Annotated in this window: 215 protein-coding genes and 1 tRNA gene (2 of these 216 only partly in view); 80 read left to right on the forward strand and 136 right to left on the reverse strand. The window is 50.6% G+C overall.

From position 1 onward, the window contains the following. On the reverse strand, positions 1 to 1,144 hold the 5' portion of the coding sequence (gene acs / locus H8L32_RS00470) for an acetate--CoA ligase (protein ID WP_186945210.1). The gene continues 851 nt to the left of window position 1, outside the view; the window shows 1,144 of its 1,995 coding nt (coding positions 1-1,144); the start codon lies at positions 1,142 to 1,144; the stop codon falls past the left edge of the window. 367 nt (positions 1,145 to 1,511) lie between these two features. Between acs and H8L32_RS00475 the strand changes: the two genes are divergently transcribed. The 4 genes from H8L32_RS00475 (at position 1,512) to H8L32_RS00490 (ending at position 5,292) form a co-directional block, all read left to right on the forward strand. Further along, on the forward strand, positions 1,512 to 2,111 hold the full coding sequence (locus H8L32_RS00475; protein ID WP_186945211.1) for a YqhA family protein: 600 nt from the start codon (positions 1,512 to 1,514) through the stop codon (positions 2,109 to 2,111). A 74-nt stretch (positions 2,112 to 2,185) separates the two neighbouring features. Further along, positions 2,186 to 3,706: a fumarate hydratase gene (locus H8L32_RS00480; protein WP_186945212.1), complete on the forward strand. Its 1,521-nt coding sequence runs from the start codon at positions 2,186 to 2,188 to the stop codon at positions 3,704 to 3,706. A gap of 31 nt (positions 3,707 to 3,737) precedes the next feature. Continuing rightward, positions 3,738 to 4,571, forward strand: a complete 834-nt coding sequence (gene murI / locus H8L32_RS00485; RefSeq protein ID WP_186945213.1) for a glutamate racemase — start codon at positions 3,738 to 3,740, stop codon at positions 4,569 to 4,571. A 31-nt stretch (positions 4,572 to 4,602) separates the two neighbouring features. After that, positions 4,603 to 5,292 (forward strand): pentapeptide repeat-containing protein, encoded by a 690-nt coding sequence (locus H8L32_RS00490; protein ID WP_230412004.1) that lies wholly within the window; start codon positions 4,603 to 4,605, stop codon positions 5,290 to 5,292. Between the two features lie 41 nt (positions 5,293 to 5,333). On the opposite strand, the gene H8L32_RS00495 is transcribed toward H8L32_RS00490, so the two are convergent. The 5 genes from H8L32_RS00495 to H8L32_RS00515 all read right to left on the reverse strand — a co-directional run bounded on the left by H8L32_RS00495 (position 5,334) and on the right by H8L32_RS00515 (position 11,678). Next, positions 5,334 to 5,681: a hypothetical protein gene (locus H8L32_RS00495; RefSeq protein WP_186945214.1), complete on the reverse strand. Its 348-nt coding sequence runs from the start codon at positions 5,679 to 5,681 to the stop codon at positions 5,334 to 5,336. A 65-nt stretch (positions 5,682 to 5,746) separates the two neighbouring features. Continuing rightward, entirely contained in the window at positions 5,747 to 6,262 is a 516-nt protein-coding gene (locus H8L32_RS00500) for a hypothetical protein (RefSeq protein WP_186945215.1), read from the reverse strand. Between the two features lie 92 nt (positions 6,263 to 6,354). Continuing rightward, complete coding sequence (locus H8L32_RS00505; protein WP_186945216.1) at positions 6,355 to 6,876, reverse strand: hypothetical protein; 522 nt, start codon at positions 6,874 to 6,876, stop codon at positions 6,355 to 6,357. 83 nt (positions 6,877 to 6,959) lie between these two features. Beyond that, positions 6,960 to 8,153, reverse strand: coding sequence for an amino acid aminotransferase (locus H8L32_RS00510; protein WP_186945217.1), 1,194 nt, complete (start codon positions 8,151 to 8,153; stop codon positions 6,960 to 6,962). A gap of 243 nt (positions 8,154 to 8,396) precedes the next feature. After that, on the reverse strand, positions 8,397 to 11,678 hold the full coding sequence (locus tag H8L32_RS00515) for an amidohydrolase family protein (RefSeq protein WP_186945218.1): 3,282 nt from the start codon (positions 11,676 to 11,678) through the stop codon (positions 8,397 to 8,399). Positions 11,679 to 11,927: 249 nt separating this feature from the next. Between H8L32_RS00515 and H8L32_RS00520 the strand changes: the two genes are divergently transcribed. Then, the gene (locus H8L32_RS00520; protein WP_186945219.1) at positions 11,928 to 15,863 is read left to right on the forward strand and encodes an ATP-binding protein; all 3,936 of its coding nucleotides are present in this window, start codon (positions 11,928 to 11,930) and stop codon (positions 15,861 to 15,863) included. A gap of 55 nt (positions 15,864 to 15,918) precedes the next feature. On the opposite strand, the gene H8L32_RS00525 is transcribed toward H8L32_RS00520, so the two are convergent. After that, positions 15,919 to 17,070: a CaiB/BaiF CoA transferase family protein gene (locus tag H8L32_RS00525; RefSeq protein WP_186945220.1), complete on the reverse strand. Its 1,152-nt coding sequence runs from the start codon at positions 17,068 to 17,070 to the stop codon at positions 15,919 to 15,921. A 39-nt stretch (positions 17,071 to 17,109) separates the two neighbouring features. Beyond that, positions 17,110 to 18,252, reverse strand: a complete 1,143-nt coding sequence (locus H8L32_RS00530) for an acyl-CoA dehydrogenase family protein (RefSeq protein ID WP_230412005.1) — start codon at positions 18,250 to 18,252, stop codon at positions 17,110 to 17,112. A gap of 152 nt (positions 18,253 to 18,404) precedes the next feature. On the opposite strand from H8L32_RS00530, the gene H8L32_RS00535 reads away from it, so the two are divergent. Beyond that, positions 18,405 to 19,052 (forward strand): TetR/AcrR family transcriptional regulator, encoded by a 648-nt coding sequence (locus H8L32_RS00535; protein ID WP_186945221.1) that lies wholly within the window; start codon positions 18,405 to 18,407, stop codon positions 19,050 to 19,052. 30 nt (positions 19,053 to 19,082) lie between these two features. On the opposite strand, the gene H8L32_RS00540 is transcribed toward H8L32_RS00535, so the two are convergent. The 12 genes from H8L32_RS00540 to H8L32_RS00595 all read right to left on the reverse strand — a co-directional run bounded on the left by H8L32_RS00540 (position 19,083) and on the right by H8L32_RS00595 (position 28,588). Beyond that, positions 19,083 to 19,424: a hypothetical protein gene (locus H8L32_RS00540; RefSeq protein WP_186945222.1), complete on the reverse strand. Its 342-nt coding sequence runs from the start codon at positions 19,422 to 19,424 to the stop codon at positions 19,083 to 19,085. A gap of 269 nt (positions 19,425 to 19,693) precedes the next feature. Further along, entirely contained in the window at positions 19,694 to 20,989 is a 1,296-nt protein-coding gene (locus H8L32_RS00545; protein ID WP_186945223.1) for an NAD(P)/FAD-dependent oxidoreductase, read from the reverse strand. Further along, the gene (locus H8L32_RS00550; RefSeq protein ID WP_230412006.1) at positions 20,989 to 21,279 is read right to left on the reverse strand and encodes a 2Fe-2S iron-sulfur cluster-binding protein; all 291 of its coding nucleotides are present in this window, start codon (positions 21,277 to 21,279) and stop codon (positions 20,989 to 20,991) included. Before H8L32_RS00550 ends, H8L32_RS00545 begins: the two co-directional genes overlap by 1 nt. After that, a complete protein-coding gene (locus tag H8L32_RS00555; protein WP_186945224.1) occupies positions 21,272 to 22,405 on the reverse strand; it encodes an NAD(P)/FAD-dependent oxidoreductase in 1,134 nt (377 codons plus the stop codon). The genes H8L32_RS00550 and H8L32_RS00555 overlap by 8 nt, the downstream gene beginning before the upstream one ends. Before the next feature lie 45 nt (positions 22,406 to 22,450). After that, the gene (locus tag H8L32_RS00560) at positions 22,451 to 23,347 is read right to left on the reverse strand and encodes a dihydrodipicolinate synthase family protein (RefSeq protein WP_186945225.1); all 897 of its coding nucleotides are present in this window, start codon (positions 23,345 to 23,347) and stop codon (positions 22,451 to 22,453) included. Positions 23,348 to 23,748: 401 nt separating this feature from the next. Continuing rightward, positions 23,749 to 24,351 carry a HupE/UreJ family protein gene (locus H8L32_RS00565; protein WP_186945226.1) on the reverse strand — a complete coding sequence of 201 codons (603 nt, stop codon included), beginning with the start codon at positions 24,349 to 24,351 and terminating at the stop codon, positions 23,749 to 23,751. A gap of 27 nt (positions 24,352 to 24,378) precedes the next feature. Further along, the gene (ureG, locus tag H8L32_RS00570) at positions 24,379 to 25,023 is read right to left on the reverse strand and encodes an urease accessory protein UreG (protein ID WP_186945227.1); all 645 of its coding nucleotides are present in this window, start codon (positions 25,021 to 25,023) and stop codon (positions 24,379 to 24,381) included. 48 nt (positions 25,024 to 25,071) lie between these two features. Beyond that, positions 25,072 to 25,752: an urease accessory protein UreF gene (locus H8L32_RS00575; protein ID WP_186945228.1), complete on the reverse strand. Its 681-nt coding sequence runs from the start codon at positions 25,750 to 25,752 to the stop codon at positions 25,072 to 25,074. A 2-nt stretch (positions 25,753 to 25,754) separates the two neighbouring features. After that, positions 25,755 to 26,273, reverse strand: coding sequence for an urease accessory protein UreE (ureE, locus tag H8L32_RS00580; RefSeq protein WP_186945229.1), 519 nt, complete (start codon positions 26,271 to 26,273; stop codon positions 25,755 to 25,757). Positions 26,274 to 26,276: 3 nt separating this feature from the next. Next, positions 26,277 to 27,974 (reverse strand): urease subunit alpha, encoded by a 1,698-nt coding sequence (ureC, locus tag H8L32_RS00585; RefSeq protein ID WP_186945230.1) that lies wholly within the window; start codon positions 27,972 to 27,974, stop codon positions 26,277 to 26,279. Further along, positions 27,971 to 28,276, reverse strand: coding sequence for an urease subunit beta (locus H8L32_RS00590; protein ID WP_162058817.1), 306 nt, complete (start codon positions 28,274 to 28,276; stop codon positions 27,971 to 27,973). Before H8L32_RS00590 ends, ureC begins: the two co-directional genes overlap by 4 nt. A gap of 9 nt (positions 28,277 to 28,285) precedes the next feature. Beyond that, entirely contained in the window at positions 28,286 to 28,588 is a 303-nt protein-coding gene (locus H8L32_RS00595) for an urease subunit gamma (protein ID WP_110253278.1), read from the reverse strand. A gap of 450 nt (positions 28,589 to 29,038) precedes the next feature. Between H8L32_RS00595 and H8L32_RS00600 the strand changes: the two genes are divergently transcribed. The 3 genes from H8L32_RS00600 (at position 29,039) to H8L32_RS00610 (ending at position 31,491) form a co-directional block, all read left to right on the forward strand. Further along, positions 29,039 to 29,677, forward strand: a complete 639-nt coding sequence (locus H8L32_RS00600; RefSeq protein WP_186945231.1) for an RNA polymerase sigma factor — start codon at positions 29,039 to 29,041, stop codon at positions 29,675 to 29,677. Next, positions 29,674 to 30,195, forward strand: a complete 522-nt coding sequence (locus H8L32_RS00605; RefSeq protein WP_186945232.1) for a hypothetical protein — start codon at positions 29,674 to 29,676, stop codon at positions 30,193 to 30,195. The genes H8L32_RS00600 and H8L32_RS00605 overlap by 4 nt, the downstream gene beginning before the upstream one ends. Before the next feature lie 63 nt (positions 30,196 to 30,258). Beyond that, entirely contained in the window at positions 30,259 to 31,491 is a 1,233-nt protein-coding gene (locus H8L32_RS00610; RefSeq protein ID WP_186945233.1) for a hypothetical protein, read from the forward strand. Between the two features lie 311 nt (positions 31,492 to 31,802). On the opposite strand, the gene H8L32_RS00615 is transcribed toward H8L32_RS00610, so the two are convergent. From H8L32_RS00615 to gspG, 30 genes are all read right to left on the reverse strand, one after another. After that, positions 31,803 to 33,275: a hypothetical protein gene (locus H8L32_RS00615; protein WP_186945234.1), complete on the reverse strand. Its 1,473-nt coding sequence runs from the start codon at positions 33,273 to 33,275 to the stop codon at positions 31,803 to 31,805. Positions 33,276 to 33,392: 117 nt separating this feature from the next. Continuing rightward, a complete protein-coding gene (locus tag H8L32_RS00620; protein ID WP_230412007.1) occupies positions 33,393 to 33,815 on the reverse strand; it encodes a transposase in 423 nt (140 codons plus the stop codon). Between the two features lie 689 nt (positions 33,816 to 34,504). Then, positions 34,505 to 34,894 (reverse strand): hypothetical protein, encoded by a 390-nt coding sequence (locus H8L32_RS00625; protein WP_186945236.1) that lies wholly within the window; start codon positions 34,892 to 34,894, stop codon positions 34,505 to 34,507. Positions 34,895 to 34,996: 102 nt separating this feature from the next. Then, entirely contained in the window at positions 34,997 to 35,158 is a 162-nt protein-coding gene (locus H8L32_RS00630) for an Ig-like domain-containing protein (RefSeq protein ID WP_222619116.1), read from the reverse strand. 87 nt (positions 35,159 to 35,245) lie between these two features. After that, a complete protein-coding gene (locus tag H8L32_RS00635; RefSeq protein WP_186945237.1) occupies positions 35,246 to 35,776 on the reverse strand; it encodes a hypothetical protein in 531 nt (176 codons plus the stop codon). Positions 35,777 to 36,030: 254 nt separating this feature from the next. Further along, a complete protein-coding gene (locus tag H8L32_RS00640; RefSeq protein WP_186945238.1) occupies positions 36,031 to 36,315 on the reverse strand; it encodes a hypothetical protein in 285 nt (94 codons plus the stop codon). Positions 36,316 to 36,343: 28 nt separating this feature from the next. Then, positions 36,344 to 36,715 carry a hypothetical protein gene (locus tag H8L32_RS00645; RefSeq protein WP_186945239.1) on the reverse strand — a complete coding sequence of 124 codons (372 nt, stop codon included), beginning with the start codon at positions 36,713 to 36,715 and terminating at the stop codon, positions 36,344 to 36,346. A gap of 70 nt (positions 36,716 to 36,785) precedes the next feature. Next, a complete protein-coding gene (locus H8L32_RS00650; protein ID WP_186945240.1) occupies positions 36,786 to 37,106 on the reverse strand; it encodes a hypothetical protein in 321 nt (106 codons plus the stop codon). 86 nt (positions 37,107 to 37,192) lie between these two features. Then, a complete protein-coding gene (locus H8L32_RS00655; RefSeq protein ID WP_230412008.1) occupies positions 37,193 to 37,717 on the reverse strand; it encodes a hypothetical protein in 525 nt (174 codons plus the stop codon). Positions 37,718 to 37,915: 198 nt separating this feature from the next. Then, complete coding sequence (locus H8L32_RS28320) at positions 37,916 to 38,008, reverse strand: RHS repeat-associated core domain-containing protein (protein WP_408058781.1); 93 nt, start codon at positions 38,006 to 38,008, stop codon at positions 37,916 to 37,918. Next, complete coding sequence (locus H8L32_RS00665) at positions 37,990 to 38,514, reverse strand: Ig-like domain-containing protein (protein WP_186945241.1); 525 nt, start codon at positions 38,512 to 38,514, stop codon at positions 37,990 to 37,992. The genes H8L32_RS28320 and H8L32_RS00665 overlap by 19 nt, the downstream gene beginning before the upstream one ends. A gap of 63 nt (positions 38,515 to 38,577) precedes the next feature. Further along, positions 38,578 to 38,763: a hypothetical protein gene (locus H8L32_RS00670; protein ID WP_186945242.1), complete on the reverse strand. Its 186-nt coding sequence runs from the start codon at positions 38,761 to 38,763 to the stop codon at positions 38,578 to 38,580. A gap of 216 nt (positions 38,764 to 38,979) precedes the next feature. Continuing rightward, on the reverse strand, positions 38,980 to 39,375 hold the full coding sequence (locus tag H8L32_RS00675; protein ID WP_186945243.1) for a hypothetical protein: 396 nt from the start codon (positions 39,373 to 39,375) through the stop codon (positions 38,980 to 38,982). A 221-nt stretch (positions 39,376 to 39,596) separates the two neighbouring features. Beyond that, complete coding sequence (locus H8L32_RS00680; RefSeq protein WP_186945244.1) at positions 39,597 to 40,049, reverse strand: hypothetical protein; 453 nt, start codon at positions 40,047 to 40,049, stop codon at positions 39,597 to 39,599. Between the two features lie 32 nt (positions 40,050 to 40,081). Further along, positions 40,082 to 40,513 carry a hypothetical protein gene (locus H8L32_RS00685; RefSeq protein ID WP_186945245.1) on the reverse strand — a complete coding sequence of 144 codons (432 nt, stop codon included), beginning with the start codon at positions 40,511 to 40,513 and terminating at the stop codon, positions 40,082 to 40,084. Positions 40,514 to 40,590: 77 nt separating this feature from the next. Beyond that, positions 40,591 to 41,034 carry a hypothetical protein gene (locus H8L32_RS00690; protein ID WP_186945246.1) on the reverse strand — a complete coding sequence of 148 codons (444 nt, stop codon included), beginning with the start codon at positions 41,032 to 41,034 and terminating at the stop codon, positions 40,591 to 40,593. Between the two features lie 120 nt (positions 41,035 to 41,154). Then, positions 41,155 to 43,608: an RHS repeat-associated core domain-containing protein gene (locus H8L32_RS00695; RefSeq protein WP_186945247.1), complete on the reverse strand. Its 2,454-nt coding sequence runs from the start codon at positions 43,606 to 43,608 to the stop codon at positions 41,155 to 41,157. Positions 43,609 to 43,670: 62 nt separating this feature from the next. Beyond that, positions 43,671 to 45,158 carry an RHS repeat protein gene (locus H8L32_RS00700; RefSeq protein ID WP_186945248.1) on the reverse strand — a complete coding sequence of 496 codons (1,488 nt, stop codon included), beginning with the start codon at positions 45,156 to 45,158 and terminating at the stop codon, positions 43,671 to 43,673. After that, complete coding sequence (locus H8L32_RS00705; RefSeq protein ID WP_186945249.1) at positions 45,155 to 47,728, reverse strand: DUF6531 domain-containing protein; 2,574 nt, start codon at positions 47,726 to 47,728, stop codon at positions 45,155 to 45,157. Before H8L32_RS00705 ends, H8L32_RS00700 begins: the two co-directional genes overlap by 4 nt. A 278-nt stretch (positions 47,729 to 48,006) precedes the next feature. After that, positions 48,007 to 48,489, reverse strand: a complete 483-nt coding sequence (locus H8L32_RS00710) for a type II secretion system protein (RefSeq protein WP_186945250.1) — start codon at positions 48,487 to 48,489, stop codon at positions 48,007 to 48,009. A 20-nt stretch (positions 48,490 to 48,509) separates the two neighbouring features. After that, positions 48,510 to 48,902: a type II secretion system protein gene (locus tag H8L32_RS00715; RefSeq protein ID WP_186945251.1), complete on the reverse strand. Its 393-nt coding sequence runs from the start codon at positions 48,900 to 48,902 to the stop codon at positions 48,510 to 48,512. Between the two features lie 39 nt (positions 48,903 to 48,941). Further along, the gene (locus tag H8L32_RS00720) at positions 48,942 to 49,421 is read right to left on the reverse strand and encodes a type II secretion system protein (protein ID WP_186945252.1); all 480 of its coding nucleotides are present in this window, start codon (positions 49,419 to 49,421) and stop codon (positions 48,942 to 48,944) included. A gap of 12 nt (positions 49,422 to 49,433) precedes the next feature. After that, entirely contained in the window at positions 49,434 to 51,707 is a 2,274-nt protein-coding gene (locus H8L32_RS00725) for a secretin N-terminal domain-containing protein (protein ID WP_230412009.1), read from the reverse strand. 110 nt (positions 51,708 to 51,817) lie between these two features. After that, the gene (locus H8L32_RS00730; RefSeq protein WP_186945254.1) at positions 51,818 to 52,390 is read right to left on the reverse strand and encodes a hypothetical protein; all 573 of its coding nucleotides are present in this window, start codon (positions 52,388 to 52,390) and stop codon (positions 51,818 to 51,820) included. Continuing rightward, positions 52,387 to 53,001: a type 4a pilus biogenesis protein PilO gene (pilO, locus tag H8L32_RS00735; RefSeq protein WP_186945255.1), complete on the reverse strand. Its 615-nt coding sequence runs from the start codon at positions 52,999 to 53,001 to the stop codon at positions 52,387 to 52,389. Before pilO ends, H8L32_RS00730 begins: the two co-directional genes overlap by 4 nt. Further along, positions 52,998 to 53,552 carry a hypothetical protein gene (locus H8L32_RS00740; protein ID WP_186945256.1) on the reverse strand — a complete coding sequence of 185 codons (555 nt, stop codon included), beginning with the start codon at positions 53,550 to 53,552 and terminating at the stop codon, positions 52,998 to 53,000. The genes pilO and H8L32_RS00740 overlap by 4 nt, the downstream gene beginning before the upstream one ends. Next, positions 53,549 to 54,394 (reverse strand): hypothetical protein, encoded by an 846-nt coding sequence (locus H8L32_RS00745; protein WP_186945257.1) that lies wholly within the window; start codon positions 54,392 to 54,394, stop codon positions 53,549 to 53,551. Before H8L32_RS00745 ends, H8L32_RS00740 begins: the two co-directional genes overlap by 4 nt. After that, on the reverse strand, positions 54,387 to 56,081 hold the full coding sequence (locus H8L32_RS00750; RefSeq protein WP_408058782.1) for a GspE/PulE family protein: 1,695 nt from the start codon (positions 56,079 to 56,081) through the stop codon (positions 54,387 to 54,389). The genes H8L32_RS00745 and H8L32_RS00750 overlap by 8 nt, the downstream gene beginning before the upstream one ends. Next, entirely contained in the window at positions 56,078 to 57,280 is a 1,203-nt protein-coding gene (locus tag H8L32_RS00755; RefSeq protein ID WP_186945258.1) for a type II secretion system F family protein, read from the reverse strand. The genes H8L32_RS00750 and H8L32_RS00755 overlap by 4 nt, the downstream gene beginning before the upstream one ends. 36 nt (positions 57,281 to 57,316) lie before the next feature. Next, the gene (gene gspG / locus H8L32_RS00760) at positions 57,317 to 57,760 is read right to left on the reverse strand and encodes a type II secretion system major pseudopilin GspG (protein ID WP_329605144.1); all 444 of its coding nucleotides are present in this window, start codon (positions 57,758 to 57,760) and stop codon (positions 57,317 to 57,319) included. 557 nt (positions 57,761 to 58,317) lie between these two features. Here gspG and H8L32_RS00765 point away from each other — a divergent pair. Then, positions 58,318 to 59,892 (forward strand): sensor domain-containing diguanylate cyclase, encoded by a 1,575-nt coding sequence (locus H8L32_RS00765; protein ID WP_329605145.1) that lies wholly within the window; start codon positions 58,318 to 58,320, stop codon positions 59,890 to 59,892. Positions 59,893 to 59,978: 86 nt separating this feature from the next. On the opposite strand, the gene H8L32_RS00770 is transcribed toward H8L32_RS00765, so the two are convergent. Beyond that, positions 59,979 to 60,275 (reverse strand): hypothetical protein, encoded by a 297-nt coding sequence (locus H8L32_RS00770; RefSeq protein ID WP_222619117.1) that lies wholly within the window; start codon positions 60,273 to 60,275, stop codon positions 59,979 to 59,981. Positions 60,276 to 60,704: 429 nt separating this feature from the next. On the opposite strand from H8L32_RS00770, the gene H8L32_RS00775 reads away from it, so the two are divergent. Then, positions 60,705 to 64,763, forward strand: coding sequence for a Pls/PosA family non-ribosomal peptide synthetase (locus tag H8L32_RS00775; RefSeq protein ID WP_186945260.1), 4,059 nt, complete (start codon positions 60,705 to 60,707; stop codon positions 64,761 to 64,763). Positions 64,764 to 65,228: 465 nt separating this feature from the next. Here the strand turns inward: H8L32_RS00775 and H8L32_RS00780 are convergent, their stop codons facing one another. After that, positions 65,229 to 65,456: a hypothetical protein gene (locus H8L32_RS00780; protein WP_186945261.1), complete on the reverse strand. Its 228-nt coding sequence runs from the start codon at positions 65,454 to 65,456 to the stop codon at positions 65,229 to 65,231. Positions 65,457 to 65,625: 169 nt separating this feature from the next. Between H8L32_RS00780 and chrA the strand changes: the two genes are divergently transcribed. From chrA to H8L32_RS00800, 4 genes are all read left to right on the forward strand, one after another. Next, positions 65,626 to 66,999 (forward strand): chromate efflux transporter, encoded by a 1,374-nt coding sequence (chrA, locus tag H8L32_RS00785; RefSeq protein ID WP_408058783.1) that lies wholly within the window; start codon positions 65,626 to 65,628, stop codon positions 66,997 to 66,999. Positions 67,000 to 67,137: 138 nt separating this feature from the next. Further along, positions 67,138 to 67,872, forward strand: coding sequence for a translesion DNA synthesis-associated protein ImuA (imuA, locus tag H8L32_RS00790; protein ID WP_186945262.1), 735 nt, complete (start codon positions 67,138 to 67,140; stop codon positions 67,870 to 67,872). Then, positions 67,814 to 69,397: a Y-family DNA polymerase gene (locus tag H8L32_RS00795; RefSeq protein ID WP_230412010.1), complete on the forward strand. Its 1,584-nt coding sequence runs from the start codon at positions 67,814 to 67,816 to the stop codon at positions 69,395 to 69,397. Before imuA ends, H8L32_RS00795 begins: the two co-directional genes overlap by 59 nt. A 5-nt stretch (positions 69,398 to 69,402) precedes the next feature. Then, positions 69,403 to 72,597 (forward strand): error-prone DNA polymerase, encoded by a 3,195-nt coding sequence (locus H8L32_RS00800; RefSeq protein ID WP_186945263.1) that lies wholly within the window; start codon positions 69,403 to 69,405, stop codon positions 72,595 to 72,597. 18 nt (positions 72,598 to 72,615) lie between these two features. Here the strand turns inward: H8L32_RS00800 and H8L32_RS00805 are convergent, their stop codons facing one another. The 18 genes from H8L32_RS00805 to rpsB form a co-directional block, all read right to left on the reverse strand. Beyond that, entirely contained in the window at positions 72,616 to 73,917 is a 1,302-nt protein-coding gene (locus H8L32_RS00805; protein WP_186945264.1) for an ABC transporter ATP-binding protein, read from the reverse strand. Positions 73,918 to 73,939: 22 nt separating this feature from the next. Beyond that, positions 73,940 to 75,673 (reverse strand): ABC transporter permease, encoded by a 1,734-nt coding sequence (locus H8L32_RS00810; RefSeq protein ID WP_186945265.1) that lies wholly within the window; start codon positions 75,671 to 75,673, stop codon positions 73,940 to 73,942. 378 nt (positions 75,674 to 76,051) lie between these two features. Beyond that, positions 76,052 to 76,747, reverse strand: a complete 696-nt coding sequence (locus tag H8L32_RS00815) for an ankyrin repeat domain-containing protein (protein ID WP_186945266.1) — start codon at positions 76,745 to 76,747, stop codon at positions 76,052 to 76,054. A gap of 7 nt (positions 76,748 to 76,754) precedes the next feature. Further along, positions 76,755 to 77,534: a TatD family hydrolase gene (locus H8L32_RS00820; protein WP_186945267.1), complete on the reverse strand. Its 780-nt coding sequence runs from the start codon at positions 77,532 to 77,534 to the stop codon at positions 76,755 to 76,757. A 59-nt stretch (positions 77,535 to 77,593) separates the two neighbouring features. After that, positions 77,594 to 78,754: a lipid-A-disaccharide synthase gene (gene lpxB, locus H8L32_RS00825; RefSeq protein ID WP_329605146.1), complete on the reverse strand. Its 1,161-nt coding sequence runs from the start codon at positions 78,752 to 78,754 to the stop codon at positions 77,594 to 77,596. Between the two features lie 8 nt (positions 78,755 to 78,762). Then, the gene (gene lpxA, locus H8L32_RS00830; RefSeq protein WP_186945268.1) at positions 78,763 to 79,551 is read right to left on the reverse strand and encodes an acyl-ACP--UDP-N-acetylglucosamine O-acyltransferase; all 789 of its coding nucleotides are present in this window, start codon (positions 79,549 to 79,551) and stop codon (positions 78,763 to 78,765) included. A 15-nt stretch (positions 79,552 to 79,566) separates the two neighbouring features. After that, the gene (fabZ, locus tag H8L32_RS00835) at positions 79,567 to 80,019 is read right to left on the reverse strand and encodes a 3-hydroxyacyl-ACP dehydratase FabZ (protein WP_186945269.1); all 453 of its coding nucleotides are present in this window, start codon (positions 80,017 to 80,019) and stop codon (positions 79,567 to 79,569) included. Next, positions 80,012 to 81,073 carry a UDP-3-O-(3-hydroxymyristoyl)glucosamine N-acyltransferase gene (gene lpxD, locus H8L32_RS00840; RefSeq protein ID WP_186945270.1) on the reverse strand — a complete coding sequence of 354 codons (1,062 nt, stop codon included), beginning with the start codon at positions 81,071 to 81,073 and terminating at the stop codon, positions 80,012 to 80,014. Before lpxD ends, fabZ begins: the two co-directional genes overlap by 8 nt. A gap of 5 nt (positions 81,074 to 81,078) precedes the next feature. Further along, complete coding sequence (locus tag H8L32_RS00845) at positions 81,079 to 81,558, reverse strand: OmpH family outer membrane protein (protein ID WP_186945714.1); 480 nt, start codon at positions 81,556 to 81,558, stop codon at positions 81,079 to 81,081. 85 nt (positions 81,559 to 81,643) lie between these two features. Then, a complete protein-coding gene (gene bamA / locus H8L32_RS00850; protein ID WP_186945271.1) occupies positions 81,644 to 83,992 on the reverse strand; it encodes an outer membrane protein assembly factor BamA in 2,349 nt (782 codons plus the stop codon). Between the two features lie 69 nt (positions 83,993 to 84,061). Then, positions 84,062 to 85,432 carry an RIP metalloprotease RseP gene (gene rseP, locus H8L32_RS00855; protein WP_186945715.1) on the reverse strand — a complete coding sequence of 457 codons (1,371 nt, stop codon included), beginning with the start codon at positions 85,430 to 85,432 and terminating at the stop codon, positions 84,062 to 84,064. Further along, entirely contained in the window at positions 85,432 to 86,613 is a 1,182-nt protein-coding gene (gene ispC / locus H8L32_RS00860; RefSeq protein ID WP_186945272.1) for a 1-deoxy-D-xylulose-5-phosphate reductoisomerase, read from the reverse strand. The genes rseP and ispC overlap by 1 nt, the downstream gene beginning before the upstream one ends. 5 nt (positions 86,614 to 86,618) lie before the next feature. Beyond that, positions 86,619 to 87,437, reverse strand: a complete 819-nt coding sequence (locus tag H8L32_RS00865) for a phosphatidate cytidylyltransferase (protein ID WP_186945273.1) — start codon at positions 87,435 to 87,437, stop codon at positions 86,619 to 86,621. Then, complete coding sequence (locus H8L32_RS00870) at positions 87,437 to 88,216, reverse strand: isoprenyl transferase (protein ID WP_186945274.1); 780 nt, start codon at positions 88,214 to 88,216, stop codon at positions 87,437 to 87,439. Before H8L32_RS00870 ends, H8L32_RS00865 begins: the two co-directional genes overlap by 1 nt. Positions 88,217 to 88,251: 35 nt before the next feature. Then, the gene (gene frr / locus H8L32_RS00875; RefSeq protein WP_186945275.1) at positions 88,252 to 88,812 is read right to left on the reverse strand and encodes a ribosome recycling factor; all 561 of its coding nucleotides are present in this window, start codon (positions 88,810 to 88,812) and stop codon (positions 88,252 to 88,254) included. Between the two features lie 84 nt (positions 88,813 to 88,896). Beyond that, a complete protein-coding gene (gene pyrH, locus H8L32_RS00880; RefSeq protein WP_162041352.1) occupies positions 88,897 to 89,613 on the reverse strand; it encodes a UMP kinase in 717 nt (238 codons plus the stop codon). A 249-nt stretch (positions 89,614 to 89,862) separates the two neighbouring features. Continuing rightward, the gene (gene tsf, locus H8L32_RS00885; protein ID WP_186945276.1) at positions 89,863 to 90,744 is read right to left on the reverse strand and encodes a translation elongation factor Ts; all 882 of its coding nucleotides are present in this window, start codon (positions 90,742 to 90,744) and stop codon (positions 89,863 to 89,865) included. A gap of 136 nt (positions 90,745 to 90,880) precedes the next feature. Next, entirely contained in the window at positions 90,881 to 91,627 is a 747-nt protein-coding gene (rpsB, locus tag H8L32_RS00890) for a 30S ribosomal protein S2 (RefSeq protein ID WP_186945716.1), read from the reverse strand. Positions 91,628 to 91,949: 322 nt separating this feature from the next. Between rpsB and map the strand changes: the two genes are divergently transcribed. From map to H8L32_RS00905, 3 genes are all read left to right on the forward strand, one after another. Further along, on the forward strand, positions 91,950 to 92,768 hold the full coding sequence (gene map, locus H8L32_RS00895; protein WP_186945277.1) for a type I methionyl aminopeptidase: 819 nt from the start codon (positions 91,950 to 91,952) through the stop codon (positions 92,766 to 92,768). 13 nt (positions 92,769 to 92,781) lie between these two features. Further along, the gene (locus H8L32_RS00900; RefSeq protein ID WP_186945278.1) at positions 92,782 to 95,334 is read left to right on the forward strand and encodes a [protein-PII] uridylyltransferase; all 2,553 of its coding nucleotides are present in this window, start codon (positions 92,782 to 92,784) and stop codon (positions 95,332 to 95,334) included. Positions 95,335 to 95,463: 129 nt separating this feature from the next. Next, a complete protein-coding gene (locus tag H8L32_RS00905) occupies positions 95,464 to 96,210 on the forward strand; it encodes a pseudouridine synthase (protein ID WP_186945279.1) in 747 nt (248 codons plus the stop codon). Positions 96,211 to 96,405: 195 nt separating this feature from the next. Here the strand turns inward: H8L32_RS00905 and def are convergent, their stop codons facing one another. The 5 genes from def to smc form a co-directional block, all read right to left on the reverse strand. Further along, positions 96,406 to 96,939, reverse strand: a complete 534-nt coding sequence (gene def, locus H8L32_RS00910) for a peptide deformylase (protein ID WP_222619118.1) — start codon at positions 96,937 to 96,939, stop codon at positions 96,406 to 96,408. 100 nt (positions 96,940 to 97,039) lie between these two features. Then, positions 97,040 to 97,915, reverse strand: a complete 876-nt coding sequence (gene galU / locus H8L32_RS00915) for a UTP--glucose-1-phosphate uridylyltransferase GalU (protein WP_186945280.1) — start codon at positions 97,913 to 97,915, stop codon at positions 97,040 to 97,042. A 1-nt stretch (position 97,916) separates the two neighbouring features. After that, positions 97,917 to 99,971, reverse strand: a complete 2,055-nt coding sequence (gene ligA, locus H8L32_RS00920) for an NAD-dependent DNA ligase LigA (protein WP_186945281.1) — start codon at positions 99,969 to 99,971, stop codon at positions 97,917 to 97,919. Positions 99,972 to 99,981: 10 nt separating this feature from the next. Further along, a complete protein-coding gene (locus H8L32_RS00925) occupies positions 99,982 to 101,061 on the reverse strand; it encodes a cell division protein ZipA C-terminal FtsZ-binding domain-containing protein (protein ID WP_186945282.1) in 1,080 nt (359 codons plus the stop codon). After that, the gene (gene smc, locus H8L32_RS00930; protein ID WP_186945283.1) at positions 101,058 to 104,582 is read right to left on the reverse strand and encodes a chromosome segregation protein SMC; all 3,525 of its coding nucleotides are present in this window, start codon (positions 104,580 to 104,582) and stop codon (positions 101,058 to 101,060) included. The genes H8L32_RS00925 and smc overlap by 4 nt, the downstream gene beginning before the upstream one ends. A 419-nt stretch (positions 104,583 to 105,001) precedes the next feature. Here smc and dapC point away from each other — a divergent pair, with 419 nt between their 5' ends. From dapC to H8L32_RS00965, 7 genes are all read left to right on the forward strand, one after another. After that, positions 105,002 to 106,222, forward strand: coding sequence for a succinyldiaminopimelate transaminase (gene dapC, locus H8L32_RS00935; RefSeq protein WP_186945284.1), 1,221 nt, complete (start codon positions 105,002 to 105,004; stop codon positions 106,220 to 106,222). 121 nt (positions 106,223 to 106,343) lie between these two features. Beyond that, entirely contained in the window at positions 106,344 to 107,171 is an 828-nt protein-coding gene (gene dapD / locus H8L32_RS00940) for a 2,3,4,5-tetrahydropyridine-2,6-dicarboxylate N-succinyltransferase (RefSeq protein ID WP_186945285.1), read from the forward strand. 42 nt (positions 107,172 to 107,213) lie between these two features. Beyond that, positions 107,214 to 108,356, forward strand: coding sequence for a PilT/PilU family type 4a pilus ATPase (locus H8L32_RS00945; RefSeq protein ID WP_230412012.1), 1,143 nt, complete (start codon positions 107,214 to 107,216; stop codon positions 108,354 to 108,356). Positions 108,357 to 108,381: 25 nt separating this feature from the next. After that, entirely contained in the window at positions 108,382 to 108,753 is a 372-nt protein-coding gene (locus tag H8L32_RS00950) for an ArsC family reductase (protein WP_186945286.1), read from the forward strand. 2 nt (positions 108,754 to 108,755) lie between these two features. Continuing rightward, positions 108,756 to 109,883 carry a succinyl-diaminopimelate desuccinylase gene (gene dapE, locus H8L32_RS00955; protein WP_186945287.1) on the forward strand — a complete coding sequence of 376 codons (1,128 nt, stop codon included), beginning with the start codon at positions 108,756 to 108,758 and terminating at the stop codon, positions 109,881 to 109,883. Positions 109,884 to 109,922: 39 nt separating this feature from the next. Next, positions 109,923 to 110,825, forward strand: a complete 903-nt coding sequence (gene prmB / locus H8L32_RS00960) for a 50S ribosomal protein L3 N(5)-glutamine methyltransferase (RefSeq protein WP_186945288.1) — start codon at positions 109,923 to 109,925, stop codon at positions 110,823 to 110,825. Positions 110,826 to 110,934: 109 nt separating this feature from the next. Next, complete coding sequence (locus tag H8L32_RS00965) at positions 110,935 to 112,920, forward strand: ATP-binding cassette domain-containing protein (RefSeq protein ID WP_186945289.1); 1,986 nt, start codon at positions 110,935 to 110,937, stop codon at positions 112,918 to 112,920. A 52-nt stretch (positions 112,921 to 112,972) separates the two neighbouring features. On the opposite strand, the gene H8L32_RS00970 is transcribed toward H8L32_RS00965, so the two are convergent. The 5 genes from H8L32_RS00970 to H8L32_RS00990 all read right to left on the reverse strand — a co-directional run bounded on the left by H8L32_RS00970 (position 112,973) and on the right by H8L32_RS00990 (position 119,500). Further along, positions 112,973 to 113,779 carry a M90 family metallopeptidase gene (locus tag H8L32_RS00970; RefSeq protein ID WP_186945290.1) on the reverse strand — a complete coding sequence of 269 codons (807 nt, stop codon included), beginning with the start codon at positions 113,777 to 113,779 and terminating at the stop codon, positions 112,973 to 112,975. A gap of 190 nt (positions 113,780 to 113,969) precedes the next feature. Continuing rightward, entirely contained in the window at positions 113,970 to 115,292 is a 1,323-nt protein-coding gene (locus H8L32_RS00975) for an MBL fold metallo-hydrolase (RefSeq protein ID WP_230412013.1), read from the reverse strand. Between the two features lie 15 nt (positions 115,293 to 115,307). Continuing rightward, positions 115,308 to 117,758 carry a TonB-dependent receptor domain-containing protein gene (locus tag H8L32_RS00980; protein ID WP_230412014.1) on the reverse strand — a complete coding sequence of 817 codons (2,451 nt, stop codon included), beginning with the start codon at positions 117,756 to 117,758 and terminating at the stop codon, positions 115,308 to 115,310. 198 nt (positions 117,759 to 117,956) lie between these two features. Further along, positions 117,957 to 118,931 carry a FecR family protein gene (locus tag H8L32_RS00985; RefSeq protein ID WP_186945292.1) on the reverse strand — a complete coding sequence of 325 codons (975 nt, stop codon included), beginning with the start codon at positions 118,929 to 118,931 and terminating at the stop codon, positions 117,957 to 117,959. After that, positions 118,928 to 119,500: an RNA polymerase sigma factor gene (locus tag H8L32_RS00990; RefSeq protein ID WP_186945293.1), complete on the reverse strand. Its 573-nt coding sequence runs from the start codon at positions 119,498 to 119,500 to the stop codon at positions 118,928 to 118,930. The genes H8L32_RS00985 and H8L32_RS00990 overlap by 4 nt, the downstream gene beginning before the upstream one ends. 262 nt (positions 119,501 to 119,762) lie before the next feature. Between H8L32_RS00990 and H8L32_RS00995 the strand changes: the two genes are divergently transcribed. Both H8L32_RS00995 and H8L32_RS01000 read left to right on the forward strand, forming a co-directional pair. After that, entirely contained in the window at positions 119,763 to 119,990 is a 228-nt protein-coding gene (locus tag H8L32_RS00995) for a DUF6500 family protein (RefSeq protein ID WP_186945294.1), read from the forward strand. Between the two features lie 384 nt (positions 119,991 to 120,374). Then, positions 120,375 to 121,490: an NADH:flavin oxidoreductase/NADH oxidase gene (locus tag H8L32_RS01000; RefSeq protein ID WP_186945295.1), complete on the forward strand. Its 1,116-nt coding sequence runs from the start codon at positions 120,375 to 120,377 to the stop codon at positions 121,488 to 121,490. Between the two features lie 56 nt (positions 121,491 to 121,546). Here the strand turns inward: H8L32_RS01000 and H8L32_RS01005 are convergent, their stop codons facing one another. The 3 genes from H8L32_RS01005 to H8L32_RS01015 all read right to left on the reverse strand — a co-directional run bounded on the left by H8L32_RS01005 (position 121,547) and on the right by H8L32_RS01015 (position 125,567). Beyond that, the gene (locus tag H8L32_RS01005; RefSeq protein ID WP_186945296.1) at positions 121,547 to 122,026 is read right to left on the reverse strand and encodes an Aca2/YdiL-like domain-containing protein; all 480 of its coding nucleotides are present in this window, start codon (positions 122,024 to 122,026) and stop codon (positions 121,547 to 121,549) included. Between the two features lie 51 nt (positions 122,027 to 122,077). Continuing rightward, positions 122,078 to 124,756, reverse strand: a complete 2,679-nt coding sequence (locus H8L32_RS01010) for a polysaccharide deacetylase family protein (RefSeq protein WP_186945297.1) — start codon at positions 124,754 to 124,756, stop codon at positions 122,078 to 122,080. A 118-nt stretch (positions 124,757 to 124,874) separates the two neighbouring features. After that, on the reverse strand, positions 124,875 to 125,567 hold the full coding sequence (locus H8L32_RS01015) for a DNA alkylation repair protein (protein ID WP_186945298.1): 693 nt from the start codon (positions 125,565 to 125,567) through the stop codon (positions 124,875 to 124,877). 222 nt (positions 125,568 to 125,789) lie between these two features. Here H8L32_RS01015 and H8L32_RS01020 point away from each other — a divergent pair, with 222 nt between their 5' ends. Genes H8L32_RS01020 through H8L32_RS01030 form a run of 3 tightly spaced genes read left to right on the forward strand, consistent with a single transcriptional unit; the run spans position 125,790 to position 129,712 of the window. Continuing rightward, a complete protein-coding gene (locus H8L32_RS01020) occupies positions 125,790 to 127,856 on the forward strand; it encodes a ferritin-like domain-containing protein (RefSeq protein ID WP_186945299.1) in 2,067 nt (688 codons plus the stop codon). 12 nt (positions 127,857 to 127,868) lie between these two features. Then, the gene (gene bufB, locus H8L32_RS01025) at positions 127,869 to 128,825 is read left to right on the forward strand and encodes an MNIO family bufferin maturase (protein WP_230412015.1); all 957 of its coding nucleotides are present in this window, start codon (positions 127,869 to 127,871) and stop codon (positions 128,823 to 128,825) included. Then, entirely contained in the window at positions 128,822 to 129,712 is an 891-nt protein-coding gene (locus H8L32_RS01030; RefSeq protein WP_186945300.1) for an HvfC/BufC N-terminal domain-containing protein, read from the forward strand. The genes bufB and H8L32_RS01030 overlap by 4 nt, the downstream gene beginning before the upstream one ends. Before the next feature lie 30 nt (positions 129,713 to 129,742). Here H8L32_RS01030 and H8L32_RS01035 read toward each other — a convergent pair whose 3' ends face one another. The 4 genes from H8L32_RS01035 to ppsA form a co-directional block, all read right to left on the reverse strand. After that, positions 129,743 to 131,692, reverse strand: a complete 1,950-nt coding sequence (locus H8L32_RS01035) for an SPFH domain-containing protein (RefSeq protein WP_186945301.1) — start codon at positions 131,690 to 131,692, stop codon at positions 129,743 to 129,745. A gap of 135 nt (positions 131,693 to 131,827) precedes the next feature. Further along, entirely contained in the window at positions 131,828 to 132,778 is a 951-nt protein-coding gene (locus H8L32_RS01040; protein ID WP_186945302.1) for an SPFH domain-containing protein, read from the reverse strand. A 75-nt stretch (positions 132,779 to 132,853) separates the two neighbouring features. Beyond that, entirely contained in the window at positions 132,854 to 133,288 is a 435-nt protein-coding gene (locus H8L32_RS01045; RefSeq protein ID WP_186945303.1) for an NfeD family protein, read from the reverse strand. Between the two features lie 331 nt (positions 133,289 to 133,619). Continuing rightward, the gene (gene ppsA / locus H8L32_RS01050; protein ID WP_186945304.1) at positions 133,620 to 136,037 is read right to left on the reverse strand and encodes a phosphoenolpyruvate synthase; all 2,418 of its coding nucleotides are present in this window, start codon (positions 136,035 to 136,037) and stop codon (positions 133,620 to 133,622) included. Between the two features lie 311 nt (positions 136,038 to 136,348). Between ppsA and ppsR the strand changes: the two genes are divergently transcribed. After that, entirely contained in the window at positions 136,349 to 137,197 is an 849-nt protein-coding gene (ppsR, locus tag H8L32_RS01055; protein ID WP_186945305.1) for a posphoenolpyruvate synthetase regulatory kinase/phosphorylase PpsR, read from the forward strand. A gap of 61 nt (positions 137,198 to 137,258) precedes the next feature. On the opposite strand, the gene H8L32_RS01060 is transcribed toward ppsR, so the two are convergent. From H8L32_RS01060 to H8L32_RS01135, 16 genes are all read right to left on the reverse strand, one after another. After that, complete coding sequence (locus H8L32_RS01060; protein ID WP_186945306.1) at positions 137,259 to 138,053, reverse strand: TrmH family RNA methyltransferase; 795 nt, start codon at positions 138,051 to 138,053, stop codon at positions 137,259 to 137,261. Between the two features lie 11 nt (positions 138,054 to 138,064). Next, positions 138,065 to 138,670, reverse strand: a complete 606-nt coding sequence (rnhB, locus tag H8L32_RS01065) for a ribonuclease HII (RefSeq protein WP_186945307.1) — start codon at positions 138,668 to 138,670, stop codon at positions 138,065 to 138,067. Then, on the reverse strand, positions 138,663 to 138,917 hold the full coding sequence (locus H8L32_RS01070; RefSeq protein WP_186945308.1) for a glutaredoxin family protein: 255 nt from the start codon (positions 138,915 to 138,917) through the stop codon (positions 138,663 to 138,665). The genes rnhB and H8L32_RS01070 overlap by 8 nt, the downstream gene beginning before the upstream one ends. A gap of 167 nt (positions 138,918 to 139,084) precedes the next feature. Next, a complete protein-coding gene (locus H8L32_RS01075; protein ID WP_186945309.1) occupies positions 139,085 to 140,578 on the reverse strand; it encodes a DegQ family serine endoprotease in 1,494 nt (497 codons plus the stop codon). Between the two features lie 12 nt (positions 140,579 to 140,590). Beyond that, positions 140,591 to 141,610 carry a MucB/RseB C-terminal domain-containing protein gene (locus H8L32_RS01080; RefSeq protein WP_230412016.1) on the reverse strand — a complete coding sequence of 340 codons (1,020 nt, stop codon included), beginning with the start codon at positions 141,608 to 141,610 and terminating at the stop codon, positions 140,591 to 140,593. 2 nt (positions 141,611 to 141,612) lie between these two features. After that, positions 141,613 to 142,290, reverse strand: a complete 678-nt coding sequence (locus H8L32_RS01085; RefSeq protein WP_186945310.1) for a sigma-E factor negative regulatory protein — start codon at positions 142,288 to 142,290, stop codon at positions 141,613 to 141,615. A 65-nt stretch (positions 142,291 to 142,355) separates the two neighbouring features. Beyond that, entirely contained in the window at positions 142,356 to 142,958 is a 603-nt protein-coding gene (gene rpoE / locus H8L32_RS01090; protein WP_186945311.1) for an RNA polymerase sigma factor RpoE, read from the reverse strand. Between the two features lie 131 nt (positions 142,959 to 143,089). Further along, positions 143,090 to 143,545, reverse strand: a complete 456-nt coding sequence (locus tag H8L32_RS01095; RefSeq protein ID WP_186945312.1) for a protein YgfX — start codon at positions 143,543 to 143,545, stop codon at positions 143,090 to 143,092. Between the two features lie 75 nt (positions 143,546 to 143,620). After that, positions 143,621 to 144,862 carry a beta-ketoacyl-ACP synthase II gene (gene fabF, locus H8L32_RS01100; RefSeq protein ID WP_186945313.1) on the reverse strand — a complete coding sequence of 414 codons (1,242 nt, stop codon included), beginning with the start codon at positions 144,860 to 144,862 and terminating at the stop codon, positions 143,621 to 143,623. A 32-nt stretch (positions 144,863 to 144,894) separates the two neighbouring features. Then, complete coding sequence (gene acpP, locus H8L32_RS01105; protein WP_110253556.1) at positions 144,895 to 145,134, reverse strand: acyl carrier protein; 240 nt, start codon at positions 145,132 to 145,134, stop codon at positions 144,895 to 144,897. A gap of 151 nt (positions 145,135 to 145,285) precedes the next feature. Next, entirely contained in the window at positions 145,286 to 146,038 is a 753-nt protein-coding gene (fabG, locus tag H8L32_RS01110) for a 3-oxoacyl-ACP reductase FabG (protein WP_186945314.1), read from the reverse strand. Next, positions 146,035 to 146,976 (reverse strand): ACP S-malonyltransferase, encoded by a 942-nt coding sequence (gene fabD / locus H8L32_RS01115; RefSeq protein ID WP_186945315.1) that lies wholly within the window; start codon positions 146,974 to 146,976, stop codon positions 146,035 to 146,037. Before fabD ends, fabG begins: the two co-directional genes overlap by 4 nt. 71 nt (positions 146,977 to 147,047) lie before the next feature. After that, a complete protein-coding gene (locus H8L32_RS01120; RefSeq protein ID WP_186945316.1) occupies positions 147,048 to 148,034 on the reverse strand; it encodes a beta-ketoacyl-ACP synthase III in 987 nt (328 codons plus the stop codon). After that, positions 148,031 to 149,113, reverse strand: a complete 1,083-nt coding sequence (plsX, locus tag H8L32_RS01125) for a phosphate acyltransferase PlsX (RefSeq protein ID WP_186945317.1) — start codon at positions 149,111 to 149,113, stop codon at positions 148,031 to 148,033. Before plsX ends, H8L32_RS01120 begins: the two co-directional genes overlap by 4 nt. A 239-nt stretch (positions 149,114 to 149,352) precedes the next feature. Continuing rightward, positions 149,353 to 149,535: a 50S ribosomal protein L32 gene (gene rpmF, locus H8L32_RS01130; RefSeq protein ID WP_186945318.1), complete on the reverse strand. Its 183-nt coding sequence runs from the start codon at positions 149,533 to 149,535 to the stop codon at positions 149,353 to 149,355. 125 nt (positions 149,536 to 149,660) lie between these two features. Next, positions 149,661 to 150,185 (reverse strand): YceD family protein, encoded by a 525-nt coding sequence (locus H8L32_RS01135; protein ID WP_186945319.1) that lies wholly within the window; start codon positions 150,183 to 150,185, stop codon positions 149,661 to 149,663. 126 nt (positions 150,186 to 150,311) lie between these two features. On the opposite strand from H8L32_RS01135, the gene H8L32_RS01140 reads away from it, so the two are divergent. The 3 genes from H8L32_RS01140 (at position 150,312) to H8L32_RS01150 (ending at position 153,013) form a co-directional block, all read left to right on the forward strand. Next, positions 150,312 to 150,923: a Maf family nucleotide pyrophosphatase gene (locus H8L32_RS01140; protein ID WP_186945320.1), complete on the forward strand. Its 612-nt coding sequence runs from the start codon at positions 150,312 to 150,314 to the stop codon at positions 150,921 to 150,923. Between the two features lie 112 nt (positions 150,924 to 151,035). Then, positions 151,036 to 151,788: an SAM-dependent methyltransferase gene (locus H8L32_RS01145; RefSeq protein ID WP_186945321.1), complete on the forward strand. Its 753-nt coding sequence runs from the start codon at positions 151,036 to 151,038 to the stop codon at positions 151,786 to 151,788. Between the two features lie 64 nt (positions 151,789 to 151,852). Further along, positions 151,853 to 153,013 (forward strand): iron-containing alcohol dehydrogenase, encoded by a 1,161-nt coding sequence (locus H8L32_RS01150; protein ID WP_186945322.1) that lies wholly within the window; start codon positions 151,853 to 151,855, stop codon positions 153,011 to 153,013. Positions 153,014 to 153,059: 46 nt separating this feature from the next. Here H8L32_RS01150 and H8L32_RS01155 read toward each other — a convergent pair whose 3' ends face one another. The 9 genes from H8L32_RS01155 to ispD form a co-directional block, all read right to left on the reverse strand. Then, positions 153,060 to 154,283 carry a hypothetical protein gene (locus H8L32_RS01155; protein ID WP_186945323.1) on the reverse strand — a complete coding sequence of 408 codons (1,224 nt, stop codon included), beginning with the start codon at positions 154,281 to 154,283 and terminating at the stop codon, positions 153,060 to 153,062. Positions 154,284 to 154,373: 90 nt separating this feature from the next. Further along, the gene (locus H8L32_RS01160) at positions 154,374 to 155,138 is read right to left on the reverse strand and encodes a hypothetical protein (protein ID WP_186945324.1); all 765 of its coding nucleotides are present in this window, start codon (positions 155,136 to 155,138) and stop codon (positions 154,374 to 154,376) included. 9 nt (positions 155,139 to 155,147) lie between these two features. Then, entirely contained in the window at positions 155,148 to 155,747 is a 600-nt protein-coding gene (locus H8L32_RS01165) for a hypothetical protein (RefSeq protein ID WP_186945325.1), read from the reverse strand. Continuing rightward, positions 155,744 to 156,022, reverse strand: coding sequence for a DnaJ domain-containing protein (locus H8L32_RS01170; protein WP_186945326.1), 279 nt, complete (start codon positions 156,020 to 156,022; stop codon positions 155,744 to 155,746). Before H8L32_RS01170 ends, H8L32_RS01165 begins: the two co-directional genes overlap by 4 nt. A gap of 122 nt (positions 156,023 to 156,144) precedes the next feature. Further along, positions 156,145 to 156,624 (reverse strand): FKBP-type peptidyl-prolyl cis-trans isomerase, encoded by a 480-nt coding sequence (locus tag H8L32_RS01175; RefSeq protein ID WP_186945327.1) that lies wholly within the window; start codon positions 156,622 to 156,624, stop codon positions 156,145 to 156,147. A 143-nt stretch (positions 156,625 to 156,767) separates the two neighbouring features. Then, positions 156,768 to 156,914, reverse strand: coding sequence for a cytochrome bd-I oxidase subunit CydX (locus H8L32_RS01180; protein ID WP_222619120.1), 147 nt, complete (start codon positions 156,912 to 156,914; stop codon positions 156,768 to 156,770). A gap of 101 nt (positions 156,915 to 157,015) precedes the next feature. Beyond that, on the reverse strand, positions 157,016 to 157,288 hold the full coding sequence (locus H8L32_RS01185) for a DUF4404 family protein (protein WP_186945328.1): 273 nt from the start codon (positions 157,286 to 157,288) through the stop codon (positions 157,016 to 157,018). A gap of 38 nt (positions 157,289 to 157,326) precedes the next feature. After that, a complete protein-coding gene (gene ispF, locus H8L32_RS01190; RefSeq protein WP_230412017.1) occupies positions 157,327 to 157,830 on the reverse strand; it encodes a 2-C-methyl-D-erythritol 2,4-cyclodiphosphate synthase in 504 nt (167 codons plus the stop codon). After that, on the reverse strand, positions 157,820 to 158,581 hold the full coding sequence (ispD, locus tag H8L32_RS01195; protein ID WP_186945724.1) for a 2-C-methyl-D-erythritol 4-phosphate cytidylyltransferase: 762 nt from the start codon (positions 158,579 to 158,581) through the stop codon (positions 157,820 to 157,822). The genes ispF and ispD overlap by 11 nt, the downstream gene beginning before the upstream one ends. A gap of 118 nt (positions 158,582 to 158,699) precedes the next feature. On the opposite strand from ispD, the gene mfd reads away from it, so the two are divergent. Together mfd and serB are read left to right on the forward strand one after the other, a co-directional pair. After that, positions 158,700 to 162,131, forward strand: a complete 3,432-nt coding sequence (mfd, locus tag H8L32_RS01200) for a transcription-repair coupling factor (protein ID WP_186945329.1) — start codon at positions 158,700 to 158,702, stop codon at positions 162,129 to 162,131. A 50-nt stretch (positions 162,132 to 162,181) separates the two neighbouring features. Further along, positions 162,182 to 163,030 (forward strand): phosphoserine phosphatase SerB, encoded by an 849-nt coding sequence (gene serB, locus H8L32_RS01205; protein WP_186945330.1) that lies wholly within the window; start codon positions 162,182 to 162,184, stop codon positions 163,028 to 163,030. A 70-nt stretch (positions 163,031 to 163,100) separates the two neighbouring features. On the opposite strand, the gene H8L32_RS01210 is transcribed toward serB, so the two are convergent. Next, on the reverse strand, positions 163,101 to 163,604 hold the full coding sequence (locus H8L32_RS01210; RefSeq protein WP_186945331.1) for a hypothetical protein: 504 nt from the start codon (positions 163,602 to 163,604) through the stop codon (positions 163,101 to 163,103). Between the two features lie 198 nt (positions 163,605 to 163,802). Continuing rightward, positions 163,803 to 164,366, reverse strand: a complete 564-nt coding sequence (locus tag H8L32_RS01215; RefSeq protein WP_186945332.1) for a hypothetical protein — start codon at positions 164,364 to 164,366, stop codon at positions 163,803 to 163,805. A 224-nt stretch (positions 164,367 to 164,590) separates the two neighbouring features. On the opposite strand from H8L32_RS01215, the gene H8L32_RS01220 reads away from it, so the two are divergent. Together H8L32_RS01220 and H8L32_RS01225 are read left to right on the forward strand one after the other, a co-directional pair. Continuing rightward, a complete protein-coding gene (locus H8L32_RS01220; RefSeq protein WP_186945333.1) occupies positions 164,591 to 165,664 on the forward strand; it encodes a phosphotransferase in 1,074 nt (357 codons plus the stop codon). Positions 165,665 to 165,726: 62 nt separating this feature from the next. Further along, positions 165,727 to 166,986, forward strand: coding sequence for an acyl-CoA dehydrogenase family protein (locus tag H8L32_RS01225; protein WP_186945334.1), 1,260 nt, complete (start codon positions 165,727 to 165,729; stop codon positions 166,984 to 166,986). Positions 166,987 to 167,060: 74 nt separating this feature from the next. Here the strand turns inward: H8L32_RS01225 and H8L32_RS01230 are convergent, their stop codons facing one another. From H8L32_RS01230 to H8L32_RS01245, 4 genes are all read right to left on the reverse strand, one after another. After that, on the reverse strand, positions 167,061 to 167,783 hold the full coding sequence (locus H8L32_RS01230) for an SIMPL domain-containing protein (RefSeq protein WP_186945335.1): 723 nt from the start codon (positions 167,781 to 167,783) through the stop codon (positions 167,061 to 167,063). A gap of 75 nt (positions 167,784 to 167,858) precedes the next feature. After that, positions 167,859 to 169,214 (reverse strand): M56 family metallopeptidase, encoded by a 1,356-nt coding sequence (locus tag H8L32_RS01235; protein WP_186945336.1) that lies wholly within the window; start codon positions 169,212 to 169,214, stop codon positions 167,859 to 167,861. After that, the gene (locus H8L32_RS01240; RefSeq protein ID WP_186945337.1) at positions 169,211 to 169,591 is read right to left on the reverse strand and encodes a BlaI/MecI/CopY family transcriptional regulator; all 381 of its coding nucleotides are present in this window, start codon (positions 169,589 to 169,591) and stop codon (positions 169,211 to 169,213) included. The genes H8L32_RS01235 and H8L32_RS01240 overlap by 4 nt, the downstream gene beginning before the upstream one ends. 178 nt (positions 169,592 to 169,769) lie before the next feature. Next, positions 169,770 to 170,627, reverse strand: coding sequence for a DMT family transporter (locus H8L32_RS01245; protein ID WP_186945338.1), 858 nt, complete (start codon positions 170,625 to 170,627; stop codon positions 169,770 to 169,772). A gap of 221 nt (positions 170,628 to 170,848) precedes the next feature. Between H8L32_RS01245 and H8L32_RS01250 the strand changes: the two genes are divergently transcribed. The 4 genes from H8L32_RS01250 to H8L32_RS01265 all read left to right on the forward strand — a co-directional run bounded on the left by H8L32_RS01250 (position 170,849) and on the right by H8L32_RS01265 (position 175,391). After that, the gene (locus tag H8L32_RS01250; RefSeq protein ID WP_186945339.1) at positions 170,849 to 171,541 is read left to right on the forward strand and encodes a glutathione binding-like protein; all 693 of its coding nucleotides are present in this window, start codon (positions 170,849 to 170,851) and stop codon (positions 171,539 to 171,541) included. A 67-nt stretch (positions 171,542 to 171,608) separates the two neighbouring features. Continuing rightward, on the forward strand, positions 171,609 to 172,835 hold the full coding sequence (locus H8L32_RS01255; protein WP_186945340.1) for a DUF2863 family protein: 1,227 nt from the start codon (positions 171,609 to 171,611) through the stop codon (positions 172,833 to 172,835). 42 nt (positions 172,836 to 172,877) lie between these two features. Beyond that, positions 172,878 to 173,402 carry a GNAT family N-acetyltransferase gene (locus tag H8L32_RS01260; protein ID WP_186945341.1) on the forward strand — a complete coding sequence of 175 codons (525 nt, stop codon included), beginning with the start codon at positions 172,878 to 172,880 and terminating at the stop codon, positions 173,400 to 173,402. Between the two features lie 135 nt (positions 173,403 to 173,537). Further along, positions 173,538 to 175,391 carry a DUF3857 domain-containing transglutaminase family protein gene (locus tag H8L32_RS01265; RefSeq protein WP_186945342.1) on the forward strand — a complete coding sequence of 618 codons (1,854 nt, stop codon included), beginning with the start codon at positions 173,538 to 173,540 and terminating at the stop codon, positions 175,389 to 175,391. Positions 175,392 to 175,436: 45 nt separating this feature from the next. Here the strand turns inward: H8L32_RS01265 and H8L32_RS01270 are convergent, their stop codons facing one another. After that, on the reverse strand, positions 175,437 to 175,631 hold the full coding sequence (locus H8L32_RS01270; protein WP_186945343.1) for a hypothetical protein: 195 nt from the start codon (positions 175,629 to 175,631) through the stop codon (positions 175,437 to 175,439). Positions 175,632 to 175,669: 38 nt separating this feature from the next. Here H8L32_RS01270 and H8L32_RS01275 point away from each other — a divergent pair, with 38 nt between their 5' ends. From H8L32_RS01275 to H8L32_RS01295, 5 genes are all read left to right on the forward strand, one after another. After that, positions 175,670 to 176,860 (forward strand): acyl-CoA dehydrogenase family protein, encoded by a 1,191-nt coding sequence (locus H8L32_RS01275; protein ID WP_186945344.1) that lies wholly within the window; start codon positions 175,670 to 175,672, stop codon positions 176,858 to 176,860. Positions 176,861 to 176,870: 10 nt separating this feature from the next. Beyond that, positions 176,871 to 178,010, forward strand: a complete 1,140-nt coding sequence (locus H8L32_RS01280; protein ID WP_186945345.1) for an acyl-CoA dehydrogenase family protein — start codon at positions 176,871 to 176,873, stop codon at positions 178,008 to 178,010. 102 nt (positions 178,011 to 178,112) lie between these two features. Beyond that, positions 178,113 to 178,574 (forward strand): MaoC family dehydratase, encoded by a 462-nt coding sequence (locus tag H8L32_RS01285; protein ID WP_186945346.1) that lies wholly within the window; start codon positions 178,113 to 178,115, stop codon positions 178,572 to 178,574. Positions 178,575 to 178,691: 117 nt separating this feature from the next. After that, the gene (locus H8L32_RS01290) at positions 178,692 to 179,144 is read left to right on the forward strand and encodes a MaoC family dehydratase (protein WP_186945347.1); all 453 of its coding nucleotides are present in this window, start codon (positions 178,692 to 178,694) and stop codon (positions 179,142 to 179,144) included. A gap of 72 nt (positions 179,145 to 179,216) precedes the next feature. Then, the gene (locus tag H8L32_RS01295; protein WP_186945348.1) at positions 179,217 to 179,588 is read left to right on the forward strand and encodes a nuclear transport factor 2-like protein; all 372 of its coding nucleotides are present in this window, start codon (positions 179,217 to 179,219) and stop codon (positions 179,586 to 179,588) included. Positions 179,589 to 179,602: 14 nt separating this feature from the next. On the opposite strand, the gene H8L32_RS01300 is transcribed toward H8L32_RS01295, so the two are convergent. From H8L32_RS01300 to H8L32_RS01320, 5 genes are all read right to left on the reverse strand, one after another. Continuing rightward, on the reverse strand, positions 179,603 to 181,555 hold the full coding sequence (locus H8L32_RS01300) for an ABC transporter substrate-binding protein (protein ID WP_186945349.1): 1,953 nt from the start codon (positions 181,553 to 181,555) through the stop codon (positions 179,603 to 179,605). A 171-nt stretch (positions 181,556 to 181,726) separates the two neighbouring features. Further along, positions 181,727 to 182,809, reverse strand: coding sequence for a WD40/YVTN/BNR-like repeat-containing protein (locus tag H8L32_RS01305; RefSeq protein WP_408058787.1), 1,083 nt, complete (start codon positions 182,807 to 182,809; stop codon positions 181,727 to 181,729). A 2-nt stretch (positions 182,810 to 182,811) separates the two neighbouring features. Further along, positions 182,812 to 183,081, reverse strand: coding sequence for a MoaD/ThiS family protein (locus H8L32_RS01310; protein WP_186945351.1), 270 nt, complete (start codon positions 183,079 to 183,081; stop codon positions 182,812 to 182,814). Further along, positions 183,074 to 183,550, reverse strand: coding sequence for a CYTH domain-containing protein (locus tag H8L32_RS01315; RefSeq protein WP_186945352.1), 477 nt, complete (start codon positions 183,548 to 183,550; stop codon positions 183,074 to 183,076). The genes H8L32_RS01310 and H8L32_RS01315 overlap by 8 nt, the downstream gene beginning before the upstream one ends. Before the next feature lie 27 nt (positions 183,551 to 183,577). Continuing rightward, positions 183,578 to 184,702, reverse strand: a complete 1,125-nt coding sequence (locus H8L32_RS01320) for a M14 family metallopeptidase (protein ID WP_186945353.1) — start codon at positions 184,700 to 184,702, stop codon at positions 183,578 to 183,580. A gap of 212 nt (positions 184,703 to 184,914) precedes the next feature. Between H8L32_RS01320 and H8L32_RS01325 the strand changes: the two genes are divergently transcribed. Continuing rightward, positions 184,915 to 184,991: transfer RNA gene (locus H8L32_RS01325), tRNA-Pro, on the forward strand. 217 nt (positions 184,992 to 185,208) lie between these two features. On the opposite strand, the gene H8L32_RS01330 is transcribed toward H8L32_RS01325, so the two are convergent. After that, positions 185,209 to 185,910, reverse strand: coding sequence for a M90 metallopeptidase family protein (locus tag H8L32_RS01330; protein WP_186945354.1), 702 nt, complete (start codon positions 185,908 to 185,910; stop codon positions 185,209 to 185,211). Positions 185,911 to 186,075: 165 nt separating this feature from the next. Between H8L32_RS01330 and H8L32_RS01335 the strand changes: the two genes are divergently transcribed. From H8L32_RS01335 to H8L32_RS01350, 4 genes are all read left to right on the forward strand, one after another. Beyond that, positions 186,076 to 186,537, forward strand: a complete 462-nt coding sequence (locus H8L32_RS01335) for a cupin domain-containing protein (protein ID WP_186945355.1) — start codon at positions 186,076 to 186,078, stop codon at positions 186,535 to 186,537. A gap of 118 nt (positions 186,538 to 186,655) precedes the next feature. Continuing rightward, entirely contained in the window at positions 186,656 to 187,336 is a 681-nt protein-coding gene (locus H8L32_RS01340; protein WP_186945356.1) for a hypothetical protein, read from the forward strand. Between the two features lie 322 nt (positions 187,337 to 187,658). After that, entirely contained in the window at positions 187,659 to 188,618 is a 960-nt protein-coding gene (locus H8L32_RS01345; RefSeq protein WP_186945357.1) for a tyrosine-type recombinase/integrase, read from the forward strand. Positions 188,619 to 188,630: 12 nt separating this feature from the next. Beyond that, on the forward strand, positions 188,631 to 189,752 hold the full coding sequence (locus tag H8L32_RS01350; RefSeq protein ID WP_186945358.1) for a glycosyltransferase family 2 protein: 1,122 nt from the start codon (positions 188,631 to 188,633) through the stop codon (positions 189,750 to 189,752). Here H8L32_RS01350 and H8L32_RS01355 read toward each other — a convergent pair. Next, positions 189,738 to 193,034: a restriction endonuclease gene (locus tag H8L32_RS01355; protein WP_186945359.1), complete on the reverse strand. Its 3,297-nt coding sequence runs from the start codon at positions 193,032 to 193,034 to the stop codon at positions 189,738 to 189,740. The genes H8L32_RS01350 and H8L32_RS01355 overlap by 15 nt on opposite strands. A gap of 403 nt (positions 193,035 to 193,437) precedes the next feature. Here H8L32_RS01355 and H8L32_RS01360 point away from each other — a divergent pair, with 403 nt between their 5' ends. Continuing rightward, the gene (locus H8L32_RS01360) at positions 193,438 to 194,829 is read left to right on the forward strand and encodes a hypothetical protein (RefSeq protein WP_186945360.1); all 1,392 of its coding nucleotides are present in this window, start codon (positions 193,438 to 193,440) and stop codon (positions 194,827 to 194,829) included. Between the two features lie 101 nt (positions 194,830 to 194,930). Here H8L32_RS01360 and H8L32_RS01365 read toward each other — a convergent pair whose 3' ends face one another. From H8L32_RS01365 to H8L32_RS01375, 3 genes are read right to left on the reverse strand one after another with little or no spacing between them, the layout of a single operon-like run. After that, entirely contained in the window at positions 194,931 to 195,908 is a 978-nt protein-coding gene (locus tag H8L32_RS01365; protein ID WP_186945361.1) for a 2-hydroxyacid dehydrogenase, read from the reverse strand. Beyond that, positions 195,905 to 196,318: a VOC family protein gene (locus tag H8L32_RS01370; RefSeq protein ID WP_186945362.1), complete on the reverse strand. Its 414-nt coding sequence runs from the start codon at positions 196,316 to 196,318 to the stop codon at positions 195,905 to 195,907. Before H8L32_RS01370 ends, H8L32_RS01365 begins: the two co-directional genes overlap by 4 nt. Positions 196,319 to 196,373: 55 nt before the next feature. Beyond that, entirely contained in the window at positions 196,374 to 197,051 is a 678-nt protein-coding gene (locus H8L32_RS01375; protein ID WP_186945363.1) for a ribonuclease HI family protein, read from the reverse strand. Positions 197,052 to 197,266: 215 nt separating this feature from the next. Here H8L32_RS01375 and H8L32_RS01380 point away from each other — a divergent pair, with 215 nt between their 5' ends. The 5 genes from H8L32_RS01380 (at position 197,267) to H8L32_RS01400 (ending at position 200,667) form a co-directional block, all read left to right on the forward strand. Further along, positions 197,267 to 197,494 carry a DUF1272 domain-containing protein gene (locus H8L32_RS01380; protein ID WP_186945364.1) on the forward strand — a complete coding sequence of 76 codons (228 nt, stop codon included), beginning with the start codon at positions 197,267 to 197,269 and terminating at the stop codon, positions 197,492 to 197,494. A 57-nt stretch (positions 197,495 to 197,551) separates the two neighbouring features. Further along, positions 197,552 to 198,463, forward strand: coding sequence for an EamA family transporter (locus H8L32_RS01385; RefSeq protein ID WP_186945365.1), 912 nt, complete (start codon positions 197,552 to 197,554; stop codon positions 198,461 to 198,463). 14 nt (positions 198,464 to 198,477) lie between these two features. Next, positions 198,478 to 199,437, forward strand: coding sequence for a GlxA family transcriptional regulator (locus tag H8L32_RS01390; RefSeq protein WP_186945366.1), 960 nt, complete (start codon positions 198,478 to 198,480; stop codon positions 199,435 to 199,437). A 163-nt stretch (positions 199,438 to 199,600) separates the two neighbouring features. Further along, positions 199,601 to 200,137: a glutaredoxin family protein gene (locus H8L32_RS01395; protein ID WP_186945367.1), complete on the forward strand. Its 537-nt coding sequence runs from the start codon at positions 199,601 to 199,603 to the stop codon at positions 200,135 to 200,137. Positions 200,138 to 200,163: 26 nt separating this feature from the next. Next, positions 200,164 to 200,667 carry a DUF6265 family protein gene (locus H8L32_RS01400; RefSeq protein ID WP_186945368.1) on the forward strand — a complete coding sequence of 168 codons (504 nt, stop codon included), beginning with the start codon at positions 200,164 to 200,166 and terminating at the stop codon, positions 200,665 to 200,667. Between the two features lie 103 nt (positions 200,668 to 200,770). On the opposite strand, the gene thrC is transcribed toward H8L32_RS01400, so the two are convergent. The 5 genes from thrC to H8L32_RS01425 all read right to left on the reverse strand — a co-directional run bounded on the left by thrC (position 200,771) and on the right by H8L32_RS01425 (position 206,608). Continuing rightward, positions 200,771 to 202,231 carry a threonine synthase gene (thrC, locus tag H8L32_RS01405; protein WP_186945369.1) on the reverse strand — a complete coding sequence of 487 codons (1,461 nt, stop codon included), beginning with the start codon at positions 202,229 to 202,231 and terminating at the stop codon, positions 200,771 to 200,773. A gap of 109 nt (positions 202,232 to 202,340) precedes the next feature. Further along, positions 202,341 to 203,207: a formate dehydrogenase accessory sulfurtransferase FdhD gene (gene fdhD, locus H8L32_RS01410; RefSeq protein WP_186945370.1), complete on the reverse strand. Its 867-nt coding sequence runs from the start codon at positions 203,205 to 203,207 to the stop codon at positions 202,341 to 202,343. Positions 203,208 to 203,220: 13 nt separating this feature from the next. After that, on the reverse strand, positions 203,221 to 203,541 hold the full coding sequence (locus H8L32_RS01415; protein WP_222619122.1) for a helix-turn-helix domain-containing protein: 321 nt from the start codon (positions 203,539 to 203,541) through the stop codon (positions 203,221 to 203,223). After that, complete coding sequence (locus H8L32_RS01420) at positions 203,534 to 205,864, reverse strand: FdhF/YdeP family oxidoreductase (protein WP_186945371.1); 2,331 nt, start codon at positions 205,862 to 205,864, stop codon at positions 203,534 to 203,536. The genes H8L32_RS01415 and H8L32_RS01420 overlap by 8 nt, the downstream gene beginning before the upstream one ends. A 171-nt stretch (positions 205,865 to 206,035) precedes the next feature. Beyond that, positions 206,036 to 206,608 (reverse strand): helix-turn-helix domain-containing protein, encoded by a 573-nt coding sequence (locus tag H8L32_RS01425; protein WP_186945372.1) that lies wholly within the window; start codon positions 206,606 to 206,608, stop codon positions 206,036 to 206,038. 172 nt (positions 206,609 to 206,780) lie between these two features. Here H8L32_RS01425 and kbl point away from each other — a divergent pair, with 172 nt between their 5' ends. Genes kbl through H8L32_RS01440 form a run of 3 tightly spaced genes read left to right on the forward strand, consistent with a single transcriptional unit; the run spans position 206,781 to position 210,385 of the window. Continuing rightward, positions 206,781 to 207,986, forward strand: coding sequence for a glycine C-acetyltransferase (gene kbl, locus H8L32_RS01430; protein ID WP_186945373.1), 1,206 nt, complete (start codon positions 206,781 to 206,783; stop codon positions 207,984 to 207,986). 8 nt (positions 207,987 to 207,994) lie between these two features. Continuing rightward, positions 207,995 to 208,966, forward strand: a complete 972-nt coding sequence (locus tag H8L32_RS01435) for an NAD-dependent epimerase/dehydratase family protein (protein ID WP_186945374.1) — start codon at positions 207,995 to 207,997, stop codon at positions 208,964 to 208,966. 36 nt (positions 208,967 to 209,002) lie between these two features. Next, a complete protein-coding gene (locus tag H8L32_RS01440) occupies positions 209,003 to 210,385 on the forward strand; it encodes an L-serine ammonia-lyase (protein ID WP_186945375.1) in 1,383 nt (460 codons plus the stop codon). A gap of 116 nt (positions 210,386 to 210,501) precedes the next feature. Here the strand turns inward: H8L32_RS01440 and H8L32_RS01445 are convergent, their stop codons facing one another. Next, positions 210,502 to 212,610, reverse strand: coding sequence for a prolyl oligopeptidase family protein (locus H8L32_RS01445; protein WP_186945376.1), 2,109 nt, complete (start codon positions 212,608 to 212,610; stop codon positions 210,502 to 210,504). Positions 212,611 to 212,824: 214 nt separating this feature from the next. On the opposite strand from H8L32_RS01445, the gene H8L32_RS01450 reads away from it, so the two are divergent. Then, positions 212,825 to 213,139: a hypothetical protein gene (locus H8L32_RS01450; protein ID WP_186945377.1), complete on the forward strand. Its 315-nt coding sequence runs from the start codon at positions 212,825 to 212,827 to the stop codon at positions 213,137 to 213,139. Positions 213,140 to 213,217: 78 nt separating this feature from the next. Then, a complete protein-coding gene (locus H8L32_RS01455) occupies positions 213,218 to 213,565 on the forward strand; it encodes a hypothetical protein (protein WP_186945378.1) in 348 nt (115 codons plus the stop codon). A 108-nt stretch (positions 213,566 to 213,673) separates the two neighbouring features. Here the strand turns inward: H8L32_RS01455 and H8L32_RS01460 are convergent, their stop codons facing one another. Further along, on the reverse strand, positions 213,674 to 214,120 hold the full coding sequence (locus H8L32_RS01460; RefSeq protein ID WP_186945726.1) for an Lrp/AsnC family transcriptional regulator: 447 nt from the start codon (positions 214,118 to 214,120) through the stop codon (positions 213,674 to 213,676). Between the two features lie 170 nt (positions 214,121 to 214,290). Between H8L32_RS01460 and H8L32_RS01465 the strand changes: the two genes are divergently transcribed. From H8L32_RS01465 to H8L32_RS01545, 17 genes are all read left to right on the forward strand, one after another. After that, positions 214,291 to 215,382 (forward strand): saccharopine dehydrogenase family protein, encoded by a 1,092-nt coding sequence (locus H8L32_RS01465; RefSeq protein WP_186945379.1) that lies wholly within the window; start codon positions 214,291 to 214,293, stop codon positions 215,380 to 215,382. A gap of 137 nt (positions 215,383 to 215,519) precedes the next feature. Then, on the forward strand, positions 215,520 to 217,031 hold the full coding sequence (amaB, locus tag H8L32_RS01470; protein WP_186945380.1) for an L-piperidine-6-carboxylate dehydrogenase: 1,512 nt from the start codon (positions 215,520 to 215,522) through the stop codon (positions 217,029 to 217,031). A gap of 133 nt (positions 217,032 to 217,164) precedes the next feature. Continuing rightward, positions 217,165 to 217,461 (forward strand): helix-hairpin-helix domain-containing protein, encoded by a 297-nt coding sequence (locus H8L32_RS01475; RefSeq protein ID WP_186945381.1) that lies wholly within the window; start codon positions 217,165 to 217,167, stop codon positions 217,459 to 217,461. A gap of 103 nt (positions 217,462 to 217,564) precedes the next feature. Further along, positions 217,565 to 218,047 (forward strand): Fe-S cluster assembly transcriptional regulator IscR, encoded by a 483-nt coding sequence (gene iscR / locus H8L32_RS01480; protein ID WP_186945382.1) that lies wholly within the window; start codon positions 217,565 to 217,567, stop codon positions 218,045 to 218,047. A gap of 16 nt (positions 218,048 to 218,063) precedes the next feature. Next, positions 218,064 to 219,317, forward strand: coding sequence for an IscS subfamily cysteine desulfurase (locus H8L32_RS01485; RefSeq protein WP_186945383.1), 1,254 nt, complete (start codon positions 218,064 to 218,066; stop codon positions 219,315 to 219,317). Between the two features lie 71 nt (positions 219,318 to 219,388). After that, entirely contained in the window at positions 219,389 to 219,790 is a 402-nt protein-coding gene (iscU, locus tag H8L32_RS01490; protein WP_186945384.1) for a Fe-S cluster assembly scaffold IscU, read from the forward strand. A 51-nt stretch (positions 219,791 to 219,841) separates the two neighbouring features. Next, entirely contained in the window at positions 219,842 to 220,165 is a 324-nt protein-coding gene (gene iscA / locus H8L32_RS01495; RefSeq protein WP_186945385.1) for an iron-sulfur cluster assembly protein IscA, read from the forward strand. 11 nt (positions 220,166 to 220,176) lie between these two features. Beyond that, complete coding sequence (hscB, locus tag H8L32_RS01500) at positions 220,177 to 220,680, forward strand: Fe-S protein assembly co-chaperone HscB (RefSeq protein WP_186945386.1); 504 nt, start codon at positions 220,177 to 220,179, stop codon at positions 220,678 to 220,680. Positions 220,681 to 220,753: 73 nt separating this feature from the next. After that, a complete protein-coding gene (gene hscA / locus H8L32_RS01505) occupies positions 220,754 to 222,619 on the forward strand; it encodes a Fe-S protein assembly chaperone HscA (protein ID WP_186945387.1) in 1,866 nt (621 codons plus the stop codon). A gap of 48 nt (positions 222,620 to 222,667) precedes the next feature. Beyond that, positions 222,668 to 223,006, forward strand: coding sequence for an ISC system 2Fe-2S type ferredoxin (gene fdx / locus H8L32_RS01510; protein ID WP_186945388.1), 339 nt, complete (start codon positions 222,668 to 222,670; stop codon positions 223,004 to 223,006). 76 nt (positions 223,007 to 223,082) lie between these two features. Continuing rightward, positions 223,083 to 223,274 carry a Fe-S cluster assembly protein IscX gene (gene iscX / locus H8L32_RS01515; RefSeq protein ID WP_186945389.1) on the forward strand — a complete coding sequence of 64 codons (192 nt, stop codon included), beginning with the start codon at positions 223,083 to 223,085 and terminating at the stop codon, positions 223,272 to 223,274. A 426-nt stretch (positions 223,275 to 223,700) separates the two neighbouring features. Further along, positions 223,701 to 225,212: a sensor histidine kinase gene (locus H8L32_RS01520; protein ID WP_186945390.1), complete on the forward strand. Its 1,512-nt coding sequence runs from the start codon at positions 223,701 to 223,703 to the stop codon at positions 225,210 to 225,212. Positions 225,213 to 225,361: 149 nt separating this feature from the next. Further along, a complete protein-coding gene (locus H8L32_RS01525) occupies positions 225,362 to 226,156 on the forward strand; it encodes a thymidylate synthase (protein ID WP_186945391.1) in 795 nt (264 codons plus the stop codon). 42 nt (positions 226,157 to 226,198) lie between these two features. After that, complete coding sequence (locus H8L32_RS01530) at positions 226,199 to 226,681, forward strand: dihydrofolate reductase (RefSeq protein WP_186945392.1); 483 nt, start codon at positions 226,199 to 226,201, stop codon at positions 226,679 to 226,681. A 7-nt stretch (positions 226,682 to 226,688) separates the two neighbouring features. Beyond that, positions 226,689 to 227,258: a DUF4337 domain-containing protein gene (locus H8L32_RS01535; RefSeq protein WP_186945393.1), complete on the forward strand. Its 570-nt coding sequence runs from the start codon at positions 226,689 to 226,691 to the stop codon at positions 227,256 to 227,258. Positions 227,259 to 227,274: 16 nt separating this feature from the next. Further along, on the forward strand, positions 227,275 to 228,063 hold the full coding sequence (locus H8L32_RS01540) for a MipA/OmpV family protein (protein WP_186945394.1): 789 nt from the start codon (positions 227,275 to 227,277) through the stop codon (positions 228,061 to 228,063). Positions 228,064 to 228,452: 389 nt separating this feature from the next. Continuing rightward, positions 228,453 to 230,686: the 5' portion of an arginine/lysine/ornithine decarboxylase gene (locus H8L32_RS01545; RefSeq protein ID WP_186945395.1), read on the forward strand. Its footprint extends 37 nt past the window's final position; only the first 2,234 of its 2,271 coding nucleotides appear in the window; it begins with the start codon at positions 228,453 to 228,455; its stop codon lies beyond the right edge, outside the window.

A 230,686-nucleotide genomic window follows, 5' to 3' on the forward strand; every position in this document is an offset into this window, starting at 1 on the left:
CGTCGCCATCTGCGGCTTTTATCAGGGAACGGATAGCTGTTGGCGCAGTGTAGAAAATAGTCGCCTTGTGTTTTTCTATCATGCTCCAGAAACGTCCTGCATTCGGGAAAGTAGGTACGCCCTCAAACACGATTTCAGTTGCACCGGCGGCCAGTGGGCCATAGGTGATATAGGTATGGCCTGTGACCCAACCTATATCAGCAGTACACCAGAACACATCTTCCGGCTTGATGTCGAAAGTCCATTTCATGGTCAGAATCGCCCACAGCAGATAACCGCCGGACGAATGCTGCACGCCTTTTGGTTTGCCGGTAGAACCTGACGTATACAGGATAAACAAGGGATGTTCGGCACTGACCCATTCAGGTTCGCAGACTGCTGACTGGGTGGCAACCAGTTCATGCATCCACAAATCACGTCCGGCGCTGACATTAACATTGCCACCGGTACGCTTGTACACAACAACACTCTTTACTTTTTCACAATCGCCGAGTGCCAGTGCTTCATCCACGATGGCCTTGAGTGGCAGGTGTTTACCACCGCGCACCTGCTCATCGGCAGTGATGACCGCCACCGCGCCCACGTCAACAATACGTTCTTGCAGCGATTTGGCAGAAAAACCACCAAATACCACCGAATGCGTTGCACCTATGCGCGCACAGGCCTGCATGGCAACGACGCCCTCTACCGACATTGGCATATAGATGACGACGCGGTCACCCTTGACGATGCCCAATGATTTCAGGCCGTTGGCAAACTGACAGACTTTTTGGTGCAATTCCTGATAGGTGACTCTGGTGACATCGCCGCCATCCGCTTCAAATATCAATGCAACCTTGTCAGCATTGCCATTTTGCAGATTCACATCGAGGCAATTATAGGAAACATTCAGCAAGCCATCTTCAAACCATTTGTACAGCGGCGCATTGGATTCGTCGAGCGTGGTTTGGAAAGGCTTGTGCCAGTGCAGGTTTTCACGTGCCAGGCGAGCCCAGAAGCCTTCATAGTCCTGTTCGGCTTCCTGACATAGTGCGTTGTAAGCATCCATGCCTGAGATAGCCGCATTGGCAGCAAAAGCAGCAGGCGGGTAGAAAATGCGGGATTCGGCTTTGACTTCGTGTTGAGCAGCATTGAGGTCAGACATTTGTATCTCCAACTTGTTATAGTTTGATTGAAATCATCACGACTGTTGAGCCAGCATAAAATGCTTATCGACCGATAAGTCATTTCACACACTTCGGCAACCTTACAACCCATCCTGCATTCAGTATAGGCGTCAGCACGCTTGCCATGCACAAAGTAGTTTTTTACACAGGCAAACCTTAAACTTGGAGACTTACTCAAGCCTTACGGTTGCTTTTACAAAAAAATGATACCACAAAGATACCATTCAATCACCACTACACACCTGAACATTTCAGCTATGCCACACGAGCCTTGCCGGGCCATGTAAAATATCGCTTTGCCGTAAATCACGCCTTCCACTGTCGCCCATCAAGCAGATTGCAAACATGTCAAAACCAGAATCCACTGTAAAACTCTCCCCACTTGCCGGCCTGATTTTTTTCAGCCGCTGGTTGCAAGTTCCTCTTTATCTGGGTCTGATACTCGCACAGTGCGTGTACGTATTTCATTTCTGGGTTGAGCTGGTTGATCTGATCGGTGCAGCCATGGGCAATGAAGCTGCCCTGAAACATATCGTCGATGCGGTTGCCAGCGGCAACGTCAAACCGACCAAGCTGACTGAAACCACCATCATGCTGGTGGTACTGGGTCTGATCGACGTCGTCATGATTTCCAACCTGCTGATCATGGTCATTATTGGTGGCTACGAAACCTTTGTATCGCGCCTGGGTCTGGATGGTCATCCTGACCAGCCTGAATGGCTGTCACACGTGAACGCATCCGTGCTGAAGGTCAAACTGGCGATGGCGATCATCGGCATCTCATCCATTCATTTGCTGAAAACCTTCATCAACGCCGGTAATTACGATCCGCAAGTCGTGCTGGCACAAACCGGCATACACGTGGTGTTTTTGCTGTCAGCCCTGGCGATTGCACATTGCGACCAGATCATGACCAAAACCGCGCAAGCAGGCGACAAGCACTAATGCAAGCCAGCAACTGAAACCAACAAGTAATCAGCTATAACCCGTTTTTCTTCACCTAGCCAAGAGCCATCATCATGACAGTCATCAAGCAAGACGATCTGATCGAATCCGTAGCCGCTGCGCTGCAGTACATCAGCTATTATCATCCAGCCGACTACATCGCCCATCTGGCGCGCGCCTATGAGGCAGAGCAAAGCCCCGCCGCCAAAGATGCGATTGCACAAATCCTGACCAACTCGCGCATGTGCGCCGAAGGCCGTCGCCCTATCTGCCAGGACACCGGCATCGTCAACGTGTTCCTGAAAATCGGCATGAGCGTACGTTTCGAAGGTTTCAGTGGCTCCATCATTGACGCCGTGAATGAAGGCGTGCGTCGCGGTTATAACGACCCGGACAATAAACTGCGCGCCTCCATCGTCGCTGACCCGCACTTCGAACGTAAAAACACCAAGGACAACACACCTGCCGTCGTCCACATGGAACTGGTGCCTGGCGATACGGTAGATGTCAAAGTCGCGGCCAAAGGTGGTGGTTCCGAGAATAAAACCAAGTTCGTCATGCTGAACCCATCTGATTCCCTGATTGACTGGGTCATGAAAACCGTACCGACCATGGGCGCAGGCTGGTGTCCTCCCGGCATGTTGGGCATAGGCATAGGCGGTACCGCCGAGAAAGCCATGCTGATGGCGAAAGAATCCCTGATGGATGACATCGACATGTATGAGCTCAAGCAACGCGGCCCACAAAACAAGACTGAAGAATTGCGCATAGAGTTGTGCGACAAGATCAATGCACTGGGCATAGGCGCGCAAGGCCTGGGTGGTTTGACGACAGTACTGGACGTCAAGATCAATATGTACCCTACCCATGCGGCATCCAAGCCTGTTGCCATGATTCCTAACTGCGCCGCGACGCGTCATGCGCACTTCGTACTCGACGGTTCTGGCCCCAGCTACATAGAACCACCAAAACTGTCTGACTGGCCAGATGTAAGCTGGGCACCTGATACAGAAAAATCCAAACGCGTAGATCTGAACACATTAACCAAGGAAGAAGTCGCTTCCTGGAAACCAGGCCAGACCCTGTTGTTGAACGGCAAAATGCTGACCGGCCGCGATGCCGCCCACAAGCGCATCCAGGACATGCTGGCAAAAGGTGAACAACTGCCTGTCGATTTCACCAACCGTGTGATTTACTATGTCGGCCCGGTCGATCCTGTGCGTGATGAAGCTGTTGGCCCGGCTGGTCCAACGACGGCTACCCGCATGGATAAATTCACCGACATGATGCTGGAAAAAACCGGTTTGATTTCCATGATAGGCAAGGCAGAACGCGGCCCGGTGGCCATTGAATCCATACGCAAACACCAGTCTGCCTACCTGATGGCAGTCGGTGGCGCAGCCTACCTGGTATCAAAGGCGATCAAATCAGCCTCTGTCGTTGGCTTTGCCGATCTGGGCATGGAAGCCATTTACGAATTCGATGTCGTTGATATGCCAGTCACGGTTGCGGTCGATTCCACAGGTACATCCGTCCACAATACCGGCCCGAAAGAATGGCAGGCCAAGATCGGTATTATTCCGGTCAGCGCCTGAGCAAGCACATAACTGACATGACCATTCCTGCATGACACACGATACATCTGCACCTGTAGGTGTGTTTGATTCCGGAATTGGTGGTCTGTCGGTTTTACGGCACATACAACAGACATTGCCCAATGAATCCCTGTTGTATGTGGCCGATTCCGGTTTTGCGCCTTACGGCGACAAACCGGCAGCCTTGATACTCGAACGCAGTATCGCAGTGACAGAATTCTTGCTCAGCCAGCAGATCAAGGCACTGGTCATCGCCTGCAATACGGCAACAGCTGCGGCTATCGCCCATTTGCGTCTACGCTATCCTGAACTGATTATCATCGGCATGGAACCGGGGCTGAAACCTGCAGCCCTGCTCAGCCAGACCCAAACCGTCGGCGTGCTGGCGACACGTTCCACCCTGCACAGCGATAAATACCAGCGCCTGAGCGTGCAGTTGAGTACAGAAACCGGGGTGAATTTCATGCCGCAAGCATGCATTGGCCTGGTCGACCAGATCGAAAAAGCAGACATCGATTCAGAACAGATACGTATTCTGCTGCAACGGTACCTGACACCCTTGCTGGATGCCAATGCCGATACCCTGGTGCTGGGCTGCACCCACTACCCCCTTGTCACTCACCTCATACGTGAGTTTGTCGCACAACACCTTGCTGGCAGCAGGCCGGTGCAACTGGTGGATACTGGCCATGCAGTCGCCCTGCAATTGCAACGTCTGTTGATACAGCGCGGGCTGGATAGGAAGACTGCGGTACCAACCGCTTTTACCGCCTGCGCGAGTGGCAGTGTGGAACGTTTGCGACAGGCCTGTACACAGTGGTTGAACGTTGGGCCCAGTAATATCAGCGCAGCACTCGTCGCCTGATAGTCTATCAATTTGTTAATGTAATCATCTCATGACTCAACAAACCATTGCCATTTCTGGCGAAACCCTGAACCGTACACGTATGGAGCAATTGACATCGGCGGCTGGTGATTTACTCAGGTTTGATGACTGTGATTTCGAAGGTCTTGATCTGTCCAGATTAAATCTGGAAGCCGCGTATTTCCACAACTGCAGACTGACAGATGCTTCGCTGTACGCCGCCAATCTGGCCAACACGGTATGGCAGCGCTGCCGTGCCGGACATGCTGACTTTGAATCAGCCAATCTTGTCGATGCCAAATTTACGAGCTGCGATCTGAATAATAGCAAGTGGCGACGCGCCAAACTGGGTTCGGTGCACTACCAGAGTTGCAAGCTAACGGGTGCCATCTTTGAAGAAGTCAGTCACCTTGGCCTGTCGTTTGAAGACTGCTTGCTGATAGGTGCCGATTTACAGAAAATGTCTTTTCGAAAAGCGAAACTGGCAGGACTGGATTTCTCAGACGCTGACCTGTCAGGCAGCGACTTTCGCGATGCCATTTTCGAAGGCGGAAGCTTGCGTGACGCCGTTCTGGTGGCTGCACGCTTTGAGGGTGCCGATTTGCGCGAGGCAGATATCAGTGGACTCAAGCTGGTCAATGCCAGGCTCTTCAAGGGCGCGACCATTTCCCACCGGCAGGCTGCCGAGCTGATCATGGAGCTGGGGATTAATGTAGGCTGAATCTGGCGGGCTCAGCACTTAAGAACTTGTTCCCGCAAGACCTATTGTCTCATCACAGGCGCTGGCAACACCAGATTTGTCGCCTTGGAAATAGCTCCCCACAGCACGCCAACAACCGCATTCCACACCTTTTCGACGGTCACCATGAGCAAACCACGCAAGGTTTTGGCAAAACTCAGGGCCATGTCTTCCAGCCCATCAAGAAAGAATTGCTGAGTTTCCGGAGTAATTTGCTTGGTTAATATACCGGTGCTGACCAGCCCCGCCTGTTGCGCGATGGCCTGTAATTGCTGCTGGGTGAAACCACGCAAGGTCGTCACGTCGGTTTGCAAAACGCCTGTGGCCGCAGCCTGCATATCGGCGACGAGTTGATCAAGATCAAGTGACATGGTGCTTTTCCTTCTGCTTATTGCTACATATGCTACAAATTAGCGCTACAAGTTATTGCTGCAAATTAGCGCTGCAAGAAATTTTCGTAGGTGATGGCCTGATCCAGATAGATCACGGCCTGGCCCTTGAATGCCAGTGCCTCATAGGCAGTCACACCTTGCTGGCGATCGGTATCGCGCATTTTTGCCAGGGTGTCCGACACTTTCCTGATTGCATAGGCACTGGGCGGGGTACTGTCGTCATCCACTATGCCCGTACTGCCGCGCTTGTCGAGTGCGCGATTGATGGCATCGGTGACCTTGTTTTTTGGCATGGGGCGGGCACCGGCTTGCAGACTCAGTGCATCCAGCCGTCCTATGAGGGAATTGTATTTATCGGCACGACTGGCAAAACTGCTTTTGTCCGTACCATTTGATACACTGGCAAACAGGATCATGGCATCGGTATTGACTGCCGCCAATCCATCCACTACGGCCTTGTCATAGGCTGGTGCCAGTTGCGTGGCGCAGGCGGCCAGCATCATGCACATGCCCAGCAGCCATAATCGCGTCAATAACAGGATACTTGCAGTCCGCTTCATGGCTCTCCACATTTCATGGTGTCAAAAACTTCATCTTAACATCATGAAATGCAATTTCAACCAATATACTTATACTGCCAGGTGGTTTTATGTCAGGGCGTGAAAGAAGCCGCAATACGTTTAGTGGCTTCATCATATTTTTCACGATTGCTGCTGGCATAGGTCCACTGAAACAGGCTGCACCATTTTCCATCAGTGATTAATTTCTCGTAAAAAATCTGCTGACCGTTGTTGCCAATTTTATTGCCGCCGTTTTTGTCACCGTTGTTACCATCTTTAATGCCAGATACCACGGCAAAATGTTTACCCTTGGCATGATAAGTAATCTGCCTGCCATCTTTGGCTTTGTTTCTCTCCGCTTTTGCAAGAAATTCTGCCGGCGTGGTGTCCCACTCTTCTATGCAGGCGCGCGCATACACTCTCAGTTCTGCATCCCGTTTGGGTGATAAAAACACCTGTCCATCACCATTGGCAGCTTCACCCTGTGGCTGTAAATAATCAGGATAATCAATCGCAAACCCATAGCGCTGATTGACATAGGTTTTGTAGACAGTGTCTGCACGGGCAGAAAAACTCAGGCAGGCAAGCAGAGGGAGGATGAAATACAGTCGCATATTATTCAGACATGGCCCTCATTCCCACAAAGAAAAAGAGGGCCAGTAAATACTTATCAATACTTAATAATGCTTGGCAGTGTTTAGCCCAGCACCGCAGCAATAGCACTTGCCGTTGCTTCGACATTACCAGTGTTCAGGCCGGCGACACACATACGGCCAGAACGCACCAGATAGACGCCAAATTCTTCTTTCAGGCGATCACACTGCTCTGCCGTCAGACCGGTGTAGCTGAACATGCCGTGTTGGGTCAGGAAGTAGCTGAAATCACGGCCTGGCAATTTGGCGCTCAGTACATCATGCAATTTGCGACGCATGAGCTGGATGCGATCACGCATGGCAACCACTTCAGCTTCCCACATGGGGCGCAGTTCAGGATCAGTCAGAACACGTGCCACCAGTTGGCCACCGTGCAAAGGCGGGTTGGAATAATTGCGGCGTATCGTTGCCTTCATCTGGCCCAATACATTCACGGCTTGCGCAGCATCCGGGCACACCACACTCAGGGCACCACAACGCTCGCCATACAGGCTCATGCTCTTGGAGAAAGAATTGGCGACGAAGAAGCTCAAACCTTCGTCTGCCAGCAGGCGCACGGCATACGCATCTTCTTCGATACCATCGCCATAGCCCTGATAGGCCAGATCCAGGAAGGCAATCAGTTCACGCTCTTTCAACACAGGCACCAGTTGTTGCCATTGCGCCTTCGTCAAATCGACACCGGTCGGGTTATGGCAGCAGGCGTGCAGCAAAACAATACTTTTTTTCTCTGCGCCCTTCAGCGCTTCCAGCATGGCATCAAAACGCAGACCACCGGTCGCTGCGTCGTAGTAAGGATAGGTTTTGACCGTCAGACCACAACCTTCAAATACGGCGCGGTGATTATCCCAGGTAGGGTCACTGACCAGCATGGTGCTTTCAGGAAAATAGCGCTTGATGAAATCACCGCCAACCTTCAGGCCACCACTGGAACCGACAGACTGTATGGTCACCACACGGCCAGCCTTGACTGCCGCATTGTCAGCACCAAACAGCAAATGCTGGACCGCAGTACGGAAATTGGCAGCACCTTCCATAGGCAAATAAGGACGGGCACCGGCATCGGCCACCACCTTGTGTTCTGCTGCGCGAACGGAAGGCAGCATGGGGATCTTGCCAGCATCATCAAAATAAATACCGATGGACAAATTGATCTTGTTCGGACGAGGGTCTTTGCCAAACGCCTCGTTCAGTGACAGGATAGGATCGCCAGGGTAGGCTTCGACGTGCTGAAACATGATAAAACTCCAGATGGTTGGACATAAAATCAAAGCGGCATTGTTTGCATTTTTATTAAATAAAATGCACTGACAATGTGCGTCATGCCTCTATTGTGACACAAGCCAACCTCAACTTAGGATACAACTGCCCTAGCACATGCGTGAAAACTGTATTGATCTGACCAAATCAAACATAAGCAGTATAAAAAATGCCGCCCCCTTGTCAGGAGAACGGCACATATTGCCATACGATAAAATAAATCAATGCCCGTGCGAATGTTCCTCGGCTTCTACCGGCATATTGCTGCCATTGCTGCCTTCAAAGAAGAAAGGCTTGCGGGTTTTAGGTGTCTTGCCGACTTCATTCATGGTTGCTGATTCATACAGGCGGCCATTCAGCATCACATGGCTAACCCGGTCTGACACGCGTATGTCTTTCAGTACATCTCCATCAACGATCATCAGGTCCGCCAGTTTGCCAGCTTCCAGCGAGCCTACGTCCTTGTCCAGCCCCAGATAGCGCGCGCCATTGATGGTACCGCTGCGGATGGCTTCCATAGGCGTCATGCCACCCCGTACCAAAGTCCATAGTTCCCAATGGGCAGCCAGACCTTCACGCTGACCATGCGCCCCCAGATTGACCGGGACACCGGCACGCTGCAATGACGTAGCCGTTTCTGCGACCTTGAAGACATTGAAATCTTCTTCCGGTGCAGTTTCACGCCTGACACTGCGCGGCTCCAGTACCGATTTGGGAACATATCTGGTCAGCAAAGGATGTTTCCATACATCCGTGTGTGCATACCAGTAATGTTCGCCATCCAGGCCACCATAGGCAACCCCCAGCGTAGGTGTATAACCGACCTGGGTTTGCGACCACAATTGCCGGACATCGTCATACACTTTTTCGACGGGCAAAGCATGTTCAACACCGGTATGGCCGTCGACTACCATGGTCATATTGGTCTGGAATAATGAACCGCCTTCTGGCACCACCATCATTTGCGTCTGCCGTGCGGCTTCCAGAATTTGCTGACGCTGCTCACGTCGTGGCTGGTTATAGCTCTTGACCGAAATTGCCCCGGCTGCCTTCAGGCGTTTCAGGTGTGTCAAGGCATCGTCCAGATTATTCACGATGGCAGCGAAGTTGCCCTTGGCACCGTACAGTATGGTGCCAGTTGAGTAAATGCGTGGTCCCAGTACCTGCCCGGCCTTTTGCAACTCACTCTGGGTAAAGATTTCGCCGGTATCGTTGGAAGGATCGTGGATGGTCGTTACCCCAAACGCCAGTGACGCATAATTGACCCAGCTTTGCTGCGGAATAATGCCACCTTCCCCCATACCACCATGCCAATGCACGTCAACCAGGCCCGGCAATATGGTCTTGCCTTTTGCATCTATCTGTCTGGCACCATCCGGTATGGCGATGTCGCTGGCCTTGCCTATGCTGATTATGCGGTTATCCCTGACGACAATGCGACCATCTTCAATGACTTCATCGCCTTTCATGGTGACTATCCGGGCGCCGGAAATCACAGTCAGGCCAGCAGGCTTGTCGGCCTGTTGACGGAAACCTATCTTGACGCCCTGCTCCACTGGTTTGGGCAATTCGGCCGGTGCGCCGGGTACAAATGCAAAGGCGTCTTTCAAATCACGGCTGAATAATTCATCGCCCAAAGAAAAATGAATACGCTTGCTGTCACCCGACCAGTGCAGATATTGTCCGGCATTCACATCCAGCTGTTTTACTGGCAGGGCATCCATTTTCTGACCTATGGTGACAGCCTTGCCAGCCAGCGGCAGTGGTGTGACATAGGCATGATAACGTTCACCAAATGCCAGCCATTCGCCATCCGGAGAAATCGCAAATTCACCAGCAAATTCACTTTTTGCGACCGGTTGTTCAGGCTTGCCATCCAGTGGCAGGCGTACCAGCGAAGTAGTCCAGTCAACCTCTCCTGAAAATTGCGTGCGTGTTACGTATACGGCATCAGCATCTTTGCCAAACTGCGGTGCACTGCCATCTTCCGACAAGAAACGTGGTTCGGATTTGCCGTCAACACTGGCCAGATAGACCCCGGTGTCCATTCCATACCAGGGCGTGGTCAGAAAACCACCCTTGGCCTTGACGTAAGTAACTTGCCTGCCATCCGGTGAAAAACGCGCTTGCATGTATTTGCCCGGCGCCTTGGTAACCACCGATTCCCTGCCACTGGCAAGGTCCACTACCCTGACCGAGCCCAGTTTCTCATCATTCCAGCTACTGAAAACCACAGCTTTGCCATCGCGTGAAAAGCTGGGGAAGAATTCAAAATGGGTGTTTTGCGCGGTCAGGCGGCGAGGTGCTCCATTTGGCAAGTCTTTGATATAGATATGCCCCAGCGCCGAATACACGACCTTGTCACCCTGTGGCGCCACATTCACCCAACGTAACTGATGCACATCAAACTGATCGGGGGCCACCTCATGCGGAAAACGCAGGGCATCACGGACTTCGCGTGTGTCTTTCACATGGAAGGGAATCTCTGCTGCCTTGTGCGAGAACGGGTCAAGACGCCATATCTTGCCTTTGGCCCAGACCACGATTTCCTTGCTGCCAGGCATCCAGGCGAAAGCTGGATAAACACCCTGTATGGCCCAGGATTCCTGCATGTCGCGTTCCAGCTCCGGCCAGGCGGCAGCTTCTTCGCCGGTCTGCAAGTTTTTCAGGAACAAGGTGGACTGATTCCGCACGCGGCGTACAAACGCCAGATATTTGCCATCCGGTGACGGAACAGGCCTTACTGCGCCACCGGGGCCACTGACCACAGCCTTGACTTTACCATCCTGCATGTCGCGACGGAAAATCTGGTAAATCTGTGCGTTGGAATTTTTATTGTATTCAAAGGACGTGCCAGCCGTCGTATCTTGCGAATAATAGACATAGCGGCCATCTGGTGAAAAAGCTGGCTCACCCAGGTCTTTTTGCCAGTTTGGCTTTTCATTCAACTGCACGCCCGTACCGCCGCTTTGATGGTAAAGCCAGATTTCACCAGACCCCAGTGAACGTGTGCCGGTATAGTGCTTGCGGGCTGCAATATATTGTCCGTTCGGGTGCCACACCGGGTTATTCAAAAGGCGGAAATCTTCCTTGCTGACAGCATGCGCATTGCTGCCATCGACATTCATGACCCACACATTGTCACCGCCACCAGCGTCAGACATATAGGCAATCTGTTTGCCGTCGGGTGAAAATCGCGCCTGCATTTCCCACGCCATGGAATGCGTCAAGGCCCTGGCTTCACCGCCTGCAATCGGCAGCGTGTACAAATCACCCAGCAGATCAAAAACCAGTTGCTTGCCGTCAGGGCTGACATCCACACTCATCCAGGTGCCACTGCGTGTGTCAATATTGACTGTCCTGCTTTCGCCTGGGGGATGATTGACATCCCATTTCTTTTTTTCTGCATCCGGCTTGGCGGCGGATTCTGCGGCTGATGCCGCCAATACTGGCAAACACAGCATGACAGCCCAGGCTACAGGCAATAGTCGTGAAACACGCATAGACTTCTCCCTCGGTGGTTTTTATTTGGTTTTATTTGGTTTTTAGTTGGCCAATAATGATGCGCAATAATATATCCAAAGCATATCAGCCAGACGATTTCAGATGCATCCGCAGGCAAAAAGTTCCCACTGGCAAGCCCTTATCCTGTAGCGCAGCCCTGGCAATGTATTAAATTACAACAAAACTGAGTGCCATACACCATCAAACCGACCGGCATCAGGTATGATTTGAACAACTGCACTCTGTCCATGATCATGAATCTATTCGCGCTAGAGGACGAAGTAACACAGCTTGCTGCCAGATTGACTTCTGCGCATGGGCTGGAAAAATTCATGGCGCAACTAAGCCTTGCCTGGCACTTGCGGCAAAGAGATAGCCGGCGAGCCTCCGTGCTTGCAATCACGGTGCTGGCAGAACTGGCCGACCTCGAAGCGCCAGAGACACTGCGCAGACAGTTTCATGCCCGCCTTTGCCTGATCAGGGCAGAAATTGCCGCTCTGTATGGCAATCTGACTTTTGCCGAACGCCTGCTGGAAGAAAGCACGGCTGTTTTCACTGATCTCAATGACGCAACCGGCCTGGGTGACGCCAGTCTGACCGATGCAGCACTGGCACTGGAACAGGGTGATGCCGGGCGTGAAGCCCGCGCCTGCAACAATGCCGTCACCTGGTACAACCGGGCCAATGATCAGCTCAGGCTATCGATTGCAGAATCCTGGGCCATCTATGAACTGGCATTTTATGATCCTATGGCAGCGTCGGTCAGACATGCTGCGTTTGGCAGACAACATCAACACCTGTCCCACCCGGCAGTGGCTGCCCACCTGGCAGCAGCCCAGGGCGTGATTCAGGGCCGGCGCGAACCGGCCCGCTCATCCGTCTATTATCTGCAAGCCAGTGAACTGGCGCGTCAAGCCGGCATGATCAGGCTGGCCATTATTTCAGCCGGTAATTCTGGTGAATCCATGCAGGCCATCGGTGATCTGGAAGGCGCTGCCGGCGTATTTGACTGGGCGGCAGAACGTGCTCATGAAACCGAATGGCCTGCCCTGATTGGCTATGCCATGTCGCATCTGGGTAGCCTGCTACGGCAACTGGGGCAACTGGAACGCAGTAAAAAAACGTTGGAAGAAGCACTGAATGGCTTTTCCCATGCGCCGGGTGGCATCAATAAAGCCATTGTCCATGCAGAATTGGCAGAATGCCTGTTGCTACAGGGTGAAACTGACAAAGCCATACTGGCATTCAGCGAGGCCATCAGCCTGTTTCGCGCTGCCCACTCGATGGATGACTTGCCGCAAGCCCTGATACGTTATGCGCGTGCCCTGTCCATCGCTGGCCAGGCCACCGCCGCCCTGGATGCCATAGAAGAAGCACGAACCCTGATCCACCTGCACCAGTTCACTGCGCTGGGTGTAACATTGAACCAGACACTGGCAGAAATTCATGCGCGTCATGTGGTCAGCCTGCCAGCCAACATGGATGCGCCGAATGCCACCATCTATTACCTGGAAGAGTCATTACAAACCGGTAAATTGACCGAGGGCTGGCAAGCCAGTACAGAATTGCTGATGGCCCTCAGCCATGCCTGGTCAGATAATGGCGAAACCGGCAAGGCACTGGCATATGCAAAAATGGCCGTCATAGCAGAGCAGCGTGAAAGTAAAAAACAGGCAAACAACCGCACAGCCATGGCGCAGGTCAGACATGAAACCGAATTGATACGTGCAGAAGCTGAACAACACAGGCTGATTGCCGCATCAGAAGCACGCCGTGCAGCCACCTTGCAAGAGGCCGGTGTGACGCTGGAACGACTGGGCAAGATAGGGCAAAAAATCACCTCCAACCTGGAGCCGGAAGCCGTCTTTGAAGCGATACATCATCACCTGAAAGATTTGCTGGATGCTACCACCTTCATCATTTATCTGCTGTCCGACGACGGCAAGACCCTGACCCAGGCCTTTGGCATAGAAGAAAACCTGCCGCATCCGTATCATGAAGTTGCGGTCAACGATGAGCGCGCCTTCAGTGCCCGCTGCGTGCGTGAGAAACGCGAAATCATACTGGAGCTGCAGGCTGACAATGAATTTACCGTCGTGCTTGATACCTTGCAGACCCTCAGCCTGCTGTTTGCCCCACTCAGTATCAATGAGCGCATTCTGGGTGTAATGACCATACAGACCCCACGCGAGCACGCCTATGGTGAACGGGAATGCCTGATTTTCCGCACCCTGTGTGCATACGGCGCAATCGCACTCGACAACGCCAACGCCTATCGTGAGCTGCGACTGACCCAGCAGCAACTGGAAGCGGCAAGCATCACCGAAAGGCTGGCCCGCAAAAAGGCGGAAGATGCGACGCGCCTGAAGAGTGAATTCCTGGCGAATATGAGCCATGAAATCCGCACGCCCATGAATGCAGTCATCGGCCTGGCCCATCTGGCCTTGCAAACCCGGCTGACACCCAAGCAATATGACTATGTCAGCAAAATACATCATGCCGGTGAATCACTGCTCGGCATCATCAATGACATCCTGGATTTTTCCAAGATAGAAGCGGGCATGCTGGATGTCGAATGCATTCCGTTTTCCATAGAAGAAGTGTTGACCGGCATCTCCACCGTGACCAGTCAGAAGGCAGCAGAAAAACAGGTCAACTACCTGGTTCAGGTTGATAGCGATGTGCCGCCAAGCATTTATGGTGATCCTTTGCGTCTGGGCCAGGTGCTGATCAATCTGGTCAATAACGCTGTCAAATTTACGCCTACGGGTGGCGATATCACCCTGCAAGTACACAGTTTGCCATTGCCAGCCAATACACCCAGCCGGTCACTGCTGCGCTTTTCTGTCAGCGATACCGGCATAGGCATGTCGGCTGAACAACAGCAAAACCTGTTCCAGCCATTTACCCAGGCCGATGGATCAACCACCCGCAAATATGGCGGCACCGGGCTGGGCCTGTCAATTTCGCGCCGTCTGGTGGAATTGATGGGTGGCGAAATCAGCGTACACAGCGTGGCAAACCAGGGCTCCACCTTCACCTTTGAACTGGTTTTCGACGCCAACGCCCATCCGTTCAACAAACCACATCTGTCAGGCAATTTATCTGCCCAGCAAGAAAAAAACAGACCGGCACAGCCATCGCAAAACCATGCCGGGCGTCGTGTATTGCTGGCAGAAGACAATCCCGTTAACCAGCAAATCGCGCTGGAACTCTTGAGCATGGTCGGCATCACTGCCGATGTCGCCGAAAATGGCAGCGAAGCCGTGCGCCTGGCGCTGGCTTCGCCACCCGGCTATTACGCCATGATTTTCATGGATTTGCAGATGCCTGTCATGGATGGCCATGAAGCTGCCGCCCTGATACGCAAAGAAGCGCAATTTGATGACACACCCATCATCGCCCTGACAGCCCATGCAGTTGGCGATATACGCGAGCGCTGCATGCGCGAAGGCATGCAGGATTATCTGACCAAGCCGGTGCAGCCGGAAGCCCTGTTCAGGATCGTATCGCGCTGGATCAGCGGCGGCGAAGAACAGACCAGCATCGCCTCGGCTGTCTCTTTGGCAGCATCACTGGTTGCACTTCACGAAGAAACCGACATCATCCTGCCGCATTTCACCCAGCTCGATACCCGGCAAGGTTTGCATTACATGGGTGGACGCCAGGATTTTTATCTGAGTATGCTGCATAGGTTTCAACAAAGCCAGGCAGACACGCTACCTGAAATTCAACGCCTGCTGGACAACAACGATAATAAAAATGCAGAAAGATTAAGCCATACCCTGAAAGGACTGGCAGGCAGCATAGGCGCGGTGGAACTGCAAAAAATCGCAGCAGAGATGGAACAGGCCTTGTTCAATGAAAACGACCGCGAAACGATTACTGCATTGCAAGAACGACTGCAACAATCACTGAATGCCGTCCTCGATGAATTGACTGCACAATTGCCGGACAACCTGCCCAAACCGGCAGAAGCTGCATTCAGCGAGCTTGAGGCGAAACAACTGCTGTCTGATTTATATTATTTATTGCTGGCATCCGACGGTGATGCACAAACCCTGTTTGATGAACACCAGAATGCCATTGCCAGCCAGTTGAGTCCGGACCGCATGATACAGCTCAAGCATTTCATGCATCAGTTTGAATTTGAACTGGCAGCCGGGATCATTGCCAAACAATGACCCCCCTTGGCTATCACACATGCACAATTGAATCAGTTTCTTTGAATTTTAGCTGCTAAATCAGTTTGTGCTCTGCCAAACTGCTGATTCTGTCTTCAGCAATTCCCCAGTCACGCAAAATAGCTTCACTATGCTGACCTGGCGACGCGGGTGGAAGTCCTAGTTCCGGGCTGGTGCGGCTGAATCGGGGTGCGGGCGCTGGCTGGGTGACACCATCCACATCGACAAAATTGCCCCTGGCCTGGTTGTGCGGATGTGTGGGTGCTTCTGCCATATCCAGAACCGGAGCAAAACAGATATCCGTCCCTTCCATCAATTCACACCATTGCTGCCGGGTCCTGGTTTTGAACAGGCTGGCACATTTCGCTTTTAATTCTGGCCACTTGCTGGCATCCATCTGCGCTTCAAATGCAGCATCCGTGATGCCAGAGAGTTGCAATAACAGGGCGTAAAACTGTGGCTCTATCGAAGCGATGGAAATGTATTTGCCATCGGCACAGGCATAGGTGTCATAAAAATGAGCGCCACCATCCAACATATTCGCGCCACGCTGGTCACTCCATGCACCAAAAGCACGGAAACCGTAAATCATGGCACCCAGCAACGCAGAACCATCAACCATGGCAGCATCAACAACCTGTCCCTTGTCTGAGTTGCGTGCTTCGAGCGCGGCGCAGACGACCCCAAATGCCAGCATCATGGCACCGCCACCAAAATCCCCGACCAGGTTCAGTGGTGGCACAGGTGGGGTATCCGCCCTGCCCATGGCGTGCAACATGCCGCTGAGTGCGATGTAGTTCAGGTCATGTCCTGCCGCCTGGGCCAATGGTCCATCCTGCCCCCAGCCGGTAATGCGTCCATATACCAGCCGTGGATTGGCTTGCATGCAGGGTTCCGGGCCCAGACCCAGTCTTTCCATGACCCCAGGCCGAAAACCTTCCAGCAAGATATCTGCTTTCCCTGCCAGTTCCAGTACCAGATTTTTTGCTTCTTCCTGCTTCAAATCCAGTGCCAGTGATCGCCGGCCACGCGCCATGACATCGTATTTGCTCCCCAGCATGGGGAAAGGATTTTTGCTGCCAGCCGCCATTTTGCGGTCTATGCGTATGACTTCCGCACCCATGTCGGCCAACATCATGGCGGCAAACGGACAAGGCCCCAGGCCCACCATTTCAATGACACGTATTCCTGTTAAAGGTCCAGCCATGTTTCATCCTTTATCCATCGTTCTGGTTTGTCTGCCTGCTCACAGATTGCGCGCAATAATTTCTTTCATGATTTCATTGGCACCGCCGTAGATACGCTGCACCCTGGCGTCCACATACATTTGCGCTATAGGATATTCCATCATGTAACCATAGCCACCAAACAATTGCAGACACTGGTCAATGACCTTGCATTGCAGATCGGATATCCAGTATTTGGCCATGGAAGCCAGTTCGGTATCCATGCGACCTTCCATCATATCGACGATGCAGCGGTCAATAAAGGTGCGGGCGATGGTTGCCTCGGTCTTGATTTCTGCCAGGACAAAGCGGGTGTTCTGCATCTCGATCAGAGCCTGCCCAAAAGCCTTGCGTTCACGTGTATGTTCTATGGTCAGACGCAGTGCCCGCTCTATGGCAGCGACACCGGCCACGCCCAGTATCGTGCGTTCATACGGCAATTCTGTCATCAACTGGCTAAAGCCTTTGCCTTCGGTGCCGCCCAGCACGCGATCAGTTGGCACGCGCACATCATCAAAAAACAGCTCGCAGGTATCCTGACCTTTTTGCCCTATTTTTTCCAGTATGCGGCCGACGCGGTAACCCGGGCAATCCCTGGTTTCGACCAGTAACAGCGAAATACCTTTGGCACCGGCATCCGGGTCTGTCTTGGTAACGACTACCACCAGGTCAGCCAGGTAACCATTGGAGATAAAGGTTTTGGAACCATTGATGACGTAACTATCGTCCCGGCGCAGTGCACTGGTGCGTATGCCTTTCAGATCAGAACCGGCGCCTGGTTCAGACATGGCAATGGCAGCCACCATTTCACCACTTGCCAGCCTGGGCAGATAATAGTGTTTTTGTTCTTCCGTACCCTGATTCAAAATGTAGTGTGCGACGATGGCGTGTACATGAATACCCAGGGCCATGTCACCGGCATAAGTCAGTTCTTCAAACACGATGGCCTGATGCGCAAAGCTGCCGCCGGAACCACCATATTCTTCAGGTATGTCTGCCAGCAACATGCCCATAGCCCCCGCCTTGTGCCAGACTTCGCGGTCTACATGTTGCTGCTTTTTCCAGCGGTCCTGATGCGGAATCACTTCGGCATCGACAAAGCGCCGCACGGCGTCACGAAAGCTGTCCAGTTCTGGTGTCATCCAGCCAGGCTTGATTTGCATAGTGTCTCCATCCATGGTCGTTAGCTTGCTTTTATGTTTGAATTGGCTTGAATTGCCGCAAGTCTGCTTTAAGGTTACCATCTCCGGCACCCATACGAGCATCATCCCTGATTTTTAGAAGACTATCCCCATTCGCCATGCCAGATAAAGTGATGACCACCGCTACAGCAACTGGTGACGCAACGCAGCAAAGCCAGCCACCTGCAAAAAAAAGGGGGCGGCCTGTGCTGGACGAATCAGAAAGCATACGACAGGAACTGATCAGCCAGTCGGCCCGGTTATTTCGCAAAAAAGGCTATGACAACACCACGGTGCGTGACATCGCCGCTGCGGTGGGCATACAGTCAGGCAGCTGGTTTTATCACTTCAAAACCAAGCAGGACATTCTGGTTGCGGTGATGGAACAGGGCATGCAAAGATCATTGCAGGAAATTGAACAACTGAGCCTGGCCGATTTGCCAGCGCGCCTGGCATTTCAGCGTCTGGTAGAAGTGCACCTGAATACCCTGCTGGCACCGGATCATGATTTTATTGCCGTCTTGCTGTATGAATGGCGTTCGCTGGACAAACCTGCGCGCACCAGGATTATTGCCCTTAAAGACAGGTATGAAACCGTGTGGGAACAAGCCATTGTCGCCCTGCATGCCTCGGGCGACTGGGCCATGCCAACACCATTGGATAAATTACTGATGTTTGGCACCCTGAACTGGACCGCCCAATGGTATCGCCGTGGCACCGGCATCAGCATAGAGGAACTGGCTGCGCAGTGCGTGCAATTCATCCTGCGCACCAAGGCATGACAGGCAGGGATGCATGTCTCAAAAAATGTCTTATGCAGGATTACGCTTTGAAAACAGTGCCACCAGACCAACGATCAGCAAGACAGGAAATAACAGGGGCAAGAGCGCCAGCGCAAGAGAACCAAGTACGACGGCAATGATGAAGAACAATAAAATGCCCACACCTGCCAGTACCACACCCGTCAGACCCAGGGCCAGCAATATGGCACAAGCACCTATGCCGCAAGCCAAAACGAAACCGAACAAGCCGCCGATCACACCCGTTTCATGACCATTGACGTGCATGTTCACGTCGCTGAATGCACCTAAGCTGATAACAGCCAGCAGCATAAGAAAAAATACGATCAGTGCGGTACGTTTATTGGAAGTCATGATGTGCCTCTCGTGAGTGTGGTTGGGCTTTTCAAAGCCAGTGTTGTAGATCGATGTAGTTATCTTAGACACGACCATCCTCATCTGCCATGCACTTGCGACAGAATGCATAAATCATGGGGCAAACAGTCAATCTGCAGGAAATTTGGCAGCGAAGAAAAGAAAAAAGCAGGCTGGCAAACCTGCTTCAGGGTGACAGTTACCAGCCGTCAAACAATCAGCTTTGCTGATTGTTTATTGTTTATTGTTTATGGTTTATGGTTTATGGTTTATTGTTTATGGTCAGCACCGATTGTTCCCAGTGCCGCCAGTGTAGATACCTTGACCGGAAAAACCGGCGGCCGCATGCCAGGGGCTTGCCAGCCAAACAAAAATTGACAGGCTGCACCACAGATACGGCCCTGACAGGCCCCCATGCCAGCCCTGGTCATCAACTTGGCGCTGCGCCAGTCGCCATGCAAGGCCAGTTGCTGGGCGCTGACATCTTCACAACGGCAAACCAGGGTATCTGGCTGACATAGATGACGCCATCTTTCGTCCGCAGCAAAGCTGCTATTGAGCAGTTGCGCAAATAGCCTGGCCTGGTCGCGCCTGGCCAGCGCATCGTCGCTGATGGTCTGGCCTGTGGCTGCCAGACCGGCAATGTGTCCTTCTGCCAGGGCCTTATCGACACCACCTATGCCGCAAGCTTCACCGGCGGCCCAGATGGCAGGCTGACTGCTGGCCTGATGTGCATCCACCTGAATACTGCCTTCATCGATATGACAAGCCAGCAGACCGCCAAGCTCAGGATTGGGCAGCAAGCCAAAACCACAGGCCAGAAAATCACAAGGCAGATCCAGTGTTTTACTGCCGTGTTGCAGGCTGACACTGCTTAACTGCTGTTCACCAGTGGCCTTGATGACCCTGGCATCATGCCGGTAAGCAATCTGCTTCAGAGACCAGAACAATTTAATGGCCTGCAAAAATTTACCCCGATGCTGACGGAGCAAGGCCAGGAAGAAACTCATCAACTCGCCAGTGCTGCGATGTTCTGCAATGGTAACGACCATGGCCCCTGCCCGCCTTGCCGTATCAGCCACCGCCAGCAACAAGGGGCCGCTGCCGGCAATCACCACACGTTTCCCCTTTACCGGCATACCGCCTTTGATCAGGGCTTGTAAACCACCCGCTCCGGTAACGCCGGGCAGTGTCCAGCCGGGGAAAGGCAGCAACAGTTCACGTGCGCCGGTACAGAGTATGCATTTCTCCCAACGTATTGTTTGCGCACCATCAGCGGTTTCCAGCAAAAATTCCTGCTCGCCGAACCTGCCTACAATGCGTGCACCATAAACGATACGCAGATTGGTACGTTGGCTCAGCGTGTCCCACAGTGCCTGCGCGCGACTGTCGCGCCACTGACCAGAACCGCCACGCCATATCTGGCCACCGGGTGCCGGATTTTCATCAATGATGGTCACCGTGACACCTGCCTGTGCCGTGGCTGCCAGTGCAGCAGCCAGACCAGCCGGGCCAGCACCGACTATCAGCACATCGGTAGAGAATGCCACTATCGTGTCGCCCATCATTGCCCACCAAACCCGGTGTTGATGACCATGCCTGACCGGCAGTATTCCTGGCAGGCCAGGCGATGTGGCTGGCCATTAATGCTGACCCGGCATTCCTGGCAGACACCCATGCCACAAACGGCAAAACGTGGCTGGCCAATGACTGACACATGGGTTTGCTGATGCTGGTATTGCATCAATGCCGCAGCCACCGTTATGTCACTGCTGCATTCAACAGGCTGGCCATTGATCCATATTTTTGCCGGTGTTTTTACCTGCATGGCTGTTTGTTCAGGCATTTCAGGCATATTTGCCACCATGTTCAGAGAAAAAACGTGAAGGCAGATAGGCAGTGTCATCAAGTTTGCCAGGGCGTGCGGCAATCTGGTCTGCCAGTATCTGTGCCGTAGCCAAAGCTGTTGTCACGCCCAGACCTTCATGCCCTGCTGCCACCCAGATGCCTGGTAACAGTGGATGCGGCCCTATGATAGGTTGCCCATCAGGCGAGGCCGGACGCATACCCGCCCAGGCACGAATAATCTGCATATCCGCCAGGCAGGGTAATAATTGCATGGCTGCCTGTAGCACAGCGCCCAAAGCGCGCGGATCAATGCTGGTATCTGTCTGATGATCCTGGCGACAGGAACCCAGCAACCATTGCCCGGTCGGGCGTGGCTGAATGTTGGCAGCGACAGCCAGGGCATCGGCAGTCACTGCTGCCTGGCCATAATTCATACTAACGATCTGGTGCGACAGGCGTCCTGGGTAGCGGTCGGTAATAGCAAGATGCCCTTTGCGGCCAAATACGGCAATCTCTGGCAAGAGCCTTGCCACGTCCAGACCGGCGGCAATGACGATGACATCTGCGCCCAGCCTGCTACCATCTTCCAGTTTCAGGCTGGCAGCATGCACGCTGCTGACGCGCTGGCCCAGCAACAATTGCCCACCCTGCCTGCGTAATTGCTGCGCCATGAAATAGGCGATTTGCGGCGGATACACCACACTGTCACCCATCACCCGGACGCCACCAGCCAAACCGGGGCGCAAGGCTGGTTCCAGCTTTTGTACCTGCGCACCGCTCAGTGCATCGGCCTGCCAGTCCCGTGCATTCAAGGTGGCGGCTCTGTGCTGTGCTTCTGCCAGTTGCGCTTCATCCTCGGCCACCCACAAGGTGCCACAGGGACTTGGTTCGCCAACATCAGGAAACTCGGCAAAAAACTCACGCCATAAACGCAAGGACAAGAGACACAGATCAAGCTCCTGGCTGCTTTCATCCAGTGCCACCAAATGTCCCATGCCCGCCGCTGTCACACCACAACCTGGCGTACCAGCGTCAATCAGGCCAACCTGGAAACCATCCTGCTGCAATTTGAGCGCGCAGGCACTACCGACTATGCCTGCCCCAACCACCAGCGCCCTTGGCTTCATGCTCATCACTGCCACATCCTGAACCAGCCTGTCAGTTAAAGTGAGTTAAAGTCAATTAAATACAGGCAGCACAGGGCGGCTTGCCAGGGCAGCGTTGACTATCTGTTCTACCCGTGCGCGCAAGGCACCGTCCAGTGGCAGGCGCGGTGCACGTACCCTGTCATTGGAATCGATCACCAGGGCTTCGACCAGTTTGATGTTTTGCACCAGATAGGTAGACACATCCAGATCCAGCAAGGGACGGAACCAGCGGTAGATATCGAGCGCTTCAGCATAACGACCGGCCTGTATCAGGCGATAAATTGCCACCGTTTCATGCGGGAAAGCCACTACCAGCCCGGCTACCCAGCCTTTGGCACCAGCAGTCAATGCTTCAAACGCCAGATTGTCGACACCGGTGAACAGGTCATAGCGATTGCCCAGGCGATTGATGATTTCTGTCGTACGGCGAATATCGTCCGATGATTCCTTGACAGCCACAAAGCGGGCATCATCTGCCAGCTCTTCGAGCATGTCGGTGGTCACATCAACGCGATAGGCCAGGCGATTCGAATAAATCATGATGGGCAAATCCCCCGCTGCCGCAATGCTGCGCAGCGTGGCGACGGTCTCACAATGATTGGTATGGTAAATGGTGCTTGGCACCACCATCAAACCATCGGCACCGGCTTTGGCAGCTTTTTCTGCCAGGGCGCAGGCATCGCGCGTCGCGGCTTCGGCCACGGTCATGATCGCTGGCTTGTTACCCGTAACCTGCTTGGTCAGTTTCAATACATCAATGCGCTCTGCATGCGACAACAGCGGGCCTTCACCCAAAGAGCCACAGGCGATGAGGCCATCGCAACCGGCATCCATCAGATAATGGAAACAACGTTCCATCTCTTTAAAATCGAGACTGTCGTCGGAATTGAATTTTGTCGTTACTGCGGGAATGACACCTTGCCACATGGTATTTGCCTTGCTTTCTCCGGCGAAACCCGGTTAATTTTGAAAATCAGTCAAAGAAACCTTGCGCTGACAGATGCTCAACAAATCAGCCAACATATCAACCCAAAAAAACAGGCATACAAGCGGTCGAAGAAATCGGTCACAACAAAAATGAAGCAACACATGGAGTAATTCAGCAGCTGTCAGGCTTGAATAGGAGAAAGTGTAAGTCCACAGTGAACGACAGTCTTGATGTTTGTATGCGTTCTGGAAGACGAAATCGGCATAGTCACTTGAAGTGGCGACCAAAGGGTCACAGCATGCAGTAAATTACAAATCAGGCAAGAATGACATCGCCACCCTTGCCCTATAGCTTGATTAAAGATTGAACCTCTATCAGCTTACAGAATCAGCTTGCAAAATCAGCTTGCAGATACGAAAAAGAAAACCCCAGCCATGGCAATGCCTGCACCAGCAACACGCGGCAACTGACTTGCCAGCCATTGTTGTGCGCCCTTACCCGCCATCCAGCCCATGACATGGATAAAGGCGGTAGCCAGCACAAAACCGCTGCCATACAACAGTGCAGATGCATTCGCTGGCATTTCCTGACCATGTGCATAACCATGTGCCACGGCAAACACAGATACCAAGGCCACACCTGCACCGACAGGCAATTTAACAGCAAAACTGATCAACAGGCCCAGCACCACGACAGAAGCGGCAATGCCGTGCTCTACGCCCGGCAATGCAAGCCCTGCCAGGGCCAGTGCGCCGCCAGCGATCATCATTAAAGGAAAACTGGCTGGTATCAACCATGCACGTGCCTGTTTTTGTTGCGCCGCCCAGATACCTATCGCCAGCATGGCCAGCAAATGATCAAGCCCGGTGAATGGATGGAGAAAGCCATCCTGCAAGGCATTCATGGTATGCAGCACACTGTCATGCGCCGACGCTGGCATAGTCATCATGGCGAGGCTGAACGCGGTGATAGCACCAAGAATTTGCGATTTACTTGCTTTCATATTTATCTCCCGATTCCAGATTGAAAATTAGTTTTTGACTTCGTCCAGCATGCCTTGTTTGCGGATAAAGCTGACTACCGCTTCCAGCCCGTCACCCGTGCGCAGATTGGTAAATACAAAAGGCCGTTCACCACGCATGCGCTTGGCGTCTTGCGCCATGATGTCCAGATTGGCGCCTACGTGCGGTGCCAGATCGGTTTTATTGATGATCAACAAGTCTGAACGGGTGATGCCTGGCCCACCTTTGCGCGGGATTTTTTCGCCACCGGCCACGTCAATGACGTAGATGGTCAGGTCAGACAGTTCTGGGCTGAAGGTGGCCGCCAGGTTGTCACCACCCGATTCCACCAGTATCAAATCAAGGTCAGGGAAATCAGCACTCATGCGGGCTATCGCTTCCAGGTTGATGGAAGCATCTTCGCGTATGGCAGTGTGCGGGCAGCCACCAGTTTCCACCCCCATCAGACGTTCGGCAGGCAAGGCATCTGCACGCAGCAGAATTTCCATGTCTTCCTTGGTATAGATGTCATTGGTAATGACCGCCATTTCATACTGGTCGCGCATGCTTTTGCACAGCATTTCGCACAATGCAGTTTTACCTGAACCTACCGGACCACCTATGCCTACGCGCAAGGGGTTTGGTTCTGAAGATGTATGTGTTTGAGTATTCATTTATTGTTTCCTGTTTTTTATTTCTTACGACCGGCTTTATGACCGCCTTTATGACCGGTATAGCCGGCTGTATTGGACCTCATGCTGCATGGACAGCAAAGACAGCCCGGGTGCCCAATTTGATAATTGGCCATCTTCCAGCTCTTGCGCCAGTCTTGCCGCTTTTTCCAGTTCTGGTCGCAACGACAGCAGTAAACGTTGCCCTGCCACCTGACCCAGGGGTATGGACTTCACCCCCACCAGCACCTGGTTTTCTGCCCACGAAAACAGCATGCCCAGCAAGACTGATTCTGGCGGTACCTGCAAGGCAACGGCGGCTGCAGCCATGGCCGTGGGCAAAGGCAATTCATGTTGCGCCAGCAAAATCGCCAATAATTCTGCATCGGCAATTTTCAGGTCGCTCACCAGTTTGCCCAGTGAATAACCCATCTGTATGCTCTCTGCCCGAAATTCTGCTGTATCCCTGGCGGCAATGAACAGGCTGGTCCAATGCGACACGGCGGCCAGATCTCTTTCACCAAAAGCCTGCAACAAACGCCACAGTACCGGCGCTTCAAAACGGGCCACCACTTCATGCAGGGAATTGATGATCCATTCCCTGGCTGTTGTTTCGTTGCGCACCAGGCCTTTTTCTATCGCCGCTTCCATTCCTTGCGAATAACTATAGGCACCGATAGGCAAAGACGGGCTGGCCAGTTGCAACAAATGGAGCAATGCCGCAGACTGCATGTTCAAGCCTTGCTGTCTGAAGGACGATGTATGCGCTGGCGCAAAGGTATCGGCGCAAGTGGATTATGCGGATGCCCATCATCACCACCATGATGATGGCCACCGCCATAAGCACCTGATTCGGGCTCAAAACTGGCCTGTTCTTCAGTAACGACTGCGCCCAGCCCCTGCAACATTTCCTTTAGCACCGGGTCTTTGCGTATGCGCAAAAAACCGTCACCGACCTGCGCCTGGGTATGCCGGTTACCCAAATGGAAGGCGCAGCGCAATAAATTAAAGGCAGTTTCGCATTCCACCTTATATGTCGGCTCGGCAGCAGCAACGACTTCTATCACGCGGCCATCATTACCCAGCATCAGGTCACCATGGCGCATGACTGTGCCGCGTACGGCAAACACCGCAACATCTTCACCGCTGACAAGCGTGGCACGCAAGCGGCTTTTTTCACGTAATTCATACGGCAAAACCAGTTGCCCGGCGATGCTGTCGGCAGTCTCAATTTTTGTTTGTAATGTCAGCATTGTTTAAAATAAAAAATAGCGTTGGGCCATGGGCAGGATTTTTGCTGGTTCACACACCAGCAATTCACCATTGGCACGGACTTCATAGGTTTCGGAATCAACTTCCATTTTTGGCGTCAGGCCATTGTGTATCATGTCCTTTTTGCGAATATGCCGTGTGTTCTTGACGGCAATCAGGGTCTTGTTCAACTTCAGTTGTTCTGCCAGCCCGGCATCCAGCCCCGCCTGCGAAACAAAGGTAAAGGACTTTTTCAAGCCGCCACCAAAGGCACCAAACATCATGCGGTAATGCACGGGCTGTGGCGTTGGTATTGATGCATTCGGGTCACCCATCTGGGCGGCGGCGATCATGCCGCCCTTGATGATCATCGATGGCTTCACGCCAAAGAAAGCGGGCTTCCACAAGACGATATCGGCAATCTTGCCCACCTCCAGCGAGCCAACTGCATGGGCAATGCCATGGGTCAGTGCCGGGTTGATCGTATATTTGGCGATGTAGCGTTTGACGCGGAAGTTGTCATGACGCGCATTGTCTTCCGCCAGCGAACCACGCTGCTGCTTCATCTTGTCTGCCGTTTGCCAGGTACGCATAATGACTTCGCCAACACGGCCCATGGCCTGGGAATCGGAAGACATCATCGAAATAGCACCGATATCATGCAAAATATCTTCCGCAGCAATGGTTTCGCGCCTTATGCGTGATTCGGCAAAGGCGATGTCTTCGGCAATAGCCGGGTCAAGATGATGGCAGACCATGAGCATATCGAGATGCTCGTCCAGGGTATTGACGGTGTAAGGCCGGGTAGGATTGGTGGAGGATGGCAGTACATTCGCCTCGCCCACCGCCGCAATAATATCCGGCGCATGGCCACCGCCTGCACCTTCGGTATGGAAGGTGTGGATAGTCCTGTCCTTGAATGCCGCCAGGGTATGCTCCAGAAAGCCGCCTTCGTTCAGCGTGTCACTGTGGATGGCAACCTGCACATCCATCTGGTCTGCCACGGTCAAGCAATTGTCGATGGCTTGTGGCGTCGTGCCCCAGTCTTCATGCAGCTTCAGGCCAATGGCACCGGCCCTGACCTGCTCTTCCAGCGGTAAAGGCAGGCTGACATTGCCCTTGCCCATAAAGCCCAGGTTCATTGGAAAAGCATCTGCCGCCATCAGCATGGAATGCATATGCCAGGGGCCTGGCGTACAGGTAGTGGCTGCCGTGCCGGTGGCCGGGCCAGTGCCGCCGCCCAGCATGGTGGTGACGCCACTCATCAACGCTTCTTCAATCTGCTGCGGGCAAATAAAATGGATGTGTGAATCGATGCCACCAGCGGTTACGATCTTGCCTTCACCGGCAATGATCTCGGTCGCACCACCAATGGCCATGTCAACACCAGACTGTATATCTGGGTTGCCGGCCTTGCCTATACAGGCAATCAAGCCATTTTTAATGCCGATGTCTGCTTTGACGATACCCCAGTGATCAATGATGACAGCATTGGTGATGACGGTATCCATGACTTCAGCATGTGGCCTTTGCGACTGGCCCATACCATCGCGTATCACCTTGCCGCCACCAAACTTCACCTCTTCGCCATAGATGGCAAAGTCTTTTTCAATTTCTATGAACAGGCCGGTATCTGCCAGACGGATGCGGTCACCCGTGGTTGGCCCGAACATTTCAGCATAAGCATGACGTGAAATTTTCATAGCGCCCCCATCACTTTACCGCTGAAACCATAGACTTTTCTGTCACCCGCCAGGGCCACCAGTTCTATGCTGCGTTGCTGCCCCGGCTCAAAACGAATGGCGGTACCGGCAGCAATGTTGAGTCGCATGCCGTAAGCCTGTTGACGGTCAAATTGCAGGGACGGATTGGTTTCATAAAAATGAAAATGTGAGCCTACCTGTATCGGCCTGTCACCGCTATTGGCCACAGTAATGCTGACAACGGGACGACCTACGTTCAATTCGATATCCCCATCCTCTATCAGGGTTTCGCCTGGTATCATGGTTTTCTCCTAAGGAATGGGGTGATGGACAGTAACCAGCTTGCTGCCGTCCGGGAAAGTCGCTTCGACCTGGATATCAGGAATCATTTCCGGCACGCCTTCCATGACATCGGCACGGCTGAGTATTTGCGTGCCTTCTGACATCAGTTCTGCCACCGTGCGGCCATCACGCGCACCTTCCATGATGGCAGCGGTGATCAGGGCGACCGCCTCCGGGTAATTCAATTTCAGGCCACGCGCCTTGCGCCGCTCCGCCAGCAAGGCGGCGGTAAATATCAGCAATTTGTCTTTTTCTCTGGGTGTCAGATCCATATCTTCTTTCTCGCTCCACGTAGTTCTTTCCCATTATTTCGGTTGATTTTCAAAATAACAAGTAGTCAGATACCTAATATCCACTTTTACTACTCAAACATTATTAAAAGCAACACAGCAAGTTTTGAACCAAGTATATCTATGTGCAGGCGATCAATATTGCATGAAAGCGCACCAAATTAATGCATACAATCACCGACTTGGTGCAATTTTATTGAATATCAGGTTAACAGCCTTTAGCGAAATAGTTGGAACTTTTGAGCCCCTTCAAGGTAATACCTCTTGAGACATACATAAATTGCTCCAACAAAACCAAGCAGAACACAACATTAAGCAAATTAGGACTTACGCAAAATTGTCCCAACAAGGCGCGGCGACGAAGACAGTACTTTAGTACGGCTAGGAGCTGCAACGCAGTAGGGGCGGTTTTGCGTAAGTCCTACACAACAAATGAAGACGGATACCGGGAATACAGACTCCAGCTTGCTGAGGCAAATGCGCGATGGCGATGTCGCTGCATTTCAACGTCTGTACCAACGGCATCAGGGGCCGATTTATCGCTATGCCCTGATGCGCTGCGGCCAGAGCGCGCTGGCCGCCGATGTCGTGCAGGATGTATTCATGGGCTTGCTGACCAGATCGTATCGTTATGACGCGGGCCTGGGCAATTTGCAGAATTTTTTATTTGGCGTCGCCAGGAACCTGCTGCTGAAACAGGATCAGACCCAGCGCCGCCATCAGCAGTTGCCCGGCCAAGGTCACGGAAATGAAGACGAAGAAGAAGTATTGATAAGCGAAGCAGCAGAACCCTCAGATGCCATCTTCAGCCAACAATTGACAGAACACGTCAGACAGGCAGTTGCCGTGCTACGCCCGCATTATCGTGATGTGATTATTTTGTATGAACTGCAAGAACTGTCGTACGCAGAAATCGCCGTCATTTGCAGCATAGACATAGGCACGGTACGTTCTCGCCTGTCCAGAGCACGTGCCGCCATCCTGCAATACAGCGAAAGAATGGGATGGCGTACTGAACTGACCATGCACACGAACACAACACAAGCAACAATGACAGGAACCGAACAATGACAGCCCCAGAAAACGCCATCAACGATGCAGGCGGCATGGAAACAGCACTAGACACATCACTGGACAGGCAATTCAGCATCTTGCGTGCAGACCTGCAACAACTGCATACGCCAGCCGCAACCGAACAGATTTTATTGCAAGCCTTTGCAAAACAGCAAGCCAAAGACAAAAAACAGGCTAGAGCCAGGCGCTGGCGCCCATGGCTGGCTGGCATGCTGACATTGGGTGGCAGCCTTGGCCTGTTCATGATGACGATACTGTTCCCTGCCCATCTACAAGACCCGTCAATGCATAACCCAGCCTATAACAACACCGATTTACCGCCCTTCATCGCCCTGGTACCGCTGGAACGCCTGAACAATGAAACACCCCACATGCTGGAAGCAGAAGTACCCGCAGCCTGGCTCACCAGCCTGGGCATGCCGGTAAGCCCAGAAATGGCAGGCGACCTGGTACAGGCCCAAATGCTGGTAGGCGACGATGGCGAACCCCTGGCCATGCGCCTGCTCAAATATTAAAACAGTTTTTCAACACCGACCAAATCAACAGACTTTTCATCTGACCGACAAAAAGGAAGCAACATGAACGTCAAATTACACCTCTTTATTCTTTTAAGCTCTACCTGGGCCATGGCACAAGCCAACGTCATCAATGACATTGCAGCACCCGAACCGGCAGAAGAAAAACAATCCAGCCAGCGCCTGCAAATCGTACAGATGACACCAATGACACCAATGACTCCTGTCACGCCGGTGGCACCCATGAGCCCAATGACGCCGATAACCCCCATAGCGCCAATTGCCCCCCTGCCCCCCTTGGCCGCACTGGCAGATCTACCCGATGGCAAACATATCAGCACCATCGTCTCTTCCGCCATGAACCAGGCCTTTGTTGGCCTGCAAGGCATGCAATCCATCAAGCCGGTAAAGAATGCGCCGTATAGCGTAGAAATTGTCACAGAAAAAACCCAGACCCTGGCAGACGGCAACCAGATCAGCAATAAAACCACCAGCCTCAGCTACAGGGATAACGCAGGCCGCACCCGTCAGGAAGTACGCGACAGCAAAGGTACAGTGCAACACATCCTGATCGTGGACCCGGTTGACAATGTACGTTATGTACTCATGCCAGAAAAAAAGACAGCCACCAAAATTCGCATAGGTAAAGACCTTGACGACAAACTGGCCAGCGTCAAAGAAAAACTGGAAAAGATGAAACAGGAAGGCAAAACTGTCCAGGTAGAAACCACCCGTAATGGTGACGAAATCACCGTCAAACGAATCGAACGCAAAAACGGCGACGATAAAACCGAAGGCAACAAAGAAACGCGTGAACAAGTCCAGGTCAGGGTCATACGTGCTGGTGGTAGCAACAGCGATGTGCAAATAGCCCATGCAGAAACGCTGCAACTGAATGGAAACTTTACTGACCTGATCAGGATGGGCCCATTACCCATGGCCTTCACCGACAGCCGCTGGACAACAAAAGGCAATGCCAAGGACCTGGGCAGCCGCGACATAGACGGCGTACGTGCTGATGGGAAAATGCGTTCCTACCAAATCCCCGCAGGTGAAATCGGCAATAAAAATGCCATCACCGTCAGCTCAGAAACCTGGTATTCACCAGAACTGCAAATGACCGTCTACGCCAAACAAAGCGACCCCCGCACCGGCGAATGGAGCTACCGCCTCAACAACCTGAAACGCACCGAACCAGCCGCCAGTCTGTTCAGCATCCCCGAGGGTTATACCGTCAAGGAAACACCAGTTGCGTCGAGGGTAGTGATAGAGAAACGGGAGGAGAAGAAGCCTTGAGGGTTAGGCTTGTATGAGATTTTGTCAGGATACTGCCACGGCAGCGCGTGCTGCTCACGCACGCGAAAATCATAGCTACTCCAGTGCCATTGCTCTGGCAAACTCACCATCCCGGCACGTACTGGATTAAGAACAATGTAGCGCGCCAACTCCAACCGGTGCGCTTCTTTTTGTATCAGAATCACTTTGTACCTGCCATGGATTAAATGCCCGACTTGTTTGTGACGACGATTAAACGCTGCGTGAGACACCAAAGCTGCGACACAGGCTTGCATCGAGTCGCATGGTCTTCATGAGCGCGTTGCAGATCTTTAGTTACCTGCTGCGGTGCCTTCCCTGACAGATTCTGTCCGCCCCCCAATATGCGTACGCAAAATCAAAATCGATTGGATATCATAACTAAGAGCCCCTCTTTCCGCTTCCTCGATTACCTTTTCCATTAATGAAATACTCAAAGGTGAGAGGAGACCAGTTTCTTCCTCATTTGGGAAAAGCGAAAGAGCAGCCGCAGTCGCTTTGCGATGCGCCACGAAATCCCGGAGTATTTTTTTTCGACTTCGCTTGAGCCGGTATTGGGTCGCCCACGATGTCCTTGCATTATTGCGCTTAGTACGAATTGCACGAAGTGCTCGAAGAAAACTAATTCGCAAATGAGCGTGCAAGGTATTAGAACTCATATCGCGGTGTATGGCAGAGAGCTTAAACATGGCTGGCGGCCATGCTTCGCACTCCTGTGTGGACATCTGTCCAGCAAAGACTTTCTCTTGGTAGTTGTTTATTGCTCGCCAAAGATGCATGGAAATTGACGCGTCGACGGCCAGCTTCAATAACTTGTCGACGCCTGCCGTATCACCAGTCTTAATCGCAATTTCGATGCTTTGATAGTAGGACTCCATTTCCGCCAGATAACCCTTTTCCAATTGATCGGCTTGCTTCAGCCAATTTTCGCGAACAAATTCATTAAATTCATCTAAGGCCCTATCAATTTCGGCGGCAGCTCGAAATCCACTGGTAAGTTGCGGCATTATTTCCGCCCGCGTAAAGCCGGCGAGCATTGACGGGCGGCTACCTCGCATGAACCTGAGAAGACTACCGTCAACAAACGCATTCTCAACCTCCGCCAAAATGCATGGTGCCCTATCAAGGTCATTGGGCGATACCATTGATGCTTTCTGTTGTGATTCGAACAAAGGTAGATTCAGTTCTTCAAAATACATTACTACCAACTCAGAACAAAACACACCATGCATATTGGGTGACGAGAGCGTGCGCTCTGCGAAACGAACAACGCCTTCTGCGATAGTTTCTACTGTTGGATGTAGTTTGGCAGGCTTGATCAATCGGCTTAACTGCGAGTAACTTCGATGAAAAGCACGCGCTTCCAATCTTTTACGTGCGGCTTGAAGGCACTCAAGTGACACAGATGCAATATCCGGATGGCGTAGTAGCTTGTATTTTTTTGGTGCGTTAGGAATGCTATACGCGAGTTCGATATCTCCTTGCCCTGGTCCGCACAAAGTGTGAGCCGACAATATGGTAGAACCAACGCCAAGACCATCAGATTCCACAAGTATTGGATATCCCGTATCATTTGGAAGCCAAATAGATGCGTGCGAATACTGCCCATCAGTGATTCTGGCAATCGCAAGGGACTGGGACATACTGCCGCAAGTCAACAACACGTCACCCGGTTGAATGTTATCGACAATCAGGAATGGTGCCAGCTGTTGTAATACATCCCCATCGATAAAGTTGTCGTTTTCGTTGTCCACTTCTGAAGTCACCCTGCTTTCCGAAATTTTTTGTATCCTTACATGCGTAGGCGATAAACAGTGCTTGATAGTAATTGGTCAAGCTGAGCCATGTAAATCTGATTGTAACGGATTCGCTCCAAACTGTTGTTACCACAACAGTGATGGCAATTCATGCACCTTCGATGCCGAATGCTGACTAACTCTTTTTAGCAAACTCACCATCCCGGCACGTACTGGATTAAAAACAATGTAGCGCGCCAACTCCAATCGGTGCGCTTCTTTTTGTATCAGAATCACTTTGTACCTGCCCTGGATTAAATGCCTGACTTGTTTGTGACGACGATTAAAGCGCTGGGTATACAAGCCGTTGAGCTGGCGCATGCCACGCGACAAATTGCCATCAATGGTTTCCACCAGCAGATGATAATGATTGTTCATCTCGCAGTAGGCATGTACCATCCAGTTGAAGCGGTCACATACCTCGGCCAACACCGTCAACCGCTCTTGCCGGTCGTCATCATCCAAATAGATATCCTCACGCCTGTCCCAACGGGAAGTGAAGTGATACAAAGCACCTGCAAACTCTAATCTTAGTGACCTTACCATACTAGAAGCAAAGCATGTTCGTTAAGAAATGTATAAAATGTATGACCTGACCCCGGCTTTCTATACGGCGTTAATGATGCTTTTAAGGAGCAACAGCGTTACAGCATATGGACAAAATGACTGCTCGGATGTTGCTGCGCCTTCAGTATGAATTTTGCGAAAATTTTAGGCAATTACGCAAAGTCGATTTGTGATTCTGACTGAAATTTAAGTGCTTTGATGTTTAGAGCACATCGAAAATCCGCCGCTTCCTGCAAAAATGCAGGTTAGGCGGAATGATATCGATCAATAAAACGTCGAACAAGGCATTATGACGTTGATCGGAAAACAATAATCAATGTCAGACCTCGCCTTGATTATTGTACGTGCTCAAATCGGTGATTTGACTGCGCTTTTTAGCGTTAGGTTTCCATCTAAAGATAGTTGCACGCCAAAAGAAGTATTCAAGCAAAGATGTGACTAGCGCCCAAACAATCATAGGCCACCACATCCATCGGGTAATCGAAATATGAACAGCAAAAACGAACCCACACAAAACAGAAATGTGCAGAATAAATTGGACGAATAAATTGTTAAAAATACTTTTAGGCTGAGTGCGAAATTTAATCATTTTTTGCAGTCACATAATCTGACTCATGTCGGTATTGAATTCATTATTTAACGCTGTCAGTCAATTTCTTTAACAAGACATCTTTCTGCTCTTGAGAAGCAGTACTTGTTCTAATACTCTGCAATTCCGCCTGTTTTTCCTTCTCTGACATTGATCGGAATTTAAGCAAATATTCATTTGTCATTACAGACTCACCATAAAGCGCTCCTTTGTACAACCAATAATCTGCCATGCCGAATTGATGGCGATCAACGTATCTCTGACGCAAAATTTTTATTGCATCAAAATCCCCATTGCTTGCACGCACTTCCATGGGATCGACAGGAAGGACAGAAGCGTCATCGCCTGTTTTTCTTCGGACTTGAAAAAGTAGCGAATACAAAAACCAGCAGGTGATCAATATTACTAAAATTATCTTAACGATTTTACGCATGAATTTACCTCTTGATACAAACGCCAAAACAAACTCAGTTTCCAGGCTTGGACCAATCAGCTTTATTAGAATCATCAACTGTAGGTGCCACCGGCCACACATCTATTTATCTGTGGCTTTGGCTGTCAGGCTGTAGGTGACGCTTGCTACATTGCTCCAGTTAAAACCATATGGAGCGGCAGTGACGATGCTTAATAAGATAGTGCCATTATAGAACTCAACCTTGGCAATACCGCCATCGCTGCCTGCTGCTGTCGCATTCAACGATGAAAGTCTCCGGTGCAGTAGTATTCTTGTTGTCAGCGGCCTTGGCTGTGATGCTGTAGCTGCTTAATTTTCTACATCAAAAATCTAAATTACAACTTCTTTGTAGTCAGCTATTGCAAACTCTGGCTGAAAGTCACCATTGGAAAAAGGCCCAACTACCGATACAGAGCCAGGGGGAATTCCAGCAGCTATAGTCAATAATTTTCCATTGGAGTCCTTGAATACAATCCCCCCTTCTACATTTACAAGTTCGTCTTCATAAACTAAGCGTGTTATAGAACTTACATAAAACGGTTCAATATCTTTCTTTTTGAATATTCCTGATTCTTGTCCTTGATCAGAATTTTGAATTCGGTCAATGCGAAGATTCAAACTTCCAATCTCTCGCCAGCCACCAACCCCTGAGCAAGCCGAGGAAAACTCAATAAAATAATCGTTGCCAAAAAACAGACGAAACAGCCAAACCTCTTTCAAGCTATGTCCATCTGGCATTGCATATGCAGTAATCCAAGTTCCCTCAAATGTTTCCTTGATCTGTTCAGAGTTACGTCCTTCGCATTGGAATTTCAAAATCAATTTACCGTCCTCAAGAATAGGAATAATAAAGGGCTTCATGAGATTCAGTTGCGTTTAAGAGTGAAGGGTTTCATGAGGTTTAGTTCCGTTTCCAGGTATATCAATACTTTGGCCGTTTTTGTTTCGACATCATGTGTGCTACTTATATAGATATATTTACCAACTCCAATTTGCACGCCATCTTTGAATATCCAACCAAGATAGCAGAGTTCATAGAGCAGAATTATTTACACACTTTTATTTACAGGCCCTATTCGATCAATCGGACGTCAAACAGGGCACTATAAATTTCTTTAATTTGAACCCATAGGCAAAACAAATGAAGCCGCCGCGATCTCTATAACATCCCCTGACTGCATTTCAATCTGCAATATTTCAATTCCATCTGACTGACGTGTGGGTCCAATTATTTCATTTATGCTTACGCTTTTCCCCCACTCATCCATCTTCGGAACAAAAAGCCGAGCAACATTCTCAGCGACCAAGTAAACAGTATCAGAAGCGGTGTTGTTAAGGCTAAGTGTCACACGTGCCTCATTCCAATCAAATCGTAACGATATAAGCGTCCAATCATGCATAACTATTCCCTTTAATCACGGCGTGGTCCTAACCCAAGATAAATCCGTGATTCGGCGAAATTAGATCCTCAATTAATAATGATTCTCCATAGAAGGTCGCCTCCAAGAATGCACCCTCTGATGACTCCTTAAATAAAATGAAGTCTGCACCAATGGAAAGGCTTGGATGAAATGCCTGTACGCTAAACCGAGGTTTCTCAGGTGAAATGCCAAGAAATTCGCAATCAGATATATTGATATAAAATCCAGCACATCGCCGTATATCCATCGCGTCGGGACTGAACGTTCTGCTCGTAGGCCGTACAGTGCTTACAAGCAAACGCGCGCGGTCAATATCCTTGATTTCCTCAAAAATCATTTGCTCAAGTACGCTTCTCTCTAACGAAGTCAAATTGATCATGGCATGAATGCTGTTCCAATATCAAAGACGCCACCCAGCACAGACCTTGTATTCATACTGTCTCAATGGATCAAATTACGTTAATTCCACGTATTAAAAAATGGCATATGAGGAAAAATACAATCCCTATCAATGCACCTATTCCTGCCAGGCTATTGTGCAACAACTGCGTCCCCCCATACAAAGCGGCTAATCCCAAAACTCCGAAAATATTGAGAAATGAAATCAGAACTCTCAAGATTACATAGCCATACGAATTCATCTTGAATTGCAATTTAGTATCCGCTCTCGTTTTCCACGCTTTATCAAAAAAATAGAGGAAACGAAATTGGTATGCAAAGACAAAAGCAAACCAAGCCCCAAATCCTAAAAAAACGATATTCTCTAGCATTACTCAATTTCCTTAAAGCAATTATGGCTTGCATTGACAAGCTGCTGTGATGCCTCCGAACTTGGTAACATGCCTCCTCCCACGCCTCAGTCGGAGACGTATTGGTTCTCTACTCCGGTCAAGCGATAAAAACGCTCTACTTCGTCGTTTGGATATCGCGAGAATCGAGCTGTTTGCAAATTTCTACAGCCATCCAATTCAGCAAGGGATATGTCCACTGGGCAAACGCCGAATAGCTCTAAATACTTGAGCGATGGCATTAAAGCTATCGGCTTAAGTGATTCAACAATTGTACATTTTCCACTTGAATCCCAAGATGGTGATGTGGACAATGAGAGTACCTCAATAAATTGAGTACTGGACAACGCATCAAGTTTTGATATCTTCGGCATATGTAAAATTCGCAAATATCTCAATTTTGGCAGTGACACAACTATATCAAGCGAATCATCTGGAAATGAGGCAATTACCAATTTTTCTAAATTCTGAAATTCAGCCAAAGGTTGCAAAGTTTGATATTTACAATGCCATATCCTTAAACTAAGAATTTCCAGTCTATTTTCAATTTTGGGGAATGTTTTAGCATTATCTCTCAGTAAATCTATATGCATTTCTTACCTCATTCAATTAATCAAAATCTTCGTCTGAGATTCATGAGTCATTTATTAGCCCACTGTACTGCGTCGTTATATCAAGGGCGACTAGCTGCGATGGAATGAATTTCATTTTGAAAATCTGAATTTTGGTTGATGATTGCTTGTTCAATAGCTCTCGCTTAATCCCGTGTAACTGTAGATATCGTAATTTTCTCAAATGCATCGAAGCGCATACCGTGCCCTACCGTCTATATAACTAACCGGATTGCACCCACATCCCCCCAACCCTATCGGATCAGACTGCACGTAACGCCCCGTCCTTGGATCATAATCCCTGAAATAATTTGTAGCAGCTCCGTTTCCTGATCAAAGTACTGCCCCGCAAAGCGCAGATTGAACGTGAACTTGCTGGTGGCATTGGCCGGTTGTTCATTGGCCAGTGTCTCCCCATACGGTGCACTGTCCCAGCGCCACGCTTCTGCCCCTGAACTGTCGGTGATTACTCTTGGTGTGTCCAGGTAGTCTGTATGGATGTCATACATTTTCGTGGTGTGATCTGTCACGGTCACTGTCACCGCTGTCGAGCTACGACTGCTTCCCAGGTTGTCTGTGGCTTTGGCTGTCAAGCTGTAGGTGCCGCCTGCTACATTGCTCCAGTTAAAACCATATGGGGCGGTGGTGACGGTGCTTAATAAGGTAGTGCCGTTATAGAATTCGACCTTGGCAATACTGCCATCGCTGTCTGCTACTGTCGCATTCAGGATGAGGGGCGCTGGTGCAGTGGCATTGAGCAGATTGGTTGTCAGGCACAAACCCACTTGCCAGTTATTTCGGGTCCTCTTTTTTTAGAATTTTCTCTTTTTGCTCATCTAATTTTACATTTTGTCTTTTTTTATGTCATAAACAAACGCACAAATACCAACAATAACCATGCATATTGCTTTTGCCTGTCCCCAAGAGTAAAAATCTTCATTGAACAATAAAACCCCACCAGCGATTATTAGGACAATTGACCAAACAAAGATTGGTACTTTTTCCCACGGTAAAAACCCTAATCCCATTTACGCATCCTAGATGCTTTCGCCACACTTCATCATTTTATTCCTGCAAGTATGGCGCGGTGGGGACAATGCTTGATAAGGTAGAGTAATTATAGAACTCGACCCTGACGATACTGCTATCGCTGTCCGCATGTTTCTGCTCTTGAGAAGCTGAGCTCAGGGCAACTCAGTTAATAGTGTCAGATACAGCATTTGCACCAGAACTCATCAACTTCTTTACAGCACATATTTGGCAAACCATATTTTTATTGCTCCTGCCAAGGAAACTAAAGACACAGCAACTGAAAGTAACGTGAACACAAAACCGAAATTATTCATGCCTTTAATGCAGGATGCCGATGCGATATTTATTGGATTTGTGTAACCGCAATCCATGAACAAAAACAAAAAGGTGATGACTATGCCAGCAAAAAATAATCCAATCCAATCACGTATCTCTAAATTCACAAACTCTTCCCACAAACGCAAGCTTACTGGAATCAACAGAATACTCTCGAAGAACGTACTTACCAAAACATCATTAGATGGTATTGCAAAAACGTTTAAAGTCCAAATGAATCCACATAAGCAAAAAATTCCGACTCCATTTGGGAGATATTTTTTTACGTCCATGCTCCACCCGATTAATCAAAGTAACGATCTATTTTTTTGACACACACGCGCATTTCTTGCTGCGACATTCATTCCTGTCGCAATAATACTAGACTGTGTTTTCCTATATGGCGCACTGTCCCAGCGTTATGTTTCCGCCTCTGAACTGTCGGTGATTACTTTTGGTGTGTCGAGGTGGTCTGCATGGATGTCATACATTTTTTTCGTGTGATCGGTAACTGTCACCGCTGTTGAGCTGCGGCTGCTTCCCAGATTGTCTGTGGCTTTGGCTGCCACCAGGCTACGAATGTTGGCAAGGCCTGGCGGGCAACACTGGTGCCGCTGGCAGTGAGCAAGGCGGCTGTTCCGCTCACTGTGCTGCTATTGTTTTTACATTGTGTGGTACGCAATAAATTGGCCACCTCGACATTTAACTGCGGCGTATCGTAAAAATTGGGATTGCAAAATGCCTGTGTATTCGTGGTGTCACCCAAGGTGATTTTACCGCCTGCAAACACATTAAACACACTGCCATTCACTTGGGGCGTACCACCTCCCCCACCGGGATTAATAATTATCCCAACCGGCATGGCACTCGCCGCCTGCGCTTCACTAACAACGACTGGCCAAGCCAGCACACCTGCCGTCAATACCAATAGCAGCCATGCGATGAAGGCGCGTTTTGTCTTGTACATACTTTATGGCTTTAAGAACGTTTTATATTTATTCAATTCTTTTTTCTGCGACTATCCTTCACTACTTTTTGAATACTCATTGCAGCATCAGGATCAGTCTTACGAATTTCCAAGATCAGATCATCAACTTCACGCAAGATAGCAGGATCCTCATCTCCTAAGAGCAGGCCAATTAACTCAAGTTTTGAATTAACATCAGGACATTTAACCGCCATACGAAACCATCTGATAGCTTCATCAAACTTAAGAGTGACATAGTCATGGTATCTCGCCAGTTTATAGGTAGCGGGACAGTTTCCGGCAAGTGCCTGCTTTTGAAAATTCGTAATTTCCAGTTCAGAAAGTTGAAAGGCCGCGGAAGGAGTTACTGGTAAATCAGTTTTATCTTTATTTACAAACAAGTATCCGATAGAAGCCAACAAGACCCCGGCCACTAAAAACACATGAAATTTAGTAATATTCATTTAGGCTCTGGGAAGAATGATTTCCAAGCTTCCATACTTTTTTGCTGGTGGACCACATCTATTGCAGGATACGGTCTTTATGGAAGATTACTGCCTTTCATTTCGTTCTGACCATTTTTCTGACAAGTGGCTTGTTGATTTTTATTGTCGGTAAGGAACGCTATTAAGCAAACTGTACCTGGCATGCTTGCTTTATCTTTAAGCATTTCCATTATGTTGCTTTGTTGTTCGCTACCAAACTTTGTTTTAAATATCTCGACATATTTCCCTCTCAATCTTGCATCCCCTAGCAGTGCGCCTTGTAGAGCCCAATATTCTGCAAGCGGCTCCACCCCTCTTTCTTTATCGTAGGCATACAACGCTGATATCGCCTGCAAATCCCCTGTTTCAGCACGTTTGATCAACGCTAAAATTTGAGGATCTTGTGTGTCATCACAATTGTTTTGCGGAAGAAGAAAAAAAACCAATGTGAGGATTGTCGCTGCAACACCAGTAATAAGAATATTTTTTCTGTACTTCATATGATTTTTCATAACGGTTATGTTTACCAACTACCAAACTACAACGAGAATATTCTGCCTACTAGACGAATACTCCTAGGAACTGAAAGCCCCATGTTTCAGCATTGGTCCCTGGAACATTTACCTTCCATTCCTCAGATATGTTACCCAATTACCAGGCCACAATGGAATCGTCCTGTTCGTACCAGGAATATTCCAAGAGTACCAAGGTCCCAGATCGAATTTACCAAAAGTCAAGGTTCTAGTATCAGCTCCTGTGACAGTTGTTTTCAACTCATCACTAAGATCCTTAGCAATATTGTCATCTCCTTCCGCTCCTCGGCAAGAATTGAGAACAATGGGCATCTTTGCTTTCCACAGCCCACTACTTCGAATTTTTTGTGCCAACTGTTCAGCATCCATTCCATTTACCGTCTCATCGCTGCCATGAGAAAAAATAGTTAACTGGCCAGGTACATCAGCAGCAGCTTCCGCAGCCGCATAATTTATATCCGTCTTAGGTAACAAGATCAGCTTTGCTAACCCCTTCGAGTCAATATATGTAACCGGATTAGCCCCGACATACCCATAAGTCGTCATGCCCCCCGCCAACCCTATCGGATCAGACTGCACATAACGCCCTGTCCTTGGATCATAATCCCTGAAATAATTGTAGTGCAGTCCCGTTTCCTGATCAAAGTACTGGCCCGCAAAGCGCAGATTGAACGTGAACTTGCTGGTGGCATTGGCCGGTTGTTCATTGGCCAGTGTCTCCCCATACGGTGCACTGTCCCAGCGCCATGCTTCTGTCCCTGAACTGTCGGTGATTACTCTTGGTGTGTCCAGGTAGTCTGTATGGATGTCATACATTTTCGTGGTGTGATCGGTCACGGTCACTGTCACCGCTGTCGAGCTGCGACTGCTTCCCAGGTTGTCTGTGGCTTTGGCTGTCAGGCTGTAGGTGCCGCCTGCTACATTGCTCCAGTTAAAACCGTATGGGGCGGTGGTGACGGTGCTTAATAAGGTAGTGCCGTTATAGAACTCAACCTTGGCGATACTGCCATCGCTGTCTGCTGCTGTCGCATTCAGGATGAGGGTCGCCGGTGCAGTGGCATTGGCTGGATTGGCTGTCAAACTGACTGTGGGCGGATTGTTATTGACCACATTGAGGGTGACTGCCGCACTGCTTGTGCTGGTATTTTTGTTGTCGGTGGCCTTGGCTGTAATGCTGTAGCTGTTGACTGCGACATTGGCCCAGCTAACGCTGTAGGTATTGCTATTGGCCGGTGTTGCTGTGGTGGCGGTGCCAATGAGTGTGGTGCCCTGATAAAACTGGACCTGGCTGATGCTGTTGCCATTGCTGGTATCTGCGCTGGCGGTGGCTGTCAGTGTGATGTTGGCCGGTGCACCGAAATTGGTGTTGTTGGCCGGGCTGACGAGACTGACCACGGGTGGTGTGCCTGCACTGCCGCCGGAAGTGCTGGTGCTGCTGAATACAGGGCGATAGACGAAGCTGGTCGGGCCGCCGTTGGTGGTGCTGATGTTGTTGGCAAACAAATCGCCCAAAAAGACAAAATTATTGCCGCTGGTGAATTTGATGTCACCCTGGTCAACATAGATGCCTGCAGCTATTTGGGCACCTTGTGTTGTCGTAAAGTTGCCGCTGTACAGATACAGTTTGAGTTGTTCTGGATGCTGTGTCTGCATCTGGGCGGTGGTCATGCTGCTGCCACAGGTACCATTGATGTTCCAGCAGGTTGGTCCGGCATTGAGGGTAAAGGCATTCTTAAAATACAGGTTGACGCTGGTGTTGCTGTTACCAGCCGCAGCAGTACCCACTTTGAGGTGGCAGGCTTGCTGCCAACTAGTATTTTCTATGTAGTAGTCACCCGGCTCAAACTCCATGGTGGTGCCATTGCAATTACTGAGATTGAGTTGTTTGATGCGGGTTGGCACACTGCCAGCCTGGAAGCGCAGGATGCCATTTACCTGCAGGTTGACTTTGGCATATTCACCGGCGGGCAAGGTCAATGTACTGTCTTGCTTGCCCAGGACGAGTGTCTGCGCTGTAGTCGCCGGGCTGCTGCTGGTGACGGTTAATTGTCCGTTGCCGTTGATCTGGCTGCTGGTTACACCATTGTTGACCAGGATCTGGCTACCATTGGCAAAGTTCACGTCCAGTGGATTGGTGGTGCTCAGGAATGTTGGCAAGGTCTGACGGGCAACACTGGTGCCGCTGGCAGTGAGCAAGGCGGCTGTTCCGCTCACTGTGCTGCTATTGTTTTTACATTGTGTGGTACCCAATAAATTGGCCGCTTCAACATTTAACTGCGGCGTATCGTAAAAATTGGGATTGCAAAATGCCTGTGTATTCGTAGTGTCACCCAAGGTGATTTTACCGCCTGCAAACACATTAAACACACTGCCATTCACTTGGGGCGTACCACCTCCCCCACCGGGATTAATAATTATCCCAACCGGCATGGCACTCGCCGCCTGCGCTTCACTAACAACGACTGGCAAAGCCAGCACACCTGCCGTCAATACCAATAGCAGCCACGCGATGAAGGCGCGTTTTGTCTTATATGAATACATAATAATTTTTTCTTGGATGCTTCTACTGTGTTTTATTTTTGGCTTGAACTGCTGAAGCACGCTTATTTGATGACCGCTACTGGTGTGTTTTCCAGATAAATATAGTCAACATCAAAAGCACCAGTACGTTCGTTGATGAGCTTGCCATTCTTATCGTAGTAATAGGTGGTCCGTGACAGGACATTGGCGCTCTTGTCCAGCACTGTCTTTTGTGCCCGCTGACCAAGGGCGTTGACCACATATTGCACTACCCCGGCACTGTTCGTAACCGAGTTCATGCGACCCCTTGCATCGTAGCTAAACTGTGCATCGCTATTGTCGGTGATGCTGCCATTTGCGTCAGAGATGATATTGGATGTTTTGCTGCCAGCAACTTGTGTCAGTTGACGTTTTACGCCAGAGTTATAGGTAGTTCTTACACCGTCAACATCTTTGTATATGTATTCACCTTTCAGCATATTGGTGAAGTTTTGTGTTGTTTGCGGTGTTACGTAACTGATCAACTGGTTAAATTGGTCATATCCGAAAGTCGCCTGACGTGCTGCATTGCCTATCTCGCCGATACCAACAATCTGGCCGGCGGGATTATAGTTAATTGCTTGAACCTGATTGTTTAATGTGAAGTTTACAACACGACCACTGGTATCAAAATTTCGGGTATATGTTTGCCCTGCACTATTACGATAACTTTGCATCCCCTCAAACGGGCGATATGCAACTTGGCTCAACACGGTATTGGTAACGCCGTCTTTACTTGTATCAATCTGACTGATATGTCCTAGTGCATCACGCGTATAGCTGACACGGCGACCGTTAGGATAGGTTTGACTGCTTAACCTGCCAGCACTATCGTATTGGTAAAGTATGGTGCCAGTGACCGTGGAAGAGTTAACAGCCACGCTACGCGTATCACTTAGAATACGTCCGTATACATCATAGGTATATTGAATACTCCCGTTTTGATCGCTGATCTGGCTCACGCGCCCTTTTGCATTGGCACCTTGGTCATAGGTATAGTTGATGGCGTTTCCATCACTATATGAGATACGCTTTAGTCTGTTCAACGCATCATAGCTATAATTGGTTACTTGCCCTTTGGCATCCGTTTTTGACAGCAAATTGCCAGCAATATCATAGCTAAACGTAGAGGTGCCGGTTTCAGGCAATGTTGCACTGAGCTGATTACCCAAGCCATCATAGGTGTAGGTACCACGCAGACCAAACGAATCTGTCCCTTCCGCTACCCTGATCAGTTGATTTTGACCGTTATACTCATAGTTGACTGGGATGTCATCCCAGATAAGCAACTTAGATTTCGCCCGACCAAGCACGTCATAAGTTAAATAATATCCATATCCACCATGTGAAGTAGATTTGTATTTTACGTTTCCAAACTCATCATAGTCATATGAATAACTTGCTGAATCAGCGTGAGCAAAACTACAGAACATGCTAGAAGCTATTGCGATTGCACCAATCAATTTATGAGAGTTGGGACAATATCTTTTCTTTGACATAAACATGGTCGTAAATGATTTAAAGGAACTCATTGCACAACCCCAGTCACAGTACCAGCACGTATTTTATTTTCACCAAAGACGCGAGTGATTTGGCGACTCAGATTACCGCCGTTATCCGTCACATTTTCTGCGACGCGGTTACCCAACAAATCGAGGGTATAGTTGATACTGTTGCCAAGGTTGTCGCTGATTTTTATCAGGCGATGTGCATCGTCATAGGTAAGACTAATACTGCTATTGTCTGGCATACGAACCTGGATTACCTGACCAGCTGCATCATAGTCATAGTTGGTAGTTTCTGACGCACCGCCCCCCGTAACCGTACGTTGACGCACCCAGCCTCTGGGGCTGTACGTGTAGGTGGTGACCAGGCCGTTGGCGTCTGTAATGCGACCTACACGGCCATTGCCGTCATAATCAGACAGGCTGGTAACATGGCCCACTGCATTGGTAATACTCGCCAGGTTACCCTTCGTATCGTATGCGTAGATTGTCTTATCAAGGACGTCTGTACGAGGGCCTGTCGCCGTCAATATCTGGCCAACATTGTTGTAGGTGTAGGTCCAGGTGCGGACATTTCCCACTGCGGCTGCACTAGCGCCCTGACTTCCATCTGCGTCGCTGGTTGCCTGCTCTGAACGCGTTAGGACGTTACCATTTGCATCATGGGTGAAACTGGTTTTACGTAATGGCGAGTTGATCTGTGCTGGCACATTGAGTGTCGCATGCCAGATGGTACTGGTGGTTTGTACAATTGGTTTTCCTACCGCTGTAATTCTTTTTGTTTCCAAATTACGAGTCAGGTCATATTCATAATTGGTGACATTGCCAATTAAGTCCAAGGCATATGTCACATTGCCATTCGCATCGAATTTATATTCTGTCGTTGTAGGACACCTACCTTCACAGCTACCAGATGGCATGGAATAAAATTTTGGAACACCTAGCACGCGCTTATAAAGCCATGTTGTATTTGTCGCAACTGCATTACCCGGCATGCCGCTAAAGAATTTGACTGTATGACGGTCATCTGCACCATCTACACTAAATCGATAGGTCATTTCTACTTTATCGACACCGCCTGCATGTTCAGAAGTCGTAGCATAACCTGCGCAGTCATAACCCCACGATAGGGTACGTGTGCCATTTTCATCAGTAATGCCAGTTAATAGATTGGGCACGCTTCCGTAGTTTTCCAAAACGTTCATATCACTACTACAAGCAACACCATAATTAATCAGCGCCGCTTCGTTATAGTGATAAATCTTCTCTTTCCCATCCGGATAGACAATGCTGGTCAAATAATTCGGACAAGCAACATTGAAGCCCCCTGACGTTTGGCAATTGCCTGTCACGCCACCATATTTGTAGGTATAGGTTTGATTATCTGGAGAAATCACCTTGGAAATCTGTCCAACAGAAGTGTATTCAAATTGGACTTGCCTTCCCCAATTATCGGTTACACACATCAAACGCCCGGCAGGTGGCAACTCATTTGCCTGAACATGTGTGCAGATAGGAGCATCCGCAGGAAATCTTGACACGGACGTGTCATTGCTGGCACCTGTGCTATAGGTTAGAGTCTGAGTCACACCAGCGCGTGTTGATATAGAAAGAAGTTTACCGTCTGGAGCAAATTTCTCAATTTCATCGCTATCACCATCGACAAAAGTCCAGGTAATTTCGTTATTGCTATTGAGTCCCGTGGTAAGACGGCTATTTGAGTCAGCTTCACCAACTGCAACACCGTTTACCATCCGAAACACCTCACGTCCGCCCGACGGCCTCAAAACCGATACCACCGCAGGCACTGCCGTACGCGTCAGCACGGACGATAAATCAGGGCAAAACACCTTATTATTGACGGAACTGATCACACATGCAGGTATTTCTGGGTTCAATAAATTGTCTGACTCTGCGACCATTCTTGTATCAAAACGGCTAGTCCAGTGGCGACCAAACAGTCGGATTGTTCCCTCATCAGTACTGGTTATTCTGCTGCTATATGTCCGGGCCAAACTGAATCCCGTATTGACAACAGAAAAGTCTGATTCTTGTTCAACCACAGCGCCGGTTCCGGGGTAAATTGGATCACCACAACCTGGATTTGAATTGGGTTGTTGCCCTGCGCCCGCAGTCGGTGTCGGCTTTGGACAAATCTTGGGTTCTTTGCGCGGACCTGGGCCATTATATTTATTCCCGCATTGCGCATATTTTTCATAATACAACTCACTGCCTTTGCACTGACATGCCTTTTGGTCGCCCGTAGGTACACTGCCGCCTGTACATAGTGCGCCTACCTTTATCCATGCTATAAAACTGGCCGGATCAGCACCATTTTTCGGCTTGGAGAGGCACGAAACTGAACCATCATCCTGAGGAGGGTAACGACTATCCGGACCACCGATCCCATAAATGTTCAACCCACTTGTATCCGGCTTAGCAAATGTCTCAAAACATGCAGCCTCTGCTGATCCGAACAAGGTAAATCCATCCCCCCAAACTGACCAATGATATGTCGGCGCTGGTGCCTTGTTATCCAGCGCATAAGCTGATGAAGCAAACAGTAGAACGAAAATTAGAAAAAAGAGTTTACGCATAACGTGCTTTAGCATTTCAACAAAAAAATTGACGCAAAAAAATCAGCGCCCAGAGGTGGTGCGATTACGAAAGGGAAAGTGAGTCAATAGGTGATGTAGCGCAAAACCGCCAACGCAGGAGGAAATTGGAAACATGCACGCGCAAAACCAGTTACAACATTTGCGCCCGAATTAACATGATAAATACGTGCCTAAGTATATTATAAAAAAATTCTTATTGTTAATTTTTGTTACGGATTTTTATTGAATCGGACATGACATGTTCATACATGCTACGTTCAAGGCATTTTAAATACCCAGTCTTCGTAGCTTTTTTTATTTTCGAAATCACTCATTGACACTGGAAACTGGGCAATCTTGATCGGTTCGCGATCTGATTTGCTATGAATGCCTACGATACCTTTACCGTCAGGCGATGTGATCAAACCCCAATCTGGCTTTAAGCGAATGGGATCAATATATAACTTGCGCAAGTGTCGCCTGACTGCGGGTGTGCGATTGTCACGCAACAGTTCGTCGAGTGATGGTGGTGCCCTGCTGACACCGGGTGGCGTAGCATTGGCGTAGCTTAACAAGGCGCGCTGGAATTCTTGTCCGATGAAAAGCAATTCTTCTTCAGCCGCTCGTCTTTGCGCAAAAGAGGCTAATTGCAGTGTCGCCATTGCCGCCAGCGACAACAATGCCAATACCAGCAACAAGCTGAGATAAGTCAAACCACCAGACCGGTACCTGAACAGGTAATTTGAACGGTGATTGTTCATCCTGACTGACCTGACTTGCATCATAGCGAACTGTACGTTTTTCCATCAGTACGCTGACCTTGTGCACCACTTTGCAGATTATAGACCTGCCCTTGCTGTCCTTCTGCAGGAGGAATAATCAACCAGGTGGATGCACTCTCTGTTATCGGGTCTATTGGTAAGGCTTTCAGGTATTTTCGCTCTACCAATTCCAACAAACTGTCCGGGTAGTGGCCGGTGTCTGCATAATACTTGTCTATACTTTCCCTGGTAGTACGCAGATTTTCAATCAAGACGACTTCTTTGCCTTTATCTATACTTTGAAAATACCTGGGTATGGTCAGTGTTGCCAACAGTGCCAGAATAGCCAGCACCACCAATAACTCTATAAGAGTAAAGCCCGTTTCACGCTTTGTAATTGATGGATGCGTCATTTGTCGTACCTGCTACTTTCTATTTTTGAATATCGACCATCACCACTGCCGATAAGAAATACCATTCAAGCCAGTTTGTTTGTTGTCTGAATAAATGTCGTAGACATCTTCGCCCTCTTGCGGGTCGCTGGCTTCGCTGGCATAACAGCGTTTACCCCAGGAACTTGCTGCATCCAGCGCTTGATTCAATTGCATGGGATCACGTGGCAACCTGCGTAACAGGTATATTTTTTTTCGATTCGGATCACGCTGATCGATGACGCCATCCACCAGGACGTCCAGGCTGGGCGGATAACCTGATGCATTGAAGTTACGGGCAATACGACCTTCATCACTAAGCCGTTTGTATTGATCTATGGCGTTGCGTATTTCTCTCAATGAAAGACGCAGCTCCTGTTCTTTACCACGCTGTGCCGATAACTGTGCCATGGGAACTGCAATGCTGGCCAGTACGCCAATAATTGCCAGTGTCACCAGCAATTCAATCAGCGTAAAACCTGATGCATTTTTTAATTTCATTGTTCAGATCAGTCAAGGCAATATTTCAATGTTCACTGGTGCTACCTGCGACATGGGAAGTGCTTTGCCAGTCATACCAACAGGCACTACAGAGGTGACTTGTACCGGAGTGGATTCTGCCGCTGCCATAGCGCGGAAATTGACTGTCATCAAACTGCCTGGGCTGCTGGCACCGCCCAAGGTGCGGACGTTGGTGACTACGACTTGTCCATTAGGGTCAATTTGCGCGTTGAAGGTAGTCGCCGCCCCACCCTGCTTTAGAAATATGCCTTCATTGACACTGACGACTTGTAGTACTTTCGGATTAAAGTTCAGGCTTAAGGGTACACTGGTCACTGCCTGATCTGATTGCATGATCAGTTGTAATGAAAAGATATCTCCTATTTTTACGCTGCGCGGCCCTTGCCAGGCCAGTTGCGGCATACCTGGCAAATTGACGGCAGCGACGCCAGGGCCAATGACACCTGGGTTAACGCTGCCAGAGTTCATGCCATTGCCCGAGCCGCCATTGCCATTCATTGCGTTACTGTTATTTTTTTGCGTAACTTTGGATGCGTCAGCGTCGACAGAAGATGTCGCTGGCATGGTCGTGGGGGCAGCATCAGGAAAGTCTGGACGAACCCTGAAACTTGTTTCGGTGCCTGACTGGAATTCAGCATTGATCGCATCTGGCCGCTGGATATTGCGTATTAAGTGCGGCGTAATCGACAAGACGATTTCTGTTTTTTGGCTATCGTCAAGCTGGCTACCAAACAAGCGGCCTACCAGCGGCAACTCGCCAATGCCAGGCATTTTATTGGCAGAGTTACGTTCTTCATCATTGATCAAACCTGCCAATATTTGCGTCTCTCCATTTTTCAGGCGCAGTACGGTGCTGGCGGTACGGGTACCGATTTGGTATGCCACGGAACCAGATTGTGTTTTGATTTGACTGGTGAGGCTACTGACTTCCAGTGAGATTTTTATGCCAACGTCGTTGTCAAGGTAAATGGTGGGCTCGACATCGAGTTTCAAACCCACTTCGATATAGTTGATGGATTCTGAAACAAAGCCTGTTGATGTTGCTGTCGTGGTGATATTGGGTACACGTTCGCCTATCAGGATTTTGGCTTTTTCATGATTTTTTGCACGTATGCGTGGATTTGCCAATAAATTGGCATCGCCAGTTTCTCTTCTGGCTTTGACAGAAACAGGGCCTACACCAACACCGATAGTGGAAGGATTGATATTACTGCGCAAATCGCGCAAATTCAGTGTGCCACCTGCGGTTGCAGACAAAGGTGTCAGAGTAAGGCTGTTTGGCCACTGTATGCCCAGATCCAAAAGGCGGGTTCGCTTGATCTCCAGTATCTCTACTTCAAGCATGACCTCTGGTTCTGGCACGTCATGCAAGGCAATCAGTTTTTCTGCCAGCTTGATTGCATCCGGACTATCTCTCAGGATCAGCATATTGAGTTTTTCATCGACAACAATGTCACGTGTCTTTACTATAGTCTTGAGTGAGCTGGACACTGCCTTGGCATCTGCATTGGTCAGGTAAAAGCTTTTTACCACCATTTCTTGATATTCTTTTTGTTTTGCTGCGGTGTTCGGATAAATCAGAATAGTATTGCTATCGAGTACCTGCTTTTCCAATTGATTGGTCAACAAGGTAAAGTGAATCGCTGATTCTATGGTGCTATTTTTTAATAAAATGGAAGTACGCTGATCGGTCTTGACGTCACGATCAAATAGAAAATTAATGCCCGATGTACGGGAAATAACTTCAAAAACCTGTCTTAGCGGTGCATCTCTGAATTCTATGCTGATTGGTTTTTTGTAATTGTTAGTTACTTTGGTTTCTTGTGGTGCCTGTACAATAATTTCAGCCACCAGTCTGGCCAATTTATTGGCACCGGCATCCATGGAATTTTCTGCCAGGATTTTTTTCAGTAATTGCTGTGCACGGGCAAAATCTTTTTTTTCATATGCACTTTGTGCATCCATCAATAAGGCTGCGTGCTGATCCAGCATATCCAGCTTCAACAGGCCTGCCCTGGCCTGCTCATTGGCGGCATCTATACTTAAAATTCGTTGATAGTTTTTTCTCGCGGCCTGATATTTTTCCAGCCTGACAGATTGATCTGCCTGCTCTGACAAATCATAGATTACTTTTTCTCGTGTTTTGAGGTAGGCCTTGCGGTATTCAAGTTGATCAGGTGCCGCTGTCATGGCAAGCTTGAATTTATCCAGCCCCTCTTCGAGCTTATCCTGGGCAATAAAATCCTTCCCTTCACGATATGCCATCTGCGCTGCACAGCCATATAGTGATAGGGATACAGCGATGATCGCTATATATCTGAAAAAGGAAGAACTGGAGTATGAAATCATAAGTAATCAGTTTGCTTGTGGCTACGTTAATCAACGTTACCAATTTGTATGGTTTGTACCTGATTCAGGGGCAAGTAAGTCAGGGTCATGACGGGTGGCTTGATAACATCCACTCTATAGCTGCCTTCCAGAACGCTTTGCTCTTGAACGATATAAGTTTTTTCACCGTAAGAGAGGTAAACTTCTGTCACCCCTTCTTCCACTCTTTTACCTATATAACGAAACGGCATGGGAGGCGCACTTGGCGGTGGAGGTGGTGGTGCCTTGGCCACCGGCGGTGGAGGTGGCACCCACGACTGCGCTGAAAAAAAACTGTCACTGGCTTTATAGTCACCAGAAATCAAGGATTTTCTGTCAATGATGCTGCCAATATCAGGCCCAGGTTTTTTTTCTGCTTTGACACCAGATTGATTCACGACCTGACTGTACGCAGGCTTGCCGGGCAAGACTTCATTACCTGACTTTTTTGCTTCTTGCTTTACGGTTTTTGCAGGAGTTGCAGCGTCAACGATGTCATTTTCGGGTGTCCTGTCTGCAAAAAAAGCAAACCAGACTCCTATGAGCAAGCCGATTCCAAGTAAGATTTTTCTTAACTTCATTCGATATTTCCTGATGAAGATGCAGGTTCGTCAGTAACAAATAAGGTGAAGACGATTTTAGAATCAATGACTGCTCCATTTATCGTTTCACGTTTGAATGAAATTTCATCCAATGACGCAAACGGGATCGTAAGCAGCACTTGTTCAACAAATTTACGCAATTGTGTATAGCTTCCCTTTACGGGCAACTGTATGCGATAGGTAAAATATTGACCCGCATTATTTTTTGACAGTTGATATTCACCTGTCTTAATTGCGATACCTGATTCTGTCGCCAGAAAAAATACTGTCTTTAGCTGCTGCTCAACATATTTTTTTTCACCCAGATGTTCATAAAATATATTCAGGCGAACTGTATTTTCATCACTGACAATCTGCTTCAGATCGAGCTGTAGTAGTTGCTTTTTTTCTTTCAGTTCTGTCGCCCGCTCTTCAAGTCGAAAAACTTGCTTTTGGGTGTAAGGTATGCCCCAACACCAGGCAACAATAATCGCGACAAGCATCAAGAGCAGAAACAAGTTCGCCACGCCGATGGCGCGCAAGGCGACTTGTACCAGCAAGCTTACCGGCGGCGCCGGTTTGTTCACTTGATTGATCTGGGCAGAGGTCATTGCTTTACCTCTGATTGCCACTGCGCTTCAAATTGAAAGCGGATTGGTTTACTTGGATCTTGTTCATTGATCTCATGTTTTTCCAGAACAATCGAAGAAAAAAAAGCCTGTCGTTTTAATACTTCAATATAGGCAATCATGTCTTCAGTGCTCTTGGACTCGGCAATGCCTTTCATCAATGACTTTTTCATGTCTGGAGTTACTTGCAGCAAAGCCGCTTTATCAGTGGTCGCTTTTTCCAGCGCATCAAGTAAATTGGTCCATGGTGTATTCAATTGTCCAATAGCCTGATTGACCGCATTGGTTTTATCAACGGGTAGTTTCATCACTACCTGCTTTTTCTTGCCAGCTTGCAGCTTTGCTATTTCGGCTTGCGTGGTCTGCACTTTAACTTCTGTATCCCGCTGCCTTTGCAGTAGTTGCATGGAGCGCCACGCGAGGACGCTCCCCATTGACAGCACCAGCAGCGCTAACAAAAAACTCGTCAGCGTCGTGTTATACAAACGCCTTACCAGTGAGTTAGGCGCGAAATCAATTTGCAACATTTTCATGATGCTGCTCTCGCCTGCAAATGAGCCGGCTCTTTCACCTTCAAGGGACTTATCTCCGTTTTTGGCAAAACGAGAGTCGCGATTGGCCAGGTTTTCGATATCGAACTATCGACACACTTCCAGTTTGAGGGTATGTCTCCAGCCAATTTAAGCTGCCCAGGCATTGGCAATTGATGCGAGATGGACTCGCGCTGTATCTGCGCGCACATCCAGTCTTGTGCATTATCCAATGGCAGGGTCAGCACCTTGATGGCCTGCAGCCTGCCTTCATTGATCATGGCAAGCACTACATTCTGATCAAAAATGGTAGCAAACCAATCCCCTGCCAGCAGTTGAGCCCTGCAGTCATTCCAGATACGTACAAAACGTGGCTGCAGGCTCAATACATGTTGACGATGTATTCTGGCAGAATCTGAAATGGCGATTTGCAAGGCTTTGGGGATGGCACAAACCAGCGATGGCGATGCAAGCTGCCAATCGGCATTCATCTGCCAGTCATCGCCCGGCAATCCAAATAAAGTCTCAAAACGCATATTCGCAACAGCCATATAGTCTTGCAAAGATTTTGCATTCGCTGGTGGCAGTACAATAAAATACTTCAGCAATTCATCAGCTATTGTCAAGTGCAAGAAAGCTGATTTTTTGGGCATGCCATTAAAAGCTTTTCCCCAAGCTTCAGACATGTTTGCCAGATTGATCTGGGCATTTGCGCCTGACGCATATTGATGCTGGTGCAGTAGCGTTTGTTTTTTTGAGCGATGCCATGCCCCAGGTTTGTATGCCAGTTTCAAATATCCGGCATGGATATACACACTGATGGAAGACGCAAAAAATTTAAGCATGCAGCGTAATCCTTTTGATTTCTTCCAGCGTGGTTTCACCACGTTGCACCATAGCCAGGGCAGCCTCGCGCAGTGTCGTGGTGCCATTGCGCCGGGCGGCATCCTTGATTTGCCTGATGGGACGCTTTTCGATAATCATTTCCCGAATTTCATCAGTTAATGTCAGTATCTCGGCAATCGCGCGACGCCCTTTGTAACCTGTCCCTCTGCAATCACCACAACCGCTGCCTTTTCTAAAATGAAAATCCTGTACTTCATCGAGCGTAAGATTGACGCGCTTGAGCATGTTTTCATCCGCAGGTACTGTTACGGAGCAATGAGGGCAATTGATACGCACCAGACGCTGCGCCCAGATGCCGTTCAAGGCAGAAACAAAGGCATACGGGTCTATACCCATGTGCGAAAAACGGCCAAAAACGTCAAAAACATTGTTGGCATGCACGGTAGTTAACACCAGATGGCCCGTCAAAGCTGATTGCACGGCAATTTCAGCCGTTTCCTGGTCGCGAATTTCACCGACCATGATTTTGTCGGGATCATGGCGCAAAATTGAACGCAGGCCTTTGGCAAAGGTCAGCCCTTTTTTTTCATTGACGGGTATTTGCAAAATGCCCGGCAACTGATATTCAACCGGGTCTTCAATCGTAATTATTTTTTCCCGTCCGTTATGTATTTCAGACAAGGCGGCATACAGGGTTGTTGTTTTTCCTGAGCCTGTGGGGCCGGTGACCAATAACATTCCATATGCTTCTTCGGTCAGCATACGCAAGGTGACCAACGAAGGTTCATCAAACCCCAATGCTTCAAGACTTAATGCGCCATATGATTCAACCATGGCTTGTTTGTCGAGAATACGGATTACCGCATCTTCACCATGAATGCTGGGCATAATGGAAAGACGCAAATCAATTTCCCTGTCATTCACTTCAATGCAGAAACTACCGTCTTGTGGCACACGACGCTCTGAAATATCAAGCTCTGCCAATACTTTCAATCTTGAAATAACTTGTTCGGCATCAGAAATACCTGTCGTTGATGTGATGTGATCCAACACACCATCAATGCGGTATTTGACGGCCAGTCCTTGCGGCGTACTTTCCAGATGCACGTCTGATGCCCCGGCTTTCAGTGCATCGTATAAGGTGGCATTGACCAACTTGACTGCGGGGCTGGTTGCCTCGCTTATAGAGCCATATGAAAGCTTGGTGGCTGCTTTGCTTTCACGCTTTTCGTGCGATGTTGAGCTTACAAGGCCATCTGTCGTTTTTGCCGACTCTTCCTGCCTGGACAGATAGGCTTGTATATCTGAGTTCAAGGCAAGGCAAAACTGTATTTCAGACTTTGCGGCAGAGTTCAGAAAAACCTGGGCATCGGGATCAAATGCGTCTGAAATAATGCCCAGCAGTTTTTTGTTCGCATCGCGCAAAATTACGCATTGTTTTTGCATCGCACGGTTCAATGGCAACAAATCGAATGCAGGTTCGCACGCCAACATATCGGCGGTTTCAGCTATACGCATATCAAATAAAGTTGCCACAGCCACCAATAAATGTCTTGGTTCAAGATGGCTTATCTGTATTAATGCATCCCATAAGGAAACCTGATGCGCAGATGCAAAATCGCGTGCTTCTTGCAACATGGTATTGCTTATCTTTGCCATGCCGTGAATGGTGGTGACAGTACTCATGAAAAACCATCCGCGAGATTAAATATGGGCATATACAACAGCACGACAATGACGCCAACGACAATGCCTATCACCGCCATCAAGAGCGGCTCAAAACTGCGGATGAAGCGATCTATCCAGCGACTGATTTCACCTTCATAAAAATTGGCAGACTGAGTCAGCATCTTTCCCAATTCGCCAGTTCTTTCACCGACACGCAAAAGCCGCTGTGAAATCGGAGTGGTCAACTGATGGCGTTCAAATGCATCAGACAACATCTCGCCAGACGCTATGGCCGCACTGGCTTGCTGCAATGCTGGCCGCATATCTGCGTTCAACATGGTTTCGGTTGTTGCCAATGCCGCAACTATGGGTATACCGCCATCCAGCAGCATGCCCAAAGTCATATACAGGCGAGACAGGGTGTAGATCCGGATAGATTCACCAAACCCCGGTAATTTGCTGATGATTCCCATTGCGCCGCCACTTTTCCACACACGCGCAAACAAGTAGATGAGCATTGAAACGCATACCAGGCTAAGGATACTGATAGCCGCACCATGGCTGGCGACAAAATTTCCCCAGTCCAGTAGCAGTTGGGATGACCAGGGCAGTTCCCGGCCAGTGCCCCGATATACTTCAGCAAAACGCGGCACAACATATCCAAGCAGAAAAAAAGTAACGCCCGAACCTACCGCAAACAGTATGCAGGGATAAATCATGGCGCTGATGATCTTGTTGCGAACAACATCAATGCGTTGCTGATATTCGATGAAGCGGGACAATGATGGAGCCAGGCTGCTGGTGCGTTCAGATGCCTGAACGATGCCAACGAACAAGGGATTGAAGTAATCTTGTTGCTCTAGCAAAACTTGGGAAAACCGCTTTCCCTCTTGCAGCCCTGAGAATACTTTTGATAAAACGGCGCGTATATCCTGATTATTTTCTTTTTCCAGCAAGGCCTCAAGTGACTCTACAATGGTCAAGCCAGCATTAAGCAGCGCAAGCAATTCCTGACTAAATAAAAGCAGGGAAAATTTGCCCTGGCCAGCACCTTTACGGTACAAACCACCGAAAGACAGTGTACTGGCTTGCTGAATTGACGATATGGCCCAGCCACGCGCCCTGATTTGATGGCGCGCATCGTTTTCATCGCTGGCATCCAGCAACTGCTCGACAATTCGCTGATCCGGCGTCACTGCCCTTACTTTGTAGCGCATACCATTTAATTTTCAAGAACTGTGCGCTCAAAGCACTTAATTACTGATATCGGCGTCATCACCAGTACCACCTGCCAGCCCATCCTTACCGTAAGAACTGACTTCAAAGTCTTTGTCTTTTGCTGGTGACTGGTAGTGATATGGTCGCCCCCATGGGTCCAAAGGAATGGCTTTTTTGAGATAGGGGCCATTCCATTTTGGATTTGATCCAGGATTTTCCAATAACGCAGCCATGCCCTCTTCCGTAGTCGGAAAACGACCTACATCAATTCGGTACGTGTCGAGGGCTTTCTCAAAAGCTGTTATCTGTGCTTTGGCGACAGCAACTTCAGATTTGCCGATCTGTGAGAAGTACTTTGGCCCGACGTAAGACGCCAGCAAACCAATAATAACAACCACGACCAATAATTCGAGCAATGTAAAGCCCGCTGAGGAAGGTCGAATAGATCGCCTTCCCGGCTGATGAAATAATCCGTTCACTTGTATTTTTAGTCTTGGCTAATGTGGAAATGTGGTGCAAATTTTATGCACATGTTCATTACGGAAGGGATTCGACACAGACCTGAAATGGCGTGAACTCTACTTCGATTCAGGAAACATGCAAGAAATTTAGGCAGGTCACTAGAGTAACATAATTTTACATTCCAGCAAACAAAATTACACATTAAGCATGAATTTGTGCATTACCTATCTTCAAAACCTGGCATAGACAGACGGTCGCCACACTCACTCTAAATGCCTGCTACCTGACTATTCGACTTTACCGTATTTGCATTTCTACATTTAGTCAAACATCCAGGTCTTCATATCAATCGGTAAATCAACATCAAAAGGGGACACCATAACCATGACCTCACCTCTCATAAAGAAAACATCAGCATCCTCGATGCCTGCAGGAAATATTTCCTACCAACACATCAATAAGCCGATATTTTTTTACCAATATATCCTATAATTATTGGTATCTTTGCACTTTCCTTGATGCAATATACTTTCCCGCGTTCCTGCTTTTCATCAACGGATGGAGGGTTCACTTCATGACGACTATGACTGCCATCAATACTGGCCTTCCTGACCCTGCCCCCAGAAAATTCCCTGTTACTGCGCTGGCAACCGGATTTGTGATACTGGTGTGTGCTTCTTTAATTCTGGTCCAGGGCTGGGTAACTTGGCGGGCACGCGAGGTGCAACTGGCGGAAACCGAGAGGGCCACCTCGAATCTGGCACGTTCCATAGGGCAGCATGCTTACGATACGATCAAAGGGGCCGATACCGTCCTGGTGGGATTGGTGGAAAGGCTGGAGGTGGATGGTGTCACGGAACCCAATCTTGAGCGCCTTCATTCCTTGCTGGTCAAGCGGGTTCAGGAATTACCGCAACTGCATGGCCTGTTTGTATACGATCAGGATGGTCGCTGGATAGCCAATTCACAGGCGACGCTGAACAAGAATGCCAATAATTCAGATCGTGAATATTTCATCTACCATCGCGAACACACAAATCGAGGTGTGCACATAGGCCCACCGATCAAAAGCAAGTCCACTGGTGAATGGATAATCACTGTGAGCAGGCGCTTTAACAATAGTGATGGCAGCTTCGCCGGCGTTGTTTTGGCAACCATCAATATGAGCTATTTCAAGACCTTTTACGAACAATTTGATATCGGTGAAACCGGGGCGATTTTTGTTGCACTGACAGATGGCACCATCCTGCTGAGGCGTCCTTTTGAAGAAAAATCCCTAGGCAGGAATATTGGGCAATTCCCCTTGTTTCGTGACTATCTTCCCAATGCCAAAGTGGGGACACAAACCTTTACGTCCGGCCAGGATGGTATCGTCAGAATCAATAGCTACCGGCAACTGGATCTCTATCCACTGGTAGTGTCGGCTGCACTGTCCAGAGATGAAGTTCTGAAAGAATGGAAATCAGATGCCATCGTGCATGCCATAGGTGTCGGTTGCCTTGCATTGGGCCTGGCCTTGATCGGATCACGGCTGATCAGGCAAATCAATCTTCGTGTGCAGGCCGAAGCTGAACTACTCAAGGCGCGGCACTCACTGGAAAATTTGAACCGGACTTTGGAAAAACTGGCGATGCAGGATGGCCTGACCGGCCTTGCGAATCGACGTCAGTTTGATATTGCATTAAAAGATGAGTTCAGCCGGGCAATGCGTAATGCCAGTTCACTGGCGTTGATCATGATAGACGTAGATTGCTTCAAGCAATACAACGACATCTATGGCCATGCCGCCGGTGATGAATGCCTGCGTGAAATCAGCAAGGTGGTTGCCGCCGGCAAGCACCGCCCCGGCGATCTTAGTGCTCGTTATGGCGGTGAAGAACTGGTCATCCTGCTGCCCGGCACCGATGTGACAGGCGCCATGAAAGTAGCTGAAAACATCCGTCAGGCCATTTACCAACTTGAGCTCAAACACACTGGCAATTCTGCGGGCGTGGTCACTATCAGCGCAGGCATAGACGCCTTTGTACCAGTCCGGGAAAATAATCACGCTATTGAGCTGATCGAAGCGGCAGACAAGGCACTCTACTATGCCAAATCACATGGACGAAATCGCGTGCATGCGGGAAATGGCGAGCATAAACCAGTCTGAATTGCGGATGATTTGGGGCTGGTGATCAATTTTCCGGACAGGGTATTCTGTATATGCAAGATAGTGTCTTATCGATCAGGCCTTAGCTATTTGTCCTCTTGCATGTCAATGCTGTCGCGATTGCTACTATGCATATTGAAGAACGCAATCAACCAAAAAAGTGCGCCGCCAATGCTGCCTGTTATGAATAACAGCGCATAAAGAGAGATATCCCCTGCTGAAAATAGTGATAACAAGTCCAGCAAAAATATGGGGGCGATAGCAGCACATGCACCGCCCAGCATGGCTCTCAACAAGGTTTTTTTCTTGATCAATATTCCCGCAATGGGAAGACCCAGCAAGAAAAACATGCATATCCCAACACAAGCAGTACGGGAAACCATGCGACACTTCCGCTACGCTGCCAACTCAAAGTAGCCAATGTCAGTATTGGTACGCTCGGTGAAATAACGATAGCCAGTATCAATCTATATCGTTCGTAATTTTTCAAGATTACCTTCATTAGTGTTTGCGAGCATCCTTGCAACTGCCTAAAAGATGTCGGACATTTCATCGATCAGCATATGTAAATCAATATCGATAGTTAAAAATCGACTTTACCGCACCGCAGCAAAAAAAATATTTCATTCATGCTGACCACGATTTTATCGTGCACAAATATCAGCGTTTTCCTACCCCTTAAAATCACCGTGTTGGTGTATCAAAATGTTAAAATCAGCATCTTAGTTGCAATTTCTCAACACGAGAAAGTATTTGGCGTAAACACCCAAAATTTAGCCTATATTAAGTGACCTTTCTCTTTTGAATTTTTTATGCATTCGTTTAGCAGCACAATAGCAAACCCTGAAATTTTGTATGGTGAGCAAAGACCTGATTTTTTGCGTGATGAAGTGCTGGCAGATCTGTTGGAAGCAAGTGCGGCGGCATTTCCAGACAAGACGGCACTTATTGCAGGTGAGCAAAGTCTCAGTTATCGCCAGTTAAACGAACATGCTGATCGTGTCGCTTCTGTTTTAATTGCTGCGGGTGTGCGCCCGGGGCATATAGTCGGGCTGTGGCTGACGCGAGGCATTAATCTGCTGGTCATGCAGGCCGCTATTGCAAAATCGGGGGCGGCATGGCTGCCTTTTGATGCAGACACTCCAATTGATCGTATTACAGTCTGCCTGCAGGATGCCAATGCCTTTGGCATCGTCAGTTGCCAGGCATTTGCTGATGCGCTGAATACCCTTTCCCTTACTACCTGGCTGGCGGAAGACCTGCTGACATCGACCGATGCCAGCCTTTTGAAACGTGGTCCGGTCAAAGGCACGGATCCGGCCTATGTGATTTACACCTCTGGCTCCACGGGCAAGCCCAAGGGCATACTGGTTAATCAGGGCAGTATCTGCCACTTTCTGCGCAGTGAAAACCATGTGCTGGGCATACGCAATGATGACCGTGTGTATCAGGGGTTTTCATTGGCATTTGATATGTCCTTTGAAGAAATCTGGATCAGTTATCTGGTGGGGGCGACCTTATGGCTGGCGCCCAAAGAAATTACGGCTGACCCCGATGCCTTGCCGCTGGCACTGAATACAAATCATATTACAGTCTTGCATGCGGTCCCTACCCTGCTTGCCCTGTTCACACATGAAGTTGATAGCCTGCGTCTGATCAATCTGGGTGGCGAGATGTGTCCCGAGGTCTTGGTCAAACGCTGGTCACGGCCAGGGCGGCAGATGTTCAATACTTATGGTCCGACAGAAGCCAGTGTCTCGGCCAGTCTGGCCAGGCTGCAGGCAGATCAGGTGGTGAATATCGGCAAGCCTTTGCCGAATTATTCTTTACTGGTAATTGCTACTGATGTGGAAAATGGCCTGCGTCTGTTGCCTGCGGGTGAAACTGGCGAGCTTTGCATTTCTGGCCCAGGTGTAGCGATAGGCTATCTGGGGCGGCCTGATCTGACGGCAGAAAAATTTCTGCCCAACCCCTGGGCCAGCCACCCACATGAAGAAAGGCTGTATCGCACCGGTGATCTGGCCTGTTTTAATGCGGATGGCACGGTCCAGTGTCTGGGGCGGGCGGATGATCAGGTAAAAATCCGTGGCTTTCGGGTTGAGCTGGGCGAGATTGAATCTGTGCTCGCCAGGCAGGCTGGTGTGGGTGCGGTGGCCGTGGTGCTGCGCAAAGAAGATGAGATAGACCAGATCGTTGCCTTTATCGTCAACGATCAATTGGCGGCTGATGCCGGTGCAGAAGCGCTTGCACGCCACGCAGCCGAGTTGCGTGCCACGTTGGCTAAGGCCTTGCCCGTGTACATGGTACCGGCCCGGTTTGAATATCTGCCTGAAATGCCCAGGCTGACCTCGGGCAAAATTGACCGTAATACCCTGAAAAAACTTGAGCTGGTGAAGTTGGCTGCCAATCATGATTCTGACATCGCCGAAACCGCAGCGGAAGAAGTCCTGTTTCCTGCCCTGGCAAGTCTGTTCCCTGGTCAGGCGATTCGTCGCGCATCTGATTTTTTTACTGATCTGGGTGGCCACTCCTTGATGGCGGCCAAGCTGGTCTCGATGCTGCGCAAACATCCACAATTTGCGTATTTCAGAATCAGTGATGTGTACCAGCATCGCACCATCAGCAATCTGCTGGCTGCGCTGGAGAGTTCCAGCCAGGCCCAGACTATGGCGGCAACTGCGGCAGCAACATCTGGCACCAGCCAGGTCTGGACCCACGCCCCCGACTGGAAGCGCTGGCTGTGTGGCCTGGGCCAGGCTTTCGCCATCCCCTGGCTGGTGGCGATGCGTATGGTGCAATGGCTGGCACCATTTTTTGCCTATCATTACTTTACTGGTGACCCTGAGGATTCCATCGCCAGGGCGGTAGCCTTGTCGGTGGGTGCCTTCCTGTTGCTGACGCTGGCCGAATTTGCAGTTGCCATTGCCGGCAAATGGCTGATAGCCGGTCGACTTAAAGCCGGGCGGTATCCGCTGTGGGGATTGACTTATTATCGCTGGTGGCTGGCAGACCGGCTCATGGAAGCAGCGCCAGCTTACATGCTTAGCGGCTCATCCCTGTATGCATGGTGGTTGCGTGCTCTGGGGGCCAAAATAGGCAAGGATGTAGTAATAGGCTCAATCACCTTGCGTGCGCCTGATTTGTTGCAGATAGGCGATCACTGCAACATCGGCAATGCCAGCAATTTTGAAAATGCCCGTGTCCAGCATGGTGAGCTTTTGCTGGGACGCATTGCCATGGCTGATGAAGCCTATGTCGGTTCTTATGCCGTACTGGAAGGCGATGTCAAAATTGAAGCGGGTGGCCATCTTGAAGCGCAATCGGCCCTGAGCAGTGGCCAGATTATCCCGGCTTTGCGCATCTGGAAAGGTTCGCCAGCACGCGATGTGGGGGCATTTGATCCGCAGATTTATCCGCCCAGGCCGCAAGTTTCTGCCTTGCGCCTGATGGGCGAAACGATCTTTTTTGTATTTGGGTCCTTATTGATCAGTGCATTGTTCTTCATGCCAGTCTTCCCCAGCTTTGTGACGATAGACTGGTTTGATAATTCTGAATTATTCCCTGGCTTGCAAAGCAATTCCGTGATTTTCCAGTTGGTGAAGTATTTCTTGCTGGCCTTTCCGGCAACCGCTGTGCTGATCGTCTGCACTGCCCTGCTGTCTGCCGGTATACGCTGGAGTATCCTGCCGACCTTGAAAGAAGGTAAATACCCCGTGCACGGCAATACCTATTGCGGTAAATGGTTGGTCAACCAGATACAGGAATCCAGCCTGAATGTCTTGCACGGTGTGTATGCCACAGTCTATGCGCCGTTCTGGTATCGCCTGCTGGGTGCCAAGGTGGGTCGTGGTGCCGAGATTTCAACAGCACTGGGTGTGGTACCCGATATGCTGACGCTGGGGGATGACACCTTTATTGCCGATGCGGTATTGCTGGGGGATGAGCAAATCGACGGTGGCTGGATGAGCATGCACCCTACCGTCATTTCACGTCGCAGCTTTGTCGGTAATGGTGCGTATATACCGGATGGCACCATACTGCCGGAAAATGTACTCATCGGTGTGCATACCAGCGCACCATCGAATCAGCAAATGCGTGAAGGCGACACCTGGCTGGGTTCGCCGGCAATCCATTTACCGGCACGTGAGGAAACCAGGGGCTTTCCCGAAAACCTGACCTTCCGCCCATCCATTATCCGTCGCCTGGGCCGTGGCCTGATTGAGGCGTTCCGTATCATTGCGCCACATGCCATGGTGATTGCCGTCGGCTATACCATCGTTCTGGATTTGATGCCTTTGGCTGGCGATGACCGCTGGAGTGAAGTCTTGTATTACCTGGTGGTTGCCGGTCTGCTGTATGGTGTCGGCAGTTTTGCCTTTGTACTGGCGCTGAAATGGTTGCTTATTTTCCGCTACAAGAAGAGCAGCGTACCCATGTGGACACCGTTTGTCTGGATATCGGAAGGCATTACCAATCTGTATGAAGGGATAGCGGTACCAAATTTCATGCGTTATCTGCGTGGCACCCCCTGGCTGCCGCTGGTATTCAATTTGCTGGGCTGTAAAATCGGGCGTGGTGTGTATATGGATACCACCGACATTACCGAATTTGATTGTGTCAGCATTGGTGCTTATAGCGAAATCAATGCTCTCGCCTGTCCGCAAACCCATTTGTTTGAAGACCGCGTCATGAAAATTGATCATGTCAGCATTGGTGAACGTGTGTATATGGGGCCACGCAGTGCCGTTCTGTACAGCGCGGTGGTGGCAGACAATGCCAGCCTGGGTGCACTGACACTGGTGATGAAAGGTGAGTTCATACCGGCAGGTTCCAGCTGGCATGGCTGTCCTGCGGCGATGACGGGGGCATGAGCACGCCTGGATGACAGGCAGGCAGATACAGTTGAGGTAAAGTTGGGGTAAAGCTTTTTTGGGACAAAATTACAAAGCCCGGCTTATCACTTATTCATCACTTATCTTGTGATAAATAAGTGATAAGCCGGGCTTTGCAGCATCAGTTGCAATCAGTCACAATCAGTCGCAATCAGTCGCAGTTGGCATATACCTGCACATGCAGGCGTCTTGCGCAGATTTGTCTGAAAATGCGATTATTCAATTCCGTCAGGATTGATATCGGGTATGTTGAGTTGATGGCATCTTGATTGACCGGCCCATGCTTGCAGCAAGCAGGCTGCAAAGCACTGCTTCAGGTATCAGCCGCGTCCTATGCAGGTCTTGGCAATTGATGCAAACAGTCTGATCACAACTGACATCACATTGACATCCATTTTAAGTAGAATAGTACTGAACAGGCTGGATGCATCTCAAAAAATACGATTACCAGTTTGCTTTTGACAGTATCACCAGCCATTTGCGGAGCAACAGAATTTCCAGATGGCCTGCCTGCACACCCGTACTGCAATCCATTACGGGGTTAACATAGTAAGAACGCTGGCGGAAATCCCGGCAGACGAATATTTCGCGACGACCCAGACGCATCAGAAAAGAAGTCGGGGCGAATTGCAGGCTGAAACGTGTGTCAAAAGACTGTTCAAGGTTTGCCATAATAGTTAATCTCCATGTCGGTTACGAATGATAGAAGAACAGTAATCAGGTCATTACGCAGCATTGTTCGTCCATGAACGTACTTTAACACAAAGTACTGTATATGCAATCAGTATTTATTCTGATGTCGTTTTCTGAGCTCATCTGCAGGCAGGCAAAAACATGAAAAATGACGCTACCCACTATGACGCAATCTGACCCAGCTACTCTCAAACAGGCTACGCCACCGACTGCAGTCAGCTTTGGACAGGCACTGCTTTTCTGGCTGAAGCTGGGCTTCATCAGCTTTGGTGGCCCTGCTGGGCAAATTGCCATCATGCATCAGGAACTGGTGGAAAACCGCCGCTGGATTTCAGAACGGCGCTTTCTGCATGCCCTTAATTACTGTATGGTCCTGCCTGGACCAGAAGCACAGCAGCTTGCTACCTATATAGGCTGGCTGATGCATAAAACCCGTGGCGGCATTGCTGCCGGTGCGCTGTTTGTATTACCTTCCCTGCTGATACTGATTGCTCTGTCATGGATCTATATCGCCTATGGCGACCTGAGCCTGGTGGCCGGTTTGTTCTATGGCATCAAACCGGCTGTCACGGCAATTGTGGTACAGGCGGCACACCGCATCGGTTCACGCGCACTTAAAAACAGTTATTTATGGGGCATTGCAGCCGCTGCTTTCATGGCAATTTTTGCTCTGGATATTCCTTTCCCTGTCATTGTCGTACTTGCGGCAATCACTGGCTATGCAGGTGGCAGACTGGTACCGGAAAAATTCAAGACCGGCGGAGGCCATGGCAATGCCAACACTTCCTATGGCCCGGCGCTGATTGACGACGACACACCGACACCGGCTCATGCCCGGTTTGCCTGGGGCCGTTTGTTATGGGTGCTGATCACGGGCCTGGTATTGTGGGCCATCCCCATGGGCTTACTGACGACATACTATGGATGGAGCCATACACTGACGCAAATGGGCTGGTTTTTTACCAAGGCAGCTCTGATGACGTTTGGCGGTGCCTATGCGGTATTGCCTTATGTCTACCAGGGGGCCGTCAGCGGCTATGGCTGGCTGACACCAACGCAGATGATAGATGGCCTGGCACTGGGTGAAACCACACCCGGGCCATTGATCATGGTGGTGGCCTTTGTGGGATTTGTTGGTGGTTATGTGAAGGCTGTGTTCGGACCAGACTCGCTCTTTCTGGCAGGCGCAGTCGCTGCCGCGCTGGTGACCTGGTTCACCTTCCTGCCTTCGTTTCTGTTTATCCTGGCTGGCGGGCCGCTGGTGGAGTCCACCCATGGCGATATCAATTTCACCGCCCCGTTGACGGCAATTACGGCAGCCGTAGTGGGCGTAATTTTGAATCTGGCCTTGTTTTTTGCTTATCACGTCATCTGGCCACAGGGATTTGCTGGCCAGATGGACTGGATGTCTGCCCTGATCGCTATCACTGCCGCCATTGCCCTGTTACGTTTCAAACGCAATGTGATCCATGTCATCGCTGCATGTGCTGTCCTGGGCCTGGTCATCAAGACATTGGTTTGATGATATGCCTCAGAAAGTTGTAATAACAAAACTGCAGCATGGGCAATGCGGGTAATAAGGAATTAATAAGCAGCGAGTTTGTGTTTGAAGTTTTGGGTAGAATTACATATACTGTATATTTATACAGTATAATCTATCATGCCCAGTATTTCCCCACTTGTTGCCGAAGGTATACATCCCGCATTGTGGCGTGCCTCACAATTGGCGCGTGGTCATGGTGCTTATCTGGATACCGGTTTTCCTGAATTGCGTCTTGAATTGCCCGGTGGCGGCTGGCCTTTGGGGCAATTGACAGAAATTCTATTACCCACCGCCGGCATTGCTGAACTGAGCTTATTAAAACCAGCCCTGAATCAATTGCAGGGCCGCCCCATCGTCTTGCTGACACCGCCCTATACACCGCAGGCACTGGCATTATCCTGTGCCCATTTAGAAACCTCGCAGTTGATCTGGATCACGCGCAGCAAACAGTCAAATGCACTCTGGGCAGCTGAACAGGTGTTACGCAATGGCAGTTGCGGTGCCCTGCTGTTCTGGCAATCACAGATACGCAGTGAAGCACTGCGTCGCCTGCATCTGGCAGCCCAAAGTTCGGATACCTTCTTTTGCCTGATGCGCAGCCTGCAGATGGCACCACTGCCATCACCGGCTCCGTTGCGGCTGAGCCTGCGGCCTGTCGCCGGCGGACTGGAACTGGCAATGATCAAACGTCGTGGCGGCCTGCGTGATCGTCCGCTGACACTGCGTATAGCAGCCCATCATTATTTGTATTCACATGCCCATACCAACAAAGAAAACAGTACGGCAGACAGGCATGCTGGTGCAACGTCCGCCACTCTGGCTCGCCGTACACCTGCCCATGCTCCAGCTTGAAGTGTTTGTGAAACACTGGCCTGGCGTCGAAGAAAGCATACCCAGTGCCGTGCTTCAGCAGGGCCGGGTTAGTGCAGTCTCGCAGTCAGCGCGCCAGGCTGGCGTGTATACGGGCATGCGCACGGGTGGTGCGCAGATGCTGCTGCCTGATATTCGCTGCTTTCAACGCGACACCCAGCAAGAGCAACTGGATTTGCTGGCCAGTGCCACCGCTTTGCTACAGTATTCGCCCCAGGTGGCGCTGGCAGAAGACGACACCATTCTCATTGATATCAGTGCCAGCCTGAGCTTGTTTGGCGGCATCCGTGCCTTGCGCAAGCGTATTCAGGCCACCATGCAGGCCCTGGGACTGACGGCAAACACGGGTATTGCCCCCGTAGCCAGGGCGGCATGGCTTTTTGCCAGGCTGGCAGCACAGAAAAAACGTGTGGGCAAGCATGTGCTGGGCAGTAAAAAACTTGACCGTCATCTGGACCGCCTGCCCGTTGGCCTGCTGGCAGCAGCACAAGATTCGCTGGAGTTATTACAGGGCATTGCCTGCCACAGCCTGCAAGATTTGCGACAACTGCCACGACCTGGCCTGCAAAGACGCTGTGGCAAAGCCATCCTGCATGAACTGGATGCGGCCTATGGCGAACAAACCGAACTGCATCAATGGCATGTCGCCCCACCCGAATTCAAGGCCAGGGTGGAATTGCCTGACCGTATCGAGCAGGCCGATGCCCTGCTGATGTATGCCCGCAGCCTGCTGACCCAGTTGCTGGGCTGGCTGACCGTGCAGCACCTTGCGGTCAGTCATATCCATCTGGAGTTATTGCATGAACGGGGACGCCAGGCCATTCCCCCTACCCTGTTTGATCTGAAGCTGGGGCAAGCCTGCTGGCAGGAAGCGCATTTGCTCAGCTTGTTCAAAGAGAGGCTGACGCAGTTGAAACTGCACAGCGCTGTCATCGCCATCGTACTGGAGGTCAAACAGACTAGCCCACGCGAATTGCAGAGTGAAGCTTTGTTTCCCGAGCCAGGCGGCAAGGCGGAAGACCATCAGCGATTGCTGGAATTGCTGGTTGCACGCCTGGGTGAAAACGCCGTATTAAAAGCCCAGCCACAAGCCGACCACAGGCCGGATGTGGCCAATGCCTGGGTGTCAGTCACAAAATCAGTCATAAAATCAGTCACAAAATCGGTCACGAAACCAGTCATGAAAGCGGCCATAAAAAAAACCACTGCATCCAATGCGGGCCCGGTTGCCGGTATGCATGCAGCAGTCAATTTACGACCAGACTGGTTGCTGCCCAAAGCATTGCCCCTGGAAATCCGCAATCACCGCCCTTATTACGAATCAGAACTGTCACTGATTTCACCAGCCGAGCGCATAGAAGCGGGCTGGTGGCATGAACAGATACAGGCACGTGATTATTTTGTCGCCATAGATGCCAAAGCCGTGCGTTACTGGATTTATCGTGAACGCGCGATGGACCCGGACAGTGACCATGCCGTCTGGTTTTTGCATGGTGTATTTGGGTAAAGATCATGATAGCCAGCAGCCTGCTCCCTGCCTATGCCGAATTATTCTGCATGACCAATTTCAGCTTTTTGCGAGGTGCATCGCATGGTGAAGAACTGGTAGCCCGTGCCATCAGCCTGGATTATCAGGCCCTGGCCATTACCGATGAATGCTCACTGGCTGGCGTGGCCCGTGCACATACTGAAGCAAAGAAAAGTGGCTTCCCACTGCTTATAGGCAGCCATTTCAATCTCAGCGATGAAGCAAACGAAAATCTCGCAGATGAAACACCGGCAACAGAAACCGGGCTGCATTTGATCGCCCTGGCACAAAACCGTGAAGGTTATGGCAATTTATGCGAATTGATCACGCTGGCACGTGGCCGCAGCAGCAAAGGCAATTACCTGCTGACCAGGAAGGATTTCTCCACCCCACCCGCAGCATTGCGCCATCTGGCATCGCTGCCGGATTGTCTGCTGATACTGGTACCGGCCTATCCGGCTAAACCTGCCAGCCTGGCCGGCCAGGCCAACTGGCTGGCACACACCTTTCCCGGGCGCGCCTGGATAGGCTTGAATCTGCTGACGCAAATGGCCGATTCTTATCAGCAGGAACAGGTGTACCTGGCCGCCGATCAATGCAATCTGCCCGTGGTGGCGATTGGCCAGGTCTGCATGCATGTACGTTCACGCAAGCCCTTGCAAGACACCATGACGGCCATACGCACAGGCAAGCCAGTAGCCGAATGTGGTTACGCCCTGGCGCTGAATGCAGAGCAGCATTTGCGGTCACGTTTGCGGCTGGCAAATATCTACCCGCGACAGGCACTGGCAGAAACCATCCACATCGCCAATGCCTGTAATTTCTCGCTGAGTGAATTACGCTATGAATACCCGGATGAGCTGATTCCCAAAGGGCATACACCCGCCACCTATCTGCGTGTGGCAGTGTACAAGGGGGCGCAACTGCGTTACCCGCAAGGCTTGCCATCAGGGCTGGCAGACCAGATAGAAACCGAATTACACCTTATCAATGACCTGGCGTATGAGGCTTACTTCCTGACCGTGTATGACATCGTCAATTTCGCCAGGGACAAAGAAATTCTGTGTCAGGGGCGCGGTTCTGCCGCCAATTCCGTGGTCTGCTACTGCCTGCATATCACCGAAGTCAATCCGGAAACACATACCCTGCTGTTTGGCCGCTTCCTGTCCCGGGAAAGAAATGAACCACCCGATATCGATGTCGATTTCGAACATCAGCGCCGCGAAGAAGTCATGCAATACGTGTACAACAAGTATGGCAAAAACCGCGCCGCGCTAGCCGCTGCGGTGCATACTTACCGCCCCCGTGGCGCTCTGCGTGAAGTAGGTAAAGCGCTGGGGGTTGATCTGGATATTGTCGATGCAGTGGCCAAATCGCATCGCTGGTTTGACAGCAAGCAGGAATTATTGAATCGCTTTGCCGAATGCGGTCTGGATGTCCAGTCTGTACTCGCACAGCAATGGGCAACACTGGCAACGCAGTTATTGGGCTTTCCGCGCCACCTGTCACAGCACAGCGGCGGTTTTGTGATTACCCGTGGCAAGCTGTCACGCCTGGTCCCGATAGAAAATGCAGCCATGGAAAACCGCAGTGTCATTCAGTGGGACAAGGATGACCTGGAATCGCTGGGCCTGCTGAAAGTGGATATTCTGGCGCTGGGTATGCTGTCAGCCCTGAAACGGGCACTGGATATGATGAGCAATTTCCCAGGCAAACCGGCCAGCATGCAGGACATCCCCCGGGAAGATTCCGTCACTTATGACATGATCTGCAAGGCCGATACCATCGGGGTATTCCAGATTGAATCGCGGGCACAGATGAGCATGCTGCCACGCTTGCGTCCACGTCAGTTTTATGACCTGGTGGTGCAGGTGGCAATAGTACGGCCCGGGCCAATACAGGGCGGCATGGTCCATCCTTACCTGCGTCGCCGCCAGGGCAAGGAAGCCATAGAAGAACACAAAGATCCGGCCATGCGCGCCGCCCTGAGCAGAACCCTGGGTGTACCGATTTTCCAGGAACAGGTCATGCAGATTGCCATGCTGGCCGCCGACTTTACTGCTGGCGAAGCAGATGGCCTGCGACGCGCCATGGCAGCATGGAAACGCAAAGGCGGACTGGAAGGCTATCACGACAGAATCGTCAACACCATGGTCAAAAACAAATACGACAAAGCCTTTGCCGAAGCCATTTTTGAACAGATGAAAGGTTTTGGCGAATATGGTTTTCCTGAAAGTCATTCATCCAGCTTTGCCATACTGGCCTATATCAGCAGTTGGATCAAATGCCATGAGCCGGCCATCTTCCTGTGTTCATTATTGAACTCGCAACCCATGGGCTTTTATTCGCCATCACAACTGATACAGGATGCGCGCCGTCATGACGTCAAAGTCAGGGCGGCCGATGTGATACATAGCAACTGGGATTCTTCACTGGAAGAAATGGCACATAATCGCTACACCAGCACCCTGCAGCCTGCCGTTCGCCTGGGGTTTTCCCTATTGCAGGGCATGTCTGAAAGTACGGCCCTGCGCATACAGCAAGCGCGTAAGGAACAGGCTTTTACCGATGTACAGGATCTCGCCCGACGTGCCGGGCTGAACCGTCACGATCTGCATGTACTGGCGGCGGGCAATGCCCTGTTGGCCCTGAGTGGCCACCGGCGCCAGGCCTTGTGGGAAGCCATCGGTGCATTGCCGGACCGGGATTTGCTGCGCCCGACCAGCATACAGGAACAGACACCTGTACTGAAAGCACCAAGCGAGGCGCAGGAAATCCGTAGTGACTACCATGCCATGGGCCTGAGCCTGCAACGTCATCCCGTTGCCCTGTTGCGTCCGCAATTACTGGAAAAGCGTTTCCTGCCGGCAGACATGCTTAATACCTTCCAGCAGGGGCAGTTTGCCCGTGGCTGCGGGCTGGTGACAGTCAGGCAGCGGCCCGGTACGGCCAAGGGTGTACTGTTCATCACGATAGAAGATGAAACTGGTCCGGTGAATGTGATTATCTGGCCTTCACTGGTGGAAAAACAAAGGCGTGAAGTCTTGAACGCCCAGTTGCTGGGCGTCTATGGTATCTGGCAATGTGAAGCTGAAGTCCGCCACCTGGTCGCCAAACGTCTGGTCGACATGTCACATCTGCTGGGGCAACTGACAGCAGGCAGCAGGGACTTCTGTTAAGCCAGGCAGAGGATGCGCTTATTCATCATTCGTTTCCGGCAAAGTCAGGCGACCGGTATGGTAATCATACTCATAGACTTCACCATAACGGCCCCATTCGATGGCAACTTCCAGGACTCGCTTTGCTTCATCGGTTTTGAGGAACTCTTCCAGCAAATCAATCAAGGGCTGCTCGGACAGACTGCCGCTGGTTTCAGCTTCCAGCTTACGCCGTATATGGGCAGCTAGCGGCACATGGCTCAACAGCTGCTGACCAAACAATTCCTGCTTCTGCGCCTGATCGACTTCCGCATATTTCTTGCCCAAAGGCGTCAGCATGATGTCGCCTTTTTCCAGGATGGCAAAACCCAGCAAGCTCAGTGCTTCATAGGTGGGGAATAATTCTTCATCCGACAGTTCGGCCTCTTCACCCAGTTGTGGCAAGTCGGCGCGGCCATTGAATGGTGCCTCGGCCAACAAATCCAGCACCCCTTCGATACGGCTGACATCGGTTTCGGGCAGACGATAACCCAGATGCCGTGTCAGGGATGCTTCTGCGGTAGCTTCGTGGGTAGCACGCATGGTCATCAAACCATACACTTCATCGATCAGTGCCCTGACTTCGGCCGAATCCACATCGCGCGGCCTTGGCAAATCAATCTTGATTTCACAGCGTACCGTGCCAGGGTCACTGGACAGAATGATAATGCGATCTGCCATCATCACTGCCTCTTCGATATTGTGCGATACGATGAGTATGCCCTTGGTGGAAATGCGGTCTTCTTCCCACAATTCCAGCATGTCATTGCGCAGGGTTTCACCGGTCAGCACATCAAGTGCAGAAAAGGCTTCATCCATCAGCAATACATCAGGATTGGTCACCAGTGCCCGTGCGATACCGACACGCTGCTTCATGCCACCCGACAATTCACGTGGCAAGGCACCACCAAAGCCCGCCAGGCCTATCAGTTCCAGTACGGCATCGGCCCTGGCTTCACGCTCTGCGGCCGGGACACCCTGAGCTTCCAGCCCCAGTTCCACATTTTGCTGCACCGTCAGCCAGGGGAACAGGGCAAACGACTGAAACACCATCGCAATACCGGCAACCGGGCCAAAAATGGATTTATCGCGGTAGGCTACCTTGCCTGCATCGGCAGAAATCAGGCCGGCCATGATACGCAGTAAAGTCGATTTTCCAGAGCCGGATTTACCCAGCAGCGCAACGATCTCACCCTCTTTAAGTTGAAAATCAACCTTGTCGAGGATCAGGCGCGATTTGCCGTCAGCGGCTTTGAATGATTTGGCGACCTGGTTAAGGTCCAATAATAAGTTTTGATTCATCTTGAATTCCTCAGTACCAGGCTTAACGTAGATGATCTTCTGCCAGCAAATACAGTTTGCGCCAGAAAAAACGATTCAATAACATAACAAATACGCACATCACCCCTATGCCCAGAGCGATGCGGTGAAAATCACCGGTTTCCGTCATTTGCTTGATATAACTGCCCAGGCCATCGGCAACCAGCGTGGTTTTACCCCATGTCACATATTCGGCCACGATACTGGCATTCCATGAGCCACCACTGGCGGTAATTGCCCCGGTGATATAGCTGGGGAAAATGGCGGGTAAATAGACCCGTTTCCATTTCAGCCAGCCTTTCAGACCCAGGTTATCAGCCGCCAGACGCAACTCATTCGGGATGGTTGCAGCCCCTGCCACGACATTGAACAGGATGTACCACTGGGTACCAAACACCATCAGCGGACTGAGCCAGATATTCGGGCTCAGGTGAAAGGTCACCATGGCAAACACCACCAGCGGAAACATCAGATTGACCGGGAAGGCTGCCAGAAACTGTGCCATGGCCTGTACTTTTTGCGAATACTGAGGGCGCAGGCCTATCCATACCGCGATCGGCACCCAGACCAGCGACGCCAGCGCAATCAGCAACATGACACGCACCAGGGTGATCATGCCCAGGCCCATGACGTGCAATACTTCTGCCCAGCCCACATTGCTATGGATAAAACTGATCAGGCTGTACATCGCCAGCAAGGAGATGATGATCAGGCAGACATCCCACACCTTGGACCAGGCTGGATGCAATGCCCGCTTGCGTACCTGTTCCGACGTACCATCATGACTGACACTGAACCATGCCAGGCCGCGACCCAGAAAAACCTGAAACCTGGCAGCCCATTCGCGGAACCAGAAACTGTTGCGCATCCAGTCCAGCAACCAGGATTGCTGTGCCGTATCGCCCTGCGACTCTTCAAAACGGAACTTGTCTGCCCAGGCCAGCAAGGGACGGAAAAACAATTGGTCATACAACAGGATACCGATCAGCATGGATGCAATGGCCCAGGCGATGGCAGTGCCATCTCTGGCTTCAATCGCTACCGCGATATACGAACCTATGCCAGGCAATTTGATATCCTGGCCAGCCACCGAAATTGCTTCTGCGGCCACCAGGAAAAACCAGCCGCCCGACATCGACATCATCATGTTCCACAACAGACCAGGCATGGCAAATGGCAATTCCAGGCGCCAGAAGCGCTGCCAGCCAGACAATCTGAAGATCATGGCAGCTTCCTGCAATTCGGCAGGTACATTACGTATCGACTGGTACAGACTGAAAGCCATATTCCAGGCTTGCGAGGTAAAAATCGCAAAAATCGCTGCGCATTCCACGCCCAGCAAATTACCGGGAAACAGCGCAATAAAAGGAGCAATCGCAATCGCCTGGAACCCAAGTATGGGTACCGACTGCAAGATATCCAGCGCCGGTATCATGATTTTTTCAGCAGCAGCATATTTCGCTGCAATCGCCGCGAATACCAGGCTAAACAATAAAGAAAAAGCCAGGGCAGTAAACATGCGCAGGATGGTGCGCAATAAATAGTAAGGCAGATAAGCCGGGTCCAGAGAAATCTGCAAGGCTTCGCCGACGGCAAAGGGACGGCTCATTTGCATGGCCGCAAAAGCAAAAATACCCAGAACAGCCAGAACCAGCGGCAACAGGGCCCAGTCCCAGCGATTGGGACCTTTGTTTTCGCTGACGGTTTCACGGTGCTGATAACGGAACAATTCAAACATGAACGCTCCTGCCACCAGTTACGATAAAAAAGCAGAACATACCACTCCTCCTGTCGCATGCATGTCAGGCATGAACAAAGATAAGTTACGTGACAACGACAGCCGCCAAATGCACTTACTGGGTCCGCAAGAAACCAGTGACATTGCAGGGGTCACACGTACATTAAAAAATTGGGTAAGTAGAAGGAACAGCTCAGGAGCTGAGAGAGACCACTACCCGCCATAATGGCAAGGTAGCAAGAGAAAATCTGTGCTTACATTGCCAAGTTGAATGAAGATCGACAACTATAACTGTCCACAGATCGTGCTCCGAAAATGAGATGCGCGAACTTTAACATAGAGTCCATTTGGCAGGCAAGATATTGCAGTGCAAAAAACTTATTTTTTAAGCGCCTGCATTCTTTCTTTCAGAAAGGCAGCGATTTCTCTTTGTTCCACTTCATTGGCAAAATCGAGCGCTGTCAGGCCGAGGTCGTTTTTCAATAAGGGATCTGCGCCCTCCTCCAGCAGCAGGGCAACCGCGTCCATCTTACCGGTGCGGGCAGCCATCATCAGAGGTGTGGTTTTGTTCGCGGATTCGGTATCGATGTAGGCAGAATGTTCAAGCAACAGGGCAATGATTTCCTTGCTGCCGTTTGCTGCTGCATAGTGCAATGCAGTCCATCCCGGCTGATTGATTTCTGCACCGCGTTCTATCAAGGCTTTGACCGCCGGCACATTACCCAGATAACAGGCCAGCATGAGCACCGTATCCCCATTCATCGCCCGTGCTTCCAGCTTGATATCTGGACGTGCCAGCAGTACCGGGAATACCTTCATCGATTTTTCACGCAAGGTAATCATCAGGACGCTTTCACCACGGATGGCTTCGACAGAATTGACATCCATCCCTTTTTGCAAAAGTTCTCTGACAGGATTGACCTGATCAAAGCGCACGGCAAACAGGAAATCATCATACGCATCCGCCCGCGCCGGTGCTGACGCCATGAACGATAATGCCAGCAAGCCCAATACAATAATCAACTGACGTGACAGGCGAGCAAGCAAGCGATGGATCAGCAGATGAGCAGTCATAGGGAAATCAGTGGGCGAATTGAAACAGTTGAAAGAAATTCTCTGTAGTGGCTTTTTGTACATCAAGAACTGAGACGCCTTTTAAATCCGCCAGAAATTCGCCAACATGACGTACAAAGCCGGGTTCATTCATTTTGCCACGATGTGGTGCCGGCGCCAGATAGGGAGAATCAGTTTCTATCAGTATGCGTTCCAGCGGCAAGGCTCTGGCTACGGCCTGCAAGTCTTTGGCGCTCTTGAAGGTCAGTATGCCAGAAAAAGAAATATAAAACCCCAGATCAACCGCCGCCAATGCCACATCCAGCGACTCGGTAAAGCAATGCATGACACCGGCAACACCGCCCTGTGCCACACCGGCACCCTCTTCCTTCAGTATGCGTATGGTGTCTTCAGCGGCAGCCCTGGTGTGGATGATCAAAGGCTTGCGGCAGATACGTGAAGCACGGATATGCTGCCTGAAACGTTCCCGCTGCCATTCCAAATCGCCCTTCAAGCGAAAGTAATCCAGGCCGGTTTCACCGATGGCGATGATTTTGTCGTGATCGGCCAGTTTGACCAGTTGTTCTGCGGTCGGCTCCTGGGTTTCTTCGTAATCGGGATGCACACCTACGGACGCATAGATATGCGGGTATTGCTCGGCCAATGCCAGCACCTGCGGGAAATCAGGTAAATCGACCGACACACAGAGTGCGTGGGTGACGCCATTTTCCTGCATCTTGCCGAGGATTTCCGGCATACGCACGGCCAGCTCGGGGAAATTGATATGACAATGGGAATCAACGTACATGCTAGTCCAGCTTTATCAGAGAATAGACCCGATTAAACCGGGCCAAAGACGATTTTAGCTCAGGAAGCTGAAATCAATTGTAATACGGCTTGCGCCGAGACGTTGGCGGTATCGCGCAACAGGGAATGGTGCATGTCGACAAAACGCTGCTTCAGACGTTCCTGCAAGGCGCTATCGCTCAATTGCTGCCATATTGCATCGGCCATCGCTTCTGGTCTGGCCGCAGATTGCAGAAATTCAGGCACAAGAAACTCACGCGCCAGGATATTCGGCAAGCCTATCCAGGGCTGGTAACCCATATGCCGCAATATTTGCCACGAAGCTTCCATCATCTTGTAGGCAATCACCATCGGCTTCTTGAACAAAGCCACTTCCAGTGAAGCTGTTCCAGACGCCACCAGCACGGCATCTGCCGCTGCAATGGCCGTATGCGAACGGCCATCAATCAGCAATACAGGTACATTATCAAGCTTGGCATCAACCACCAGCTTGATGTAATAGCTGCGCTGTTTTTCGCCGACCATGGGCACCACGATCTGCAGATGCGGATCGCGTTCACACAGAATTTTGGCAGTACGGATAAAAGCTTCGGTATTGTATTTGATCTCGGACATGCGACTGCCCGGCAAGATGGTGACGACCCTTGCATTCTTGTCCAGGCCCAGTTCATCCCTGGCTGCCGCCATATCGATTTCCATGGGAATGACCTGCGCCAGCGGATGGCCGACATAGGTCACCGGTATGCCTGCATTGCGGTATATCTCTTCTTCAAACGGAAATACCACCAGCATGTGGGATACGGCTTCGGCAATCTTTTTGATGCGCCCGCCACGCCATGCCCAGATCGATGGGCTGATGTAATGCATGGTAGGAATACCGGCCTGTTTTAACTGAATTTCCAGATCCAGATTAAAGTCAGGTGCATCCACACCGATGAATACATCGGGTTTTTCATCAAGTAATCTTTGCCTGAGCTGATTGCGTATCCCGCTAATTTCCCGATAATGGACCAGCACTTCAAACAGGCCACGCACAGACAATTTATCCATGGGCCAATCATTGACGAAGCCATATTCAGCCATGCAAGGGCCACCAATGCCATGCATCAATGCATCTGGCAAGCGTGGACGCAAGCCGGACAGCATACGCGCAGCCAACATATCGCCGGAGGTTTCTCCGGCCACCATGGAAATGATGGGACGATTGGAAGACGAGGACACGCGCTATCCTAACGGGCTATGCCGCGTGTCGATGCATCCAGGAAATCGCGCATCGCCTGAACCTGTGAAGCAGCATCTGCCTCAAGACTTGCTACTTGCTGCTCGAGGGCTGCCTTTGACTCTTCGAGAGTCAGGCCGGACTTATAAATCAACTTGTAAGACTGGCGTATGGCATTCAACTGATCACGGCTAAACCCGCGACGCTTCAAGCCTTCAAGATTTGCGCCATGCGCCTGTGCCGGATTACCGGACACCAGCACGAATGGAGGCACGTCCTGGGTCAGACTGGTATTCATACCAACAAAAGCATGGGCACCAATCTTGCAGAATTGGTGAACGGCAGAAAAACCGCTCATAATCACCCAGTCACCCACTTCCACATGCCCTGCCAACGCGGCATTATTGGAAAACACGGTATGGTTGCCGACCGTGCAGTCATGGGCAATGTGTACGTAAGCCAGGAACCAGTTATCACTGCCAATACGTGTCACGCCCCGGTCTTGCACCGTACCGCAGTTGAAAGTGCAAAATTCGCGGATCAGGTTACGGTCACCGATTTCAAGATACGTCACCTCACCACCGTATTTCTTATCCTGGGGTGGGCCACCTATGGAAGAAAACGCATGAAAATGATTGTCACGCCCGATCCTGGTATGCCCCTGTATCACTACATGAGAACCCATTTTCGTGCCTGCATCGATGGAGACATCCGGGCCGATGACGCAATAAGCACCTACCTCAACCGTACTATCCAGTTGGGCATTGGAATCAATCAGCGCTGTTGGATGAATGAGCATTCTTTCTCTCCCGTGCTAGGCTTCGTCTTTCGTGCGCATGGTGCACATCAATTCGCCTTCTACAGCCAATTGACCATCTACCGTGGCCCTGGCCTTGTACTTCCAGATACCACGTGCGACCTTGATGATCTCTACTTCCATCTTCAACTGATCGCCTGGTTCTACCGGGCGCTTGAAGCGTGCACCATCGATACCAAGGAAATACACGATGGTATTTTCATCCGGCTTTTGCCCCATCGTCAAAAATGACAGCAAGGCCGCAGTCTGCGCCATGGCTTCTATCATCAGGACGCCAGGCATGACAGGCTTGTTCGGGAAATGGCCGTTAAAAAACTCTTCATTTGCCGTGACATTTTTGATGGCGGTGATGGTCTTGCCATTTTCCCAGCTCAGTACGCGATCCACCAATAACATGGGATAACGATGTGGCAGGTATTCTTTGATTTGATTGATGTCCAGGCTATTCATGATCTTTTTCAGTCAGTGTTTTCATTGTTTTTTCCAGGTAGCGCATTTTTTCACGCATACCCGATAAATTGCGCACGATGGCTGCAGTTTTTTCCCAGTCGGCATTCTTGGCCAAAGGATAAAAGCCGGTATATTGCCCGGCTTCAAGTATCGAACGCGATACCATGCTGGCGGAAGAAATATGCACATTGTCGACGATGGTCAGATGTCCCAGCACCATGGCGGCACCACCAAACGTGCAGTATTTGCCTATCTTTGCACTACCCGCTACACCAACACACCCTGCCATGGCAGTATGCGCGCCTATATGGCAGTTGTGGCCTATCTGTATCTGGTTATCTAGCTTGACGCCTTCTTCAATGACGGTATCAGCCAGGGCACCACGGTCTATGCTGGTATTGGCACCAACTTCCACGTCGTCACCAATCAGCACCCTGCCCGTTTGCGGAATCTTGATCCATTGTCCTTTTTCGTTGGCAAAGCCAAAACCGTCGGCACCGATCACTGCACCCGAATGAATAATGCAACGCTGGCCAATCACGCAATAATCGTAGATGCTGGCATTGGCATGGATCAGGCTATGATCACCTATGCTGACGCCACGTCCGATAACAGCCCCTGCCTTGACCACTACATGCTCACCAATGACTGCTTCAGCATCGATACTGACATTGGGGCCTATGCTGGCAGTCGCCGCCACGATCGCTTGCGGGCTGACCCAGGCAGCCGGGTGTATGCCGGTGACAGCCGGTATCGCGTTCAAAGCCGCGAAATACTGGGCCGCTCGGGCAAAATACACATAAGGATTGGGGACAATCAGGCACGCCCCCTGATATTCCGACCCCAACTGATCAAAATCAGCCTGCGTCACGATCAGTGCCGCAGCCTTGGTAGCTGCAGCCTGATGACGTAGTTTGGGATTGGACAGGAAGGTGATGTGCTGCTCACCTGCCTCGCTCAGAGGCGCAATTGCAGCAACAGATATATCCGGCGAACCGATCAATTGACCACCGAAGCGATCGACCAATTCACCCAGCCGAATGCTCGTGGTCATAGGAATTATTTGGAAAGTGCCTTCAGAACTTTATCAGTAATGTCAATACGCGGATTGGAATACACCACGTCTTGCAGAACAACATCAATCTTCTCGGCTTCGGCGATTTGCTTGATGGCTCTTTGCGCACGTTCCACCAGCGAAGCGATTTCTTCATTCTGGCGCTGGTTCAGGTCTTCATTGTAAATACGTTGTTTGCGATTGAAGTCCTGATCCAGTTCAGTGATTTCACGCTGACGCTTGATACGGTCTGTCTCTGGCAGGACGGGCGCATCCTTGTCCAGTTTTTCTGCCATGGCCTTGATTTTCTTTGCCAGGCCTTCCAGTTCTTCGCGCCGCTTGGAGAATTCAACTTTCAGCTTGGCTTCGGCTGCTTTCGCCGGCACCGATTCGCGTATCACCCTTTGAGAATCAAAGATGGCGATTCTGGAATCTTGTGCCTGCGCCTGGGCCATGCTGAAAACGCAAGCCACGCCAAGCAACATGCGCTGCAGCAATTGGGCCGGGGTAATATGTTGACTCAAAATAATCTCCGTAACACGTACTAAAACAAATATGGCAATGCCTTTATCAGAACCCGGTACCCATCTGGAACTGGAATGACTGTTTCTTGTCATCAGGTTTGGCATTCAGTGCCTTACCAAAACTCAGTTTCAATGGACCAACCGGCGATATCCAGCTTATACCTATACCTGCGGAAAAGCGCAAATCCTTCGCACGGATTTTTTGTCCTTCATCAAAGACGTTACCGCCGTCAAGGAAGGTAAACCAGCGCAGGGACTTATCCGCACCAGGGAATGGAATCTGCAATTCTACATTAGCCAGCAACCTCGTTGCACCACCCAGTGCATCGCCATTCGGATCCTTGGTACCCAGAGTAGACGGTTCATAACCACGGACCGAACCAATACCACCTGCATAGAAGTTCTTAAACAAAGGATAAGGCTTGCCACCCAAACCATGACCATAGTCAAATTCACCGTTCAAAGCCAGAACCACTGAACGATAAACCGGCTGGAACAACTGTGCATTATAGATCGCACGATAGTACTTGAAGCTACCGACTGCTGACAATTCAAGATTGGCACGCTGATAGCGACCGATGGTCGGCGTCAATACGCTATCACGGCTATCACGTTGCCATGCCGCAGTCAGCGGGAAAGAGTTGGTCACAGCCTCACCCACACCATAATCCACACTGGCAGTGTCTTTCGCGCCATTGCCATAGTCGGCAACATATTTCAGGTAACGATACGGGCTACCATAATAGGTTTCCACCTTGGTGCGTTCAAAACCCAGGCCAAAGAAGACAGTATCAACTTCAGAGAATGGTACACCAAAGCGCAAGGCACCACCGGTAGTCTGGATTTTGTAATCGCCGACGCTACCGATAATAGGACGCGTAGTACGTACGTAAGCCTCGATATTGCGGCTGACACCATCATCCGTAAAATACGGATCTGTGTGAGAAACAGCAATCGTGCGGTTCTGGCTGCTGGTATTGATATCCAGGCCTATCGTGTCACCACTACCAAAGGCATTGGCTTGCTGGATAGAACCAGTCAAAGTCAGTCGTTCAGCGCTGGAATAACCAGCACCGAACAACAGGTTACCGGTCGGTTTTTCGGTCACGGACAGATTCACGTCAACCTGATCAACACTGGTAGGCACTTCAGGTGTTTCTATCGTCACGTCCTTGAAGTAACCCAGGCGCTCTACGCGGTCACGCGATGTCTTGATTTTTTCACCATCATACCAGGAGCTTTCAAACTGACGGAATTCGCGGCGTATGACTTCATCACGGGTACGGGTATTACCAGCCAGGTTGATACGACGCACATAAACGCGCTTGCCCGGATCAACAAAGATCGTGAATGCAACTTCTTTCTTTTCCTTGTCGAGGATAGGGTTGGCATTAACGTTAGCAAATGCGTAACCAAAGTTACCCATACGCTCGGAAATACGCTTGGTACTCTCGGTCAGGCGGGCTGCATTGTAAATATTGCCTTTTTTCAGCAATAACAGGGAAGCGAGTTCTTCTTCACGTCCCATGGTGTCGCCTTCAAGCTTGATATCGGAAACAGTGTACTTGTCGCCTTCATCGAGATTGATGGTGATGTAGATGTCTTTTTTGTCCGGGGTGATGGAAATCTGGGTAGACAGGATTTGCATCTCCAGATAGCCGCGGTTTTGATAGAACGAGCGCAAGGTCTCGATATCACCCGACAGTTTCTGTTTGGAATACTGGTCGGCCTTGGTGTACCAGCTAAACCAGCCTGGTGTAGACAGTGCCATCAACTCGCGCAGCTCACCATCCGAAAAAGCCTTGTTACCGATGATATTGATCTGGGCAATTTTTGCCACATCGCCCTCATCCACAGCAAAGGTCACGTTCACACGGTTACGTTCTATCGGTGTGATGGTGGTGGTGATTTGCATGCCATACAAGCCCTTGGACAGGTATTGGCGTTTTAATTCCTGTTCGGCACGGTCAACCGTTGCCTTATCGAAGATGCGTGATTCGCCGACGCCGATATCTTTCAGCGCCTTGACCAGTGCATCTTTCTCAAATTCCTTGGTACCGGTAAATTCTACGCCGGCGATGGTAGGACGTTCCTCCAGCAACACGACCAGAACCCCGTCCTGCACTTCTATCTGAACATCCTTAAAGAAACCCGTGGCATACAGGGATTTGATCGCAGTCGTACTTTTAGCGTCATCAAACACTTCGCCAACCTTGACAGGCAAATAGCTGAATACAGTACCGGCCTCCGTCCGTTGCAATCCTTCTACCCGTATATCCTTGACGGTAAAGGGTTCAATCGCGAGTGCGTTTCCAGTGCAGAGTGCAAATGCGGCCAGAGACAAGGCATGACGACGAAAATGGGCTAAAGTGAACTGCTCGATATGTAATTTCATTGGGTATAAAGTTCTTTCAATACTCTCAATATTGCTATCTGAAATGAGTTTCTGTCATCAAGCCGACTATTATGACACTAGTCGGACGATGTCATTAAAAAAAGCTATTGCCATCATGGTCAACAGCAAAAAAAACCCGGCACGCTGTCCCATTTCCATATAACGTTCTGGCAAAGGTTTCCCTCTCAAAACTTCCAGCGAATAATACAACAAATACCCCCCATCCAAAACCGGTATGGGTAGCAAATTCATCACGCCCAGACTAATACTGATCAAAGCGATAAAAGCCAGATAACTAATTGCACTGACTCTTGAGGTCTGACCGGCATAGTCGGCGATCGTCAATGGGCCAGTTATGTGCTTCAGAGAAACTTTTCCTGTCAGCATTTTACCCAGCATCTTGAAGCTGAACAGGCTGGTATCCCAGGTTTTTTCCGCCGCCCGGCTCAAGGCCGCAAAACCAGATGCCTGCACTACCGCCATTTCCGGCGGCAGGCCTTTCAATTTGACCTTCAGCAAGCCAACTTTCTGCTTACTCACCTCTTGCACTGTGGGTGTAACGTCAGCCTCAAACTGTTCCTGCTCTCTTTGCACCAATAACTTCAACGGCTTTCCAGGATTCGCGTTGACCACTTGCCTGAATTCAATCACATCCAGCAAAGGCTTACGATCGATTTCCAGGATGCGGTCACCAGCTTTCAAGCCCGCCTGCAGGGCCGGGCTAGCAGGTAAAAGCTCTTCAAATATCACTTCCTTGTTACTGACCAGGTTCAAGCCCAGTTGCCCGAGGAAATCGCCATCGACCTCATTGGCATTCAAACTCTGCAAAGGCAACTCTATCGTCATCGTAACGGTGGCGGAAGCCCGGTCCGGATTGGCACGCCGGATTTCCAATGCAGGATTAGTGCCAGCCAGCCTGGCCTGCATCAGCCGCCAGCGCAACTCCGACCAGGTTTGTATAGCCTCATTATCAATGCCAGTAACCAGATCACCATAACGCAAACCAGCCTGGTAAGCGATGGATGCCGATGCCACGCGCACCTTTGCAGCCTGTTCGGAAAAGCCATGCATGAACAATACCGAGTACAAAGCAATTGCCAGCAAGAAATTTGCTATCGGTCCGGCGGCAACAATGGCGATACGCTTCCAGACCGATTGCTGGCAAAACTCCCGGGGAAGCTCTTTCGGCGAAATATTCTCAGCGCCCTGCTCACGGGCGTCCAGCATCTTTACATATCCCCCCAGAGGCAGTATGGAAATTGCCCATTCGGTCTGATCCCTGCCAAAACGCCGGGAATAGATCACCTTGCCCATGCCAAGCGAAAATCGCAATACCTTGACACCACACCAGCGTGCGACCAGATAATGACCAAGCTCATGTATGGTGACGAGAATGCCCAATGTCACTAGGAAAGCCAGCGCGTTTTGCAGCCAGGTGATCACGGAATCATTGCCCCTGTCAGTGCGCGCGCCTCGGCATCGCTGGCCAGGATGCTATCCAGATCCGGGGTATCGGTCACTGCCATTTTCTCCAGCGTGCGCTGTATGAGCTCATTGATCATGCGGAAGCCGATCTTTTTATCCAAAAACGCTTGGACAGCGACTTCATTACTTGCGTTCAATATGATTGCGGCCGACTTTCCGGTGCGCAAGGCATCATAGGCCAGTTGCAGACAAGGGAAACGCGTCATATCCGGTGCCTGAAAATGCAGACTGGCCACCTTCAGCAAATCCAGAGGTGCGACACCTGAAGCTATTCGTTCAGGATAAGCCATGCCATAGGCAATAGGAATGCGCATATCCGGGTTACCCATCTGTGCCAGCACGGTACCATCGGTATACGACACCATGGAGTGAATCACGCTTTGCGGATGAATGACGACTTCGATCTGTTCTGCCGGCGTCGCAAACAGCCAGTGGGCTTCAATTACTTCCAGCCCCTTGTTCATCATGGTCGCTGAATCAACCGAGATTTTGCGTCCCATGACCCAGTTCGGATGGGCAACTGCCTGTTCTGGCGTGACATCGGTCAGTGTCGCCACGTCCCGGTTCAGGAAGGGGCCGCCCGAAGCGGTCAACAGAATCTTGTGGATGCCATGAAGTCCGGGCCGGCGGTCATAATTGCCCGGCAGGCACTGGAATATGGCATTGTGTTCACTATCGATGGGCAAGAGTGCCGCGCCGCTGTGTTTGATCGCGTCGATAAACAACTGCCCCGACATGACCAGCGCTTCCTTATTGGCCAGCAAGACCTTCTTGCCGGCACGCGCCGCCGCCAGTGAGGCTGGCAAGCCGGCAGCACCGACAATGGCGGCCATGACGCTATCGCATTCAGGCGCAGTGGCAACATCACACAGAGCCTGTGGACCGTGTTGTACCTGGATATGTGTCAATTTCATTTCCCGCAGACGACTTGCCAGCTCATCTGCTGCCCTGGCCGTACCAACCACTGCAACCTTGGGCAAAAATGCCTGACATTGCTGCGCCAGCTTTTCCACCTGCGTATGTGCAGTCAGGGCAAACACGCCGTAGCGATCAGGGTGTCTGGCCACGACATCCAGCGTAGACACGCCGATCGACCCGGTTGCCCCCAAAATACATAACTGCTGTTTTTTCTGCATACTGTCTATCGCCATAAATCCAGCAAAGCTGCCAGCGGAAGGACTGGTATCAACGCATCTATCCGGTCCAGCACACCACCATGGCCTGGCAACAGATTACTGCTGTCTTTCATGCCGACACGGCGTTTCAGTGATGATTCAAACAGATCACCGACAACACTGGCCGCAGTCAATACTGTCATGGCAAGCACGAAGATCAGCCAGCCTTTTCTGGCCAGCAAATGCGCAGTAAAGGTATTTTCCAGACTAGGGATAAAAGCCGTCGCTGTTGCCAGCGCCAACACGCATACCCAGCCACCAATAGCACCTTCCCAGGATTTCCCCGGAGAAATCGTGGGTGCCAGCTTGTGTTTCCCCAAGGCTTTCCCCGAAAAATAAGCACCGATATCCGCAATCCAGACAATGGCCATGACGGAAAACAGATACATCGGCGAATATTTGAAGAACACCGCAATGGCCACGAAACAGGCAAAAATACTGATGCCATACAAGGCACTCATCAGGCCACTGGTAAAGCCACGTACGTCGGGCAAACCACGGGCGAGCGTCGGCAGCAGACGGAAAATCCAGAATGCAGTAGCAAAGGCAAACAGCAGCAGTTGCGAAAAACTCTCAAGATGGAAATAAAAATACCCCAACATACCAGTCCAGATTGCCGCCATGACCAGCGGTGCCGGCTTGGCAAACAAACGCTGGCATTCCCAGATGGCGGCAGCAAAGAACACCAGCGCAAGCACGGAAAAAGCGATAAACGAGGCCGAATACAGGACTGGCAGCAAGATGGCCAGCAAAACCAGGGCAGTCGCTACACGGGTTTTTAGCATCAATTGCTTTCTTGTGCGGGGGATTGTTCGGACACCTGTGCGCTGGTGCGACCAAAGCGACGCTCACGATGCTGATAAGAAGCGATGGCCAGATCCAGTGCCGCCGCATCAAAATCAGGCCAGAAGGTATCCGTGAAATAGAATTCACTATAGGCCAATTGCCATAAAAGGAAATTGGAAATGCGGGTTTCGCCGCCTGTACGGACAAACAGGTCAGGCTCAGGCGCATAGGCCATGGACAGGTACCCGGACAGTTGATCTTCATCTATCGCCTGCCCTGCCTTGCCAGCGGCACTCAGATCCTGTTGCAGACGATTGGCCGCCTGCACGATATCCCAGCGCCCGCCATAATTGGCACAGACAGTGACAGTCAGCCCCTTGTTCAGGGCAGTTTTTTCTTCCGCAGCCTGTATCATGGCTTGCAGTTTGGCATCAAAACGCGTCAGATCGCCGACTACTTTCAGGCGAATGTCATTGGCGTGCATTTTTGCCACTTCTTTTTCCAGCGCAGTGACGAACAGACGCATCAGCAGAGACACTTCTTCTGCCGGACGACGCCAGTTTTCAGAACTGAAGGCAAACAGGGTCAGGTAAGACACGCCACGCCGGGCGCAAGCCTCAACCACACCCCTGACTGCCTCCACGCCCTTGACATGGCCAGCGACGCGCGGCAAGAAACGCTTGGTTGCCCAGCGTCCGTTGCCGTCCATGATGATTGCAATATGCTTAGGAATCGCGCCAACTGCAGGAACTTCCTTGGTGGAACTTGTATGGCTCATGTAAATCCAGAATGTGTTGGTACGCGGGCAAGGGCTTAAACTGTCAACACTTCTTTCTCTTTTTCGGCCAGAAGCTTGTCCACTTCGGCAACGAATTTATCAGTCAGCTTCTGGACTTCATCTTGCGCACGACGCTCATCATCTTCCGAGCACTCTTTATCTTTCAACATCTTTTTCAATGTTTCATTGGCGTCGCGGCGAATATTGCGGACGGCAATCTTGGCGCCCTCACCTTCGGTCTTGACCAGCTTGACCATCTCTTTACGACGCTCTTCTGTCAGCGGCGGTGTAGGCACACGTATCAATTCACCCTGAGATGAAGGATTCAGACCCAGATCAGCATCACGGATGGCTTTTTCAATCGCGTTAAGCATCTTCTTTTCCCAAGGCTGCACGCCGATGGTACGCGCATCAATCAGCGTCACATTGGCAACCTGGGTAATATGGGTAGGTGTTCCGTAGTAATCAACCTGGACATGGTCCAGAATGCCGGTATGGGCACGGCCTGTACGCACTTTGGCCAAATCGTTTTTCAAAGTCTCGATTGACTTTTGCATGCGCTGGTCGGAATTTTTTTTAATATCTGCTACGCTCATGGCGCTCTCCTGTACATCATGGCAAGGATAACGCCCGTGGCGACATCCCTTGCCGAATTAATATGAAACATCCAAAGTGCAGGATTATACGTGCACTAATGTGCCTTCGTCTGCCCCCAGGATGACATTCTTCAATGCACCCGGTTTAATAATGGAAAATACCTTGATGGGCAATTTCTGATCACGGCAAAGGGCAAATGCGGTCGCATCCATGACTTGCAAGTGACGGGCGATTGCCTCATCAAAAGAAATCGTCGTATAACGGGTTGCTGTCGCATCCTTTTTAGGGTCGGCGGTATAGACGCCATCCACCTTGGTCGCCTTCAGCACGATTTCAGCACCGATCTCGGAACCACGCAAGGCAGCAGCCGTGTCGGTCGTAAAGAAAGGATTACCGGTGCCGGCTGCAAAGACGATGACCTTGCCTTCTTCCAGGTATTGCAGGGCTTTCGGGCGGACATACGGCTCGACCACCTGGTCAATGGCAATGGCTGACATCACGCGCGATGTCAGGCCAACCTGACGCATGGCATCAGACAATGCCAGCGCATTCATGACGGTGGCCAGCATGCCCATGTAATCGGCAGTAGCCCGGTCCATGCCCTGAGCACCCGGGGCCACACCACGGAAGATGTTGCCACCGCCGATAACAATCGCCAGCTCCACACCCATTCTTGATACTTCTGCCACATCGGCCACCATACGTTCTATGGTGGCACGGTTAATGCCAAACGGATCATCGCCCATCAGGGCTTCGCCAGAGAGCTTCAAGAGCACACGCTTGTAAGCAGGTTTTGTCATGATAGGACTCCTTCTGGTAAGTTGATTAGTCTAAAAGATTTCATGCGAAATGAGATGACTTTGATAAAGTCTCTCTTGTTTTCTATTTGGTTTGCCAACGCAAGCCTGGCAACCATGGGCAAACCAAATAAAACGCCAGTACTGGATATTCACATCTGAACGCACAAACTTAAAGAGCCGGAAACAAATACTTACAATCGCAAGGTTTAAAAAAACGGGCCTTTCGGCCCGTTTTTTTGATTCGCCAGATTACGCCTGTTTTGCTGCAGCCACTTGCGCGGCCACCTCTGCGGCGAAATCGTCCTGCTTCTTCTCGATACCTTCACCAACAACAAACATCGTGAACGCTTTCACTGTTGTATTAACAGATTTCAACATCTGTTCAACAGTTTGCTTGTCGTTCTTGACGAAAGTCTGGTTCAGCAAAGAAACTTCTTTCAGAAATTTCTGTACGGAACCTTCTACCATTTTTTCAACGATATCTGCTGGCTTGCCAGATTCAGCCGCTTTCAGAGCAGCTACAGAGCGCTCTTTTTCGATCAAATCAGCAGGAACCTGGTCAGAAGACAAAGAAACTGGTTTCATCGCAGCAATGTGCATTGCCACGTCTTTACCAACTTGCTCGTCAGCGCCGTCGAATTCAACGACTACACCGATACGTGTGCCGTGCAGGTAAGAAACCAGCTTGGCGCTGGTGTCAAAACGCACAAAACGACGGAAGGACATGTTTTCGCCGATTTTACCAACCAGGGCTGCACGTACTTCTTCTACTGTCTTGCCATCCAGTGGCAAGGCGCCCAGTGCTGCGATATCAGCAGGGTTATGTTCAGCGATCAGTTTTGCGCAAGTGTTAGCCAATGCCAGGAAATCATCATTCTTGGTGACGAAGTCTGTTTCGCAGTTAACTTCGATCAGGGAACCAACGTTACCAGCGATGTGAGATGCGACAACGCCTTCTGCAGTGATGCGGGAAGATGCCTTGGAAGCTTTGCTACCCAATTTCACACGCAGAATTTCTTCCGCACGGTCCATGTCGCCTTCTGCTTCTGTCAGGGCTTTTTTACATTCCATCATCGGCGCGTCTGTCTTCGCGCGCAGTGCACCTACCAAAGCTGCTGTAATTGCCGCCATGTCATTCTCCTAGTTCAATGGTGCCACGCAGGCACCGATCATCAAATTTTGTTTAAAAAAAAGGGCGAACGATTGTTGCCCATTTTTTTGCTTCAGGTTGTCATGACAACCTGAAGCCATGTGCCTGAACAGGCAATTATGCTTGTTCTACTTCTACGAACTCATCGGAACCTGGTTTAACAGCTTCCAAAACTTCGTTGACTGCATTTGCACGGCCTTCGAGGATTGCGTCAGCAACACCACGAGCATACAAAGCAATCGCTTTGGAGGAGTCATCATTACCAGGGATGATGTAAGCAACACCTTCTGGAGAGTGGTTAGTATCAACCACACCGATAACAGGGATACCCAGTTTTGCAGCTTCAGTGATCGCGCCTTTGTGGTAGCCAACGTCGACTACGAAAATTGCGTCAGGAATGCCACCCATATCCTTGATACCACCGATGGATTTTTGCAGCTTGATCATTTCACGCTGGAACATCAGCGCTTCTTTTTTGGACAGTTTCTCAACGGAACCGTCTTCAATGGAAGCTTCCATGTCTTTCAAACGCTTGATCGATGTTTTGACTGTTTTGAAGTTAGTCAACATACCACCCAACCAGCGTTGATCAACGAAAGGCATGCCAGCGCGATTTGCTTCAGCAGCAATGATGTCACGGGATTGACGTTTGGTACCAACCAGCAATACTGTGCCGCGGTTTGCAGACAGTTGACGAATATACTTCATCGCATCCTGGTACATAGCCAGGGTTTTTTCCAGGTTGACGATATGAATCTTGTTGCGATGGCCGAAGATGTACGGTGCCATTTTTGGATTCCAAAAACGGGTTTGGTGACCAAAGTGCACACCGGCTTCCAGCATTTCACGCATTGTTACAGACATAATAACTCCAGGGTTAGGTCTTGAATCCAGCCAGTGATCCAAGCAGCTTTATGATCAATCCTGAGGATTATCATATAAGCGCCGAAGACACCCTTTTCGACCGGATTCGATTAATAAAAAATTAATTAACTCATGCCGTATTTGAATACATCCACAAGCTAACCATCAATTGTACTATGAAAATGGGGTTTTCCTCAAGTGCCGCGTTTTATTGCGGGAATGCGGTAGTCGCCTTCCTGGACTATAATTCCGGTTCTGCAACATTCTCGCAATTTTACCTGCTGCCATCATACTGATCGCAGCAACAGACAGAAGAAAACGTATGGAAGCTATTACTATCAAAACGCCGGAAGATATCGCCGGCATGCGCATTGCCGGAAGATTGGCTTCCGAAGTCCTCGATTACATCACACCCTTTGTTAAAGTTGGTGTCACAACGGGTGAACTGGACAGGCTGTGCCACGAGTACATGACGAATGTACAAGGCACCATCCCTGCCCCGCTGAATTACTGCCCGCCAGGCTACACGCCTTATCCAAAAGCCATCTGCACCTCCATCAACGACGTGATCTGCCACGGCATACCGGGCGACAAAGTCCTGAAAGATGGTGACTCTGTAAACCTGGACATTACCGTCATCAAAAATGGTTACCACGGCGATACCAGCCGCATGTTTTTGCTGGGCGAAGCATCCATACTGGCCAGACGCTTAAGCGCCATCACCTATGACTGCATGTGGCTGGGCATCGCCAAAATCAAACCGGGTGCGCATCTGGGCGATATCGGCCACGTCATACAGCAATATGCAGAAAAAGCCGGTTACAGCGTGGTGCGTGAGTTCTGTGGCCATGGCATAGGCAAGATTTTCCACGAAGCACCACAGGTCATGCACTACGGCAAACCGGGTACCATGGAAAAACTGTTGCCAGGCATGATTTTCACCGTAGAACCGATGATCAATGCCGGTCGCCGTGAAATCAAGGAAATGCAGGATGGCTGGACCATCAAGACCAAGGATCGCAGCCTGTCCGCCCAATGGGAACATACCGTGCTGGTGACAGAAACCGGCTACGAAGTACTGACCCTGTCGGATGGTTATCCACCCATTCCGGAATTCATTACTGGCGCAAGCAAAGCCTGAGGCCCACTGGCACATGCAGACCCCGGCACTCACATTCAAGGAAGAATTAAAGGCAGCACAACTGCTCGTCATTAATGCATTCAAGGAAAATCACAAGGCAGAGCAATTGCTGCACGATCTGTGCCGCAATGTCGATCACCTGCTGAGCAAGATCTGGCGTGATTTTGATTTTCCCAAGGAAGCCGCATTGGTGGCAGTAGGCGGCTATGGTCGCGGTGAACTCTTCCCCTATTCGGATGTGGATGTACTGATACTGTTGCAGCAAAGGCCGGATGCCGCATTGCGTGAGAAGCTGGAAAAGCTGGTGCAGCTCTTCTGGGATATCGGCCTTGATATCGGTCACAGCATACGTACCATAGAAGAATGCCTGCAAGAATCGGCCGCCGACATCACCGTGCAAACCAGCCTGCTGGAAGCGCGCCTGGTGACTGGCAGCCGCAAGTCATTCCGCGATATGCAACAGCATTATGCGGAAGCCATGAATCCGCAAAATTTTTTCCAGGAAAAATTGCTGGAACTACAGCAGCGCCACGTCAAGTACGAAGACACACCCTACAGCCTGGAACCAAACTGCAAGGAAAGCCCCGGCGGCCTGCGTGATCTGCAGGTGATACTATGGGTCGCCAAGGCGGCCAACCTGGGCAACTCCTGGCGTGAACTGGCAGAACGTGGCCTGATTACCGATGTTGAAGCGCGGCAGTTGAAACGCAATGAACGCGCCTTCAAGGATATCCGCATACGTCTGCATATTTATGCCGGCCGACGCGAAGACCGCCTGATTTTTGATGTACAAACACCGATCGCAGAAACCTTCGGCTTCAAGACCACCGACTCCCGCCGTGCCAGCGAATACCTGATGCAGCGCTATTACTGGGCCGCCAAGGCGGTTACCCAGTTGAATACTGTACTGCTACAAAATATTGAAGCAGTCCTGTTTCCACAGCCATCGGTACCGCGCCCCATCAACGAGCATTTCAATGAAGTAAACGGCTTTATTGATATCGCCCGCGATGACACCTTTGAAGCATCACCATCCACCATCCTCGAAGTCTTTCTGGTCATGGCCAGGCAAAGTGAACTCAAGGGCATGACAGCCAGGACCCTGCGTGCGCTGTGGCATGCACGCCTGTTGATCGATGCTGAATTCAGGCATGATATTTTCAACCGCTCACTGTTCCTGCAGATATTGCAATCTCCGCAAGGCATCACCCACGCCCTGCGCCGCATGAACCAGATGAGCATACTCGGGCGTTATCTGCCCAATTTCCGTCGCATCATCGGGCAGATGCAGCACGACCTGTTTCACGCTTACACAGTGGACCAGCATATCCTGATGGTGGTACGCAATCTGCGTCGCTTCACCATGCCGGAACATGCGCACGAATACCCGTTCTGCAGTCAATTGATGGCCAATTTCAATCAGCCATGGATACTGTATATTGCCGCCCTGTTCCACGATATTGCCAAAGGACGTGGTGGTGATCATTCCATCTTGGGTATGACGGATGCCAAAAAATTCTGCTATGACCATGGCCTGACCAGAGCCAATACCGAGCTCATCGTTTTCCTGGTGCAGAATCACCTGACGATGTCGCATGTGGCACAAAAACAGGATCTGTCTGATCCGGATGTCGTGCAGAATTTCGCCAGCCTGGTCAAGGACGAGCGCCATCTGACAGCCCTGTATTTGCTGACGGTATCCGACATCCGTGGCACCAGCCCCAAGGTCTGGAACGCCTGGAAAGGCAAGCTACTCGAAGACCTGTACCGCATGACCCTGCGCGTACTGGGCGGCGAAGCGCCGAGCAAAGACCGGGAACTGAAAAACCGCCAGGAAGAAGCCCTGAAGGCACTGCGCCTGTATGGTCTGGCACCGGATGCCCATGAGAAATTCTGGCAACAACTGGATGTGGCCTATTTTTTACGCCATGATGCGTCCGACATCGCCTGGCAGACGCGCGCCCTGCACGACCGCATAGACAGTGCCACACCAGTCGTGAAATGCCGCCTGTCGCCGATAGGCGAAGGCTTGCAGATCACCGTCTACGTCAAGGACCAGCCGGATTTATTCGCCCGCATCTGCAATTATTTCGACGGCAAGAACTTTGGCATCCTGGATGCCAAGATTCACACCAGCAAAGGTGGCTATGCACTGGATACCTTCCTCGTGATTGAACCGGCCTTTGCCAATAATTATCGCGACATCATCAATCTGCTGGAACATGAGCTGACCGAAGTACTGACTCGCCAGACCCCCCTGTCACCGCCGAATCGCGGACGCCTGTCACGTCTTTCCCGCACTTTCCCTATCGTGCCTACCGTGGATTTGCGCCCGGATGATCGTGGCCAGTATTATTTACTGTCGATTTCGGCAAATGACCGCAATGGCTTGCTGTATGCTATTGCGAATATCCTGACCAAGCACAAGATCAATTTGCATACGGCAAAAATCATGACTCTGGGGGAAAGGGTCGAAGACGTCTTCATCGTTGACGGCCCGGCCTTGCAAGGCGCCCGCAGCCAGATTCAGTTTGAAACCGATTTACTGGATGCCTTACGTATCTGAAACCAATTTACTCCAGATACAGCGCACTCTATATAAAACTACAATAACATCACATTAACACCACATTAACACTACATGTCGCGGCCTTGTTGGCCGCTGACACCTCCGCAATTTTTATTTGATAGCATCATGACTGAACTTGTAAGACTCTCGAAACGTATGTCCGAACTAGGCCTTTGCTCACGACGCGAGGCCGATGAATGGATCGCCCGTGGCTGGGTAAGAGTGGATGGCAAAGTCATTTCCGAACTGGGCAGCAAAGTGCTGCCACACCAGCAGGTGACAGTGGAAAGACAGGCCGCCGCCGAACAATCAAAGCGCGTCACCGTCCTCATCAACAAACCGGTAGGTTTTGTCAGTGGCCAGGCAGAAGATGGCTACACGCCTGCCATCGCTCTCATCAAACCAGAAAATCGCTGGGCAGAAGACGATGTCGATACGCAGTTCCACCCTACCCAGCTACGCAGCCTGGTGCCTGCGGGCCGGCTTGATATTGATTCCGTCGGTTTACTGGTATTGACCCAGGATGGTCGTATCGCCAAGCATCTGATCGGTGAAGCTACCGTTGTTGAAAAAGAGTATCTGGTGCGCGTGCAGTACAGCAAACCGGGCCGTTTGCCGGATGCCGATTTACGTCGCCTGAATCACGGTTTGACGCTGGATGGCAAGAAACTGCTGCCAGCAAAAGTCACCTGGCAAAATGAAGACCAGTTGAACTTCATTTTGCGCGAAGGTAAAAAGCGCCAGATCCGGCGCATGTGCGATATGGTGGGTCTACAGGTATTAGGCCTGAAACGCGTGCGCATAGGCAAGGTCAAGCTGGGTAAACTGCCCGAAGGACAATGGCGCTATCTGCGCGAAGACGAACAGTTCTGATCTGGCTGGTCAGTTTGACCAGCTAACAACTTAGAACCTGTTTACGATCTGTAGCGAGCGGGCGTCAGCGGGGTCAGGGTAACTAAGCGCAGCGCAAAAAGCGGAATGTACTTCTAGTACATGAGCATTTTGAGCAGCACATGAGCCCCGCGTTGACGATAATTGCGCACGCGCAGTAAGATCGCAAACAGGTTTTCAATCATCGTCATTTGGGTCCATCTCTGGAAACAATACTTCGGTAAAGCCGAATTGCGTCAGGTCACGGATACGCATCGGGTACAAAATGCCATTCAGGTGATCACACTCATGCTGCACTACCCGTGCATGAAAACCGTCCACTTCACGTGAAATGACTTTACCGAACTGGTCAAAGCCCTCATACCGCAAAGCACTCCAGCGCGGCACTAGGCCACGCATACCCGGCACCGACAGGCAACCTTCCCAGGCATCATCGGTAGCATCAGACAAAGGTGTCAACACCGGATTGATGAGCACAGTTTCGGGCACCACCGGTGCATCCGGATAACGTGGATTGGTTTTAAAGCCAAAGATCACCAGTTGCAGATTAATACCAATCTGTGGCGCTGCCAGCCCTGCCCCATTTGCCGCCACCATGGTTTCAAACATGTCCCTGATCAACTGATGCAGCTCAGGCGTATCAAACTCAGTCACCTGATCAGCAACTCTCAACAGACGGGCATCGCCCATTTTAAGGATAGGATGGATCATGATGCACCACTCTTATTTCATCGATATAAAAAATGCGGTCAGTCTGTGAAAACCTGACCGCAACATTACTGCATGACCACAGCAGGTCTATCAGGTCTGATTATTTCAAGGACTGCAGGTACTCGGTAAATTCAGCACTGGTTTCCTTGTGTTTCAATCCCAGGGCGACACTGGCCTTCAGGTAGCCGAGCTTGGAACCGCAGTCATAACGGGTAGCCTGTGGGCGGAAAGCATACACCGGGAAATCCTTGAGCATGGCAGCAATACCATCCGTCAGTTGAATTTCACCACCAGATCCCTTGCCCTGGGTTTCCAGGTAAGAAAATATGCGGCCCGACAAGATATAGCGACCTACCACAGCCAGGGTCGACGGTGCGACATCCGGCATCGGTTTTTCCACGATACCCTGTACGCGTTCCAGATGTTCGGTATACGGTGTGCCGCTGACGATACCGTATTGACGGGTAAATTCACGCGGGACGTTTTGCACGGCGACAATGCTGCCGCCTTCTGCTTCATATTGACGCGCCATCTGTGCCATGACGGATGGCTGACCGATATCGGCATCCATCAAATCGTCGGCCAGCAATACGGCAAAGGGATCATCACCAATCACTGGGCGTGCGCACAAGACGGCATGGCCCAGACCCAGTGCTGCGGTCTGGCGGATATAGATGCAGTTGATGTTTTTAGGAATAACGTTTCTGACCAGATCAAGCAAAGCTTCCTTGCCGGCGGCTTCGAGTTCACTTTCCAGCTCATACGCTTTGTCGAAGTGATCTTCAATCGCACGTTTGTTTCTACCGGTGATGAATACCATCTCGGTAATGCCAGCTTCCACCGCTTCTTCAACCGCATACTGAATCAAAGGCTTGTCGACGATAGGCAACATCTCTTTTGGTTGTGCCTTGGTAGCAGGCAAAAAGCGACTACCCAAACCGGCGACCGGGAATACGGCTTTTGTAATTTTTCTCATTTCAGCTCCTGGAACAAAGTTGAAGCAATTCTGCTTCTGTCAAAATAGTAATACCCAATTCTTGCGCCTTCACCAACTTGCTGCCTGCATCATCACCAGCTACTACGTAGCTGGTTTTTTTGGAGACTGAACCAGCTACCTTGCCACCTGCATTTTCGATGATTTCCGTCGCCTGGTCGCGACTCAAAGTGGGCAAACTGCCAGTCAGCACCAAAGTCTTGCCCGCCAATACCTGCTCGCCTTTTTTCTGCACTTCAATCTCAGGCCAGTGTATGCCGGAAGCGACCAATTGCTCAACCAATTCCACATTCAGGCTGTCGCCAAAAAACCGCAGTATGGATTTGGCAACGACCGGTCCGACATCAGGCACATTCAGCAACTGTTCTTCATTTGCCAGCAACAGTGCCTGGACATTTCCAAAATGATTGGCCAGGTCCTTCGCCGTGGATTCGCCCACATGGCGTATCCCCAAGGCATAAATGAAACGGGCGAAACTGGTTTCTTTTGATACTTCCAGCGCATGTAAGATGTTTTGGGCAGATTTTTCAGCCATGCGATCCAGCTCAATCAGTGCACGCAAGCCCAGTTTGTACAAGTCGGCTGCCGTGGTGACCACATTTTTGTCGACCAGTTGATCAATAAGCTGTTCACCCACGCCATCAATATTCATGGCCTTACGTGAAGCGAAATGGAACAGGCCACCCTTGCGCTGTGCCGAGCATTTGATCCAGCCGCCAGTGCAGCGCGCAATCGCTTCGTCTTCCGGCTTCTGTATGGCGGAACCGCAGATGGGACAAGCCTCAGGCATGACAAACTGGCGCGCATCGGCCGGGCGTTTTTCCAGCACACTGGAGACCACTTCGGGAATCACGTCACCGGCGCGGCGTACCGACACGGTGTCACCTATGCGTATGTCCTTGCGCTGCACTTCTTCTTCATTATGCAGGGTGGCATTGGTGACTGTTACACCGCCCACGAATACCGGCGCCAGCCTGGCAACCGGAGTGATGGCACCGGTACGACCCACCTGCACTTCGATATCCAACACGGTCGTCAATGCTTCTTGCGCCGGGAACTTATGTGCAATGGCAAAACGCGGTGCTCGTGAGACATATCCCAGCGACTGCTGGCTGGCAAAGTCATTAACTTTGTAGACCACACCATCAATCTCGTAATCGAGTATTGCACGCTTTTCCTGTATCGCCCGGTAAAACGCCAGCAAGCCCTGTGCGCCTTTGACTAGAGCATTTTCTTCACAAACAGGGATTCCAGCCTGGCGATACCAGTCCAGCAAGGCACGATGAGATGGTGGCATGTCCATGCCTTCCAGTGCACCTATGCCATAGGCAAAAAACCGCAGGCTGCGCTGGGCTGTGATTTTAGAATCCAGCTGACGCAGGCTGCCTGCCGCCGCATTGCGCGGATTGGCAAATTCTTTTGCGCCAGCATCACGCTGACGCTGGTTCAGTTTTTCAAAATCACGCTTGAACATCAGCACTTCACCACGCACGTCGACTATCCTGGGTGGATTTTCCACCTGCAAACGCAAGGGAATACTGCGTATGGTGCGGATATTTTCCGTCACATCCTCGCCAGTAAAACCATCGCCACGGGTCGCCGCCTGGGTGAACAGACCATTCACATAGCGCAGGTTGATGGCCAGACCGTCAAATTTGAGATCAATGGCGTAATCAATTTCTTGCGCCGCATCCAGTCCCTCACGCACACGGCGATCAAAGTTGATGACATCATCGTCTTCAAAGCCGTTATTCAGTGACAGCATGGGCACGGCATGCTGCACCTGGCCAAATTCCGGCAAGGGTATGCCACCAACCCGATTGGTTGGCGAATCTGGGGTTTTCAGTTCGGGGTGAGTCTGTTCCAGTTGCTGCAATTCTGAAAACAGCCTGTCGTATTCAGCATCCGGCACGCTGGGATTATCCAGCACGTAATAGGCATGGGCATGGCGATTCAATTCTGCATGCAAAGACTGCACGCGCTGCACCGCCGCAGATGCTCCCGAAGCCGGAGCATCATCCAAAAAATCATTCTGCATGTTCGTTTATTCAGCTAAATAGTCGTTGCGCCCGCAAGGAACCTGCCGGTATCTGTGCTTCTGCCATGGCAGCATAAAACTCATTAACCTGCCCTGCAATTTCGTCGAGGGCCAGTTTGGAAATAGGCTGATTGCCATCATCCACCACGGTACCACCAAGACGGGTAGACAATGAACGTGCGCAGGCAGCCATGGCACCAAAACCATCCCGCGCCGGCGACACGCAAGGCACATCCAGTAACAGGGTCAGGCGGGAAGTCATGGTTTCGCTGACGCTGACATTGGTCGACAGGGTGAACAGGCTGCCGCCATCGCCATCAGGCATCATCAGACGGCCATCAGGACGCTGGTCAAAGCCCATTTTCTCCAGTGCTGCCAGCAAGGTATTCAAGGCCCACGGTGCGCCATTGGCCGCAATATTGACGCTCAGTTGTGCATCATGCTCGGCAACAAATTGATGCAGTTCACGTGCGTTTATCATGACCTTGTTCATGTCAGGAATATCCGAATGGGCACTCAGATTGTCTGCAATGGCACGCAGTTTCATGATGAACTCTGAATATTCGAGTTCATTCAGTGGACCGCTGCGACTAACCATCTGCACACCGGCAAACAGGCAGGTATAGGCGCCGCCGACGGCAATCACATCTCTTTCGCCGCTATGGCTCTGGCCGATGAAATGCACAGGCTTTTTACCTACGTATTTCAGGTCAGCGATTTCTGCCAGGATTTTTTCGCCACGTACCGGCGTTTCAAATTCCAGCGGAATGACGCAATCGATCAGTTCATCGACCGGCAATTCTTTTTCCTGCGCTGCCTGCACATGGGCGGCACTGCCATCGTCATCATGGGATGACATGTCTGGCGCAGTGAAAGATTCTTCCACGCCGACATCACCGTCCATCACGGGTTCGTGCCGGACTATGCTGTCTGTCGGTGCATCGGGATTCATGAGGACATCATCATGCCCATTGCCGAAAGCATTTTCGACGGTTTTTTTGGCCTTATATTCTTGCCACTTGTTAAAAATAATGACGCCGACGACCAGCGTCCCACCGATTGCCAATAAACTGATTTGTAGATCTGTCATGCTGCTTGAACCTCAGTAGCAAAATTGACGGCAGATTCCATATCCACCGCCACGATTCGTGAAACCCCCTGTTCCTGCATGGTGACACCAATCAATTGTTGTGCCATTTCCATCGCAATCTTGTTGTGGGAGATAAATAAAAACTGTGTGTTTGAAGACATGCGTTTCACCATATTACAGAAACGCTCGGTATTTGAATCGTCCAGCGGCGCATCCACCTCATCGAGCAGGCAGAAAGGTGCAGGGTTGAGCTGGAACATGGAAAACACCAGGGCCGTTGCCGTCAGCGCTTTTTCACCGCCAGACAACAAATGGATGGTTGCATTCTTTTTGCCAGGCGGCTGTGCCATGACCTGCACGCCAGAATCCAGAATTTCATCGCCTGTCATGATCAACTTGGCCTGGCCACCACCGAACAGTATCGGGAAAAGCTCTGCGAAATGATGATTCACCTTATCAAAGGTATCTTGCAACAAGTCGCGTGTTTCAATATCAATCTTGTGGATCGCATCCTGCAAGGTCGTGATTGCCTCGGTCAGATCAGCATGCTGGGCATCGAGGAAGGTCTTGCGTTCGGTCGCCTGCGCCAGTTCATCCAGCGCTGCCATGTTAACCGCACCCAAGGCGGCAATTGCATTGGTGAGGCGGGTAACTTCACCCTGCAAATACGATGGTTTGAGATCATCGTGCAGTTTTTGCGCCAGGGCTTCTTCATCGACTTCGAAATTGCGTAACTGTTCCGAAAATTGTTCCTGGCTCAGGCGGGCAGCCTGTTCTTTCAACTGCAGTTCAACGATGCGGTCGCGTTGTGGTTGCAGACTGCGTTCTACCTGCATCTTGGCTTCTTCATGATGGCGCAATTGCTGTGTCAGTTGATCCAGTTCATGGCGCGCATTGGCCAGCGCTCTTTCCTGTTCACTGCGACGATCCAGCAAGTCTTGCAAGCCAGCCTGGGCAGTCTGGTCATCCATGGATTCCAGTTCCAGTTGCCCTTGCTGCATGCTCGCAAACAATTGTGCAGACTGTTCCAGTGCGGTGGCGATATTGCGGCGTAATTCTTCCATCTTGCTGCGATGGGATTTTTCGGCAAATGCAGCTTCTTGCGCAGCCAGTTCAAGGTCACGCAAACGCTGCCTGGCCTCATTTAACTGCTGTTCTTTTTCCAGGTAAGCAGTCTGGCCTTCTTCATGGGTTTCTTGCAGTTCCGCCAGATCCATGTCCAGTTGTTCAAATTTTTGCTCTGATTCGGCACGGATTTGCTGCTGTTCGGCCTCTTGCGCGGCGATCTCTGCCAGGTCACTGCCTATCTGTGTGCTGCGCTGGTTAAAGCGCTCCTGCACTTCAGACAATTTCATGAATTCAATCTGCAAGCTGTGCGTAGTCTGGGTCAGGCCACCTACGCGTTGGCGCAAGTCTTGTAGCTGCTGGGTTGCCTGGGTATACGCAGATTCGGCACGTACGGCGCGCGTTTTGGATTCGTCCGCCAGCATGTGCTTGGCGCGACATTGCTTGGTGATATTTTCTATCTCTTGCTGACGGGCCAGCACACCATCCTGCTCGGAATCCGATGCATAAAAACGCACGCTGGAACGCGCAATCACATGGCCCTGCTTGGTGATAAAGCAGGCACCCGCTGGCAATTTAACCCTGCCCATAAAGGCAGAAGTAATATCATCAGCGATGTAGACCTGATGTAACCAGTCCTGCATCAGACCACGCACACCTGCATCATTGAGTTGCAATAAATCAATGAAGGGTTTGAGGCCGGCAACAGGCGCAACCGTATCCGCCATGACGGTAGGCGCGCAAACGGCCAGCTTGGCAGGCGGCGCGTCACCAAAAAATGCCTTGGCCCAATCCAGATTCGACATTTCCAGCGCGGCAGTACGCTCACGCAGTATGGATTCCAGCGCAGTTTCCCAGCCAGCTTCAATATGCAGTTTTTGCCAGATCTTGGGCAGGCTGCTTAATTCGTGTTTTTCCAGCCATGGCTGTACCTTGCCCTGGGTCTGGACTTTTTCCTGCAATTGTCTGAGTGCCAGCAGGCGTGCTTCCAGTTGCGCATATTCGGCCGCATCCTGGTTCACCTGCTGCTGCGCCTGCTTGCGCTCGTCTTCCAGCACGGGCAAGCGCTCTTGCGCTTCTTCCAGTTGCATGCTGAGTTCTTCCAGCACCTGTTTTTTCTCTTCCAGCTGCATGGACAGATTGTCCAGATGCGTGGTATCCGGCAACACCAGGCCCTGCTTTTCCTGCATCAGGCGCTCACGCCTGGATGCCAGGGTATTCAGAATATTTGAAGCATTGCGCTGATGAGCAGATTCCAGCTCTATCTGCTGCTGCATCTGCATGATACGGGCACGTGACTCGGTGGTTTTTAACTGCGATTCACGCCACACCTGCTCCATTGCAGGTAATTTATCCTGTTGTTGCTGGCTGACTTCCAGCGCCTGTTCGGCGCGCATCGCCAGTTCTTCAACATGGATTTCACCTTCAGACAAATCATCCTGGAATTGCCGGCTCTGGTTTTGCCATTGGTCACGCTGCGCTGTCAGGGACTGCAATTGCGATTGCAAACGGCTGCGCGATTCGATGACGAACTTGATTTGCGCTTCCAGGCTGCCTATCTCGGCATTGGTCTGGTACAGATGGCCTTGCGCCTGGTGCATGCGGTCACCAACTGCATAATGGGTCTGGCGCATCTGCTCCAGTTCCAGTTCGACGTGACGCAATTTAGCGGTTTGTTCTTCCAGGTCCAGCTGGGTTTTTTCTATTTCGGCGAAATGCTTTTTCTGCTCGTTTTCGGCTTCTTTTTTACGCAGCAGCCACAGCAGTTTCTGTTTTTCTTCCTGATCGGTCTGCAATTCGCGGAATTTATTCGCCACCACGGCCTGCGCGCCTAATCTGTCCAGATTGTTATTCAATTCACGCAGGATGTCATCGACACGTACCAGATTTTCATGGGTATCGTGGATACGGTTTTCAGTCTCGCGACGGCGTTCTTTATAGCGGGAAACACCGGCTGCCTCTTCCAGGAAAATCCGCAACTCTTCAGGACGCGCTTCAATAATGCGCGAAATCATGCCCTGACCGATAATCGCATAGGCACGCGGGCCCAGGCCGGTACCGAGGAAAATATCCTGGATATCGCGGCGGCGCACCGGTTGACCATTGATGTAATAGGTGGAAGTCCCGTCGCGTGTCAGCGTACGCTTGACAGCAATTTCACCATACTGACTCCATTGCCCGGCAGCTTTGCCCATGCTGTTGTCAAAAACCAGCTCTACCGAAGAACGACCGGCGGGTTTACGATGGGTGGAACCATTGAAAATAACGTCCTGCATGGATTCACCACGCAATTCTGACGCCTTTGATTCACCCAAAACCCAGCGTACGGCATCGATAATATTCGACTTGCCGCAACCATTCGGGCCGACTACCCCCACCAACTGGCCAGGAACCTGAAAATGAGTGGGATCGACAAAAGATTTAAATCCCGACAATTTAATAGAAGTTAATCGCACTTTGTTTAATTTTATTATCTTTTGCAGTCAAATCTACCGCGTATCCTATGTTTCCAAAGGCTGTATACACAAGCCAGTCCTGTTATCAATGCATCATACCATCGTAAAGGCAAAATTTTTAGTTTTCAAACTTATTACACAATTAGCTGGCTCGCGCCACCTGATTCGCCATGCATAACAGGCTGGCTGGCAGATTATTCAGGTTTTCATCAAAACCACGTGTGAAAGCCTTACTCTGAAGAATGCACTGGAGGCTATAATACGGATTGCATGTTATCCAGGCAAAACCAAATAAAATACCGGAATCCAATGAGCAAGCCAAATATGTAAGCCAAATAAGTGGCCAAATAAATGGCAGCAATAGCCAAAATAGCAGAACCAGCCCGATCATCGCCATCAAGTTGCCAAGAATTAAAAAAATGACCTTCAATCCTTACCTGAGCAAGTTGCAACCGTATCCGTTCGAAAAACTGAAGCGACTGTTTGCCGATGTCAAGCCGGCCCCTGCTTACCCTGCCATCAGCCTGGGTATAGGCGAACCCAAGCATCCGACACCGAAACTGATCACGGATGCGCTGATCGCCAATTTGGGCGGGCTGGCCAGCTATCCGTCCACCGCCGGATCGGACACATTGCGCAATGCCATTTCAGGCTGGATAGCCCGCCGCTACGGCATCCCGGCACCAGATGCCGTGACGCAGATATTGCCCGTCAACGGCTCGCGCGAAGCCCTGTTTGCGCTGGCACAGACCGTCATCAACCCAGCCGCTTGCGAAGATGGTCTGCCTTTGGTGCTGTGCCCCAACCCGTTTTACCAGATTTATGAAGGTGCCGCCTATCTGGCCGGTGCTGAACCGTATTTTGCCAATGCCGACCCGGCGCGCAACTTTGCCCCTGACTATAAAAGCATTCCTGACAGCATCTGGAAACGGGTACAACTGCTGTATATCTGCTCACCCGGCAACCCGACCGGTGCCGTGCTGAACCTGGATGACTGGGCCGAACTGTTTGCCCTGTCAGACAAATATGATTTTGTCATCGCTGCCGATGAATGCTATTCAGAAATTTATTTCAAGGCTGAAGCTCCGCTGGGCAGCCTGCAGGCAGCACGCGCCCTGGGCCGGGATGACTATCGCCGCCTGATCACGCTTTCCAGCCTGTCAAAACGCTCGAATGTGCCAGGCATGCGCTCCGGCTTCGTTGCAGGCGATGCAGAACTGATCAGGCAGTTCCTGCTATACCGGACTTACCACGGTAGCGCCATGAGCCCCAGCATACAGGCAGCGTCAGTGGTCGCCTGGAATGATGAAACCCATGTCCAGGAAAATCGCGACAAGTACATCCGCAAATTTGCCCAAATTACCCCGGTATTGCAGGAGGTGCTGGAAGTCAGCCTGCCCGACGCCGCCTTTTACCTGTGGGCCAGGGTGCCAGATAAACTGGAGATGTCAGACACAGAATTCGCCCGTCGCCTGTACGAGGAATATAATGTGACAGTTTTGCCGGGCAGTTACCTGGCACGTGAAGCACATGGCATTAACCCGGGACAGAACCGCATACGCATGGCACTGGTGGCCGAACCAGAAGAATGCCTGGAAGCAGCGCAAAGAATCGTCAGCTTTTGCAAGAAATATACTTGAGTAAAACTGGCTCTCGTTCTCTCTATCAATTGCATCACTTAATTGACTTATTTAATTACCTTATTTCATTGCCTTATTTAATTGCATCATTTCGTTTATTTAATCATCTGAAGATATCAATATGACTCAACAATTACAGCAAATCATCGATCAGGCCTGGGAAGACCGTACCAATTTTTCTCCTAAATCCGCTCCAGCAGAAATTCGTGAAGCAGTTGCCCATGTATTGAGCGAACTGGATGCCGGCACCCTGCGCGTAGCGCAAAAAATTGATGGTAGCTGGAACGTCAATCAATGGATTAAAAAAGCGGTATTGCTGTCTTTCCGTCTGGAAGACAATATCTGCATGCCTTCCGGCGACCATATGCAGTTCTTCGACAAGGTACCAACCAAATTTGCCAATTACACGGCTGAAGACTTCGTCAAAGGCGGTTTCCGCGTAGTACCACCGGCAGTTGCACGTCGCGGCAGCTTCATCGCCAAAAACGTCGTGCTGATGCCTTCCTATGTCAATATCGGTGCTTATGTCGATGAAGGTGCAATGGTTGATACCTGGGCCACAGTAGGTTCTTGTGCGCAAATCGGTAAAAACGTGCATTTGTCCGGCGGCGTCGGTATTGGTGGTGTGCTGGAACCCATGCAAGCCAACCCTACCATCATTGAAGACAATTGCTTCATTGGCGCCCGTTCTGAAATCGTCGAAGGCGTCATCGTGGAAGAAAACTCTGTCATTTCCATGGGCGTGTACATCGGTCAGTCCACCAAGATTTATGACCGCGCCACGGGCGAAGTCAGCTATGGCCGCGTGCCTGCCGGTTCTGTCGTGGTATCTGGCAATCTGCCATCTGCTGACGGCAAATACAGCCTGTATTGTGCAGTAATCGTGAAACGTGTTGATGCACAGACACGCTCCAAAACCAGCATCAACGAATTGCTGCGCGGCGCCTGATTGCGTCTTTGATCAATTTATAGTTCAGAATAGGGAAACATCATGGCGGCGATGGAGAGATTATTTCAACTGATGAAAGAGAAACATGCATCCGACATGTTTTTTGCGATGAATTCGCCCATTCATCTGAAGATCAATGGCAATCTGCTCCCCATCAATCAGCAAAAAATGGATCAGGCGAATATTCTCTCGCTGCTGAGTGAAGTTGTAGCATCTGATCACATGGAAGAACTGGAAGAAAAAAACGAACTGAATATCGGTATCGGCGCACCAGGCATAGGCCGTTTCCGTCTGTCGGCCTTCCGCCAGCGCGGGTCGATTTCAGCCGTCTTCCGTTTTGTCCCCGGTGATATCCCTGTCTTAAACACGCTGCATTTGCCGCCCGTGCTGTCTGAGCTGATCATGGAAAAACGTGGACTGATCCTGGTTGTCGGTGCAACCGGATCAGGCAAATCCACCACCATTGCCTCCATGCTTGATCACCGGAATGAAGTCAGGACTGGCCATATCCTGACACTGGAAGACCCGATCGAATATCTGTTCCGCAGTAAGAAATCCATCGTCAACCAGCGTGAAATCGGCAGCGATTCCGAAAGCCTGAAAACCGCACTGAAGAATTCCCTGCGCCAGGCACCCGATTGCATCCTGATTGGTGAGATTCGTGATCTCGACACCATGATGTCAGCCATTGCCTATGCACAATCCGGCCATCTGGTGCTGGCAACCCTGCATGCCAATAACAGTTATCAGGCACTGAACCGTATCATCAGCTTCTTCCCCATGGAAACCAGGAATGCCTTGCTGCTGGATCTGTCGTCATCCATACGGGCCATTATTTCGCAGCGCCTGATACGGGCCAAAGACGGTGGCCGCTGCCCAGCGGTAGAAATCATGCTCAACACGCGCTATGTGGCTGAACTGATAGAAAAGGGAGATATCTTCCAGATCAAGGAAGCCATCGAGAAAAGTCTGTCGCCTGGCTCTCAGACATTCGAGCGCGCACTGATGTACCTGATCAAGGAAGGTCTGATCACTCAGGAAGAAGGCTTGGCCAATTCCGACTCGGCCAATAACCTGTTGTGGCTGCTGAACAATGAAGCATCCAGCAGCGCAGCACCGCCACCTGAGCCCGAACCGGAAACCAAGGACGAAGCATCGTTCACAGAATTCACCCTCAACGTGTAAACCATAAAGTAGCGACTAAAGACGTATGACACAGCGTATCACCCTGTTCGGCATTCCGAACTGCGACACAGTTAAAAAAGCCCGTACCTGGCTGCAAGAGCAAGGCCTCGCTTTTGAGTTCCATGATTTCAAGAAACAGGGCCTGAGCCGTGCTGCCATAGAATCGTGGCTGGAACATCAAAACCTGGATGTACTGATCAACCGCAAGGGCACCACCTGGCGTGCGCTCAGTGATGCAGAAAAGACTTCCGCCAGCGATACGGAGCAAGCTATTGCGCTGATGATGGATAAGCCTTCCGTCATCAAGCGCCCCGTGATGCTGATCGACAATGGCGACCAGCAACAAGTCAATGTCGGATTTTCTGTGCCGCAATACCAGTCCATTTTCAAGAAATAAACATGAGCAAAACACTTGCACTGACCGAACAGTTGATTGCACTGGATTCTGTCACACCCGAAGACAAAGGTTGTCAGAACACCTTGATCGCCCTGCTGGAACCACTGGGCTTCCAGTGCGAAACCATACAGTCGGGTGAAGTCACCAACCTGTGGGCCAGACGCGGCCAAAGCCAGCCCCTGCTGGTGTTTGCCGGCCATACCGACGTCGTACCTACTGGCCCGGTCACGCAATGGCAATCGGCCCCTTTTACACCCACCCACAGGGATGGCAAGCTGTATGGCCGTGGTGCCGCAGACATGAAAACATCAATCGCTGCCTTTGTCGTCGCATGTGAAGAATTCATTGCCACCCATCCGGACCACAAAGGCTCTATCGGCTTCCTGATCACCAGTGATGAAGAAGGCCCTGCCACCGACGGCACTGTGGTGGTTTGCGAAAAACTCAAAGCACGTGGCGAACAGCTGGATTATTGCATCGTCGGCGAACCAACTTCTGTCGACAAGCTGGGTGACACCATTAAAAATGGCCGTCGCGGCACCATGTCGGGCAAACTGACCGTCAAAGGTGTGCAAGGCCATATCGCCTATCCGCAACTGGCAAAGAACCCCATCCATCTGGCGGCACCTGCGATGGCAGAACTGGTGGCTGAGGTCTGGGATGAAGGCAATGACTACTACCTGCCTACTTCCTGGCAAATGTCGAATATCCATGCCGGCACTGGTGCGTCGAACGTGATACCTGGTGAAGCCGTCATCGATTTCAATTTCCGCTTCTCAACCGCCAGCACAGCCGAGGGCCTGCAACAGCGCGTGCACGCCATACTCGACAAACATGGTCTGGAATATGATTTGAAATGGACGGTTGGTGGTCATCCTTTCCTGACGCCCAAAGGCAGCCTCAGTGATGCACTGGGTGATGCCATACGTGCCGAAACCGGCATCACGACTGAACTTTCTACCACCGGTGGTACCTCTGATGGCCGCTTCATCGCCAAGATCTGCCCGCAAGTGGTGGAATTTGGTCCACCGAATGCCAGCATCCATAAAATTGACGAACACATAGAGCTGCAATACATAGACCCGCTCAAGAACATTTATCGCCGCACTCTGGAAAACCTGCTGACCTGAGCTTTATGTCAGCTCACCACTGGCCGATACGGAAACAATATGACTACACCCGCCACCACCTTTCTGACCCTGCGCGATCTGTTGCGTTATGCGGTCACACGCTTCAATAAAGAAAAACTGTTCTTTGGCCATGGCAGCGCCAATGCACTGGATGAAGCCGCTTATCTGCTGCTGCATACCCTGCACCTGCCGCTGGACAAGATAGAACCTTTTCTGGATGCACATTTGCTGCCATCAGAAATAGATGCCGTATTGCGCGTGATAGACAGACGCGCAGTTGACCGCGTGCCTGCTTCCTACATTACGAATGAAGCCTGGCTCGGCACTTATAATTTCTACGTAGATGAACGTGTCATCGTGCCGCGCTCTTTCATCGCGGAACTGATACCAGAACATTTTTCACCATGGGTAAGCGATCCTGAAGCAATCAGCAACATCCTTGAACTGTGTACCGGCTCTGCCTGCCTGCCTATCATGCTGGCCGACATGTTCTCTGAAGCACACGTGGACGCAGTCGACATTTCCAAAGATGCACTGGAAGTGGCCAGGCGCAATGTAGCAACCTATGAACTGCAGGGCCGCATTACCCTGATCGAGTCAGATTTGTACAGCAATGTCCCGGACAAGAAATATGACCTGATCATCACCAACCCGCCATACGTCAATTCGGGTTCCATGGCCAAGCTACCCAAGGAATACATGCATGAACCGCAAATTGCCCTGGCTGGCGGTGATGATGGCATGGACCTGGTGCGCAAGATCGTAGCCGGTGCGGCACAAAGACTGACCGAGGACGGTTTGCTGATGGTGGAAATTGGCAATGAACGTGCCTTCGCCGAAGCCGCCTTCCCTGAACTGAACCTGACCTGGTTAAGTACCAGTGCCGGTGACGATATGGTATTTTTGGTGGAAGCCAGCCAACTGACCAGTTTCACTGCATAAATCAGTGTAGCGCAGTGCAATAAATACAATGTAGACGGGCAAAACCAGTTTTGCCCGTTTTTCCATTTTTTACATCAACAAAACAGCATTACCCATTAATTAAGTTTATATGATACGTCTTCAACAAGTCGTCCTGGCGCGCGGCATCAAACCTTTATTTGACAGCGTCGATGTGACGCTCAATCCCGGCGACAAGATAGGCTTGATCGGCTCCAACGGCGCAGGCAAATCCAGTCTGTTTGCCATGTTGCGCGGTGAATTGCATCCAGACCAGGGCAGCATCGATTTCCCGGCCAAATGGCAGTTGGCCCACGTCGCGCAGGAAACCCCACCGCTGGAGCGCAGCGCCATCGATTACGCCATAGACGGCGATGTCGCCTTGCGCAAACTGGAAGCCCAACTGGCCGAACTGGAAGCCCAGCCAGAAAGCTACGACAACGGTATTGCCATCGGCAATATGTATGGTGCACTGGCCGATGCTGATGCCTATACCGTGCGCCCGCGTGCAGAACAATTGCTGCTGGGCCTGGGCTTCAAGATCAATGAACTGGAACAATCAGTTGCCAGTTTTTCTGGTGGCTGGCGCATGCGCCTGAACCTGGCACAGGCACTGATGTGCAAATCCGATTTGCTGCTGCTTGATGAACCAACCAATCACTTGGATCTGGATGCCATCATCTGGCTGGAAGACTGGCTGAAACGTTATGAAGGCACACTGATCATCATTTCCCATGACCGCGATTTCCTCGACGGCGTGGTGAATGTCATCGTCCATATTGATGAACGCAAACTCAAGCGTTATGGCGGCAACTATTCCGGTTTTGAACGCCAGCGCGCAGCCCAACTGGAACTGGCACAGGGCATGCTGGAGAAACAAAACCGCAAGCGCGCCCACCTGCAATCCTTTATTGACCGCTTCAAGGCCAAGGCATCCAAAGCCAAGCAGGCACAGAGCCGTATCAAGGCTCTGGCACGTATGGAAGAAATGGCGCCATTGCGCGCTGCCGCCGAATTCTCTTTTGAATTCCGCGAGCCACTCAGCGCACCGAACCCCATGCTGGTGATGGAAGATGTGGATTGCGGTTATCGCACAGAATCAGAAACCGACCATAGTTTCAGCGAGAAAAAAATCGTCGGCGATGTCAAGTTCACGCTGCAAATTGGTCAGCGTATCGGTTTGCTGGGCGTGAATGGCGCGGGTAAATCCACCCTGATCAAAACCATCGTCGGCGATATCGCCCCCTTGAACGGCGTTATGCAAACCGGCAAGGGCCTGTCCATCGGTTACTTTGCCCAGCACCAGGTTGAAATGCTACGCCATGACGAATCCCCACTCTGGCATCTGGCCCATATCGCGCCCGATGTACGTGAGCAGGAATTGCGTAATTTCCTCGGTGGTTTCAACTTCCCGGGCACCATGGTGAGCAGCCCGATCAAACCATTCTCGGGCGGTGAAAAAGCCCGCCTGGCACTGGCGATGATCGTCTGGCAGCGCCCCAACCTTTTGCTGCTGGATGAACCAACCAACCATCTGGATCTGGAAACCCGCGAAGCCCTGACCGATGCGCTGGCACAGTTTGAAGGCACTCTCGTCGTCGTCTCGCATGACAGGCATTTGCTGCGCGCCACGACTGACCAGTTCATCATCGTTGCCGATGGCAAGCTGCAACCGTTCGACGGTGATCTGGACGATTATAAAGACTGGCTGTTCAAAAACAAGCTGGAAAAAGCCGCTCCTTCCCTGCCGGAAAAAACCAAGGCACAGGAAGCTGCTTTGCCACAGGCCAAGCCGATTCCCGTTGCCAAAGTCGATGACAAGGAACAGCGCAAACGCGATGCCGATGAACGCCTGCGCCTCACCAATCTGCGCAAGCCGATAGAAACGCGCATCAAGCGTCTTGAAGAACAGATGGCAAAGCTGAACCTGAAGAAGAAAGACATCGACGCCCAACTGGAAGACAGTGACATCTATAGCGATGCCAAGAAAGAAAAACTGAAAACCCTGTTACTTGATCAGGCTTATGTCGTCAAAGAACTGGGACAGATCGAAGCTGACTGGCTGGAACAGCAGGAATTTCTGGAAGCCGTAGAGTAATGAGTAATGGCAAGGGGCGCAGAATGCGCCCCTTTCTTCTTACCTATGCAAATTAAATCCAGTCACAAGGATCAACCTGATAATAATTGCGTAATTGCGTGTACAGGGCCGGATGGTAATGAGCAAGGTCCTGGCTTTTCTTGAAAAAGGCCTCGGTCACCACCGCAAAAAACTCTGCCGGATTAGTTGCACCATAGGGGTCAATAATCGTTGGCATGTCATTCTCTATTGCATGCAGCAATTGCGAAAACTCTCGTTCCATGACTTGCGACCATGCCTTGTAAGCTGCTGCCGTCTTCAGATCAGGAGCACCGTTGGTAGAGCCGGTTTCACTATCGAGCTGATGCGCAAATTCATGCAATACCACATCCTGACCACGCGCCTCATTCTCAGGATTATGCGCAGCCTGGTCCCAGGCCAGAATCACCCGGCCATCACTCCAGGATTCACCACTCAGCCCCTGATTGGTATGGGTGACCACACCGCCCGTGTTCATCTGCGTTCTGGGTGCCACAAATGCTGACGGATACACCAGAACATGGGTAAGCTGCGGGTATACATCCGATTCGCGATTCAACAGCAAGAGGCAAGCCTTGCCAGCTATGGTTACCCTGATTTCATCAGTGATAGTCAGGCCACCACAACCGACAAAGGTTTTCTGGTACAGAAACTGACGTATGCGACGCTTTAACTGCATTTGCAAATCAGTAGGCATGCGCGAATAGCCTGGCAGGTTTTTCCTCAGGATTTTTGAATAATTCAGAGGAAAAGCCTGCGACAGCACATAGCGCAAACGCGCCCGGGGCAGCACAAACACGCCCAGTCCCAGCAAGACCAATACAGCAAGTAGCCATTCCATGTTAATGCCAATCAAAGTTGCCGATGCTATAACAAAGATAGCATCCATTTACGTAAAGCAAATGGGCGCAACAAAGGCAAAATCAATAGCAAAGGCAAAAAATCCGGATTTACAAGATACATGCTGGTACAACAAGACAGAATATCAACAGTATTACCGTCCGCAAAAAAGCAGGATTCCCATTTTCTCGCTAGCTTGCAGAACCAGACAGATACGGCCCAAATTTCAGCTTGATACGATCTTCTTCATCGGCATTATCGGTAATCAGAATAGTGAAGGTCTTACCACCAGGAGCGACACGAACAATCACATGCCCGTCGCGGCTACTGAGCCGGCTGATCAAACGCCGGTTGGCGAGGAAATTTTCATGCATGATAGAGGTTGCAAACACCTCACGCTTCCCTGGATAGAGACGCTCACTAAACATGCGTTCCAGTTGAAGCTGATCAGGATGGGAAATATGCCAACTGGGAATAATCCAGGCTTTTGGCCTCAGGATGCGAACGGAATCTGCGCTGATACCGTCAAACATGCCATGATGATCGGCGGTTGAAACATCAACAGGCCCCGATGCACGGGCAGCAGCAGTCAGTACATCACGCCAGGGCGCATCACCATCAAAGGTATAACTGGTCAAATCACCGGCAGTAAAATAAGCGAAATTTCCATACCCAATACGGATGGCTGTGGAACAGACGTTCTCATTCGGATAATCCTTGAGCGTCAGGGTATTCAGGGCCGGGAATAACATCCTGGTTTGCTCCCCCTTTCCGGTCCAGACCTGTCCATTCGCTGCAAGATTGCGAATATCAAAACCTGCCTGGTGCCCGGAACCATTTTCAGCAGTCTTATTGCGGGAAGTGAATTGATCGTTTCTTCCCACCATGAAACGCTCCACCTTTTGCCCGGTTTGTATGCGTGACTGAACAAAGGCGAGATAGTTGGAAGCAAATCGCCCATTGGGAGCGACGGGGTAATCATAGCCAGGGTAAGCGCGGTCAATCAGGGTAGCAACCGGCACAATTTCAGCAACGTCGGTAATGCCTGACAATTGGTATGCCCCCTTGGCAGATCGAGGGGACGTCTCATCAACATCACCGGTATGATCGGGGTGCAAGTGCGTCACCAGCACATAGTCAAGCCCGGCTCTTTTGGTGGCACGTAAGTGACGCTGTACGTAACGACCTATCCATTCACCAGGCCGGCGCTGGGCACTCGGTCTTGGTGCGGCAGACGTATCAAGCCCATCTGCCGTGGCACCTGCGTCTATCAGCAAACTGGTTCCGTCTGGCATGATGACGAAAGTCGCATTGCCTCGCCCCGTGGCAATATGATGTATGTCGAGGAAGCCTGGTGCCCAGGCGAACATGCTGCTACCGACTGCATCCGCGCCCGCACTTTGCAACGCTTCTCCAGCCACACCTTCAGCCACATCCCTGGCCACAGCAATCGTGGATAAGGGTGCTGTCAGCATGCCAAGAATAAATTGACGCCGATTAATTGTCGTATCCATCATCGATCTCAACAATCAGAATTTGGCCGTCAGCGTCAGTCCGAAAGTACGTGGTTCACCCACATATTCGGCCCGCACAACTTGTGTGGAACGCGTCAACAGATACGTAGTGTTGTTCGCATTTTTCACCCACGCAATGATGCGCCAGCCACGGTCGGCAGATTCATAACCAAAACTCAGGTTGCTTAAGCCATAGCCTGGAATCTGTAAGTTTGGGTCATTGGCCGCCCCTGTGTTATAGCCGTCACGCCAGGAATAATTGGCCGATCCCACCAGATAGCCTGTTGACTCAAGAGGAATAATGACATTTGCAGCAGCAGAAAATTGATTACGCGGTGCAGAGGCAATCGGGTTGCCGCTATTGTTGACGGTGCCCACCACAAAACTATCGTAAGTACCGTCAATCCTGCTATAGCTGGTCGATAAATCCAGCCAGTTTACTGGCTTGTAGGTGATTTCGACTTCACCACCTTTGACCGTTGCCTTGCTCGCGTTGACGATAGTCAGAATGCCTGTCAATGAGTTATTCACCAGTTCTTGCTTGTCTTTATATTCCAACTTGTAGAGTGAGGCATTCACCCGCAAGCGATTCTGTAACCATTGTGTTTTAAGACCGGCTTCATAGTTAGTGACTTTTTCAGGATTGAAAGGTGTTTTAAAAACACTGAAGGATGAGGCATCGCCATTAAAGCCACCGGCAGTGAAGCCACGTGTGACGCTGGCATAGGCCATCAGATTGCGTTCTGGCTGCCAGCTCAGCACCAGGCGAGGTGTTATCTCGCTCCATTTGGCCTTGACGTCACCACTGCTAAAATTATTAACTGGGCGTATGAAGTCAGACCGTATCAGGCTGGCGGTCTTTTCGTCTTGTGTGTAGCGTATACCTGCCGTCAGATCAAACGCTGAAGCCAGATGTACGACACCATCTGCGAATACTGCATAGCTTGTTGTATCTACATGCTGATTGGCCAAAGTCGCACTGGCAAGAATTCCTGTCTTTGCCGCCAGGCCGCGCGTATCCAACTGTCTGTAACCATTTTCGCTCATGTAATACAGGCCGGTCACGAAATCACCATAAGCCCATTTCGGACTGGCGTAACGCAGCTCTTGTGAAAATGTACCTATCTGATCAGCATCTCGCACCAGACTCTGACTACCTGTACTCAGAAAACTATAATTCGCACCGACGCCGGAATAGTCTTCACCGGATTGCGACTTCCGGTAAGCAGTGACTGACGTGACTTCACCTGCATCAGATTTCCAGTTGATTTTCGCCGATGTACCAGCAATGGTTCGCTTGAATCCTTGAATCACACCCAATTCTGACGTACGTACATCGCCATCATTTCCCAGCGTATCGGAGGATAGTGTACGGCCACCATTCCAGTCTTCACTATAGTCTGCACTTAACATGGTTTCGATACCACTACCAGGCTTAAAAAATAATTGTGCACGCGAATTACGGCTGTTGATATCGTCTTGCTGCTTGCCTGTAAGACGGTCAACACCGTAGCCGTCACGGCCTCGCACAGAAGCAGAAAGCTTGAATGCAGTACTATCATTTAGTGGCGTGCTGATCAGACCATTGAACTGGCGGGCATTCAAATTACCCAAAGTTAATTGTGTTTCCAATACCCGTTCATCCAGAGATGGTGGGCGCGTGGTGAGTACGATCGCACCACCCGTCACATTACGTCCAAACAGTGTCCCTTGCGGGCCTTTCAAAACGGTCAGCGAATCAAGGTCAAACAATTCAAAATTGGCGGCACTGTTGCGCGGTATGAACACATCATCAAGCACGACCGCTACCGGTTTGCTGACACCTATCTGCGAAAAGGTATTGCTGATGCCACGAATTGCAATCGTGGGATTGTTCTGACTGAAAGCAGACACCAGCAATCCGGGAGTCAGACGCGCTACGTCCTGCAAGCTTTGAATGCGATTGACTTCCAGTGCCTTGGCCGAAAATGTCGTCATGGAAATAGGCACGGCCTGGGCCAATTGCGGGCGCTTTTGCGCAGTGACGGTTACCGTGCTGAGCGAGATTTCCGCCTGACGCCTAAGAAAGATGGTAGTACCATCATCGCTCGCCAGTTCCAGCCCACTGTCGAGAATGAGCTGGCGCAAAGCGTCTCTTGCCTCGAATGCACCTTTCAGGGGGTTGCTGCGCAACCCCTTTGCCTCGGCAGGCACAGCGATGTGCAAACCGGTTTTAGCTGACAATGCAGCCAGCGCCTCAGTCATATCCTGCGCTGGCAGATCGAGCACCGTGCCGCGAAAAATGACAATCGCATTTCCCCCGTCACGCTTCACCAATAAACCACTGTTACCCAGCAGCGAAGTCAGTGCCTGTTCCTGTGACACCAGACCTTTGATTCCCTTGGTAGAAATTCCACTAATGTCGCCCGGCTTGTACAGTAACTGGATGCCATATTGGGTGGCATAGGTGTCGAGCGCGGTCTTCAAATCGCCGCCCGGTATATTGATCTCGCTTGCCTGGGCCCGAGCTTGGGATTGCGCCTGTACTTGAGCTGATATGCAGGTTGTCATTATGCATAGTGCACCGACAAGTTGATGACGAACCATTTTCATTCCTTTGAAATAAGTGAATTTTTTTTGCTACCCACTTACTTAGACGAGTCCATTTCGAAAATCCGGCATGTCTCAGCGAAGGATTTTTATCTCATCCTTTCCAATCTCAATTTTCAGACCAAAACCCTGATGCAACAGCCGGGCAAAACCATCAACGTTATCGACATTAAAGCTGCCAGCGATTTTAATCTGCCCAGCAGAAGCGTCAAGAATCACCAGCTTTTTTTGGTTATAGCGATTAAATTCTGATACCGCCTGGGCCAGTGTCATGTCATCGAGTACCAGCTTACCCTGGCGCCAGTCAAGCTGCCTCATGATCTGTTCAGTGGTTTTATGATTGACAACAAGCTGACCATTGCCGGTTTCCAGCGTTTCGTTTTTGGTCATCACCACGGCGTTTTCTGGTAGCGGCTGGCTGGGGGATTTCGCATCACTATTGCTGACCTGTACCCGTCCGTCGACAACATTTACTTTAATTTGATCGCCATCCCTGCGTACTGAAAATTTGGTGCCAAGGACAGTGACCCGACTTTTTCCTGCCTCAATGACAAAGGGGCGTTTTGTATCATGGGCGACCTCAAAATAAGCTTCCCCGCTATCCAGCCACACCAGACGCTTTTCGGAAGATATCTGTGTCCGGATATGGGTGTTGGTATTGAGTGCCAATCTGGAACCATCAGGCAAGGCCAGCGTCTTGCTTTCACCAAGCACGGTGCCATATCTTGTTGCCGGGGTGAGGATGTCAGACGAAACCACCAGTGTGCCGGCACCCACGATGACCAGTACGCCTGCCGCGATTCTCCACCCGGTCAGCAGTGAAAATGCAGCCCTTGGTTTAGGCACGGAATATTGTTGAGGCATTTTCAATGAGCTGAGACGATTGGCCCGCTGCCACACACTCTTCAGCCTTAGATAAGCAATCCGGTGTGCCGTTGCTTCATTAATCCAGGCCTGCATTGCCGTTTCCTGCTCATCAGACCAGTTGCCACTGTCGCGGCGTGCTAACCAATTGGCTGCCTGCTCTTCAATTTCAGACGCGCTTTTCATACCGAGTCGTCCTTTTTGCGAATTTTTAATGATAATTTAGTTACTCCTACGGTTACTCCATTGACAAGGAGAGAGCTGGCCAGAACACGCATTCCCTTGGATATCTGTTTTTCTACCGTGTCTTCGGTAATGCCCATGTATAGCGCGACATCTCGCTGCGACATATCGTCAATTTTTCTTAATTGCACGACTTCACGGCAGCGCGCCGGCAACATGTCCATCGCCTGTTGCAGCAAACGTAGTTCCTGGTGCCCGGTTGCGTGCCGCTCGGGCGTGAGCTCATCGCTGGATACATCCAGGATATCCAGATCAGCGTAGGCTTCAATTGACACCACTTGCGCGCGGCGTGCCAGATCGATCAACAGGTTACGCGCCGTCGCGAAGACAAATGGCTTGACCATGTCTGGCATGCGTTTCGCAGCAGACTCATACAGACGCACGTACACTTCTTGCAATAAATCGGCAACATCGTCCTCTTGCCTGCGATTACGGCGCAAAAAGCGGATCAGCGCGGCTTCCAGCGGCAACACCTCGAATTCAAACCATTCATCCAGCTTATTGGATTCCATGAATCACACTTTCTTAACCAGATTGAACGAAAATACACCCTTACTCTAACTTAGACGAAGATGAAAAAGAAATCCGCCATATCTTGAAGAGATATATATTAAAGCGATATATATTGAAGCAATTAATCACGTTATTATTGTCGCCTCCAACGACATGCTTAGCGTACTGCGCAGGATTTGTCATCGGGCGACATGCCAGGTTTATTGACAATTGAACCTTGCTCAGACCTTCCTTCACCTCAGTAAATAAAACTATTTCCCTATGCAAGATGTATTAAGAAAAAAAATCATTGCCGTATGCGACAACAAAATCAAGCAAAAGGGCACAGATGTCGGCCTGTCCTTTTATGCCTTCTTCGCCAATAAAAATGATGACCCGGAATTGCTGATGGAAGCAGCTACCTGGTGGATCATGGAAAACAAATTCGACCATTTTGAAAAAGCAGTCAAAATCAGGCAGTTGGTCACGGCCATGGATATGAAGGATTGACACCACCGGGCAGGCACCGGCAGCCTGCGGGCAACAAATGGAAACTGCGGGCATAATGTATAGATGCTAGAACTCATTTCATAAATAGGGGTGAGATGCGTTTGCCTCATAACGTGGGCTGGCAAGACGGACGAGGAAGTCAATAGCGGTGCTATTGATAACGAGTCCAACGCAGTCCAGCACGCGTTATGAGGCAAACCCTCCGGGAGCTGGCGATTCGGGCGCATTGCAGCGTTGTGCCGCTTGCTAAGGCACCAGCCTTAGCTGCGCGTCACGCCTTGCACTGCATCCCGAATCGCCTTGCTCGCACTCATCCCTATTTATGAAATGAGTTCTAGTCTTCCCTTCCCCATCTATTGATCTCTACAGCAGGTTTGCAAAACTATGAGCGCCCTCTTTTCTCCACTACGCCTTGGATCACTGAATCTGACAAACCGCATCATCATTGCGCCCATGTGTCAGTATTCTGCCGACCATGGCAAAGCCACTGACTGGCATCTTATCCATCTGGGTGGGCTGGCCCTGTCGGGTGCAGGCTTGTTGATACTGGAAGCGACCGCGGTGGAAGACATAGGCCGCATTTCTCCCGGCGATTTGGGTTTGTGGTCAGACGAAACCGAGGCTGCACTTGGCACAGTTTTGCAATCCATACGCAGGCATTCAAACATGCCGGTTGCCATACAGCTTGGTCATGCGGGCCGCAAAGCGTCCAGCCAGGTACCCTGGCATGGTGGCCAGCTTATCGCAATAGAAGATGGTGGCTGGCAGACAGTTGCGCCTTCCGCAGTGGCACATGCCAAAGGCGAGCACCCTCCTCTGGCGCTGGATGAAGCTGGCTTGCAGCGAGTAAAAAATGCCTTTGTTAATGCCGCCGTACGTGCCCACAGACTGGGCATCAATGCCATAGAAATACATGCTGCACACGGTTATCTGTTACACCAGTTCCTGTCACCGATTGCCAATCAGCGCACGGATCAGTATGGCGGTTCAGTTGAAAACCGCCTGCGTTTTCCGCTGGAGGTATTTGATGCCGTGCGGGCCGCAGTTCCCGGCGACAGTATGGCAGTCGGCCTGCGTTTGTCGGCAACAGACTGGGTAGATGGCGGCCTGGATATCTCGCAAAGCAAACTCTTCGTGCAAGCCCTGCAAGAGCGCGGCTGTGACTTTATCCATGTATCCAGCGGTGGGGTTTCGCCAGAACAGAAAATTCCTTTGGGGCCTGGCTATCAGGTTCATTTGGCGGAGGAAATCAAGCAGCATTGCAGCATCCCCGTCATCGCGGTAGGCCTGATCACAGATGCACAGCAGGCGGAAGATATTATTACGACATCCAAGGCAGATGCGATAGCGATTGCCCGTGGAATTTTGTACGACCCGCACTGGCCATGGCATGCAGCTGCAAAATTGGGGGCTACGGTGGAAGCACCCAAGCAGTACTGGCGCTCGCAACCACGTGATCAGAAAAACTTGTTTGGCGACACCCGTATAGGGCAAAGATAATCAGCGTTCATTGCAAGGCTGTGTCACCACACAGCCTTGGCTTTCAATTTCTGATTTTAATTCTGCGGTAGCCGTACCTGCTCTGCCGCCCACTGATTGCGCATGGAGTCGCTGTCTGTACGTCGGCCCAACCAGTTTTCATAAGCAGCCGCATCAAACTGCACAATATTGCAGTTTTCTACCGAAATCAGATGGGCTATCACTGACTGCTGTGGTCGCCACATGATTGATTCACGATACGGCAAAGTACACCAGTCTTCAAAATTGTCATACCACACCAGTGCTATCGGCTTTTTATCCGCATTGGCGGGCATTTGCTGGTAATAGGTTTTTATTGCTGTCTGCGTATCTGCAATCGCCTTCTTGCGGCACACCATCAGGTAATTAATCATCGATATCACGTCTTGCGGTATCTTTTGTGCGCCCGCTTCCCAGCTACTCCAGTTGCGTAGCGTGACACCACCGATCAACTCTGCCGCTTCGTTTTGACTGAAATGCAGCAAACTGCGGATTGCCTTCAATGTGACACCGTTCATTCTTTATCCTTTACACCATTTGCATTGTCTGTGAGCACTCGTAAAGCAGTATCAATCCAGTTTTTTGAGGGCTTCTTTGACATAACTGGCATTCGGGCTATTCGGCGACAGTTCCAGGAAACTGGTGTACGCTTTTTTAGCTTTTTCATTTTCATTCAGCATGGCTCTGGCATCCCCCAGATTCAGATAAGCAATGGCGCGGGATGGATCAATCTGCAAGGTGTTTTCAAACCAGCGCGCTGCCTCTGCATATTTTTGCTGCTTGAAATAGACAAAGCCCAGATTGTTGGCTGCCAGACCAAAATCAGGCCGGTATTTCAAGGCTTCGGTAAATGCCGCTTCAGCCTGGGCATACTGTTTTTCTCTATACAGTTGCAAACCACTGTCATTGGCTCTTTGTGCCAACTGGCGTGATGGTGCATCCACCATTTTGGGGGCGGCAATTTTCTGCTCGCCACCATTCAGATTTTTAATGACAATAGGTGTCTCGCTGCCGGCCTTGGCGGTTGCGCCGTCTATTTTGTTGTTGAGCGCAATCGCATCGGCAGATAACTGATTGGTTTTTGCACTCAAGAACTCACCTTCGCTGCGCATCTCAAATACAAACTCGCCACCTTCAGAACCCGGCAAACTGCCAAATGCCGGCGTCTGCTGCGACATGCTCGACACTGCCGGGGCAATATAGGCAGCCAGTTCGGTCGCAGTAATCATGCCGTCGCCATTCAGATCCGCCTTGCCGCTTAATGCCTGCAGCAGAGTCCAGGTAAATACGGAATGGCCATTGGGCCCGCCGTCTGCCACCAGTTGATCGGCACCACCAGCCGTCAGCATCTGCCGGCCCATGCGACGTGCATTTTCACGCAGGAAGGCACTGCTGCCACCGCCGCGTGTCAAGCCCAGACCACTGTAACAGGCATCCATCACAAACAGGATATGTTTGGCATTCAGGCTTTCGGCAATATTTTGCAGATCTGTCATGGGAATGGCATCGACTGACAATTGTTCAGGGTCAGAATCTACCGGGATGATATAGCCCAGATTGCGACCAGAACTCAGCTTTCTGGTGGCACCGTGACCGGCAAAGAAGACGAACACCCTGTCATCCTTTTTCAATTGTCCGTGCCCCAGTTTTTCATGGAACAGGGCCAGGATATTATTTCTGGTGGCATCACCATTGGTCAGTGTCAATACCTTGTCACCCGGGAAGCCCAGTTTACTGACCAGGGTATCGCGAATGGCATTAGCATCCTGCACGGCATATTGCAACTTGGGCCATTTGGCATAATCATTGATACCGATCACGATAGCCCAGCTATTTTGATAATCGGTACTGATACTGACTTTTTCCGGAGTCGCCTTGCCGCCCTTGACGACCTTGAAATCTGTCCCATCCCAGGATGCAAAGCTATAGCCATCGGCGATCAGTTTATCCAGCACCAGAGGCAGGGCCTTGACCGTGCGTTCGTGGATATCATGGAAAAGAATGATGCCGCGCTGTTCTTTTTCCAGCGTACCCAGGACGCGGCCCGCAATCGAGTTCGGCACCGGATCAGCCCAGTCCAGAGAGTCAATGTTCCACATCACAGAACGCAGACCAAGCCTGCCCAGGATTTGCATGCCCTCCTTGCTCTTGGCTCCATACGGGAAGCGGAACAGGGCCGAACGCGCTGGATCAATCGCTTTCAGCAATTTGTCGGTCTGCTCGATTTCTGCATTAAGGCTGTCGCCACTTTGCTTTGACAGCAAGGCATGACTGAAACTGTGATTCGCCAGCACATGACCGGCACTCAGCAACTTCCTGCTGGTTTCGGCATTTTTATTCAGCAGTTCTTTGCCTTTGCCGTCTATGCTACCAACGTTTTTGCCGACCTGGAAAAATACACCGGGCACATTGTATTGCTTCAATATCGCCGCGATTTCATCGGTATATGTGGCATGGGGACCATCGTCAAAGGTCAGCACCACGGTCTTGGCTGGCAAGCCCTGGCCGAAAATGTCTTTTTCCTTTTCGCTTAGTGGTTCCGGCTTTTCTGGATACGGCAGGATAATGCCGTAATCTTTCAGGATTTGTTCGCGGTTATATAATTTGCGCAGTTTGGCGAGATAGTCATCCCAGCGTTCACGTTTCAACTCTATCGAACGCGATTCAAAGCGAGAGAATATTTCCTTAAGCTCTTTGTCGTATTCTTTTTCAATTTCGCTCAAGGCATTCAAATCATCGCTGACGCGTTTGTGCAATTTAATCGAAGGCAGGGTCTGCTCGGTAGCGATCAGCTTTTGCATCCTGACCAATACTTCCCTGAATGCCAGACGGTCGGCGTCATACAGGTCTTCGCCAGATTCTATATACGTCAGTATGTTGTCAAAGCTGGCTTCACGCTGAACAGCACGGCGCGTTTTGAGCTTGTCGAAATAGGCATCGAGATTATTCAACCTGACCAGGTTTTCATGAAACAGGGCCTGTCCTATGCGATTGGCTTCATTGCGCTCTTTGGGCCCCTGTTTATTTTCATCTGCCAACAAAACAATGATCTTGCGGTAGGCGACCAGCAAGCCATTCAAGTCATCCGGAATTTTACTGGCATCAAAACCATCTTTGGGATCAATCAGTGCAGATTCAGCACTGGCACCACCTCCTTCAGCAGGGGTACTTTTATGAATGACAAAATAGGCAGCAACAGCCAGACAAACTGCCGCTAAGGCAGGCACAATAATCTTGAGTGGTTTCATTGAAAAAATCGGTATAACAAAACGATAAGCAAACTAAAAATAAGCAGGGGCAATCAGTCAGTTCGATATCATATTGCAAATAGGGGCTTGCATGCTCACACGAACCGGGTTTCTTTCACTAAAAGCCCAGTTTTTTCAGATTCTTGCCGGCTTCACGTTGTGTCAATGCTGAAAATTGCGCCTTATGCTGATCAAGAAAAACACTGATCATCGCCGGGTCATGCCAGGCATAATCACGCAAAGCCCAGCCTATGGCTTTACGGATGAAAAATTCATCTTCTGCGGCCAGGGTCAGGGCATACCGGCACAATCTGTCCACATCCGTCTTTTCACGCCAGCCCAGTTGATGCAACAAGGCGATGCGCCTGACCCAAAAATCTTCATGCAGCAAAGCCGCATCCATGGTTTGCTGTATTTTTCTATCCTCAGTAAGATGCAGGCGCAGCAGGTCACCGAATACACCGGCCAGACCATCCACGCTGTCCCACCAGGATTTTTGCTGTACCAGTGCCAGCAAGGCTGGTACATCTTGCACGCGCAAATGCCGATAATGTTTAGCCAGGATATCGATTGCCAGGTACTGATATTCGCGCTCCCTGCAGTTCCACAAACCTGTGGCGACGGCCAGGAGTTGGTCCGCATCTGCGGTTTTCAATTGCCGGATGATATCCACACATGCCTTGCGCCTTTCAGGGGCGGGGATGCCCAGAAATTCAAAGCGGTTTTTCATATAGGCACTCATCCCCTGCGCCCGCACGGGGTCCGCAAGTGGTGACAGGTCAAGCCTGCATTGTCTGATGATTTCTTTCATATTGGCTGTTCCCAAACAGTAAAACCCCTGACGCAACCGCGCATTAACAAAACACGCAAAGTATGGGCAAACCAGGCCATCGTGAACGAGTCTGGCTTGCTCAAATATTTCCAAGTGAGCATTTTTTTATGTTAAAGTCATTATGTTTTTATCCATAGTTTACTGCACTACCCACCGCCCATACATCCCCCGATCATACCAAGCCAGCGCAGGAGCCGTCTCATGTTCGCAGCCATACCTGAAACACCGCAGCACGCTATCAAGAATCGCCCACTGTCAGAATTCAACACCGATGCTGCTGCCGTGAGGGCAATTGCCCAGGCGACTGTCAGTGTCGAGTTATTTACGATACCGCTGTACATGAATTCCATGTATTCGATCTATGGCACGCACCAGATCAATTCCAAGGGTAACAACTATTATAAGGGTCGCCAATGGCCGGGCATGGCTACCACGGCAAACGCCGTTACAGCCAACGAACGTGCCTTCAATGTCATATTCAGTGTATTCATTCAGGAAATGCTGCATTTGCAAATGGCCGCCAATATCGCTACGGCAATTGGTGTCGATCCCAGCTTTACTGAAAATTCAGGTCTGCAAAACACTGAGCGTGGCTGGATTTGCTATGGCCCCGACAAGCACACCATACCTTGCATTGTTGATCTCAGGGACACCAACAGCTATAAGGATGTCAGGGTCAATCTGGAGTCATTGAATCAAAACCAGATTGACCTGTTTTTGGCAATCGAGCAGCCAGAAAAGCAGGCACGCGAAGAACTGCGCCACAATGCCGATAAATACTTCCCCGCAGTGCCGCTGGCTGACTGGAATCCTGACAAGGGATTTGCTGATCTGCCGCTGTTCGGCACTATCGGCTATATGTATGAATGCTATGCAAAATACATCAGCATGGAATATACGGATGGTCAGACACTATGGCAAAAACTGTTTGATAACGAGTCTGTGCAAAAAGACATGTTCAATGTCCATAGCACACCCAAACAGCCCAACGACAGTCATCCCAAAAAAGAATATCCGCATTTTGAGACTTTGTTCGGCCCTGACGATCTTGATGGCGGCATGGCCCGTTCGCAAAACAAGGCGATTGACATGATGTGTGCCATTACCGATCAGGGCGAAGGTAATTCCGCAGGAATCAAACACTATCGCCGCACGCATTTACTGCGTGCCGTACAGCCTGACTATCGCGAATCAGACGAAGCTTTGAAGGTCGATTACCCTGCGTATGACGGTGATGGCGAGTTAGCAGAATCGAGAGATGCTTCCGCACGTTTTCATAGCGCGGCATTTGATCACTATGAACGCTTTCAGGATATCCAAAAAGAGATGGCGCATCCCGGAGAGACCGCCGCAAATCATTTGCTGACCTGGGAACAATGGCATGCCGTTGTAGGCAATCAGTGGACGGCTGCCATGTTGACCAATAAGGATTACGATGCTGCGTCAGCGCCACAAAATATCCCTACACCTGACGAAGTTGCCGGTGCACTGAATCGCCTGAAAAGCGAAGGTGCAAAAACCGTACAGATGTTAAGCAGCGTATCTGCGGGGGCAATTTATGGCATTACCTCGGTACTGGACGAATACTGGGCAAATAAGGATACCAACTTCCCTTATCCATCTATGGTCGGTTCAGGTGACCGCATGTCAATTTGCTGGGCGATCACAGGTTGCTCGCCCGATTTATCCGTCAGCGTTCCACTACCAGACAAGAATGTTTTATACCATTCGTGTCAGGGTCTGGATTTTAACGCCAGCAAGGGATCAGAAACCGGACAGGAAGACAATCAATGCGCAGCCATTGCGGTGTATCACAGTTGCCGTGGCTCAAATGGTTGTGAAGCCCAGGGTGGCTGTGGTTTTGTCCAGGTAGACATGGTCGTTGATCCAGAAAAGAAACCCGTTCTGGGCGCAACGGCAGACCGTGGCTCACACGGTATTTGTGGCGCGCCAGGCCCTGCACCTACCGGCACCCTGTATAGTTCGCCTAGCGATAACCGCTGCAAGACCTATGGCGGCTGTGCCGTGCCTATCTCGGCATCACAACTGTTTCCAGTGAATGGCACAATGACACTGTACACTTTTGATGCTGAGCCACCCCATGAAGCACAATTATTGAAAAACAAGAACATTGATTTCAAACAAGGTGATGCCGTGTTTGACACGGCCTGGGCAGCGTATAGCAAGGTCATGATCGCTCGCCATAAAAACCCGGGGGAAATGCCGAAGCCAAATGACTTACGCCTGGCTTTGCCACCTTCAACCTGATGATATATAAGCATGTCTGAGAAGTACGCTGCGCACACCATGCAAACTACGCAGACTATGCAGCCACGTCTGGGCCTGCCCAATCTGGGCCTGGGCGTTGGTCTGCGCAATATGCACTTTGAGCACATACTGAAATACGGTGCCGGCGTAGCCTGGTTTGAAGTGATCACAGAAAACTTCATTGATAACCATGGCTATGCGCGTCATGTGCTGGAACACATCGCGCAAACCTGCCCCATTGTCATGCATGGTGTTTCACTGTCAATAGGCAGTAGCGATGCGCTGGATTTTGACTATCTAAAAAAACTCAGGCAACTGGCGAAGGAATTACAGCCTGCCTGGGTGTCGGACCATTTGTGCTGGACTGGTGCAACAGGAATGAATACGCATGATTTACTGCCACTCCCCTTGAACGAGGCCACGCTGGAACATGTGGCTGAACGTGTACGCATAGTGCAGGATTATCTGGAGCGTCCACTGATCATGGAAAACCCCAGCACCTATGTAGAATTTGAACAGTCAAGCATGGCTGAGGATGAATTCTTAAGTCGTTTAAGCGAAAAAACCGGCTGTGGTCTGCTGCTGGATGTCAATAATGTTTATGTGTCGGCCTATAACCATGGCTTTGATGCTGAACGCTATATACGTAACCTGCCTGCGGATCGCATCGTGCAGATTCATCTGGCGGGGCCAAGTCATTGTGGCGACTATATGATAGATACGCATGATCAGCCAGTGCCTACGCCTGTATGGCATCTATATGCTTTGGCGCAGGAATTGACAGGAGGTGTATCAACTTTACTGGAATGGGACGCCAACATCCCCTCTTACCCTGAATTGCTGGCAGAACTGGGCAAGGCACGACTGGTCATGGATGGTCACTTTCCAGACATGAAAATCAATACGGCATCTGCGGCAAGCATTTCTACGCCTTTGCATTTTCAGTTGGAAGAACTCAGCACCTCATGAATCAGCCATTACCTGATCCATTGCTATCGCAATTGCAAAACTGGTTTTTAACAGTGATGACCGCACCCGGTGGACTGGCAAGAGGCTTATCTCTGGCGCAGGAACATCTGGGCCTGGCAGAATCAGCCGTTATCAAGACTGCGCCAGGCAAGCAATCACGCATGCATATCTACGCCCATGGCTATATCCTGCGTTTACAGGAATGCCTGCAAGCTGACTTCCCGGTTTTACATCGCCTGATGGGCAATGATCTGTTCAATTTTTTTGCACATAACTATATCTGGCGCCACCCATCCCGCGCACCGTCTTTGTATGATCTGGGTGCTGGTTTTGCCGATTTTCTGCAGCAAAGTCAGCCCACCAGCACAGATGGAGAAAATGCAGGTGAAGCGGACCTGCTATTGCAGTTTCCCATAGAGGTGGCAAGGCTGGAACGGGCATTTACCGAAGTTATACGGGCACTAGGACTGGAACAAGACCGCAACATCAAAACCCATCATGCATTTGACTTGCTGATGGGTGTACATGCCAACATCCATATTCCGGCCTGCGTACGCCTGCTGAAAACCAGCTTTCCTTTACTGGCGTACTGGGAGCAGGCCAAGCATACGCCCGCTGACCAGGATTTGCCAGCACCACCAGATCCTGAAACCAGCTATCTGGCATTTACACGCCAGCATTACCGGGTACAATTGATCAACCTGCTGCCGTGGCAATATCATTTTTTACAGGCTGCGTATCACAATTCTGATCTTCATCAATGTGCAGTACAAGCCTCACAAGAAACCGGGCTGGGCATTCAGGCACTGCTGGCAGATATCTGCCTGTGGCAGCCACAAGCACAGGCGCTTGGACTGCTGACCACAGAAAAGATGACCTTGATCTGATCTGATCAAGGTCACCTCCCATATAAACGCTTAACCGGCATTAATGATTGCTGCCTTGCCCTCCCCTTTGTTCAACAAGTCTTTTGCTGCCAGCGCCAGGAAGGCATCAACGGCTGAACTGCTGCCGCTGCCGCTGCCGCCGGTTTGTATGCTGGGCACCATGGCAATATGGCCTTTCTCTATCGCCTCGGCAAAACGCAACAGTACGGTTTGCTGGAATTGCAGTTCAGGGCCGCCATAGGCTTCCACATTCAACTCGGTCGCCTTCGCCTGTGCTTCACCTATCTGCTGGATCTGATAAGCCTCTGCATTGGCTAAAGTGCGCTTGGCGTCAGCCGCACCAGAAGCAACCTGACGTGCTTCTTCCGCTGCCTTGATGGCTTTTTGCACAGCAGCACTACCCTGGTTTTCTGCAATTTTAACGGCCAGCTCAGATTCGGTAATGGCGGTCTGCTGTTTGGCCTTGGCCTCTGCTTCGCGCAGGATGCGCTCTTGTACAGCAGCAGTTTCCTTGGTTTTGTAGGTTTCCAGCTGTTCCCTGGAAACCTGACGTTCACGCAATTGTTTCAGAATCACTTCAATTTGCGTATCGCCAGTTTTTGCGCGCGGGGTACCGATCAGGACTTCATTCAGGGTCAGGTTATAACCTTCAAAGTTCTTGCGCATCTCGGCTTTTGCACGCTCCTGGATATCCGAACGTTCCTGCAACAATTCAATCAGAGTCTTGCCCTGACCTATGTTTTTGAAATAAGCGGCCACCATGGGGTCCAGAGTCTGCTCTACCAGTTTCTGGATATCGCCAAATCGTTGTATCACCAGTGGTGCCATTTTATAGTCGATGTTGACGACAACGGACAAAGGTAGGTCAGGCTCGAACGCATCCTTGGTAATCAGTGAGACTTCGCTCAGGTGTTTGTCCAGCTCATGCGAACCGACCTGACCAGATTGCCATTTCAGGATGAAGTTGGTGGTGGGCACATCGATCACCCGTTTGGCATAGGGGTTCAGCGCATATTTACCCGGCAGCAGCGGGGTCACCTGCACACCTTTTTCATCGCTGCTGACCAGTTCACCATGGCGATATGATTCACCGGTGACGTCGTTACCGGCCTTGCCAGTATAAGAGACGACCACACCGACGTAACCGACAGGTACAACCCGCTTCTCAACGATCTCATAGGTGGCAAAGCGGGCGTTCAAATAATAGGTACCCTCGACCAGCACCTGCAACTGACGGCCTTTATATCCACCGCCTTCGATAAATACCTCGGGGTTCTGGAAGTCGTGATGGTAACTACGGTCTTCATGCGGATCAGCACCAACCACGGGAGCCACTATCGTGCCCTCAGGCAGTGAACGACCTTCATGCGTTGTAATAACGGCCAGTTTGTCGTCACGTATCACCAGCGGCAGGAAGCCATTGCGCAAGCGCAGTTCATCCAGCATTTCTGCCAGTTGACCAACCACCATACCTTCAGAGCTGACATTGCCATCACCCGGCAACGGCAAGGCATACACACGGTCGGCAGTCAGCACCACAAATTGCGCCAGGTTGATGGCGTAGGTACCTTCACGCAAAATCTTGCGTTGCAGACCCTTTTGACCATCACTGGTCAAAAAACTGCGCACATTGGTAAAGTCATTCGCTGCCTTGTTACAGGCCAGGTTCTGGGTAGGTGCCATGGCCTGACCATCGCGGGCAAATACATAAGCCAGGGTGCCCTGCTGTATCGTCACCAGGTCATGCCTGTGGATAGCATATTGAAACGGGAAAAACACATGAAAACCACCGCGCAAGACTTCGGGCTGGAAACCGGCTTCACCATTCAGCGCAATAAAGCCTTGTTGTACAGAACCGCCGGTAGACCATTTCTTTTCAACGATACCGATTTTTTCATTCGAGATATACACCAGGATATTACTGGTATAAAACAGCAGAATCAGGGCAACAGCACTGACTGCCAGGATAATTTCAAACATGAATAGCCTCTTCTTCTATATGTTCCGATGTGTGCGGAAATGCAGCGGCGCTACTGGCACCTGGTAGGTGCCAGTAGTACAGCAATGGGAATGAAATCAGGGATTCAGGGAGACCTGTCACGCCTCCCCTTCAATTTAGACGGGTCGTCGTGGCGACTCGATGATGGCAGGCTTTTGTGACTTGGCGACTTGCATGGCGGTGGCGATCAGGCCACTCATATCACCCAGATTGGCCGGGACGATAATCGAGTTATTGGTTTTCGCCAGATTGGCAAACGCTGCTACATATTGCTCGGCCACTTTCAGGTTGGCTGCATCAGCACCACCTGGCGATTGCATCGCTGCAGCAGTCTTGCGTATCGCCTCGGCGCTGGCTTCTGCAATCGACAGAATAGCAGCAGCCTGACCTTCTGCACGGTTGATGGAAGCCTGTTTTTCACCTTCGGATTTAGCAATCGATGCTTCACGTTCGCCGGTAGCGATATTGATTTGCTCTTGCTTGCGGCCTTCAGAAGCAGCGATCAGGGCACGTTTTTCACGTTCAGCCGTAATCTGTGCCTGCATGGCATGCAAGATTTCTTTTGGTGGCGTCAAATCCTTGATTTCATAACGCAGGACCTTGACACCCCAGTTGGCAGCAGATTCATCAATCGCATTGACGATGGTAGTGTTGATGTGATCACGCTCTTCAAAGGTTTTATCCAGTTCCATTTTACCGATGACCGAACGCAAGGTGGTTTGTGCCAGTTGCGTGATCGCCGCAATGTAGTTGGAAGAACCATATGAGGCGCGCATGGCATCGGTGATCTGGAAATACAATATGCCATCCACCTGCAATTGCGTATTGTCTCTGGTGATACACACTTGCGGCGGTACATCCAGTGGAATTTCTTTCAGGATGTGCTTGTAGGCGATGCGGTCAACGAACGGCACCACGATATTCAAACCTGGCCCCAGCGTGGCATGGTATTTACCCAAACGCTCGACCACCCAGGCGTGCTGCTGCGGCACGACATTGATGGTCTTGAAGATAAACACGACACCCAAGATCAGTAAAACCAGAGCGACTGTACCTATATTTTCCATTTTCTTACCTTTATTGTTATTTAAATGATTTTTTATTTACGCTAAAAAACTGATGCAACTGATTTTTATTTCTTGTCAGCACGGCTTCACAAGCAAGCGGCTACCTTGTATTTCTTCAATCATATAAGCACCGGGATAGCCAGCCGAGTGCTGCAATTCCACATCCCACATGGCACCGCGATACATGGCGCGTGCCACAAATTTGCCATTACCCTGGTCTTTCCAGTCATTAACCTGCAGGCTTTGGCCTATATCCATGTTGACGTTGGGGTCGCGTGATGCTTCATGGCGCTCCGTGCTGCCATACTTACTCTTGCGCAAGGCAAAGGTAGCAACAGAACCAACTACCGAGGCAATGACTGCCTGCACCAATCCACCGAACTCAAAAAAGGCTGCAATTGCGCCTGCCAACAAGCCAACTGCAATCATTAACAAGTAAAAAGTACCGGTAAAAAGCTCCAGTATTACGAGTATGACCGCCAACGAGGTCCACATCATCCATCCATTCATTTTATTGTTCTCCTTATCAATTTTTATACCACCAGTGACTCTGCTGCATTTGCATTCTCTACGAACTGCTTATATTTTTCATCGGTAATCGTCGTAGGAATTTACTCACAAAAAAGCCCTCGTTACCTACTCGGTAGCGAGGGCTTTTCCAGGAATTTTGTTGAAGTATTGATTTTCTTTTTCTTAAGTTTCGACACCGGTAGTCTAGTCCTAATTCAAGAAAATACAAGGGTCCAAAATCATTTATGTTGCGGCGCACCAACAAGAAAAAACGGGAATGTCATATCAGACATTCCCGTTTTTCCGGGTAGAAACAAATGCTCAACCAGGCTTATTTGGCAACCGCTGCCAGCTTCTGCCAGGTGTCGATGACTGAATCAGGATTCAGAGAAATGGATTCGATTCCCTCTTTCATCAACCATTCGGCAAAGTCAGGATGATCCGAAGGTCCCTGGCCACAAATGCCTACATATTTATCCAGCTTGCGGCAGGCAGCGATAGCGCGTGACAACAGGGCGCGCACGGCAGGATCACGCTCGTCAAAGTCGGCAGCCAGCAGTTCCATGCCGGAATCGCGATCCAGGCCCAGTGTCAATTGCGTCAGGTCATTCGAACCGATAGAGAAACCGTCAAAGAATTGCAGGAATTCTTCAGCCAGTATCGCGTTCGATGGCACTTCACACATCATGATCAGACGCAGGCCATTTTCACCACGGCGCAGGCCATTTTTTGCCAGCAGATTCACAACTTTTTCTGCCTGGCCCAGTGTACGGACGAAAGGCACCATGATTTCCACATTGGTCAGACCCATGTCGTTACGTACGCGCTTCATTGCCTGGCATTCCATGTCGAAACATTCGGCAAAGTCTGGTGCCAGATAACGTGCTGCACCACGGAAACCCAGCATAGGGTTTTCTTCATCAGGTTCGTAGCGAGAACCACCTATGAGCTTCTTGTACTCATTGGATTTAAAATCAGACAGGCGCACGATGACTTTTTTAGGCCAGAATGCAGCAGCAATGGTCGCCACGCCTTCAGCCAGTTTGTCGACATAAAAAGCCTTGGGTGAAGCATGGCCACGGGCCACGGATTCCACTGCTTTTTTCAGATCTGCATCAATATTCGGATACTCCAGAATCGCTTTCGGATGTACGCCAATATTATTATTGATGATGAATTCCAGACGCGCCAGGCCGACACCTTCATTCGGCACCGACTGGAAGTCAAACGCCAGTTGAGGGTTGCCAACGTTCAGCATGATCTTCAACGGCAACTTCGGCAATTCGCCACGCAACTCTTCAGTGACTTCGGTTTCCAGCAGTCCGTCGTAAATCTTGCCTTCATCACCTTCGGCGCAAGAGACGGTCACCAGGGTGCCATCTTTCAGCACGTCCGTCGCATCTTCACAGCCCACCACAGCAGGCACACCCAGTTCACGCGCAATAATTGCCGCGTGGCAGGTACGGCCACCACGGTTGGTAACGATAGCGGCAGCACGCTTCATGACTGGTTCCCAGTTCGGATCAGTCATGTCAGCCACCAGCACATCGCCCGGTTGTACTCTTTCCATCTCTGACGGGTCATGAATCACACGCACACGGCCTGCACCTATCTTCTGACCAATCGCACGGCCTGATACCAGGACTGTGCCACTGCCCTTCAGTTTGAAGCGTTGCTGTGCATCTGTTGGTTTTTGCTGAGACTTGACGGTCTCTGGACGTGCTTGCAGGATGTATAGTTTGCCGTCACGACCATCTTTACCCCATTCTATGTCCATAGGACGGCCATAGTGCTTTTCAATGATGGTCGCGTATTTGGCCAGCTCCACCACCTCGGTGTCATTCAGCGAATAACGGTTACGCAATTCCACCGGTACATCCACGGTCTTGACGGAACGACCGGCCTTGGCTTCACCGGTAAATTCCATCTTGATCAGCTTGGAGCCGATATTGCGGCGTATGACCGGCAATTTACCCTGTTCCAGCATAGGTTTGTGGACATAGAATTCATCCGGATTCACCGCGCCCTGGACCACGGTTTCACCAAGGCCATAGCTGGATGTGATAAACACCACATCCTTGAAGCCGGATTCGGTATCTATCGTGAACATGACGCCAGCGGCACCCAGATCCGAACGCACCATGCGCTGCACACCGGCAGACAAGGCGACTTCAGCGTGGGTGAAACCTTTATGGACACGGTAAGAAATCGCCCTGTCGTTGTACAAAGAGGCGAAGACATGCTTCATCGCTTCCAGCACGTTGTCGATACCGACGACGTTAAGGAAAGTTTCTTGCTGGCCAGCGAAAGACGCATCCGGCAAATCTTCAGCGGTGGCAGAAGAGCGCACGGCGAAAGACATTTCTGCAGTGGATTCGGCAACCAGTTTATTGTAGAAGGCTTCGATTTCCGTTTGCAGGCGCGGCTGGAAAGGCGTGTCGATTATCCACTGGCGAATCTCGGCACCAGCTTTTGCCAGTTCCTTGACGTCATCAATGTTCAGGTGTTCAAGACGATCAGCGATACGCTGGGCCAAAGGCAGGCCGCCGTCGATACTATGGGCAAGGAAATCACGAAACGCCTGCGCTGTGGTGGCAAAACCACCAGGTACCCGCACCCCGGCAGTGGCCAGCTGGCTGATCATTTCGCCTAATGATGCATTTTTCCCGCCGACGGATTCAACATCCGTCATGCGTAAATGCTCAAACGAGGCAACATAAGTTGCTTCGGTATTTGCTGCGTTGGACATAACAACCTCTTTTTGATGGTAAGAAATCTTTGCCCTGCAGCTTCGTCTCCCACTGTTTTTTTGTTATTCTTGAGGCGAGCTGCTGAGGGCGTATTGAGATGTGCTTTTTTATTGACCCACCAGCTATACCAAAAACACATCTCAACACGTCCTGAACCATGCTGTTGCAGCATTTTACATTGTGTCTCGCAAGAATTTCTCACGCAAATGAGAATTTGCTGTGTTTTTTGTTTGTACTTATATAAAAAATCTTACAAAAACCGTACAGACACCCCTTATAAATATATTTAATTAACCATATCAAAATTACCATGTCAGATTCCCCTCAACAAGCAAGGCCAGCCGCCAACCGTACCGTATTCTTTGTCTCAGACGGTACGGGTATTACGGCAGAAACCTTCGGGCATTCCGTGCTGACGCAATTTGACCTGAAATTCAAGCAAGTCCGCCTGCCTTTCATTGATACCCTGGAAAAAGCACATGATGCCGTGCGTCGCATCAATGACGCATTCAATGCCGATGGCAACCGCCCCATCGTCTTTTCCACCCTGGTAAAAACCGACCTGGCTGGCGTGGTTTTCAAGTCCAAGGGTCTGCATATGGACCTGATACAGACTTTTGTATCGCCACTGGAACAGGAACTGGGTATCAAATCCACCCATACCATAGGGCGCAGCCACAATATTGCCGATTCTGAGGAATATAAAAACCGCATTGAGGCCATCAATTTTTCCCTCGCGCATGACGATGGTCAGTCGAACAAGAATTTATCGACGGCAGATGTGATACTGGTCGGTGTTTCGCGTTCAGGCAAGACCCCGACCAGCCTTTACCTGGCGATGCAGTATGGCATCAAGGCAGCCAATTACCCCTTGATACCGGATGATTTTGAACGTGGCAGACTGCCATCGGCCCTGCCCGAATTCAAGGGCAAGATATTCGGACTGAGCATTGCGCCAGAACGGCTGTCGGAAATCCGTAATGAACGTCGCCCCGGCAGCAAATATGCATCGCTGGAAAATTGCCGTTACGAAGTCAATGAAGCAGAATTGATGATGAAACGGGAAGGCATACGCTGGCTGTCATCGACCGCCAAGTCGATTGAAGAAATATCCACCACGATATTGCAGGAAATTAAATCTGACGTTCGGGTTTATTAAAACTCATTGGCACTCATCAGAACTCATTTCATGAGTAGCAATGAGTTCTGATATAGCAATATTAATTCGACTTGCCGAGCTGCTGCCTGACCTGTTCAAAAAAACAGATGGCAGCGCTGGCTGCCACGTTCAGCGATTCTATCGCTGCCTGCTGGGGAATGGTCACGGTTTGGCTGGCCATCGCCATCAACTCCGGTGATACGCCCTGCCCTTCATGACCAAACAGCCAGACTACATCCTTGCTGAGGTCAGTCTGGTATATGGTTTGTTTGGTATGCGAGCTGGTTGCCAATACGGGAATGCTGGCATTTTCCAGCAATTCAGCCAGGTTTACGTTTTCAAAAATATTAAGCAGGAAATGCGCTCCCATGCCGGCCCGCATGACCTTGGGTGACCAGGCCGATGCTGTCCCTATGCTGCAAAACACGTTGCGTATGCCGGCACCTGCTGCACTACGCAAGATGGAACCCAGATTGCCTGGGTCTTGCAGATTATCCAGCACGACCGAGGACACAGCCAATGTTGCCGGCAGTTGCGGCGCCGGTGTCGCGATCACAAACATCAGGCCCACACCATGCTCAACCTGACTTAAGGCCTTGTACAGCGCATCTGGCAGGCAAATGCACTGGACCGCCTGCTGCTCTATGTTTGCCAGAATGGCGGCCACTTCAGGATGGTGCAGGCTGCCTTCGGCAACGATGCAGCATTGCGGTAAGCCATGATGCTGGGAATAGGCCTGACACAGATGCACGCCATCCAGCAAGGTACGGCCGGCCTTGCGCAGGGCCTGCGCGCTGGTGGCCAGATGTTTGAATTCCTTGTAGAGCGGATTGTCGCGAGAGGTAATCGATTTCATGTATGGTGTATTTATTTGAGCAATGCCTTCACGGGCGCATACGATTTTCTGTGTATCGGTGACACGCCATGTTCACGCAGGCGCTCCAGGTGCAATGCGGTCGGATAGCCCTTGTGCTGGTCCAGCGCATACTGGGGATAGGTTTCATGCAATTGCATCAAAACATGGTCTCGCGCAGTTTTGGCGAGTATGGATGCGGCCGATATGGCTGCCACCTTGTCATCACCCTTGACGATGGCTTCAGAAGGAACGGCCATGACCGGGCAGCGGTTGCCATCAATCAGGGCCAGTGTCGGTGTGACAGACAATCCTTCAACCGCACGGCGCATGGCCAGCATGGTAGCTTGCAGGATATTGAGTTCATCGATTTCCTGTTCCGAGCATTCGGCGATACACCACGCCAGCGCATGCTGCTTGATTTCCACCGCCAAGAGCTCGCGCTTTGCTTCACTGAGCTTTTTGGAATCGCGCAAGCCCGGGATCGGACGTTGCGGGTCAAGAATCACGGCAGCTGCCATCACCGGCCCTGCCAGCGGGCCACGCCCGGCTTCATCAACACCACAAATCACTTCTGCTTCGTAATCAAACAGGGACAAACCGGGTGTCAGGTCATGCATGGAAAAATGCTTTCAGTGCTGCGGGGTCTAAAAAATAATGACAGATGCGCTGCTGTTGCTTCTGCCCTTGCTTCTGCCCTACCAGGACAGGCACCAGTTCATCGTACATAGCCAGCAGCTCATCGTCCTGATCAACATCGACTACCTTGACTGTGAAGCCGTATTCCGGGCTGTAGGCTTGCAACTGTTCCAGCATGTCGTCACAGAGATGGCAATAACTGCGGGAATATAGGGTAAATTGAATCATCATCTTGCCAGTCAGGTTATCCGCAATCAGATTTGCGTCACTACAAGCGTATTATAAGTCGCTGCGATCAGCACTACCAAATCGCCACCAAATAAAAAAAGGCCACCTGCTGAACAGGTGGCCTTTCTTGAGATCAGTCTACCAGACTGTCAGGCTACTAGACCGGTTTATTGCGTAGTCGGACGCACGGCGACAAACTTGGATACTTCGCCACGTTTCACCAGCAACAGCACTGCTTTCTTGGCATCCACTTTCGCCATCACCGCAGCAAATTCCTTGGCATCCTTGATATCGGAATTATTCACACGGGTAATGATGTCACCAGCCTGCAAGCCAGCCTTGGCAGCGCCGCCATCCACACTTTCCAGGATAACGCCGCCACTGACTTGAGATTCACGCTTTTGCGCATCGCTCAGGTCAGCCACAGACAGACCAAATACATTAACAGCAGGTTCAGCTTTTTGTTTGCCGGTTTTGGCAGCAGGTGCTTTTTCTGCATCGGCTTCAGCGACCGTGATCACGATATCTTTTGCGCCACCTTTACGCCAGACTGTCACTGTCGCCTTGCCACCAGGTTTGATATCACCAACGATACGGTTCAGGTCCACGGCTTTTTCGATGACAGTGCCATTTACCTTCTGGATCACATCACCGACTTCAACTCCGGCTTTTTCAGCTGGAGAACCAGGCATGACACGCTGTATCAGCGCGCCCTGGGCTTTTGCCAGACCCAGGCCTTCTGCCACTTCTTTCGGTACATCAATGCGTTCTACACCAAGGTAGCCACGCACCACTTTACCGGCAGATTTCAATTGTTCGACGACGCGCATGGCTTCATCAATCGGGATCGCAAACGAGATACCCATGTAGCCGCCAGAACGGCTGTAGATCTGGGAGTTCACACCGATGACTTCACCGCGCATATTGATCAGCGGGCCACCAGAATTACCTGGATTAACCGCTACGTCAGTCTGTATCAACGGCAGGTAATCACCGGTATCACGTGCCTTGGCGGAAATAATGCCTGCTGTCACGGTATTGTCGAGATCAAACGGTGAGCCGATGGCAATCACCCATTCACCGGCCTTGATCTTGTCAGAATCACCGACGGTAACACGCGGCAACTTGCTGCCGTCAATTTTCAATACGGCGACGTCGGTACGACGATCAGCACCAATCACCTTGGCCTTGAATTCACGCTTGTCGGTCAGTTTGACATACACCTCGGAAGCGCCCTCGACCACATGGGCATTCGTCAAGACGAAACCATCCTGCGAGATAATGAAACCGGAACCCACACCGCGCGGCACTTCTTCCTCCTGCGCCTGTGGTGCCTGCTTGCGGTTTTTTGGTGTAGGCTGCGCTTTTGGCGTAGGTGTAGGTACAGGCACACCAAAGAAGCGGCGGAAAAATTCTTGCATCTGGTCATCATCCAGACCATTTGCATTCTGGCCGGTCGGGACTTTTTCTGTTGTCCTGATGTTCACCACGGCTGGACCGGATTTTTCCACCAGTTCGGTGAAGTCAGGCAAGCCTGTTACCGGGGCCGCCAATGCGACCGGGTTGGCATTGATTGCTGTTGGTACGACCAAACCCACGCAGGCACTCAGTACCAGTGTGGAAGCAATTTTTTCAATTGGAAAAAGTTTGTTCACGTTCATGGCGTCATTCGCTTATCTAGGTTTAAATTCAATCGAGTTCATTACCTGCCGGATTGCGCCTGCCGGTACTTCCCCCACCACGGTCAACCAGTATTCAGCATGACGCTTGCCCATGATGGTCATGGCGCCCTGCTGCAGACTGCCTTCCGTGCGATTATCACTATCTGGTTCAATAAAAACGGAAATTGCCGCCAACCCGTCAGAAAAAATCATTTGTATGACCTGATGCGCCTTCGCTGCATTTGCATCACTGCTTTTGGCTGTGGCAGACGCAGGAATCAGACGTTTCATTTCACGAATCTTCTTGAATCCGGCTGGCAAGGATTTTACAACCCAACCAGAATTGATATTGGACTGCACCGTCAGATTTTCAACCTGCCATTGTGCAGTATTTTGAAAAGTGGGCCTGACCTTCTGTTTATCGATATCACCTATCGTCAACTGGGTAAAGGCGATTTGCTCTATCACTTCATTCTTTGGATTCAGTGTCTGTGCACGCAACAGCAGCCCGGAATCACGCTCTACGCACAGGCGATAGCCATAGCGGGAAGCATCACGTGGCTCCAGTGAATACGTCTGGCAATCGATGCCGGCAACGCGGCTGAGTTCTGCTTTTTTGATCGAATATGACTCGGGGAGCGCATGCGCATTGGAGGTCAGCAAGGCAGGAAAAACTTCTTGCGTGACATTTTTTTCTACCTGCAATGTCTTACTTTCTGGCAAGTAACACATGGCTTCATCATTTTTCCGCACATATTCACGCGGCTGACCATCCAGAATTTCCAATTTTTCCAGTTCATTGCGTGCTTCGAGAATATGGGTAATTCTGGAAGTGCGAATCTGATTCGCCTGCTGGTACACAAAGGTGCCCGAGTAATTCAGTTTCTGCGCAGAGGCCTGCATTTTTCGCAAAACGCCATGTACTTCCCGTCGGTCTTCCGACGAATCCTGCGCTGCTGCCGGTGCCATCAATGTGCTCAGCAAGCAGGCAGATCCCGCCACCGCGATCTTAAAACGCCATACGCACATCATACTTATTTTTCCGAAGCGGCTGAAACGGCATTGGCACGGGTAACGTACTGTGTAGCGTTATTCAATGAAGGTGAAAAACGCTGATGGGCCTGCAGGTAACTATCGATACGCGGATCACGCAGCATATCTGGCATGTCGGCTGCCAGCTTGTCATTGGCCTGGGCATTTTTTTCCATGACGGCTGGATTCTGGCTGCTGTTGACTGCCAGTGCAGACATCGGCGTACTGTCACCATGCGATGCCAGTTGCACATTACCTGCAGGTGCAGATCTGCTACTGATCTGGGTAGCGGCATCCTGGCCGTTATGCATGAATGGCAGTTGCGGTGCCAGAATGAAGGCAAACACTACAGCTGCGGCAGCGCTGGCTACCGCTACGTAAGAGCCTAGAAATTTCTGTCCCTTCTGAGGTGCAGGCGTATCATTTTTAATCAGCGCATTCGGCACCAGGATGACAGGTTCCGCATCCAGTCTTGCCGACAGCCGGCTGGAAAAATCTGCACTGAAACTCACAGCCAATTCTTCGGAACGCAGCACATCACCAATCTGGTGATAAATTTCCCAGGCATCCTTGTTTCCGGGCTGGTTTAAACCCGCCAGCAAGGAATCCAGTTGAGCATCACTCAGCTCGCCATCTGCCATGGCGGAAATGCTCTCATGTTGATTTGTGCTTTTGTCCATAATTTTCACCTTTTACCACTTATTTTGAATTCGTTTTTTACTACCTTGTGCCGTGCCAGCCTGGTTTACCAGCGCTGCTCCAGCGTTGTACCTAGCAGAGGCCGCAATTTTTCAGCGATGGCCTCTCGTGCCCTGAATATCCTGCTGCGTACCGTTCCTATCGGGCACAGCATGACTTCCGCGATTTCGTCATAGCTCAGGCCCTCTATCTCGCGCAGGGTGATTGCGTTCCGCAACTCTTCCGGCAAGGTGGACATGGCGCTATTCACCGTTTCTGCGATCTGCTTGCTGGCAAGCAGGGATTCTGGCGTATTAATATCTCTCAGACCTTCTGCATCGGAAAAACTTTCTGCTTCATCGACATCGGCATCCGTCGAAGTCGGCGCCCTGCGCCCTTGCGTTACCAGGTGGTTTTTCGCGGTATTCACACCTATCCTGTACAGCCAGGTGTAAAACGCGGACTCACCACGAAAATTCGGCAAGGCACGGTATGCCTTGATAAATGCTTCCTGTACTACATCTTCTGCTTCGGCATGATCATAGACGAGCCGGGACACGAGCCGCATTAATTTCCTTTGATATTTGGAAACCAGAAGCTCGAATGCTTTTTTGTCACCACGCTGGACGCGCTCAACCAATAGCTGATCAATTTCGCGTTCTGTCGTCACTCATTCATTCCTATATGCGCAAAGTGCAGCGTACAAAAGCGGCAAATGCATTTTATTAACGTCAACATACGCGATTTATACCCGGTCAGAGTACTCATTATTGCTAAAAGTTCCTTCACAGAGGTAACATTTCATTTCACATAGTGCTGGCTAATCCACATCAGGCTTACTTTCAATGCCCGAAAAACAACAGGATTCACAGAATCAGGCAAAATTAGCAACTTGTGCTCCCGGCCCTGCTCATCAATCAGAAAAATTGACAGCAATTGCGGTAGCAAGCGGCTTTTGGGACTCAAGCTCACGGTCAGACCCGCATGATGGATAGCACCCGCAGTTTCATGCAAGATCATGGAACCACTGTCGGCAATACTCAGCTTGCAGAACCGCGCCTCCTTGCGCCAGGTCCGGTATAACTGAAGCACAATCAGGCACGCGGCGACCACCCACAGCAAGGCTTTCACCGCCACTGCCATGCCCGACTGCCAGATCACCAGACTCAGGCTGGCAAGCGCCAGACCTGCCATGCCAGTTAATGCAGCAAGCAGGATACGTGAAGGCCTGATTTCAGCAAACAGCGCAATCGACATGGTGGACACGACGGCAAAAAAAATGGCACTTCATTTCAAACTGAAACGAAGTGCCAGGATTGATTCTTTTCCGAATCAGGCTTTTGCAAATATCAAAGTGCCATTCGTTCCACCGAAGCCGAACGAATTTTTCATTGCATATTCGATCTTCATATCCCGTGCCGTATTGGCACAGTAATCGAGATCGCACTCAGGGTCTTGATTGACGATATTGATCGTCGGTGGCGATACCTGATTGTGCAGGGCCAGCACCGTGAACACGGATTCAAGACCACCGGCACCACCCAGTAAATGACCGGTCATCGACTTGGTCGAATTCACGGTAATTTTGTAGGCATGGTCAGCAAAGGTTGCCTTGATCGCATCGGTTTCGTTCTTGTCACCAATCTGCGTTGATGTACCATGCGCGTTCAGGTAAGCAATTTGCTCAGGATTGATGCCAGCATCCTTCATCGCATTGATCATGCTGCGACGCGGACCATCCATAGTAGGCGAAGTGATGTGATAAGCATCACCACTCATGCCAAAGCCGATGACTTCAGCATAGATTTTCGCACCGCGTGCCTTGGCATGCTCATACTCTTCCAGCACCATAACACCAGCACCTTCACCCAGGACAAAACCGTCACGGTCCTTGTCCCAAGGGCGGGAAGATGTGGCAGGATCATCGTTTCTGGTCGACAGCGCACGCGCAGAAGCAAAGCCGCCCAAACCCAGGGGCGAAATCGTCGATTCCGCACCACCTGCGATCATCACGTCAGCATCACCGTAGACGATCATGCGTGCGGCAGAACCGATGCAGTGCAAGCCGGTCGTACATGCCGTGACGATTGCCAGATTCGGGCCTTTCAAACCATATTTGATGGAAAGATGGCCAGAAATCATGTTGATGATGGAAGCAGGCACAAAGAAAGGACTGATACGGCGTGGTCCACGCTCTATCAGGGTTTCTTTGGTTTCTTCAATCAGAGGCAGACCGCCAATACCAGAGCCAACAATCACGCCGATACGTTCTGCATTTTCTTCGGTAACGGTCAGACCGCTATCTACAAAAGCCTGCGCCCCTGCGGCAATGCCGTAGTGGATGAACGTATCCATGCTGCGCGCTTCTTTTGCCGGCATGTAGTCTTCGACATTGAAGCCTTTCACTTCACCGGCAAAATGCGTGGTGAAGGGAGTTGCATCAAATTTGGTGATCGTAGCGATCCCGGACTGCCCAGCAGTGATGGCACCCCAAGCATCTGCAATAGTATTGCCGACTGGCGAAATACAACCGAGCCCGGTAACGACGACTCGACGTTTAAGCGAACGACTCAAGCGCTTCTCCTGGATTTGAAAAAATTCGACTATTAGGCCTTGAGGTGTGCTTTAGCGTAGTCAATCGCTTGTTGAACAGTCGTGATTTTCTCAGCTTGTTCGTCAGGGATTTCCATTTCGAATTCGTCTTCGAGTGCCATCACCAATTCAACTGTGTCCAAAGAATCTGCACCCAAATCGTCCACGAAAGAGGATTCGATTTTGATGTCAGCTTCAGCGACGCCCAGTTGTTCAGCGACGATTTTCTTAACGCGTTGTTCGATATCGGACATGTGTGTCTCCAGTGAAAAAATCAAAAAAATAAGGGCCTACAGAAAGTGCGCGCATTTTAGCAGGTTTGTGAGCAAAAAAAGCAAGCCCCCGATCTTCAGCAATAACTCCTGTTATTTTCGTCGAAGTTACTGATAAAAATCAACAAAATGATTACGCCAAGTACATCCCGCCATTCACATGCAGTGTTGTACCGGTAATATATCCCGCATCGGGAGACGCCAAAAACACGGTTGCAGCTGCAATATCTTCCGGACGCCCCAGTTTTGCAAGCGGAATTTGTTGCAAAATCGCGGCTTTTTGCTCATCAGTCAATGCCCGGGTCATATCTGTATCAATAAAACCGGGGGCAATACAATTAACCGTAATATTACGGCTGCCAATTTCCCTGGCCAATGCACGACTCATGCCAGCCACACCAGCCTTGGCAGCAGCATAGTTCATTTGCCCCGGATTACCGGAAGAACCGACAACGGAAGTAATATTAATGATACGGCCACCCTTGGCCTTCATCATGCCACGCAACACCGCACGCGAGAGACGGGCCACAGCGCTCAGATTGGTGGAAATAACGCTATCCCACTCTTCTTCCTTCATGCGCATGGCCAGTTGATCCTGGGTAATGCCGGCGTTATTCACCAAAATGGACAGACCGCCAAATTCTTTCTGTATCTCTTCCACCAGGCTGGCACTGCGCTCAACCTCATTGACGTTGAATACAACGCCCCTGCCCGCACCTGGCGCAACTTCTTCCAGATAGGCGGTAATGGCGGTAGCACCGGATTCGGACGTTGCCGTGCCGATGACTTTTGCGCCCGCTTTTGCCAGACCGATGGCAATTGCCTTACCTATGCCGCGTGAAGCCCCGGTAACCAGGGCAATCTGATTTTCCAATTGTTGTGTCATTTCAAGATTTCCAATACTTTATCCAAACTTGCCTGATCAAATACGGCATCGCCAATCAACTCTGCCTGAATGCGCTTGGTCAGGCCGGTCAATACCTTGCCTGGACCGCATTCAATGACATGGCTGATACCATCAGCGTGCATTTTATTAATGGTTTCTACCCAGCGCACCGGGCTGGCTGCCTGCCTTACCAGTGCATCGCGGATAGACTCTGGCGTATTCAGCACAGTCACGTCGACGTTGTTGATCAGCGGAATGGCTGACGCAGAAAAATTGATACCTGCCAGGTAATCACGCAATTTATCCGATGCCGGCTTCAACAGGGATGAATGGAAAGGCGCAGATACCGGCAAAGACAAAGCGCGCTTGGCGCCTTTGGCTTTGGCGATTTCACAGGCGCGCTCAACCGCTGCCTTACTACCGGCAATCACCACTTGCGCAGGCGCATTGAAATTGACGGCTTCAACCACCTCGCCTGGCGTGCCAGATACTGCCTCAGCACAGGCCAGCTTGACATCTTCATCTGACAAGCCAAGGATGGCAGCCATGCCGCCCTGCCCGACAGGCACCGCATCCTGCATGGATTGCGCACGGAAACGCACCATGGGCACAGCATCAGCAAAGGCGATCACACCTGCGGCCACCAGCGCCGAATACTCACCAAGACTATGGCCAGCAACCAATTTTGGTATCGGCCCACCGGCAGCTATCCACGCACGGTAACAGGCCACGGCGGCCGTCAGCATGACTGGCTGCGTATTGGTTGTCAGATCCAGCGCCTCTTTCGGGCCTTCGTTGATCAGTTTACCCAGGTCAAGCTTAAGGGCATCAGATGCCTCGGCGATGGTTTGCTGGACTACGGCATTGTCGGCGAAGCCGTTCAACATGCCTATGGCCTGCGAGCCCTGGCCGGGGAAGACAAATGCAAATTGCGTCATATCTATCTCTATGTGTTTATTATTTGCGTGTTGTTTGCTTATTATTTGCTTACGACTTACCAGTTACTGAATTACATCCTGACTATGGCTGCACCCCAGGTAAAGCCACCACCCACACCTTCAAGTAAAACCGTATGACCCGGCTGCACCCGGCCATCGCGCACGGCCAGATCCAGCGCCAGCGGTATCGATGCAGCGGAGGTGTTGCCATGCTGATCAACCGTCACCACCATTTTATCCATAGGCATGCGCATTTTTTTTGCCGTGCTCTGCATGATGCGTATATTGGCCTGGTGCGGTATCAGCCAGTCAATCTGGTCGGCCTTCATTCCAGCAATTTCCAGGGCTTCGTTGGCCACTTTTTCCAGCACGGACACAGCCAGTTTGAACACCGCCGGGCCATCCATATACAGGAAAGCACTGCCAGCCACCACACCGCCCTGCACATTACCAGGCACGCACAGGATACTGGCATGACTGCCGTCGGCATGCAGCTTGGTTGCCAGCACGCCGGGTTCATCAGAACGGGACATGACAATCGCACCAGCACCATCACCAAACAACACGCAGGTTGTACGGTCTTCAAAATTCAGTATCTTGGAAAATACTTCCGCGCCGATCACCAGCACATTTTTATGGCTGCCCGACTTGATCATGCTGTCAGCCACTGACATCGCATACATGAAGCCACTACACACTGCCTGCACATCCATGGCAGCTGCGCCATTGTTGATGCCCAGCTTGTTTTGCACCACACAGGCGGTACTGGGAAAGCCACCCAGGAAATCCGGTGTCGATGTCGCCAGAACGATCAGATCAATATCATTCGGCTGCATTTTTGCAGCATCCAGCGCCTTCTTCGCGGCTTCTACCGCCAGATCACTGGAAGTAACTTCAGGTTCAGCATAGTGACGGAACGAAATACCGCTGCGCGAGAATATCCATTCATCCGAGGTTTCTATACCCTTTGCCGCCAGTTGGTCGGTCAATTCCTGATTACTTACTTTGTTGGGAGGCAGGTAGCTGCCAGTACCGATAATTTTGCTAAAGAAAGTCATGCGGTTTTTTGTACCAAGAGTTCGTTGTTGTCCGGAGCGACTGCAGCTACTTCTGCAATGGGCATCAATTTTGCCATTGTGGTCGCGATGCGGGACAATACATCATTTTTTGCGGCATCAAATGCGCGCTGTATTGCCCATTCATAACTATATTTGTCTGCACTGCCATGGCTTTTGAATACCAGGCCACGCAGACCCAGCAGACTGCCGCCATTATAATTGGAGGGATTCATGGTGCGCGATATGGATTTCAGCGCACCACGTGCCAGCAAGGCACCCAGCATATTCAGGGGATTACTCTTGAACGATGACGTCAGGGTGGTTTTGACAAAACGCCCCATGCCCTCGGCTGCCTTCAAGGTGACATTGCCAACAAAACCGTCGCAAACGACGATATCAGTCGTACCCTCAAAGATGTCATTGCCTTCGACATTGCCATAAAAATTCAGGATGCCACGCTCATGATCGGCACGCAGCAGTTGCGCCGTCTTCTTGACCATGTCATTGCCCTTGATATCTTCTTCGCCGACGTTCAGCAAGCCTATGCTGGGCTTGTCCTTGCCTTCCAGCGCCGACACCAGGGCAGAACCCATGATGGCAAACTGATGCAAATGCAGGGGCTCGCAATCCACGTTTGCGCCCAGGTCAAGCATATAGGTCGGTAAATTTTTCTGGTTCGGCAAAATACTGCAGATGGCCGGGCGATCAACGCCCTGCATGGTTTTAAGCACATAGCGTGATACGGCCATCAGAGCACCGGTATTGCCCGCAGACACGCAGGCCTGCGCATTGCCTTCTTTCACCTGGTTGATTGCCACGCGCATGGAAGAATCTTTCTTGCGACGCAAGGCGACTTCGATCGGATCATCCATCTCCACCACTTCGGTGGCATTGATGATTCTCAGGCGCGCATGATTGCTGGCGTGACACTTCTTCAGTTCAGCCTGAATGACAGCCTCAGTCCCCACCAGAAGAAATTCAACATCGGGCTCGCGGTTGGCAAACGCCACGGCCGCTGCCACGGTAACTGCCGGGCCATGATCTCCGCCCATGCAGTCTATGGAAATTTTAATTGTCATGTAGTGATACGAAACTTCAATCCGAAACAGCTAGTGTATCAAACCGAGACTGGAATCATCCCGAATTAATTTTTCAAATGCGGAATTATCTCAAAATTTCAAGAAATCACCCGCACTATTCCATCATAGAACTTGCGCAAAAATTATTTCGGCAAGGCACAGACAAAATGCAGGTTAACGAAAAAAAGCGGCGCCAAGTCCAGGACTCGTCACGCCGCTTTTTTTACCAGGAACAGGTATTACTCGTCGTTCTTGGTTTTCAATACTTTACGACCACGATAAAAGCCGTTAGGGCTGATGTGGTGACGCATATGTGTTTCACCAGTTGTTGGCTCGATACCCAGTTGCGGTGCAACCAGGAAATCGTGGGAACGGTGCATGCCACGCTTGGATGGGGACTTTTTGTTTTGCTGAACTGCCATGATAACTCCTAATACTTCAAAAAATGTTTCTAAAAATTTAACACACTTGACTGGAGAGTGCAAACATCACCAGCCAAGAATCCCTAACAATACTTCGACCTGAGTGTTTTTTCAGAATAATGCCACTAGGTACGCCCATTAATTTTCTTCAGCACAGCAAAAGGTGATGCTTTTTTACCGACTTCTGCTTCAATCGCTGCAGTAGTACTTGCTGAAGCCAACGGTTGATCCGGGCATACTGCATGTTTGGGCGATTGGGGTATTGCCAGTAGCGCCTCATCCTCTATCAAATCCTTGATATCGAATGTTTTGCTACCCACTACAACATCGACCTCGTCATCATCAAGCAATGCGTCTATTTCATCGGCATTTTCTTCGTTTTTGGCGAGTATCAATACGGATTCAGAGTCAATTTCAAATGCCAGCGGCGTCAGGCAACGTTGACACAACAACTGCACCGAGCCAGCCACAGTCAATTTCAACTGCGCATGCCCCAGCTTGTCCTTGCCACCTTGCAGAGTCCAGTCCAATCCGCCTTCGGCGCTTGCACTCTCTTCTGACAGACGGGGCAAATCTGTAACCAAAAACCTTCCCGAACGCTGCTCTTCGAGCCGAGAAAACGTGAAAGCGTCGATCACAAATGCTTGCATAGGATTATTTGAACCCAGAAAACCTGCGATAATAACAGGATTACACCTTCTTAGTCAAAGCATTGCCGTAATTTGCGCTAATTTTTCATGATTTTTATGCGCAAAATCTGGCAGACATGTCCAAAAATGCAAATAAACCAGCAAACAACCCGGCTCATTCTGGCCTCCAGCTCAGCCTATCGCCGTGAATTATTAGGTAGACTGCAACTCGAATTCGAAAGTATAGCACCAGACCTGGATGAAACACCGTTCGACGGCGAAAGCCCGGTACAGACCGCGCTGCGTCTGGCACGCCAGAAAGCCGAGGCCATTGCCGCCGACCACGGCGAAGCCATCATCATAGGCTCAGACCAGGTTGCCACGCTGGATGATTTGCAAATCGGCAAACCTGGTAATCATGAAAATGCATTGAAGCAATTGCAACTGATGCGTGGCCGTGAAGTAATATTCCATACCGCCCTGTGCGTGCTGGATACACGCCAAAATGCCCCGGTTCGTCTGCAAGTCGAAGACATTGCCACCACCGTACAATTCCGCAACCTGAGCGATGCCGAACTGGATGCCTATCTACGCATAGAACAACCGTATGATTGCGCCGGCAGCGCCAAAAATGAAGCCTTGGGCATCAGCATACTGGGAAGCATACAAAGCACAGACCCGACTGCCCTGACCGGCCTGCCCCTGATTGCGTTGACTACCATGCTAAGAAACGCCGGCGTGCACTTTTTTAAGCTGTAAAACCTATCATCAGGACTTCCACAAGTTACCCTGGCAAGTAACTGCAACGTAGCCAGGGCGGTTTTGCGAAAGCCCCCAAAACAACAACGAAAACAACGAGAAGCACACTACCATGACAGGCACGCTCTACCTTATCCCCAACACCCTGGGCATCAATGAAAATCAACAGGGCAATTTACTGGCAAGCATCATCCCCGATAGCGTGCAGGCATTCAGCGCACAATTGCAGTACTTTGTTGCTGAAAACGCCAAAACCACCCGCGCCTATCTGAAGTTCCTCAGTCAGCAACATCCACTGCAACACAGCATCCAGGAAATGCATATTTCAGAATTGAATATCAACACCCCTGAACAGGCGCTGGAAGGTTTGTTGCAGCCGCTATTGCAAGGACATGACGTGGGCCTGATCTCAGAGGCTGGCGTGCCTGCGGTGGCCGACCCTGGCGCCAACCTGGTCAGACTGGCCCATAAGCGCCAGATCAAAGTACGCCCGCTGGTTGGCCCCTCATCGCTGCTACTGGCCCTGATGGGCAGTGGACTGAACGGCCAAAGCTTTGCCTTTCACGGTTACCTGCCTACCGATGCAGCCCTCAGGGCAAAACGCATCAAGGAACTGGAAGACCGCTCAAGAAAAGAAAAACAGACGCAATTGCTGATAGAAACCCCATATCGCAATATGGCCATGCTGGAAGCGCTGAGCAGCCAGTGCCAGCCAACCACCCTGATTTGCGTTGCCACCGACCTGAGCCTGGATACAGAGTCACTACAGACCAGAACCGCTGCCGAATGGAAAACCCGCCTGAGCAAACAGCAGGCACCTGATTTTCATAAAAAACCGACCGTTTTCCTGTTTTTATCACAATAAAAAAGAACGACCGGTTCATTTTTTATATTTGCGCTAAGATATCTTCTTTCTGGAGGAAATGAACATGCTGAATTTTGATTTCTACAACCCGACACAGATCTTATTTGGCAAAGGCCGCATTGCCGATCTGAACAAAGTCATCCCTGCCGAAGCCCATGTAATGATGCTCTACGGCGGTGGCAGCATCAAACAAAATGGCGTGTACGATCAAGTCATGACCGCACTGGGAGACCGCAAGGTCACCGAATTTACCGGCATCGAACCCAATCCCAGCTATGAAACCCTGATGAAGGCAGTCGAAATCATCAAGCAAAGCAAGATAGACTTTTTGCTGGCGGTAGGCGGAGGTTCTGTTATTGATGGCACCAAATTCATTGCAGCGGCAGCCTTGTTCGAAGGCGGCGAGCCTTGGGCCATCATGGAAAAACGCGGCAGCAATGTCACCAAAGCGATGCCGTTTGGCAGTGTATTGACCCTGCCGGCCACCGGCTCGGAAATGAATAATGGCGGCGTCGTCACCCGCAAATCCATCAAGGCAAAAATGGCCTTCTCCAGCCGTCACTGCTTCCCGCAGTTTTCCGTGCTGGACCCAACCACTACCTACACCCTGCCCGTACGCCAGATCGGCAATGGTGCGGTCGATGCCTTTGTTCATATCATGGAACAGTATCTGACCTATCCGGTCAATTCACCGGTACAGGACAGATTCGCCGAAGGCCTGTTGCTGACCCTGATCGAAGAAGGCCCGAAAGCCCTGGCCAATCCGGAAGATTATGATGTACGCGCCAATCTCATGTGGTGTGCCACCATGGCCCTGAATGGCCTGATCTCCACTGGCGTGCCGCAAGACTGGGCGACCCATATGATAGGCCATGAACTGACAGCCCTGCACAATATTGACCACGCCCAAACCCTGGCCATCGTCCTGCCCAGCATGCTACGCGTACGCAAGGAAGGCAAACGGGCAAAGTTACTGCAATTTGCAGAACGCGTCTGGGGTCTGCATGATGGCGATGAAGACAGCCGCATAGAAACAGCCATCAGCCGCATGCAAGATTACTTCGAACAGATGGGTGTCAAAACCCGTCTCAGCGACTACCAGCTTGGCAGCAATGATATTGCGCCCATCCTGTCAGCACTGGAAACCCACCGCATGGTCAGCCTGGGTGAAAAACGCGACGTGACACTGGATGTCAGCCGTCAGGTATTGGAGCTCAGTTTGTAATTGGTTTGAGAAGTGTGCAGCCATTCAACGCTGAATGGCTGCAAGTTTATTTCTTTGCCGGCTTCGCAATATGGCAATTCGCATCCAAAAAGCGCATGGCCCCGGTGTAATTAGTATCCCAGTCATCCAGCAAATAATTGCCCGCTTCTTCTACAAAATTATTCCAGTCTTCCAGCAAACCTTCCTGCTTTTCATGGGGGGCGGCAGTTTTAATCCAGTCCGTCGCCAGTTCCGCTTGAAATCCCTCGTCGCGGAATTTTTTCACCAGGCTTTTTGCCGTTTTCTCAGGCAATGTCGTTTTGGGTGTAATGCCACCCACGATGCAGATAAACAGAGTGAGCAGCGAATCGATATCGGTCTTGCCCTTGGTCAGCCTGGTCCACTCTTTGGATACCAGGGCATCGTATTCTGACGTATCTTCCACTTCATGATCACGCAGGTAGTAACGATCCTTGAGTTCAAACACCAGTTTGTCCAGTGAGGCCGTTTTATCTTGCAGGCGCGGCAGGTCATGGGATTTGATCTCGCCCTGCACACGCTCGACAATAGCGTGAAATTTTTCAGGAATATCAGCCAGATCAACGGCTGACCAGGCTTTTTTCAGCCTGGCTGCCGTCGTTGTGCGTATAGAGTCAACCAGGCTGGCAAATTCCACCTGATTCTGCAACATCGCATCGGGCTTGCCAAACATCTGCAACAGCAAGGCTGTGCGGACTACCGATACCGCCTCCACATCTTCTTCTTTCAGGTAACTGGCAGACAGGCCCAGTATTTCACCGAACCAGTAACCGGCCTCGATTTCCAGCGCATTCATCTGGCGGTGTTCGAGTGTATTTCTGTATTCCAGCGGTTTTTCTTTCAGCGACCAGGCTTCCAGAAAATCCTCTACCTTGCCCTTGGCTTCATGTCCCAGCAAAGCGTATTCAGGAAGGGCGAACAAGGTTTTCAGCAAACCGGAACCACCGCGCGACAGCGTCAAAAAAGTGTTATCACGTATCATTTTCGCTGCCAGCTCCAAATCACCCTTGCTGGCTTCTATCAAATACAGGCTGGCCAGATTGACGATGCGCTTGCGTGCCGCTTCAATTTCGGGGCGCAGGTATTTGCTGCCAAAAGCTTCGGCAATCTGCACCATGCCCTTGGGTGCCTCGGTCTCTATTGCCGCAATTTTCGTGGAACTGATAATTGCCTTTTGCACGCCATAGCGCAACGCCGACTCAAAGAAGGGGCGATTGTCCAGCAACGCAATTTCGAAAGTGTTTTCAGACATGGGTATGCAGATGATTCCAGGATGAAGGCAAGACTATCGCCGGGTACAGCAAGGCATACCCGGCATCTGAACAAAATACAGAATCAGTGATTACAGGGCAGACTCTTCGTCATCATCCTTGTCATCGCCGTCATCATTATTTTTTGGACGTTCTTCCTGCTCTTCTTCCACACCCTCGCCACCTTCGAGTTCATCCTGGGCCAGGCTGGCCTGATAGGCTTTATAACGGGCACGCAATTTCATCAGCACTTCCCGGAAAATCTCCGGTAATTCATAGCGCAGAATATAGGTGACCTGCATCCAGTCATGGTCTTCCAGGTTTGCCATATCCAAAGGCGAAGCCAGGCTTTCGGTATCGCGGGTCAGGTTCAGCAAATCATCATCCAGCGCGCGGGTCTTGGATTCGTCGCCATATTCATACAGATCAAACGTGGCATAACGGTAAAAATGTTCGACCATCTGCGTACGGTCCAGCAGATAATCAACCAGGGCATCATAACCCCCATCGACTTCGGCGATTTCATATAAAAATTCCGCCGGATCAGCCCCTTCACGGAAAATCACGGAATTGACCATGCCGCGCAATTGCTCATGCGTCTGGTCGCCATAGCGGCGCTCCAGCACGACCGCCTGGGCAAACTGTTCAGGCGTCACCAGCAAATTCACCAGTGATTCCTTGGACGCATCATATTCGCGGATGATGGCCAGCAAATCCTTGGCCGGAAATTCATCCAGTGCGGCCACCAGGGCTTTATCGCCTTCGGTTTCCGCCAGGTTTGCCAATGCATGCTCAGCGCCAGCGATATCGCCAGCCTTGACCAGGCTCTGTGCTTCGATTAATGCGGGATAGTTCATCAATACTCCTTATTCTTTACGGTCAAAGCCCTGTTCCGCCAGCCAGTCGGCACCAGCTTCACCCAGGTCGTAGTCATCACCATCGTCGCCATCATCCCTGCCATGACGGCCATACTGGCCATCCAGGTCACCGCTTTCCTTCAATTCGTCACTGGCCTCGTTGGCTTCCCTGTCTTCGTCATCCTCATCCTGCGCGTCACTGGCACCAAGTTTGCGCGTCTGCTGGCTGCGGTTCAGGTATTCCAGCCCTGCCGCAATCACCAGAAACGCCTCCCCTGCCGGGTCTTTCAAGACGATGCGGCTCAAAGGCTCTGCCCAGGGTTCCAGCTTGACTGCCGCCGACAGGCTCTTCCACGAAGGTAATTTGTTTTCTTCCTTGGTCGACAAGGCTTCCAGTGCCAGCGGATTCATGAAAATGAAGCCCTCGTGAAACGCCACTGCCAGCATTTCCGGATTGCTGGCCATCATCGGCAATAACATCGGCAATTGTTCTGCCTTTTCGCGCAACCTGGCCTTGAGTACATTTTTACCCTCGGAATCGGATTTCAGGTCTTCCAACTCGGCCTTGTATACCGACATCAGGTCTTCAAAAAAACGCGACAATTTCACTGCAATACTCCTGATAAATAATTTTTCCAGATTTCGCCTGCCGTTTCCAGTGGCGAGTCCAGCAAGTTACGTCGCCTGTTTTCATCATAGGCAGCACGGGCTGCCTCATCCGACAGGACATCGTAAGCTTCTTTTACGGCATGGAATTTTTCTGGTGCCAGTTCCGAATCGTTTCGATCCGGATGGAACTCTGAGGCCTTTTGACGAAAGGCTTTTTTAACGTCGGCCAGACTCGCATTACTGGCGATGCCGAGAACAAAATAATAGTCTTTCATACACACTCTTGGCTTGCATTTGGACTGACATTACTACAGCAGACCTGCCGTCATGAAAGAGGTACGAGGAGAGAAACTTTCTCTCCTCACCGGGTCTGCACCCGAAGCCCCATCAAGAAAGATCAGTGATGGTGGCCGTGTTCGCCGTGCACATGGCCGTGCACGACTTCTTCATCGCTGGCTTCACGCACTTCGATGACTTCCGCTTCAAAACGGATGGTCATGCCAGCCAGAGGGTGATTGCCATCGACCGTGACGATACCAGCATCGATGGCTGTCACGCGAAACTGCATGGTTTCTTCAGTTTCTGGGTCACGTGTTTCAAACGTCATGCCAACTTCGATATCTGGCGGGAAGGCGCTGATATCTTCTTCACGTACAAAACCTGGGTCAAATTCGCCAAAGCCTTCTTCTGGTGCCAAAGTCACGGACACCTTGTCGCCAGCGGCCTTACCTTCAAGCGCTGCCTCAACCGCTGGCAGGATGTTGTCATATCCGCCATGCAGGTAAACAATAGGTTGCTGATTCTGGTCGATGAGCGCGCCTTCGGCGTTGTACATGGCGTAATTCAGGCTGACGACGGTATTTTGTGAAATTTGCATGGCTGTAATAGGTTTGATTACGAGGTGTAATTGTGCATTCTATGCGACAAAAATGAAAAAGACTGGGGGCAAGGGCAAAAACAGGCATACAAACAGCCCGCCCCATCCTTTCAGGCTAACCCTCTATTCTAACAGAGCCAGCCTCAAGCATCATGTTTGCCTTCCCTGCCTTCTTTATACTCCTGTCGCGCCTGGTTGAAACGTTCTTTGGTCTGTGCTTTGTCGCGGTCACGGAAAGCATAGTCTGCTTCCAGCCACATGGCATTAATGATACCAAACGCCAGCACCAAGCCTATTTTCGATTACCAATGTTCAACATGCCAAATGAAAAACCGCCATGATGGCGGTTTTAGGCAGAAGCAGTTGAAATGAAGCTTGTCATAAAGTACATTTATACGCCGATTTTTTCCAGCATGGTTCCCAGCTCACGCAAAGCCGGTTCCAGTTTGGGATGCTGGGCGGCAAATTTTGCCGACAAGGCTTGTGAACGTTCGCTGAGTGCTGCGAACACAGGATCGTCATGCTGTTTCGACGTCGTCAGCACCTGATGGATATCAGTGCTCAGGGTTTCCAGCAAAGACTTTAACTCTTCATCAACGGGACCAGCACCAGCCAGTTCCTGATGTAACTGGGTCAATAAATTTTTCAGGTGTTCGCTTTTCATACGGCATCTCCTCCATTGTTTTTCATATTACATTCAGTTTAGGCGTTTGCTTTGGGAAAAACCAGCACTACTGCTTCAGCAGCAATCCCTTCTTCCCGCCCCAGATAACCGAGACGCTCATTGGTCTTGGCTTTGATATTGACCTGGTCCACAGTGACCTGCAAATCATCGGCAATATTCGCCACCATGGCTGCAATATGCGGTGCCATCTTCGGCGCCTGGGCAATGATGGTGGCATCCAGATTACCCACCTGATAGCCAGCCGCATGAATCCGGCTAACGGCTTCCCGCAACAATACGCGTGAATCCGCACCGGCAAAGCGCGTATCCGTATCGGGAAAATGTCTGCCTATGTCGCCCAGTGCAGTTGCACCAAACAGTGCATCGGTAATCGCATGCAGCAACACATCGGCATCAGAATGTCCCAGCAAGCCGGTATGGTGCGCAATTTCCACGCCACCGATGATCAGTTTGCGCCCTGGTACCAAGGCATGGCAGTCATAACCTTGCCCTATTCTGAAGGGCTGCATCTTATTTTGCATCAATCTTTCTTTCTTCAAATGGAATATCCATCAATCTGGCAATCAGGGCCAGATCACCCGGCAGCGTCAGTTTCGCGTTGCAAGGATGCCCCTCTACCAGTTCTGGAACATGACCTGCAGCCTCGATGGCGCTGGCCTCATCTGTCACCTGCTCAGCCTGGTCCAGGGCATCACACAGCAGTTGATAGCGAAACATTTGCGGCGTCTGCGCCAGCCACATGCCATCGCGTGGCACGGTCTTTACCCTGCCATCAACAAGCTGCTTGATTGTATCCACCACCGGCAAGGCCAGCAAACCACCGACAGTGTGCCCGTCCAGGCGGGCCAGCAAATGTTGCAGCAAGTGCTGATTCAAGCCCGGCCTGGCAGCATCATGCACCAATACCCAGTCATCAGCCCTTAACTGACCGTTCGACTGACCGGTTAGCTGAGCTTTCAATTGCGCTGCCATCTGGCGCAGGCCATTGCGTACCGTATCCCTGCGGGTCTCACCACCACAACGCAATACCGTCAACTTTTCTGCCGCTTGCAAATGCGTGTCGATATAACTATCGCCAGCGCTGACCACGACAAAGGTATGCTGAACCGGCGCAAAACTTAAAAAGGCATCGACCGTATGTTGCAAAATTGTCTTGGTGCCCAGTTGCAGATACTGCTTGGGGGTAGCTGCACCCATGCGAGATCCTACTCCTGCGGCCGGAATCAGTGCAAAATAGCGTGGTTCGTCCTGTAATGTGATTTCCGCGACCATACCATCCAGATTGGCGCTCTCTGATATCAAAGAGCCCCTTCGTTTATAATGAGGCGCTCATTTTAACCGCGTATCCTGTTCCGTAATACGTTTTACGGCATCCTTTCGTCTAGCCGCAATGTCATTTGATTTCAGCAAATCTTTAGCAAAACCCGGCCACAGGCTGGCACTTCCTTATCTGCACGGCTCTTCCGATGCGTATGCATTGGCACAGGCTGCTACTGCGCTCAAGCTGGAAAAGCGCATGCTGACCATTTTTGTTGCCAACCCGGGAGATGCCCAGCGCCTGCTGGATGAAATCCCCTGGTTTAATGCAGAATTGCGCTGCCATTTGCTGCCGGACTGGGAAACCCTGCCATACGACGCCTTTTCACCGCATCAGGATCTGGTATCAGAGCGCCTGGCCAGCCTGCATGAAATCCAGAACGGCAATTGCGATGTCTTGCTGGCACCGGCTACTACAGCCTTGCTGCGCATGGCACCACCGTCTTTCCTGGCAGCCTACACCTTCTTTTTCAAAAAAGGTGACCGCCTTGATGAGGCAAAGCTAAAAAACCAACTGACATTGGCCGGTTACAGCCATGTCAACCAGGTCATGTCGCCGGGTGAATATTCGGTGCGTGGCGGTTTGATCGACCTGTTCCCCATGGGTTCAGCGCTGCCTTACCGCCTGGACCTGTTTGGCGACACCATAGAAACCATACGCACGTTTGATGCCGACACCCAGCGTTCGCTCTACCCTGTGCCGGAAGTGCGCCTGCTGCCTGGGCGTGAATTCCCAATGGATGAACCGGCGCGGGCAGCCTTCCGTAGCCGCTGGCGTGAAACTTTTGAAGGCGACCCTTCGCGTTCGTCCATCTATAAAGACATCGGCAATGGCATTCCGTCTGCGGGCATAGAATATTATCTGCCACTGTTTTTTGAACAGACTGCCACCCTGTTTGACTACCTGCCTGCAACACCACATTTTGCGCTGATAGGCGATATCGACGACGCCATCAAGCGCTTCTGGAACGATACACGATCACGCTACCAGTTTTTAAAGTCTGACCGTGAACGCCCGGTACTGGCACCAGAAACCGTATTTTTGCGTGATGAAGACTTCTTTGCTGCGCTGAAACCGCTGGCACGCTGGACTATTGCCGATACAGACAAAACAGCCGCCGCCTCAGAAGTGTCCAGCTTTTTGCCAGATATAGCCGTCAATCGTCGTGCCGATGATCCGCTGACGAACTTGCGCTCCTTCCTGCTGCAAACAGATAAACGCGTGATGATCTGCGCCGAAACCCTGGGCCGTCGCGAAACCCTGCAACAGTATTTCACTGAATACGATATCCGCCTGAGCCTGTGTGAAGGCTATACCGACTTTGCCACAGCAGACGGCAAGCTGATGCTGGGCGTCGCCCCGTTGCATGCCGGTTTTGTACTGGCAGATGGTCTGGCCTTCATTACCGAAGCCGAGCTGTATGCCGGCAGTGGCAAGCGCATAGGCCGCAAAAAGCAGGAGGCTGTCACCCAGGTTGAGCACATGGTGCGCGATCTGTCAGAATTGAAAATCGGTGACCCCGTGGTCCATAGCAACCATGGCATAGGCCGCTACATGGGTCTGATCAGCATGGATCTGGGCGAAGGTGAGACCGAATTCCTGCATCTGGAATATGCAAAAGACACCAAGCTGTATGTGCCGGTATCGCAACTGCACGTGATTTCACGCTATTCCGGCGCGTCACCTGATGATGCTCCCTTGCACAGCCTGGGCTCAGGTCAGTGGGAAAAAGCCAAGAAAAAAGCCGCGCAGCAAATCCGCGATACCGCCGCCGAACTGCTGAACCTGTATGCCCGCCGCGCGGCACGTCAAGGCCATGCCTTTGAATATTCTGCGCGTGACTATGAAGCCTTTGCCGACAGCTTTGGCTTTGATGAAACACCAGACCAGGCAGCCGCCATCACTGCCGTGATTGGCGACATGACGTCCGGCAAGCCCATGGACAGGCTGATCTGTGGCGATGTAGGCTTTGGCAAGACAGAAGTGGCCTTGCGTGCTGCCTTTGTCGCCGTCATGGGTGGCAAGCAAGTCGCCATTCTGGCACCCACCACACTGCTGGCAGAACAGCATGCCCAAACCTTTGCCGACCGCTTTGCCAACTGGCCAGTGAAAATTGCGGAATTATCGCGCTTCCGTTCCAGCAAGGAAATCAGTCTGGCCATGAAGGGCATGGGCGACGGCACCATCGATATCGTCATCGGTACGCACAAATTGCTGTCTGGCGATGTCAAATTTTCCCGCCTTGGTCTGGTGATCATCGACGAAGAACATCGCTTTGGTGTGCGTCAGAAAGAAGCCCTCAAAGCGCTACGTGCAGAAGTCGATGTATTGACACTGACAGCGACACCCATACCACGCACCCTGGGTATGGCGCTGGAAGGTTTGCGTGACTTTTCCATCATCGCCACTGCGCCGCAAAAACGGCTGGCGATCAAGACCTTTGTACGCGGGGAAGATGATTCCGTCATCCGCGAAGCCTGCCTGCGCGAACTGAAACGTGGCGGCCAGGTGTACTTCCTGCACAATGAAGTTGAAACCATAGAAAACCGCAAGGCCATGCTGGAAGCCCTGCTGCCAGAGGCACGCGTGGTCGTGGCACATGGCCAGATGCATGAGCGTGACCTGGAAAAAGTCATGCGTGACTTTGTGGCCCAACGCCATAATATTTTGCTGTGCACCACCATTATTGAAACCGGCATTGACGTACCCACAGCCAATACCATCATCATGCACAGGGCTGACAAATTCGGCCTGGCACAATTACACCAGTTGCGCGGTCGCGTCGGTCGTTCCCACCATCAGGCCTATGCCTATTTGCTAGTACATGACGTGCAAAGCCTGACCAAGCAAGCGAATCGCCGCCTTGAAGCCATTCAGCAGATGGAAGAACTGGGTAGCGGCTTTTACCTGGCCATGCATGATCTGGAAATTCGCGGTGCCGGTGAAGTACTGGGTGACAACCAGTCTGGCGAGATGCATGAAATTGGTTTCCAGATGTATTCCGACATGCTCAATGAAGCCGTACGCTCGCTGAAAAATGGCAAGGAACCTGATCTGGCCGCACCATTGTCGACGACGACCGAAATCAACCTGCACATCCCCGCCCTGCTGCCGAATGAATTTTGTGGCGACGTGCATGAACGCCTGTCCATCTACAAGCGCCTGGCCAATTGCAGCAGCGCCAGCGGCATTGATGACATGCAGGAAGAAATGATAGACCGCTTTGGCAAACTGCCAGAAGCCGTGAAATCGCTGCTGGAAACACACAGATTGCGCGTTGCCGCCAAACCGCTGGGCATCATCAAAATCGATGCCCACAGCGAAGCTGCGACCCTGCAGTTTGAACCCAAGCCACCGATAGATGGTATGCGCATCATAGAATTGGTGCAAAAAAACAAGCACATCAAACTCAATGGCCAGGACAAGCTGCGCATTACAGCCGCCATGCCCGACCTGGCCAGCCGTGTAGCCCAGATCAAGGCCACCATCAAGGCACTGCACTAAATAATTGAATAAAATCAGCGAATAAAATAAGTGAATAAAAAGAGACGACTATGCATTTGACCATACAAGGCCTGAACAGCACACTCAGCAATAACACCGCACTCATTCAGGACATCGCCAGCCAGACCAAGGGAAAACTGATACAACTGAATGATCAGGCAGTGCGCCTGGATAATGCAGAATGCGATGAGCAGACACTGACTGCAATACGCGAACGCTGCTTTGCAGCCCAATTAGATGTCACCGCTCTGGACAGGCAACTTGCCCTGGCCGATTTCAAGCTGGTGGCGATGGACATGGATTCAACCCTGATCACCATAGAATGCATCGATGAAATCGCCGACATGCAGGGTCTGAAACCGCAGGTGGCAGAAATCACTGAAGCTGCCATGCGTGGCGAACTGGAATTTCAGGAAAGCCTGACCCGTCGCGTCGCCCTGCTCAAAGGCCTCGATGCCGGCGCCTTGCAACGCGTGTATGACGAACGCCTGCAATTGTCACTGGGCGCAGACCAGATGCTGAAGACCATACAGCAAGCCGGCCTCAGGACCTTACTGGTATCCGGTGGCTTTACTTTCTTCACCGACCGCATGAAATCACGCCTGAATCTGGACTACACCCACTCCAATGTACTCGAAATCCAGGACGGCAAACTGACTGGCAAAGTCATAGGCACTATCGTCGATGCTGATGAAAAACAGAGAACCGTGGAACGAGTCTGTGCCGACATAGGCATTACCACAAGTCAAGCCATCGTCATGGGTGACGGTGCGAATGATTTGAAAATGATGAAAATTTCTGGTTTGTCAGTCGCCTTCAGGGCCAAGCCTGTGGTGCGTGCACAGGCCGATGTGGCCCTGAATTTTGTCGGGCTGGACGGGGTATTGAACTTGCTTTGAACAAAGTTGTTTGTTTTGTGGCTTGCATTGCCAGGTATCAAACTGACGTAGGCCACTGATCTATTTTTGCTTATTTGCTCTTATTTAATCCCAGCACTTTCAAGTGATTGGCAGGATGCACGGGATCGCGGTTTCTTTCGCTTACTCTGGCGACAGAATCCGGCTTTCCCAAGTATTGCTGATAAGTTCTTTTCGCATGTATGTAATCATTGTACGTTAGAGCTATCCCGCCATTCCATGTCAGGCCCAATGGAATACCTTCAAACTTTTCAAGAAAATCCGCCAGCCCTTCTTTTATGATCAGTTCGGGATATTCATTCTTTTTTATTTTAGCTTCTACGAGCAAATGTAAATTGTTTTTGAAGGCCTCCCATGTTTCCATGCTGACCCCAGCCTGTGCACTGACTTGCCCCCTTAATTTATCAAGATCAGCGTCAGTCCGGGACTTGGGTATTGATGTATACGATGTCACATCGGGTTTACTGACATCAATAATCACATAACCAGGGGCTGCCTTCGCTGGCATAGATGTGATCAGAAAAATAGTGAAAACGACGATGATATTTCTGAGCATGTGCATTTCCTTGCAGGGTAGATTTGTAAAGGAAATACAAGTCTGCAATATTGAAGCAGGCACAACAACAAGCCGCTAAAAAGTCGCGCTTTTTTATACAGTGCGTATTATCAAAAAACCGTTATGGGCGAGTCTTTGAGTGTCGCAATTGAAGCACTGAAACTACTTTGATACATGCATATGCAAATAATACTGCCATCAACCTATTGTGACTAAAAGGCTGCAGCGACTTTGCGCGGCTTCTGTTAAAGCACATACTAGTAAATTAACTGCAATAACAGCATCTTCATCGCCGTTCAAGATTCCTTCAAAAGAATCAAGCTCGGTTTTCAACTCGATAATTTCGTGAGGGTAAAGCCAGGACAAGCAAAATATTCCGTCCGGTGACTTGAAAGAATAGTCTGGGCATGCAGCTACAGTGCGCCCTTCAAACAAAAGCATTTGATAGTAATCAGATGCAGGATTAGAACAATTAGGCAACACCTCTGAAAGCTCATCTGGATAATTGTAATGTTTTATAGGCGAGCTGATATATTCATTTTGCTCGTTATGAAGTAGGTCCCAATACTCGAAAACAATCTCATCGATGAGCTCTGCTTCTTCGATATTCGAAGTAATGAGCGCAGCGGCGCCTCTTTCGACGATGTCCAATACTTTTTCTTTAAACATTTTAGGGAAATCGTCTGGCCACTCTTCCATAATTGGAAAAATTTCTTCTGAAAAATTTCTTAATGTCTGCGAGAAAGCATTCCCTAAACCCATCGGCTCCTACCAACTGGTATTGAACACGTATTCCCATTACTCGTTTTCACTTATGTAAAATTCATCTCCAGATAATATAACGGTATCAATGGGATGGGCAAATACGACTCAAATAATAGTACGAACGTTCTATTATTTGAGTTAGAATAGTTTCAGCTCATCCAGCACATCCACCTGTGCCAGGAGTAATATCATACAAAAACTGAAACAATTGGGAGACACCGATGTTTGAAGAATTCATGGGCACCATGCCGGTGGCCGAGCGTCAAAAATTTGATGTGGAGGCATTGGCAGACTATATGCGTCAGCATGTTGAGGGTTTCGATGCTTCACTGGCAGACAAGCTGGTGGTTGAACAATTCAAGGGAGGGCAATCCAACCCTACCTTCAAACTCAGTGCCGGCGACCAGCGCTATGTCATGCGTGCCAAGCCTGGCCCGGTAGCAAAGCTGCTGCCGTCTGCCCATGCTATCGAACGTGAATTCAAGGTCATGAATGCCTTGAACAAGGCAGGTTTTCCGGCTGCACGGCAATATGCGCTGTGCACCGATGAGGATGTCGTCGGTCGCGCGTTTTACATCATGGAATTTGTCGATGGCCGTGTGCTGTGGGATCAATCCCTGCCCGGCATGACGCCTGCGCAGCGGACAGATATCTATGATGAAATGAATCGCGTCATTGCCCAATTGCATACCATAGACTATGCAGCCATAGGCTTGGCCGACTATGGCAAGCCGGGCAATTATTTCGCCCGTCAGATAGACCGCTGGACCAAACAATATCGTGCTTCCGAAACTGAAAAAATCGAAGCCATGGACAAGCTCATAGAATGGCTGCCGCATAATATCCCGCCTGGTGACGACACCAGCATCGTGCATGGTGATTACCGCCTCGACAATATGATGTTCCATCCTACTGAGCCACGTATCATGGCCTTACTGGATTGGGAACTGTCAACCCTCGGCCATCCGCTGGCTGATTTTTCTTATCACTGCATGAGCTGGCATGTAACGCCCGGTCAGTTCCGTGGCATTGCCGGACTTGATCACAAGACCTTGGGCATCCCCAACGAGCAGGAATACATTGCCAAATATTGCGAGCGTACCGGCAAAACCATACGCCCGGAAGATTTCAATTTCTATCTGGCCTACAACCTGTTCCGCATGGCCGGTATTTTACAGGGCATCATGAAGCGTTATGTTGATGGTACGGCATCCAGCGCGCAGGCGAAAAAATCTGGCGAAGCGGCACGGCCTATGGCCGAACTGGGCTGGAGTTACGTCAAAAAGCAAGCTTAAATCCAGGCGGCACATTCTTTCAGATCCACAGTAACAAAAACGAACATAATATTGGAGACAACATGGAATTCGACTACTCAGATCGCTGTAAAGACTTGCAAGGCCGGCTTTTGCGTTTCATGGATGAGCATATCTATCCGAATGAAAAAGCCTACAAGGAAGAAATCGATCGCAATGGCCTTGAAAAAGGCAATCGCTGGATCGCCACCCAGATCATTGAAGATTTAAAACCGAAAGCCCGTGCGCAAGGTTTGTGGAATTTGTTCCTGCCAAAATCGGTGCGTGCGCCAGAAGGCTTGTCGAATCTGGATTACGCACCACTTTGCGAAATCATGGGCCGTGTGGGCTGGGCACCGGAAGTATTCAACTGCTCCGCCCCCGATACCGGCAATATGGAAACCATAGAGCGCTATGGCAGCGAAGAACATAAAAAACAATGGCTGGAGCCACTCTTGCGTGGTGAAATCCGCTCTGCCTTTGCGATGACAGAGCCTGGCGTTGCCTCATCGGACGCGACCAACATCGAAACCCGCATCGACCGCGACGGCGATGACTATGTCATCAATGGCCATAAATGGTGGATATCTGGCGCAGGTGACCCGCGTTGTGCCGTGTACATCCTGATGGGAAAAACTGATTTCAATGCCGCCCGCCACTCACAACAATCGATGATACTGGTGGATGCCAAAACCCCGGGTATCACTGTGGTGCGCCCTCTTCCGGTCTTTGGTTATGATGACGCACCACATGGCCATTGCGAAATCCTGTTTGAAAACGTGCGTGTACCGGCATCAAATATACTTTTGGGTGAAGGCCGAGGTTTTGAAATTGCCCAGGGTCGTCTTGGCCCTGGCCGCATCCATCACTGCATGCGCGCCATAGGCGTGGCAGAACGCGCGCTGGAATTGATGTGCAAACGCCTGAACAGCCGTACTGCCTTTGGCAAGAAAATTTCGGAACAAAGCATCTGGCGTGAACGCATTGCCGAATCACGCATACAAATCGACACGGCACGTCTGCTGACCCTGAAAGCGGCGTACATGATGGATACCGTCGGCAACAAACATGCACAGGCAGAAATCGCCATGATCAAGGTACTGGCACCGAATGTCACCCAGCAAGTACTGGACTGGGCCATACAGGCCCATGGTGCAGGCGGTGTTTCTGGCGACTTCCCGCTGGCGGCGCAATGGGCCGGCAACCGCACTTTACGTCTTGCAGATGGCCCGGATGAAGTACACAGAAATGCAATCGCCAAACTGGAACTGGCCAAGCATATCAGTCTGGATGAAGATCTGGGCTTGCCGATTACCCGCTCTTAAGCAATCAAAATTTGCTAGAAGCGTGTGCGCAATTCAATCGTTTCACGAATTGCGCACACTACCCCAACCTGACATTACCGGGTACGGAAAATCACATTGACGGATTTTTTGTACATCAATGCTCCGGGCAAAGACAGATCAGTCATGGTGGGTTTGTCGCCAGCACTGGTGTTGGCTTTTATCAGCCTGGCCCCATCCAGTCCAAGTTCACTGTCTATCCGGCTTAATGCCTGCTCCGAAATCGCAGTTGGCCCCACCAGTTTGACTGAAAAACCCGTCGCCAGTTCCTTCGCCCTGTCCCGCGCATTTTCTGCCGCGCTGGCTGTCAGTTGACGCTCGATTTGCGCATAATCCGTACGTCCGAACCGCACTGAAAAATTACCCAGATAAGGCCTGGACAACAGGTATTGCGTCATTACATTCCATTGCTCCAGATTTTTGACATAGATATGAAATGTCCTGATCAGGCGGTGATGTTGCAGGCGCGGTTCATTTGCCTGCATTTCATTCGCGCTGACCAGTTTTCTGGTGTCATGCGCTTCAATATCAGTTGCAGTAATGTGATGGCTCAACAAAAATTCGAGCACTTCATTGGATTGCGTATTTAACTGCGCCAGCGTTTCGTCTGCACCAGCTTCGAAAGCAGTCAGTTCAAAATCCATCTCGGCAACATCGGCTGGCAAAGTGATCGTAGCACTGCCGTTGACATGGATAAAGGGATAGGCAGGCAATGTGCCTGCTTTTGCACCGATGGAAATCAATGCGAAAAGAAAAAATCTGAAATGACGAAGCTTCATATTTATTGATTATTTTTTTGCAGTCTTGAATTAAAAACTGGTGGCAGATTCACCACCACCAGCAAAGCCTGATACTTATTTCAATTTCCAGACATACTGTACTTTCACCCACAGCGTGGTATTTTCACCTTTTACCTGACCTGGAATCGCCTTGACGGCACAGTTTTCAAGAGCACTAGTGACCGCATTGTCCAAATCCGGGAAGCCTGTTGAGCGATCCACTTTGGCTTTTAATATCTGTCCATCAGAAGCAACCAGTACAGATGTCTGGACAACTCCCGTTTCTTCACGACGGATTGATGCCCTAGGATATTCTGGCTTGCAGTCTTTGAAATTGATGACAGGTTTCTTGTCCCCATCTCTTTCATTTGCCAATTTTGCTGCATCCATGGCTTGCTGGCTGATTTCGGCTGATGTGACTATTGCAACCGGGGCAACTGCTGCAACCGGAACATTTGCCTGAGCATACACTGCCAGGCAACTGGTGGTAATTCCCAGAATGGCAAGCGCGGCCTTCCAGTTGACGGTGCTTACTTCAGGTTTGACAAGACGTTTGATACGAGACATAAGATTTCCTCCATGTGCAGCCTGGGCTAGTTGAGGGGTTGTGAATTGGAAGTTGGCCAATTCAGAAAGTGCAAGAGCAAGGCGCCGCGGTTCGCCTGTTACTCTTGCGGCAAGATCATCCGCAATTTCTTCTCTGTCATGACGGATCTGTCTGGATATCCACCATACTGCCGGGTGATAAAACAGCAGCATTTCTATCGTGGCCTGGACCAGGTTCAATAAATAATCGTGACGCTTGATATGGGCCATTTCATGTGCCACCAGCATTTCCAGCAGATCGACCGGCATGCCAGTCAGCATAGCGCCCGGCAGCAAGATCATGGGGCGAAAAATACCCACGGCCAAAGGTGTGCTCAAATCATCCACGACACGCAGCACTACCTTGCCCTGAATCTGAAATTGTCGGCTCAGTTGATCAATGCGCGCCTGCCACCACAGGTCTGGCTTGCTGCGCCGGGGGCTTGCATAGGTACCTATCCATAGCAGACCAACACCCATGCGCATGGCCAGCAAGGCAACGCATAGCAGCCATACCATTACGATGTCGCTCAGATGCATTTCCAGCCAGGCTGACACATTCATCCAACTTGATTGATTCAAACCAAGACGAATCGGTAAATCGCTCATTGCCCCTGCTTCTGTGCTGGAATAACTGATATCCAAGCGCAAGCAAAGCTCTCTGGCTGGAAGCACCATGCAGGTCAGCAATGCCATATAACTTGCGATATAGCGCGCTCTTGTCTGAGCAGGACCGATGCACTTCAGCAGCAAGGCCAGGAACAAGGCAATCAACAGGCCTTGCCACACAAAGTGCAACAAAGCCCAGCCCAGGGCGTTGATAAGGGATGGAAGAAATTGGCTCATTTCTTTTCCTCATTCAACAATTTCTGTATCTCGGCCCGCTCCTCCTTACTCACATGCCCGCGCAGAGCGGCCATGACCAGGTCTTTTGCCGAACCGGAGAATGCCTTGTGTATCAAATCCTTCAACAGATTGGTCTGCAAGGAATCCTGGGCTTGTGCTGCCGCATAGATGTGTGAACGTTGCTCTTCATCCCTGCTAAGCAAGCCCTTGGTATGCATAACCTGCATCAGACGCAAAACCGTTGCATAACTGAGTTCTGGCCTGTCCTTGATGGCAGCCTGATGCACTTCCTTGACCGTCGCCGGTCCGGTTTGCCAGATCAGGCGCAGTAAGTCGAGTTCTGCGGCAGTAGGTTTGCGCGAGGTATTTTTGGTCATGGCTTGCTGATGGCTAGTGTTGATGTGAATGTAGAATATATGGTCTAGATTAATTTGTCTAGATCATTTTGTCTACTTTTTCCAACAGCACTAAAGCCGATAATAAATATCTCCATAAAACCTGGAAATAATATGCACTGACAATATGACGGGCAAACAGCGACAGAAAAAACGACGTCTAATGCCGCCCATGCTGGTAACTGGCATACGCAGTCGCTGCAAGCACAATGGTGGCACCGGTCAATTCGCGTATGCCTGGCATTTCATGCAGAAAAAAGTAGGCCAGCAACATGCCGTAAACAGGTTCCAGCGAAGTCATCAGACTGGCAAAACTGGTAGACAAACGACGCAGACTGAACATGAACAGGCCATGTGACAAGGCGGTAAACACCACACCCAGCAACACCAGGCCACACCAGGTCTGCGGCGCAACACCAGACATGGCACCAGATCCCAGCACCCACGGCAAAAGCACCACGGCAGCCACGCCATTTTGTAAAAATGCCAGTTTGAATGGCGGTATATGCCCTCCCTGCCAGCGATTCGCCAGCGCCAGAAATGCAAAGCTAAGCCCGGACAAAACCCCCAGCGCCAGTGCAATGACAGCCCCACCATTCCAGGATGCATCACTGACCATCACCACCATGCCGATCACCACCAAAAACGCAGCCCAGGCGTCTGATGCGCGCCTGGTCTCTTTAAAAAACCAGGGTTCCAGCAAAGCGACAAATAGAGGGAAACTGGCAAAACCCATGAGGCCAAAAGCAACCGGTGCAAAATTCAGGGACGCAAAAAACGTCAGCCAGTGAATAGCCAGTAATACCCCGCAAAGAATGACTGTCTTGGGAATGCCTCGAAAATTCAGTTGCCCCTGCAAGGCTAGTACCGGCAACAAACTCAGCGCGGCAAACAAGGTGCGCCCAAACACCAGCAATAGTGCGCCCGTTGCCAGCAGCTTGCCCAATACCCCCGCAGCACCGAAAAGAAAAACCGCTACATGCAGAGCCAGGAAGGAAGAAAACGCGTTATTTTTCATAAGATGCTGCGGCTATTGATCAAAAGGGGCAAAATCAGACAATAGCATCATAGGGCTGCGGCAGGACATTTCTGTCGCCATCGCTGGAACGCAGCCGCAACAAGGATGCGTGCAGTTCTAAAGTGCACAAAATAGTATTTACCAGCAACTGAAGCACAAATGCCGGAATCTATGCATAATGGATGTATGCTGTTTTCATCAACCATGCAAAGAGGAAAGCAATGATAGACGTTTATTCCTGGCCGACCCCCAACGGACACAAAGTACACATCATGCTGGAAGAATGCGGCTTGCCCTACCGCGCTATCCCGGTAGATATCGGCGCTGGTGACCAGTTCAAGGCAGATTTCCTGGCGATTTCGCCCAATAACAAAATCCCGGCCATCGTTGACGCTGATGGCCCTGACGGCAAACCGATTTCCCTGTTTGAATCCGGTGCGATTTTATTGTATCTGGCAGGGAAAACCGGCCAGTTCCTGGGTAAAACTGACAGGGAAAAATATGAAGCCCTGCAATGGTTGATGTTCCAGATGGGCAGTGTCGGCCCCATGCTGGGCCAGGCACATCATTTCCGCATTTATGCGCCAACGCAGATCGAATACGCTGTCAATCGTTATACCAATGAAACCAGACGCATTTATGGTGTGATTGATAAACAGCTGGAAAAAACTGCCTACCTGGCTGGCGACGAGTACACGATTGCCGATATCGCTACCTTTCCCTGGACCCGCTCTTTCGCCAATCAGGGAATAGACTGGGCAGATTTCCCACATGCCAAACGCTGGTTCGATACCATCAGCAAACGCCCTGCCGTACAACGTGGCGTTCAGGTATTGGCCGATTTACGCAAACCGCTGGATAACGACAAGGCAAAAGAAGTACTGTTCGGAAAAACACAATACGCCAGGAAATAACTTCATTCACCTGAGGGGTAGTCAATTACCGTTACAATGGGCTTACTCCTCTCTACTCTATTTCAGTATGCGTCGTCCGATAAAAAGAAATCGTTTCAAACTGGCCGCTGAAAGTCAACGCGTTGTCAATCTTGCGCTGGCCGTAGCGCAATCAGCCAGCCGTGTCGAAGACCTGGACTGGCAAGCCAGGCTGGATGCGCTGGTGACCAAAAATCTCAGGCAACATCATCAGGACATGCTGGATGCGGCTACCGAACATCTGTTTCAGTCACACCCGAATGGCTATGAAGTCTTGACCGAGACGCTGGAATCCACCAGCACCTGTGGCACCTTCGAACATGATGGTCAACCCTATACCTGCCTGCTGATTGCCGCACCAGTGCTGGCCTGGACGCGCTTTGAAATCGCTTCTGGCAGCATCCCGCCAGAGGCATTAAGCCTGCTCAGTGCGCAATTGTCTGCCCACTTGCTGGCCGGGCATACCCAGTTGCGGTTGCTGCCCAGTTTATATTCGATTGATCAATTGCCGCGCAATCATGTGGAAACCTTTGCCCTGCTGGAACGGCAGAGTGTGGCAATGCTCAAACAGGCGACAGCACCGGTAGAAGCAGAGCGTGCAAAGACCATCCCCTTTCTGGCAGACATACGCTATGTGCTGGGTGTGCTGGCCGTACCTGTTGGCAAGCCTCTGTTCCAATGGCAAACCATCGATGCGCCGTTTGATTGTGTACAGGCCAAGAGTGACGCCCTGCTGCAATGGCAACAAGAGACTGAAATCACATTCAAGCGCCTGCTGCCTGGTTGCGGCATTGAAGTCTTGCTGCCGGAATCCTATTACACGGCCTGCCGTGAGGCGGATATCAAGATACGGCCCGCCACCATACGTTCAGCCATGTTCTACCTGACCCAAACCCTGGGCAAAGAGGCAGATCAGTTCAGCATCATCATTGCCTCTTTTGGTGAGCAGGAAAACCCCGGACAGATCGATGAGTATCGCGTCAGCTTCTGCCTGCGCGATGCACCGGAAGTCGTCTACGGTGTGGTCTGGCCCCTGTATCAGGCCGAAGACCAGATCATCGCCGTCAATCTGGATGAAAATGAACAACTGGCTGGAGAAATACCCGGCATACTGCAAGAATGCGGTGTCACCGACATTATTCAGTTGGAAGAAATCTTTGCGATGGAATTTTGTGATGACTGCGGCACACCCCTGTTTGCCGATCGCGAAAGCGATCTGGTCCACACAGAAATGCCGGACGACACACCGACCCCGGGTGCCACGCATTTTCACTGATGCGAATTTTCACTGATGCGATGCGCAGATTGATGGTGCAGCATGACAGACAAAGATACGCCAACATCTCAAAACAAACAGCCCGGCAATGGAATCAGCACTGATTTACATTTCCGGGCCGGTTTAATCACAGATGCACAAGCCATCAGCGATCTGATCATGCAGTTTGCCAAAGACTTCAGCATCAATCCTGATGGTAGCGGTGCTGATTTATTTCATCAATCAGTGTCCGCTACCGCCGAGCAGTCCTATCTTGCAGACAGCCGCTACCAGTTCATCCTTGCCACGCAGGGCGAAACGCTGGCCGGCTTCATCGCCATGCGTGACCTCAGTCATTTGTTTCACCTGTTTGTATATCCTGCATTTCAGGGACAAGGACTGGCGACAGTCTTGTGGCAACGCGCCCGTCAATACGCTGTTTCCCAAGGACATAAGGCGGGCTTTACCGTTAATTCTTCTCTGAATGCCATCCCGGTCTATGAACGTTTTGGCTTCCGGGCCACAGGTCAGGTCGTAGAAACGCACGGCATCGCCTTTTTGCCCATGCAGCTTCAATTGAACAAATGAGCAAAAAACTTGTCATAAAATTGCTATAAGGCTATCACGGGCGGCAAGCTACAATACGGCTACAATCAATACTGAAACTCAATACTGGAACGTATTTCATCAATAGAGATACGCTCTGAAAAAACTGACGCATACATGAAAAAATATCTGATCACTGTTTTCTGCATTTTCACTTTTGCTGCTACCGCCGTCATCGCCAAAGACAATGGCACAGACAAGTCAGTCACCATCCTCAAAGAGATACAATCATTTGTCGTCAACAAGGATGGCAGCCATACTGAAACCGTTGAATCCTTCATACAAATCAACGAAGAACGTGCAGTGGCATCAGAATCACAGCGCCAGTGGCATTTCAATCAAAGCCTGGAAACCCTGGAATTGCTGGAAGCCTATATAGAAAAACCTGACGGCCGAAAAGTCTACGTCAAACCAGAACAGATCAAGTTGCAGCAAGAGCCGGCTTACAGCGGTGCGCCCATGTTTCAGGACATGCAGGTCAAGGTAGCGATATATCCCGAAGTAGCGGTCGGCGATAAAATATATTCAAGACACAGCAAAACACGCAAAACGGCGATGTTCCCGGGGCAGTTCAGCGACTACACACCTGGTCGTTATGTGCCTGTTAAACAACTGACTATCAATTACGACATGCCTGCCGACATGCCATTGCTTAGCCAGGCAGATGGTTTTGTCGCTACGCCGCCTGTCACCCAAAACGGCCGCACGGTATATCGCTGGGATTATCTGCCTTCAGACAATCCACGCATAGAAACATCTTCAGTCAGTTATGCCGATTTTGGAAAGCAACTGGTGGTTTCAACCTTCACGGACTATGCAAGTCTGGGTAAGGCTTATTACCAGACAGCGGCCCAGACGACCAACGCAAATGCCAAGATCAAGGCGAAGACTGCTGAAATTACAAAAGACCTCAACAATCCGCGCGATAAGGCTTATGCCATTTACGACTGGGTAAGGAAGAATATTCGCTATGTTGCCGTGTACATAGGCAATGGTGGGCTGGTGCCGCACAACGCAGATGAAATTCTGGATAACCTGTATGGCGACTGCAAGGACCACACCAGCCTGATGGAAGCCATGCTGGCCGCTGCAGGCATAGACAGCACACCAGTGCTGATCAATTCTGGCGACTCTTTTAAACTGTCGCCGATTGCCAGCCTGGGTCAGCTCAATCATGCCATCACCTATATCCCTAGCCTGAACCTGTATCTTGATTCAACTGCCGCCAACATCAATCACGGCTTTTTGCCTGCTTCAGTGTGGGGTAAACCCACCATCCTGACCAGGACAGGTGAAATTGGCAAAACACCGTCAACAGAATTTTTCAAGACCAGCAGCAATTACAAAGTCAATATCTCGACCGAAGGTGCGGCACAGTTTGAATTTAAACGCGAGGATGCAGGTCAGTTGGCCGAACCCACGCGTTACGAGCAAAGTAACTGGCGCATCAACGATCAGGAACTTGCCGTGGAAAACATATTGAAAGGCTATGGCATGACCGGCAGCGGAACTGTCGAACTCGGAGAGCTAAAGGGAACCGGAGACAACTACGCATTCAAACTCAAAGGTAAAGTCGATAACTGGACTTACCTGCCAGGCACAGTCGGCATAGCCGCCAACAGTAGCCTGTATGCAGGCATGGCCAATAGCATTTATGGTTTAACGTCTGAAGTGGAGCGCACTCAGGATTTTGTTTGCCCGGAAAACAATATCGTCGAAGAAGCCGTGTATCAATTTCCAGCACAAGCAAAAATCCTGTATATCCCCAAGGATGTCGATGTGCATACTGCTTTTTTTGAGTATCAGGCAAAATACACCCACAATAACAAGCAGGTCATCATCAAACGCACCTATAAAAGCGGCAAGGAAGGCAGCCGTGTATGCACACCCAAGGACCATCAGGCCATGCAGGCCACCATCAAAAAAATGGTGCAAGACTTGCGTAGCCAGTTCATCGTACAGGTGCAGTAGAATTTTTTGGATCATTTCCAGCCAACCGGATCAATCCTGAACAGGTCAAAAAGCCAATGCTTCTGAGCATTGGCTTTTTTTTGCATTCTCTGGTTTGGCCTGATATTGTTTATGCAACGAGGTGGGTATAAAAATCAGCCCATCAATTATCGACAAAACACGACTATCACCATTTTCAAAATCCGTTGTACAATTAGTTTTGAACGGTCGTGCTTTTTTCTGATTTTTTGCTTTTTTCATTAATTGCTTGCTGCGGCCATCATAAAACAGGAGACAACATGGATTTGAACTATACGGCAGAAGACCTCGCCTTCCGGGATGAGGTGCGTGCCTACCTGGAAGCCAATCTTCCGCAAGACCTGCAGCAAAAAGTATTGAACCACAAACGCCTGTCCAGAGAAGACTTTGTGCGCTGGCACAAGATACTGGCAAAACAGGGCTGGGTAGCCACAGGCTGGCCTGCCGAATACGGCGGCACAGGCTGGACACCGACCCAACGTCATATCTTTGAAGAAGAATGCGCCCGTGCAGGTACACCTGCCATCCTGCCATTTGGCGTCAATATGGTGGCACCTGTCATCATGGCGTTTGGCAATCAGGCGCAAAAAGATTATTACCTGCCACGCATACTCAGTTGCGAAGACTGGTGGTGCCAGGGGTATTCAGAACCTGGTTCGGGCTCTGACCTTGCTTCCCTGAAAACCCGCGCTGAACGCGATGGTGACCATTACATCGTCAATGGCCAAAAAACCTGGACCACGCTGGCCCAGCATGCCGACATGATTTTCTGCCTGGTGCGCACCGACACCGGTGTACGCAAACAGGAAGGCATTTCCTTTCTGCTCATCGACATGAAAACGCCGGGCATTACCGTGCGCCCCATCATCATGCTGGATGAAGAACATGAAGTGAATGAAGTCTTTTTCGACAACGTCAAAGTCCCGGTACAAAACCTGATAGGTGAAGAAAACAAGGGCTGGACGTATGCCAAATACCTGCTGGGCCATGAACGTACGAACATTGCTGCCGTTGGCCGTGCCAAGCGCGAATTGCAATTCCTCAAGCGTATTGCTGCCAAACATCAAAAGAATGGCCAACCGCTGATCAATGATGCCGTGTATGCCAACAAGGTCGCCAGCCTGGAAGTGGAATTGATGGCACTCGAAATTACTGTCTTGCGCGTCATTTCGCAAGACAGCGGTCGCCCTGGCCCGGAAGCATCCCTGCTCAAGATCAAGGGAACAGAAATCCAGCAAAGACTGACAGAACTGATGGTAGAAGCAGTCGGCCCCTATGGTCTGCCGTTTGACCCGGCTTTCCTCGAAGGCGAAACCGAACATAGCGTAGTAGGCGACGACGATGCAGCACCACTGGCACCGTATTACTTCAATTTCCGCAAAACTTCCATTTATGGCGGTTCCAACGAAATTCAAAAAAATATCATCACCCAGATGATCCTGGGCCTGTGAGGAGAGCACAATGGATTTCAACTTAACGCAAGAACAAAAACAGTTTGCTGATGCCTTACGTCGCTGGGTAGAAAAAGATTATGGCTTTGAACAGCGCAAGCACGTCATCGAATCTGCCGAAGGCGTGTCCGCCAAAGCCTGGGCTGATCTGGCAGAACTCGGTGCGCTGGCCCTGCCCGTTCCAGAAGAACAGGGTGGTTTTGATGGCTCAGCCATTGACATGCTGGTCATCATGCAGGAACTGGGACGCGGTATCGTTATCGAGCCCTACTTTGCTACTGTCATGGGCGCAGAGTTCTTGAAAAAATCCGGCAAACATGCTGATGTGCTGGAACAGGTCGCCACTGGCGAAATCAAACTGGCGAATGCCCTGAGCGAAAGACAGTCACGCCATGACCTGTTTGACATTGCCACCACCGCCGTCAAAACTGCCGATGGCTACGTGCTCAACGGCAGCAAGACCGTAGTGCTGCACGGTGCCCAGGCAGACAAACTGATCGTGTCGGCCCGCAGCAGCAGTGCGCAACGTGATACCAATGGCATCAGCCTGTTTATCATTGATGCTAATGCAGCAGGCGTCAGCCGCCGTGACTATCGCACCATCGATGGTTACCGTGCCGCCGATATCGCCTTGAACAATGTACAAGTCGGCCAGGATGCCTTATTGAGCGCTGTCGATACCGGGTGGGAACTGCTGGATGCCGTGGCTGACTATGGCGTCACCCTGCTGTGCGCTGAATCCATAGGCATCATGGAAGCCATTACAGCAGCAACTCTGGAATATCTGAAAACCCGCCAGCAGTTTGGTGTGCCTATTGGCAAATTCCAGGTCTTGCAACATCGCATGGCAGAAATGTTCATGGAAATGGAGCAGGCCCGTTCCATGGCCACGCTGGCAGCTGTCAAAATCGCGTCAGACAATGTGGAAGAACGCCGTCGCACGGTGTCCGCCGCCAAGGCAAGGATAGGCCAGGCCGCCAAATACATAGGCCAGCAAGCGGTGCAACTGCATGGCGGCATGGGTGTGACCAATGAATTGCCGGTTGCGCACATGTTCAAACGCCTGACCACCATCGAATTGTCACTGGGTGATACAGATCATCACCTGGCCAGATTCGTGGCACAACCCGGCTTTAAAAACGCAGCCTGATTGCTGTCAAAAAATCCCGACTGTGTTCGGGATTTTTTTTGCCTCTTATTTTGCCCCTTATTTTGCCTATTATTTACCGATTAAAGAAAACAAGGACACATCATGAGCATCAAAACAGATCGCTGGTATTTTGAAGACTTTGTTCCCGGCACAGTCATAGAACTGGGACAGCGCGTAGTAACGGAAGAAGAAATCATCACATTCGCCAGGCAATTCGACCCGCAATCTTTTCACGTCGACAAAGAAGCCGCCAGCCATTCCATTTTTGGCGGCGTCATCGCCAGTGGCTGGCATACCTGCGGCATGATCATGCGCATGGTGGTGGATGGCTTTCTGTCCAATTCAAGCAGCATGGGCTCACCCGGCGTGGATGAAATACGCTGGATATTGCCAGTACGCCCCGGCGACACATTGACAGTCACTGCCGAAACCCTGGCCAGCAAAGTGTCAACATCCAAACCAGATCGTGGCGTCATCAATACTTTATGGAAAGCCCACAACCAGGATGGCAAGCTGGTATGTACGATTACCGGCATGGGCATGTTTGGTCGCCGCCCAGCATAAGGTGCAGCGACGAAGACAGTACGAATAGTAGGAATTACTACGGCGAGGAGCTGCAACGCAGTTGCGGCGGTTTTTCGTAAGTCCTGCCCATTTAAAAGATAAAACAACGGAGACATGATGAAAGAATTCAGCAGCATAGACGAACTGAAAAACTTGATAGGCCAGGAAGTTGCCCAGTCAGACTGGGTAGAAATCACGCAAGAACGTGTGAACACCTTTGCCGACGCGACCGGTGATCACCAGTGGATACACATAGACGTGGAAAGAGCCAAACGTGAATCCCCCTTTGGCGGCCCGATCGCGCATGGCTTTCTGACCCTGTCACTGCTACCCATGCTGGTCGCCAATGCCATCCATCTCAGCTACGTCAAGATGGGTGTGAACTATGGGCTCAACAAGGTGCGCTTCCCCTCCCCTGTTCCAGTCGGCAGCCGCTTGCGCGCCAGAATGAAGTTACTGCAAATCGAAGACATCAAGGATGGCGCCCAATTGAGCTGGGAAGTCACGATAGAACGCGAAGGTCAGGACAAACCTGTGTGTGTGGCTGAATCCATTTCGCGCTGCTATTGATCCCTTAAGCACCTAAGCACATAGCACATAGCACATAAACACTTAACGCCGTATCAACCTGGTGATAAATTCATGCCCACTCCCGACACACTGCAACGTTTTATCGCCAGGGTAGAAGCCAATGCCCATGCCGCTGCATGTGAAGAATTCTATACCGAGAATTCCAGCATGCAGGAAAACCAGGCCACACCAAGGATAGGCCGTGCGGCACACGTAGCCGCTGAACATGCCGTCATGTCACGCGCCAGATCGGTGTCATCCACCTGCGTACATCCGGTATTGGTTAACGGTGACCATGTCGTCATACGCTGGATCTTCAGGTTCGAATGGCTGGATGGCAGCGTCACGCAAATGGAAGAACTGGCCTATCAGCGCTGGGAAGGAGAATGCATTGCAGAAGAGACCTTCTTCTATGATCCTGCCCAACGCATTCCCAAAAAATGAGAGGTTAAATGGATTTATCTTGAGACGCCATAAGAGACGCGCTGTCCATTTTTAAAAGTATAAAACGTAATCGCAGGTTGCTGTACATCGCCATTTACATCAAAAGAAATGACACCCGTAACTCCATTAACTTTAATGTTCTTCATGTACCGCTGGTAGAGCTGCGGCTCAACCGAATCAGCATGCTTCATGGCCATGGAAAGGGTGTATACAGCATCATATGCATAAGGTGCATAGATCTGCAAATCCAAACCAAAACGATCCTTATATCTGCGTTTGAATGAATCCAGTCTCGCGACACGATTGGTTTCAACACCACCTGATACTGCGCAAAACACCTGATTATCCTGTATTACGCCCTTAGTTTGCTGAGCTAATTCAGCAGTGCAAATACCATCACTACCAACAAACCTGGCATTCACCCCTTGCGCGGACAATTGTTGAATCAAAGGTATGGCCTGATTATCCATACCACCAAAAAATATCATATCAGGAGTGCTGTTTTTGATTGCCACGATCTCGGCATTGAAAGAGCGTATGCCACTACCTATCGACTGGGTATTGACGACAGCAATGCCCAGTTGCTCGGCCTTGCGTTTAAATGCGTATGCAACACCTGTACCAAAAACAGTGCCATCATCAATAATCGCAATTCTTTTCGCTGCCAGATGTTTTGTGAGAATTTTTGCCATAAGACCTGCCGTGACTTCATCATTTGCAACCATGCGGTAAGTAGTACCATACCCTTGACTGGTATAACGTGGATTGGTTGCAGACGGTGAAATTTGCGGGATCCCGGCCTGAAAATATATCTTTGACGCTGGTATCGTTGTGCCAGAATTCAAATGTCCAACAACACCCTTCACCCCTGAATTGACAAGGCGTTGTGCAGCACTGATTGCTTGCCTGGGATCGGCACCATCATCTTCAGCAATAAGTTCAAACTTGGTAAGCTGGCCTCCGATAACAATATTTAACTCATTCAAATCTTGAATTGCCAGCCGCGCGCCATTTTCGTTGTCACGTCCCAAATGGGCGATAGGCCCTGTAAGTGGGCCAACATGGCCAATACGCACCAAATTAACACCAGGTTTTGTCGCAACTTGTGGGTTCACCAGTAGAATGCCAGGTACTTTCGCTGCTTGCGGGTTTTCTGGCGCGTTGGCTACTGGCGGCGCAACGGGCGATGGAGTTGGCGCTGCTGCCGGAGTCTTTGCAGGTTTCACCGCGTCCTTGCCCTTACCATAAATCAGGTAAACCGCACTATCAGCCAACTCGGCAACATCTTCTCTGGATTTAACGGTTTTTGAAGCTGACTGCAGCAACTGGTCTCTGACAAGCCTGGTGCTGGCGATCATGGCTAACAGATATTGGACCTTGACCGCATAATTGACGTTTTGGGCGACCTCACCCTTAATTAGAGTGATTTTATCGTTAAGCTTGGCCGAGACTATGCCGATAACAGACCCCCGGCTATCCAGCAAGGGGCCGCCAGAATTACCTGGCTGTATGGGGGTACTGATTTGAAAAAATCTGACATCACCACCAAGGCCACTTTCGGCAGTGATGGAACCATTGGTAAACTTGGATTCGTAACCTTGAAAATCGATATTGGGAAACCCTAATGTGGATACTTCGGAGCCTTTACGAACTCTGGCATTGTTTTCCAGGAACAATGGTGTCGTCGGATGATTGATGCTTAATATCGCCAAATCGTTACTGGGATCCACTGCGACGACTTCCGCCGTGTATCCTTTTTTATTTTGATCAAAAGCCTTGATTTCATCCAGACCGTCAATCACATGGAAATTTGTCGCCAGATACCCATTTTTTGTAATCGCAAATGCGGTGCCAGATGAGGAAAACTCGCCAGCTCTGGCATATGCTTCACTGCTCATTAACAGCACCATGGTGCTCAATACTGATATGCCAATCGTCACTACTCTACTTTTAATAAGTGAATACATATTCTCGTTTTTTTATTAATGGCGACGCGAAGATATTGTCTGATAGACCAGACTAGAGTATTGCGCAAATCAAGCAATGCGACAAGCGCCTTGTCGATAATTTCAGGACTGTGAGAATGGTTTCAGCGCTACCCAAACACAAAAAAGGTAGTCCCCTGACCCTAATTCCGCTCAATAAAACCTGACCGCATAAACCGGTGGCAAATTAGTGGCGACCTGATACCAGTCATCTCCTGAATTTTCGCTCGCCCACAAATGGCCGGTGGTGGATGCCATCAGAAGGTTTTTGCCGTTTTCGGAAACGGCAAGGCCATGGCGATAAACGAGGTCATAGCAGTCTTGCTGCGGCAGGCCATTTCTTAAAGATTCAAATGTCTTGCCGCCGTCACGTGTGCGTGTGACGCTCATAGCGCCATTCAAAGGTATGCGTTTTTGATCGGCGATGGCGGGTACAAACCAGGCAGTATCCGGGTCACGCGGATGCGCGGCGACGGTAAAACCAAAATCGGGAATTCCCTCTGGCAATTGCAGTTGCTGCCAGCTCGCGGCTTCGTCTTCGCTGCGCCAGATACCATTATGATGCTGGCACCACAAAACATGGCTGGCAAACTTGCTGCGGGCGATCAGGTGCGGGTCCTGGATATTTTGATTGTCTGCCATATCCGGTGGCATATAGGTAGCACGCATGCCCGCTGCGGCCAGAGCCCAGTTCTGTCCGCCATCTTCAGTTTTCCAGGCACCGCCACAGGATATGCCCAGCAAGATATGCTGTGGATTGCGTGGGTTGACGCATATCGAATGTATGCCTGGCACATCATAACCGCCACCCATCCATTGCTTGCGCTCTTCCCTGTCCCATAATGAGCGTATCAGTTCCCAGCTATTGCCACGATCTGGTGAACGGAACAGGCCACCTGGCAAAGTACCTGCCCACAGCACACCAGGCTCTTCGCTACCACCTGTTTCCATGGACCAGATGACCTTCAATTTCCATTCCACGTCATCGTCAGTCTTTGTGTGCTCAGGGTAGGCAGGTGCGGCCACCTCGGTCCAATCGCAGCGATCTTCATCACGACGGTGCAGCTTGACCCCAAAGTGCCCCAGGTTCAGGGCTGCATACACTGTACCATCACGCTTGTCATGCAGACACATACTGACAGGTTCACCCAAAAAGCTGACCTGGTCCAGCTGCCAGCGATTATCAGTGTGAATCAATTCAAACAGTCCCTTGCGGGTTGCCACCAATGCTTTCATCATCAACCTCCAGAAAGTGCCTGCAATACGTGAACCTGGCTATTCGCACCCAAAGCATCGCGCAGGCCGCTACGCTGCATGACACGCCTGCCATCAATAAAAACCACTACATGAAAACGTAAATCGCCCTGCTCATCCAGAATATAGGCTCGCAGGGTCGGGTTCAACTGAAAGGCTGCTTCCAGGGCATCGCGCAAATTGTCGGCTGCGGTTTCTACCTCAGGTACCTCAGTGAAACGACTGAGTTGCTGGGTAAAAGTCAGCTTAGCCACGTTGCCCCCAGGCAGAATAAGGATGTTTGAGCAAATTCGCATTTGCATAACGCCGGTCATGGCTGACCTCTTCACCCAGCCAGACAGGACGTTCAAACTGCTGCTGTTCGGATTCCAGTTCCACCTCGGCCACGATCAAGCCAAGATTGTCACCAATGAATTCATCCACTTCCCAGATCAGGCCAGCGAAAGGGATACGATAGCGTGTTTTTTCTATGAGAAGTTGCTGGCAGACTGTATCCAGCAAGACTTGTGCATCGGCCAGCGGAATGGGATATTCCCATTCACCACAACTGATGCCAGTTGACATGCCCTTGATGGTCAGCATCGCGCGTTCTGCTTCTATGCGTACCCGCACGATGCGACCAGGGTCAGAGCAAATATAACCCTGGCGCAGAAATGTACCCTGCCCCTGTTGTTTAAAATCCTGACTGACAACAAGGAATTTGCGTTCTATTTCTACGCCCATTACTACTCCGATGATTAAATACCGGAATTATGCACCCAATGAAGTCAGAATCGGTTGCAACATTGCTTCACCCAGCTTGATACTGCGGGCGCCATCCCAGCCTACATCACCGTCAGGCAGATTGGCATTGTCCTTGAAAGGCAATTCCAGCGTCAGCGATACGCATTTGAACGTGTGACCAATATACTTGGACGCCAGCTTCAACACATCTTCATTGTACTTCGACGCTTCATAACCAAATTTGGTCTGAAAATCAGGGCTGGCCAGGCAAAAACTATCAACAAAAGCCTGTTGCTCCTGCTTTTGTGTTTCAGTAAAGCCAGCCAGCATCTCACTACCAGCCACAAATACGTAAGGCAAAGCTTCGTCGCCATGGATATCCAGGAACAGGTCGCAACCTGTTTCATGGATCTTGTTTTTGACGTAATACACTTCCGGGCTGGTTTCCAGCGAAGGCGTCATCCATTCGCGATTCAGGTTGGCACCGGCTGCATTGGTACGCAAATTGCCACGCACTGAACCATCCGGGTTCATGTTGGGCACGATGTATACAACGGCTTTTTCCAGAATGCGGCGCGCAGTTGGATTCGATGGATCCAGCAAGGCGTTCAGGCTACCTTCCACCAGCCATTCTGCCATGGTTTCGCCAGGGTGCTGACGGGCAATAATCCAGACTTTTTTCTCAGCGGCCGGATTACCGACCACGATCATGTTCAGGTCGCGGCCATCCACCGTACTACCCAAATCCTCCACCCGCGCAATGGATGAATTTTCTACGCCGCCCAGCAGCGCCAGATGGCGTTCCCAGGTATAGGGCTCAAAGTAGGCGTAATACACGCTGTCACGCTCTGGTGTATGGCGTATGGTCATGACCTTGCCGTCAAATTCGGTATCCACCCGGAACCAATTGGCGCGGTCGTAACTGGCAACGGCACGATAGTTTTCCCATCCCTTTGGGTAAGTAGCTTCGCCGGCGTTAAGTATCTGCATGACTGCATCTTGCCCACGGGCACCTTGCAGGCGAAAGTGAAACCATTGCCAGATATCGGCATGTGAATCCTTGCGCAACTTCAACTCTATGGCCCCCACCTGCTCCGCATTGACTACTTCAATCGCTCCCGCGTCGAAGTTCTGACTGATTTTAATTGTCATGTTTTATATGTTCAGAAATGTTTTCAAGCACCGCATCCCATACGGTGTCCTTAGGACTGTTATTTTCACAGCTTTTTACATAATATGAAAATATTTTAGTCAAATTCATCTCCAAAATCGTACAAATATTTTCATCATGGCAATGATTAAGGAAGTTTTCAGCAAATAATGGCAAAAATCGCCATCATCGACTATAATATTTCGCTCAGAGTCGGGGCGTAGCGCAGCCTGGTAGCGTACGTGCATGGGGTGCACGGGGTCGGAGGTTCGAATCCTCTCGCCCCGACCAAATAAATAAAAGCTTACAGATTTCGGTCTGTGGGCTTTTTTTATAAGCATTTTCAGTGTGGAAGGCAGTCATTTCATGAAAGACGCATGTTGATACTAGCAAACTCATCTTTCAAAATGAAAGATACTGCCCTTAATACATTCAAAGAGTACCTGAAAGATGCCGTGATCTGGATAGGCTCGTCAAAGTGTCTACGGACACTTTATTCATGCAAAACCTAAATTTTCCACACACTTTCCAGCATCGCGTAACCACGTGCATCATATTGTTTTAGCTCTGCATTCTGGTACGGATAAAAATCATTCTCCCCAAAATAGGCTTCGCTGAGTTCAGCAAAATATTCGTGGTGATTGCTGATGGCATAGGCTTCTTGCAGCTCTGCCCTGTGATCACGCGTGACCTGGCGATAAAGTCCGGCAGCTTTTGCGTTGTCATAGGCGCGCATGATGGCAGCATCCAGCTCCGGATGCTGAAAATGATAGGCATGCGCCATTTCATGCAGCAGCGCATAAGGCTGACTACGCACCATGGTTATGAATTCTTTCCAGTTACAGATTTCGATGTTGCCAGCAAATTCAACGGGATAGCTATGTTCCTGCAACCATTGTGCCGAAGGATGATGTTGCGCGCCAAAGGCGCGGTAAGTGCCGCTGGAAACATAAATGCTGACGCCACGCAAACTGCTCTGCGCGTGCGCGGGCAACTTCCTGAGTTTGTTTAACTGATCCGTCAAAACAGCAATGAAGGCAGACCTGGATGCAGCATCTGCCGCTTGCAACCCCGGGTCAAACATCAGAGTCCAGCCATTGACCTGCATTTTTTGGTAAGTATTGGCAGCATGCAATGGGAATTGCGGGAGTAAAAGCAAGGCTGAGGACAACAGCAGCGCACGGCGGCTATTAACAGGGGTAGATGGCATGGGATCAGTGAGCTATTTCTATCCACCAGATTAAAACATGGCCGTCTACCGTGGCGCAATACCCCGCATGCATACGCCAATGTTGAAATACCTTGCCGATCATCGCTTTGTATTGCACACTTTACATCTATCCTGCCAAACCAAAACTGTAGAACTGGAGACATCATGCGCATCAATAAAACTGTTGCCTTTGCAATGACCTTTTGTGCAGGTCTGCTCGCCTCACCCCTGATACAGCACGCAGTCAGCGAGGCCCGAGCTGATGCCCCAGCCCTGCCTGCCACCATCATTGATTTGCTGGCGATCAAACATGACGACCTGCCCAAGACCGCCAATGCTGAGCTCAATGCCCGCCCTCTGGTTATTACTGACCATGCCACAGTCGGCATACAATCAGGTAATGTCGCCAAACACATCCACCCGCAAACGGATGAAATCCAGTACATCATAGAAGGCAGCGGCAGCATGTGGCTGGGCAACGAACGCAAAGACTTCAAACCCGGCAGCCTGATCATCATCCCCAAAGGTACAGCCCATGCTGGCAGCATAGTCAGCAATGGCCCGGTCAAGGCCATCGCCATCAAGATCCCACCGCAGGGCAAGACTGATACCGTGTTTGTGGACTGATCTCCAAAACAGGCGCACTCTGATCTTACTGCTATCCACAAAATCGTCGCTCCTGCGCAAGCAGGAGTCCAGCGACGTTGTTTGATGAATGAAGATTAATCAGAAAGATTCTAAACCCATGAAACTTAGCAAATCCATCCAACTCGCCGCCCTGCTCCTGGCAATAGTTGTGAACAACAGCAGCCAGGCGCAACAAACCCCACCCTTCGGCAAAAAACTGCCCGCCACGGCACCTGCATTACGTGATTTTGTACCACGCGGCTGGACAGTCGAAAGCCAGGTTAGCGGTGACCTCAACGGTGATGGTCAGGCCGATATTGCCGCCGTGGTGGTGGAAAACAAAGCTGCGGCGGATGCCAATAACACCTTCAATGACAGGCAGCGCGGCCTGATCGTGGTGCTGGCAGGTGCCAAAGGGTACAGCTTATTGGGCAGCAACGACAAGCTCTTGCAATGCCTGGGTTGCGGTGGTGTCAAGGATGGCGTCAACGTCACCATCAAAAACGGCGTGTTGGTCGTCAGCCAGTACAGCGGTTCGCGTGAATATTCAATTTACACATGGCGCTTCCGTCTGGACGCAGCCAGCCAGCGCCTGCAAATGATAGGCATCGATGAAGAAAATACCGACGGCATGGTAGGCAAAGGCTCCACCGTCAGCACCAACTTGCTAACCGGCCAGCAAATCAGCGAAACCTATCAATACGATCAAAACCGCGACCGCAAAGTTGTACTCAGTTCCAAGAAAAGCAAAACCGCCAAAACCACGACCCTGCTGGAAGATGCGGTTGGCAATCAGTAAGCCTGTATGAGATACCTGTAAAGAATGTAAGGACAAAATATGAATGGCGACAGACAGGACTGAATAGTCTGCCGCAAGACAAGCAATACCACTCATAAATTTACCCCTGCCGCACGGCCCCCCCCTGATTGCCGCTACTGAACAGTGCAATTCCCCAGTATGTCTGATCATCAGTCAACAAAAATCTACTGATATCTCAATATCTGATTCCATACATCCCCGTGAAGATTTTTTGCAGCCCCCCCTCCTCATTAAGCGTAAGCCAATCTACACAATCATCGTAATATTGACTTTCGTCAACATTACTTTCTTTGAGGAATAAATGGATTTGCTAAATTCTTGTGAATTTTTTTTACAGCATTGCGAAACAGAGAAAAAACTCAGCATCCTCACCATTCGCGCCTACCGAAATGACTTGAATTGTTTTGTTAAAGTTACCGGCGAAAACGCAGAGTTAAAAAACTTTTCCGAAACATGGATAGAAGACGCAGCACAACTTTGGTTATCCGATCCAGACCTGAAAGCCACCACAGTAAAACGCCGGATAGCCTGTTTAAAATCGTATGTGCGCTGGCTTTTCCGCCGAAAATTGATCACGTTCAATCCCCTGGAACGACTTCATCTGCAAATCAGGTTACCCAAACGACTTCCAAGAAATCTGCAGACAGACGAAATTAAAAAACTCCTGGTCATCAAACCAGAAAATATCGTCGGCAAAACAAATAAAAAGAATAGCTCTGCCCTCACCCGCCTGGAATGGGACAAATTTACTGCACGCCTGGCAATTGAAGTGCTGACACTTACCGGTGTACGTGTCAGTGAACTGGTCAAAATCAAACTTCTTGATATTGATCAGGCATTGCAACAGATTCGTATTCTGGGGAAAGGTAACCGGGAAAGACTGGTTTCATTTCCCGATACGGTAACAACGGCCAGGTTGAATATTTATCGGGACTACGCCTATTCCCGCTTTGGCTTTGAAATAGCTAAAAGTCTTTTCCTGAATGGATTGGGACGCCCGGCCAACGAACAATACATTCGCCGCATAGTCCGCACCTTTGCCAAAGATGCGCAATTGGATCGAAGAGTAACGCCACACATGTTAAGACACACCGCAGCCACACAGCTTTTAGAAGCAGGCGTCGACATCCGTTATGTACAAAAAGTACTTGGCCATGGAAGCATAACGACAACAGAAATATACACCCACGTCGCCGACCACGCCCTAAGAACCGAAATATCAAGGGCAAACATACGAAAACGGCTGGAGATCTATCGATAACTAGGAATTACCATGCGTCCTGCGTTTAGTCTTATCATCGTTTTTCATGCCGGAGTTTCATATTTACAGGCCTGTATTGAAAGCGTGTTGGCGAGTACGAATAATGACGATGAAATTATTGTTGTCGCAAATAATGTAAATGAACATGCGTTAGAACTTCCCGACTTTGGGCTAAGGGTGCAAGTATTGAAAATTTCTCAATCTTTAGGCTATGCCGGAGCTTCGAATATGGGAGCTGCCAAAGCTCAACGAAATCACTTAGTATTTTGTGACCACGACTTGGTGTTTGAACCTGATTGGCTAGAGCATTTGTGGCTTAGTTACTCCGCACATTCGGATATAGGTGCGAGCAGTTGCAAAGCAATTAATCCACACTCTTCGGCGATTTTAGATTTTGGCATTGCTTTCTCTGCGTTCAACGGAGCACACCCAGGCTTGGATCTTCCTCAGTCGCACCCATTAGTTCAGGAAGATCGCTTGGCTCAGGCGATCTGTACGAGCGGCTTTTTAATCTCAGCCAACGATTTTCAAGCAGCTGGAAAATTTGACGTTAGTTTCGGATCGATGTACACAGATCTGGATCTTTGTCTGCAACTAAAGCGCATTGGATTAAAGGTGGTTTCATCGGCAAAAGCCCTTGCCTATCATTTTGGTGGTGACACACATTTAGCTGGTGATAAAGCTTATAAAGCGAGCAGTTTGAAAGCAGATATAAAAGGAGCTTTTATGCGGAAACATGCCGATGTGCTGGAATTTGACCTTGGCTACTATTACAGCATTGCTATTCAAAATCACATTGCAGAACATGGCCCGTTAAAAAAATATCTCTGCTGCAATATGATGAATGTAGCAGACCCTGATTGGTACGAAGAGCAAGTTTTGAAAAGGGGCATGCTTAGTTATGAATCGATCACAATAGCGTCTGGACTACGCGATGCAAGCAGTCTGGGTCTATTTGAAACTTTGGGATTCAATATTATGCAATCGAACGTCCGAATAGCTTATTTTGTCGATCGATTCTCTAGCTTACGTGGCAATGAATATTGGTGGAAACGTAGAGCAGGTTGCGATGACCTTATTGTCGATCGCAATGCCAACGTGTTGAAAATTGACGCTATATTAAGGAAGTGGTAACAACACATCGTTGATTGAATAAGTAGTTGCCGCGGGCGGCATACCAACAATTCCGGCTAAGCGTTTAACATCATATCGTAGCGCATCCGCTTCGTAGTCAATATGTCTGGTTATCCGAACAGCAGACGCACGATTATATTCACGCTGAGCTTTATCCATCAAGCCAAGTGCTTCATATGCCTTGCCTTGCAGATATAGAGCGAAACGGTATCGCTTGTCTTGTTGCATGCTACCAGCCAAATCTTCCAACACTCGACTTATCTCCAGTACTTTGGCGCAATGTGATGCCACATTCGGAGAATCCAGCAAAGCCCGTCGCATAAGAACTACCCCTTTTGTCGCCATACCTTGGAGTAAATAGAATGAATCTCTTCTCTCTCTGCTTCCAGTTATCAAATTATCTAAACTTTGCAATGCTGAATCATATTCCCCTGTCAACGCACAAACTGTCCCGGAAATCAATTCTCCAATTACCCTGATGTTACGCACTTCTAGCGACTGTCCGCCTTGTAAATTCAAGATTCTAGTATTTGCTTGTCGCCAATAATTCAACAAGCCTTCATTTCTTTCACGTAATCCATATTCAACATAGCCAAGATCAATCAGGTTAAGGCAAACAAGCCCCTGCATATCTTCCTGAGTTGCTAGCTCCAGCGATTCAATCCCGGAGACAGTCGCTTCGGCACGATACCCTAGATTTTTTAACGTAACACATCTGCGATTGAGAAATTGAGCCTCTGCCCGTGATATCGTCAAATCCCGTTGAGTTGTATTCTTATCCCGTAAAGCGTTGAGAGCACTTATCAACAATTGGTCAGCTGAGGCACTATCAGAGCCAGCCAAATATCCAGCAGCTTCTCGAATCAAATGTGTCCAATGCACCAGCGAACTATCATCAGGAGGACAGTTAAAAGCAATCTTGGATGCCAACATTCGTAAATAATCAGTACGAGATTGCAAAATAGCCACATTGCCCTGTGAAGCTATATGTGCAGCGCCGGTAAGCGATGGCAGAAGCCCCCACCACTCATCAACCTTGCGGCGCGAAGCTACATATTGAAGAAAACGATCGGCCACGAGATAATTTTGCGCATAACCCGAGAAATCTTGATCGAGAAATGACGCCGCAACTATTGGTAGAGTCGCAGTCACCTCATTTCCAACGTCATATGCAAGGCCAAACCATTCAACACTATTGGTGAATGGAAGCGTTTCGTCTGATGCCAAGGAAAATAATTTTTGCTTAGTTGAAAGTTTTAGTGTCTTGCCACGTCTTGTGTCGTTAATAAAATGACGCGCTAATGACGGGTGATAGAAAGCGAGTCGACCACTGACTTCCCAACGCAAGATACTTGCTTGAACAAGCTTCTCCAAGGCAATTTCCTCTATTCCAAGCCCTACAAAACTAACAGCTTGCATAGGTCCGAAATAGGTAATTGCAGCCACAATGAGATTGGCACTAACTATTGAATTCAAGCGTTCCATGCGCCAATCCAGCAAACGCTCACGAGCACCATCAAGCAATTGGAGCGAAAGATTAAATTGCTCAAAATCCAGGATCGTAAAGACGTCATTGCCAGCACGAATAGCTCCACGATCTTCCAAGCCTTTAACGAATTGAAATATATCCAAAGGGCGCGGTATAACCTTATCTAGTATTGTCGCGACCAAATTTGGATAAGTCTCTGAAAATACATGTCCATCAGCAGCACGAGAAAAAAGATTATCCAAAAACTCTTCTGCTAATTGAATAGTAAATTCAAGAAGATTTAATACCTGAATGTCCTTACCTGCGGAATGATTTAATACCTCAAGCCAATCTGCAGCGGCATCGTTGAAAACTAGATCGTCGTCATTAAACGCCAACATAAATGCTGCTTGCCCCGGCGAAGCTACAACTGATGCACACAACTTCTTTAACACTGCAATGACACCCGCTGGAAATGCCTGTACATTGTCCACCACTACTGCTGCTCGATGACTACGAAGGCCATCAGCAAGTGCTGCTTCAATCAATGTTGACTCTTCTTTGATCTTTTGAGTATCCCAGTTATAAATAATCTCGCTCACTTGTCCATATGCAATTGCGGCTACACTTTCGTCAGGACTACTTGAGGACTGGCTAGACAAGAAAGATTGTGCGTCAGGGAGACGCCAAAGACTGCATAATAGTGTTTTTATGAACCCCTCAATCGATTGAGTATTACGATTAAGACCATCGAAATAATGGATTTCATAACCATTTTTAAGCAAACTCGTCATTGCCTCATCAACAAATCTAGATTTACCTACGCCGCTTTTTCCGTGCACCGCAAATATCCGATTTGCGTTGCCACTCGAAACTGTAGCTTCTAATGCCCGAAGGTATTCTTGTACTTTTTTGCCGATAAGAACTGGGCGTACCAATGAGGATGCAGTTAATTCAACAGAAGGCAACTCGAATGTTAAGCCTTGCTCGTCTTGCATACAAAGTGCCGGAATTGTTAATGGGCCCGACAACAACGGTGCTAAATATATAGGCACACTAAGAGTTTGTCCGGCATCGAGTGTGATATCTGCTAACTTGTCGAATAAATTAGTATTTAAGATTTCAAAATTCTCAAATTCTTGACGATGCAATTTAATACCTAGTTTTAGCTTCCCTTGTGCATGTCGCGCAATGAAAATAATCTCGTACAAACACGGTGTGTAAATAGGGATCGTATGTTGGCGTGGCTTTTCCATTCCATCGCTGTGAGCGATTTGTTGCTGGCTTACATGTACATCGGAGGAAAAATAAGCTTTAATATGTGGCAAATTTTTCTTTAAATTCAATGCATCGCACATTGAGTAATTCTTGAAGTAAGTTCCCATAACAGCTGGTGAACGCAGTATCAATTCCTCAAGTATTTCGCCGTCAAATACTTGAATAGTTTTTCCTGTTTGGGCTGCAAATTTAGCAAGATAGTTCTTCGCATTACCGATCATTTCACTGTGCGAAAAAAACAGTATTCGCTGAACATCTGGTTCGACAATTGCCATTACCAATGTGTTGCTCACTATTTGCAAAGAAATAGGAGCTCTGTACATTTTACATTCGGCCCAAGTTACACTGCCAGGTATTGACCGATCGACCACATCTTTACCACCATCCCGTGTTTTAGGTGTACCCTCCCAGTCGCCTGGGAAACTAGCTCTCAACAATACCCGAATCAAGGTCTCAAAGGCATCACCATCAAACTTGGGAGGGGATGTACCCTGCTTTTTAAAAGCATCCCAAGCAACACCGGTAAGATACTTCATAGAAAAACTCGCAAGTCTTGATCTGCATAAGACATGATAATTCCTAGTTATCGATCAGAAATGTCTTAATAATGCATTGAAATTATTAATTCAGCAATTATATTTATCAATAATTTTGGCGATGTTTGTTTTTTTAAAATAAACAATTTCATAACGGCAACCATCCCAAATACAAAAAGAATAGAACAATCCTTCAGCAAATGCGCGCAGCACATTTTCATCACAAGCTCTTAACAACTTCCTCCACTTTCTTTAATCTTTGTCATTATTTTGCGCTAAGATAAAGCCCGTTCGGGATAATTGGCTAAATGTCGCATCCTCGGCCCCGTACCTATCCTCCAACAATTCAAGTTTGTTTATTTCCATGCTGTTATGTTGTTAATTAATACAAGGAATTTCTCTCATGAAAACTTTTGTTGCACGCAAACGCCTGACACCTTTGATGCAAGGTGCGCTGATTACTTGTGGCCTGTTGGCGGTACCGCTGTTGACTACCGCGCAGACCAAGCCGGCGGCTGGTACGCAGGGTAAGGCTGCGGCACCCGCCAAGGGTGGCGCGCAGGTGGTCAAGGCGCCGGTTGCGCTGGCGTTTATTGATGTGGCGACCAGTGCCAGCGATATGCCCAGCATGATGAGTGGTGCTGCGCAGGGTGCGCAATCTGGTGGGTTTTTTGGTGCACTGGGTGGCATGGCACGTGGGGCGACAGGTAGCAATGACAGAGGTAATGTGTTTGGCAATACCCATTCCATGGGTTTTAGCAGCGGCAAGTATGTAGATGTATCGGTATATACCAGCAAAAATCCTTCGCTTGGCGAAGCCACGCAGGCAATACCTGCAGGAATGAATCTGGGCGAGAGTCTGAAGCTGATCGCGTCGGTACCGGACAAACCTGTGACTTACACACCTTCTGAAGAAACTCCTTCAGAACCAACTTATGAAAAGCCCAAGGGCAAAATTTCGATTTACTGGGGTTGCGGTGAAACCGTGCGCCCCGGCCAGCCAAGAACCCTGGATGTTGCCAAGTCTTCGCCAGAAGACTATGCCAAGTTTTTTGTCATGCGTGGCAAGGTGACCAAAGGCGCACGTTCGCAACCAGGTAATCCATCCTGGCCCAACAAGGTGGATGACCGCAAGGTACCGGATACGGCATCGCTGGTTGGCCAGCATCAGTTTGTCGGCAATGGCATACCAGACAGCTTCAAGGTCAGCCTGGGTTCGGCGCAAGACTTGATGGCACCGATAGAACTGGCACAAACCAAGAAGGATGGTGGCGTTAATCTGGAATGGAAGTCAATCGCCAATGCACGCGGCTATTTCATCAGCGTCATGGGCGGGCAACAGTCTGGCAATAGCGACAGTGCAGAAGTCATTGTCTGGACATCCAGCGAATTGCCTGATTTCGGTTTTGGCCTGGTGGATTACCAGACAAATGCAGACATCGACAAGTGGATCAATGAAAAAGTCATTTTGCCTTCCTCGGCAACCAAGTGTGATGTTCCTAAAGGTATTTTTGGGGAACAGGGTGCGGGAATGCTGCGTATGATTGCCTATGGTTCGGATGCATTCTTTGCGTATCCACCCCGCCCTGCTGATCCTAAAATCGCATGGGAACCAGACTGGCAAACCAAGGTAAGGGTAAAATCCACGTTCAGTTCGATACTGGGTGGCATGGGCGATATGGGCGGCAGACGTTCACAGCAATCTTCACAATCACCACAGCAACAAAAACCAGAGCAAAAAGAAGAACCTAAAATCAAGCCAACAGATGTCTTGAAAGGCTTGCTTGGTTTCTAGAAAATTCTGATCGGAATCAGAATCAGAATCAATATCAAGACAGGCGGACACAGGATGTGCCCGCCTTTTTTATGCCTGCAACATAAATACATCAGGGTGCATCAGTACCCTCTTTGTACATCAATAGTCAATGGCAAGACGCCACTTTGCCGGTAACGCAGGATGTTGCCAGCCACGATCTGTGATGCAGTCTGTCTGTCGGTAGGTGCAGAACAATGCGGCAGCAATGTGACACTGGGGTGCTGCCACTGCCATTGCGACACAGGTAAAGGCTCCACTTCAAACACATCCAGCACGACATGGGCCAGATGCCCGCTATCCAGCGCTGCATGCAAATCAGCGTCATTGATGATGGCGCCACGGGCAAAATTGATTAGCGACGCGCCTTTGGGCAAGGCTGCGAGCGTGCTGGCGTTTAACAAGCTCCTGGTGTCCGGGGTCAGTGGTAACAGGCACACCAGGATGTCGGTCTGTGCCAGCATGACAGGCAATTCATCTGCACCGGCAAAGCAGTTGACGCCGTCTATCGCTTTGCGATGGCGGCTCCAGCCTGCTACCTGAAAACCCGCACGCAACAGGCTGACGGCGGCAGCTTCGCCCAAAGCACCCAGGCCCAGCAAACTTATGCGTCTTTGCTGGGGGCGTACATAATCAAGAGCTTGCCAGATTTGCTGCGCCTGCTGCTTTGCATATGCAGGCATATCGCGATGCAGGTACAGCGTCCAGGCCAGTACCGCTTCTGCCATGGTATTGGCCAGTTGCGGGTCTACCAGACGCACGATTTTTAAATGGGTATCGCCCAGATCCACCACCAGGCGCTCAACCCCGGCCCAGACGCTGTGTATCCATTCCAGTTGCGGCAGTTGTTGCAGATCAGCCGGATTGGGGTTGGCGACAATGGCGACCTGGCAGGCTAGCTTGTCTTCATCACTCATGGCATCAAAAGCAACGATGCGCTCTGCCGGCATGGCAGCCTGCAAAGCGTTGACCCAGGCACCGGCCTGCGCATAATTGGCGGCAGCAATGAATGGGATGGGAGTAGAAATACCAGAAGTAACTGCGCTATTGCTTGGTTTCATTTATCGTACACATTCTCCAGGTTGTTGAAACCCTTGATTTCTATGGGGTTGCCAGATGGGTCAACAAAAAACATGATGGCCTGCTCGCCAGGCTCCCCTGCAAAACGCAGGCTGGGTGGCAGTACAAAATCCACTTTTTGTTCGATCAAACGATCTGCCAGCGCCTGCCAGTTCGGCATCGCCATGATCAGACCAAGGTGGGGCATGGGTACCAAGTGTTTGCCAACTTTGCCGGTATTGGTGGTGGCGAACGGTTGTCCCAGATGCACGGAAATCTGATGGCCGAAAAAATCAAAATCCACCCAGGTGTCAGTGCTGCGCCCTTCCCTGCAACCCAGTACACCGCTGTAAAATTGCCTTGCCTGATCCAGATCGTGTACATGGTAAGCCATGTGAAAAAAAGTCTTCATCGTCATCCTATGTGTTGATGCACTGCATGCGCAATCACCACATGTTAACGTGTTATCAGCTTGTAGTGTGCTGCGTCAGTGCATCGGCACGGCTATTCTTATGGCGCGGTATCCATTTTATTTGAATAGTCTCAAACAACTGGCACAGCGCCTGTACCTGCTGCCGGTATTCAATCATGCGCGGCAAGCTGCTATTTTTATGTTGATTGACTTCATCAATCACGACCTGACTGTCACCATGTATCAGCAGTTGGCTTACTGCATGCTTGTGCGCCTGTTTCAATGTCAGTATCAGGCCACTGAATTCGGCATCGCAACTATCACCATATTCCAGATGCTCTGCATATTCAAATACCTGTCCATCCGGCGCCTGCAATACGCAGGCAAAACGACATTTCCCGGGATTGGGTACGGCAGAGCCGTCAAACCAGGCCAGCCAAGCATGTTCGCTGACATTCGGCGCTGTCTTGATACGTCCGCTTTTTCTGTCTGCGGCTTTTTCTGCCCGCCTGGCTGTCTGCAAAACCTGTTGCTCATTCGCCTGTTGCAGACGTAAGACTGCAAGTTGGGCTATATTGCCAACATCGGCCTTTGTAGCCCCGAGCTGCAATAACTCTTCCAGTGCCTGCAAGGCGGATATCTGCTCTCGCTTTGCCTGCTGCAAAGCGAGCTTGCGCTCTGCACGGGTGGCAATTGCAACAAGCTGCGCATAGGTGAAAGGGGTATTTTCCATGCTAAATCTGCAAAATAACAAGAGTATGCCATTGATGGTCTGGGCTGTCTGAGGCTGCCCTATTTGCACCAGGCCAGGTCAGGTCCTGCTTGCCTGTTTTTCAATGTCATGGCATGTCCTGATGTGTCCGCCTTTGGTCGCTTTGGCGACTGGCAAATGCAGGGCAAACTGTTATCCTGATTGTGATTATCATTCCACCATACAGGAGCCACACCATGCTAGAACTCAGACCCAACTGTGAACGTTGCGACTGCGATTTACCACCAGCATCACCTGACGCACGCATTTGCACATTTGAGTGTACATTCTGTGCTGATTGCGTAGAACATCATTTGCTGGGTGTTTGCCCCAATTGCGGCGGCAATTTTGCGCCCCGGCCAATACGGCCAGCCAACAAGCTGGAGAAAAATCCTGCCTCCACCGTGCGTGTAAGGGCAAAATAAAGACCGGCAGCTTAATACAAATTTCATGCAACACTGAATACTCTCTATCCCGATACCATGAGCAACTCTGTCCTCAGCCCACGCCACATCCTGATTGCTGCTACCGTCATTCTGTTATGGGGCATGAATTTTGTGGTGATCAAGATCGGGCTCAAGGGTATACCGCCGTTTCTGCTGGGGGCATTGCGTTTCATGCTGGTTGCCTTTCCGGCGATCCTGTTTTTGCCGCGACCGAAGGTGTCCTTCAAGTTATTGCTTGCCTATGCCATGTTTATCAGCCTGGGGCAATTTGCCTTTTTGTTTTCCGCCATGGCTGTTGGCATGCCTGCAGGCCTGGCGTCACTGGTTCTGCAAGCCCAGGCTTTTTTTACAGTGGGTTTGTCTGCCATGGTATTTGGTGACAAGCTGCGTGCCAGCAATCTGGCAGGCATGCTGGTGGCCAGCATGGGCCTGATCTTGCTGGGTAGTGCCAGCCTTGGCAATACTGCCAGCCAGGTCAGCGTTGCCGGCTTTGTGCTGACCTTGTGTGCCGCATTGTCCTGGGCGAGTGGCAATGTCATTAATAAAAAAATCGGCGTGACCAATGTGCTGAGTCTGGTGTCCTGGAGTGCGCTGGTCCCCATTCTGCCGTTTTTGTTACTGTCTTACCTGTTTGAAGGCGGCGATGTCATGCTGCACAGTGTTGTCAACATGAGCTGGTCATCCGGCCTTACCATTGTCTATCTGGCAGTAGCAGCAACACTGATAGGCTATACCTTGTGGGGCAAATTGCTGTCCAGCCTGCCGACACACCTGGTGGCGCCGCTAACGCTGATGGTACCGGTAGTTGGTCTGACTGCTGCCTGGCTGCTGGTGGATGAAGCACTAAGCCAGAAACAGATAGCCGGTGCAGCCATTGTCATGGCGGGCTTGCTGATCAATGTGTTCGGCCAAAAACTGACTGATCGCCTGCGCCTGGCATTTTCTTGAATACTGATTGAACGATGATACGTCGCCAGCCTGTTTATTTTTTATTATTGCCCGATACGCTCTTGCTGGATCTGGCGGGACCGGCAGACGCCTTTCTGTTTGCCAATCGCTATCAGCAGGATATTCGTTTTGAACTGATATTTATCAGCCCCACTGACAGTATCAACTGCTCCATCGGTCTGCAATTAAGTTCCTTGCTGCCATTGCCAGATGTACTGGAAGACAATGCCATCCTGGTTTTGCCAGGTCTCAGTGGTGACAAGGTGCAACATACCAAAGGTGAAGCACGGACTGCCATACAATGGTTGCGTCAGCATGTACATGCCAGGCATAAACTGATATGCATCTGTTCAGGCGCCCTGCTGGCGGCCTATGCAGGCCTGCTAAATGGGCGAAAAGCCACTACACATCACAGCCACTACCAGGACCTGGCAAGCATAGACAGCTCCATCCGTGTTGAAGAGAACCGTATTTTTGTGGAAGATGGCCCGGTCAGCACCAGTGCCGGTGTCACGGCCGGTATTGACCTGGCCTTGCATACCATCAGTGAACTGGCGGGCCCTCTGGCGGCCAGCGCCGTGGCACGCAACCTGGTGGTGTATATGCGCCGCTCTGGCAGTGATCCACAGTTGTCGCCCTGGCTGAAATACCGCAACCACCTGCACCCAGCCGTCCACAAGGTACAGGATGCCATCACCAAAGACCCATCCCATGCATGGACCCTGCAAGAACTGGCCAGCGTCGCCTGCACCAGCACACGTCATGTGACGCGCCTGTTCAAGCTGCACACGGCTATATCAGTCCAAACTTATCTGACTTCATTGCGCCTGTCACTGGCAGGCAAGTTTCTCAGTGATACTGACTGGTCAATAGAAAGAATTGCAGAGGCATCGGGGTTTGGCTCTGCACGACAATTCAGACGCGTCTGGCATCAGCATTTTGCTTCGCCACCTTCAGCCTTCCAGCAAAGATAAATTTCTGTCAACACACCCTGATCTGTCCATATCAAAAACAGCTTAAAAACAACTTAAGACAAACTTATTTAGCTGATTGATTAGCTGAACATGTGCATAACCGACAGTATCGACACTACCGCAATTGCGTTAAGATAAGCCATATTCAATTTATTCTGCCTTTATGCGTACCTGTCCCAAATGCAACTATATTCGCAAAGAAACCGACAGTTGCCCTGAGTGGCAATGTCCGTCCTGCCAGGTTGCCTATAACAAGGCGGCCGATTTGCAAGGTGCGGGTAGCTACGGCAACAACCCCCGTCGCCATGTCAATACATCTGCCGACACTTCTTCCAGTGCATGGAAATGGGTAGTACTTGTCCTCGTCCTGGCCGGTGTCAGCCTGCAAAGTTATTCAAGCTGGAAGAAAACCCGGGCCCATAGAGCCGAAATGAGCCAGCAGGCAGCAACATCACAGCCAGTGATTGTTTTATACGGCACCACCTGGTGCGGCTATTGCGCTGCCGCCCGTGAATTTTTCAATGCGAATGGTATTGCCTACAAAGACCTGGATGTTGAGAAATCCAATGAAGGCTATCAGGCTTACAAGACCCTGGGCGTGCAAGGTATCCCGGCCATCGTCATCGGCAACGATTTGATAGAAGGTTTTGATGAAGGCAGAGTACGTAAAAAACTGGAACCCTGGTTACGTAAAAGCTGAACCATAAATTCCCTGAAGGAGGCTGTATGAAAGTAATGCCTGCAACACCCTCAATACGTGGATTCTTTCCAGCCCTGGCTGTAGGGCTGGGCCTGTTCTATGCGCAGACCAGCCAGGCTGGTAACAGCATACAGGACCTGCAGTGGCTTGGCGGTTGCTGGCAAGCCACTGGTGCAGTAGAACCTGGATCAGAAGAACACTGGCTGGCACCCGCTGGTGGTGGCATGCTGGGCATGGGCAGGACAGTACGCAAAGGCAAGATGGTCGCCTGGGAATTCATGCGCATACAAGAAAACGCTGACAGTCTGGTCTTCACCGCCATGCCATCCGGCAAACCGGAAGCCAGTTTTCAACTGCAGACACTGGAAAAGCAAAAAGTTGTTTTTGAAAATCCAAGACCTGAATTTCCACAACGGGTCATTTACCAGCTCAACGCCGACGGCAGCTTGCTGGGTCGTATCGAGGGCATGATCAAAGACCAGTTGAAAGGCATCGATTTCCCCATGCAAAAAATAGCCTGCACAAAATAAGGACCGCAAGACCTGGACCTGATTCAGCTGTTTTTAGAAAAATTCGGGAAACATGAAAAAAGGGGCTCACGCCCCTTTTCTGTTTTGTCTGGATTGTATTGAATTACAGCCCGGTGTGTTTGGCGATAAACGCCTTCATCGCCTGTACATCGGCAGCCATGACTTCAAAACGCTGAGGCAGGCTTTCGATATTCTCAAACCCGGCTGGTCGTTCTGCATCGCGGTCCAGAGCTTCACGTATGGTTTCATTGAACTTGGCTGGCAATGCGGTTTCCAGCACGATCATGGGCACGCCTTCTGCGATATGTTCCAGCGCGACCTTGATACCATCTGCCGTATGGGTATCGATAGTGATGCCGAACTCTTTTTCTACCTGGCGTATGGTCTGCAGCCGATCTGCATGGACTGATTTGCCAGACTCAAAACCAAATGCAGCGTTTTTTTTGAATTCATTGCCATCGCTGCCTGGCTGGCCCGACAGATCAAAACCGCCTTCGGTTTCCACCTTTTTGAATAGTGCAGCTACCCGTTTGGCATCACCACCCAGCAAGTCAAACACAAAGCGTTCAAAATTGGATGCCTTGGAAATATCCATCGATGGACTGGTGGTATGCCAGGTTTCTGCTGATTTTCGTACACGGTATACGCCAGTACGGAAGAACTCATCCAGCACGTCGTTTTCATTGGTGGCCACGACCAGTTTGTCAATCGGCAAACCCATCATGCGGGCAATATGGCCAGCACAGATGTTGCCAAAATTACCGGACGGTACCGTGAATGACACCTTTTGATCATTGCTGCTGGTAGCGCTCAGATAACCACGGAAGTAATACACCACCTGCGCAACCACACGTGCCCAGTTGATGGAATTGACGGTGCCAATCTTCTGACGATTCTTGTATTCCAGATCATTCGATACTGCCTTGACCATGTCCTGGCAGTCATCAAACACGCCTTCTACGGCGATGTTGAAAATATTCGGGTCTTGCAGGCTGAACATTTGTGCAGTCTGGAAGGCGCTCATCTTCTTGTGTGGTGACAGCATGAATACGCGTATACCCTTCTTACCGCGCATTGCATATTCGGCAGCACTGCCGGTATCGCCAGATGTGGCACCAAATATATTCAGCTCAGCCTGATTTTTTGCCAGTGTGTATTCAAACAGATTGCCCAGCAACTGCATGGCCATATCCTTGAACGCCAGCGTAGGGCCATTTGACAAGGCCTGCAAAACCAGTTTGCGACCACCTTTGTCCTGCAATACACGCAAAGGGGTTATTTGCACAGCAGATTCATCTGCACGTGCATTTTTATACACATCGGCAGTATAGGTTTTGTCTGTCAGTGCTTTCAGATCTGCTTCAGGGATATCGGTGGCAAATTTTTTCAATACCTCAAATGCTAGGCCGGCATAAGACAGCTTGCGCCATGCATCGAGTTCGGCACCAGTGATTTGCGGATAAGAAGTCGGCAGATACAAGCCACCATCGGGAGCAAGACCACCTAACAGGATTTCAGAAAAATTTTGAGCTGCGGCATGCCCGCGTGTTGAAGCGTATTGCATAAGTCGTCAGAGAAGAGGAAGGAAATTGAGCAAATATTCTTCCTATTATAGCTTTCTTACGCCCTTTAAACCTCTGTAAATTTGGTGAAAATCCATTTTCATGCATGCTTCATTCGGCCACCAGCATTTCCGGATGCGAGTAAACCACGAATCCGTGTTCACGCACAAAGCCGATCAGGCAGATGCCGCTACGCTCGGCAATATCAATCGCCAGTGCCGTTGGTGCAGAAATGGCAGCCAGAATGGCAATATTGGCATGTGCCATTTTTTGCACCAGTTCATAGCTGATACGGCTGCTCATCAACACAAAACCCTCATTTCCTGCATGGTCGCCATCACTCATGGCACCGATCAGTTTGTCCAGCGCATTGTGGCGTCCGACATCTTCGCGCAGCAGACAAATATGGCCTTCCAGGTCTACCCAGGCAGCGGCATGCATGGCTCCGGTCAGGATATTGAATGGCTGTTGTATGCCAAGCGCCTGTATGGCTTTCCGCAGGCTGGACTTGTGCAGCATGGGGGCGACACGTCTGCCATAAGATACCGGCGACACTTGCGCCGGCAGGGCTTGCAGGCTTTCTATACCGCACAGACCACAACCGGTGTTACCAGCCAGACTACGGCGTCTTTCCTTTAATCGCGCGAAGCAACTGGCAGCGATATGCAGATGCACTTCCACACCCAGCGTACCTGGAGTTTCCCTGCATTCGATATCGTAGATATCGCCGAGGTCATCAATAATCTGTTCGGACAGGCTAAAGCCGATGGCAAAATCTTCCAGATCCACCGGTGTCGCCAGCATGACCGCATGCGAAATGCCATTGAATACCAGGGCCACGGGCATTTCTTCTGCCAGTTGATCACTGATGTCCTGCTGTTGCGGGCTGGCATAGATATGCCTTTGCACCTGACGCACACGAATGGCGCGTTCCAGCGCGTTGTCACTTAAGCTTTCATTTACTTTATCGCGTCGCATCTTGTGTCGCAAATCATGTCGTCAATTGTGTCGCAACTGTGCGCCCTTCTTCTGTCAGCACCACCAGGCTGCGTTCGCCGTCCTGTTGCAGGCTTACCCAACCGGCTCCTTGATGCTGGCCCAGTTGCTGCTCGCCCAGATAAGCGATGCAACGCAGCAATGTACTTTGTCGTACCTGCAAACGTTTGCTAAGGCGCGCCAATGACACCGCCCCGGCCTGGTTTGCCAGTTCTGCCATTAATGCAAACGCAAGTTCATCCTGCTTCAGCACTGCCATTGCTTCTGCGGCCTGCGGTTCAGGCCGGATTAGCGCCTGTGGTATCTCTTCATTCATTGGCCACGGCAGCTCGCAGGCTATTGCCATCATGTGCAGTAATTATCACAGGTATGGATTTCGAAGTCGGCGTCCTTGCGTGATCAGCAAAACTCGACAAGGGCACCAGGCCATTGGTTTCCGGGAAATATGCTGCCAGGCAGGCACGTGGAATATTGTATTCCACCAGCATGAAGCGTTTTGCCTGCCGCCTTGTCTTGTCATCGCACAGACTTTCCAGGTCTACCCAGTCACCTGCCTGCATGCCCAGTTCCTGTATGTCTTCCTTATTGATGAACAAAACGCGGCGCTCACCAAACACGCCACGGTAACGGTCATTCATACCATAGATGGTAGTGTTGTACTGGTCGTGCGAACGCATGGTCGCCAGGTTAAACACTGGCGACTGCTGATTCTTGCGCGCCTGATGGATGGGCAAGTCAACCGGCACTGCGTGGGCATTGAAATTCGCCTTACCACTGCCGGTCACCCAGACCCGCTCTGCTGCAGTATTGCGCAAATGAAAACCGCCGGGCACGCTGACGCGGGTATTAAAATCGGCAAAATCATCAAATACCGCAGCAATCTTGTCGCGTATACGGCTATAGTCCGCCACCAGCCAGGCCCACGGGGTTTTGCTGCGGTCTTTCAGTGTCGCCTGCGCCAGCCGGGCAACGATCATGGGTTCAGACAGCAAGTCTGGCGCAGCAGGCGGATTGATGCCGGAAGACAGATGCACCATACTCATGGAATCTTCTACCGTTACCGCTTGCGGTCCGGTTTCCTGCATATCGATTTCCGTGCGTCCCAGACAAGGCAGGATCAATGCCTCCTGGCCGCAGATCAGGTGACTGCGGTTTAACTTGGTGGTGACATGCACGGTCAGCGCGCAGTTGCGCAGGGCACGATGTGTCAGCTCAGTATCTGGCGTGGCCGTAGCAAAATTGCCGCCCATGCCAAAAAACACCTTGCCGCTTTCATTCAGCATGGCTTCAATGGCACCAACGGTGTCATGGCCATGCTCACGTGGTGGAGTGAAATCAAACACCTGCCCCAGACGGTCCAGGAATGCTGGCTTTGGTTTTTCCACGATACCCATGGTGCGGTCACCCTGCACATTGCTATGACCACGCACCGGACAAGGGCCAGCACCAGGCCGGCCAATATTGCCGCGCAAAAGCAAGAGATTGACGATCATCTGTATCGTGGCAACGGAATGTTTGTGCTGTGTAATGCCCATGCCCCAGCAGGCAATCACCTTGCCGGCCTGCATGTAGATATCGGCAGCGCGCTGTATCTGTGCACGTTCCAGACCGGATTCACGGACGATGACATCCCACTGCTCTGCCATCACATCTGTCGCAAATTGTTCAAAATTGGCCGTGTGCTGCGCAATGAATTCCACATCAATAATGCGGGGCTTACCTTCAGCATGGGCCTGTGCATCTGCCTCCAGCACACATTTGATCATGCCTTTAACACTTGCCAGGTCACCACCTATCTTCAACTGAAAATAATCGGATGAAATATTGGTCGACTGGTCGGCCAGCATATCCAGTGCATTTTGCGGGTTCTGGAATTTTTCCAGCCCGCGCTCACGCAAAGGATTGAATGACACGATGGCAGCACCGCGTTTGGACGCAGCACGCAATTCACCCAACATGCGCGGATGGTTGGTGCCAGGGTTTTGCCCAAAAATCAGGATGGCATCAGCCAGTTGAAAATCAGACAACAAGACAGTACCCTTGCCTACTCCTATCGCTTCACGCATGGCAAAACCGGATGGCTCATGGCACATGTTGGAACAGTCGGGAAAATTATTCGTGCCGAATTCCCGCACAAACAACTGATACAGGAAAGCAGCTTCATTACTGGTACGGCCAGATGTATAAAAAATACCATCGTCCGGACTTGGCAAGGCATTCAGGTGCTTAGCAATCAATTCAAAAGCCTGGTCCCAGTCTATGGCCTCGTATCTGTCCGTGGTCCTGTCATAACGCATGGGATGCGTCAGGCGCCCCTGGGCTTCCAGCCAGTGATCGGACCTGGCCGACAATTCCTGCACAGTCAGAGAAGAAATCAGTTCCGGACCAGCCCGGCGGGCAGTCGATTCAGCCGCCACGGCCTTGGCACCGTTTTCGCAAAACTCGAAGGTGGAAGTATGGTCGGCATCGGGCCAGGCACAACCGGGGCAATCAAAGCCATCCGGCTGATTTGCAGACAAAAGTGTCAGCGCACCTTTTTTGGGTATCCCCTGCTCAATGATCTGCTGCGCCACGCTTTTCAACGCACCCCAGCCACCGGCAGGTCTGTCATATACCCGGACTACTTTTTTATTACTCATACCAACCTTGTATTCATATTCAAGAATCACACAATCCGCTTCCCTACTGCGAAGCAAACCATGTTCAGTTTCAGTATAAGGATATTACCAGAATCTGTTGTCATGAAAGAATTCTGCCCCTGCCGCTATGCGCTAACAAAGCCTGGCAGCACTGGTGACAAGTTTAGCGTTTTAACGATGTATTACCACCAGCAAGGCCTTGGCTTCCGTCTTGCCGATATTGCGTATGGCGTGATTCTTGTCGGCCTCATACCTTGCTGTCGCTCCCAGCTTCAGTTTCTTGCGACTGCCTTCCACCTCCACTTCCACACTGCCATGCAACAGCGTCAGATGTTCAGAGGCACCCGGGTCATGTGAATTTGATACCAAAGCGCCTCCAGGTGAAAGCGTCAACTCATACCATTCATATTTACCAGCCAGCTCCATCGGCCCCAGGATACGCAGGACATAACCGGCATGTTCACCCGGCAGTGTCGGGGTTTCATGCGCTTCAAGTACCCGTATCGGGTCCAGTTTTGGTGATTCAGATGACAATAATTCTGCTATGCCAACACCGAGAGCATTAGCCAGCCGCCAGGCAACTGCAATCGTGGGATTGGCCTTTTCCCGTTCTATCTGCGACAGCATGGATTTGGACACCCCTGCCGTCCGCGACAAATCCTCCAGCGTCAGGCCGCGTTCAAGACGCATTTTTTGCAAGGTTGCGCCCACTTCTGGCGGTGTATTGGGTAAAACTTTTTTCATAGAGGCTCTTGCATCACTAAAAAAGCTGGATTAATATTCGATATATCGAACTTTAGTTCTAGATATCGAATTATTCAATTAATTCGGGAATTATTACAATAGTGTAACAGTGCGCGGCCACAAGCAGTGACACTTTCGCAAGCAAAACAGGCAAACAAACTTGGAGACCCCTATGAGCCAGAACCAGTCCAGACAACATTTCTTGAGCAGTTTGGCAAGTAATCTCGGCACTTTGCGTGAACAAGGCCTGTACAAACCGGAGCGCGTCATTGCGTCGCGCCAGGGTGCACAGGTCACTTGCGATGATGGCAGACAATTAATCAATCTGTGCGCCAACAATTACCTGGGCTTGTCCGGCGACGAATCCATGGTGCAAGCCTCGATTGCTGCGACCGAACAATATGGTTACGGCCTGTCATCCGTACGCTTTATCTGCGGTACACAGACCGTGCACAAGCAACTGGAAAAAGCATTGTCCGAATTTTTGGGTACTGAAGACTGCATTTTGTATGCAGCTGCATTCGACGCCAATGGCGGCGTATTCGAACCCCTGTTTGATGAAAACGATGCCATCATTTCCGACGCACTGAACCATGCCTCCATTATTGACGGCATCCGCTTGTGCAAGGCAGCACGGTTCCGCTATGCACATAACGACATGGCCGACCTGGAAGCGCAACTGATAGCCGCAGCCGACAAACGTCATCGCATCATCGTGACGGATGGCGTATTTTCCATGGATGGCACCATTGCACAATTGGACAAGATTTGCGACCTGGCCGACAAATATGATGCCCTGGTGATGATTGATGAATGCCATGCGTCCGGCTTCATGGGCAAGACCGGTCGCGGCACCCATGAACATCACGGCGTACTGGGTCGCATCGACATTATTACCGGCACACTGGGCAAGGCGCTGGGCGGTGCCATGGGTGGTTTTACCGCCGCACGCAAGGAAGTGATTGACACCCTGCGCCAGAAATCACGTCCGTATTTATTCTCCAACACACTGGCACCCTCAATTGCCGGTGCCTCGCTGTCGGTATTGGAACGCCTGTCGACATCCACAGCCCTGCGTGATCGCCTGCATGAAAATACAGCACATTTCCGCCGTGAAATTGCCGCATTGGGCTTTATCATCAAACCCGGCACCCATCCGGTCGTACCCGTCATGCTGTTTGACGCCCCGGTTGCCCAGAAATTTGCTGCCCGCCTGTATGAACTGGGCGTACTGGTAACAGGTTTCTTTTATCCTGTGGTACCGATGGGCCAAGCCCGGGTTCGGGTACAGTTGTCGGCAGCGCACACAACAGATCAACTCAATACAGCACTGGCCGCGTTTGCCCAGGCTGGTCGTGAATTAAACATCATTCAATAAGGAAAGTCATGGAACGCATTTTAGTGATTGGTGCCAACGGCCAGATCGGCAGCGAACTGGTAGAAGCGCTGGCCATACAGCATGGTGCCGATAATGTGATCGCCGCCGACATCAGGCCCACCAGCCTGTATGGCGCAAAAATCTATGAAATCATTGACGTCCTCAATACCGACAGGCTGGCACAGGTCGTTGAGCAATATCAGATCACCCAGGTGTACCAGTTGGCTGCGATGCTGTCTGCAACTGGCGAACAGGCGCCCTTGAAAGCCTGGACCCTGAACATGGATGGCTTGCTGAATATCCTTGAACTGGCACGCCTGCGCGGCGAAGCTGGCAAACCACTGAAAGTGTTCTGGCCATCTTCCATTGCCGCCTTTGGCCCAAACACGCCACCAGTCAATACGCCGCAATATACGGTGATGGACCCCAGCACGATTTATGGCATCAGCAAACTGGCAGGCGAACGACTGTGCGAATATTACTTCCAGAAATATGGCGTGGACGTACGCAGTATTCGCTACCCGGGCATAATCAGCTATAAATCTCCTCCGGGTGGTGGCACGACTGACTATGCGATTGCGATTTTCCATTCCGCATTGCGTGGCGAAAGCTATGAATGTTTCCTGGAAGCAGAAACCACGCTGCCCATGATTTACATGCCAGATGCCATACGCGCCACCATTTCACTGATGGATGCACCGGCCACCAAACTTTCTATACGTTCTTCTTACAATGTCGCCGGATTAAGCTTTAATCCACGGGAATTGGCGTTTGCAATCAAACAAAATTTGCCCGCGTTTGACATACACTACGCGCCAGACAGCCGCCAGGCTATCGCTGCCTCGTGGCCACAGAGCCTGGACGACTCGGTAGCGCATACAGACTGGGGCTGGCAAGCACAAGTAAGCCTGCAACAACTGGTGGAAGACATGCTCAAGAATATTCATGTTGACCAGAAAGGGTTGAGCAAGGCTGCATAAATAAAAATTAATTGAGACAAGTCAAAGAGGCAAATGATGGACATGCGTGTATTCGAATTATTTAAAATAGGCGTGGGTCCTTCCAGTTCCCATACGGTGGGCCCGATGCTGGCCGCCCGTCGTTTTTTGCTTGATGCCAGTGACTTGTATAAAACCAGCAAGATACAAATTGCCCTGTATGGATCACTGGCATTGACAGGCCATGGCCATGCCACCGACAAGGCAGTCCTGCTGGGCCTGATGGGCGAAACACCGCAAGACATCATCCCTGAAAGCGTGGATGAAAAACTGGCTGCGCTCGCCAATTCAGGCAAAATGAATTTACTGGGTGAATACCCGGTCAAGTTCGACATCGCCACTGACCTGCTGTGGCACAAACAGGAAGTGCTGCCCGGCCATCCGAATGGCATGAAGTTTATGCTGACGCGCAATGATGGCAGCAGCTTTGAAAAAATCTATTATTCCACTGGCGGCGGCTTTATCTATTCTGCTGAAGAATTGGCCAATCCCGGCGCTGACGAAAGCGGCAACAGAAAACCCCTGCCCTACCCGTTTGCCACCATGGCAGAATTGCTGGCCCATGGCAAACGCAGCGGTCTGTCGATTTCCAGCATGTTGCGTGCGAATGAAAACGTATATTGCAGCGACCAGGAACTGGATGCCGGCATCGATAAAATCTGGGCTGTGATGAAGGGCTGCATATCACGCGGCCTGCAAATATCAGGCGAATTGCCAGGTGGCCTGCACGTCAAACGTCGCGCTGCCAAGCTATGGCGTACCGCCAATGAAACAGCCGATGTATTGCCCCACGATGGCATGCACAGGGTCAGCCTGTATGCCATGGCCGTGAATGAAGAAAATGCGGCCGGTGGTCGCGTAGTGACGGCACCAACCAATGGCGCAGCAGGCATCATACCGGCAGTGTTGCGCTATTACGCAGAAGATTGCAAACCCAGCGACCCTGAGCAAGGTATACGCAACTTCATGTTGGCAGCATCAGCAATAGGCATGCTGTGCAAGAAAAACGCCTCTATTTCCGGCGCAGAAATCGGTTGCCAGGGTGAAGTTGGCGTGGCATGTGCGATGGCTGCTGCCGGCCTTACCGCAGCACTGGGCGGCAGTAATGAACAGGTCGAGTCTGCAGCAGAAATCGGTATAGAACATCATCTGGGCATGACTTGTGACCCCATCGGTGGCCTGGTACAGATCCCCTGCATAGAACGCAATGGCATGGGTGCCGTAAAAGCCATTACCGCAGCCTCGCTATCTTTGCGCAGCGACGGCAGCCACCATGTCAGCCTCGACGATGTAATTGAAACCATGCGCCAGACTGGTGCCGACATGCAGGCCAAATACAAGGAAACTTCATTGGGTGGGCTGGCAGTGCACGTGGTCAGTGTAAATTACGCTGCCTGCTAAATACCTGCCGACACCTGCCAACCTACCCTGCCTGCATCAAAAACAAACGGCCATCATGTGGCCGTTTGTTTTATCCTGCTGTATGAATATCAGCTTAAAAGCAGCTTAAGATCAGCTTAAGGTCTGAGCGAAAACCCCTTGCGTCCTGTTTGCCACAAGAAAAATGACCATGCATCCGCCTGGTCTGCCATGGCGTCTGTTTTCCAGGAATTCGCAAAATCCGTGCGAAACAGAACCGGGCGTGACTTGTCCGTATTCAGCATTTGTACACGTGCTGCAAATTTGCCCGTCATCCACACCGGTGCGACACCGGCACCAAACCGTGCTGTCAATAACATGGCAGGATAGGACGTGGCCTCGCGCAATTGCTGATACGGATTAGTAACAGCAATTGCATTCTTGCCACGCTGTGCCGCTTTTTTGTTTTTATCTGCCACCAGCGGCTCGGACAATAGCCCGGCACTTTGTACCGCAGCCAATAACTGTGGACGCTGACTGATGGCCAGCGCCAGATAACGCTGACCTGCGCGGGACTCTTGCGCCACCAGTTTTTTGGCACTCGTATATCCTTCACTGACCAGATAATCTGCGGCAAACAAGAACTCATCCAGGCCATCATTGGTGGAAGTTTTTTTAACATCGGCACTGTCAGGTACATAGATGATGGCCATCACGGCATCCTGTTCCAGCCATGCCAGGCGTTTTGCGTCATAACTCGCCAGGGCAGCAATGCCGGTGCCGGTTTCCATGCTCAACAGACAGGCGTGGCTACCATCAAGCTCCATACCTTGCGGGTACAGCAAAGTCATTGACAGTTGCTTGTCCGTGCCCGGCCTGGTCAGCGTCAAATGTTTGGTGGCAATACGATGAAAGCCTATTTGCGGGGAACGGAAAACCTCGACATTCTTTACTTCACCCGCTGGCAGCACGCGGTAAGACAAGGGAGCTGCATTGGCTGCTTCCAATACAAAGAGTGCACCTTCGTTTTCTGCATCAGCAGTCAGTTGGCTGATCTTGCCAGGATAAGGCAAATTGATTTCTTCCTTTTTATTGCTGGCCAGATCAATTTTCATCAACTTACTGAAACCTGCCTCTGCCACATGGGCGTATAGCGCATTTTTGGCGACTGCCAATTCCAGGACTTCTTCATCGCTGGCGACAAACAATTCCTTGGCCGTACTCAATTGCGGTGCTTTCAGGTCAAGCTTCAAAATGGCCCCGGCAGCCTTCTTTTTAGTCGAGACCAGATACAGGCTTTCGCCCGACAACCAGGCGTTTTTAATCTTGTCAGCCGGGCTCGCCAGACGTTGCCAGGCAGTGGCTGCGCCTTTCAACTGCTCCTGTTTGATCAAATACAGGCTGCGGTCCGGCGTATTCCCATGGCGCACCTCGGCCAGTACAAAGCTGGAATTGGCTGCAGTCTTGAGTGCGATGGCATCAGTCGCAGCAAATTTCCGGCTCTTGCTGACACCGGCACCGATCAGGGCCTGGTCTTCCCTGGCCTTTGTTCCCAGAACATGCTGCCACACAGCACCATTGTCAGCATCGGCCTTGCCTGCGCTTTTGGGGAAGAACAGCGCACTGCCATCTGCCTTCCAGGCCACTTCCCTGGCATTGGCAGGGATAGCACCGAACTCATCTTTCAGTAAAGAGGCATCGGCGGTCCGGATGATGCGCAGACTATGTTGCCGGCGACCATCGGTAGACAGCATGCCGACAGCGACATGACTGCCATCCGGTGAAGGGCTGAAAAAACTGATCACCCGCCCTGCTTCAGCCAATATCAGTATTTTTTCGCCCGCCGTACTGGCATTACGCATGAACAGGCCAGGCTTGCCATCACCCGCAGGTTTAACAAAGAACTGCCTGCCACGTACTTCTGTCAGATTGCCAGCACTATAGTCTTGTGCCTGCAAGTTCCTGAGCCTGGCCAGCAAGGCATCCCTGCCGTTGATACGGGACATAACCGCCTGACTGAAATCGGTTTGCCGCTTCATCCACGCACGCACCTGAGCATCGCTCAAGGATTCAAGAAAGCGCAATGCATCGCCGGTATTACCTATACCACCTGCATCACTGGCAGCAGGAGCAAAGCCAGGAGAAAGTGGTTTGGGCAAAGCCGGATAATCACCCCAAGGCTGCAACTGGGCCTGTGCCAGCAATGGCAACATCGCCAGTCCTGCCAATAAAATTGTACTTAGTCTTATCTTTCGTTTTACTGCCATAGCGGCTCCAAATTTGAATATTGGCAGGCTATTTACCGTGCCTTGCACTGTAAAAAATGTCTTTTCTTGCAAAGACGGCCATACCGTTCATGTTTCATTTCTTGAATTTCATCCCAGACTTTCTGCATTTCGTCGCAAACGCCTGGAAACCATCGCCGCCGGCCATTACAGTGCAAGCATAGCAAGATCACTGAAGGTCAAAAGGAGAAATAACATGAATATCGTCAAGAAAACCAATTTAACTGTATTAACCATTGCTGTATTTGCTGCTACCATAGTGCCAGTAGCAAAATATATTAATAAACTGAACGCAAGCAATCATGTTGCAACAGTTACAATCTCAGCACCAAGACTGACTGAACAACAAAAAATCGCATTTGATCTCGACCAGGCTGGAAACAAAGTGCATACCGTCTTCATCGCGGCGAAACGCCTGAGCAATGAAGAGAAACTTGCCTTCGATCAGCAAGACAGACAAATTCAGCAAGCAAAAGTGCGTACATACAAAAAACCGCAATTGCTCGTTTAATATATATAATGAAATAATTTTATTTCATTTAAGCAATTATTCCGGTTTGTCGCAGCACTTATTTTCTAGCAGGCAATCATGTTAAAAAAATCCATCGTCTTCTGCATGCTTTCTACTGCCCTGCTGGGTGGCCTTGCTTATAGCCAGGAACTGATGTTCATGGCTTCTGTGCCCAGCCAATACGATCAGCAGGACAAATCTGCAAGTTCAGAAATCATGCAGGAAGCACCGAGCGCAGCCGCACCACAGGCACCGGTGCAACTGGATAGAAGCGGTGTTGACCGTGCCTCAGTGCATTTGCAAATACTACAACAAACCAATATACATTTTTCTGACAATGTGCAGCCTGCAGCTACTGCGCCACAACCCAAGAAAACTGTCGCTGAAGATAAAAAAGCCCAGGCAAAGTCTGCCAGCAGTACCTGATTTCACCTTAGACACGGGTGCAAATGCATCTGTCTGATTTTCGCTATGAAATGCCGCATTCCTGTATGCGGCATTTGTTTTTTCAGCGCCCACCTTTCTACTTTTGCGCTACAAAGCCCCTCTGTCTATACGCTTGCTCAAAATAATCGAGGTTGAAGTTTGCCTGACGCCATCCAGCGCGCCGATCTGATCCAGCAATTTATCGAGGATTTCGGTACTAGGGCAACGCAAGGTCAGCATATAGTCGATGGCCCCACTGACGGCGCACAAGGTTTCTGTCTCTGGCAATTGTTGCAGATACCTGATTAATGCCGGCGCATAGCGTGCATCCACCGACAGTCCGACATACGCCCTGACCGCAGGCTGCGCCAGCTTTTGGTTGAGCTTCAGGCCATAGCCGGCAATCACATCCCGTTTTTCCAGCGCAGCGATCCTGGCGATGACGGTGGTACGGGCAATACCAACCGCCTTGGCGATACTGGTCACCGGCAACCTTGCGTTATCCATCAGCAAAGCCAGGATTTTATGGTCGATGTCATCAAGATCAGGTTTCATTTCGTCATTTCGCATTATTTATACTACATATTATCGTATGACCATGCATATTGACGATAAGTTAAACGCTATTATCTGACAAAACTAAGGCCTAGACTTCAATGTGAACTGTTTTACTACACCCCAGAAACATTCTCACAACACTCTCACATCAGGCTTTGGAGACAGACATGGCAACAAAATTGATACTTTTAGGTGCAGGCAAGATTGGTGATGCAATTCTCAATTTGCTATCTCATACCGGTGATTATCAAATCACGGTGGCTGACCGCGACCCTGAGCGCCTGAAATATGTGGAACAGGCGGGTTTTCCCAATACCCGCATCGTTCAGGCTGATCTGGGTGACAAAGCTGCTGTCACGGAACTGATTCGCGGACACAAGGTAACCATGTCGGCCTGCCCTTACTTTTTGACTCCCATCATCGCAGGCGCAGCGCGTGAAGCCAATTCCCATTACTTTGATCTGACTGAAGATGTGGAAAGCACACGCATCGTCAAGCAACTGGCTGAAGGTGCAGATTGTGCCTTTGTACCCCAATGCGGCCTGGCACCTGGCTTTATCTCCATCGTTGCCAATGATGTTGCCAAACGCTTTGAAACCCTGCGCGATGTCAGCATGCGCGTCGGCGCCCTGCCCACCTTCCCCAACAACGCACTCAAATACAACCTGACCTGGAGTACCGACGGCCTGATCAACGAGTATTGCAATCCATGCGAAGCCATCGTTGATGGTGAATTGCGCGAAACTGCCGCGCTGGAAGAAATTGAACATTTTTCGCTGGACGGCATCGATTACGAAGCCTTCAACACCTCTGGTGGTCTGGGCACCTTGTGCGAAAGCCTGCAAGGCAAGGTCCAGAACCTGAACTACAAAACCGTGCGCTACCCTGGTCATCGCGATATCGTCAAAGTATTGATACGCGACCTGCAACTGGGCAAACTGGAACGTCGTCCGATTTTGAAGGAAGTCATGGAAACCGCTATTCCCATGACCAAACAGGACGTGGTACTGGTCTTCGTCAGCGTGGTAGGTATGCGTGATGGCCGCCTGGAACAGGAATCTTATGCCAAGAAAATCTATGCCCAGCAAGTCAATGGTCAGTTATTGTCGGCGATACAGCTGACCACAGCGTCCGGCATCTGCAGCATGGTGGATCTGGTGGTTACTGGCAAATTGCCGCAGCATGGCCTGGTCCGTCAGGAGCAAACTGATCTGTCCGACTTTTTGGGCAATCGCTTTGGTCAATATTACGCGGCGTAGGCAAGAGACCAAGGCACAACGCCAGCACCGGCGCTACAATGTCGGTTCTGGCGTCTAGCCTATCCCCTATAAATTAAGCACATGAGGTTTTCCACAAGCAAAGCTCATGTGCCTGGCAAAGTACCGAGGCATACAAGATGAATAATACGACTCTGCACACCATACTGACCGAACTCGACATCCAGTTGAGTGACTATCAGGGCAGCGACATCCACAGCATTTCCCCCATCGATGGCCAGGTTCTCGCTGGCCTGCGCAGCGACACCGCAGCAGAAGTCAAACAGCGCATAGACCGTGCGCATGCCGCATTTTTACAATGGCGAAATATTCCAGCCCCACGGCGCGGCGAATTGGTGCGTCTGTTTGGCGAAGAATTGCGCGCACACAAGCAGGCACTGGGCCAACTGGTAACACTGGAAGCCGGCAAAATCCTGCAAGAAGGTCTGGGTGAAGTACAGGAAATGATCGACATCTGTGATTTCGCCGTTGGTTTGTCACGCCAGTTGTATGGCCTGACCATCGCCTCCGAACGCCCTGGCCACCGCATGATGGAACAATGGCACCCTATGGGTGTGGTAGGTGTGATTTCCGCCTTCAATTTCCCGGTTGCTGTCTGGGCCTGGAATGCAGCGCTGGCCTTTGTCTGCGGCAATAGCGTGACCTGGAAACCCTCAGAAAAAACACCACTGACAGCCATCGCCACCCATGCCCTGTTCATGAAGGCTGTGGCCCGTTTTGGCAGTGATGCTCCAGCCGGATTGGCTGAGCTGATCATAGGTGCGCGCGATACCGGTGCACAAATGGTGGAAGACAAACGTGTGGCCCTGGTCAGCGCCACTGGTAGCACCCGCATGGGTCGCCAGGTTGCCGAAGTCTGCGCCAAACGTTTGACACGCACTATCCTTGAACTGGGTGGCAATAACGCCATGATCGTCGCACCCAGTGCCGATCTGGAAATGGCGGTTCGCGCCATCACTTTCTCTGCCGTCGGCACTGCCGGCCAACGCTGCACTACCCTGCGTCGCCTGTTCGTGCATGACAGCATCTATGACACGCTGGTACCACGCCTGAAGAAAATCTATGCTGGCCTGCCGGTCGGCAATCCGCTGGACAAGGCCACCCTGGTCGGCCCGCTGATTGATGCCGCGTCCTTCGATGCCATGCAAAGCGCACTGGCGATTGCCAGATCAGAACAGGGCAAAGTATTTGGCGGTGACCGCACTGTCGTTGCCGGCAATGAAAATGGCTATTACGTCAGCCCCGCTCTGGTAGAAATGCCAGGCCAGGCTGCATCAATGCACCATGAAACCTTTGCCCCCATCATGTACATCGTGCGTTACAGCGATTTGCAGCAAGCCATCAGCCTGAACAATGAAGTGCCGCAAGGTCTGTCATCTTCAATATTCACGACCGACCTGCGTGAAGCCGAGACCTTTGTATCGGCTGCCGGCAGTGATTGCGGCATTGCCAATGTCAACATCGGCCCTTCTGGCGCAGAAATTGGCGGTGCTTTTGGCGGCGAAAAAGAAACAGGTGGCGGCCGCGAATCTGGCTCTGATGCATGGAAAGCCTATATGCGCCGTACCACAAACACCTTTAATTACAGCAATTCCCTGCCGCTGGCACAGGGCATCAGCTTTGATATTTGATTCAGATCAAAGTCAATGACTGCAAAAGACCGCCATGCAGGCGGTCTTTTGCTTTATAGGAAAAGAAAACAATCTTACAATATTACAATTCAGCAGCGAAGATCAAAACCGGCTCGTACATATCATATAGCTTATGAAAAAAGCACTTTCCTGCGCATCCATCAGCCATCTGGAACAACTGCCCAATGTAGGCAAGGCAGCCGTTGCCGACCTGCATCTGCTGGGCATCACTGAACCCGGGCAGTTGAAAGGACGAGATCCTTATCAGATGTACGATGAATTATGCAGTCTGACAAACACCAGGCATGACCCCTGCGTTTACGACGTTTTCATTTCCATAGTAAAATTCATGGATGGCGATCCACCGCTGGCCTGGTGGCACTACACCGCAGAGCGCAAAGCTCATCTGGCATCCCCCTCCTCACTCTAAGCCTATTCCTGACAAAATTACTCAAGTTTGCTATACTTGATCAAAATGCTCAACAATTCAGGGCATTCAGCTTTTTCTTGCGTGGAGTACCCCGGAGTAATATATGCGCCTGACCACCAAAGGACGTTTCGCCGTCACTGCAATGATAGACCTGGCCCTGCGCCAGGATAAGGGACCTGTGACCCTGGCCGGCATCAGCCAGCGCCAGGACATTTCCCTGTCCTATCTCGAGCAATTGTTTGGCAAACTGCGCCGCCACGAAATCGTTGAATCCGTGCGCGGACCCGGCGGCGGCTACAATCTTGCCCGCAAGGCACAAAATGTGACTGTTGCCGATATCATCATCGCGGTTGATGAACCTCTTGATGCCACTCAGTGCGGCGGCAAGGGTAATTGCCATGGCAGCGACCACGAAAGCGGCCTGCACTGCATGACGCATGACTTATGGGCGACGCTGAACGCCAAAATGGTCGATTACCTGGATTCCGTTTCGCTCCAGGATCTGGTCAATCAGCAAAGACAGAAAGCCTCGGAAAACCATGTTGTCGTCATGCATCACTCGCATGCCAGCCACATTGCATCTTGAATATTTGGAGTTTTGAATGAACGCCCCTTTGGAAAAAAGCCTGCTGGATACCTTGAAGTCACCGCATTTCCCCATTTACATGGACTATTCGGCGACGACGCCGGTCGACCCACGTGTTGCCGACAAGATGATCCCTTTCCTGCGTGCTCAGTATGGTAACCCTGCCTCACGCAGCCATATGTATGGCTGGGAAGCAGAAAAAGCGGTAGAAGATGCACGTGCACAGGTGGCCGATCTGGTGAATGCCGATCCGCGTGAAATCATCTGGACTTCCGGCGCAACAGAAAGCAATAACCTGGCGCTCAAGGGTGCAGCCAATTTCTACAAATCCAAGGGCAAGCACATCATCACGGTTAAAACCGAGCACAAGGCTGTGCTTGATACCGTACGTGAACTGGAACGCCAGGGCTTTGAAGCAACCTATTTGCAACCAGGCGACGATGGCCTGATCACGGTAGAACAATTGAAGGCAGCCATACGTCCTGACACCATTCTGGTATCCGTGATGTGGGTCAATAATGAAATCGGCGTGATCCAGCCTATCGCTGAAATTGGCGAACTGTGCCGCGAAAAAGGCATCGTATTCCATTCCGATGCAGCCCAGGCCACAGGCAAAGTCCATATCGATCTGGAAAACACCAAGGTTGATCTGGTCTCTTTCTCTGCACATAAAACCTATGGTCCCAAAGGCATAGGCGCGCTGTATATCCGCCGCAAGCCACGTGTACGTCTGGAAGCCCAGATGCACGGTGGCGGCCATGAGCGCGGTTTCCGCTCTGGCACACTGGCACCGCACCAGATCGCCGGTATGGGCGAAGCCTTCCGTATCGCCAAGGAAGAAATGGAAAGCGAACTGGCCCATGTACGCGCCATGCGCGATCGCCTGGCAAAAGGCCTGCAGGAAATTGAAGAAACCTATGTCAATGGCGACATGGAACATCGCGTGCCACACAATCTGAATGTCAGCTTCAACTATGTTGAGGGTGAATCCCTGATCATGGCGATCAAGGATATTGCTGTATCGTCCGGCTCTGCCTGCACCTCTGCCAGCCTGGAACCTTCCTATGTCCTGCGAGCACTGGGTCGCAGTGATGAACTGGCGCACAGCTCCATCCGTTTCACCATTGGCCGTTTTACGACAGAAGAAGATATCGACTTCACCATCGACCTGCTCAAGACCAAGGTCGCCAAACTGCGCGAATTGTCGCCTCTCTGGGATATGTACAAGGATGGCATTGATATCTCCACCATCCAGTGGGCTGCGCATTAATTCATATTCATTGTGCATTTAAAAAAACGCATTGAAGAAAACGTATTTTAGAAACATCAAGGAGCATCAAAATGGCTTACTCTGAAAAAGTTCTGGATCACTACGAAAATCCACGCAATGTCGGCGCCTTTGAAAAAGGTGATGACACAGTAGGTACCGGCATGGTCGGCGCACCTGCTTGCGGTGATGTCATGAAATTGCAAATCAAGGTTGGTGCTGACGGCGTCATCCAGGATGCCAAATTCAAGACCTACGGCTGCGGCTCTGCCATCGCCTCTTCTTCCCTGGTGACTGAATGGGTCAAGGGCAAGACGCTGGACCAGGCACTGGAAATCAAGAACACGGCAATCGCTGAAGAACTGGCACTGCCACCGGTCAAGATTCACTGCTCCATCCTGGCAGAAGATGCGATCAAGGCTGCTGTGCTGGATTACAAAAACAAGCACAACGCAGAACAAGAACAGACCGCCTGAGTTTTACCAAAAATAACAAAAGCAATATCGGCAGCAAGAACTGGAATCAACATGGCTATCACACTCACAGAAAAAGCGGCAAAACACGTCACCCGTTATATGGAACGCCGGGGCAAAGGCATAGGCCTGCGCTTTGGTGTACGTACTACCGGTTGCTCAGGCATGGCGTACAAACTGGAATATGTGGATGAAATTGGCAACGATGATCAAATTTTTGAATCACACGGCGTCAAGGTATTTGTTGATCCCAAAAGCCTGCCGTATATCGATGGTACCGAACTGGATTTTGCACGCGAAGGCTTGAACGAAGGTTTTAAATTCTACAACCCCAACGTCAAGGACGAATGTGGCTGTGGCGAAAGCTTCAGAATTTAAGGCCGGTGCAGATGCAGAATCATTTCGAGCTGTTTCAGTTGCCGCAGCGGTTTGCGCTTGATCAGGGACAACTGGATGCAGCTTACCGTGAAGTGCAGAACAAGGTGCATCCGGACAAGTTTGTACAGGCCAGCGAAGCGGAAAAACGGGTCGCCATGCAATGGGCAACACGTGCCAATGAGGCATACCAGACACTGAAAAAACCGCTAAAGCGCGCACGCTATCTATGCGAATTGCAAGGTGTGGATTTGCAGACAGAATCCAATACATCCATGCCCGGAGCCTTCCTGATGCAGCAAATGGAATGGCGCGAAAGCTTTGATGACGCACGACGCGATAATAACCAGGCCACCCTGCTGCGCCTGGAGCGCGAATTGAACAGTGCATTAAGAACGCAATTGCATGCCGTTGGTAACGCACTTGACCAGAGCCAGTTTCAGGAAGCCGCGCAACAAATCCGCGCCTGCATGTTTCTGGAAAAATTTATTGCCGACATCGCTGCTCTTGACGAGTAATTTCGAATAACCCGGCGAATCCGGATAGCACCGGGTTGCCCTTTTTGGATGCATTGCCATCCCCCATTTCACCATGGCATTACTGCAGATTTCAGAACCTGGCATGTCCACCGCCCCACACCAGCACAGGCTGGCAGTAGGCATCGATCTGGGCACGACCAATTCTCTGGTTGCAACCGTACGCAATAGCATCCCTGAAGTATTGAATGACGAAGAGGGTCGCCCTCTGTTGCCATCAGTCGTACGCTACCTGTCGAATGGTCATGCGCACATCGGCTTTAAAGCCCTGGCCGAGCAAAGCAATGACCCCAGGAACACCATCGCTTCGGTCAAGCGCTTCATGGGTCGCGGCTTGAAAGACATCGCTTATGCAGAAAATCTGCCATACGATTTCCATGATGAACCTGGCATGGTGCAGCTTAAAACCGTGGCCGGCATCAAGAGCCCAGTAGAAGTATCAGCGCAAATCCTGGCGACCCTGCGTCAAACTGCCGAAGATGCCCTGGGCGACGACCTGGTCGGCGCCGTCATTACGGTGCCTGCCTATTTTGACGATGCCCAGAGACAGGCAACCAAGGATGCTGCCAAGCTGGCCGGGCTGAATGTCTTGCGCCTGCTGAACGAACCGACAGCTGCAGCGATTGCCTATGGTCTCGACAATGCATCCGAAGGTGTGTATGCCGTGTATGACCTCGGCGGCGGCACGTTCGACATCTCCATTTTAAGAATGAGCAAGGGTATATTCGAAGTCCTGGCTACCGGTGGCGATTCTGCCCTGGGTGGTGATGATTTTGATCACCGCCTGTTTTGCTGGATCCTGCAAGAATCCAAACTGGCACCGCTGTCCGACGAAGATACCAGCACCCTGATGGTAAAGGCACGCGAGGCCAAAGAGATTTTATCCAGCAAGCCAAGCACCTTTATCGATGCGAAACTGAATTCCGGTGAATCCGTACATTTACAGATCAGTGCAGCAGCATTCGCCGAAATGACACAAAACCTGGTGGTAAAAACCACCACACCCTGTCGCAAAGCCCTGCGCGATGCCAGCCTGACGGTCGATGATATCGATGGTGTGGTACTGGTTGGTGGCGCCACACGCATGCCGCATGTACGCAAGGCGGTCGGCGATTTTTTCCAGACTACCCCACTGGCAAATATTGACCCTGACAAGGTGGTGGCACTGGGTGCTGCAATACAGGCGAATCTGCTGGCTGGCAACCGTGCCCCTGGCGATGACTGGTTGCTGCTGGATGTGATCCCGCTGTCGTTGGGCGTGGAAACCATGGGTGGGCTGGCTGAAAAGGTCATCCCGCGCAATTCCACCATCCCTTGCGCACGCGCACAGGAATTTACCACCTTCAAGGATGGACAAACCGCCATGGCCATCCACGTGGTACAGGGCGAACGCGAACTGATCAGCGAATGCCGCTCGCTGGCCCGCTTTGAATTACGTGGCATCCCTCCCATGGCTGCCGGTGCAGCACGCATACGCATCACTTATCAGGTAGATGCAGATGGACTGTTGTCAGTATCGGCACGCGAATTACGTTCTGGCGTGGAAGCGGCAATTACCGTCAAACCATCGTATGGCCTGGCCGATGATGACATCACGCGCATGCTGCAAGATTCCTTTACGTCGGCAGATGCCGACATGCAGGAACGTGCCTTGCGTGAAGAAGTGGTGGAAGCCGAGCGCATCCTGCTGGCCACCCAGTCCGCTTTGAATGCGGATGCATCACTGCTGGATGATGCCGAACAGGTACAAATCAAAGCATTGATGGCCCAAGTGCTCAGCCTGAAGGATGGCAAGGATCACCAGTTATTGCATGAGGCCATCGACAAGCTGGCACAGGGCACGGAAGAATTTGCAGCGCGCCGCATGGACAAAAGCGTGCGCAGTGCACTGGCAGGCAAAAAACTGGATGAGATTGCCTGACAGTGCAGCCAGCATCCAATACCTAAATACTGAATTGACGAGAACAACATGCCACAAATCATAGTCCTGCCCCATCCCCAGCTTTGCCCGGAAGGCACAGTCATCGATGCGCCCGAAGGCAAGTCCCTGTGCGAAGCCCTGGTTGAAAGCGATGTCGAAATTGAACATGCCTGCGAAATGTCCTGCGCCTGCACCACGTGCCATGTGGTAGTGCGCGAGGGTTTTAATTCATTGAATGAATCCACTGAAGATGAAGAAGATTTGCTGGATGCCGCCTGGGGTCTGGAAGCCACCTCCCGCCTGTCTTGCCAGGCCAGACTTGGCAAACAGGATATCACCATAGAAATACCAAAGTACACCATCAACCACGCACGCGAAAACCATTAAGTAGGATCAAGCAGAATCAAGCAAGCAATGCACCACCGGGTAAGAATCACCTTACCCGAACATGCCGGAGCCCGCCATGAAATGGACAGACACTTACAGAATCGCCGAAGCACTGTGCGATAAATTTCCAGACATTGATCCGCTGACTGTGCGCTTCACCGACTTGCACAACTGGATCGTGGAACTGGAAGAGTTCGATGACGACCACCTGCGTGGCGGTGAAAAAATCCTGGAAGCCATACAAATGGCCTGGATAGAAGAAAGATAAAAGCAAGCAAGTCCTGTCTTGAGTAGTGTCTCCATTGTAGTACCTCCATTGGATTGCCTTGCTCCCGGACGGTAAAATCACTTACCCCCAATGCAATCCTTGCGCAGTCTTGTGCCTGCCAGCCCACAGCATTTGAAAATATATTTTCGTCATGAGAATGATATCTTGCTGAAACGCAAAAAACCTTTTAGTATTTTAGAACTCATTTCATAAATAACAGAGGGATGCGTTCCCGGCTTTCAATGAGTTTGTCTGTCACTGATCAATAAATGAATGTCAGTTGAGCATGGTGATATGCTCAACCTGGCTATACCTCCCCGGGAAGTGTTGCACAAGGATCTTGGAATGCAGTTTAGACATCTCTTATCCGCACTACGCAGCAGAATTACGCTCAGACTTGCGATCATTCTAGCCGTCGTATTCGGGTTGACCGTCCCTGCCGCCATCCTGATTCCCTACCATCTGCATACGATAGAAACTGCAGCTCAGGTACGCAATGCAGAAGATCATAATCGTCTGGTTGAAATTCTGTCCGTTATCCTGAGTGAACCGCTGTGGCAGATCACCCCTGAAATTGCCAACATATCGAGCGAAGTGGTGTATTCCGACCCCAGGGTCGCGACTATCGAAGTCATCACCCTGCCCGACCGCAAAGAATTCATCAAGAACGACACCCGCAAACAAACCCAGAAAGGTCCCTTTACCAGTATGGAAAGGGAAATCAAGCACGGCGGACAAGTCATTGGCCAGGTCAGGCTGACGCTGGCAGAAGATTTATTGCAGGAGAGTCTGGCATCTGATTTCCGCCGGTATGTCACGACTGCATTCTTATCCCTCATATTGGCCATCATCTTTATTTTGGTAGTACTGCAATGGCGTCTGGTGCAACCGGTCAGAATTCTGATGGCCAAATCAGACAGGCTGGCGAATGGAGAATTGAATGACCCTATCGCACTGAACCGTGAAGATGAACTGGGCCATCTGGCGACCAGTCTGGAGGCAACCCGTCAGGCACTACAACGCTCATTCAGCGAACTCGAAGTCAAAAACCAGCAATTGCTTGAATATTCTGGCACACTGGAATCCAAGGTCAGACTAAGAACCCAGGAACTGGAAACCGCACTGAGCAACGTCAATTCAGCCCAGGCCGAACTGGCCAGGGTAGAACGCATGGCAGCCCTGGGCTCCATGGTGGCAGGTGTCGCACATGAACTCAATACGCCACTGGGTAACTGCCTGCTGGTCGCCAGCACGCTCGAAGAAGAAACCCGCTACCTGGTAAAAATGGTGGAAGACGGCAAAATGCGTCGCTCTGACCTGACACGTTACGCCAACACCGCTCTGGACTCCACCAAGCTCCTGTTACGCGGCCTGCAGCAATCCGCCCATCTGGTGGGTGATTTCAAACAGGTTGCAGTGGACCAGTCCAGCGCCCAGCGCCGTCAGTTTGCCTTGCTGATCATGCTGCAGGAACTGACAGCCCTGCTGCATTCCAGTCTCAGGAAAACACCGTATACGCTGGAACTGAATATCCCTGCCGACATACAGCTGGACAGCTATCCCGGCTTGCTTGGCCAGGTATTCACCAATCTGGTCAATAATGCCGTGGCCCATGGCCTTGAAGGTCAGGAAGAAGGTCACATGCGCTGCACTGCCGAAAAGCAGGGCGAACAAGTCGTGATCGTCTTTGAAGATAATGGCAAAGGGATACCTGCCGATATCATTAACCGCATTTTCGAGCCATTTTTCACGACCAAATTCGGTCAGGGCGGTAGCGGCCTTGGTCTCAGCATCACCTTCAATATCATTTCCAATGTGCTGGGTGGCAGCATTCATGCGTCCAGCGTGGTCGGCGTGGGCACCCGCTTTGAAATCAAACTACCCCTCATTGCCCCTGGCGAGCCTGAATCAAGCAATCCCCTGCTAAGCAAACGCTGAAAAGTTAACTTGGGCCGCCCAAGCCAATTTGGGCGTCACTAAGGTATACTGGCGCACTGTAAGAATTGAAATATAGTAGTTTTTTGCACAATAAAAATAACTGCATTTCAGTTCACTTGCCCTGAATAACATAGTGATTTACACCCCTCATGCATCAATACCTAGACTTCATGCGTCATGTGAAAGACCATGGCACAAGCAAAACTGACCGCACCGGTACAGGCACCCTGTCCGTTTTCGGCTATCAGATGCGTTTTGACTTGAATGAGGGTTTTCCTCTGGTGACAACCAAAAAGCTGCACCTGAAATCCATTGTCCATGAACTGATCTGGTTTTTGGCAGGTTCTACCAATATCAAATACCTCAAGGATAACGGTGTTTCCATCTGGGATGAATGGGCCGATCAGAATGGCGACCTTGGTCCGGTGTATGGCTCGCAATGGCGCAACTGGCCGACACCTGGTGGTGAGCATATCGACCAGATCAAACAGGTGTTGGAGCAAATCAAAAACAACCCGGATTCACGCCGCATGATCGTGTCAGCCTGGAACGTAGCTGACATTCCACAGATGAAGCTGCCACCCTGCCACGCCCTGTTCCAGTTTTATGTCGCAGATGGAAAACTGTCTTGCCAGCTGTACCAGCGCAGTGCAGATATTTTCCTGGGTGTACCTTTTAATATCGCTTCTTATGCCCTGCTTACCCACATGATGGCGCAACAAGCTGGCCTTGGCGTGGGTGATTTTGTATGGACCGGCGGCGATTGCCACCTGTATTCCAATCACATGGATCAGGTGAATGAACAATTGTCACGCACCAGTTTTCCCTTGCCTCAATTAGTCATAAAACGCCAACCAGATACCTTATTTGATTATCAATACGATGATTTTGCGTTTGAAAACTATCAGTTCCACCCTGCCATCAAAGCACCGGTCGCGGTCTGAACCCCAGGTTGAAACACAGTCTGAAAACAAGGATTCATCAGCATGTCATCATTAACGATTATCGTTGCGACTGATAAAAAACGGGGTATTGGTATCAACAATACGCTGCCATGGCGCCTTCCCGAAGATCTGGCGCATTTCAAGCGCACGACCAGTGGCCACAGCATCATCATGGGCAGGAAGACTTTCGAGTCCATAGGCCGCCCTTTGCCACAAAGACGCAATATCGTCGTGACGCGAAACCCTGACTGGCAGCATGCCGGCACAGAAAGCGTCGCCTCATTGCAGGACGCACGCTTGCTGGCAGGCGATGACCATGCTTTCATTATCGGTGGTGCAGAAATTTATCAGCAAAGCCTGCATCTGGCAGATACGCTGATCGTTACAGAAATACAACAGGAATTTGAGTGCGATGCTTTTTTCCCCGCCATCGATCCATTACTATGGAAAGAGACAGCAAGAGAAGAATGTTACTCAAAAGAAATTAATTTACACTTCGCATTTGTGACTTACAAAAAGATTTAGGATTACTATGTCAGGACACGGTTTTCACGTACATGGCCCGCATGACCATGAATTGGAACATGCGGCACACGGCAATGACGATTTTGCCAGCAGGATTGCTGTCATGACTGCCATTATGGCAACAGTTGGCGCCCTGTTTGGCTATGAAGGCGGCGCGACTCAGAATGATGCAGGCATGTTCAAGAATGAATCGGCAATTAAAAAAACCGAAGCGTCGAACCAATGGAATTTTTATCAGTCGAAGTCCAACAAGCAAAATTTGGCTGAATTAGCAATGGTATTACCAGGCGCCGACGCAGAGAAATACCGCGCCGAAGTCAGCCGCTACAAGACTGAAAAAGAAGAAATCAAGAAAAAAGCAGAAGCACTGGAAGAAGACAGCAAGGAATGGGAAAGAAAGTCTGAAGCAGCATTACACCAGCATCACCGCTGGGCGCAGGCCATGACAGCAGTACAGATCGCGATTTCGCTGGCAGCAATCACTTTGTTGACTAAAAAGAAGTGGTTGCAATATGTCTCTTATGGCGTAGCTGGTGTCGGTGCTATTCTGGCAGGACTTGCCTGGCTTCATATTTAATATGAGTGAGAAAAAGATGAAAAAAATACTCGGGATTGCATTGCTGGCGGCAGCCTGCGCAGCGCAGGCCCAGACTTCACAAACGGTGCAACTGGTGCCTTACCCCTACCTGCCCAAGGATGTGAATTTTTCTTTGGGTGCAGTTGCACTCTATATGCCTAAATACACGGGTTCGAATGAACGCCGCTTGGCAGCCTACCCTATGTTTGATGCACAATGGAAGAATGGTGCATTTTTCAGCGCTGTAAATGGTCTTGGTTATAACTTCTCCAAAGACCCCAGCCTGCAATACGGCCTGCGCCTGTCACTGGAAGCTGCGCGTGATGAATCACGTTCATCCAAATTGCGCGGGCTTGGCGATGTCAACACTGCCATCGAAACTGGTGCTTTTGTCAATTACAATATAGACCAAAATTATTCGCTGGCCTCTTCCATCCGTTATGGCTCCGGCGTTGATCACAATGGCCTGCAAATCAGTTTTGGTGGCCGTGCCACGACTGCACTGAATTCGCAAAACCGCCTTTCAGCCAGCCTTACAGCAAACTGGGCCAATACTGCCTATATGCAGTCGTATTTTGGTGTCACGCCTTCGCAGTCTGCTATCAGTGGCTATGCACAATATACGCCTTCATCCGGCATTTCTGACATCAAACTGGGCGCGACCTGGCACTGGAATATTGATGGCAACTGGTCCCTGATCACCGGGGCCTCTGTCAGCCGTCTGAGTGGCGATGCAGGCAAGAGTCCGTTCATTTTCCAGAAAACACCTGTCACCATATTTTCTGCGGCGACTTATCGCTTCTGATCATTTCAGTCGACCGACTTCAGCGTGTTTCTCAAAAAGAGTGTCTGCAAGCAGGCACTCTTTTTTATTGACGTAATTGTTGACGTAATTGTTGACGCAATTGTTGGCGCAATTGTTGGCGCAATCAGTGACACAAGCACAGGAAAGCCAGCATGGATTTTTAAATAATATTCATGTCTGACCCGGTTTGACAATGCAAGATATGGCGCAGATCGGGTTTTGATGACAATCAGATGAAATTTTGCTTTTCCTGTCTCAATCCTGCGTATTTTTTCACATTCGCCCCCACATATCTGAGAGAATTCGCTTCTTTGAATTTTTCGGCGCGCAAGCGGTTGATTTAACTTGCCCAGGCGTCTCCCTTGTAACAAGCTTTTTTGGAGACCTCCATGAAATTCCGCTTCCCCATCGTTATCATCGATGAAGATTTCCGTTCCGAGAATACCTCTGGCCTGGGCATACGCGCTCTGGCTGATGCCATCGAATCAGAAGGCATGGAAGTATTGGGCGTCACCAGCTATGGTGACCTGTCTCAGTTTGCCCAACAACAATCACGCGCCTCTGCCTTCATCCTGTCGATTGACGATGAAGAATTTGGTGATGGTACCGACGAAGAAACCGATTACGCACTGAAATCACTGCGTGCCTTCGTCGAAGAAATCCGTTACAAGAATGCGGATATTCCGATTTACCTGTACGGCGAAACCCGCACCTCGCGTCACATCCCGAATGACATCCTGCGTGAACTGCATGGTTTCATTCACATGTTTGAAGACACGCCAGAATTCGTGGCGCGCCATATCATCCGTGAAGCGCGTTCTTACCTGGATGGTCTGGCACCACCGTTTTTCCGTGCCCTGGTGCATTATGCGAATGATGGCTCTTACTCTTGGCATTGCCCTGGTCACTCGGGTGGCGTAGCCTTCCTGAAATCACCGATAGGCCAGATGTTCCACCAGTTTTTTGGTGAAAACATGTTGCGCGCCGACGTGTGTAACGCCGTGGAAGAACTGGGCCAGCTGCTTGACCATACCGGCCCGGTTGCGGCGTCGGAACGCAATGCTGCACGCATTTTCAATGCAGATCATTGCTATTTCGTCACCAATGGCACCTCGACATCCAACAAGATGGTCTGGCATTCTACCGTGGCCCCCGGCGATATCGTCGTGGTGGACCGCAACTGCCATAAATCCATTTTGCACTCCATTATCATGTGTGGTGCGATCCCGGTTTTCCTGATGCCGACACGGAACCACCTCGGCATTATCGGCCCTATCCCGCTGGAAGAATTCAGCATGGAAAGCATACAGAAGAAGATTGAAGCCAATCCTTTTGCACGCGAAGCCAAGAACAAGAAACCACGCATCCTGACCATCACCCAATCAACTTATGATGGCGTGCTGTACAACGTCGAAGTATTGAAAGATTTGCTGGATGGTGAAATCGATACTCTGCACTTTGACGAAGCCTGGTTGCCACATGCGACCTTCCATGACTTTTATAAAGACATGCATGCCATCGGCAAAGACCGGCCACGTGCCAAGAAATCAATGATTTTCTCGACACAGTCCACACATAAACTGCTGGCCGGTATCTCACAGGCTTCGCAAATCCTGGTGCGTGAATCCGAGACACGCAAACTGGATCGGGACAGCTTCAATGAAGCCTATCTGATGCATACCTCGACTTCGCCGCAATATTCAATTATTGCATCTTGCGATATCGCAGCGGCAATGATGGAAGCACCGGGCGGTACCGCACTGGTGGAAGAATCCATTCTCGAAGCACTGGATTTCCGCCGCGCCATGCGCAAGGTCGATCAGGAGTGGGGCAAGGACTGGTGGTTCCAGGTCTGGGGACCGGAAGAATTTGCCGCAGACGGCATAGGTTCACGCGAAGACTGGATGATACGTGCCGAAGATGACTGGCATGGCTTTGGCAAACTGGCGTCGGGCTTCAACATGCTTGACCCGATCAAGGCCACCATCGTAACACCGGGTCTGTCACTGGAAGGCAAATTTGGCGAGACCGGCATCCCGGCTTCCATTGTCACCAAATACCTGGCGGAACATGGCGTTATTGTTGAAAAGTGCGGCCTGTATTCCTTCTTCATCATGTTTACCATCGGCATCACCAAGGGCCGCTGGAATACCCTGCTGACTGCCTTGCAACAGTTCAAGGATGATTACGACAAGAACCAGCCTATGTGGCGCATCTTGCCCGAATTTGCGACGGCCAATCCTCGCTATGAAGGTGTAGGTCTGAAAGACCTGTGCCAGGGCATACATGAGGCTTACAAAGGCCATGACGTGGCACGTTTGACGACAGAAATGTACTTGTCCGACATGCAACCGGCGATGAAGCCGTCTGATGCCTTTGCCATGATGGCGCATCGTGAAACCGAACGTGTATCCATTGATGAACTGGAAGGCCGTGTCACTGCGATTTTGCTGACACCTTACCCACCGGGTATTCCACTGCTGATTCCAGGTGAACGTTTCAATCGCACCATTGTGGATTATCTGCGTTTTGTACGTGATTTCAATGAGCGTTTCCCTGGCTTTGAAACCGATTGCCACGGTCTGGTGAAGGCTGAAGTCGACGGCAAGCGCGGGTATTTTGT

It is taken from the genome of Undibacterium hunanense (genome assembly GCF_014284335.1).
Lineage (GTDB): Bacteria > Pseudomonadota > Gammaproteobacteria > Burkholderiales > Burkholderiaceae_D > Undibacterium > Undibacterium hunanense.

What these genes read in the sequence shown, in the direction of transcription:
- H8L32_RS00475 (WP_186945211.1), top strand. Translation starts at nt 1,512, where the DNA reads ATGTCAAAACCAGAATCCACTGTAAAACTCTCCCCACTTGCCGGCCTG.
- H8L32_RS00480 (WP_186945212.1), top strand. Translation starts at nt 2,186, where the DNA reads ATGACAGTCATCAAGCAAGACGATCTGATCGAATCCGTAGCCGCTGCG.
- murI (WP_186945213.1), top strand. Translation starts at nt 3,738, where the DNA reads ATGACACACGATACATCTGCACCTGTAGGTGTGTTTGATTCCGGAATT.
- H8L32_RS00490 (WP_230412004.1), top strand. Translation starts at nt 4,603, where the DNA reads ATGACTCAACAAACCATTGCCATTTCTGGCGAAACCCTGAACCGTACA.
- H8L32_RS00495 (WP_186945214.1), bottom strand. Translation starts at nt 5,681, where the DNA reads ATGTCACTTGATCTTGATCAACTCGTCGCCGATATGCAGGCTGCGGCC.
- H8L32_RS00500 (WP_186945215.1), bottom strand. Translation starts at nt 6,262, where the DNA reads ATGAAGCGGACTGCAAGTATCCTGTTATTGACGCGATTATGGCTGCTG.
- H8L32_RS00505 (WP_186945216.1), bottom strand. Translation starts at nt 6,876, where the DNA reads ATGCGACTGTATTTCATCCTCCCTCTGCTTGCCTGCCTGAGTTTTTCT.
- H8L32_RS00510 (WP_186945217.1), bottom strand. Translation starts at nt 8,153, where the DNA reads ATGTTTCAGCACGTCGAAGCCTACCCTGGCGATCCTATCCTGTCACTG.
- H8L32_RS00515 (WP_186945218.1), bottom strand. Translation starts at nt 11,678, where the DNA reads ATGCGTGTTTCACGACTATTGCCTGTAGCCTGGGCTGTCATGCTGTGT.
- H8L32_RS00520 (WP_186945219.1), top strand. Translation starts at nt 11,928, where the DNA reads ATGATCATGAATCTATTCGCGCTAGAGGACGAAGTAACACAGCTTGCT.
- H8L32_RS00525 (WP_186945220.1), bottom strand. Translation starts at nt 17,070, where the DNA reads ATGGCTGGACCTTTAACAGGAATACGTGTCATTGAAATGGTGGGCCTG.
- H8L32_RS00530 (WP_230412005.1), bottom strand. Translation starts at nt 18,252, where the DNA reads ATGCAAATCAAGCCTGGCTGGATGACACCAGAACTGGACAGCTTTCGT.
- H8L32_RS00535 (WP_186945221.1), top strand. Translation starts at nt 18,405, where the DNA reads ATGACCACCGCTACAGCAACTGGTGACGCAACGCAGCAAAGCCAGCCA.
- H8L32_RS00540 (WP_186945222.1), bottom strand. Translation starts at nt 19,424, where the DNA reads ATGACTTCCAATAAACGTACCGCACTGATCGTATTTTTTCTTATGCTG.
- H8L32_RS00545 (WP_186945223.1), bottom strand. Translation starts at nt 20,989, where the DNA reads ATGGGCGACACGATAGTGGCATTCTCTACCGATGTGCTGATAGTCGGT.
- H8L32_RS00550 (WP_230412006.1), bottom strand. Translation starts at nt 21,279, where the DNA reads ATGCCTGAAATGCCTGAACAAACAGCCATGCAGGTAAAAACACCGGCA.
- H8L32_RS00555 (WP_186945224.1), bottom strand. Translation starts at nt 22,405, where the DNA reads ATGAGCATGAAGCCAAGGGCGCTGGTGGTTGGGGCAGGCATAGTCGGT.
- H8L32_RS00560 (WP_186945225.1), bottom strand. Translation starts at nt 23,347, where the DNA reads ATGTGGCAAGGTGTCATTCCCGCAGTAACGACAAAATTCAATTCCGAC.
- H8L32_RS00565 (WP_186945226.1), bottom strand. Translation starts at nt 24,351, where the DNA reads ATGAAAGCAAGTAAATCGCAAATTCTTGGTGCTATCACCGCGTTCAGC.
- ureG (WP_186945227.1), bottom strand. Translation starts at nt 25,023, where the DNA reads ATGAATACTCAAACACATACATCTTCAGAACCAAACCCCTTGCGCGTA.
- H8L32_RS00575 (WP_186945228.1), bottom strand. Translation starts at nt 25,752, where the DNA reads ATGCAGTCTGCGGCATTGCTCCATTTGTTGCAACTGGCCAGCCCGTCT.
- ureE (WP_186945229.1), bottom strand. Translation starts at nt 26,273, where the DNA reads ATGCTGACATTACAAACAAAAATTGAGACTGCCGACAGCATCGCCGGG.
- ureC (WP_186945230.1), bottom strand. Translation starts at nt 27,974, where the DNA reads ATGAAAATTTCACGTCATGCTTATGCTGAAATGTTCGGGCCAACCACG.
- H8L32_RS00590 (WP_162058817.1), bottom strand. Translation starts at nt 28,276, where the DNA reads ATGATACCAGGCGAAACCCTGATAGAGGATGGGGATATCGAATTGAAC.
- H8L32_RS00595 (WP_110253278.1), bottom strand. Translation starts at nt 28,588, where the DNA reads ATGGATCTGACACCCAGAGAAAAAGACAAATTGCTGATATTTACCGCC.
- H8L32_RS00600 (WP_186945231.1), top strand. Translation starts at nt 29,039, where the DNA reads ATGAAGACGGATACCGGGAATACAGACTCCAGCTTGCTGAGGCAAATG.
- H8L32_RS00605 (WP_186945232.1), top strand. Translation starts at nt 29,674, where the DNA reads ATGACAGCCCCAGAAAACGCCATCAACGATGCAGGCGGCATGGAAACA.
- H8L32_RS00610 (WP_186945233.1), top strand. Translation starts at nt 30,259, where the DNA reads ATGAACGTCAAATTACACCTCTTTATTCTTTTAAGCTCTACCTGGGCC.
- H8L32_RS00625 (WP_186945236.1), bottom strand. Translation starts at nt 34,894, where the DNA reads ATGCGTAAAATCGTTAAGATAATTTTAGTAATATTGATCACCTGCTGG.
- H8L32_RS00635 (WP_186945237.1), bottom strand. Translation starts at nt 35,776, where the DNA reads ATGAAGCCCTTTATTATTCCTATTCTTGAGGACGGTAAATTGATTTTG.
- H8L32_RS00640 (WP_186945238.1), bottom strand. Translation starts at nt 36,315, where the DNA reads ATGCATGATTGGACGCTTATATCGTTACGATTTGATTGGAATGAGGCA.
- H8L32_RS00645 (WP_186945239.1), bottom strand. Translation starts at nt 36,715, where the DNA reads ATGATCAATTTGACTTCGTTAGAGAGAAGCGTACTTGAGCAAATGATT.
- H8L32_RS00650 (WP_186945240.1), bottom strand. Translation starts at nt 37,106, where the DNA reads ATGCTAGAGAATATCGTTTTTTTAGGATTTGGGGCTTGGTTTGCTTTT.
- H8L32_RS00655 (WP_230412008.1), bottom strand. Translation starts at nt 37,717, where the DNA reads ATGCATATAGATTTACTGAGAGATAATGCTAAAACATTCCCCAAAATT.
- H8L32_RS00670 (WP_186945242.1), bottom strand. Translation starts at nt 38,763, where the DNA reads ATGGGATTAGGGTTTTTACCGTGGGAAAAAGTACCAATCTTTGTTTGG.
- H8L32_RS00675 (WP_186945243.1), bottom strand. Translation starts at nt 39,375, where the DNA reads ATGGACGTAAAAAAATATCTCCCAAATGGAGTCGGAATTTTTTGCTTA.
- H8L32_RS00680 (WP_186945244.1), bottom strand. Translation starts at nt 40,049, where the DNA reads ATGTACAAGACAAAACGCGCCTTCATCGCATGGCTGCTATTGGTATTG.
- H8L32_RS00685 (WP_186945245.1), bottom strand. Translation starts at nt 40,513, where the DNA reads ATGAATATTACTAAATTTCATGTGTTTTTAGTGGCCGGGGTCTTGTTG.
- H8L32_RS00690 (WP_186945246.1), bottom strand. Translation starts at nt 41,034, where the DNA reads ATGAAGTACAGAAAAAATATTCTTATTACTGGTGTTGCAGCGACAATC.
- H8L32_RS00695 (WP_186945247.1), bottom strand. Translation starts at nt 43,608, where the DNA reads ATGTATTCATATAAGACAAAACGCGCCTTCATCGCGTGGCTGCTATTG.
- H8L32_RS00700 (WP_186945248.1), bottom strand. Translation starts at nt 45,158, where the DNA reads ATGAGTTCCTTTAAATCATTTACGACCATGTTTATGTCAAAGAAAAGA.
- H8L32_RS00705 (WP_186945249.1), bottom strand. Translation starts at nt 47,728, where the DNA reads ATGCGTAAACTCTTTTTTCTAATTTTCGTTCTACTGTTTGCTTCATCA.
- H8L32_RS00710 (WP_186945250.1), bottom strand. Translation starts at nt 48,489, where the DNA reads ATGAACAATCACCGTTCAAATTACCTGTTCAGGTACCGGTCTGGTGGT.
- H8L32_RS00715 (WP_186945251.1), bottom strand. Translation starts at nt 48,902, where the DNA reads ATGACGCATCCATCAATTACAAAGCGTGAAACGGGCTTTACTCTTATA.
- H8L32_RS00720 (WP_186945252.1), bottom strand. Translation starts at nt 49,421, where the DNA reads ATGAAATTAAAAAATGCATCAGGTTTTACGCTGATTGAATTGCTGGTG.
- H8L32_RS00725 (WP_230412009.1), bottom strand. Translation starts at nt 51,707, where the DNA reads ATGGCATATCGTGAAGGGAAGGATTTTATTGCCCAGGATAAGCTCGAA.
- H8L32_RS00730 (WP_186945254.1), bottom strand. Translation starts at nt 52,390, where the DNA reads ATGAAGTTAAGAAAAATCTTACTTGGAATCGGCTTGCTCATAGGAGTC.
- pilO (WP_186945255.1), bottom strand. Translation starts at nt 53,001, where the DNA reads ATGACCTCTGCCCAGATCAATCAAGTGAACAAACCGGCGCCGCCGGTA.
- H8L32_RS00740 (WP_186945256.1), bottom strand. Translation starts at nt 53,552, where the DNA reads ATGAAAATGTTGCAAATTGATTTCGCGCCTAACTCACTGGTAAGGCGT.
- H8L32_RS00745 (WP_186945257.1), bottom strand. Translation starts at nt 54,394, where the DNA reads ATGCTTAAATTTTTTGCGTCTTCCATCAGTGTGTATATCCATGCCGGA.
- H8L32_RS00750 (WP_408058782.1), bottom strand. Translation starts at nt 56,081, where the DNA reads ATGAGTACTGTCACCACCATTCACGGCATGGCAAAGATAAGCAATACC.
- H8L32_RS00755 (WP_186945258.1), bottom strand. Translation starts at nt 57,280, where the DNA reads ATGCGCTACAAAGTAAGGGCAGTGACGCCGGATCAGCGAATTGTCGAG.
- H8L32_RS00765 (WP_329605145.1), top strand. Translation starts at nt 58,318, where the DNA reads ATGACGACTATGACTGCCATCAATACTGGCCTTCCTGACCCTGCCCCC.
- H8L32_RS00770 (WP_222619117.1), bottom strand. Translation starts at nt 60,275, where the DNA reads ATGGTTTCCCGTACTGCTTGTGTTGGGATATGCATGTTTTTCTTGCTG.
- H8L32_RS00775 (WP_186945260.1), top strand. Translation starts at nt 60,705, where the DNA reads ATGCATTCGTTTAGCAGCACAATAGCAAACCCTGAAATTTTGTATGGT.
- H8L32_RS00780 (WP_186945261.1), bottom strand. Translation starts at nt 65,456, where the DNA reads ATGGCAAACCTTGAACAGTCTTTTGACACACGTTTCAGCCTGCAATTC.
- chrA (WP_408058783.1), top strand. Translation starts at nt 65,626, where the DNA reads ATGACGCTACCCACTATGACGCAATCTGACCCAGCTACTCTCAAACAG.
- imuA (WP_186945262.1), top strand. Translation starts at nt 67,138, where the DNA reads ATGCCCAGTATTTCCCCACTTGTTGCCGAAGGTATACATCCCGCATTG.
- H8L32_RS00795 (WP_230412010.1), top strand. Translation starts at nt 67,814, where the DNA reads ATGCTGGTGCAACGTCCGCCACTCTGGCTCGCCGTACACCTGCCCATG.
- H8L32_RS00800 (WP_186945263.1), top strand. Translation starts at nt 69,403, where the DNA reads ATGATAGCCAGCAGCCTGCTCCCTGCCTATGCCGAATTATTCTGCATG.
- H8L32_RS00805 (WP_186945264.1), bottom strand. Translation starts at nt 73,917, where the DNA reads ATGAATCAAAACTTATTATTGGACCTTAACCAGGTCGCCAAATCATTC.
- H8L32_RS00810 (WP_186945265.1), bottom strand. Translation starts at nt 75,673, where the DNA reads ATGTTTGAATTGTTCCGTTATCAGCACCGTGAAACCGTCAGCGAAAAC.
- H8L32_RS00815 (WP_186945266.1), bottom strand. Translation starts at nt 76,747, where the DNA reads ATGACTGCTCATCTGCTGATCCATCGCTTGCTTGCTCGCCTGTCACGT.
- H8L32_RS00820 (WP_186945267.1), bottom strand. Translation starts at nt 77,534, where the DNA reads ATGTACGTTGATTCCCATTGTCATATCAATTTCCCCGAGCTGGCCGTG.
- lpxA (WP_186945268.1), bottom strand. Translation starts at nt 79,551, where the DNA reads ATGCTCATTCATCCAACAGCGCTGATTGATTCCAATGCCCAACTGGAT.
- fabZ (WP_186945269.1), bottom strand. Translation starts at nt 80,019, where the DNA reads ATGAATAGCCTGGACATCAATCAAATCAAAGAATACCTGCCACATCGT.
- lpxD (WP_186945270.1), bottom strand. Translation starts at nt 81,073, where the DNA reads ATGACCACGAGCATTCGGCTGGGTGAATTGGTCGATCGCTTCGGTGGT.
- H8L32_RS00845 (WP_186945714.1), bottom strand. Translation starts at nt 81,558, where the DNA reads ATGTTGCTTGGCGTGGCTTGCGTTTTCAGCATGGCCCAGGCGCAGGCA.
- bamA (WP_186945271.1), bottom strand. Translation starts at nt 83,992, where the DNA reads ATGAAATTACATATCGAGCAGTTCACTTTAGCCCATTTTCGTCGTCAT.
- ispC (WP_186945272.1), bottom strand. Translation starts at nt 86,613, where the DNA reads ATGCAGAAAAAACAGCAGTTATGTATTTTGGGGGCAACCGGGTCGATC.
- H8L32_RS00865 (WP_186945273.1), bottom strand. Translation starts at nt 87,437, where the DNA reads ATGCTAAAAACCCGTGTAGCGACTGCCCTGGTTTTGCTGGCCATCTTG.
- H8L32_RS00870 (WP_186945274.1), bottom strand. Translation starts at nt 88,216, where the DNA reads ATGAGCCATACAAGTTCCACCAAGGAAGTTCCTGCAGTTGGCGCGATT.
- frr (WP_186945275.1), bottom strand. Translation starts at nt 88,812, where the DNA reads ATGAGCGTAGCAGATATTAAAAAAAATTCCGACCAGCGCATGCAAAAG.
- pyrH (WP_162041352.1), bottom strand. Translation starts at nt 89,613, where the DNA reads ATGACAAAACCTGCTTACAAGCGTGTGCTCTTGAAGCTCTCTGGCGAA.
- tsf (WP_186945276.1), bottom strand. Translation starts at nt 90,744, where the DNA reads ATGGCGGCAATTACAGCAGCTTTGGTAGGTGCACTGCGCGCGAAGACA.
- rpsB (WP_186945716.1), bottom strand. Translation starts at nt 91,627, where the DNA reads ATGTCTGTAACAATGCGTGAAATGCTGGAAGCCGGTGTGCACTTTGGT.
- map (WP_186945277.1), top strand. Translation starts at nt 91,950, where the DNA reads ATGGAAGCTATTACTATCAAAACGCCGGAAGATATCGCCGGCATGCGC.
- H8L32_RS00900 (WP_186945278.1), top strand. Translation starts at nt 92,782, where the DNA reads ATGCAGACCCCGGCACTCACATTCAAGGAAGAATTAAAGGCAGCACAA.
- H8L32_RS00905 (WP_186945279.1), top strand. Translation starts at nt 95,464, where the DNA reads ATGACTGAACTTGTAAGACTCTCGAAACGTATGTCCGAACTAGGCCTT.
- def (WP_222619118.1), bottom strand. Translation starts at nt 96,939, where the DNA reads ATGATCCATCCTATCCTTAAAATGGGCGATGCCCGTCTGTTGAGAGTT.
- galU (WP_186945280.1), bottom strand. Translation starts at nt 97,915, where the DNA reads ATGAGAAAAATTACAAAAGCCGTATTCCCGGTCGCCGGTTTGGGTAGT.
- ligA (WP_186945281.1), bottom strand. Translation starts at nt 99,971, where the DNA reads ATGCAGAATGATTTTTTGGATGATGCTCCGGCTTCGGGAGCATCTGCG.
- H8L32_RS00925 (WP_186945282.1), bottom strand. Translation starts at nt 101,061, where the DNA reads ATGACAGATCTACAAATCAGTTTATTGGCAATCGGTGGGACGCTGGTC.
- dapC (WP_186945284.1), top strand. Translation starts at nt 105,002, where the DNA reads ATGACCTTCAATCCTTACCTGAGCAAGTTGCAACCGTATCCGTTCGAA.
- dapD (WP_186945285.1), top strand. Translation starts at nt 106,344, where the DNA reads ATGACTCAACAATTACAGCAAATCATCGATCAGGCCTGGGAAGACCGT.
- H8L32_RS00945 (WP_230412012.1), top strand. Translation starts at nt 107,214, where the DNA reads ATGGCGGCGATGGAGAGATTATTTCAACTGATGAAAGAGAAACATGCA.
- H8L32_RS00950 (WP_186945286.1), top strand. Translation starts at nt 108,382, where the DNA reads ATGACACAGCGTATCACCCTGTTCGGCATTCCGAACTGCGACACAGTT.
- dapE (WP_186945287.1), top strand. Translation starts at nt 108,756, where the DNA reads ATGAGCAAAACACTTGCACTGACCGAACAGTTGATTGCACTGGATTCT.
- prmB (WP_186945288.1), top strand. Translation starts at nt 109,923, where the DNA reads ATGACTACACCCGCCACCACCTTTCTGACCCTGCGCGATCTGTTGCGT.
- H8L32_RS00965 (WP_186945289.1), top strand. Translation starts at nt 110,935, where the DNA reads ATGATACGTCTTCAACAAGTCGTCCTGGCGCGCGGCATCAAACCTTTA.
- H8L32_RS00970 (WP_186945290.1), bottom strand. Translation starts at nt 113,779, where the DNA reads ATGGAATGGCTACTTGCTGTATTGGTCTTGCTGGGACTGGGCGTGTTT.
- H8L32_RS00975 (WP_230412013.1), bottom strand. Translation starts at nt 115,292, where the DNA reads ATGGATACGACAATTAATCGGCGTCAATTTATTCTTGGCATGCTGACA.
- H8L32_RS00985 (WP_186945292.1), bottom strand. Translation starts at nt 118,931, where the DNA reads ATGAAAAGCGCGTCTGAAATTGAAGAGCAGGCAGCCAATTGGTTAGCA.
- H8L32_RS00990 (WP_186945293.1), bottom strand. Translation starts at nt 119,500, where the DNA reads ATGGAATCCAATAAGCTGGATGAATGGTTTGAATTCGAGGTGTTGCCG.
- H8L32_RS00995 (WP_186945294.1), top strand. Translation starts at nt 119,763, where the DNA reads ATGCAAGATGTATTAAGAAAAAAAATCATTGCCGTATGCGACAACAAA.
- H8L32_RS01000 (WP_186945295.1), top strand. Translation starts at nt 120,375, where the DNA reads ATGAGCGCCCTCTTTTCTCCACTACGCCTTGGATCACTGAATCTGACA.
- H8L32_RS01005 (WP_186945296.1), bottom strand. Translation starts at nt 122,026, where the DNA reads ATGAACGGTGTCACATTGAAGGCAATCCGCAGTTTGCTGCATTTCAGT.
- H8L32_RS01010 (WP_186945297.1), bottom strand. Translation starts at nt 124,756, where the DNA reads ATGAAACCACTCAAGATTATTGTGCCTGCCTTAGCGGCAGTTTGTCTG.
- H8L32_RS01015 (WP_186945298.1), bottom strand. Translation starts at nt 125,567, where the DNA reads ATGAAAGAAATCATCAGACAATGCAGGCTTGACCTGTCACCACTTGCG.
- H8L32_RS01020 (WP_186945299.1), top strand. Translation starts at nt 125,790, where the DNA reads ATGTTCGCAGCCATACCTGAAACACCGCAGCACGCTATCAAGAATCGC.
- bufB (WP_230412015.1), top strand. Translation starts at nt 127,869, where the DNA reads ATGTCTGAGAAGTACGCTGCGCACACCATGCAAACTACGCAGACTATG.
- H8L32_RS01030 (WP_186945300.1), top strand. Translation starts at nt 128,822, where the DNA reads ATGAATCAGCCATTACCTGATCCATTGCTATCGCAATTGCAAAACTGG.
- H8L32_RS01035 (WP_186945301.1), bottom strand. Translation starts at nt 131,692, where the DNA reads ATGTTTGAAATTATCCTGGCAGTCAGTGCTGTTGCCCTGATTCTGCTG.
- H8L32_RS01040 (WP_186945302.1), bottom strand. Translation starts at nt 132,778, where the DNA reads ATGGAAAATATAGGTACAGTCGCTCTGGTTTTACTGATCTTGGGTGTC.
- H8L32_RS01045 (WP_186945303.1), bottom strand. Translation starts at nt 133,288, where the DNA reads ATGAATGGATGGATGATGTGGACCTCGTTGGCGGTCATACTCGTAATA.
- ppsA (WP_186945304.1), bottom strand. Translation starts at nt 136,037, where the DNA reads ATGTCCAACGCAGCAAATACCGAAGCAACTTATGTTGCCTCGTTTGAG.
- ppsR (WP_186945305.1), top strand. Translation starts at nt 136,349, where the DNA reads ATGTCAGATTCCCCTCAACAAGCAAGGCCAGCCGCCAACCGTACCGTA.
- H8L32_RS01060 (WP_186945306.1), bottom strand. Translation starts at nt 138,053, where the DNA reads ATGAAATCGATTACCTCTCGCGACAATCCGCTCTACAAGGAATTCAAA.
- rnhB (WP_186945307.1), bottom strand. Translation starts at nt 138,670, where the DNA reads ATGCATGACCTGACACCCGGTTTGTCCCTGTTTGATTACGAAGCAGAA.
- H8L32_RS01070 (WP_186945308.1), bottom strand. Translation starts at nt 138,917, where the DNA reads ATGATTCAATTTACCCTATATTCCCGCAGTTATTGCCATCTCTGTGAC.
- H8L32_RS01075 (WP_186945309.1), bottom strand. Translation starts at nt 140,578, where the DNA reads ATGAACGTGAACAAACTTTTTCCAATTGAAAAAATTGCTTCCACACTG.
- H8L32_RS01080 (WP_230412016.1), bottom strand. Translation starts at nt 141,610, where the DNA reads ATGATGTGCGTATGGCGTTTTAAGATCGCGGTGGCGGGATCTGCCTGC.
- H8L32_RS01085 (WP_186945310.1), bottom strand. Translation starts at nt 142,290, where the DNA reads ATGGACAAAAGCACAAATCAACATGAGAGCATTTCCGCCATGGCAGAT.
- H8L32_RS01095 (WP_186945312.1), bottom strand. Translation starts at nt 143,545, where the DNA reads ATGTCGATTGCGCTGTTTGCTGAAATCAGGCCTTCACGTATCCTGCTT.
- acpP (WP_110253556.1), bottom strand. Translation starts at nt 145,134, where the DNA reads ATGTCCGATATCGAACAACGCGTTAAGAAAATCGTCGCTGAACAACTG.
- fabG (WP_186945314.1), bottom strand. Translation starts at nt 146,038, where the DNA reads ATGACACAACAATTGGAAAATCAGATTGCCCTGGTTACCGGGGCTTCA.
- fabD (WP_186945315.1), bottom strand. Translation starts at nt 146,976, where the DNA reads ATGACGCAATTTGCATTTGTCTTCCCCGGCCAGGGCTCGCAGGCCATA.
- H8L32_RS01120 (WP_186945316.1), bottom strand. Translation starts at nt 148,034, where the DNA reads ATGACTTTCTTTAGCAAAATTATCGGTACTGGCAGCTACCTGCCTCCC.
- plsX (WP_186945317.1), bottom strand. Translation starts at nt 149,113, where the DNA reads ATGACAATTAAAATTTCCATAGACTGCATGGGCGGAGATCATGGCCCG.
- rpmF (WP_186945318.1), bottom strand. Translation starts at nt 149,535, where the DNA reads ATGGCAGTTCAGCAAAACAAAAAGTCCCCATCCAAGCGTGGCATGCAC.
- H8L32_RS01135 (WP_186945319.1), bottom strand. Translation starts at nt 150,185, where the DNA reads ATGCAAGCATTTGTGATCGACGCTTTCACGTTTTCTCGGCTCGAAGAG.
- H8L32_RS01140 (WP_186945320.1), top strand. Translation starts at nt 150,312, where the DNA reads ATGCAAATAAACCAGCAAACAACCCGGCTCATTCTGGCCTCCAGCTCA.
- H8L32_RS01145 (WP_186945321.1), top strand. Translation starts at nt 151,036, where the DNA reads ATGACAGGCACGCTCTACCTTATCCCCAACACCCTGGGCATCAATGAA.
- H8L32_RS01150 (WP_186945322.1), top strand. Translation starts at nt 151,853, where the DNA reads ATGCTGAATTTTGATTTCTACAACCCGACACAGATCTTATTTGGCAAA.
- H8L32_RS01155 (WP_186945323.1), bottom strand. Translation starts at nt 154,283, where the DNA reads ATGTCTGAAAACACTTTCGAAATTGCGTTGCTGGACAATCGCCCCTTC.
- H8L32_RS01160 (WP_186945324.1), bottom strand. Translation starts at nt 155,138, where the DNA reads ATGAACTATCCCGCATTAATCGAAGCACAGAGCCTGGTCAAGGCTGGC.
- H8L32_RS01170 (WP_186945326.1), bottom strand. Translation starts at nt 156,022, where the DNA reads ATGAAAGACTATTATTTTGTTCTCGGCATCGCCAGTAATGCGAGTCTG.
- H8L32_RS01175 (WP_186945327.1), bottom strand. Translation starts at nt 156,624, where the DNA reads ATGCAAATTTCACAAAATACCGTCGTCAGCCTGAATTACGCCATGTAC.
- H8L32_RS01185 (WP_186945328.1), bottom strand. Translation starts at nt 157,288, where the DNA reads ATGAAAAGCGAACACCTGAAAAATTTATTGACCCAGTTACATCAGGAA.
- ispF (WP_230412017.1), bottom strand. Translation starts at nt 157,830, where the DNA reads ATGCAAAATAAGATGCAGCCCTTCAGAATAGGGCAAGGTTATGACTGC.
- ispD (WP_186945724.1), bottom strand. Translation starts at nt 158,581, where the DNA reads ATGGTCGCGGAAATCACATTACAGGACGAACCACGCTATTTTGCACTG.
- mfd (WP_186945329.1), top strand. Translation starts at nt 158,700, where the DNA reads ATGTCATTTGATTTCAGCAAATCTTTAGCAAAACCCGGCCACAGGCTG.
- serB (WP_186945330.1), top strand. Translation starts at nt 162,182, where the DNA reads ATGCATTTGACCATACAAGGCCTGAACAGCACACTCAGCAATAACACC.
- H8L32_RS01210 (WP_186945331.1), bottom strand. Translation starts at nt 163,604, where the DNA reads ATGCTCAGAAATATCATCGTCGTTTTCACTATTTTTCTGATCACATCT.
- H8L32_RS01215 (WP_186945332.1), bottom strand. Translation starts at nt 164,366, where the DNA reads ATGGGTTTAGGGAATGCTTTCTCGCAGACATTAAGAAATTTTTCAGAA.
- H8L32_RS01220 (WP_186945333.1), top strand. Translation starts at nt 164,591, where the DNA reads ATGTTTGAAGAATTCATGGGCACCATGCCGGTGGCCGAGCGTCAAAAA.
- H8L32_RS01225 (WP_186945334.1), top strand. Translation starts at nt 165,727, where the DNA reads ATGGAATTCGACTACTCAGATCGCTGTAAAGACTTGCAAGGCCGGCTT.
- H8L32_RS01230 (WP_186945335.1), bottom strand. Translation starts at nt 167,783, where the DNA reads ATGAAGCTTCGTCATTTCAGATTTTTTCTTTTCGCATTGATTTCCATC.
- H8L32_RS01235 (WP_186945336.1), bottom strand. Translation starts at nt 169,214, where the DNA reads ATGAGCCAATTTCTTCCATCCCTTATCAACGCCCTGGGCTGGGCTTTG.
- H8L32_RS01240 (WP_186945337.1), bottom strand. Translation starts at nt 169,591, where the DNA reads ATGACCAAAAATACCTCGCGCAAACCTACTGCCGCAGAACTCGACTTA.
- H8L32_RS01245 (WP_186945338.1), bottom strand. Translation starts at nt 170,627, where the DNA reads ATGAAAAATAACGCGTTTTCTTCCTTCCTGGCTCTGCATGTAGCGGTT.
- H8L32_RS01250 (WP_186945339.1), top strand. Translation starts at nt 170,849, where the DNA reads ATGATAGACGTTTATTCCTGGCCGACCCCCAACGGACACAAAGTACAC.
- H8L32_RS01255 (WP_186945340.1), top strand. Translation starts at nt 171,609, where the DNA reads ATGCGTCGTCCGATAAAAAGAAATCGTTTCAAACTGGCCGCTGAAAGT.
- H8L32_RS01260 (WP_186945341.1), top strand. Translation starts at nt 172,878, where the DNA reads ATGACAGACAAAGATACGCCAACATCTCAAAACAAACAGCCCGGCAAT.
- H8L32_RS01265 (WP_186945342.1), top strand. Translation starts at nt 173,538, where the DNA reads ATGAAAAAATATCTGATCACTGTTTTCTGCATTTTCACTTTTGCTGCT.
- H8L32_RS01270 (WP_186945343.1), bottom strand. Translation starts at nt 175,631, where the DNA reads ATGAAAAAAGCAAAAAATCAGAAAAAAGCACGACCGTTCAAAACTAAT.
- H8L32_RS01275 (WP_186945344.1), top strand. Translation starts at nt 175,670, where the DNA reads ATGGATTTGAACTATACGGCAGAAGACCTCGCCTTCCGGGATGAGGTG.
- H8L32_RS01280 (WP_186945345.1), top strand. Translation starts at nt 176,871, where the DNA reads ATGGATTTCAACTTAACGCAAGAACAAAAACAGTTTGCTGATGCCTTA.
- H8L32_RS01285 (WP_186945346.1), top strand. Translation starts at nt 178,113, where the DNA reads ATGAGCATCAAAACAGATCGCTGGTATTTTGAAGACTTTGTTCCCGGC.
- H8L32_RS01290 (WP_186945347.1), top strand. Translation starts at nt 178,692, where the DNA reads ATGAAAGAATTCAGCAGCATAGACGAACTGAAAAACTTGATAGGCCAG.
- H8L32_RS01295 (WP_186945348.1), top strand. Translation starts at nt 179,217, where the DNA reads ATGCCCACTCCCGACACACTGCAACGTTTTATCGCCAGGGTAGAAGCC.
- H8L32_RS01300 (WP_186945349.1), bottom strand. Translation starts at nt 181,555, where the DNA reads ATGTATTCACTTATTAAAAGTAGAGTAGTGACGATTGGCATATCAGTA.
- H8L32_RS01305 (WP_408058787.1), bottom strand. Translation starts at nt 182,809, where the DNA reads ATGAAAGCATTGGTGGCAACCCGCAAGGGACTGTTTGAATTGATTCAC.
- H8L32_RS01315 (WP_186945352.1), bottom strand. Translation starts at nt 183,550, where the DNA reads ATGGGCGTAGAAATAGAACGCAAATTCCTTGTTGTCAGTCAGGATTTT.
- H8L32_RS01320 (WP_186945353.1), bottom strand. Translation starts at nt 184,702, where the DNA reads ATGACAATTAAAATCAGTCAGAACTTCGACGCGGGAGCGATTGAAGTA.
- H8L32_RS01330 (WP_186945354.1), bottom strand. Translation starts at nt 185,910, where the DNA reads ATGCCATCTACCCCTGTTAATAGCCGCCGTGCGCTGCTGTTGTCCTCA.
- H8L32_RS01335 (WP_186945355.1), top strand. Translation starts at nt 186,076, where the DNA reads ATGCGCATCAATAAAACTGTTGCCTTTGCAATGACCTTTTGTGCAGGT.
- H8L32_RS01340 (WP_186945356.1), top strand. Translation starts at nt 186,656, where the DNA reads ATGAAACTTAGCAAATCCATCCAACTCGCCGCCCTGCTCCTGGCAATA.
- H8L32_RS01345 (WP_186945357.1), top strand. Translation starts at nt 187,659, where the DNA reads ATGGATTTGCTAAATTCTTGTGAATTTTTTTTACAGCATTGCGAAACA.
- H8L32_RS01350 (WP_186945358.1), top strand. Translation starts at nt 188,631, where the DNA reads ATGCGTCCTGCGTTTAGTCTTATCATCGTTTTTCATGCCGGAGTTTCA.
- H8L32_RS01355 (WP_186945359.1), bottom strand. Translation starts at nt 193,034, where the DNA reads ATGAAGTATCTTACCGGTGTTGCTTGGGATGCTTTTAAAAAGCAGGGT.
- H8L32_RS01360 (WP_186945360.1), top strand. Translation starts at nt 193,438, where the DNA reads ATGAAAACTTTTGTTGCACGCAAACGCCTGACACCTTTGATGCAAGGT.
- H8L32_RS01365 (WP_186945361.1), bottom strand. Translation starts at nt 195,908, where the DNA reads ATGAAACCAAGCAATAGCGCAGTTACTTCTGGTATTTCTACTCCCATC.
- H8L32_RS01370 (WP_186945362.1), bottom strand. Translation starts at nt 196,318, where the DNA reads ATGAAGACTTTTTTTCACATGGCTTACCATGTACACGATCTGGATCAG.
- H8L32_RS01375 (WP_186945363.1), bottom strand. Translation starts at nt 197,051, where the DNA reads ATGGAAAATACCCCTTTCACCTATGCGCAGCTTGTTGCAATTGCCACC.
- H8L32_RS01380 (WP_186945364.1), top strand. Translation starts at nt 197,267, where the DNA reads ATGCTAGAACTCAGACCCAACTGTGAACGTTGCGACTGCGATTTACCA.
- H8L32_RS01385 (WP_186945365.1), top strand. Translation starts at nt 197,552, where the DNA reads ATGAGCAACTCTGTCCTCAGCCCACGCCACATCCTGATTGCTGCTACC.
- H8L32_RS01390 (WP_186945366.1), top strand. Translation starts at nt 198,478, where the DNA reads ATGATACGTCGCCAGCCTGTTTATTTTTTATTATTGCCCGATACGCTC.
- H8L32_RS01395 (WP_186945367.1), top strand. Translation starts at nt 199,601, where the DNA reads ATGCGTACCTGTCCCAAATGCAACTATATTCGCAAAGAAACCGACAGT.
- H8L32_RS01400 (WP_186945368.1), top strand. Translation starts at nt 200,164, where the DNA reads ATGAAAGTAATGCCTGCAACACCCTCAATACGTGGATTCTTTCCAGCC.
- thrC (WP_186945369.1), bottom strand. Translation starts at nt 202,231, where the DNA reads ATGCAATACGCTTCAACACGCGGGCATGCCGCAGCTCAAAATTTTTCT.
- fdhD (WP_186945370.1), bottom strand. Translation starts at nt 203,207, where the DNA reads ATGCGACGCGATAAAGTAAATGAAAGCTTAAGTGACAACGCGCTGGAA.
- H8L32_RS01415 (WP_222619122.1), bottom strand. Translation starts at nt 203,541, where the DNA reads ATGAATGAAGAGATACCACAGGCGCTAATCCGGCCTGAACCGCAGGCC.
- H8L32_RS01420 (WP_186945371.1), bottom strand. Translation starts at nt 205,864, where the DNA reads ATGAGTAATAAAAAAGTAGTCCGGGTATATGACAGACCTGCCGGTGGC.
- H8L32_RS01425 (WP_186945372.1), bottom strand. Translation starts at nt 206,608, where the DNA reads ATGAAAAAAGTTTTACCCAATACACCGCCAGAAGTGGGCGCAACCTTG.
- kbl (WP_186945373.1), top strand. Translation starts at nt 206,781, where the DNA reads ATGAGCCAGAACCAGTCCAGACAACATTTCTTGAGCAGTTTGGCAAGT.
- H8L32_RS01435 (WP_186945374.1), top strand. Translation starts at nt 207,995, where the DNA reads ATGGAACGCATTTTAGTGATTGGTGCCAACGGCCAGATCGGCAGCGAA.
- H8L32_RS01440 (WP_186945375.1), top strand. Translation starts at nt 209,003, where the DNA reads ATGGACATGCGTGTATTCGAATTATTTAAAATAGGCGTGGGTCCTTCC.
- H8L32_RS01445 (WP_186945376.1), bottom strand. Translation starts at nt 212,610, where the DNA reads ATGGCAGTAAAACGAAAGATAAGACTAAGTACAATTTTATTGGCAGGA.
- H8L32_RS01450 (WP_186945377.1), top strand. Translation starts at nt 212,825, where the DNA reads ATGAATATCGTCAAGAAAACCAATTTAACTGTATTAACCATTGCTGTA.
- H8L32_RS01455 (WP_186945378.1), top strand. Translation starts at nt 213,218, where the DNA reads ATGTTAAAAAAATCCATCGTCTTCTGCATGCTTTCTACTGCCCTGCTG.
- H8L32_RS01460 (WP_186945726.1), bottom strand. Translation starts at nt 214,120, where the DNA reads ATGAAACCTGATCTTGATGACATCGACCATAAAATCCTGGCTTTGCTG.
- H8L32_RS01465 (WP_186945379.1), top strand. Translation starts at nt 214,291, where the DNA reads ATGGCAACAAAATTGATACTTTTAGGTGCAGGCAAGATTGGTGATGCA.
- amaB (WP_186945380.1), top strand. Translation starts at nt 215,520, where the DNA reads ATGAATAATACGACTCTGCACACCATACTGACCGAACTCGACATCCAG.
- H8L32_RS01475 (WP_186945381.1), top strand. Translation starts at nt 217,165, where the DNA reads ATGAAAAAAGCACTTTCCTGCGCATCCATCAGCCATCTGGAACAACTG.
- iscR (WP_186945382.1), top strand. Translation starts at nt 217,565, where the DNA reads ATGCGCCTGACCACCAAAGGACGTTTCGCCGTCACTGCAATGATAGAC.
- H8L32_RS01485 (WP_186945383.1), top strand. Translation starts at nt 218,064, where the DNA reads ATGAACGCCCCTTTGGAAAAAAGCCTGCTGGATACCTTGAAGTCACCG.
- iscU (WP_186945384.1), top strand. Translation starts at nt 219,389, where the DNA reads ATGGCTTACTCTGAAAAAGTTCTGGATCACTACGAAAATCCACGCAAT.
- iscA (WP_186945385.1), top strand. Translation starts at nt 219,842, where the DNA reads ATGGCTATCACACTCACAGAAAAAGCGGCAAAACACGTCACCCGTTAT.
- hscB (WP_186945386.1), top strand. Translation starts at nt 220,177, where the DNA reads ATGCAGAATCATTTCGAGCTGTTTCAGTTGCCGCAGCGGTTTGCGCTT.
- hscA (WP_186945387.1), top strand. Translation starts at nt 220,754, where the DNA reads ATGGCATTACTGCAGATTTCAGAACCTGGCATGTCCACCGCCCCACAC.
- fdx (WP_186945388.1), top strand. Translation starts at nt 222,668, where the DNA reads ATGCCACAAATCATAGTCCTGCCCCATCCCCAGCTTTGCCCGGAAGGC.
- iscX (WP_186945389.1), top strand. Translation starts at nt 223,083, where the DNA reads ATGAAATGGACAGACACTTACAGAATCGCCGAAGCACTGTGCGATAAA.
- H8L32_RS01525 (WP_186945391.1), top strand. Translation starts at nt 225,362, where the DNA reads ATGCATCAATACCTAGACTTCATGCGTCATGTGAAAGACCATGGCACA.
- H8L32_RS01530 (WP_186945392.1), top strand. Translation starts at nt 226,199, where the DNA reads ATGTCATCATTAACGATTATCGTTGCGACTGATAAAAAACGGGGTATT.
- H8L32_RS01535 (WP_186945393.1), top strand. Translation starts at nt 226,689, where the DNA reads ATGTCAGGACACGGTTTTCACGTACATGGCCCGCATGACCATGAATTG.
- H8L32_RS01540 (WP_186945394.1), top strand. Translation starts at nt 227,275, where the DNA reads ATGAAAAAAATACTCGGGATTGCATTGCTGGCGGCAGCCTGCGCAGCG.